The sequence below is a fragment of the Ruminococcus albus 7 = DSM 20455 genome, assembly GCF_000179635.2.
Lineage (GTDB): Bacteria > Bacillota > Clostridia > Oscillospirales > Ruminococcaceae > Hominimerdicola > Hominimerdicola alba.
Genome location: NC_014833.1, coordinates 1,804,111 through 2,034,796 on the forward strand (window position 1 = coordinate 1,804,111; position 230,686 = coordinate 2,034,796).

Consider the following 230,686-nt stretch of genomic DNA (forward strand, 5'->3'; position numbering starts at 1 on the left):
GCGGACATGGTACTTTAGCAAAGATATGGAAAGGAACAAGCACCGGATTAGATGTCGCTTCTATGATCCTGCCTGTGGGTGCGGGTATAAAATCTGCTATGACAGTCGGCAAAAAAACGTTTGCTCAGGCTTCTAAAGCTATGCTGAAAGATACATGGAAGAGTATCAAAGGTATCCCCAAGGGTATTAAAGATGGTTTTGCCGCCTTTAAAACTGCTTGTAAGTCTGATGGCTTTATGAAAACATTAGGCAAAACTGCATGGGGCGGATTCAAGAGCTTAACAGGACTTGATGATATCGCAGAACTGAAGAATATCGGAAAGATAAAGAACAATTCTTTAGTAGCTCTTTCGAGTAAAAACTGGGATGTAGATCTTGACAATATGCGTATGACACCTAAAACGGATAAAGCTCGGAATGCACTTGAAGATGCTAGTAACAAGTTAAATCTGAATGCGAAGTTGGATTCTGTTCCATTAACTAAGAACGGTAAACTGATCGATGTTGATTGGGATAAGATCAGTATGAAGATAGACCTGCCTGATGGGGGAGGTACAATAACACACCTTGGTAAGGATCAGGGCTTTGATATGAAAAACCTGGGATTTGGCGGTGTTAGAGGAAAGGATTATGATTATGCTGTCGAAAAGTTTATAAGTACAGATTATGACAGATTTGGTAATTCAATTAGAAATGAAATATATGGTAATGCCGGTTCAAGAGTCAATACTACTCTTAATGATGTCTTTGGCACAAATGGTGTAAGATATACTTCAACCAGTAAGAAAACAGGTTTGTTTAACTCTTCCGGATTTACTGCTCACGAAAATTATAACATGATGTATGAACATTTTGTTCCTACTGAACTTCATGATATAATATCTCATAGTGGCGGTACTTCTCATTTAGTGAATGAAATCAGTAAAATCAGGAATATTGATCATTTATTTATGAGAAGTGGTGTAAGTACATTAATTAATGGTACGCAGGCTGTTTTATCGGATTAATGAAAGGAAATTAAGTTATGTTTTTTAGAAAACCCAAAAAGGAAAAAAAAGAAAACGAAAAAATAACCAATTCAGTTTTTGGAGATCTTGAATTTATTGACTGTGCCTGGGAAGGAGATTCGGTAAGTTCTTTGTTTGGTGAAGAAAAAACTATTGATCTGTATGTATATGCTGATGAAGATGAAAAGATCATTGAAGAGAACCAGGAAAAAGTTTATCAGAATTATATTCGTAATCGGACGGAAATTGAAGAGGCTGTCAGAAAAGTGATCTTTAAAGAATTTAAGCTTCCGGAAGATTTTGATCTCAGTTCACGTTTCAGAGAGAGTTCCATAATTGTGACCTGTGACGGTAATTGCGGCATAGCCATCGTTGACAACACGTATGAAATGGGACATAACCGTTTTAAATTTGTGGTCGAAACCGAACCGGACTACGAATTCACAGATTCAGAAGAGTATTATTTAGAAACTAAATGACATCGCAGCTATTATGGAGCTGCCGGATCGAAGTAATATGAAAAATCTGCATACTTAACAACTGATACCGAAAATTTCATAAAACACAACAAAGCATGGAGTCACAAATCGGGACTCCATGCTTGATGTACAATATGGGGATATATGTGCGAAATTTTTTATTTGTTATTCTTTTACAAATTCAAAAAGATCACCTGGCTGACAATCGAGTGCATCGCATATAGCGTTCATAGTTTCAAAACGTATGCCTTTCATCTTGCTGGTTTTAAGGTTGGATAGGTTGACGTTTGACATCCCGACTTTTTCTGCCAGCTCATTCAAGGACATTTTGCGGTCAGCCATTATTCTGTCAAGTCTGATTATTATAGCCATATAGTACCACCTTTACGCAATAAGGTCGTTTTCCTGCTGAAGTTTGAGACCGTAAACGAAAACTTCGGATATTAAACCGATGATTATACTTATTCCGATGACCAGGATGTTCATTGTATTATAGTTAAGCACTCTGCAATATTCATGTTCTGAGATCGGTGTTGTAGTATAGGGCGGAACTAATGCACCGGTAACAAACAGGATAAATCCCATAATACGCAGCTTTGTGATTATCTTTTTTGAAAAAGGCTTTCCTGTTTTGCGTATCTCAAGCAGTATCATCGCGAGAAGTCCCAACTCTGAAAAAATCGCTAAAGTGTAGATCCCATTTATCAGTAGTTCGATCATTTGAGGATTGTTGATGTAGCTGATAAACTCACATATAGCTACAACTAATGATGTAAAGCATAAAAGACCGATCACTACTGAGTTAATGATAGAACGTTTTTTTAGTTTTTCGGATATTTTGGGGTTCATAACAACATCTCCTTTTAAAGTAACACTTTAATTATTTTAAGTTTTCCTCGGCCGGTGAGTATATTGTATCACAAGAATTAAAGTGTGTCAATAAGTATTTAAAGTAATGCTTTAAATAACGTGATGATGTACAATTAGTGTGGCTAATATCAGCTTGGAATTGTTTGATATCACAAGAATGGTAAGTGCTATAATCGAAAACAGTAGTAATATGAAATATATCTGCAGAAAAAATGATCCAAGGAGTGAGGTCAATGAATAGTATAGAAAATAAGACTTTTGATAAGGAAAGAGCCTTATATAATGTCCGTGATACTATTGTAAAGGGATGTACCTTTGCAGGTGCTGCCGATGGTGAATCTGTTCTGAAAGAAACAAGGAATATTATTATAGACAGCTGTACTTTTTCGCTTCGTTACCCTATATGGCACGCCAAAAAGTATGAACTGAGGAACTCAAAGCTTGACGAAAAAACCAGAGCATCACTGTGGTACTCCGATGAGGGGATCATTGAAAATACTGATATTACCGGAGTTAAGGCGCTCAGAGAATGTAAAGATACGGTAATAAAAAATTGCAGGATAGAGTCACCTGAATTTGGTTGGAAAACTTTGGGTACAAAAATATCTGAGAGCAGGATCGTATCGGAGTATATTTTCTTAGATGCCATGGATATTGAGATAGACAGGCTCGACTTCAAAGGAAAGTATTCATTCCAGTATGTCAGGGATATGAGAATAACAAATTCGGTACTTGATACGAAAGATGCTTTCTGGCACGCAAAAAATGTTACAGTAGTGGATTCTGTAATAAAGGGCGAGTATCTTGCATGGTTCTCTGAAGGTCTGACATTGATAAGGTGTAAGGTGATCGGCACACAGCCGCTGTGCTATTGCAAGGATCTGAAACTTATAGACTGCGAAATGACAGACTGTGATCTTTCTTTTGAATATTCTGATGTGGAAGCTGATATCAAGGGACATATCGATTCGGTAAAAAATCCGAGATCGTGCAGGATAATCGCTGACAGCATAGGTGAGATAATCAAAGAAGAATCGATCATAGAAAGTAATGCAGAGATCATTATAAACAAAACATCAACATAGGCAAATATTTCTACGGCAAAAAAACGGGTTGCTGATATTATCAATGCGATCATTTATGAAATAATGTGACATTATATACATTAAGCTGTTTATAGTTGCAATTATTGTGTATGTGCTAAAAATGCAGAAGCCTCACTAAAATGTGAGCCTTCTGCATTTTATGTATTTCTTGCTTTGTCAGTGATCACCGCATCTGTGATTACCGCAGGAATGTCCTTCGCCATGTTCATGCCCATGGTGATCGCAGGTGGGGGCAGAGTTTTGTAAAAGTGTATTGGCAAGAAATGCCTTTACTGCTTCATCGGCACTTCCCATATTGCCTCCGTAGAGAGTGATGCCTGCCTCCTGCATAGCCATCTGAGCGCCACCGCCGATACCTCCGCAGATAAGTACATCAACATCTGCATTTTTGAGGAATCCTGCAAGAGCGCCGTGTCCTGTGCCGTTTGTACCTACTACCTGTTCACTGAGGATCTTGCCGTCGGCAACATCGTAGAGCTTGAATTGTTCGGTCCTGCCAAAATGTTGAAATATAAGTCCGTTTTCATAGGTTACTGCGATTCTCATTATCGTACTTCCTTTCTGATTGATCATTTCTGATATTGTGTTGTAAAGAGTATAGTTTCCACCGGAAATCATGATGCGTCTGCCTTCTACAAGAGCTTGAGCCAGCTTTTTTCTTGCGCTTTCATATATTGCGGTTACAGTTGTTCTTGCAACGTTCATATCAGCAGCGCACTCCTCCTGAGTTTTTCCATTATAGTCAATAAGACGTATAGTTTCAAACTCGTCAAGTGATATTGTAACTGTGTCATTTGCCATATCCTGATCAGGTGCAAAGCTCCAGTAATCGGGATAACAGCAGATCCGTCTTGCTTTCTGTGGTCTGGGCATATCAGCATCTCCTTCCTGACTTATGTCAATTATAACACGATTTCTGACTTATGTCAATAATAAGAATGTTTTCATTTGTTATGAAAAGCACAAAAGCTGCATAGAAATGCAGCCTTTGTGCTTTTAAGCTAATGTTAGGTGTATTTGGAGAAATCCTATTAAATAAAATGAAATTTTCAGCTATACAAATAATGTACAGCGTCCCGTGCTCCGATAGTATTCTATCAGACGTTCTATATCGGCACGGGTGCATCCAAGTTTGACTGCCAGGCAGTCTATGCAGAAAAACTCATCGGCACCTCGGTTTATCAGTTTTCGGTGGATCGCGATATCATCAGCATAGAGCGTTTTGCCGCATTCCTTGCAGGTCTTGAAGTTTGCCATCAGAGTTTTACTACTTTCGCTATGAACATGGCACAATCGTGTGAATCGAGCTGTGTTACATAGCGCTCGGTATATGTTCCTACTGATGAATGTGAATAGCAGTCATACATATCCAGACCTCTGCCCGAGAATACCGGCAGACCGATATCGTAAAACTGCAGCGACATTTCAGCTCGCTTATCGCTCAGGTTGAAAAGACCTATAGCATAATCACCAGTAGAAAGTGGCTTTACCAGAGCAAAGACATTCTCAGGGTTGTTCCACTGTCTTATGATGTAAGGACCTCTGCACTCAATGTCCTGATTTATTGAGATGATGTCCTTGTTGGTAAGTATCTCTTTAGCGGCAGCATCCATTTTTCTGATATCACAGCCTATCATAAGCGGAGAATTCATAATTGCCCACAGTGCAAAGTGAGTCTTGTACTCAATGTCTGTGCAGCCGCCAACAACACTTCCAAGCACCTCCGCATTGTCACCCTTGCCGTGCATACCAACTACAAGCATATCCATATCGTTGTGACAGTATGATCCGCTGTATGGCTGATGTGAGACCTGTGAGTCAAATATACTCTTTATACTGAACCAGTTGTCTTGTATATCTCCTGTAGAACGGAACATATGCGCACCCGAGGAGCGGATCCAGTCGAGAACATTATCGTTTCCCCAGTTGCAGGCGGAGAAGAGTATATCTCTTCCGCAGCTGCGAAGTGCCATGGACATTCTTCTGTAGAGCGTCGCACCGTCTGCCGACAGCGGTTTATAGCAGTAATCATATTTCAGATAGTCAACTTCCCATTTTGCAAATGTTTCAGCATCAACAAATTCATGCTCAAAGCTTCCGGGAAAACCACCGCAGGTGTGAGTACCTGCACAGGAATACATACCGAATTTCAGTCCCTTTGAATGGATATAGTCAGCGAGAGCTTTCATGCCATTCGGGAATTTATTCTTATCAGGAACAAGTCTTCCGCTGCTGTCACGCTGACGTTCCGACCAGCTGTCATCAATGACTATGTACTCGTAGCCTGCATCTTTAAGACCGCTTTCAACAAAGAAATCAGCGGTAGTTCTGATAAGCTCATCGTTTATGTTCCAGCCGAATGTGTTCCATGAGTTCCAGCCCATAGGTGGTACTGCTGCAAGCGGAGTTTTCATAATATTATTTCCTTTCATGTGATCGGTTACTGTATGCTTATTGTACATCATAAACATAGTCAGTTATTACATATAAGCTAATATATCGACTATGTATTATCGTTGTATGCTGTCATTTTCTGCCACTGCGATTATGCAGTAATTGTTTTTTGCTCATTCTTCTGTATTCTATTGGTGATATACCCTCTGAGCGCTTGAATACTGTGCTGAAATATCCTGGTTCACGAAAGCCGCACTTATCTGATATTTCGTTTATCGGCTCATCTGTTTCAAGCAGCAGATGCTTTGCTTCCAGTATCCTGCGCTTTTTTATGTACTTTTCTATTGAAGATCCCATAGCCTGACGGAATATCCTGCCAAGGTACTGGTGTGAAACACCGCTGAGTCCGACTAACTCTGATATCGGAAGGTCACGGTTGAAATTATCCTCAATGTGATTTATAACTGGCAGGAGAATATCATTCTTAACGTTGCTGCCGGATTTTACTGCGTTTAGTATAAGGCTGTGCAGTTCAAGTATGATATCATAGCAAAGTCCTGAGCATCGGAATATACCGTTTATCCTGTCTGTCCGGAGAGTCAGCATTATCTTGTTGAACAGCTTGTTAAGTTCAGTGGTATCACAGCTTTTTAGCAATACCGGCTTGTCCAGCCCAAGCTCACCAAGAGTTCGTTCGATATCATACCCATCGAAAACAATCCAGCGAACAGTCCATTTGGGTTGATAGGGATAGTATTCATGAGGGTAAGCCTTAGGCATGAAGATCAGATCGCCTTTGGATATCTCCACGCTCTGTTCATCATAGTTTATACAGCCCATACCGCTAATGCACCACAATATCTTGAACCAGCAGCCTTCTCCGTTCTCCTGATAATATCCCTGCCACTCGGTCCCGCCTATACCTCTGAGGCACACGGGCAGGTTTTCAGTCTTTTCAGCATAGGGATAGATATTGGATTCAACAGCTGCTGTCATGTTGCTCACCTCACTGGTATGATAGCATATATTTGTTTTATTGTCAACTGCTGATTTTGCAATTTGAAATCTTCAAAGTGAAAATCCCACCGTAAACACGGGCGATTTTAAAAGCAAATTAAATATTTGAAATAAAATGATTCAAATATTTAAACCGACAGCCTGACTTTATACTTCATAAAAAAAGTCTACCTTTGCAGGTAGACTTTTAGATAGAACGATATTGGACTTAGTATGATCCTTTTGATCATCTAATGGTTACTGTAACAGCGTGTTTGATAGACTCTGTGGATGTCCATTCACCGTTAACCTTAGCTGCGATAGCAACCTTGTAGGTCATGCCGGGTGTAAGGTTCTTGGGGGTAACAAAGCTTCTTGAAGATGCAGGTATATAGGAATTCTGAACTCTCCACTTGCCTGCAAGATAAACAGCGATGCCGTAGTTTGTAGCGCCGTTTACAGGAGACCAAACAAACTGTACCTGATGATACTGCTTGTTGTAGTTGACAGCTGTAATTTCAGGATAAACTCCGGGATTATTATTGTTGTTATTATTGTTATTGTTGTTATTGTTGTTGTTATTATTGCCGAAGGAATAATTCTTCTTGAATTCAGAAGCGCTGTTTACAATGCTTGCAGCGCCATCACCGTTGCTGCCGTAAAGATTTACAAGTGCTGCACAAGCAAGAGCGAAGCATCCGTTGTAATCAAGTGCACCTTCTGTCCAGCGGTAGCTGTCGGTAACTTCATTGAATGTACCGGAGGAATCAGGTCCGCCGATGAGATAACCATAGTTTACATAGGTAGCATTAGGATTGGAGGAAGCATCTCCGTTGCCTGGATTTGCAGCTCTGTGGTGTACCTTGGGTGACCATGATGAGCCGTAGCCTGTCAGGAAGCTCTTATTATAGGGATTGTTGCCGAGTATATAGTTCATCTGATACTTAGCACCCTTTGCAAGAGAAGAATTTGAATCGTTGCCGATAGATGCAAGTGCTTCCATCTGAACAGCACAGTTGTAACGTGTGCAGCCCCACTCCTGTTTGCAGGAATTGTAAGTACCCTCATTCAGACCGCCCATATTGTTTACTTCAAACTGAAGCTCCTTAGCGTATGCGGAATCACCGGTCTTTTTGTACATCAGTGCAGCGTAACCTGACCATACCTTATCCCAGCTGTACAGATAATAATCGTAGTACTGATTATTGTAGCAGCCGTTGCCTGTAGGCTTGAAGGAAGGTTCACCGCGCTCACCCAGAATATACAGCCAGCCTTCTGCCATAGCCTGTTCATCCTGATACTGGGAATTTGTTGCATACATGGAACCCATACCTTCCATATAGTTACCTGTATGCTGCGTACCGAACTTATAAAGAGCCTTAGCATACTTTGTACACTTTGCTGCATAGGATGCATCTGTATCCTTGAATGCTACCGCAGTACCTGCAAGGGCGCTTGCCATTTCCAGTACTATAACTGAGTTGTTGCCGGAATTTGTCAGCCAGTATGTAGGACGATCGCCGTTCTGCTTTTCGGGAGAACCCCAGTAGCTGTGGTCACCCTCATTTGATACCATATAGCATACAGCACCTACATCACCATTGTTATCCAGGAATGTAGTCTTCATCAGGTAATCTGCGCCGTTTCTCAGGATGTACAGCAGATGATCACGGCAGCCTGCCTTCTGATATGCACCGGGATTGAGATAATCCGAAAGAGCAAGGCTGTTCATACCAAAGCCTATGGTCAGGTTGAACTTAATATGGTCGCCTGCATCGTGATAACCACCGGAAACATCCACCTTACCGTCACCGTCAGGATCTACGATACTTCTTGCGCCGCCGAGATTGACAGCATTTGAAAGATTTGCCTGTGCATCACTTACGTGGCAATTGCCTCTCCATGCCAGAGGGTTGTCATCGACACCTGTACCGCACTGGTTGGAATCATAGAAATAAAGGGATAATGCCAATGCATCTGAATAATTGGCATCTCCTCCGGCTGCACTCGCCTTTATTGCGGGAACTGCCGTTGATACCATTGCACCGGCTGATAATACCAGTGCAGTTGCGAATGCTGCGATCTTTGAAGATCTTCTTCCATGTTTTTTCATCTCTTAACACTCCAATTCTGATAGTTTTAGACTATTCGGGCAAAAGTACACCTCTGCCTCGAATATAAATATTTACCACTATGAAAACATTATATCACACCATTTCGTTTTTGTCAACATATTTATTTAAATATATTTGTAAACTTTTGTTACATTGGCTAAGCGGAGCTGTCTTTTGCATGGATATATTAAGTATGAAAAACAGCCTGTCGGTCAGACAGACTGTTTTTCATGTATTTTTCCGAAGTTCTTTTCAGTGCTTTTTGTATCCGTTGAATCCGCCGTTTTTTATGATATCCGGATAGTCCACATAAGAGGTGTCCATATCTACATCGTTACTTATACCGTTGATTTTTCCCTTGCAGCTGTACTGCCACATACCGTAGCTTCCTCTATAAGTGCATCTGCTGCCGTATTCTGCTATCCACAGTGCATAGCGCTCGGCAACTTCTTTGGTGATATATTTTTTCAGAGGGGCGCTGCTGATGTACAGCCCTGTGAAATATCCTGCTTTTTCCAATTCTCCGCAGAAGCATTTTACCAGTGATGAGCAGAAAGCTTTCCCCTTATCGAACTGTGTTTGTTCTTCCAGGTCAAAATAGACAGGATATTCAAACTTTTTGTTTTTTATAACTTCAAGGCAGACACGGGCTTCTTCTTTTGCGTCGGTTTCGCTTTCAGCGTAGCTGAACCAGTAAACACCCACGTTCAGCCCTGCTTTTTTTGCATGGGAATAGTTCTTGTCAAAATACGGATCCTTCTGTGAGATATACTTTCCGTATCCGCCGCGGAGTATTACAAAGTCCACTCCTCCTGACTTTACTTTGTTAAAGTTGATCTCTCCCTGCCACTGAGAAACGTCAATGCCTTTTATATTCATGATATACCTCGTCTTTATTCGGGTCTGGATTAGCTGTGATATTAGCGTCTGCACTGTTCTTTGCAACAAAGTTCAGCTGCGCTGTATTATACGATAGTATATGTTTCACGACCTGAAGTTGACACTGTCTGTATATCAGATGATACTTTCTCCGCTGTGCATGGCGATGAGTTTTTCGCCCATTATTTCTTTCATGATCTCAAAAGCAGGTATGCCTGTGCAGTGACCGCTGTAGTATATGGTATCAGTTGCTGCAAGTTCTCTTGCTGTCTGACGTATGGTTGCTATCTCCTCAGCAGTGTGTTCTCCGTCTTTTTTCATCATGTGAAAACCACTTATAACGCGGTCGGGGAGTCTGCCGAATATCTCTTTGTAACGATCGAGTATGTTGAGTATACCATTGTGGGCACAGCCCGATATCAGCAGATCTTCACCGTCACAGGATATGACCAGGCATTGTTCATGGGCAAAATCGTCAGGAACTTTTTCATTATCCTGCATTTTTGTAAGTTTTGAATTTCCCTGAGGACGGCATCGTTCACCGTGTATACCGCTGAACAGGAAAAGTTCATCGTCGATCCGCAGATCACCGTCGATAAGATTGACATTAGGCAGGGATAGTATGTCTTTGTCAATACCGATATATCTGTCGCCATTGTAATGAGGTTCAGCTGCCGATCTTTGCATATAGATATCCGCATGGCTGTTGACAGCTGAAAAGGGAAGTATCCCTCCCGAATGATCGTAGTGTCCGTGGCTGAGTATCACAGTATCAACTGTATCCAGATCTATACCGATCACAGCTGCATTGTTGATGATGGCATCGGTCTGACCTGCGTCGATAAGTATCCTGTGATCATTTGTTTCTATGTAAACGGAAAGTCCGTGTTCTGCTAAACAACCTTCTCTTCCGCAGGTATTTTCAACAAGTGTGATTATTCTCATAGTAAGTCACCTTTCTGTTTTATCTGTGCAGACGTTCATGGCTCTTTAAAATGCATCTGTGATATACTGTACAGGTGAAGAATCCTACAGCTGCTCCCAGAAGCATACCGCAGATCACATCTGTAGGGTAATGTACTCCTACGTACAGTCTTGAAAGTGCTATAAGCAGAGCGAACAGCAGTACAGGTATACCGATTTTTCTCGGCGTTTCACGCAGAATGACCGTTCCTACTGAAAAGCCTGCCGAGGAATGACCTGAAGGGAATGACGAATCGTTCTGCTTACCTATCATAAGATGAAGTCCGTCTATGACTTCATAAGGGCGGATACGGCCTACAAGGTTTTTTAATATGAGATTGCATATTACCGTATTTATCACCAGCGCGGCAGCACATAAAATGCCGAGCCTGCGTGTTTTAGGTATAAAGATAAGTGTCAGCGTAACCGCTATCATCATTAGCCCACCATTTCCCGAGTAGGTTATGACTTTGACTATGGGAGTTAACAGATCTGTTCTGACATTTTCCTGTATCCACAAAAGGATCTGTTCGTCGAACCCGATCAATTTTTCTAACATGGTAAGTATATCCCTCCTGAAATAAATAAGTAACAATCATATAAATATACTAATATATATAATTATAATGCAGGAAATTTATTCCATAATTTTTGACGTATAAATATAAGGCTCAATGCCTTAACTGTGCATAAAAATGGAAGTTCATATAATAGTAAGCTAATGTAATAATACCTAAATAAATGAGCAGTAATTTAGTGATAATAGACTTGGTAATACTGACAAAATAATATAAGATCCATTTTTATTGGCTGTAGGGTCATCAGCTTTACAATTATACCATTAATATTTAAAAAAGTAAAGAAGATATCACAGTAATTTCAGAAAAATACCTATCGAGGACAGCATCTATCCGTCAACACTAACAACGGATACCGAGCATCAAACAACCGATACCCGCCTTGAAAGAAACGTATCGAGCCGTCCGCCCGAGGACAGCATCTATCCGTCAACACGAACAACGGATACCGAGCATCAAACAACCGATACCCGCCTTGAAAGAAACGTATCTAGCCGTCCGCCCGAGAACAAAAAGACCGCAGGTGCGTCGGATGCACCTGCGGTACTTAAAGCTCTTTTTATCTCTCCAAAATATTTTTTTTACACACGCAATAATCGACTAAGGTCATATATCCCATTCTGTGCGGACAGTGTACCTTGCAGGGAAGCGAAGTTTTGATATCGCGTGCATTGAAGCGATGGTGCCGTTGTACTTGAAACTCACTATCCTTACTTTACTTTCTTTTAAACTTTTGGTAGCAAGATCCCATGCACCGATCTCATCAAGTGCTTTCATGTATATTTCCGTAATTCCTTTTAACTCGTCTGATTTTTCCGCGTGAATACGCAGTTTCCCTCTCCTGAAGCAGTCAGGCTCTACGCTAGGATGCTTCATCATTAATTCGTTTCTGTTCATATTATCATCTCCTGTGAAACTATTTCTCCCTTTTCATTAGTCGCCGAATTATCAGTTCACAATTTTTACATTTTAACTTTTCGCTTCTCTCGAATGCATATTTTAACATAAAAAAACGACCTCGTCAAGAGTTATTAATTATTTTTGTTGATTTAAACAAATGTCAAGGTAATAGTACCTGCTTTTTAGGTACAATAAGCTTTTTTTATGACAGGTAATCTCAAAAAATCCCGAAACAAATCCGTTTCAATAATAACAAGACGTTTTTATGGACAACTGTGATCATATGCGTCAAATATGATAGATATTTACCAAAAATTGCGGGGTATTAGTTTTAAATTTTTTGATATTCATAAATAAACGTTGAATTTGCTCAAAATTTCTGTTAAAATAATATAAATTAAAATGTTCGATCCTATCATAAAAGGGGGGATTGTAGTTGGATAAAAAGGATATAGATGCTCTTTGTGCGCTTTTTAATGAATTATCAGAAGTGCATAATGAAGCTGAACTGGAAAGATCGGTGGAGAATAATATAGGTATTTTTGGTGATCATGATATCACCAAACTGAAAATAGCCCTTTATCTGCTTGGCGAAAGAATGCTCACTGTCGATGCTGAAAACAGGGATGCATTAAGAGCGCGTCGTATTGCCTGCCTGACTGATGCGGAAAAAGCGGAGATGCAGAAGGTCGAGGAGATAATTGATAAAAATCTACTTAAATACTATTTCCAGCCTATCATAAGTGCATCCACCGGCGATATATATTCATACGAAGCACTCATGCGTTCAGCTGCCGATCCGTCAATAACCCCTTTTCATATACTCAAATATGCAGGCCTTAATGACAGGCTTGATGATATCGAGAGAGCTACGTTTTTTAATATACTTAAGATAATCGAGAGCGATAAGGAAAAGTTCGGCGGAAAAACAGTATTCATAAATAGTATTCCCAATGTTTGTCTGGGCGAGGCTGATGTAGAGATGATATCAGCTATCCTTAGTAAATATTCGGATATGGTAGTGGTAGAACTTATAGAAAGCGCTGAAGCTGACGAAGCTCAACTCATAAGGCTGAAGGATACATTCAGCAGTATGGATATTAAAATAGCTGTCGATGATTATGGCACAGGATACTCAAATGTTAGCAATCTACTCAGGTACAAACCCGATTTTGTAAAGATCGACCGTTCGCTTATAAGCGAAATCAACTGTGATTCCAATAAGAAGCATTTTGTACGTGATATCATAGAATTCTGCCACGATAATGATATACTTGCACTTGCAGAGGGCGTTGAGACCGATATGGAAATGAAGACCCTGATAATAATGGGTATCGATCTCATCCAGGGTTATTATACTGCCAGACCTGCACCTGAACCGATCTCTGCAATACCTTATGAGATAAGACAGGAGATAAGGCGTTTTCAGCAGCAGCGTCAGGACGGCGAGGAGACCCATGTATATAAGGTCGAGGGTACTGAACGTATATTGCTGGAAAAAATGAAAAAGCACGGATACAAATGTATACGAATACTGGCAACCGAAGATGACGGGGATATTTCCATTGTTGGCAATTCATCTCTTGAAACTCAGGTGCATATAGAGATCGACAGCGGATTCAAAGGCAGAGTCAATCTTGAAAGCGCCAATCTTTCCAATACCAAGAATCGTCCGTGCATTCAGCTGGCAGAGGACTGCGTGGTGGAGTTATCTGTCCTTGGTGATTGCAAGCTGCAAAACGGCGGTATCATCGTTCCCGAAAGCTCCGAACTGACGTTTACAGGACTTGGTTCGCTTAATATAAAGGTTCATGATCCTTCCTTCTATGGAATAGGTGCACATCTTGACGAACGTCATGGCAGGATCAGTTTCAGTGCGGATGTTACTTTCGTTATTGAAGCTTACGGACAGTTCGGCACCTGTATCGGTTCGGGCCTTGGCGGTGAGATAGACATACACAGGGGTATTTTCAATATATCCATGAATTGTAATAACGGTGTAGCGATCGGTTCTATGACGGGTAATACTGATCTTGATATACGCTACTGCGGTATCGAGGTCAACTGCTACAGTCTTAAAGGTACTATTGTCGGCAGCCGTGATGGTACTGCTGAGCTTATCCTGCACAGCATGAGCCTGAGGTGCAGCGTCAGCGGCAAGGAAACGGTCTGTGTAGGTTCTTTGCAGGGTCCTACAAATGTTACGATCGAAAATTCCAACTTTGCCTCAGATGTCAGATCTGATAAAATGACAGTGTTTGGCTCGCTTTATAACAAGAGCATCGTCACGGTGCATAATATCTCCATGAATATTGAGGCAGGCGGTCAGGAGGCTTACATTATAGGCGGTCTGAACGGAAACACTGTATTTGATTGCACTGAAGCTGATATGAAGATAGTCCTGAATTCCGGGTTCAACAGTATTACTTCAGCACAGGGCGATGATCTTGTAGTCGGAGACGGAAGATATCAAATAAGAGTAAACGGTCAAAATTTCCGGCTTATCCCCGAAAAGTGATAAGAATATGTTTTTTCGCAGGAGGCGCAGCCGCGTCCTCCTGCTTTTTCTAAAGGAGAACAGCTTATGAGAACTAATTTTAATATCGAAAACACAGATACGATAGATACATTGGCTTATAGGGAACAGACTAAGATGATGATATTGCAGATAGCTGATGGTATGGACTGGTCCGACATGGAAAGACATTTCTCGCTGCTGCGTGAGAAACTGGATACCTATATATGGTATATAGATTCAAAACAGTATGAAGATAAGTATCCCGATGTAGAAAGGATAGAGTTAAGGGTGACATTTCTTTTCAAGGAGCCTGATGTATGTATAAAGCTGCTTGAAAAGGCAGGAGAGGTGCTTCACCGCGTTTTTGAAAACTCTGCATTGATAGTTGAATGCGGAGAAAGGGAATAAAGTCTGACTAAATATTATATAGGATATGTTAAGGTGATTATAGTATATGAGATTGCAAAAGTTACGGATGTATGGTATACTCATAACGTTGATAGGGTAATAAATGATAAGGAGATAATTTGATATGTATACTGCAAATGAACATAGATATGACAAAATGTTATATAACCGCTGTGGTAAAAGCGGCCTGAAACTGCCTGCTATATCACTTGGACTATGGCAGAATTTCGGATACGGTTCAGTATTTGCGAATGTTGAGGAAATGTGCCGCACTGCTTTTGATCTTGGTATAACTCACTTTGATCTTGCAAATAACTACGGTCATCCCTATAATGGCTCAGCTGAGGAAAACTTTGGCAGAGTACTTGACAGGGGACTGAGGGCATACCGCGATGAGCTGGTGATATCTACAAAGGCAGGCTATGAGATGTGGGATGGTCCCTATGGTGACAGGAACGGCTCACGTAAGTATCTCACAGCATCACTGGATCAGAGCCTAAAGCGCATGGGTCTTGATTATGTGGATATTTTCTATCATCATGTATTTGACCCTGATACTCCGCTGGAGGAGACTGCTCTTGCACTTGATAATGCTGTAAAGCAGGGCAAGGCACTTTATGTTGGTATATCAAATTACAATAAGGCGCAGACAGAGGAGATGCTTTCGATATTCCGTGAGCTGAGAACTCCTTTTATAGTGAACCAGCCGAGTTTTTCTATGCTAAACAGATGGGTAGAGGACGATAAGCTTGATACCTTCTGTGTGGAAAACGGTATTGGTCTTGCTGTGTTCTCGCCGCTTTATCAGGGCTTCCTGACAGACAGATATTTAAAGGGTATTCCGGAAGATTCCCGTGTGGGAAAGGGCAATACCTGGATAGGAGATCAGCTTACTCCACAAATGCTGAAAAAACTCAACTCACTCAATGATATCGGTGTTTCACGCGGACAGAAGCTGTCACAGATGGCTGTTGCGTGGCTGTTACATAACAAGGCTGTTGCCACTGTACTTGTAGGTGCCAGCAGACCTCAGCAGATCATTGATAATGTTGGTGCACTCGATAACCTTGATTTCACTGCTGAAGAGATCTCTGAAATAGAGAAGGTTCTTGCAGAGTGATCTCATTCGGGTGCTTGAAAATGCTTTCTTGAGGGCCTTATATAAAATTACCGCCGCCTTTTGCGTGAACAGCAAGGGCGGCGGTAATTTTTTGTCTTAAACTTGTAAGATATCCCAAAAACAAATGTAAATAATTAATGAACCTGTATTTTGTTTAAATATTATTTCTATTATAATAAAAAATAATAACAAAATTTATAGTAAACTATTTCAGCAAAATGAATAAATACAGATGTATAAGATGTGAATTTCTAACAAAAAACAGAAAACTTTTGAAATTTCGAATGCTATACTTTATAGTAAGTTGGAACAAAAAGCATTGAAGTTAACCTACAATAAATAGGCATAGTGCTTAAATGATTGTCTATTATAGTTAAAAGAGGTGAGGACAGTGAGAAGTTTAAGAGGCAGTAATATCAAAAAACGTGTGTCGGCACTTTCTATGGCAGCGATGATAGTTATTGAACAGCTTGCATACATAGATCCGATGATAGCATATTCTGCCAGATCGGCATCTTCTAATGGATCGTCAGATTTTCCCGCAGTGACTTCAAGCGGTGTATCCGCATCACTTGAACATAAAGATCAGCTGGTAGATAACGGTGACGGTACTTACACATTTACTTCTGATATTACTTCAGCTTATTCATATCACGATGAAAGCGGCGACAGACTTCGTTTTCAGTCGGATACTTATGAATTCGATAAGCCCGGCAAATATCTCATTGAGTTGTGGGGCGGTGACGGTGGTGACGGAAGTTCGTTGTTCCCACTGAGCTTTAAAGCAGGTTCAGGCGGTAAGGGCGGTTTCGTGTACGGTGTGCTTACTGTTACTCCTGAAGATGTGGATGCTAAGAAAAAGCTTTACTACGAAATAGGAAGTAAAGGACTTAGCCAGACAAGAAGTATCGCAGGCGGCGGTACAGGCGGTATCGGCGGCGGTGCTGGCGATATAGCTGTATTCTCGGTAGGTGCAGGCGGCGGCGGTGGCGGCGGCGCAGGCGCAGCCCTTCACACACTGCCCGGTATATTCGGCGGTGACGGACGTGCAAACGGCGGCGAAGGCGGAACATTCTTAAGCAGCCTTAGCGATACCCCGAATATCAAAGCATTTACAAGCGGTACTTATTACGCAGGTGAAAACGGCAAGACTTCGGGTACTAAGGCAGCCTATGTAGGACAGGGCGGTACAGACCGTCCCGGTGAACTGGTAGAAAGTTTCATAGGTTTCCTTGAAGCTTCATCCTATCCTAACGACTGGCAGAAGTCATACCACCCAGATGCTGACAGAGGTATCGGCGGTGCAAGTAACTTCCGAGGCGGCGGCGGTTCTTCCTATGTAGGTGCTTACAGTTATTTCGAAGAGAACTCGAAAGGTTCTGATGATCTCTTTGTTGAGAGAGACGGAAACACAAACGCTGATGTGGGCGGTGCTGTAGTTATAAGATATCTTCCCGATAGCAACAGCGATTACGCTTATCTTGATAACATCACAGTAAGCGGTGGAGTTTCAGAATATTTCGATATCGTATCAATGAACTGCACAAACAATAAGTATAATGCTTCAAGCAAGAAAATGCAGTTATTGAATGTTTCATCTACAAAAACAGATAATAACTTCACAGTTAACGGTTCGGTAGCACCTGTACCCGATGGTCTTGACAAAGGTCAGGCGCAGGATACCCTTACAGTTTCAATAACTGTAAGACCGAAGAAAGCATTCTTCGGCGGACTTAACGTACCTGTATTCACAGGTGACTTTGCTGTAAAGGACAGTGATAATTCAAAGAATTCGACTATATCTTATACCGATAATGTTACCCATGTAAACGTGCCTTACAATATCAGTATAACTGCTAAGAACTCAACAAAGCAGACAGGCGATACTGTATTAAAAGGTGATCTGTTTGAGCAGGAGATAGCTTATGAAGCAGATGATCCGATGCAGGATTTCATAAGCGGCATAACCTATAGAATAGATGATATTTCTGCAAATAGTTTCAGCGACACTATAACATCTGCTGATGTATCAAACGGCAGAAAAGCATTCTCGGTGAAAGCAACACTTGTTCCAAAGAGTGGTACTGCGGCACAAGTTGGTGAAGCAGGCAACCCGACAGTAACTAAGACAGTATATGTTCGATGCATAAGTGACAGTGTGCTGGATGTTGACGGATATGAGATCAATGCAGAAAAGTCATTGGCTTATAATGAAACCGATGATACTTACGATCTTACCGTTGATATGAACGTTGAGAATCAGGATGCTAAATCATTCAGTATTATAGATCCTATTGAGAGTGAAAATGTACTTGATATTGTTTATAATGCAACCTCAAATCTCAGTAGTTCTAATGATTATGTTAGTATAAGCAGAAATCAAGATAATAATAGCAATAATACTAAATATTCCGGTACGCTTCAACCCGGTATCTATTATGTTGAGGTATGGGGCGGTGATGGCGGAAGTGGATTCAATGATCCAACCAATAATCTTTCAAGTGCTGTTAGTAATAATACATATGGCGGTTATGGAGGAAAAGGTGGTTTCATTAGTGGATATGTCACTTTGGTTAGCGAGAAGCAGCTGGAAATTGTGTTAGGTCCCAAAGGAATTAAGGGTGATAGTTCAAATCCTGCAGGCAAAGGAGGTAAAGCAACATATGTAAATATTGGTGATGAGTCTGATGATATGACCTTTGTTGCAGGCGGAGGTGGAGGAGGTTCTACCTATTTGAAATATAGTGGAACCGATCAGAATAGTCATATGGGATACTCTGGTAATGATGGTTATAGAATTGGTGGAACCTCAGTTTATAAAGGTAGTTCTTCTAATGGAAATGATTATTACGATGTAAGTAAATATGATGGAGCAGATGCTATTTCTGTTAGTATAAGTACCGGTTTAAATCCTTATCGTAGAATTAGTAATTTCAATAATAATATTGCCAGTTATTTTGCTAAGGGTGGTTACAGCGAAATAGGTAGTGGTGTTCAAACTGAGATTGCTGATATAATGTATATTGACAATGGTGTGCATGATATTACAGTTGATCTTGGTCTATATGAATATGTTAATTATTTTAATAGTGGCATTGTTAGCAATTATTATATAAGCCAGTGGACAAACAAGAGTGGAGATCCAGAATACGTTTCTAATGATGATGAGTACGAACGTGTTTCATCCTATAAAGGTACAACTAAGACTTCTATAGGAACAACAGGAGCGGTAAAAATCACCAGGCTTGGCGTACGCACCAGACATAACTATGGTGGTACTGAAGTTGGAGTAGATACTTCTAATTCTGTTACACTTGCAAACATTGAAGAACAGATCAAAAATGATTATGCTAACGCTAATTGCTATGACAGTTTTACGTTAACAGGCAACTTTACAGATTATTTTGATCTGCAGGCTAATTCAAACTACTCAATCGTAGATAACATTGGATCACATCAGTTTGCTCTTTCAAATGCTAATGTACAATCAACAGCATCAACAACTACTAACGGGTATACTCAAAGTACTCTGCCGGGCTATACATTTAAAAAGTATGATTATGTGTACAAGCTTAAAGGCAACGATTCAGTTACATTCAAACTAAAACCGATAAACGGCTTCTTAGGCGGTAACGATGTACCACTGCTAAACAGCGCAACACTGACACATCATAACAATACTGTTGAAGATGATGATACAAAGTCTATCGTAGCTGACAACGCAACCGACTTCGCAAATGTCAGACTTGCATCCGAAACACTGGCAGATGAAACCTACATAACTGTAGATACATCGCCAATATTCGTTGAATACGGCGGAACGCTTTCGGAAAGTGATTTCACTAATACAAAGAAGACATTTGAAAGCAGCAATCTTGCAGATGACTATGCACGGTTTACAGATTTTGGATATGAGCCGGATCTGAATAATGCAATAACAGCGGATACAAATGTTATTGTTACAGCAGGGCTTGAACCAACATCTGATAATGCAGCAAGAGCAACGGTGATCGATCCCGTAAGCAGGGCAGAGAGAAACTTCAGCGTACCTGTTTACGTGAAGTATCCTATCACAACTACCCTGACTAACGTTACAGCTGCTAAGGCTGACGGAACTCAATTCCCGTCAAGCGGTGAGTTCTTCCCCACATCGGTGGATGACAGAGATCTGACGATCGTACTCAGTGCAGTTGACGGTTATGATCTGCCCGCTGCAGACGATGTTACAGTGACAGGTGCAGATGCATCTATCGAAAAGCGCGACGGTAATATTTACGTTACTATCCCGCGAAGCACTATAACAGGTGTGGTCACCATAACAGCATCAGGAGTGCAGGTAACACATAAGGTACATTATATGTACGAGTACTACGATCCGCTGTCAGAGCAGATCTCGGTACAAAGTGTAGTTGATACGCATGAGTATAAAAACGGTGATTTCCTCGAGGGTCTGAATTTCCCGAACGTAACCGGTGCGTATCCCGTGGGATACGATGACTACGACTGGGATTTCGGACAGACCGAATACGATGATGACAGCGGCAAATACAAAATGGGTCAGGAGGATATCTACATAATAGGTACCTACGTTCCCATAACCTATAAGCTGGTGATAAACTACGTTCTAAAAGATACGGATAACCAAATTCTCGAAACGTACACCTCACCCGACAGGACACAATACCATGAAGATACTGATACCTTTGATATAGCACTTACAAAGGGTGCAGACTTCTTTATAAAGTCCCCCGATATCACGGGTTACGTAACAGATACCCCGTACGTTTCGGGCAAGGTAGATAATGCGTTTATCGATTCTCTTAATGAAACTATCACTATTGGTGAAAAGACATACAAGAGCAAGACGATCAATGTATATTATGAACCAAACCCTGATAACGTGATCGTACACTTCGTCAAGTGTGATGTCAGAGGAGTTCCGATCGAAAATGATGGCAATACTATAACCAGAATCACAGAGGCAATTGGTGTTGGCGTTGACTATGATTTGGAATCGGAAATACTATCCAATATTACTAATGATGAATACGAGATAATCAAACGTACAAGACAAACAGATACGGCCGAAGAAGAGGTGACTACCGTTTCGGGTACTATCACAGATGCAGATCAGATCGAAACATACTACGTTTACTATAGAGCAAAACCCGGAAAAGTTACGGTTGAGTTCTACAAAGAGCGTGATGATGCATCACCTGACAAATCCAAGACTTGTGAGGTTGGCAGAGAGTATGGCTATAACGCTGATCTTAAAGAATTTGATTCTCTCCCAAGAGCCGTAAAGGATAACTGCAGACTTGTTGGCTGGGAAACCGAAGACGGCAAGCTTATCGAGGACGATACGATAGTCGAGGGCGAGGATGGTACTAGAATAAAGCTGTACGCTAAATGGGCATCAATGAAGGTTACTATACACGTTGATTATCGATACGCTGAGAATGTTGAGAATGAAACGATTCGCGGAACTGAGGCAGATACACCATTCACAAAAGAGTATCTCTACGGACAGAGCTATAAGATAGTATCTGGTCATATACCTTATTACGAAGCTGTTCCCGGAGTTGTTGAGGGTATAGCCTTGGAAGATAAAACCGAAAAGGTATACTATAAAGACGGCTCAGGTGAGATAAGCATCATAGTTGATGTTTACAGCGAGAGCAGTTTGAGTAATACCGCAAATGCTCACAAGCTTAAAGGCGGAACATTCGAGCTGTACAACTCGAGCGGTGAATGCATCAGCACCAAGCAGAACACTGATGGTTCTGTTACATGGACAAATGTTGAAGTTCGCCTGACAGACGGTGAAAAATACACAGTCAAGTGTACAGATCCACCCGTGGGATATGCTCCCGGTGAGATAGAGGTGACAGTTCAGGGTACAGAGACCTATGAAGAAATGTTCCTCGGCAAAACCAAATTCAGAATGCCTTTCGCAGGCAGCACACCGATGACAGGTTATACCGTCGTTGGTACATCCACAATGTTACTTGCTGTTTTCCTGCTGTTCCTTAATATGCGCAGTAAAGCAGAAGAAAAAAGAATAAAAAACAATTAGGAGGTTCTTATTATGAAAAAATTGTACAAGCGTTCCACAGCAATAGCAGTATCGGCATTAATGATGTCGCAGATGATTCCTTACAATGTGTTTGCATCGGAAAATCCAACCGGTCCTAACTCGCTGACTATCCATCCGTATATCCTGAGTGACGCAAAATATGCAGAAGCAAAGCAAGCTAACAAAACTCCTAGTGGTTTAGGTACTACCGATGCTATAGCAGCTGATACAGATTTAGCTGATAATTACGATGCAACTGAATCACAGGATGTTACATTTACTCTTACTGAGGTTACCAGTACAGGTGCTGCAAAACAAGGTGGTATTAAAATTACAACTCCTTCAAAGTCATTTTCATCTCTGCCTGATGGTTACTACAAGATAACACCTAATAATACTTCTACAGATGCTAACTTAAAAGAAGTTGAATCATTCTTCATCCAGCTTCCTTCGGGTTCAAACAGAGATGTGTACATTTATCCTAAGCTGACAGATAACCATGATAATGGTGATCATAACACCCCTGGTACACTTCATGATGCAACTGATCCTACCTCAAAGGATAAGCACTCGATAGAGCTTACCAAGAAACTTAGTGGTGACGCAGCGTGGACTAGTGGTATGAGTGCTACATTCCAGTTATATTCTCAGGATGCTATGGGCAACTGGGTAGACGGCGGTACACATGATACTGATGCTAATGGTAAAGTCATAGTTGATGGTCTGCCTTATGGTACATACTATATGTATGAAACATCTGCTGTAACTGGTTATCTTAAGAATAGCAGTCCTGTAAAGTTCGTCCTCGATGGTACAGCGAGCTCGGTTCAGAAGGCTGACCTTACAAATGATAAGAAGCTTACAGTTTCAAAGGCAATAGATGTTGATGGTAAGGGACATACCTATAACTGGACGATCACAGCTGATGTTCCTGTAAATTCTGAAAACCTGATGAGTTACTCCATAACCGATACTTTTGAAAACCTTAAGGAAGTTAATGTAGTAAGCGTCTTTTCAGGAAGTGATGAACTGGATGAAGATGTTGATTATACTGTTTCGACAAATGGTAATAAATTGACAGTTGAGATCGATGATCCTTCATCACTTGAATCGGATGCTGATATTGTTATAAAGGTAGAATCAAAATTAGTTGATGGTTTCACATCAGGTTCTGAGGCTACAAATACATCTTCGATAGATTATCAGTATGCTTATGATCCTGATAATGATAGCAGGATCCCATCTCAGATACCCAATGACATACCAAATATACCCAATCCCAATCCCGATGATCCCGATCCCACTGATCCCAATAATCCTCCTGTTGTAAGTTATCCTGATGGTACTGAAGAAGAACTCCATAATACCGAAACAGTAACACCTGCAACTATTACAATTTCAAACTATGCGACAGGAACAACCACTGAACTGAAAAAAAGTAAATATAGTATAACAGGTTGCAGCAATCATGATGATGACGATGCCAGTGATATTGTTACTCTTGAAAACCTCGCACCCGGTGTCTATGAGATCACTCAGCTCGGTACACAGGAAAACTACAAAATCGATGAAAACGTTAAGACTATCTTTATTGACAAGAATGGTAAAGTTTATGAAGGTGACACAGCTGATTCAACAAAAGAAATTACAAATAAAAAAATAATATTCTATAATGATCCAATTTCTGATAACTTCCAGCTGCCTTTCACCGGTACTACTGCAACTATCGTATTCACCATAGGCGGTATCGCTATAATGGCAGGCGCTGCATTCTTCATCATAGTTCTCTTCAAGAAGAAGGACGAAGAGGAAGAAGAGCAGAACAAAGCATAATTAATTAGTTAAAACAATGATAAGGTTCTCCGTGAACTGAACGCTATAAGTGCCGCTGCTTTGTCGGCGGCACTTATAATTTTTCAATAGGAGGAAAAACTGTTGGGCAAGAAGAAAAACAAAAAGAAACGATTAGGCATTATATTGCTCTTGCTCCTGTTCCTGATAGGATTGGTCTTGTTCCTTTACCCGTTTATCAGCAGGATCTTTATAAACAAAAAAGTCGATGAAAATATACAGAATCTCAAAGATGACCTGAACAGGATCATAAACGAATCTATTGAAAACGGAGATCTCAATATTGAAGACCTGCCTCTTGATGAAGAGGGCAGACCCGCACCGTATGAAAGGATAAAGTATGATATAGAGGAGGAGGAGAGTCAGCCTTACCTCGATGACCTTTATCAGTATATGCGCAGGCGCAACAGGGAACTCTTTGAGTCATCGCAGTCGCAGCTTGATTCGCAGGAATCATATAAGTACCCTGAATTCGATCTGAAGTCTTACGGTCTTAATACAGAAAGTATAGGTACTCTTGAAATATCAAGACTGGGATTGAAGCTGCCTGTATTTCTGGGTGCAAACGATTATAACCTTACAGCGGGTTGTGGTCACCTGACTTATACAACTTATCCCATAGGCGGTTATAACACAAATTGTGTTATTGCTGTGCACAGGGGACTTGGCGGATCTGATTTTCTGAGATATGTAGAAAAGCTTGAAAGCGGCGATGTGGTGCGTGTACAGAATTACTGGTATACACTGGAATACAAAGTCGTAGATCATGTGATCGTTGATCCTGATGAAGTGGATTCCGTACTTATACAGCCGGGCAAGGATATGCTCACACTTTATACCTGTCATCCCTATGGTATAAACAACCGAAGGTACCTGGTATACTGTGAGAGAGTTATAAAATAAGGATCTATTGATTAAAACAAAATGAGTGTCATTCTCCGATGTAAAGGAGAACGGCACTCTTTTTATTGTTCTGTCCGATATTATCATTTTTATTATTTTTTACTTGACAATGCATTCATAATGTGATATAATAATCTAGTAAGCCGCTGTGGTGGAATAGGCAGACACAAGGGACTTAAAATCCCTCGGTAGCAATACCGTACCGGTTCAAGTCCGGTCAGCGGCACTATAGAATAAAGTAAGATCGGGCTTTTTAAGCCCGATTTTTTTTTCCTTCCGGACGAACGAAATTGATCCATTCCGATTTAAAACATTTTGAATACTGTAGGAAAAGATCTGTCTATAGCTACACCGCCGAGGATATTTGCGATCGTTTCAGCGGAGTAGATCTTCTGACTGTAAGTCTTGTTATAGTTTTGCGGCATGAAGTATTTTTTTGACAAAGCCCACCTTACGGATAATGATTCCTCATTCTAATGATACAGTCACATCGCCTGTTCCGAGTGTATCAGCAAACCCTGAAGTATCATCAATATGCCCGATCTTTGTATAGCTGTATGAAGTATCAAAGCTCTTATAGAAAATCACTATGCAGCTGTCACCATAGAGCATGATATCGCCCTCGTTGATATGTCCAACATTCTCAGGTGCTGAAGGCAGAGGAGTATCAAGGTAATAATACTTCTCGTTGCCGTTCAGTTCGGACATATCAAGTGATAATGGCAGCATTTTCGTAAAAGCTGTGACAGTATTGCTGCTTTCCAATGTGACAGGAAACTGCTTATCTCCTATAACGATCTTCATACCGTCAACTTCCTTTTCTTCGTGTTGTTCGGCGGTTGTGACATCTTGTCGGTCGGAGATTACAGATGAAACGCTGCTGTCGCTTTGAATCATAACAGACGAGTTTTCACTTTGCACCGTCACAGCTGAACTATTCTCTGAGTAACTGCCGCACCCGGTAAGCATCAGAAACGAAGCTATAACCGTCATTAACTTGGATCTATTCATAAATGCTCCTCACCACCTTTGCAGGAGTGCCGACCGCTATCATATTTTCGGGAATATCCTTTGTAACGACCGAACCCGCACCAATGACTGCATTATCACCGATAGTCACTCCGGAAAGGATAGTTGAATTTGAGCCGATCCAAACATTCTTTCCGATATGGATAGGCTTCGGTATCAGATCATGTCGTTCTTCGGGGAGTAGTCCGTGATTAAGCGTAGCAAGCATCGTGTTATGCCCGATCAAAGCTCCGTCACCTATAAATATACTGCCCTGATCCTGAAACTTACAGCCTGCATTGATGAATACGCCCTTTCCTAGATGAATGTTCTTGCCGCAGTCTGTGTAGAACGGAGGAAACAGCCCGACTTCAACAGGTTCACCGATCAGCTCCGACATCAGCGCATTGATCTCATCGGGGGTATGATAGCGGCTGTTGATCTCCATTGTTATGCGGATAGCCTCCTGACTCAGCTTATGCATTGTCTGATGAACTCCGCACTCTGCCGTGACCTGTTTTCCGCTGTTCATAAATTCAAGAAATTCTGCTGTTGTCATTACTGTTTCCTCCATGTAAGATCATTTCAGATATTCGTTATAAAATGCTTCCAGCTTGTCGAATGGTATAGCGTTATTCTCACCGCCGTCATAAAGGTCGGTATGCGAAGCGCCTTCGATCACAAGAAGCTGTTTATTGTCGGTGTACTTGTTTCCGTTTATCATATTCTCATACGCATCTTTCCCGAAGTAGAAAGAATGTGCTTTGTCACCGTGCATTATCATAACAGCGGAACGTATCTCATTGCTGTATTGCAGGATAGGCATATTAATGAACGACATACAGCCGATCTTGTTCCAGCCGCCGTTTGAATTGAGCGAACGTGGGTGATAACCTCTTTCGGTCTTATAGTAAGCGTGGTAGTCTTTTACAAAATACGGCGCATCTTCGGGAAGGGGATCGATAACTCCTCCGCCAAGCTCATACTCACCGCTTACATAATCCCTGATACGCTGAGCATTAAGAGCTACCTTCTTTTCATAGCGTTTTTCTTCGCTGTCCTCGCTGTCGAAATAGCCATTTGCATTTACACGGGTCATATCATACATGGTCGATGCAACAGTCGCCTTGATACGTGTATCCAATGTTGCAGCGTTAAGAGCCATACCGCCCCAGCCGCAGATACCGAGAATACCGATACGCTCAGGATCAACATTTTCCTGAATCGAGAGGAAATCAACCGCTGCCATAAAGTCCTCGGTGTTGATATCGGGAGAAGCCATATAACGAGGAGCACCTCCGCTTTCTCCGGTAAAGGAAGGATCAAAGGCAATAGTCAGAAATCCGCGTTCCGCAAGTGTCTGAGCATAAAGACCGCTGCACTGCTCCTTGACTGCGCCGAAAGGACCGCACACGGCGATAGCAGGAAGCTTTCCGCCTGCATTCTTTGGAGTGTACATATCGGCAGCGAGTGTGATACCATAGCGGTTGTGGAATGTCACTTTCTTATGATCGACCTTGTCGGACTTCGGGAAGGTCTTGTCCCATTCCTGTGTCATGTTGAGCATTTCATCTTTCATTTCAGATACCTCCGTTTTTTCTTAATGTGTAGGTGAGAAAGTCCAAGCAGTCTATGCGGTCGTTATACTTGTGAACGCTTTCAAGAAGCGACTTCCGATAGGCTTTCAGCAGCTTTTCAAGTTCTTTGTAACGCTTTTCTTCGATCAGTATCAGACATTTAGCTGTCATTTCATCATTTAAACCTATGTCACGCAGATTTTCGGTCATTACCGCTGTTTTATCGGCTGCGTTTGGCATTGTCATCACCTCCGTGTTTCTGTAATTACATTATAACACATCTTTTCTGATATGTAAAATACCTATATGTAATGACTTGTCATTCTTGACAGGAATGACAAGCTGCGGTATAATAGAAGTATCTTATTACGGAGGTGCAGCATGGAAATAAGGATACTACGCTACTTTTTAGCGATCGCCAGAGAGGAAAACATGACAAGAGCAGCCGAGCGCCTGCATATCTCGCAGCCATCGCTCTCTAAGGAGATCAAAAAGCTCGAAGAAGAATTAGGACATGAGCTGTTTATACGCACTAATAAGAATATGATTCTTAACGATGAAGGTATGCTACTGCGCAAACGTGCCGAGGATATCCTCGCTATGGTGGACAAGACCACTGAGGAGTTCAGCCAGCTTGACAACATCATCGGTGGTGAGATTCGCATAGGCTGTGCTGAGAGCTATCTTATCAAATACCTTGCAAGGAGCATCAAAGCATTCAAGGAGCAGTACCCGAATTTCATATTTCATATATTCAGTGGAGATACCGAGCCTGTTGCGGAACGTCTTGACAGAGGTATCCTAGACCTGGCAGTTATCGTTGAACCACCGAATCTTTCAAAATACAATTATCTTTCTATCCCCGAAAGCGATAAATGGGGACTTGTAATGCTTCGTGACAGTCCCCTTGCTGAAAAGGATTATGTTACATTTGATGATCTTTACGGATTGCAGCTGTTCTGTTCCGAGCAGTCTATCCGAGTGGATTTTCCACGCTGGTGCGGCGAAAATATGGATAAGCTGAATTTCGCAGGAACTGTCAATCTTGCCTACAACGGCTCGGTGTTCGTAAAAGAGGGGCTGGGATATCTGCTGACATTTGAGCACCTTATCGACACAAGTGAGAAAAGCGGACTATGTTTCAGACCGATCAAACCGAAACTTGAAACGAATATGTATATCATCTGGAAAAAGTATCAGGTGTTTTCACCGATAGCGGAGTTGTTCCTAAAAAAACTGAGGGAGGACTATTCATGAAGTGCATTATCCACATGAGTTATAATATATTATAAGCATTCTGTAAATGCTTCAGATATTTCAATAAACAATATTTTGCACTTGACAAATCAGTTGAAATGTGCTATATTTATATATGGCGGAAACCATTGGGCGAATGGTTTTAGGCGAGGACAAATTATAGGATAGAGGGCTGCTGCGTGGCGGCCCTCTTTTCTCTTAACGGAGGTACATAAATGAACAAGAAGGAAATAGCCGAGATCAAGAAAAACTTCAGCGATGACTGCAATTTCTTTACGATAAACAGGGTAGTTACCGCATTTGTTGATGCAGAGAAAAATATTAAATGCAAAACCAATCAGCTTTACAATATCATGCCTCAGGATGAAAGCGAACTTATCCTGGCGAACCTGAAGAAAACTCTCAGCGGCAGGATAGGGGCAAATCTGCTTGAATATCCTTTCCCGAAAAATGCTATACTTGAGGGCGGACAGCAGCAGTTCCTGTGGGGCGTTCTTAAAAGCAAGCTTGCAGATGAGGAGATCGTTGACAATTTTCTGAATACTATAGTTGAAAAAGTCGAGTATGTATCTACATACAGTATCTTTACAGCACACTGCACTTACTCTGTACTTAAAAAGACCAAGATGGATGAGATAGATGAAGACAGCGATTCATCGGATTATAACTTCATCATCACAGCAATATGCCCTGTAAATCTGCGTATAGACGGTCTTATATACAACGAGGAGGAGAATGCCATAGCAAAGAAGGAGGGCTCTGACAGGATCGTTGAGATGCCTACGGACGGTTTCCTGTTCCCGCTTTTCAATGACCGTGCACCTGATGTGAACGGCGTACTTTATTATTGCAAGAACGCTAAAAAGCCAAATACTTCCATGATCGAGGAATTTCTCGGCTGTGAGTTTACTATGACAGGTCAGAATGAAAAAGAAGTATTTCACTCCATACTCGGCAAGGTAGTAGCTGATGAACTTGACTACGATATGATAACAAAGGTAAACGATAAGATACAGAATTTCATAGACCAGACTGCACATGAAACCGAGATAGCTACTATCGACAGCCAGAAGATGAATTCCATACTATGGGAGGCAGGGGTAAGCCAGGAGAAGCTTGTGAACCTTGATAAGGTGTTTGAACAGGCCACCGAGAACAAGCCTCTGACAGCAGTTAACCTTGTGGAGAAAAAGACAGTTGTCGCAGTACCGAGCATAACTGTAAATATAGGCAAAGGCGGTGCTGACAAGGTAAAGACCCAGATGATAGGCGGCAGAAATTGTCTTGTTATAGCACTTGATGACCCTGAGATATCTATAAATGGTCTTGAGATGCGTTTTGTAGACAAGAAGCCCGCAAACGCACCTGCACAGTCTGTGCCGACAGAGGAAATACCACCTGCACCCGTCAGTGAGTCTTCCGATGACGATAACGCAGCACCTTTCTGATAAATACAAAACCGCAGGAGCCGTAAGGTTACTGCGGTTTGTTGTATATTATTAAGAAAACTATTCTGTTCGTCAGATATTCTCGGGAGGAGCATTAAACGAATACTTGATGCACTCAGGATCCTGAAGTTCGAAAACCTCAAAAATACCGTCACCCACACTGTACAGACCTCTTACCTGGGGGCACTGCTCCAGAAAAGCAGCTCTTACTTCATCGCTGTCAAGCTCAACAACATCAGCAGTGAGTCTTATCCACTCCATCTCGCCGCACATACCGCTTATCTCAACTCTGCTGTGATGCATCATTTCTTTGAAGCACTTCTTCTGATTACTTGTGCAGATACAGGTCATACCATCGATCTCAGCCACCGCACCAAAGGGTCGTACATGGGGATCACCGTTTGAATCGGTAGTAGCGATATAGAATACGCCTACCTTTTTCAGGATTTCTGTAATTTGTTTCATTCAAACACCTCCGTTTATTTTATCAGATACTATTATCTGATATTATCAGCCTATAACTTCGTAATTTTCCGCAGCGTTTTCCTTTTTGACATATTCGGTGACATTCAGCACCTTAACTTTAATAGGACGCTGTCCCAGACCGATCTCGATGATATCACCGATCTTAACATCATACGAAGCTCTTGCTACCTTGCCGTTGACCATTATCCTGCCTTCATCACAGGCTTCGTTTGCAACGGTGCGGCGCTTTATTAATCTTGTGACTTTAAGATATTTATCTAATCTCATGAGTCCTCCTAAAACAAAAGGCGGACAATCTGCCCGCCTTAATAAGCATATATTACTTCTTGTCAACGACTGCCTTGAGAGCGCTGCCTGCCTTGAATGCGGGAACCTTTCTTGCAGGAACGTCAACAGGAGCCTTTGTAACAGGGTTCATAGCTACCTTAGCAGCTCTGTCTCTAACCTCGAATGTACCGAAACCAACGAGAGTAACCTTCTCACCGTTCTCCAGTGCGCCTGTGATGGAATCAAGAACTGTTGCAAGAGCCTTGTCAGCTTCCTTCTTAGAATAGCCGCCCTTCTCTGCGATAACATTGATAAGTTCTGCCTTGTTCATTTTTTAAAACCTCCAAAATTTATTATCCTTAACGAACAATTGCTTATTCATTAATTTCGTTTTAATATGAGTACAGCTCTTCAGCTGAAACTTCCGATATATTTTCGCTGTGCTTTTCAAGTCCCTCGAATCTGTTTATGAAATTATTGCAGCTGTCTGCCAGACATTCTTCTGCATCACAGTCAAGTCTTCTTGCAAGATTTGAACACAGGAAAAGCAGTTTTCCGAGGTCGTTGGATGCGTCCTCTTCTTCAAGGTCAGCCTGCTTTATTCTGTTCAGTGCATCTGTTATTGCCGAATACAGATCAAGCTCAGTTCCGTCCTCTTCACACTTTTCAAAATCAATACCAGCTCTTGCAGCACGTTTGCCAAGCTTCTGCGCACGCATAAGTGCGGGGAAATTCTTTGGTACGCTTTTCAAAGTGTCCGTATAGCTCTCCTGTCCCTTGGTATCCTTCTTTATGGAATCCCAGTTTGAAAGGACAGTATCTACCGTATCAGCCTGTACATCACCGAATACATGGGGATGACGGATTATCAGTTTCTGGCATAGTTCGGTTATAACATCATCAAGTACGAAACTGCCTCGTTCTTCCTCCAGCACAACATGGAAGATAACCTGTAAAAGAACATCACCAAGCTCCTCCCTCATCATTTCGGGAGAATCGAAGTCGATAGCTTCCATTACTTCATAGACTTCTTCCAGCAGATCCTTTTTAATAGTGCTGTGAGTCTGGACCTTATCCCATGGACAGCCCTTTTCCTGATCCCTCAGCACTGTGACCAGATCTATCAGATCGTCTATATCGTAGCGTTCCTTTTTAGGGAGCTCTGCTATCAGTTCATCAACAGACTTTTTATCCAATACTTTCACCTCACAGCTTTTCCCCTGAAGATACTCTCACAGGGGTGCTTTAATATAATACCTCAATTTCCGAAAAAAAGCAATAGATTTTTCGATTTTTTTTTGAAAAAACTCCGTTTACATTGTTTTTCGGCATTTCGCACAAGAATTTTTATAAATAAAGTACAAAATTTACCCTTAACATACACGTCAAAATGCGTTTTTAACAGCGATTTTTTTCGGTTTTGAAGTATTTTATAGTGAATATTTCTGATAGCTTTTCCTCAAACAAAAGTGCCATAACAGTAATGCATATTATACCGCCGCCTGCAATACCTAAAACAGCACAGCATTTTTCACTCAGCTGCAGTTTTTTTGCTGTGTCACAGAAAAGTTTTGCTGAAACAGCGCACATGATCCCGGCATAAAATGGTTTTATACACAGCTTTGCAATACCTATCCGTCCGGGGATAAGTTCATTGATCCTTTTCAGCGTCACCGTGCATACGGATATGCTTCTTATTAGCTCTGAAAGTGCTGCACCGTTCAACCCGAAAAGTGGTACAAGTATGATGTTCATACAAAGTTTTATACCTGCTCCTGCAAGCATTATCAAAGTAACTTCCGAAGGCTTGCCCAAAGCCTGTATAACTGTCAGTAATGGCAAAGTTACTGCACATCCGATGACAGATATTCCCAGTATCATCAATGGCTCCTGTGCTGCTGTACATTCTGCTCCTCTTCCCGAGAACAGCAGACCGAGTATCTCTCCTGACATTAAAGTGATCCCCAGTCCGCATGGTATTGCGGCTGATGCCGTCAGCGTGAGTAGTCTGCGCATATTCCGTATCAAAGCTGAGCTGTCTTTTTCAACCAAAGCGGCTGACAGTGACGGTATCACGCTTTTTCCAAGCATGGCTGTTACAGTAGGTACAAGCCCGTAAAGCATCACAGCAAGTCCTTCGTAGGAACCATACAGAAAATTTGGAAGATCACCTTTTGCAGCGGATATATACTCCGAATAGTGCTGCGGTGATCTGGTTATAGCTGTTTTCAAAAAAGGCGGAAGGGTCAGCATATCAAGCATACCTGTAAGTGTGGATACCACAGCCGCTGCAGCAATAGGGAATGATAGTCTGAGCAGTTCTTCTGCGTGCTGTCTGCGTCCGGATATCACCTTATCAGCCGTAAGCATAGCACTTGTTATACCGTCACCGTGTATAGCTGTGTAAAGGATAAGTCCTATGCAGGCGATGGCTGATGCGATCGTTGAACCAAGTACCGCACCTGCTGCTATGTATGGGAGGGCTGTTTGTTCTGCTTGTACGGCATCGTTGCATACCATTCCGAATACGGTACTGTTATGGATATAGCTTTGCTCGGCGTAGTCTTTAATGTATACAGCCAGTCCTAGTCCGAGTATAAGTCTGAACAGAGTTTCAGCGATCTCTGAGAAAGCTGTGGGCAGTACATTTCCAAGACCTTCGTAATATCCTCTTTCGGCGTTCATAACTCCGCAGAATACAACAGACGGTGCAAGACATATGATTGCAGGTCTGACACAGCTTTTGTTATCTGTAAAATAAGCAGCACCAATAACAGCTGCACACAATAACAGCCCTGTAATAGTGAATACTGCCAGAGCTGTTTTTCTTCTGCGACGCAGGTCGGTAAATCTCCCAAGTGCTGAATTTTCAGCGGATAGCTTGGCCATAGCCGGACATATCCCCGATACACCCAGTGCCAGCACAGGAGTGAATACTGAAAATGCTGCCGAAAAATGTCCCATACCGGTACCGCCAAGTATATTTGCAAGCGGTATTTTGTAGATAAGTCCCATAGCTTTTGTTACGGCTGTCATAGCTACAAGTATGGCGCTGCTTTTTAAAAAGCCTTGTCTTTTCATAACAGACCCCCTGTTTATATCTCTTGTTTGTTCATAATATGCGCCGTAGTTTAAGGATATTCCGTGTGGTGATCTAAGCTGTGGCTAACATTATATAAATGTCTTTACTTTTTAATTGAAATGTGATATAATATAGTTGTCAAAAAATTATCAATACAGGAGATATATATGTTCATACTTGAGGTATATCTGGAAAAGCTGATAAATGAGTGCAGGAGCGCTTATGGTGAAAGGCTTGTTTATCTTGGTCTGCAGGGGAGTTATCTAAGAGGTGAAGCAACCGAAGAAAGCGATATTGACATAATGGCAGTCATAGACGGCTTCTGCACTGCCGATATGGATATCTACCGTGGTATACTTAAAACGGTTGGTTGGTATGAAAGGTCATGCGGATTTATATGCGGCAGAGATGAACTTATGCGCTGGAATCCGCTTGAAGTTATTCAGTTGAGATACACTACCAAAGACCTTTACGGAAAACTCTCTGATCTTTTGCCTTATGCCGGTAAAGAGGATGAGATAAACTATATAAAGCTGAGCCTTGGAAATCTGTATCATGAACTATGTCACAGATATATACATTCTGATAAGGAAAACAGTGCTGTTAAACTCAAGTTTACTTTGAAAGGATTTTTCTTCCTGATACAGAATCTTCACTATGTTGAAAGCGGAGAATTTCTTCTTTCAAGACGTGAACTGAAAGAAAAGGTCAGCTCAGCTGACAGGTATATACTAGAACTATCTGAAAACTATGTTCCTGAGGATTTTGATGAAGTATTCCCTAAGGTCATAGAATGGTGCAGGCAGGCTTTCATCAGGATAGGCAGCTAAGTTCACGGAAATCAATTTTCAAAAAATCAGGTTTCAAAAGTTACATTTATATTTCAGATTGTACAAATTACTGGACAGAGCACCTGGAAAATGATATAATATAGGCATGAATAATGGAATAACCGAGTATTTTGAAGATATTGAATTATATGAGGAATATGACGGCTATTTTTGCAGTATCCCCGATATCATTACAATAGCAATTCTTGGAAGTATCTGTGGACTTAGAAACATTAATCAGATTCATCAATGGGCGACAAATGACAGAGTAAGCGAATTCTTAAAGGAGAAATTCGGAATCGATCATGTCCCTTGCTATTATTGGATATTGAGCCTGCTGAAATATGTCAAGCCCGAATCGCTCAACCGCTGTTTTGCGGATTGGGTCTATTCATTCATGCCCGAAAAGTCCAAAAGTATGACGATCTCTCTTGACGGGAAAACTGTTTGTTCGACACTTAAAATGAGTAAGATCGAAAGTCCTCTGCACATCATCAGCGCACAGGTATGCGAACTTGGATTGACCCTGGCACAACGCAGCACGGACGATAAAAGCAACGAGATACCTGCGGTGCAGGAGCTTCTGAAAGAACTGAAAATAAAGGGTAATATAGTTGTTGCGGATGCACTGAACTGTCAGAAAGAAACTGCTGAGATTATCGTAAAACAAAAGGCAGATTATCTGCTTTGCGTTAAGGATAATCACCCAAATTTGAAGAAAGATATCGAGGATTATGTGCAGGACAGTTCTCTCAGAGACACTATGCAAACAGTTTCAAGAACGGAGAAAAACCGTGGCAGAGTTGAAACAAGGACAGCGTATGTAACAACAGATATCAACTGGCTGGAACAGAAAAAGAGTGGAAAAATCTGAAGTGCATAGGAGCCATTCATACTGAATTTTCAACGAAAAAGGCACTTCGAGCGAATGGCACTATTACCTTTCAAGCCGCGAAATGACAGCGGAACAGCTCCTTCATCATGCAAGAATGGAATGGTCGGTTGAGTCAATGCACTGGCTGCTTGATGTTCATTTTGAAGAAGATTGGTGCAGAGTCGAAAACAAAGACGTTCAGCAATGCCTGAATATGTTCAGAAAAGCTGCGATAAATTTAATCAAGAACTTTAAAAATCGGAACAATTCTAAAGCTGCCATATCCAAACTTATGTTTGAATGTCTTATGGAGCCGCAGATGATTTCGAGGGTGATTTTTGAAAATTGATTTCCGTGAGCTAAGTTTATTGCATCTTTACATTTGTGTAAAAATATGTTATAATCCTTTAGTGTGAGCATAGTTATCAAGCAGGATAGTTTTATTATGCTTATCTTGAAATTTATACAGTATTTACGGAGGTAATCATGTTTAAAAACAAGGATCTTTATACCGTCGGTATCATCGGTGCCATGAAGCCCGAAGTTGATGCCATAAAGGAACTTCTCAAAGACGGTGATACATATACTGTCAGCGGTATTGAATTTGTTTACGGTGAGCTTTTCGGTATGAACGTAGTGGCTGCAGTTTGCGGCATAGGCAAGGTATTCGCAGCAATATGTGCTGAGGCTATGATCGTAACATTCAAACCGGATGTCATTATAAATGCAGGTGTTGGCGGCTCGCTGACGGACAAGCTGGATATTGGTGATGCTGGTATTGCTTCCGCAGTAGTGCAGCATGATATGGATACCACACCATTCGGTGACCCCAAGGGTCTTATATCAGGTATCAACAAGGTGTATTTTGATTGTGATACTCACAGTGCCGATATACTTGCAGATGTGGCTGATGAACTCGGTATAAACAATGTCAGGGGCGTAATCGCTTCGGGTGATTGTTTTGTAAACAGCAGCGCTAAAAGAGACGAGCTGAGGAGTGAATTCAGTGCTATCATCTGTGAGATGGAGAGCGGTGCCATAGGTCATGTATGCTATGTCAATGAAGTGCCATTCTGTGTGCTGAGAACAGTATCGGATAACGGTGATGATGATTCTCACAATGATTATGCTCAGTCACTGGCAAAGGCAGCAAAAGCTGAACTTGATATACTCGTCGGTTTTCTTAAAAAGCTCGGCGCAGAGAAAAATTAAAGGAGGAAATATATGGAATTAATAGCAAGCTTTCAGGTAAATCATCTGGAACTTTTCCCTGGACTTTATGTTTCACGCAGAGACAGCAAGGGTGAGGCAGTAACTACCACTTTTGATATGAGGATGACCGCTCCCAACCGTGAGCCTGTCATGGACACGCCAGCGATGCATACGATAGAGCATCTGGGCGCAACATTCCTGCGCGGCTGTTCGGTAAAGGATGACGTTGTATACTTCGGACCTATGGGATGCCGTACAGGTTTCTATGTGATATTCTTCGGTGTTCAGACATCTGAGAGTGTATATAGCACTATTGTAGATATGTGTAGATTCATCCTTGACTTTGAGGGGGATATCCCCGGTGCAAAGCCGGAGGAATGCGGAAACTATTCCGAACAGAACCTTAATATGGCTAAGTATTATATAAGGCGCTATCTCGATGATCTCACCGAGAACAAGAGATTCGTTTACCCGGAGTAATTAATACATATGATCAAAGGCACTTCCCAAAAAACGGAAGTGCCTTGTTTTTATGAGTTATGTTTGTGCTTGTTCAGCTTTTCTACAATGCTGTCTTTGAACAGAAAACCGAATATACCCAGTACAACAGCGGCGAATATAATACAAAGAACAGTCTTGAAATTTCCATCTATTGCGTTGCTGCCAAGCACTGTTGACATCAGTATGGCAGGAAGGCGGCAGGGCATAACGTACATAAAAAAGTCCCTCCGTTTTACCTTGGTCAGCGGGACTATATAGGATATGATATCCTTTGGTATACCCGGGATAAGGTAGAGTATCACAAGTACCTTGATCAGCTTGCTTTCGTCCTGCAGGAATTTGTATTTCGTCAGATGTTTCTCATCGACAAAGGCTTCCACCAGGGGTTTTCCGAATTTGCTGACCATCATAAATATTACGAATGTACCCAGCATCGTACCGCCAAAGGAAAGCAGCAGTCCTATGAACCATCCGAAGAGTACTCCACCGATTATCTGTACAGGCGGTATTACCGCTATTATTACCTGCAAAGCTTGTATCAGTACGAATATCAGCATACTCTCAACTCCTGAATATCTTGTTTCAAGAGTTTCCTTAAGCTTGTCCATGCCTTCCTCTGTCCTCAGCGCCTTTACCAGCGGTATGGATACTATGGTAGCAAGGGTGAGTATAGCCAGTATAACTATCACTGTTACTATTTGTACCCTACGTTTGTTGCGCCGTTTACGGTGTTCGTGGATAGCATCTTTCTTTTCTTCTATTTTCTCCTTGATATGTTCTATCTCATCAGAAATGTGTTGTTTCTTTTCTTCTTTCATTCTGCTTATCTCCAAAACAGATCATTTTCTCCTAAGTATTTTTTTACGGAACCAGTTGATATATACGTCTATTGTAAGCGACAGGAACCTATCGTATACGATAAAGCATATCTGTGCCTCAGCCCATAAAAGAGGCAATGCATATTTACCGAAAAATTCTGTACCTTCCATCATATCGACGGATGTAAAAATAAACTTGAACAGATTGTAATATATCACTATTGCTATATTGAAGACTACCAGTTTCACTATCCATTTAAGCAGCTTGCTTTTGAATTTAGTCAGCCAGAACTGCAATATAGGATAATATCCCATGAACAGTATAAACAGCAGGGAAGCCTCGATATTTGGTGTTATGAACAGACAAAGCAGGCTGACAGCACAGTAATCGGCTATCGCCCATCTGCTGTCAGTTTCTACTATCATTACCACCATAAGCACTCCTGCAAATACAGGTATCGCATAACTCAGCCCGGGCAGGAAGGAACTTGAAAACATCAGCAGAAGACATACTGCTGCACATATCCCGCCAAGTGCTACACGAAAAGCAGTAGTGCCGTTTTTATGCCTGCTCATATATCACAGCATACGCCCAAAGTATCGCCCATGCATACTCTCCTCGCATATTTATTCTTAAGGTGAAGCTGTTAGTTTATTGCCTTGAAAACACCAGCTCATACCATATTTATAATAACATACTATTGTGTATTTTCTGTGATATGATGTGCAGGAATGTATACAAAAAATGTCCGGGGACATAACGTCCTCGGACAAATATCGTTTATGCTTCAACGTCTTCATCAGGAACGACTGCTGAGCTTTCCTCATCGTCATCGCTCTTGCTGCTGTCGGCCTTTTCCTTTATTTCAATAAAGGTGGTGTCATTCTCTTCCTCGGATTCATCGCTGCTGTCCTCATCCTGTTTTTCCTTGCGGTCATCAGGAGTGCCTGCAGCGCCGGGCAGATAGTTCTCGAATACCAGTATCGCATCTTCAACAGAAGCGAGGTATGTATCCGACTTTGTGGTGATAGCTATATATTCTTTGCCCTTGAACTCTACAACTGTCGCAAGAGTATATCCTGCTTCGTCGGTAAAGCCTGTCTTACCGCCCAGAAGCTTCGCATCCTCTGCACCGTCCTGGTCAGCATCTACGAAGTAGCCGCCGAAACGGGAGTGGAATATGCTCTCGAGCTCTATACCTTCCTTGTATTCCTTGGCGGGCTTGGTCGTCCATTTTTCGGTGCACAGTACCTTGCGGCAGGTCTCGTTTTCCATACAAGCTTTGGTGATAACTGCCATATCCTGTGCAGTGGTGTAATGCTGCTTATGGTGCAGACCGCTTGCGTTTGCAAAATTGGTATTAGCAAGACCAAGATCAGCAACCTTGTCATTCATCAGCTTAACGAAGTTTTTCTCATTTCCGGCAATTGCATTTGCAAGGCCGAGGGTACCGTCAGCACCGCTGGGGAGTATAGCTGCATACAGCAGATCTTCCATAGTTACTTCATCGCCTGCTACGAAGCCTGCGCAGCTTGCATTCTCTTTGGTCAGGGGAGCAAGATCCTTCTTGGTGAACTTGTATTTTGCCTGCATATCGTCAATATTCTCAACGGCTACCAGCAAAGTCATCAGCTTGGTCAGTGATGCAGGATAGATCCTTTGGTCGTACTTCAGACCTGCAAGTATCTCATTGGAATCGCAATCCAGAAGAATTCCGGTCTGACAGGTTATATCTTTCAGGTTGATAGTTTCATACCTGTCTGAAATCGTTGGGAGCTGAGAGGGCTTGGGTTCAGGTATGAGCTCAGCCAGCTCGTCTTCGATCGTTGTTTCCTCGTCCTCGGTCGGCAGTTCATCTGACGGAGGCGGAGCACCGACGCTTTCGTTGGGCTTGATGGTTTTTCTGCCTGTAACTACCATCAATGCACATCCGACTGCTACAATGATGATCATTACCAGCAACGCGACAACTGCTGCGCCGCCCTTATGGTTACTGTTCTTCATTCTCCTTACCATTCCTTTCGATTATACAGTTTATTTCATTCTTTGGTTTCAGTATCGTCATTCTGCTTCATTATGGTTTTGTAGCAGTAGCCGAGTATGTCCTTTCTTGTGACTATTCCTATGAAGATCCCTCTGTCATCAATGACAGGTATAAAGTTCTGATCCATGCTCAGCAGTATCAGTTCTTCTACCGTTGATGAAACGTTGACGGGACGCATCCTGGTCTTTGGTGGGATCTTCTCAAGAGGATAGCTTTCCATCTCGCGGATATCATACATACCTCTTTCTACCATAAAACGCAGAAAATCGCCCTCGGATACGGTCTTGACAAATCTGCCCTCCCTGTCTATAACAGGTACAGCCGAATAACCGTGATGCTTCATCTTTTCAAGAGTCTGTCTTGCGGTACAGTCAGAATACAGATATTCTATGCACGCTTTAGGGTGCAGCAATTTCAGGATATTCATTATTGTGTTAGTTCCTCTCAGGTTTATCGCCGTATGTGTATACCAACGAAGTCAGATCCTCATAGGATATATTCTTCAGCTTTTCATCATTCATTCCTGCTGATGAGAGTTCTTCCGCACTTACATTTGCTGTAATGAATATAGCCTGACAGTAGCCAAGCTTTTGCTCAGGTGACATAACATCAAAATCAACCATTCTTGAAATAAATGACGAATCAAATACAGATCTGTCGATCTGCTGGGTCTCTCCGTCTGTCGTTACCATCTCTCCGCCTGAGCCGAAAGCTATCTCGGTGATAGTTCTGGTCTCTGTCATGCCCTCGTCACCGTTCACGCCTTCTACCATATATTTTGTGGTATACTTTGCAGGCAGTCCTGTTTCTTTATCGAAATAAAAATCAATTACCGTGATGTAAGTTCCGCCTGTATATGTATACTCTTCCACATCATAGATCTTTGCGCTTTCCGCATCGATATGAGTTTCAGTAGCAGGCAGATCCTGATCGACTACAGTTTCTATGATGCTAACCGGTAATTCAGCAGATCTTTTGCGGTATATGCCGCATACGTTGTCAAAATCGTATGCTGTTCCTCCTGTACAGATAGATCCGCTGGAACCTATCTCATTGGTCTGCAGTTCATAATAATCGCTGCCGTCTTTTATCCTGAGGATCTCCGTTTCATTTCCCGAAGCATCGGTATATCTGAGCTTTATACGATACTGTTCATTCTGCAGTAGATCATAAGCCTGTTTTATATGTACACCGTTTGATGCTGTTCTTGTCTTGGATTCACCGTCCGTGACTACTTCATCTATGGTGCTTTCATCAGTTACAATGCTGCTGCTTTTATTTTTTTTCGTCTTCTTGCTGTTTTTGTCTTTATCCTTACTGCAGGCTGTGCAGGAAAATACCAGCACCGCAGCTGTCAGCAAAGCGGCGAGTTTATTTATTTTCATTGTTTTTATCCTTTCGATTTATATGTAAAGTTCTCACAGCTACACAAATTAATTATACACCCCGCCAAACTTTATGTCAAGTGAAATTTTAGAGTGTTTCTTAGGGCAAATTTAGTTAAAAGGACAATTTTTTGCCCGCAAAAAAAGAGCGCCGAAGTGCAGGGCTCTGCAAAAGTTTATTATAATACTGTTTTACCCTTGAGGTATGCTGCAATCTTTTCAAGATCTGTGACATCCGTTCTGCCGTCATTGTTCAAATCCGCTCTTCTTGTCTGTGTGATGTATAATATCGGGATACAGTACATTGAAGCTCTTTTCCTGCTTCCAGTCATCGTCGCGCAGAACGAGAACCAGTCAACTCTCTGTGAAATGATATATTCGTCAGTAATTCAGTTATAGAGATGTGATTGGTCTACAGCGGTATAATTATGCAATTTTTTTGTGCGGTTGTCAAGTCTTTTTTTATAAAAAAAGCCCCGCCGAAGCGGGGCATGAGCTTACCTGTAAGCCGGGTTTTGTCGTGTACGTCAATCTATCTAGGCTGTACGTTGCCGCACAGCTCAAGCCACCTACGGCTTTGGGTCTGACGAGCAGCCATTGACCCTTCTGCCGCCATTGGTGTTGCATCGGATAAGGTTTACATGGCAGTGACATCTCTGTCACTCCGGTGGGCTCTTACCCCGCCTTTCCACCCTTACCGCATTACTGCGGCGGTATATCTCTGTTGCACTGGCTCGGAGGTCGCCCTCGGCTGACGTTATCAGCTATCCTGCTCTGTGATGCCCGGACTTTCCTCATAAGCGTTGCCGCTTCCGCTGACGTATAGTATGCTCACAAATGCTATCATAACACATTTAGTGAAATTTGTCAACGCTTACTTTCTCTTTGCAGATACTGTGTCATGCGTATGCCAGCTGTTTGAGTTCCTTTTTGTTTTCGTACATCCTGCTGTCTGCCAGCTCAAACACATCAGATACTTTTCTGTGGTGATTCGGTTCGTATTCTGCCAGACCGGATGCTACTACAGGCGCACTCTGACGTTGGCGGTTTTCCATCACTTGTCTGCGCAGTTCTGTGAGAAGTTCATCCTTGTGGTCATGGTCATTATCACGGAGTATTACCGCAAATTCGTCACCGCCGATACGGAACACGGGACTGTGAACGAATATTCCGCATATCAGTTTGCAGGCTGCACATATATATTCATCCCCGACCTTATGTCCAAGCGTGTCATTTATACGTTTAAGGTCGTTAAGATCACATATAAGCACCGCAAAGGGTCTGGTACTGCCGTTGTCTATATCGTTCTGCAGTGCATATTCTTCTTCCTGATACGCATTTTTGTTCTTTACTCCGGTAAGTTCATCCTTCATTGCCTTTCGTGTTACTGTTATAAGTTCTTCCTTGTATTTGTTTTCACGCTTAACGTCTTCGTCTATGTTAGCGCTACCGAGTATGACATGGCGCTTATCTTCCGCCCATGCTACTCTAAGGCTCATATAAGGACAGTTCTCCTTCATATGTTTTCTGAAAGTCAGGTTAAATGAATCAGCTGTTGTCAGCCTATCAAGCAGATTATTCCTGGTAACTGCTTCAAGCACTTTTTTCTTGTCCTGATCACAGACCAGATCATTAATTATCTGAGGCATCTCAGCAAAGAAATCTGTTCCGCTGTTTTCATGTACGGGTACACCGTTCTCGCCCTCTGAACTGTAATGTGTGAATGCACCGGTCTGTATATCAACGTAGTATATCGAATCGTATCTGAAAGCAAGGGAATTCAGTATCTGGCTGTAGGTGATATTTTTTCTTTCCAGTTCTTTGCTTGCAAGTTCTTTTCGCATCTGTTCATCTATATTCTCAACGCCTATGATGAAATGTGTCTTATCACTTGACCACATAACGTTCAGCCTTGTGTACCTGAATTCTCCGCTTAGCAGCAGACGGTACTTCATGCTGAATATCTTCTGGTCTTTCAGCTTTTCTGTTATATATTCCTTTCTCATGATTTCGAGGATACTGTCCCTGTCATCGTTGTGTATGTATTTAAGGATATTCCTTCGTGATTCATCAAAGAAATCAGAGCCTTTTTTGGGTATATCAAGTTCGTCATATTCGGTGTTTGCCGAAAACTCGATATATGTATCATCTTCTGCATCAACATAATATATCGTGTTGTAGTATGAAGCCAGGCTGCTGGCTATCTGATTGTATATTATCGTCTCTTTGCTGAGTCTTTCAGCTTTCTGTTCTGTTCTTACTTCTTTATCTATATTTGTAACGCCAAGGATAAAGTATTCGTCGTTGCTGCTCACACCTCGTATAAGTCTCAGTTCGTGGTAAACAGGCTTGCCGTCTATCATCCGACGGTACACTATATTCTTCATGGCGCTGTTATCAAGCATATTTACTAAGTTTTTCTTCTGTATATCTTCTGTGAATATATGACGGTCTTCTTTATAAACCTCATCATTTATATCTCTTGTTATATCACTGAAAAAATCCTTGCCCCTGTAACTTGTGATGAGGGTCCTGGATCCGGGATCGAGAGAGTAGGAAACGTATTCGTCAGTCGTTGCATTAACATAGTAAACCTTTGAATAATCGCACAGTAAAGCACTTGCTATCCTGCCGTAGATCAGCTCTGTGTCCATCATAAGCTCTTACCTCCGTTTCAGATAATCTGGTAATTGGTAAATACTTTCATCTAAATTTGACTATTCTTAACTGTTATGTAATATTATAACATATAATTCCCGAAAAGTAAAGATATATCGCAGAAAAAATGTTGTTAAATCAAATAACAGCCAAAAATCAAATTCAAACAAAAGAACAAATGTTCCGCGTGGAACATTCGGATCATTATGAAAATAGCAAACTACTTCAGGTGCACATCTTCAATATCAAAAAAGCACTTCCGTTAATAGAAAGAAGTGCTTTTTGATGATCGATATGCCTAATTTATTCTGTTTTGGCAGCTTCGGGGTCTTTAGCCGCAACAAGACCGTAAAATGAAGGTTTGGGATTGAGATTGCCGTCAAAGAACAATGGGCTTTCCTGCTTTTTCCAGCTTGATGTATCGGTCACTCCCCATACGGTAAAACTGGTTATCGGCACGCCTTCATTTTTGAGCTGAATTATCTTCTCCATGTATTTCTGAGCATAATCGCCCTGTTTCTTTTCCCAGTCATCGGAGTTGTCCTTGCTGATATCAAGTTCGGTTATAGATATCTCTACACCAAGTTCCTTGTTGTATCTGCGTACTGCCTCACCATAGCTTTCGGTATCGCACCATGTACCTATATGCGACTGCATACCTACACCGTCGATATTTCCTGCCTCTGCAACGGGTTTGAGGAAGTCTATTATCTCCAGCTGCTTGTTCATCTGGAATGCATTGTAGTCATTGTAATAAAGTTTTACACCCTCGGGCTGATATTTTCTTGCAAACTCAAATGCTTTTTCGATATAGTCATCACCTATGGTCTGAAGCCAGAGACAATCGCGCTTTGCCTGCCCCTGGTCTGCAGCAGCTTCGTTAACAACGTCCCAAGCATAGAAAAGTCCCGGATGTTCTGTATCTGCCCATTCAAATACAGCCTTGATATAGTTTTCCATGCGTTTCAGCATGAGTTCTCTGTCAGCGAGTTCACCGTTGGTATCGTAATCTTTGTAAAACAGCCATTCAGGAGTCTGAGAATACCATACCAATGTATGTCCGCGAACCTTTAAGCCATTTTCCTCTGCGAATTCAAGTTGTGATCTGCAGCTGTCGAAATGAACAGCAGGTGCTTCGCGATATTTATCTATGTCAGATAATGTAGTCTGTTTATCAAGTATTGAATCAGGCTTCATCTCATTTTCGCAGGTCATACTGTTGAATTGTTCCTTTATGAGCAGCATACAGTCTATATCACCAAGCTGGTAAGGTGATACAGCAGTACCAACATAGAAATCATCAGCGTAAAGATCCTTCAGAGAGGGAAGTCCTGACGTTTTTGAATCTATTGTTGTATTGCTTGACTTGGACTGCGATGAAGCTGAACTGTTTTCGGTTTTCTTGTCCTTATCCGCAGCTGATGCGCATCCGCTCAACATCAAAGCTGCACACATGATCAATAGAATTTGTTTTTTCATGCAAGTCACCTCTTGACGCAAAATATCCCGACAACACAATATTCCCATACAGAATGAATAAAACACTATGTTCAAAAATTGTTGTTTTATACCTATTTAATTATATACCAAAAGGGCTTATCGTCACTAATCATTTATTGCTTAAAAACTTTCAAATATTGCGTTTATAGGCTGATTCAGGGCTGAAAACAGATGCGTTATGAAATTAAATGATATAACAATAATCGCAATTATTATCTATACATAAGCAAAAAATGAATAGAAATATTCACTGTGCGGTTGTATAATAATATCAGAAAATACAAAAGCGCTAAAGCATGAAAGGATGTTTGTTAATATGAAGCTTTTTGTTGATACAGCGAATGTAGATGACATCAGAGAGGCTGAATCACTCGGCGTTATCTGCGGCGTAACTACCAACCCCTCACTTATTGCTAAAGAGGGCAGAGTTTTTGAAGAAGTAGTCAAGGAGATCACTGAGATCGTTGACGGACCCATTTCAGCTGAGGTTATTTCTCTTGAGGCTGATAAGATGGTCGAAGAGGCTATACCTCTTTCTAAGATACACAAGAATATAGTTATCAAACTGCCTATGTGCGCTGAAGGTCTGAAAGCCTGCAAGCGTCTTACAGAGATGGGCATAAAGACAAATGTTACACTGATATTCTCTGCTGCACAGGCTATACTGGCTGCAAATGCAGGTGCTACCTACGTTTCTCCTTTCCTGGGCAGACTTGATGATATAGGCATGACCGGTATGGATCTGATCGAGGAGATCTCTGATATCTTCTCAGTTCAGGGTATCAAAACCGAGATCATTGCTGCGTCCATCAGAAACCCAATACACGTTGTTGATGCTGCTAGAGCAGGCTGCGATATCGCTACTGTTCCTATGGGCGTTATCAGACAGATGATCAAGCATCCTCTGACCGACAACGGTATAGAGCGTTTCCTGAAGGACTGGGAGAGCGTTCCCAATAAATAAGCTTTCTACATTGGAATTGAATATACTCCAATTTCCACCTTATTTTCTAACCTCGGGTATTCCGGTACACCCTGACAAGACGGCCAGTTTTACCCCGCTGCCCGCCTTGTCTGCGGAACCCGAATCTTGAAAATGCTATCCATTCTCCTTTTATTTCATATTATATATTCCTTCTGACAGGCAGCCGAGAGCTAATTTCGGCTGTTTTGTTTTTTGTGAAAAGTATTAATAAAATATTGAAATACGCTATAATAAAGGGTTTTGGTTGAAAAATGTCTACATTAGTTGTTTCGACTGGTAAAAAAATTGGTCAAATGTGCTATTGACGGCAGGTGTTTACTGTGGTAAAATGCTATTGTATCTTTATAAACTTGAAAGGAAATGTAATAATGAAAAAATTTATAGCAGTTGTTTGTGCACTGACTCTGTCATGTGCTATGTTCGCTTCATGCGGCAAGAAGGATTCCAAAAAGGATGATTCCAGTAAGTCGGTAACTACTGATGCAGAGACTTCCGAAAAGGCTGATTCCTCCGAGGCTGATAAGGATGAGGGAGAGAATACTCTTACCAAGGCTTACTGTGACTCACTCGAAGCAAGGAAATTCAAGATCAAAATGTCAACTACATCCGATAATGGCGATGATTCCGTTGCTACTGTTGAGATGAACGGTGATAACTACAGTCTCAGCATCAGTGAGGGAGAGATGAAGACTGATCTGTACGTCATCGATGGTGTAATGTATGTTCTCAAATACGCAGATAAGACATACAGCAAGCAGGAGCATCCTGATAGTTTGTTAATGAGTATCAAACCAACCGATTATGCAATGGGTATTGAGGAAGGCTATAAGTTCATCAGCAGCGAAACTACTGATGACGGCCTTATCTGCGAAACTTATTACGCTCCCGATCTGTTCTCAGGTGAGATCCCCACAAACGCAGAGGATGGTAATGTTACTGAATACAAGTATTACTTCAAGCCTGATGGAACATATCCCGAGAAGGTAGTTATGAGCGCTTACGGTACGGTTAAGACAACTATTTTCGAGAGCTTCACTCTTGATGCAGGTGAGATCGTGCTTCCCGACCTCGAGGGTTGGACAGACGATACTGAGGCTGAGGCTTCTACAAGTGTAGAAGGTGATCCTGCATTTGAGGAGTCAGAGAGTGCACCTATTGAATAATCTGTTGATCTGATAATTCAAATAATAATGAATATAAGACCTCACATCATCCGTGCTTACGGATGATGTGAGGTCTTTGTATTTTTTTATTGAAAACCATTCGGTATCTTATAGAAGGAATGTATAAATGTGATCAATCCAAAATAAACCAGTGAGAGAGCCAATAGGATCCTGATTATGCTCAGAATGGCGTATCCGATTATTGTATGAGGTGTGATATAGCGTTGGTATCTTCGGTTTCTTTTTCGTAATACAGATACTGCGAGAAGTACGGATATATATAATGGAAACAACCACATTATTTTGAGATCTGACCTTTCAGCTTTAATGCTGAGATATTGTAATTATTATATTCTGAACGTCCGAGTTGTTGTTCACAGCGATTGTTGATGTATTCGCTGCCTGTAGTTCCTTTGTTTACATAGTTCTTGGATGCATATTTATCATCCATATATTTCTTATCAATTATGTCTTTGTAACGGTCTTCGGTAATTACCGCTGCTGCATCAGAGGAGAGATCATTCATCTCGATGATATCATGCAAAGTAAGATGCTCTGAACAATACTCCATATTATATCTTGCTATAATTGCATCAGGACGTGAGAAGCAAAGCAGTGCGAACATGAGGGTGAAGGTAATAGCAGATGCTCGCATGAAAGCAAAGTTTTGCTTGAATTGTCTGATGATAACATATACAAAACTGAATGCTGTAAGTACCATGAACCATGTTGTATATACTCTCAGCTGAGTAAGCCCGTAATTGCGGATATATAACACCATCTTGCTTATCGCGGTAGCTGTGATGAGCAGTGTGAAAACGGATATCATCACGGAGTAGAAACTCAGTGTGAAAGTTTTTTCTTCTCCTGTTTTCTTAGAGAAAAAGTTGATGAAGAATATGACACCGGCATTTATTAGTTCGATTGCGAACAGTTCAAAAAATCCGCGTCTTGCATATTCTGCATAGCTTAGATCTGCGGGAAGTCTGTTCATAAAAGCGGCAAGAAAATAATTTGCCTGAGAAATGAAAAACAGTACATAAAGCAGGCAGATAGGTGTTACTGCTACGTATACGGTCGTGTTTGATACAATACGGAATTTGCGTATGCTGTCGATACAGCTCTCCTCATCGAGAATTTGCATCCTTTCAGCGCGTGTGTGGTAGAAAAATAGGCCAAATAAATATCCCGCAACAAGAAAGCTGAGTATCAGTTTCCCGCTGAATAACATAATATCAAATATCTCAAGAAATGAGAAAAAACTTACAAAATAGTTTTCAAATCCTTGATCGGCTGAAACAAGCAGAACTGATACAACAATTGTGAGCGGAAATGCAAGTATGATACCGCCTAAAACGGATCTCATGGCTGCACCGCAGTTTTTTCGCTTGAAGATGCTTGCTAAGGCTGAATACTCCTTTACAGAATCACGGAGGGGATCGGTGACGGAGCTTTTTAATATCTCAGAAGGAGTGAAACGACCAAAAAGATCTTTTTCAGCACACACACCATACACAAGGTATGCGCCTGCCAGAATAAGGAATATAAGATCCAGTGTTTTTATCATATCATTTGCAGTAAGCGAAAAGACTGTTGAGAAAGTTATCATCACTATTGACCAGATCTTGTGCGATGTCTTGAAACTATGTCCTGTCTTTTTTAGATATGCTATCGTTAGTGAGATGATGATAAGAAACAAGGCAGTTGTAAAGAATCCTGTGGTATTCATCAGTGCAAATTGTACTATGCCATAGCCGGTGCCCAAAGCTCCTAATGCAAGTATTTTTTCTGCTTTTGTGAATACTGTCTTCTCTTTGACTACCGAAGGATAATCCCGGTATGACATGACACTGTTAGCCAGCGTATCTCCAACGGATTCCGGAGTCTTGTCCGTTAAGTTTATAGGGTTATTATCATCCATTATGTTTTCCTCCCGATTTGTGTTCTGCACTTCTGAAGCTGACAGCGCAGGATCAGACCGATCAAAATAAATACGGCTGATGTGAAGAATATCTTAATGATATAAAATCAGGCAATTGAAATAAGGCTGATATTTTTTATCGTGGTTATCCCGCTGACACTCCACAAAAAAATAGCGGCTTACAGAACTTAAGGTACTTGGCGTGTATCTTCCCCCCGCCGCAGGGGGAGATATACAACGCTTAATTATCCTTTTGTTTGCTGCATTTCAGCCGGTGTGCTAAAGGGATAGTCAGATTTTTTATTCGTCTGAGTGTTCCAGTATATCGCCGGGCTGACATTTCAGCACCTCGCATATCTTATCGAGGGTAGAAAAACGTACAGCTTTGGCTTTGCCTGTTTTCAGTATAGAAAGATTTGCTGCTGTGATACCGACTTTTTCTGCAAGTTCATTAGAAGATATCTTCCTTTTTGCCATCATCACATCGAGATTTACGATTATCGCCATGATACCGCCTCCTCATATAGTGAAGTCATTTTCAGATTTAAGTTCTACTGCTTTTTCAAACACGTTTTTCATAACGCGCATCACCAATCCAATGAATAATGCGAGAAAAGCAGCGAACAGGAAGATGTACTTCCAAAGACTGAAAATGATCATTGTAATGCCGGCAAATACGCAGCACCAGGATATAAGACGCAGGCATTTAGTATTCTGTGGGATGAATACCTCATTTTTTGATATGTTTGTAAGCAGCTTATTAAGCGCAGCTACGGCAGTAAGAGCGAAAGCATCACATATACATATCATAACTGTTACCGCGATCTCCAGTCCTGAGGTCAGTATCCCATTACCTACGGATACGGCGCAGAACCATTCTGCTACAATATTTGATGTGAACATCAGCGCGATCAGCAGGAAAAACATTCCTGCTACTAGAAGCCTTGATAGCTTCAGCGATTTCATTTGTGACCAGCCTGTCAATTCGTTTACCATGGTAATTACCTCCTGAACAATATACTGCGGGGCGTCCCCCTCAGCTGAATGTATTATATCACATTTGGATTTGTTTGTCAATACTTTTTTATCGTAAAACAATAAAATTATTTTGATAAGCAAAAAATGTTGTTGCTTTGCGTGTTTTGCGGCTTTTCAGATGTTGACTTTTCTTTTTGGTGGTGTTATACTTCTTATAATGTGATAACAGATAACGGAAACATATAAAGGAAAAGAGGTCGATAGAATGTCAAAGATAAAAAACGATGATGTATCTCTTGGACGATTTATCAGTCTTGTTCTTCGGCATGAACCCTCTGCTGCAGGGATAGTACTTGATGCGGAGGGGTGGGCTGACGTTGATGAACTGATACACGGTATATGTAACACTGGCAGAAAGCTGGATATGGAAACCCTGGAACGCATTGTGCGTGAGAACAACAAGCAGCGTTATTCTTTCAATGAAGATAAAACAAAGATACGTGCCAATCAGGGACATAGTATCAATGTTGTCATAAATATGAAGATAATGTCTCCGCCTGAAGTGCTTTATCATGGTACATCTGAAGCTTTTATTGAAAGCATAAAAGAGAAAGGGATATCTAAAATGTCAAGGCAGTACGTACATCTGTCCGAAGATATGGACTCAGCAGTTAAAGTAGGCAGTCGTCACGGGAAGCCTGCTGTGCTTGTTATTGACACTGCAAAAATGTCGGCAGATGGTTTTGTATTCCGTATTTCGGAAAACGGAGTATGGCAGAGTGATGACATACCGTGGAAATACGTAACTGAGATAAAGTATCCATAAAAAATACCGCACTTCTAAAATCAGGAGAAGTGCGGTATTTTTATTTGTATATTTATTTTCTCAAATAAGCTTCCAGTCTGTATATGGGCATACCCATATCTGAAAATCGCTTTTCATATTCGGTGACGATATTGCCTTCAAATCCGCTGTTATGCAGGTCGAGTGATATATTTTTCAGACCGTAGCCGTTTTCGGAAAACTGCTCCAGTGAGAATTCAAAAAAGTGCATATTATCCGTCTTCTGATGGATCTCGCCGCCCTCAGCAAGCAGACGTTTGTATATTTCCAGAAATTCTCCGTGGGTGAGTCTGTGATTGGCATAGGTGTTTTTGGGATATGGGCAGCTGAAATTAAGATATATCCGCCTTATCAGTCCTGCAGGTATGAAGCAGTCCAGATATCTTGCATTTCCCCTCATAAATCGAACATTTTCAATGCCCTGTGATATTACGGCTTCTGCAGCATCGACTATTACATTAGAACTTACTTCCACTGCAAGATAATTAACATCAGGATAGCGTTTAGCCAGCTCGCATATGAACTGACCTTTGCCGCAGCCTATCTCAAGTTCTACAGGATTATCGTTGCCGAAAATAGCTGCGATATCCAGCAGGTCGCGGTCATCCTTGACAGAAAAATCCAGTACATCGCGGTCGAGATAGAGTATTTTGTCACCGCAGGCTGCAAGTCTTTCTTCAAGGTTATTTTTTCTTCTCATTCTCATATATATTACTTCTCCTTACTGTACAATAAAATGTACTGAGTTATCTTCTTTTCTTAAAAGCGGATGTTCTTCTGCCTTTTTTTAGCTTGTGGAGGAAATAATCCTGATCTGCGGTAACACGTTTCCATTCGGTGGCTGAACCTGTCAGCGGATCACCGAAGGGGTATACTGAAAGCATGATCTCAGGAAGACCGTTGCCTTTATATAGCGGTGTCACACGGAATGTCAGCTGAGTAGCAAGTACACCTAAGAACTCCTCTTTTGTGGTAGCAACGCTTGAGTCGAATTCGGGCAGCTTGATATCTGTGAATTTTGCCTGGTATATCATCTTGCCGTCACTTTTTTTTACAAGCGGAAGATCATATCTCTCGGGTACGGTTTTGCCATTGACATTTTTCATATATGTTAGATCGGTAAAACGCACAATGCCGCTGTCTACTGCATCACCTGATATGGTGATACATATTCCTGCATCAGAGGCTGCACCGATATTCTGCATACTGAAAGAGAAGGGGAGCTCGTTTATCATTATCTCTCCGCAGCCTACCATTTTAAGGTATGGTTTGCCGGATGCTACGTGGTCACCTAATATTTCTTTTATTTCGTTTATCTTTTTGTTATTGCTTTTACTCATACTTCAAACAGCACCTTTGTTCCGCCGCAGTTCCTTATTGTCAGCACATGGCAGGCACCAGTGCCGAATACTCTGTCCATACCGTTTTTGAATTCTTCCAGTTTGTTTTCGGGTACGAATGCCTGTATCGTTCCTGCAAATCCTCCGCCGTGAACTCTGCAAGCGCCTTCATCACCGAGTATCTGCTTTGCGAGATACAGTGCTACTGTCAGACCTTGTTCACGAACATTCACAGCCGCAAATATATTCTGCAGATAGGCTAGGGAAGAATTTCCGCTTTCGTTTATAAACCTCAGGAACTCTCCGAACTCTCCGTTTTCAAGAGCCTCAGCCTGCTTAGCTACTCTATCATTCTCATCAAAGAAATGCAGCGCTCTGAGTACAGCCCTGTCACCGCATTTTTCCCTCAGTGTGACTATATTTTTCATTACGTCATCCTTGGTGATCTCGCGCAGCACTGTTTTGCCGAAATACTCGGCTACACTTTTCATCTCAGGCGGGATAGCAGCATATTCCAGTGTAAGATCTGCATGGCTGCCTTTGGTATCGATAATGCATAGTTTGTGTCCGCTTTTGGCAAAATCATATTTTACGCTCTTTATTAACGGCTGTTCCTTATCCTTGAAATCTATGGTGATAAGTCCGCCTACTGAGGAAGCCATCTGGTCCATTAACCCCGAAGGCTTGCCGAAATGGACATTCTCGGCATATTGTGCCAGCTTTGCGATCTCAACATCATCAATTTCTCCGTCATTGTACAGACCGTTGAGTATTGTACCGATTATGACCTCATAGGCTGCCGAAGAGGAAAGTCCTGAACCCTGCAGTACCTCAGAAGTCATATAAGCCTTGAAACCGCCAAGCTTGTGTCCGTTATTCTTAAAGCCGTCTGCCATACCTCGTATCAGTGCGGAAGATGTGTTCTTTTCGTCTTCACGGGGAAGTGTATCGCATATATCCACTACATCAGTAGGGAAACCCTCTGATTTCACTGTGATATAGCCATCATCCATAGGTATAACTGCTGCTATGATATCAAGCGAAACTCCTGCAGCCAGTACACATCCAAGATTGTGGTCAGTATGGTTTCCACCGACCTCGGTTCGTCCGGGTGCACTGAAAAAGTACTGCGGTGTTTCACCGAAAAGCTTCTTGAATTCAACAGCAGTTCTGCCGTAGCGCTGAAGCTGTCTTTCCATATCTTCTTCCGAATATATCCTGCCCAGTGAAAGAGTTTTCATAACCATATCCTCCATAGCTGTATCTTCATTATCCTTACCCAAGCCGTCCGTCAGACGACATATATTTTATTATACTATATCCTATCTTTTTTTTCAAGTGCTTTTGCATAGAACAGTCAGTAAATTTATAATAAATACTAAAAATGAAAAATTAACATTATGCCACTTGCAAACAGCAAGGCTATGTGTTATAATAAACATATATTTTTTCAGGAAAGAGGTTTGCGCTATGACCAACGAATATGTTCTCATACTTGACTTCGGCGGACAGTACAACCAGCTCATTGCAAGACGTGTGCGTGAATGTAATGTTTACTGTGAAGTCAAGCCATACAACAAGATAGGCATAGATGAAATAAAGAAGCTTGCTCCCAAGGGCATTATTTTTACAGGCGGTCCTCAGAGTGTTTACGGTGAAGATGCACCCAGCGTATCCAAGGAGATTTTTGAACTTGGCATACCGGTTCTGGGAATATGCTACGGTTCACAGCTGATGGCTCATGTACTAGGTGGAAAAGTCGAGACCTGCACGGTTTCGGAATACGGTAAGACAGAAACAGAGTACGACAAGTCCTGTGCGCTTTTTGCTGATGCTGAGATACCTACCCGCGCAGTAAGCTGGATGAGCCATACTGATTTTATATCCGAAGTACCCGAAGGCTTCAAAATCGCAGCGCACACTTCTAACTGCCCTTGTGCTGCAATGTGCAATAAGGATAAGAAACTGTATGCTGTACAGTTCCACCCTGAGGTGAATCATACTCAGTTCGGTGTGAAAATGCTTGCAAGCTTCCTGAAGGATGTCTGTGGCTGCACAGGCGACTGGACAATGGAGAATTACGCTGAAAAGGCAATAAAGGATATACGAGAAAAGGTCGGTGACGGCAAGGTACTGCTGGCACTTTCGGGCGGTGTTGACAGTTCTGTTCTGGCAGCTCTGCTTTCCAAGGCAGTCGGCAGACAGCTCACCTGCATTTTTGTCGATCACGGTTTCATGAGAAAGAATGAAGGCGACGAGGTCGAGGCTGCTTTCAAGGACTGGGATATCAATTTCGTAAGAGTCAATGCGAAAGAGCAGTTCATGGGCAAGCTTCGCGGAGTATCCGACCCTGAAACAAAGCGCAAGACTATCGGTGAAGAATTCATAAGAGTATTTGAAGCCGAGGCAAAGAAAATAGGCAAGGTCGATTTCCTTGCGCAGGGCACTATCTATCCCGATGTTATCGAGAGCGGTGCAGGAGATGCTGCCGTTATAAAGAGTCACCACAACGTTGGCGGACTTCCCGATCACGTTGATTTCAAGGAGATCATCGAACCTCTGAGAATGCTGTTCAAGGACGAGACAAGAAAACTCGGTCAGGAACTTGGTCTTAGTGAGACTCTGGTATGGAGACAGCCTTTCCCGGGTCCCGGTCTTGCTATAAGAATAATCGGCGAGATCACCGATGACAAGCTGGAGATACTTCAGGACGCTGACTGGATCTTCCGCGAGGAGATCGCAAAGGCAGGTCTTGACAGGAGTATAAACCAGTACTTTGCAGTGCTGACCAACAATCGATCTGTTGGTGTTATGGGCGATTTCCGTACTTACGATTACACACTTGCTCTGAGAGCTGTTGAGACCACCGATTTCATGACCGCAGAATTCAGCCGCATCCCATATGATGTACTTGAAACTGCTTCCCGCAGGATAGTAAACGAGGTAAAGAATATCAACCGCGTATGCTATGATATTACCACAAAGCCACCCGCAACTATTGAGTGGGAATAATACAAACACTTGCCAAAACGTCGTAATACCGTGCTTTTCAAGGCATAGTTAAGCTAAGTGGCAACGATTTGGCAACAATTCTCGATCATCGGCAACAGTTATAAATATTTTGTCTGAAAAGATAAGAGCTATCTGATTCGTATTTGAATCGGATAGCTCTTTTTTTTATTGTCATATTTGCAAAGGTCTGTGCTATTATGATCCGCCTCTTAAAAACATAATTTCAGTTAATGATTATCATATTACGATGTTTATGTAAGTATTCTAACTGATTATTGCAAGTGTTAAAGGATTCATGTATTGAAAACCGGTTTATAAAATAATTGTACGAATAGCAAGTGAAGTTGCATTTTTGATCAAAATGTGATATGCTAAATACCGGTGAAGTTTTATTCATCGGTATTTAGCATGACTGTAAGAATTAAGTTAATCTTAAGAATTACATTCAACTTAAATTAAGAATGATGTATTATCATATGATCATACAAGGAAAGGACATAACGTTATGGATTATATCACAGCAACTATTCTTGTAGTAGACGATGACAGGGACATCGTGGCAGCCATCGCGAAGCTGCTGGAGCTTGAAGGGTATAAAACTGTCAGGGCATATGACGGTATCGAAGCACTGGAGAAGCTTTCGGAGAACGACATACAGCTTATACTGATAGACGTGATGATGCCGAGGTTGGACGGCTTATCGGCTATAATGAAGATACGCGACAAGCGGAATATCCCGATAATAGTATTATCAGCAAAATCCGAGGATACAGATAAAATACTCGGACTTTCAATGGGTGCTGACGACTATATCACAAAGCCCTATAATCCCATGGAGCTTACCGCCCGTGTGAAGAGCAGCCTGCGAAGATATATGCAGCTTGGTGATATAGGCAGTATAAACAAAACGGACGTTATAAAAATAGGCGGTCTTGAACTTGATAAAGGTGCAAAATCCATTACGGTGGACGGCGAACCGGTCAAGCTGACAGCTACGGAATTGAAGATACTTGAACTGCTTATGGAGAACGCTGGTCATGTATTTTCGGCAGAGGAGATATACCGCAGGGTGTGGAATGAGGACGCTTACGCGGTGGAGAACACAGTAATGGTACATATAAGGCATATTCGGGAGAAAATAGAGATCGACCCGAAGGAGCCGAGATATCTGAAAGTGGTGTGGGGCATTGGGTACAAGATCGAAAAAAATATCTAAGTTTTTTCCGAAGGCTGTCAGGGTGACGGCGTTCATCACGGCTTGTGTGGCGGCGGGTATAGCGCTGTTCGGTGAGATGGATGTGAGCCGCATTAAAGACAGGATATTCGAAATGGGCGGAGATATGCGAGGAAATCTGGAATATCCCGAGATATATCGCACCGAACTGAAAAATATGTATGAACAGCTTTGCATACTTGGCGTGTGCGAACTTGCGAATATGGACGAAAACGGTAAATACATAGGTAATAAAAACGTACAGTCCGATCTTTTGTACTATTTTGATTTCAACGAATACCGCTACAAAAAGACAGGCGAGGGCATAGTGCCATATTCAGATATATTCGACTACTATGTTTCCTATACTGTTCCCGAAAAAATGGCGGATGAAGTCCTGACCGATGATGAAACGACAGCAGAGGAGGAAAGGGCTGAGAGGACGGTAACACATTTTGTCACGAATATATCGGAGGATATCATAAATGATAAAATGACCGAACAGGAGCGTATAAATGCGCTGACTTCAAATAAATACGGATATATCCTGCGCTCGGGAGATGTGATATCATCGAGTATGGTATCATCTGGGGTGATGGACAATTACAGTTATCAGGTAGCGGAGAAGAACGGAAAACTCAGGGATGTGAATGAATCCTATCCCGATAACTATCTGCCTATGGGCGGCTGGTACAGTGATAATTACGGAAGGCACGTTTTCAGTTTCTGCAATGATTCGCCGATAAAGTTTTATGAATATCCCGAAAATACCGAGGAAGGATTTACGGCAAGGCGTGAATGGGTGGATATAGAGTCAAACACAGCAGAAGGTTCCGGTATATATTATTCTACTCTGCCTATATGCGATATGCCCGACTATAAAGCGACATCAGGGGATACCGAGGGGCTGACGGTATATATTGAACCGGAGGATTATTATTTCCATTCGATATACAGGGAGTACGAGGATCTGTTTAGCGAGTATCTCGAAACAAGATCGTTATCTTTGCAGTGCGGCATACTGGCACTGTTGCTTATAGTTTATCTTATCGCGGGGGCTGTTGTGAGAGGGCTGGCAGGAGAGCATGAAAGTTCCTTTGCTGATAAGCTGCCATTTGAACTGTACATTGGGGCATGGCTGCTGATACTTATGGGGACAGCAGTGATGGGTCATATGTATTGGGGTATGGTCTACTCCGCTGATGAACGGGCAGGGGACTCGGCTTACTGGTATCTGACATACGGTGCGATATTTGCGGTTATGACAGGTATAGCTGTACACAGCATCATTCACGTTATAAAGCTGATATCACAGGGAAGATGCAGGAGGAGTTTTGCACTTCCAAAGCTTATGAAAAAGCTCAGTGAGAGATACCGCACCACTTCACTTTACGAGACACGGAGAAACAGACCTGCGGGAAGCGGTCTTATGAGGCGCTCGGTGAGAAGCCTTGTGGCATTTCTTGCGGCGACGTTAATGCTTCCAAGCTCACTTTATGGAAGCAAAGATGCTTTACAGATAGCTGCCGCTGTTGTATGCGTGGCGGCATCGGTATACTTTATATATTCACAGATAAGGGCGATACTTCTTGCCCGTGACCTTACTAAACTGGACAGGCGTATCACGGAACTAAACCGAAACACGCCCTTTGAGGTAGAGATATCCCCTCTTTCGGAGCTGAGCAGACCTTCGGATATGCTGAAAAATATATCCGATACCGTCAGTGATGCGGTGGAGGAACAAATAAAGTCCGAGAGAATGAAGATCGAACTGGTGGCGAATGTATCACACGACCTGAAAACGCCCCTGACTTCCATAATAAGCTACATCGACCTGCTGAAAAAGACGGAGCTTGACGATGAGGCTATGGGCTATGTTCAGATACTGGATAAGAAATCACAGAAGCTTAAAAGCATAGTTGCCGATGTTTTCAGCCTGGCAAAGGCGACAAGCGGCATAGATGTAAATATGGAGGAATTAGATTTTGTAAGGCTTTTTAATCAGTGTCTGGCAGATGCAGATGATAAGATAAACGAAAGCGGAAAAGTAGTCAAGCTGTCAGTGACAGCAGATACCGCACCTGTTATGGGTGACGGAAACAAGCTTTACCGCGTACTGCAGAACATCATAGACAATGCGCTTAAATATTCTATGGACGGTTCACGTATTTTCATGGAACTTAAACGCACTGAAGATGACGTAGTTCTGTCTGTCAAGAATACGTCATCATATCCTATTGAATTTACCGCGGACGAGATAACAGAAAGATTTGTCCGCGGGGATAAGTCGAGGACGGACGGCGGCAGCGGGCTTGGACTTTCGATAGCGAAAAGCTTTACGGAAGCCTGCGGCGGACATTTTGATATAGAACTTGAAGGAGATATGTTCAAGGCTGTTATGACGATGCCTCTGATAAAAAAAGAACAGGCAGAAGAAAAAGAGATAATATAAAACAGAAACGGAGACATCATTATGAAAAAAAGAAGATCGGCTCTAACACCATTTATTGCAGTCCTGATAATTGTACTTGTTTTAATGGCGGTGTTTGTAGTTTTCATCAAGCATGACAAATTAAACGTTGCAGGTCAGGTCACAGCGCTTTTCCGCGGCAGAGTTGAGTATCATCCTGAAGAGATATCCGATGACGGACTTGAGTTGAGGACAGTGGATGTAGAGGATGTTAAAGTAGGTACTGCCATGATGCTGATAAACAAAGATCACCCTCTTGGTGAGTATTTTGAACCTTCTATATGCGAATATAAGGATTCCGGTGTGATGATGTCAACAGATTCAGTGGACAGCTATGCGGCTCTTTCTAAAGCGGTTATGGATAACTGCGGAGAACCGCTGTACGTGATGTCATCATACCGCACACCTGAGGAACAGCAGGAACTGTATGAAGATCAGGGCAGCAGCGAGGCTATGCCGCCCCACTGTTCGGAGCATGAAACGGGTCTGGCACAGGATCTGTATTTCAGCGGGTTTGCGGGCAAGAATATCAACGATTGTCCTGCGGGAAAATACCTCACGGAACACGCTCACGAGTATGGCTTTATCGTGAGATACCCATCTTTCGGCAGAATGGTGACCGGTATAAACTACGAACCCTGGCATTTCAGGTATGTGGGTCAGCCTCATGCGAAGATAATTACAGATAACAGGCTTACTCTTGAAGAATATATCGACGGTTTGGAATACGGCAGCTTTTACGAATATGAAGATTATATAATATCCAGGCAGAAAGGAGACAGCCTTCTTATACCTCAGAATTACACCTGCGATATATCATATGACAACTGCGGTGGTTATATCCTGACAGCAAAAAAGAAATGAACATGAATATACATAAAACAACACCCGACAGAGCAAAACACTCTGTCGGGTGTTGGTATTGGGGGAGATTCCGTAAAAGGAATTGGGAAAGCTAATTAAAGTGATGCCTTTGCAGCGATCCTGTAGATCTGTGAAACATCCTCGGATGACAGATGAACAAAACCGCCGGTTCGGCCGTCACCAAGCCCGAACTTTTCTGTGAGTGCGGGAATATCTTCTTCCTTAGCACCGAGTTCTGCAAAGTTTATAGGCATACCGATGTCATGCAGGAACCTGCGGAATGCTTTGATGCCTGCAAGTGCTGTATTCTCTGGATTCTCAAAATCCATTTTGCATCCGAATACTCTTACTGCCATCTGACAGAAGCGCATGATATTATGCTTGTAAACAAACTCCATCCATGCAGGCATAATAACGGCCAGACCTGCACCGTGAGCGCAGTCATACAGTGCTGAAAGCTCGTGCTCAATGCCGTGGCTGTTCCAGTCCTGCTCTCTGCCAACGCCTACAATATTATTATGAGCCACCATACCTGCCCACATGATATTTGCTCTTGCTTCGTAATTATTGGGGTCTGCTATAACTCTGGGAGTTTCCTTCACCATGGTCATGAGCACAGCCTCACAAAGGCGGTCGGTTATCTCGACCTCTGTAGTATTGGTGAAATATCTTTCAAAAACGTGTGCCATGATATCGGTGGCACCGCAGGCAGTCTGATAAGCTGGGAGAGTCTGGGTCAGTGCGGGGTCCATTACAGAGAACTTAGGACGCAGTGCGTCAGAGCCTGCACCTCTTTTGAGCATACCGTCTTCTTTAGTGATAACTGAATCACCTGAGCCCTCACTGCCAGCTGCAGCTATAGTAAGTACTGTGCCGACAGGGAGCGCTTTTTCGATGTGCTTTCCACTGTAGAAATCCCAGAAATCACCGTCGTATGGAACACCAGCTGCTATTGCCTTTGAGGAATCTATAACAGAACCGCCTCCGACAGCGAGGATAAAGTCAATGTTTTCCTTGCGGCAAAGCTCTATGCCCTTATATACAAGACCGTCGCGGGGATTGGGCTGAACACCGCCCAGTTCGCAGTAAGCTATACCGTTGCTCTCCAGAGACTTTTTAACTCTGTCAAGTAATCCCGATTTTTTTGCAGAGCTTCCGCCGTAGTGTATGAGGACCTTGTTTCCGCCGTGTTTTTTTACGTATGTTCCGCATTCATTTTCTCTGTCTTTTCCGAATACAAATTCTGTGGGGCTGTAAAAATTGAAATTATTCATATTAATCCTCCTAAGTTATCAAAGTCCTATCGAGCCGGTATAAACTGGTATCTCATTTTCTGCCTTAATAACAGCTTCTTCAAGAGTCATACCATAGAAATTACAGGCTGCCAGATTTCTGCCGGACTTTTTATCATCAATGAACGCTCCTACTACAACACCCGGGATCGCACTGTCAGGATCATTTGGCGCATGGGAACCACCGAGATCAGTTCTGCACCAGCCCGGATCGGTAATGTTTATGCAGATATCTGTACCGTTGAATTTCGATGCCAGATCCATCGTTACCTTGTCGAGTGCAGCCTTGCTAGCACTGTATCCTGCCTGTTCGGGTTCAAGACGTATACCGCTTGTGGTATTTACTATACGTCCGAAGCCTGTTTCTTTCATCTTTGAAAGAAAATGATAAGTTATCATCATAGGGGCTATGGTATTTATCTTAAAACTCTCCTCATAATCCGAAGCGGGAGTAGTAAGGTACTCTGTCCTGTATGCAACCTGAATGCCTGCATTGTTCAGAACGATATCAACTGTTATACCCAAAGCATCTATATCGGCAAGCATTTTTTCTACCTGTGCCAAGTCAGAAAATTCTGCTCCTACTGCATAAGCCTGAACACCAAGTGCTTTAGCCTCTGCAACCACTTTTTCACAGTGTGCTGCTGTTCTTCCCTGAAGGATCAGATTGCAGCCGTGCTTTGCCATAAATATAGCTGCTCTGTATCCTATACCCCTTGCTGCGCCGGTTATAAATGCCCAGCGTCCTTTTACATCAACCATTAAATATTCTCCTTTGCCTTTTCGATAGCAGCTATGACCTTATCACACCACAGGTCAAAATCCTTGTCTTCATTCTGGTATTCAGGATGAGCAAGGATATTCTGCACTGTTTTCCTTATTCCTTCGGCTGCGCTGATCTCAGCTTTAAAATCGGGTACTACTGATCTCAGCTTTGAGTTATCGAATATTACAGAATTTGCCTTGTCACCGATAAGGCTGCCCGTAAGATCGTACTGTCTTCCCATATCAGCAAGCGTCTTAGATGAAACATAATAAGGCTTCAGTTCAACTCCCAGCGTATCAGCGATAGCTTTGTATATGCTGTTCCAGCTGACACTTTCATCGGAAGTGATATGATAAGCCTGACCGATAGTTTCCTTTTTGCCTATAAGTCCTACGAATCCTTTGGCGAAATCGCTGTTGTGAGTTATCGTCCACAGGGATGAACCGTCACCATGTATAATTACAGGCTTACCGTCCATTATACGTCTGACTACCTGCCAGCTGCCGCCTGTTCCATGTACTCCGAGAGGTACGCTGCGTTCATCATAGGTGTGGCTGGGACGTACTATAGTAACAGGGAAACCGTCCTTGCGGTATCTTTCCAGAAGATATTCCTCGCAGGCTTTCTTGTTTCTTGAATATTCCCAGTAAGGATTTTCAAGGGGAGTTTCCTCGGTTATGAGATAGCCCTGAGGCGGTTTCTGATATGCCGATGCTGAGCTTATGTAGATATACTGTTTGGTCTTTCCGCAAAAAAGTCTGAAATCTCTTTCAACCTGTGACGGAACAAATCCGATGAACTCAGCTACACAGTCAAATTCCATATCCTTGATCTTTTCAGCAGTTTCTTCCTCATTACTGATATCAGCTGTTATGAAATTGATATTACCCTGAAATCCTGTGTTCCTGTTTCCTCTGTTGAGCAGATATACCTCATTATCGCCTGACAAAAGCAGTTTTGTGATCGCCATACTGATGGTTCCCGTACCGCCGATAAGCAAAATTCTCATGTTGTACCTCCTTAACGGGTCTGTTGTATTCGTGTTAATATAATAACAAATCTTTTCTCGCTTTTCAACGGTCTGATCGAACATTTATAGATTTTTACAATTTTTGAATCCAATAATGATATTTTTATCCGAAAACAGGCGTTCAAACGTATGCTGATGCGTATTGGATCTGTCTGTTTTATTGTGTATGAATATTATAATAACTATTGACAACAGCGAAATGCTGTGATATAATATATTTGTCTTCGGGGCAGGGTGAGATTCCTGACCGGCAGTTATAGCCTGCGAGCCGCATTCAGCGGTTGATCCGGTGTGATCCCGGAGCCGACGGTATAGTCCGGATGGTAGAAGATGACAACGCTTAAAAAGTGTTATACCATTTTTGTCTATTTAAGCCCCCGTAGTATACGGGGGCTTTTTATATTATTGAAAGGAGCATCATCATGGGGCATGAAGACTTTATGCGTGAGGCACTGGCACTCGCGGAAAAGGGTATGGGTCATGTTTCACCGAATCCTATGGTCGGTGCTGTCATAGTGCGTGACGGTAATATTATCGCTTCGGGATATCATAAAAGGTACGGCGACCTCCATGCCGAACGGAGTGCTTTTGCGGAATGTGATGCAAAGGACATAGATTGCAGAGGGGCGGATATGTATGTCACCCTGGAGCCCTGCTGTCATCACGGAAAGCAGCCGCCCTGCACCGATGCGGTGATCGAACACGGTATAAAACGTGTGTTTGTTGGCTCTTCCGACCCTAATCCTCTTGTTGCAGGCAAGGGAACGGCTATACTTCGAGAGCACGGTATAGAAGTCACGGAGGGCGTGCTGAAAGATGAATGCGACCGCCTGAATGAGATATTCTTCAAGTTTATCACGACAGGTCTGCCATTTGTTACCCTGAAATATGCCATGACCCTTGACGGTAAGATCGCCTGCTATACAGGCAAATCTCAGTGGATAACAGGTGAGACGGCACGAAAGCACGTACACCGCGAAAGACTGCATCATGCGGCGATAATGGTGGGCGTTGGTACGGTGCTGGCTGATGACCCTATGCTTACCTGCCGCATCAAGAACGTCAGAGATCCTTTGAGGATAATATGTGATACTCATCTGCGCACACCTCTTGACAGCAATATCGTGCGTACATCGGAAAAAGTTCCGACGCTGATAGTCTGCGGTGATGCGGACAGCGGCCGTATCGGTGAGTATGAGAAACGCGGCTGTAAGGTGCTGAGTTTGCCTGATAAAAATGGAAGTACCGATCTTTCGGCACTTATGGCATATCTCGGAAAAGAAAAGATAGACAGTGTGCTTATCGAGGGCGGCGGAATGCTGGGCTGGTCTGCGTTGGAAAGCGGGATAGTCGATAAGGTGATGGCTTATGTTGCACCTAAGATATTCGGCGGAAGTAACGCGAAAACTCCTGTCGGCGGACAGGGCGTGGCTGTGCCCGATGATGCATTCATGCTGGAAGACCGCAGGATAACCGAACTTGACGGCGATATACTTATAGAAGGACGGGTGAAGAAATGTTCACAGGACTGATTGAGGAAACAGGCACTGTATGCGAGGTCTGCCGAAACGGAAATGCATCTTTTATACGCATAGCCGCTGAGAAAGTCCTTGAGGGGACTAAAGTCGGTGACAGTATCGCAGTAAACGGCGTGTGCCTGACCGTCACAGAGCACGACGGCAAGATCTTCAGGGCTGATGTTATGAACGAGACTCTTAGCCGATCTTCTCTTGGAACACTGAAACAGGGAAGCAAGGTGGATCTTGAAAGGGCGATGTCGGCGGAGGGTCGTTTCGGCGGGCATATAGTTTCGGGTCATATCGATGGTACGGGCACTGTCAGCAATATCAAGCAGGACGGCATCGCTGTTAGGTATACCATATCGGCGGACGAAAAACTGCTGAGGTATATAGTCGAAAAAGGCTCTGTAACATTGGACGGCATAAGTCTTACTGTTGCTGCGGTGACTGATACGGACTTTACTGTATCCGTGATACCTCATACTGCCGAGCAGACTATACTGCCGTATAAAAAAGTAGGGGATATAATAAATATCGAAACGGATATCATAGGAAAATACGTGGAAAAGCTGCTGCGTCCGGCGGAGCCGAAAAAAAGCGGCGTGACCATGGAGCAGCTTATGAAGAACGGATTTATCTGAGGAGTGGGTATATGTTTGAATATAATACTATTGAAGAAGCGCTTGAATCTCTGCGAAACGGTGAAGTGATACTCGTCACCGACAATGAGGACAGAGAGAACGAAGGCGATATGATATGCGCGGCACAGTTCGCGACCACAGAGAATGTGAACTTCATGGCTGCACACGCTAAAGGTCTTATCTGTATGCCAGTCAGCGAAGCTATCTGCCGCAGGCTGCATCTGCCCCAGATGGTGGATTACAATACCGATAATCATTCCACTGCGTTTACTGTGTCCATAGACCATGTGGATACGACTACAGGCATATCTGCGGAGGAAAGGGGTTATACCGCAAGAGCCCTTGCAGACCCCGGTTCAAAGCCCGAGGACTTCCGTAGACCCGGGCATATGTTCCCGCTGACAGCCAAGAAAAACGGTGTTCTTGAACGTGAGGGACATACCGAGGCTACCGTTGACCTGATGAGACTTGCAGGACTGGAAGAATGCGGTCTCTGCTGTGAGATAATGCGCGACGACGGCACCATGATGCGTACAGAGGAACTTCAGGAAAAGGCTAAGGAATGGGGCATGAAGTTCATAACGATCGCACAGCTGAAAGAGTACCGCAAGGTACACGATAAGCTTGTGGAGCGTGTGGCTGATACCAAGCTGCCCACCAAGTACGGCAATTTCCGAGCAATAGGCTTTATCAACAAGCTGAATGGCGAGCACCATGTGGCACTTGTAAAAGGCGATATCAGAAACGGCGAGGATATACTCTGCCGTGTACATTCCGAGTGCCTGACAGGTGATGCTTTCGGTTCGCTGAAATGCGACTGCGGACAGCAGTTTGCGGCGGCTATGACCGAGATAGAGAATGAGGGCAGGGGTATACTGCTTTATATGCGTCAGGAGGGCAGAGGTATAGGTCTTATAAACAAACTGCGTGCCTATGAACTTCAGGACAACGGTATGGATACCCTTGAAGCTAACTTAGCACTTGGCTTCCCCGGAGATATGAGAGAATACTACATCGGCGCACAGATACTCCGTGATCTGGGCTGTAAGACTCTCAGACTTCTCACCAATAACCCCGATAAGATATACGGTCTGAGCGGTTTCGGTATTGAGATAAAGGAACGTGTACCGATCCAGATGTCTGCCACCGCATACGATCTGTTCTACTTAAAGACAAAACGTGATAAAATGGGTCATATTCTTGACTACTGATAAATTTATAAGGAGCTGTTATTATGAACACTTTTGAAGGAAAACTTATCCCCGAGAACGTGCGAGTTGGTATCGTAGTTGCACGTTTCAATGAATTCATCACATCAAAACTGCTGGGCGGCGCTGTTGATACTCTTGTACGTCACGGCATATCTGAGGACGCTATCGACACCGCATGGGTGCCAGGGGCTTTTGAGATACCTCTTATTGCAAAGAAAATGGCTGATTCCGGCAAGTATGACGCTGTTATCTGCCTTGGTGCGATAATCAGGGGCAGCACTTCTCACTATGACCTTGTATGCAACGAGGCTGCAAAGGGCATCGCACAGACTTCTATTGAAAGCGGCATACCCGTTATGTTCGGTGTTATAACCACCGAGAATATCGAGCAGGCTATCGAGCGTGCAGGCTCAAAAGCAGGCAACAAGGGCAGTGAGTGTGCAGAAGGCGCCATAGAGATGATAAACCTCATAAGGTCTATCGGATGATGATATCTTGATCGTCATTTGTCCAGATAAATAAATTAAGCCCCGAAGCGATAAGTCAATATCGCTCCGGGGCTTTGTTAATGGTATACTATTTATCAAAGAAATATCTCATGAAGCCTGAATATAACGAAATCTCCTACTTCAAGCGTAAGAGGAGGATGTGTTTTTATGAATCGTTCTCTTGCGGCTATATATTCTTCGATCTCTTCTCTTATAAGTATTATCAACATACTACTGAACGATGATCCCGTTTACGGTCATATCCTACTCTACCTTATTATGCCTGTTTTTGAAATAATTATATCATAGCTTATATGGGCTGTCAATGAAAGTATCAAACGAAAAGCAATACTCGGTGCAGACCGGATCGAGAGCGTATTATAATGTAATATCGGGAAAGATCTGATTTTTAATATAAAGTGCTTGATATTGGTTCTGTTTTGTGTTATAATGAAATAGTTAAAAATACCTTATCTGAAAGGAATGTGTTTTATGACTTACAAAGAAGAATTTATCAGGTTCATGGTTGACAGCGGAGTGCTGACTTTCGGTGAATTCACACTTAAAAGCGGCAGAAAGGCTCCTTACTTCATCAACTGCGGCAATTACAAGACAGGCGCACAGCTTGCAAAGCTGGGCGAGTACTATGCCGAGTGTATAAAGGACAACGATATTCCCGTTGAAACTCTGTTCGGACCTGCTTACAAGGGTATACCGCTGGCAGTATCTGCAGTAGTTGCTCTCAGCAATAAGTTCGGCTATGATGTATCCTACTGCTTCGACAGAAAGGAAGCAAAGGATCACGGTGAGGGCGGTATGTTCGTCGGCAAGAAGCTGACAGACGGCGAAAAGGTAGTTATCATCGACGATGTTATGACTTCCGGCAAGGCACTGGGTGAATCCATGCCCAAGCTGAAGAGTGCCGCTGATGTAAATGTAACCGGTATGGTCATTACTGTTGACCGTATGGAAAAGGCTCTTGATACAGATTTTTCAGCAGTTCAGCAGGCGTATAAGGACTTTGGCGTGAAGGTATACTCCATCGTAAATATCAACGATATCATCAAGGCTATCGAGGACGGTGTTGTTGAGGGTAAGGAGTATCTTGACGCTATGCGCGCTTACCGTGCGCAGTATGGTGCGGAGTACTGATATGATAGGAAATAAATTTTTACTCGGTTTCATGCTTCTGCGTGAAGCTGAATGGGATCAGGAAGCTTTTTTCAGCAGACTGAAAGATAAATGGGGTATCGAGCCTGAGGATCTTGATACTAAAGATGATGATAAGATCTTTGTGTTCAATACAGACGGATATCTTGTTTCCCTTGCATTTTATCCCTCACCTATACCCGATGGTGAAGCCGAGCAGAATGCGGCTTTCAATTTCCTCTGGCACGATGCACAGCAGGAGGTCGCAAAGCATACCGCTCAGATAGTAGTTAGCGTCGGCAACGGAATGGATACTATGGAACGTGCTAAGCTCTTTGTAAAGGTGTGCGAAAGCTGTATCGATGATAATACCATAGGCATTTACACAAACGGTACGGTCTATGCTCCTGATTTCTATCAGAAAAACGCTGAGGTAATGAAGTCCGATGCCCTTCCTCTGCTGGACTTTGTCTGGCTGGGTCTTTCCAATGCCGAGGGAAAACTCCGCGGATATACCATGGGTATGGAAAACTTCAAGAAGCTTGAGATGGAATTTCTTGATTACAGCGGACAGCCCCATGAATTTCTGAGTTTTATGCTGGCTATAGTCAGCTATATTATAGAGGGCGATGTTATACTGAATGACGGTGAGACCATAGGCTTCACTGAGGATCAGAAGCTGAAGATCACACTTTCGGATGGTATCGAATTTGATGACAGGAAGACTATTAAGATCCATTGTAATTGATGGTAACATACCTTTGTAAACAGAATAGTTACATTTTGAAATCATTTGTAATATAAATGTAGCTATATGTAATACCTTTGTTCTTGTAAAAATGACCTCTTTGTTCTATAATATTCATTGTAGAACAAAGAAAGAAAAGAATGAACACTAAGAAATTACTCTTAGCTCGTTTCATCCTCTCCAAAATTTTTACACAAGCAGGAGGCAGTCAACAGACTGCCTTTTTGTTTTATATACATAAAAATACGGTCGGAGCAAAACGCTGCCGACCGATCTTCATATTTACGAAAACAGTATAACAAGTCTGACCTTTATCAGATCCCGCACTCGTCATAATCCTTCCACTTTTCGTAGTGTTCTTTTTCCTCAAAGTATCTGTATACTATATACGCAGTTGATCCTACGACCAGCAGCAGTGCGCTCATCAAAGCCCAGAAAGACTTTTTCTCTGAATATTTCTTAGACATCGTATGCACGTCCTTTCTGAATAATGGAATAAACGATTTTGAACCTCTCCGTTTCATCTTAGGAATATTGAGTAAATTCTTATCGTTTAATATATTATACTACATTCACAAAGTAAAGTCAAGTATTTCACGTAATTTTCAGCATAAAGTATACATTTTCGAGGAGATATGCAATCATTCGGCAGTTGTGTAGTTGTTTACATAGTTCAATGTATAAAACAGCCTGTCCCGAATATATATTACTGAGGTGGTTATATGGGACTTAAAACAGTTTGCAGACGGGCACTGTTTTGTATATTCACAGTGTTTGTCCTTCCGATGTGTATATTCAGTGCAGCAAAGCATTCACAGTATCTTTCAGATATCGCAGAGGGATCTTCGGAACTGCTAATGATAAGACGCGGCAGAAAAGAAATATGCAGGGATGAAATTCTTCCGGGAACGGAGATCTCTACTCAAAGCTATTGGGATATAGCACTTGCAGAAAATGACAGCGAGCCTGTGGCTGATGGTACTGCAGTCCCAAGTCCGTTACATTCTGAAGATGTAGACGGTATGATCCCTTATCCTGCTGACCTTACAGACCATGACGGCGCTATAGAAAAATACACCTATCAGCGCAGTGACGAACCGTCTTTCTTCAATATTTTCGGCGGCGGACAGGTACGAAACTGCACTTTGTATGATAATAATGAACTTATTGCGCTCAGCAGGCAGGGACTTCCTTTTGATATTGATTATCCTGAAGGCCAGCCCGTCATACTGATCTATCACACCCATGCTACCGAAAGCTTTGAACTTGAGGATAAGGACTGGTACGACAGAGATTTTAACGGGAAGACAACCGAACGTGACAAGAACATCATCTCCGTGGGGGACAGGATATGTGAGCAGCTTGATAAAGCCGGCATACCCTACATACATGATACCCTTGTCCACGATTATCCAAGCTATGATAATGCCTATTATTCAAGCCGAGATGCGGTGCAGAAGATACTTGCGGAGTATCCTTCCATTAAAGTCTGTCTTGATATCCACCGCGACGGCATCGAGCGCAGTGACGGAACACGCATCGCCCCCGTAGCCGAGATAAACGGAAAAGAAGCGGCGCAGATAATGATAATATCCTGTGCTGATGACGGAAGCGGTAATATCCCGGATTTCAGGGAGAATTTCAGTTTTGCCTGTGTACTGCAATCAAAAATAGAAAACCGCTTTCAAGGTCTGACCCGCCCTGTGCTTTTTGACACAAGGTTCTACAATCAGGATCTTTCAAGCGGTTCACTGCTGATAGAAGTGGGCAGCCACGGCAACACCCTTGCACAGGCGCAGTATTCGGGGGAGCTTGTTGGCAGGGCGTTGGCAGATTTATTTTCTGAGTGAAATATGATAATCCCGCTGGTTCACACAATAAATTGTTGGTATATCTGACCTTGAAATACTTGTAGGAGATAATAATATCAACACGATGTTTCCTTATTAAATAGCCCTTTTAATTGTGCGATAAAGAGCAACCTCCGAAATAAAATGCTCAAAAAGTCAAGACAAAACAAAAGATATGTGTTATAATATGACCATAGTAACGTTACTGGTATTTTATAACAGGGAGGTGCCGATATGACAGCTGAAAGCAAAGAGAGTTTTGAACACGGTTTTACAACATTCGTTACAGCACTGGATTATATAGAATCCCATCTGTGCGAGGATATCTCGCAGGAGGATATCGCAGCAGCCTGCTTTGTTTCTCTGTCCTCGCTGCAGAAAATGTGGAGATACTGTACCCATTTCAGCCTGAAAGACTATATCTCAAAGCGAAAGCTGACCCTTGCGGGACGCTTGCTACAGTCAGAGGAAGTTTCTGTCCTTGATGCTGCCATGAGATTCGGCTACAACTCCCATGAGGTATTCACCCGCGCATTCAAGAAGGTGTGGGGGATATCACCCTCGAAGTTCAAAAAACAATGGAAAGGTGACTGCGGGCTTTATCCGCCCCTGAACCCGGAGTATATCGAAAGGAATGATCTTATGAGAGTTAAGAAATATGATATCAGTGAGTTCTATGATTATCTCAGAACACAGACAGGAACTTTTGTTCTTTGCTTCGACATTCAGAATCTTATGGTAATAAATCACGACCTCGGTAGTGAAGCAGGCGATAAGGCAATACTTGAAGCTTTCCGCCGTATCAATGAAGCAGCTGAGGATAATATGATCTGTCTGCGTCTGGGCGGGGATGAATTTGCGATGATAACCGAAAGCAGCGATCCCGATGTTGTAACAGTACTTGCAGAAAAGGTTCTTTCTCAGAACGGTGCAGAGGTCCCCTACAGCGGCGGAAAAGTCAGCGTATCTGTTCGCTGTGGCGCTATCAGGATAGGTGAACACCTGAAATATTCCGTACTATGCAATGATTTCAATGCCGTTATGGAAAAAGCACGTACTACAGGCAAGATAGAATTTATTTAAAAGAATGACAGCTGATACAGTAAGAGTGCGCAGTATGAAATTGTACTGCGCACTCTTGTTATCAAAATATTTATAATTATGATCATCCCGCTGATACAGTATATCAATTGGTGTTATATCGGAACATGAAATACTTGGCGGTTAAGATAACATCAACATGATATTTCATTGTTATATATCACTTTGTAGTGATGTGTTAATGGTATAGTCGGGTTTATAATTAATGCTATATGTATTCATGCCGTTATTTCACATCAACTGAAATAGTCTATACAGCACAGGAAAAAAAGATGAATGTAAAATCATTTCTTTTTGCGTTTCCCGATCTTCATTGTCCAGTTTAAAACAATAAAGAGTGCTACTATCAGGGTCACGAGTATGATAGCAAGCGCGGGATTAAGAAACTTCTTGTATTTATCCTCGGTGTTTTTTTTGTTTTCAGCATTGTTTTTTCCGGTGTTACTTGCATTATTATTGCCCTCGGCACGGATTACTTTAACTGTATATACATTTTCCGTACCGTCCTCTGCTGTTACGGTAGCAGTGAGGATGTTTTCACCGTATTCTAGTTTGCTCCCTCCGTTGAAAGACACGGTGTCTGAAAATGCAGCGGCTGTTGCGGATAATTCTGCTGACTCGCATGAACTGTCTGCATTTACGGTATACTCAAATACATCGTATGAGAAATCCGGAGAAAGTGCGCCTGCACTGCATGAAAGGCTGATCAGATATCCTTGTACAACAGGTGCAGCAGTCGATGGCGTTTCGGAGGTCTGCTGTATGTCACTATCGTCTGAAGGTGCTTCGGTTACAACAGGCGCTGAAGAAGTATCGTCAGTTTCCCGGGAAATATCCTGCTGTGGTTCTTCGCTGCTATCGTCAGCTTCACCTGATGCATCAACATGGACGGATGTGCTTGAATCAGGCTGCTCCAGAACGTCACCGTCATTTGAGAAAACATATCCGTTGGTCAGTGAGATATTGCAGTCACCCTCACCAACAGCAGAAAAGGTGAGTACACAATTGATAAAACTGTTATCCTCGTCGGGAACTGAATATACAGTTATCAGACCACCGCCGCCTATTGCATCTCCGTCAACAAATTCGATGACATTTTCATCGTATTCAAGAGATGAATTAAGATAACCTATATTCCTGTCAGAGTCTATCCTAATAGTCACGGTGAAGGTATCACCAACGGATGGTGAGCCGTTCACTGTCAGCGTGTCTGTAGTATCCGCGTGTGCAGTAAGAGGTATCATGGATGCAGCAGCAAGTGCTATGATGAATGATCTGATTTTCATTTTATCGTCTCCTTTTTATGATAATATATCACCACTATTATACTACATTGGTGCGCTGCGGTCAACCTTTTTAAAAGTCTTTCAGCATATTTTTCATGAAGGAAGATGTATCTGTAAGTCCTGAACGGTTATATCTGTTTAATCTGTATAGACACTCGCTGTTGCCCTTTGTTATGTAATTAGGCTTTTCCTCTACACCCATAGTAGCTTCAAAGCCCAGTGATCTTATGGTTTTCTCTGCTTCTTCACAGGTAAAGCCGTATGGATAAGTAAATACATTAGGTCGGAAACTGCAGTATTTTTCAAGCAGCATCTGCATACCATCTATATCGCTTATCAGCGCGTGACGATAGCTTTCCTCGGTCTCGTCTGATCTTTTCAGTATCCCGCGTCTTTCATCAAGACAGTGCATATTACTGCTGTGATTGCAGAATTCATATCTTCCGCTTTCTCTCATTTCGTTAATATCATTCCAGCTGAGGTATGAATATTTTGCAGATGGTCTTTCCCCGCTTTCCGAAGCATTGATAGTATACTCCCCCACAACAGATATAACAGCCTTGATATCCTCTCTTTTAAGAAGCCCGAAAAGATATTCACGGTTGTTGTAAAAACCGTCATCGAATGTCAGTATTACCGGCTTGTCAGGAAGTTCGCCGTTATAGTTCACGTATCTTATCAGATCGTTTACAAAAACAGGTGTAAAGTTATTTTCCTTGAGATAGGCTATATCGCTCTCTATCTGATCCAGACTGACTACATATTCGCTGCATCTGTCGTTATCCAGTGTAATGCTGTGGTACATTATTATCGGCACCGGAATGCCATGCTGTTCGGTGTTATCCTGTTGCATTTCTCTTGATGCGAATGATCTTGTCACCTGTGTACATATCACTATTATCATGGGAAGAAGTATAAAAAGCAATAGTTTATTAAGCTTGATAGTCCTGAACATAAGATCGCCTCCATGTCAACTGTTATATATTTTTGATGCTTGTTTTAGTATATATGCCGTATCCTCAAAAAAAATTCAAAAAATTGAAAATTAACTCTTGAAAAATTTGTGCAAATATGATATACTTTTATTTAGTTAAAATGGGAATTTAAGCATTTTGATAAACTTTTTAACGGGAGGATCAAGATATGAAATCGATCAGTTCAAAATTGATGTTAATAATGTTCGTGGCTGCGATGGTGATCATATCAGTTCTCGATGTTGTTGCCATTACTGCTATAAGCAAGACAACTAAGGATACACTGATGAGTTCTGCTAAACCGCTGTCGGTTCAGGGCTCAAAGAGGTTTGACGCTTCTGTTCAGCAGCTTGTAACTGATGTTTCCAGATCGGTCAGATCAGCAAATTTCAGTAATGCCTCCGGCGAAAAGGAAATGGCTGAGATCCTTAAAAGTAATTTTCCTGAAAATGTCAGGGATAATATCACCTGCGCAGTGATGGGTGATGCCGGACAGACCCTTTATAGTGCTAATGAATCCCTTTCAGCGGTCATCAAACGTGATGATATAGACAAGGCAGTTCAGTCCAATGAGCCGTTTATCAGTGATATTTACGTTGCTGACAGCGGCAAGGGCAGAAAGCAGTATTTCTATATACTGCAGTCTGTGTTCAAGGACGGTAAATATCTGGCTGCTGCTGCCATAGTTGATTCTGATGTGCTCAGTGACGTTTTTGTAAACTCAGCTGTCGGAAGCAATGGTTTCGTAATGCTGGTTGACAAAGGTTCAAATATACTGATGCATACTCAGCATGACCTTGGTATAAAGCGCTTCAATCCTGTAGATGAAGCAGCAGGAAATGACAGCTATGATAATTTTGCTGAGGCGATCAAAACTGTTTCTGAGGGCAGAGAGGACTCCGGTGAATTCACTCTTGACGGAAAGCACTATGTATTCGGTTCAGATGCTTCAGACTATTTCAATGCAAATCTTGTCTATGCCATGACTCCCGAGGATTTTGGAGATGCTACTACTGATACTTTCAGGAGCATAGTAATACTCGGTCTGATACTGCTGACCTTCACTATCATAAGCTCCATGTTCTTCTCCAGGCGTCTTTCAAAGCCTATCGTTTCTGCGACCGCACGTATACGTGAACTTGCACAGGGCAATCTTTCTTCCCCTGTTGATGTATGGTATTCCAAGGATGAACTGGGTGTACTTACATCTTCACTTGAAGAAACGATAGTATGTCTGAGACAGTATATAAACCTTATAACTGTATCCCTGAACCAGATATCGGAGGGCAATCTTTGTCACCGTATGGAAGGCACTTTCAAGGGTGATTTCCAGCAGATCAAGACCACTTTCAATGATATACTCAACTCTCTGTCTGATACATTCGCATCTATAAATAATGCGGCAGAGCAGGTTAATACAGGCGCTGTACAGGTGTCAAATTCAGCGCAGTCAGTTTCACAGGGTTCGACCCAGCAGGCATCGGCTATAGAGGAGCTTTCCGCTACTCTGAAGGATGTTGCAAAGCAGGTAGAGCGTAATGCAAACGATGCGAAGAATGCTAATACCATAGTTACCAGAAATGCTGATGCTATCGGCAGCTGCAACGATGATATGACGAATATGCTAGGTGCGATAAATGAGATCAGGATATCTTCAGAGGAGATATCCAAGATAATCAAGGTAATAGACGAGATCGCTTTCCAGACCAATATACTGGCACTAAATGCTGCAGTAGAAGCCGCGCGTGAGGGTTCAAAGGGATTCGGTGTCGTAGCTGACGAAGTAAGAAGGCTTGCATCCCGTTCCGCAGAAGCCGCAAAACAGACAGCTTCACTTATCGAGAATTCATCGGCTGCTGTTTCTAAAGGCTCTGAGATAGCAGAAAAGACTGCAGAATCTCTTGGAAGCATAGTACATGGTTCTGAGGAGATACAGTCGCTGGTTAAGAATATTTCCGAAGCTTCCGAAACACAGACTGAAGCTATCGCACAGATCAACACAGGACTTGTACAGATATCCTCTGTCGTTTCTGCAAATACTTCCGCTTCGGTAGGTACTGCATCTGCCAGTGAGGAGCTTTCCAGCCAGTCACTCATACTCAAGAACATGATCGCAAGATTCAAACTGGGCGAGGATACCAAACCTACCAGCGGTGTGATGAAGTATGATTATTCTGTTCCCGAAGAAGATTCTTCCTTACTGAAAAACAGAGTACTCCAGATCACAAATATGGGTATGGATGATGAAGACGGTTTTACAGACGATATCGACGATAAGTATTGATAAAAGATAGAGAAAGGATCTGATCATAAATGAAGAGAAGGATAGGCATACTCACCAGCGGCGGAGATTGTCCCGGACTCAACGCTACAATCAGAGGCGTTGCCAAAGCGTGTTATGAAAAATTCGGTGAGGATGTTGAGATAATTGGTATACATGACGGTTACTACGGGCTTATAAACGGTCTGTGCAAGGAAATGAATCAGTCTGATTTCTCGGGAATACTCACTACGGGCGGCACTATCTTTGGTACAAAGAGAACTCCGTTCAAGATGATGCAGGTAATTGAAGATGATAAGGTCGATAAGGTAAAGGCTATGAAAGCCACTTATAAAAAGCAGAAGCTGGATTGCCTGTTAACTCTTGGTGGAAACGGCACCCATAAGACCGCCAATCTGCTGTCAAGTGAGGGACTTAACGTTATCGGTCTGCCTAAGACAATAGATAACGATATCTGGGGCACCAGCGTAACTTTCGGCTTTCATACAGCAGTTGATACAGCAACAGATGTAATCGATAGACTTCACTCCACCGCCAACTCCCACGGCCGTATACTTGTGGCAGAGATAATGGGCAACAAGGCGGGCTGGCTGACACTTTATTCGGGTATAGCAGGCGGTGCTGATATGATAGTTATCCCCGAGATACCCTACGATATCGAAAAGCTTGCTGCAGCCTGCGAACGCCGTGATTCCAAGGGATTTTCCATTATGGCTGTAGCTGAGGGCGCTTTCGATAAGGAAGAAGCCAAGATGAAGAAGAAGGAGAGAGCTAAACTCCGTGCTGAACAGGGCATAACCACTGCCACCGCACGTATCGCCAAGCAGATAGAGGAAATGACAGGCAGAGAGACCAGAGTGTGTATACCCGGTCATATGCTCCGCGGCGGTAGCCCATCAGCTTACGACAGAGTACTCGCCACAAAGTTCGGCGTACACGCGGCTGAACTCGTAGCCAAGGAAAAGTACGGCTACGCAGTGGCTATGATAAAGGAAGTAGTATCCGAGAATAAGCTTGAAGACGTTGCAGGCAAAACAAAGTTCGTCCCCGAGGACGACCAGATGGTAAAATACGCCAAAGCACTGGGCGTATCGTTTGGAGATAAGTAACAATCAACTGTAACCTGCCAAAGAAGAGAGCTTTTGGTCAAGCTTTTCGCGAAAAGCTTGCGGGAGTTTGAGGGCAGAGCCCTCAATCACCAAGGCGCAAAACCAAAATGCAAAGCGAACTGTAAGAGCAAAACAAACTACCGACCCAAAAGGCGCGGCAATAATAAAAAATCGAGCGTGGACAAACGACCGTCCACGCTCAAACTATCCGCGTAGATTATTGCCGCGCCCGCCGTCAAACAGCGTAAGCGTCTTTGACGGCTCGACCCGAGGTCGCTGCCGACGCAGTCGCAGCTGAGGGGCGAAAAATTTCCTCTTTGGCAGTTTAGCAAGCTTGCATTTGCACCGCAGTTCGTTGGTTAATAATGGAGGATATATATGACAGAAGTTATAGAAAGATTTTTAAGATACGTAAAGATAGATACGCAGTCCGATGAGGACGCGGATACACAGCCCAGCACTGCAAAGCAGTTCGACCTGGCAAGACTGCTGTATAAGGAACTATGCGATATGGGTGCGGAAGATGTGTACCTCGATGAGTCGTATTGCTACGTATATGCTCGTATTCCTGCCAATGACGGTGGTATGCGTTCGCATACGCTGGGATTCATTTCGCATATTGACACTTCACCCGAAGCATCGGGGGAGAACGTAAAACCACGTATCATCGAAAACTACGACGGCGGTGATATCACACTCAACGAGGAACAGGGGATAGTGCTGAAGACCTCTGTCTTCCCAGAGATAAAGGATTATATCGGTCAGTCGCTGATAGTCACTGACGGCACGACTCTGCTTGGTGCTGACGACAAGGCAGGTGTAGCCGAGATTATGACAATGGCTCACCGCCTGCTTACCGATGACAGCATCAAGCACGGCGATATAGCCATAGCTTTCACCCCCGATGAGGAGATAGGCGCAGGTACTGATAATTTCGACCTTAAAAGGTTCGGGGCTGACTATGCCTACACCGTTGACGGCGGTGGTATCGGCGAGCTTGAATACGAGACCTTCAATGCGGCATCTGCTGATATAACTGTGCAGGGCGTGAATGTGCATACGGGTGAAGCCAAGAACAAGATGATAAACGCCGCACGTATCGCGGCAGAGTTTGACAGCCTTCTGCCCCCCGAACAGAAACCCGAATTCACCGAGGGCAGGGAAGGGTTCTTCCACCTCATGAACATCGAGGGCAGCACCGAAAGCGCGTCACTTTCATACCTTATCCGCGACCACGACAGGGTGAAGTTTGAAGCGAAAAAAGCCCTTATCACGAAGCTTGCGGATATCCTGAACCTGAGATACGGCGAGGGCACCGTCACCGCCGAGGTCAAGGATACCTACTACAATATGCGCGAGAAGATAGAGCCCGATTTCATGTTCCTTGTGGAGAATGTTTCCGACTGCATGAAAAAGCTGGGGGTCGAACCGAAGATACAGCCTATCCGCGGCGGCACCGACGGTTCAAGCCTTTCATTCAAGGGTCTGCCCTGCCCGAATATTTGCACAGGGGGACACAACTACCACGGCAGATACGAATACTGCTGTGTTGAGTCTATGGAAAAGATATGTGAACTTCTGGTCATGCTGACCGAGAACGTATAAACAGCAAAAAGGCACTTTCCACAGCAGGGAAGTGCCTTTGATGTTATCATGAACTTATTCGGGGTCATATTCAAATTTCGGCATGGGCAGAAGCTTGTGCAGATTTCTTGCGTGCATACCGTCGATACGGGCTTTCAGCTCAGGCTTGTCGGAGAGGTCTGTCTCCTTTCTGATGTAGCTGTCAAGCTCTGCATAGGTAAATCCCAGATTGTCCTCGTCAGTCTTTCCGCAAAGACCGTCGATAGGCGTTTTGTGTGTAAGCTCGTAGGGGAGACCCAGCTCATCGCCAATAGCTATGACCTCACGTACACAGAGTTCGGAGAGGGGGCTGAAATCGCCTGCGGCATCACCGAATTTTGTGGAGTAGCCCACCCAGTCCTCGGACATATTGCAGGTGTTCACCACACGACCGCCAACACAGGCAGCAACTGCGTAAAGTGTGGACATTCTTATTCTCGGGGGAGTATTCACCCTAGCCTGCTCAGAAACTTCAAGAGCATTGCCGATCTCGCCCAGCAGTGCGGAAACTGTACTTCCCACGTTTATCTCGTAGCTTTTTATACCCAGATGTGAAACCAGTTTTTTGCTGCAGTCAATATCGAACTGCTCACCCTGTGGCATCAGCACACCGATAACTCTGTCCTTGCCCAGTGCTTCAACGCAAAGCGCTGCAGCTACGGAACTGTCCTTGCCGCCCGAGATACCGAGTACAGCCTTTGTTGTGGGGGTTGCGTTCGCCTCAAAATACTCTCTTATCCATTTGATAACTTCGTCCTTGACCTTTTTTGCATCGAAATTGCTCATAGTCTAAGCTCCTCTCTGACTTTCATAAATATTATACCAAGACGGTTCTCGCCCTGTCCGTTTACTTTTCCCCAGATCCGATCATTCCAGTCGTTGCCCTCAACGAGTTCTTCGCCACCCGTTGCCAGAAGCTTTTTCTGCAAGGTCTTTATTCTGCGTGAATTTTGCCTTGCATATCTCATACATCAGATCTGTCTTTACTTCTTCCCAGTCACTTCTCAGGCTGACTTTTCTCCCCGCCCTTTTTGCGGAGTCAGGGTCAAGTCCCGCGAAAGACCTGCGCTCGCTTTCATCGAGGGTCTTCATCGCCTGAAAAGCGGCTTCGTTATTAAGATAGGTGATACCCTCAAAGGTCACCTTGCTTTCGTAAAAATTGCTCAGGAAAAAATATTCGTCCGTGAATCTGTCTATCATACCGACACCTCTTTTTCGGGTCACGCCTTTCGGTAAAGCTTTGATGTCCTGTGTGCCGCGGCTTCATCGAAAAACTCTGTTTCCGTGAGCTTGCCTATCACTTTTTTCCTGAATCCCTGGGGGGAAATATGTATACCTGTGATGGCTTCATAGGGCTGCTGGAGGTCTGATATGGTAAAGTATTCTGGCATAAGTCCGAATATCATATCGTGGTTTATCACCTCGTCACGCAGTTTCAGGAATGCGTCTAGTATCATCTGACCATGATCGAATGCCAGTTTATCCGACTGCATACGACCGCATGAATACTCGTATACTATCATGCCATCATCGTGAAGTTTAAGCGAAAGCCCCTCATCGGTATCCGTGGCTTCAAGGTCGAGCCAGTGGGCTGATTCCGCATCCGAGCCTACCGCCGTGGATAGTTCGACCGTGTTTGTCAAAGCTATGAAACAGCAGGAGATTATCCATCCTCTCGGGTCGCGTTCAGGTTTGCTGTACACTCCCAGATTTATCAGCTTGGGTTCATTCACTCCCGCTTCCTCTTGCAATTCTCTGATGGCGGCTTCTTCTATGGTCTCACCCTTTCGCAGAAATCCGCCGGGCAGGGAATAGCTTCCCATGAATGGTTCTTCGCCGCGCTTTACCAGCAGTAGCTTCAGTTTTTTGCGGTCAAGATTTTTCTTGTCCTCAGCCTTGATACTGTCTATGCCGAATACCACAGCATCAGCTGCCACCGATGGTCTGTCATATTTTTCAAGTGAATACAGGTTGCTCACCTCTCATTGTAACTAAAAGATAATAACTATTGGTTTATTACAATATATCACATATAGACCTGTGTGTCAATATAAATATATTGCTATATATCAGAAAATTATTTTCACATCAGATTTCCGCCTGTTTTGTTTTTGTACATCTCATACAGGCTCTTGTTCTGATCTGCCGGATTGATATCAACGTCTTTAGCGTTATCTTTCCATTTATCACCATCCGGGAGTATGTTATAAGCGATGTTGTGCTGTACCCATTCATAAGCCATATCCCAGGGCTCTCTTAAACTTTCACCGTCGCTGCCTCGTACCGGGTGTATCGAGGCAAGTGCAGTGCATATTATTATCATATCCGCTTCGCTGGTTATTTTGTAAGAGTCGATTATTTTCCAGTTGTCGGGGGTGTATATGGCGTTGTAGGTCTCACCGTCGTATTGAAATGTGTAGTTTGTTCCCATGCCGTCGGTATCTGCAAGCTGTATATCCTCAGAGCTTATCAGTATACCCTCTTCCTCTTCGGCTGCTTCGTTCATTTCCGTTATAAGTTCTTCTGTAAGTTCAGCAGATGAACTGTCTTTTACGGGTATCTCTTTCGTATCCTGAACTTTTTTTTCACTGCTTCCTGCAGATACTTCTGCTTCAGATGAAACTTTATCCTTTGTTTTACTTTCACTGTTGTTATTACTGCAAGCGGTCAGCAGGGAAGCCAGCATCACCGCGAATATTATCTTCTTTTTCATTTTCATCTCCTTGTCTTTTAAAAAAAGCTGCCGCCCCTATGGCAGCAGCTTTGCTGTACTCAGTATTATTGATCTGATACGTCAGGGGTATCGTTACTGCTTTCTGTATCATATTTTACAGGTTCGGTATCAAGACCGGGATCATTTGTTTCCTCACAGCGAGCTGTGATATCATCGACTATCCGCTTGTATACCTTAAAGCTTTCATCGTAATATTTCTGTGCTTCTTCCTTGCTGAGCCCCATGGTATCCTGCGGTATCCTTATGGACATATGCACGTCATTGGGCATAAGCTCATATTTCAGTTCTTCAGCCATCACCTTTGAGTTGAAACTGAAACCGTCTTCGTCAATGTACTTGTTATCAGGAAAATCCTTGTCCAGGTCTTTTTTCATCACCGACATGAAATCGTCCTCGGTGTGTGAATCGGTAATGACTATCATTCCCTCGCCTGTCTGTATCTCAGCCAGGAATTTCTGGGTGTATGTGTTTTTGGTCACTGCATCCAGATTATTGCTTAGTGGTATTGGTATTATGCCCACATGAACATATCCGTTGCCGTCAATGTCATCGGTGTATTTTTCAAAAAATTCTTCAACTTCAGCGGTACGCTGTGTCAGGTCATTGTCGGTTATTACCATTACGCTGATATCGTCACGCTTCCTTGTAGCTTCGCTGTAGAACAGGTATCCCAGTACCAGCAGGGTTATAGATGAGAATATTATTATGAATTTATAGTGATACCAGAAATTTGCCACTGCTGCCATTCCGTGAGGCTTTTCGTATGCTTCATCCTTTTTTGTAAGCTCCGAACCTTCTTCGGAAGTCAGACCGGATTTCATTTTCAGTAGCTCTCTGCGTTCTTCCTCTATCTGACGGTTGCGTTCTTTTTCAGCCTCGCGCTCACGCTTTTCGCGCTTTGCTTTCTCAGCAGCAGCTTTTTCTTCAGCCTGCTTTTGTTTAAGCTTTTCTTCCTCCGCCAGTTTTTTTTCGTATTCATAGTCTTCTGAATCAATATTCATCTTGTTGATGTTGATATTTTTCTTTGCCATTCTGCACTGACCTTTCAATAAAATACATTAACTATTATACCCCTAATATATTAACTTGGTATTGACTATTAATGAACATAAACTTTGATTGCTTTAGTTCTTTCTTAACTATTAACAACAGTGAAGCTATTCGTTAAAATATATTACTTGACAAACGATGATACCGGTGTTATAATATATTTGTGTAACTATATTCACATATCTGCGTGACAAATATATACAAAAAATGCGCAGGCTGAGTGATATGATAATATGGAGAAGATAAGCGAAAGGATAGAGGCTTAGTGAACTTAAAAAGTTTGGTGCGCGTCTTGTCTGTGTGGACTGTTGCTTTTTCGGCAGCGGCTCTGCTTATGTCGGGGCGCTTTATACTTACCGCAAATGCCTACGATTACAGCGTCATAAGCGGCAGTCATGCTTCGGGTGCGAACATCAGCGGCTATGATTCAGCTATCGCGGTCAGTGTTACCGACCTTGGAGCCGACCCTACCGGCAAGAAGGATTCATCGGGCGCTATACAGAAAGCTCTTGACTATGCCAAGGATAAGGGCAGTGATTCTGTACAGGTTAAGGTCATAGTACCGGCAGGTACATACAGTATACATAAGTGTCTGTATGTAAGCTCGAATACATGGCTTTATCTTGACAATGCAACGCTGCGCAAGGATTTTTCGGGCGGTTGTCTTATAATGAACAACACTGCAGGTTACGGTGGTTTTGATGGTGCTAAGAATATCATCATCGAGGGCGGTTGCCTTGACGGAAATACAGGCGGCGGAAACGTCAAAGCGTTTTCTACTATACGTATGGGTCATCTGCATGACCTTTGGGTAAAGGATGTTGATTTCAAGGATAACTATAACTGCCATATGCTGGAACTGGGCGGTATAAAGAATGTTACTATCGAGGGCTGCAGTTTTCATGAGTATTACGGTCAGAAATATAAAGAGGCTATCCAGTTCGATATCCTGAACAATGTGAACCTCTTTTATGGCTATGAGCCATTTGATGATACACCCTGTGATAATGTTATAATCAGGAACAACAGTTTTTATGATGTTATGAGAGGGCTTGGTTCGCATTCGGCAACTGTAGGCAAGTACTATACCAATTTCTATATTGCTGACAATACATTCAATAATATATATGATACTGCCATAATCATGCAGAATTATCGCTGCTGTTCTATTGAAAACAATTCCATGACAAATGTTGGCAGCGGCATTGATTTCAAGAATATGACCTATCTTGAATACTCGGGCTATAATGCGCCTGTTGCAGGTTATGAAGGTGTTTACGACAGAATAAACGATTTTTCTGATATAGTTATAAGCGGAAACAGTATTTTCTCGGGATTTACCGGGTACTGTCAGAATCCTTTCGGTATAAACCTTTATGGCAAGCTTGTACAGAATACTGGTTTTCCCGACCATGACTACAAGGTGAGCGGTATTCATATAAGCTCAAATAATATTACCAGTGCCGGTGCTGCTGTACAGATGAATGATGCATCCGGGGTATTGGTAGACTCTAATATCATCAGTACCCCAACTGAAGGTGATAAGGTTGACAGCAGCCTTGTCAGTGTTAAATTTTCAAATAATGTCACAGTCAGCGGAAACAGTATCATAGGCAGTCCTTATGATTCCATATCCGTCCTTGGCGGTACCGGTGGGGTAGTAAAGAAAAATTCCTGCCTTAATAGTTCGGGCAACGGTATAACTGCTGATAAGAGCGCTGTGATAAATATATCTGGCAATACAATTGAAAATACTGCGCTGAGCGGAATAAGGATCACGTCAGGTGCTAAGGCTGATGTAAGTAAAAATACAGTGAAAGCAAGCCAGAACGGTGTAACTGTCGATGGTGCCAAAGGCGCAAACATAACCGATAATACCATTACAGGCTGTACAGATTCAGGTATATTCGCAGCAGAAGGTTCTTCTGCTTTTGTAAATGCCAATAACTTTACAGATGATAGTGTTAAATATAAAGGCTTGATATATGCTATGCCTGTTACCTCATTTTCGGCTGACGGTGTATACGGTGACCATGTACAGCTTTCATGGAAGAGCAAGGGTGGTTCGGACGGTTTCTCCATAAAGCGCAGACTTGCAGGCAGTGAGGAGGATTTTACCGAAGTTGCACAGGTAACGACACCCTCATTCTCTGATGAACATCTGCCTTCAAATACGGGTTTTGAGTACAGAGTGGATTCACTTCTGGATACAGGTGAAGCTGTAACAGAGAGCAGTTCGTCTGTTCTCAATATCAGGACAAGGGCATCTCTGAGCAATTGTACCTGCGATATCAGACCTGTTTATAAATTCAGCGGCAAGCGTATTGAACCTGATATCACCGTTACTCTTAATGGTGCTAAGCTTGTACGGGATGTTGACTATATCGTTAAGTATTTCAATAATATATCTGCAGGTACTGCTACGATCTCAATATCTGGCTGCGGACAGTATTTCGGATTCAAGGAATTTGAATTTGAGATAAAGCTTTCGGAGGGCTATGTTCTTCCCGAGAGTACTCCTGCAAATCTTAGCTTTATCGGTGACTACACTGAAAAATACGAAGTGCTTGCCATTGCTCCCGAACGCATCGGAGATATAGCGGCACCTGTTGCCAATCGTGAAAGCGACAGTCCTATCATAGGAGAGATAAATGCTGCTAAAAATACAGATGATCTCAGGATAGTATCACGCCGGCTGGTGACATCTGCAGTGCTTCCGGGCTTTGATCCCTGGTACTGATGACATATCAGTAGAAAGTATGCTGTAAATAAATATTGACCGCCTTATCTTGGGCGGTCTTTTTATTCCTAAAGATAAAAATTAATATATTGTGAATTGACAAATGCATTCTCATGTTGTATAATCGTAATAGTATTATGTTTTTTGCCTGATGAGCGGAGGTGCGTATGTTGCTTTGGATAGTATTGTTTGTAGCGGCAGGTCTGGGTGCTTTGCTTGCGCTTGTGTATCTTGTCACAAGGTTTCATAAATTTGGCTTTATGCAGAAGCTTGCTGAAAATCACAAGGGACTTTCATGGGCGTTGTCGGTATTGCCTGTTGGGGTGCTTGGCGGAACTGCTATGATCAATGTATATATATCAGTTATAGTCACGCTTCATCTTGCGCTTATATGGGCTTTGTGTGATCTGGTGACTTTTATACACCGTAAGCGCAGGCACAGCTGGTCATCACGATATATGACAGGTGTCGCAGCAATAGCCATAACGGCGGTTTATATGGGTGCAGGTTGGTTTTTCGCTCACCATGTATTTGAGACCGACTATCGACTTAAAACCGATAAGAATCTTGAAGGCTCGCCTCTGCGTGTGGCGCTGTTTGCCGATTCACATATAGGTGTGACATTTGACGGTGAAGGTCTTGCGAAAGAGATAGCACTTCTTGATGAGCAGGATCCCGATATTATCCTGATAGCAGGTGATTTTGTAGACGATGATACTAAACGTGTCGATATGGTACGTGCCTGCAAAGCGCTGGGTGAAACAAAAGCGAGATATGGTGTGGTGTATGCGGACGGCAACCACGATAAGGGATATGGTAACAGCCGTGATTTCACGATAGATGAACTTTATGCCGAACTTGAAAAGAATGGTGTTAAGATCCTCCGTGATGAAGTGTTTTCAGCAGAAGGGTTCAATATCATTGGCAGAAAAGATTATCACGAAACGGACAGGCTTTCGGCTGAAAAGCTTATGGAAAAAGCTGATAATGAAAAATATACAATAATGCTGGATCATCAGCCGCGTGATTACGAAGCTGAAGCTGCTTCAGAAGTCGATCTGGTACTGTCAGGACATACCCACGGAGGTCATATATTCCCCTCAGGTCTGGTCGGTCTGGCAATGGGCTTCAATGACAGGGTCTACGGAAAGGAAGTACGCAAGGATACTACCTTTATTGTTACATCGGGCATCTCGGGCTGGGCTATCCCTTTCAAGACCGGGTGCATATCCGAGTATGTTATCATTGATATCTATGACAGATAGCTGTAAATACTTTTTACTTTACATATAGCAACAGCCCACGGAAATGAAATCCGCGGGCTGTAATTATTATATCTTTTTTGGTTTTGCAAAATTAGCAAATATCTTTTTAGTGCCGACTTTTTCAAAGGCTATTTCCAGCATAGTGTCACCTGCCATAGGTGTTACACCTATTATCGTACCCTCACCGAACTTTTTGTGCATGACTCTTTCGCCTACACTGTAGGACTCAGCAGGTTCAGTCGGGGCAGCCTTTGCTGAATTAAACATTGCCATCTGTCTGCCCAGAGATATATCACCTGAACGTCTTGAACTTGCAGCGGTGTCAAGCTTTGGTACTTGCTTTTCAATATTCTCGGGTGGAAGTTCCTTTATAAACTGTGATTCACGGTTATACTGGGTGTTGCCGTACAGCATACGCTCACCTGCATAAATAAGGTGAAGCTGTTCCTTGGCACGGGTCATTGCAACATAAGCAAGACGCCGTTCTTCTTCGAGTTCGGCTTCACTGTCTCTGCTGCGGCTTGACGGGAATACATTATCCTCCATACCTGCCACGAAAACTACCGGAAATTCAAGACCCTTTGCAGCGTGCATAGTCATCAGTGCAACGTAATCGCTGTTTTCGTCGAGGGTGTCTATATCAGTATATAGAGCAACTTCTTCAAGAAAACCTTCAAGAGAGGGATCTTCTGCTTCTTCCTCGTACTTTGTCATTGTAGATTTCAGTTCCGCAATATTTTCAAGGCGCATCTCGCCCTCGACACCTTGCTGCTTCATCATAGCGCCATAGCCTGTTTTTTCAACTACCTCATCAAGCAGTTCGGGCAGGCTGGCTTCTTCGGAAAGATCTGTGAGGTCTTCGATCATGAACGCAAATTCAGTCAGTGCCTTTGATTTTTTTGCAAGAGGCACATATTCAGTGGAATGTGCCATAACATATATCGGATCCTCTCCGAGATCGGATGAAACCTGACCTATGGTACGCACTGTTGCATCTCCTATACCGCGTTTCGGTTCGTTGACTATCCTCTGTAGTCTGAACATATCCGCGTGATTGTTAATTACCTCAAGATATGCCAGGATATCCTTGATCTCTTTGCGGTCATAGAATTTCAGTCCGCCGAAGATCTTGTAGGGGATACCTGCTTTTATCATAGCTTGTTCAAGAGCGTTGGACTGGGCGTTCATACGGTAAAGTACAGCGTGGTCACCGAAACGTCTGCCGTTATCGTTGTTTTCACTTACTGTCTTTGCAATATAGGAAGCCTCATCACGCTCGTTCATTGACTTATGTACTATGACTTTGTCACCGTCGCCGCAGTCTGTCCACAGATTCTTGCCCTTTCTTCCAACGTTGTTGCTGATGAGCTTGTTTGCACAGGTCAGTATGTTCTGGGTCGAGCGGTAGTTCTGTTCCAGTTTTATAACGTCCTCGGGGCGGCATCCGAATTCATCTTCAAAGTTCAGGATGTTCTCTATAGTAGCACCGCGGAAACGGTATATGCTCTGGTCATCATCACCCACGACACATATATTTCCGAATTTTTGCGATAGCAGGGAAACCAGCCTGAACTGTACTCTGTTTGTATCCTGATATTCATCTACCATAATATACTTATAAAGGTTCTGATAGTGATCAAGTACATCGGGGCAGTTTTCAAACAGGGTAACGGTATGGCAGATGATGTCATCAAAGTCCATAGCATTGTTTGCCAGCAGTTCTTTCTGGTATTTTTTGTATATCTTTGCTACATTCATCCTGTAATAGTCGCCTGAAGCTTCCTTTGCAAATTCCTCGGGAGTTATCATTGAATCCTTTGCATGGGATATCTCACTCATTACAGTTTTTACAGGGAACATCTTTTCATCTATGTCAAGTGAACGCATGGCAGCTTTGATGACACGCTTTGAATCGTCGGTATCATATATGGCAAAGCTGGGGGTAAAACCTATATTACCGCACTCGCGCCTTAATATACGTACGCAGGCTGAGTGGAAAGTCGCAGCAACAATGCCCCTGCCTTCATCTCCGAGTATTTTTTCGATACGTTCTTTGAGTTCGCCGGCAGCTTTGTTGGTAAAGGTTATTGCCAGTATGTTCCACGGACGTACTTGTCTAACACCGATGACAGCGGCAAGCCGTTTGCCGTCATCTGTTCTGCCCTCAGCATAATCCTTGATAAATGCGGCTTCTTCGTCGGTGAAGATCTGCCCTGTTGTGTTATAAGCATCACCGAAATGGATCATATTTGCTATCCTGTTAACCAGTACAGTAGTCTTACCGCTGCCGGCGCCTGCAAGTATAAGCAGAGGTCCGTTTACGCGGAACACTGCCTTCTGCTGCATGGGGTTCATACGGCTGAAAAATCTTTCAAGAGCCTGTTTTTTTATCATATCGATATCTTTCATCTGTATACCTCCGTTATCTCAGACATATATTATAACACATCGACAGAGTTTTGAAAAGGGGTCAATTGAAAATTTTTGAAGCTTCCTTGTATGAGTACAATTATTTTCCCTTGTCTGATAAGAAATGATGATTTGCAATGAAATTCCATTGACATCAAAATGATATAATGCTATAATCATTTTAACACATTAGTATTCGCTTGATCAAAAGAATTATAATATGAAAAATAAGGAGTCTAGTAATGGGCAGATCACTTAACATTAACCATGTACTTAATGCTGATAAGCTGACAAAAGCGCAGTTCAAAAAGCAGTTCACTGATATGATGAAAGCGAAAGGCTATACTTCCGCCAAGGAAGAGGATGCTGAACTTTGCTATGAACTTGTCTTTTCGGCTGACAGAAAATGGGTGACGATACTTTTCGAGGACGACACCGAAGCCAAAAATAAAGCATCAGCCTTCGCAAGAGATCTGGGTATGCAGGTTCTCAGTGTTGAACTGGTAGACAGCGATTTTGCCGAACTTACGCTGTTTGGTTTAAACGGCGCACCTGTCGATACCATGTTTTTAGGCGAACCATACTTCGATGAAGTGCCCGAGCCCTCGCCGCTGAAATGGCAGACCATGCTCGGTATTGACTGGGCAAAAGTCGAAGAGATACAGCAGGGCGATCACACATTTGCAGAAGATGCACTGTGCGAGTTTGGCGAAGTCATCGGGTGTGAGAATATTCTGGCGGATTACTACTGTGTTTCCGGCAATGCTGAACGGCTTTTTTTCAAAAGGGCAGGAAAGAAGAAACTTACACTGGATTCGGCATATAAACAGATATTTGGTGAAAAACTGATACCCATAGGATTTAAATACATAGGTGGAAGATCTTTTGTAAGAGTGATCAATAATGAGATAATACAGACAGTTTCCTTTATTAAAGAAACTACCATGAGAGGGTATTTTTTTTCTGATGGTAGTGATGTGAGATACAATATCTACTATGGAGTATCTTCAATTTATAGCAATAATTTATTAATTAAGCCAGATTCTTGTTGCTCTGGATTTGAAACACTTTGCCACTGTTATATTAGTAATTATTGTATATATGGACGTAATGATGAATATTTAAGGCAAATTAAAGAGTTCTATTTCAAATCATATGAACAAAAATCATTGCTTCAATCCATGAGTAATGCTTTGAATGTGTTTGAAAAGATCGTTTTACCTTTATTTGATAAAAGTTTGGATCTCGAATCGACATTATATTATTTTGATAACATATCAGTTCCGAGTTTTTCAAGAGCATTATATCTTAAACTTGATGATCCAAAAGCATTTTTTGAAAAAATAAAGGAAAGAAAGATACAAGAGTTGGAATACTCTATTCAAAATGGATTGAATCAAAAAGTTCCCGAAAAATATGATGAATATATTGAAAAAATTGAAAAAAGAATAACTGATTATCTAAGTTTTATTGATGAAACTAAAAAAGATAAAAACGAATACAACAATAAAAGAGAGAGATTAAGTAATAATAGGGAATGTAATCTTGAAATAATAAAACAACAAATAAATAGGTGAGATAATATGATTAAAAATAAACGAATATTAAAATTTCTAGCAAGCTTAGTTGTATGTGCCTATATTTTTACAAATTCAGGTATAATACTAGGTGAAGCTTTTTTTGAAAATCTTGATAATTATGATGACTACGATCTATTGACCTTGATGATCGAGTTTTTGCAATACAGGAAGTATAGCACTTGACATTCAGTCAAAAATAGAGTAAAATATAATAAGATATTTTTGTTCGGATAATATTCCGCCTGTAATATGGCGGACAAAGTCAGCGGACTCATCTCAGCTTTCATTTATCTAGGGGTCATCCATTCACCCAAGACCGCTGCCCATGCCCTTATAGATATAGGGACACACCTATCTAACGGAAAAATCAAATAACGGACGGGAAACGTTTTCCCGTGGGAAAGGAGCTTTTTGCGCCCTTTATGCTCTTGACGGCATTTTTTTGTGCTGTCTTGCGGCTGTATATGGGTGCGCATTTTTGCAGACTATGAATAATAACAATTCTAACAACGGTAAAAGAAAGGCATCAAAACGATACGTACAGGGAAAAGGCAAACTCAGAGGTGTTCCTCTTGACAGAAAGAACGGAAACAAGCAGGAGGCAGACAGTTCCAGGACGAAGCTTCGTCCGAATAACAGGCAGCAGCGCAGCAATAAAGAAGCTCAGCGCCGTACCCCTGTAAAAATCATACCTCTTGGAGGACTTAACGAAATAGGCAAGAACTTCACGGTTATCGAATGCTCAAACGATATGTTCGTTATCGACTGTGGTCTGGCTTTCCCTGACAGTGAGATGCTGGGTGTTGATATCGTTATACCTGATTTCACCTATGTTGAGAAGAATCTTGAAAAGATGCGTGGTGTGGTAATAACTCACGGTCACGAGGATCATATAGGCGGACTTCCGTACTTTCTGAAGAAATTCCCCGGTGTTCCTGTTTACGGTACAAGACTTACTGTCGGACTTATTGAGGGCAAACTTCGTGAGCATGGCTTGCTGGATAGTGTAAAGCTTAATACCGTGACACCTCGTCAGACCATAAGGATGGGCTGTATGGCGGTGGAATTCATCAGGGTCAACCATTCTATACCCGATTCTGTGGGCATGGCTATACACACACCGGCAGGTGTTCTTATCCATACAGGTGACTTCAAGGTAGACTATACTCCGATAGAAGGCGGTATAATCGATCTGCCCAGATTTGCAGAGCTTGGCAATAAGGGCGTACTTGCTCTTATGGCAGACTCTACAAACTCCGAACGCCCGGGGTATACCGCCAGTGAACGCAAGGTGGGTGACAACCTGGAGATGCTGTTTTCAAAGGCTGAGGGCAAGCGAATAATCATAGCGACATTTGCTTCAAACATCCACAGGGTACAGCAGATAATCAATAATGCTGTCAATACAGGACGTAAGGTCGCTGTATCTGGCAGGAGCATGGTGAACGTTATAAGTGTCGGCATAGAACTGGGATATCTTAAAGTACCTGACGGTGTACTTATTGATATTGATATGATAGGAAGATATCTCCCGGATCAGATAGTTCTTGTGACAACAGGCAGCCAGGGTGAGCCTATGTCTGCCCTTTCGCGAATGTCCATGAACGAACACCGCAAGGTCAGCATAACTCCACAGGATTTCATAATAATCTCAGCTAACCCCATACCCGGCAACGAAAAACTGGTAACAAGGGTAGTCAATGATCTTATGAAGCTGGGCGCTGAAGTCGTATACGAAAAGATGTACGAGGTACACGTTTCGGGTCATGCTTGTCAGGAAGAACAGAAGCTGATGCTTTCCATAACCAAGCCCAAGTTCTTTATACCAGTTCATGGTGAATTCAAGCATCTGATGAAGCATAAGCAGACCGCCATGAGCGTGGGTATACCCGAGGAAAATATAATAATTGCCGGAATAGGTGATGTTATAGAAACTGACGGTGTGGATATGAAGATTACGGGTGAAGTTCCTGCAGGCAAGGTCCTTGTTGATGGTCTTGGCGTCGGTGATGTAGGCGCTATAGTACTGAGAGACAGAAAGCATCTTGCTGAGGACGGACTTATAATCGCAGTTGCTACAATAGACAGGTCAGTAGGCGAGATACTTGCGGGTCCCGATCTTGTATCAAGGGGATTTGTGTATGTGCGTGAGAGCGAGGAGCTTATGAATGAAGCAAAGGAACTGCTCACAGAAACGCTCCAGAGCTGTCTTGACAGCAATATGCATGAGTGGAACGCTATCAAGGGCAAGATGAAAGATAATCTTTCCGATTTTATTTTCGGCAAAACAAAGAGAAGTCCGATGATATTGCCCATAATTATGGAAATATAACTGCTGTAAGAACAAGCAAAGGGACTTTGTAAAGGAGTTGACAGGCAGTGAAAAAGAACAAAAGCTTTCTCGTGCTTTTGTCGGTGACGATGGGTATCATTTCACTGACATCGCTGATAGGAGCTTTTATGCTGCGCTCGACCGAGGAAAAAAAAGGTGCGGGAAGTGTACTGATACTTATATGTGTAGTAGGTGTCATGCTGCTTTTGCTGGAGGCTTTCATCTTCAGAAATCAGACAACTAAATACACTACAAAGCTGGCTACTCAGCTTATAAGGACACAGCGCGATTCAATGCTGCATTTTCCGGCGCCATGTGTTATACTCGACAGCGATGAAACGATCGTATGGTACAACAGGCTGTTTGAAAGACAGGTGTATTCCGAGGATTCCTACGGAGATCATCTGGAAAATATAATGAATATTGATCTTGATCGTGCCTTTGAGGATGATGGCTGTCAGATATGTGTCAGGAAAAGGTACTATGTTGCCAAGGCTGTACGCACAGATCTTAAAAACGGTCTATCAATGGTGTATTTCAAGGATATAACAGATTATACCGAACTGAGATATGACGCATATCAATCTCATAACAGCGTAATAATTATAGTTATTGATAACTATGATGCTCTCATGTCTGATATAAGAGACAGTGAGAAGGCTCACGTAGCAGTTGAGATAGAGAAGCTTATGGAAAGCTTTCTTGAGGATACTAATGCTATTGCCAAGAAAGTTTCTGATGATAAGTTCTATGTATTTATGGAGGAGAGATACCTCGCAAGGAAGATAGAGAACAGGTTCAGGATACTGGAAGAGGCAAGACAGATACGCATTGGCGGCAGATCCAATGTTACACTTTCTATCGGTATCGGAAGAGAAGGAAAAGGTCTGGAAGAATGCGAGAAGCTGGCTAAACAGGCGCTTGAACTTTGTCAGGGACGAGGCGGAGATCAGGCGGCTTACAGAGATAACGGTGAGTTCAGATTCTTCGGCGGCGTTTCTACCGGTGCAGATAACAATAACAGAGTCAAGATAAGGATATTTGCTGAAACATTACTTGAGATCATTAAGCCCGGAAGTATTGAAAGTATGGGCAATTACAGGTCTGACAGCGATGACGGACAAGGCTTCCGCCGTGTGCTGATAATGGGTCACAGATTCGGTGATCTGGACAGCATCGGTTCAGCTACGGGTCTTTGCTGTGCTTTGAGAAAGCTGGTATCCGAGTGCTTTGTTGTGGTAGATAAGGAAAAGAACCTTGCCAGATCGCTGATAGACTATATCGACGATAATGAGCAGGATATGGCTTACTATATCACTCCTCAGCAGGGTCTTGACAGACTCGACAGCGATACTCTGGTGATAGTGGTCGATACTCACAATCCGGAACTTGTCGAATCCAGGGAAATGATAGAACGTGCTAAGAATATAGTTGTCATAGATCACCACAGGCGAATGGTAAACGGCATAGAACCGTTGATAGCACAGTGTCTGGAACCCGGCGCTTCGTCGGCAGCTGAGCTTGTAACGGAGATAATAGAGATGTGGGGTGACAGGACTTCCATTGATGCACGAGCTGCAGAGGCACTGCTTTCGGGTATTATGCTTGATACCAAGTATTTTGTTATGAAAACAGGCGTTACTACTTTTGAAACGGCTGCTTTCCTTAAAAAGATGGGTGCGGATACAATAGCTGTAAAGCAGATGTTCGCAAACTCCATCGAAACTTATCACGAGAAATCCAAGATCATCAATTCGGCTGAGATATACCGCAAATGCGCCATAGCAAGGGCTGACGGCAGTTTTACCAATATCAGGGTCGCTGCATCGCAGGCGGCTGACGAAATGCTTGGCATAACAGGAGTATGCGCTTCGTTTGTTATGTATAAGCAGGGTGATACTGTAAATATCTCCGCGAGAAGTATGGGCAGGTTCAATGTCCAGGTGATCATGGAGGCACTGGGCGGCGGCGGACATCTTACGATGGCTGCGGCTCAGATAAAGACCGATATCGAATCTGCGGACAAGCAGCTGAGAACGGTCATTGATGAATTCATCAATAATAATGTTGATCAGAAAGGTGTGTAAAAAAATGAAAGTTATTTTACTTAAAGATGTTAAAGGTTCGGGCAAGGCGGGAGATACCCTTAATGTAGCTGACGGATATGCAAGAAATTTCCTGTTGGCAAAAGGTCTGGCTGTTGAGGCTAATTCAAAGAACCTCAATGATCTGGCAGGCAAGAAGGCTTCTGCACAGCACAAGATAGATGTTGAAACAGCAGACAATAAGGCTATCGCAGATAAGATAGCAGATAAAGAAGTTGTTATAAAGGCAAAGGCAGGTCAGGGAGGAAAGCTGTTCGGTGCAGTTACTTCAGGCGTTGTGGCAGATGCCCTTAAAGATCAGTACGGTGTTGACGTTGATAAGAAAAAGATCGCGCTGAGTACAGATATCAAGGCTTTCGGTGATTTTACTGCCGCTGTTAAGATGTCCCACGGTGTATCCTGCAGCATCAAGGTCAAGGTAGTGGAGGAATAAATGGCTGACATTAGCGATTTCAATGCTGTCAGCGGTTCTGATCTTCCGGGCAGGGCTCTGCCGTACAGCCAGGAGGCTGAGGAAGCCGTAATAGGATGTATTCTTCTTGATCCTGTAGAATGCCGCGAAAAGGCGATGGAAATGCTCAAACCCGAGCATTTCTACCGTCCGAAGCATCAGCAGATATTCTCCGTTATGATGAGGATGTTCACCACAGGTAAAGCGGAGGATATAGTTACTGTTGTTGATGAAGCCGTAAATGAGGGCATATTTGAAAACTCATCAATGGCGATGAAGTACCTCTATGGGTTGATGGATAATGTACCTTCAACCAAGAATATAGAGAGCTACTGCAATATAATCCTGCAGAAGGCTCAGCTTCGCTCACTGATGAATGTAGCAAATGAGATAATCGCAAGCGTTGGTGACGGTGCTTCTGATCCGAAAGCCTTGCTTGACAGTGCTGAGCAGAAGATATTCAGCATAAGACAGGGCAGAGATCTTCAGGGACTTACCAGGATAAGTGATGTTATTGTTGAGAATTTCCATCATCTGACAGAAATATCTGGTCCCGATGCAGAAAAGCATCAGGGTGCGAGATCTGGATTTTCTCAGCTTGACCACGTTACTACCGGTCTTCAGAAGACGGACCTGATAGTGCTTGCAGCAAGACCTGCGATGGGTAAGTCGGCTTTCGCACTGAATATCGCCGTTAACTGCTGCAAAGCCACAAAGAGGGACGTTGCCATATTCTCACTCGAAATGGGCAAAGAACAGCTTGTGGGAAGAATGCTGGCTTCCGAGGGTAAGGTTAACAATACTCTGCTCAGAAACGGTGAGATGAAGGACGAGGACTGGACCAAGCTTGCTGAGGCTGCAGACGTTCTTTCACAATTGCCTATATATCTCGATGATGGTGCGGGCGGAGTTACAGTACCTCAGATGAAAGCAAAACTCAGACGTCTGAATAATCTGGGTCTTGTAGTCATAGACTATATACAGCTGATGGAATCGCCTAACAAGCACAGCAGCCGTGTTAACGAAGTTTCTGAGATAACACGTCAGATAAAGCTGATGGCTAAGGAACTTAGTGTACCTGTCATCGCACTTTCACAGCTTTCCCGTAATGCGGAGAAGCGTGACGATAAGCGCCCTCTGCTTTCTGACCTGAGAGAATCAGGATCTATCGAGCAGGATGCGGATATCATACTGTTTCTGTACCGTGATGCTTATTATTCCGATTCAAAGGAAGATCAGACGGTGGCAGAATGCATTGTTGCCAAAAACAGACATGGTCAGCTTGGTACGATAAAACTCAGCTGGATAGGCGAGTACACATTGTTCAGAGGATTGGAATTCAGAAAAGATGAAAAGTGATCTTTCAGACAGAGTTAGACGAACTATAGAAAAGTATCATATGGCTGAAAAGGGCGAGCGCTTGTTGATAGGGCTTTCGGGCGGGGCAGACAGCGCTGCGCTCCTTTTGTGTTTGCATGAGCTTGGGTACGATATATGTGCGTGTCATGTCAATCACTGTATACGCGGTGAAGAAGCAGATCGTGATCAGCATTTCTGTGAAGAATTGTGTAAAGGTTTGAATATTGACATTACTGTTAAAGTAGTAGATGTTCCGGCTTATTGCAGGGCTAATCCCGTATCTGAAGAAGAGGGCGCAAGGTTGTTAAGATATAAAGCTTTACAGGAAATCAATGCAGATAAAATCTGCACTGCTCATAACCTTGACGATTGTCTTGAAACAACTCTGTTCAATCTCGCAAGAGGTTCGGGCCTTAAAGGGATAGCTTCGATACCGCCTGTAAGGGAGAATATAATACGTCCGCTGATAGAGTGCAGCCGTGCAGATATTGAAGCTTATCTGTTTGAAAAAGGACAGAGTTTTGTTACTGATTCAACTAATCTGCTTGATGAATATTCCCGTAACAAGCTGAGGCATAAGGTCGTTCCTGTAATGCGTGAGATAAATCCTTCGCTGATGGATACATTTGCCAATACGCTCGGCTTTCTCCGTGAGGATAGCAGATTTCTTGAAAAAATGTCTGATGATGCTTTCGCAGAAGCTGTATACAATGACGGCTTTTCATGTAAAATGATAAGAAAGCTTGATTACCCGATCAGGCGAAGGGTCATTATGCGTATACTGGCTAAATATGATGTCGAGGTCAGTCAGGATAAAATAGAGATGATAGAACATCTCATCTGTAATGGTGGAAAAATATCTGTCAAGTCAAATTGCTTTGCATATACAAAGTCGGATACTCTGTATATTTATTCAGAAAACAGTGATCTTAAAATATGTTCAGATGATCAGGTAAAAGTTTCTGAAGGAGTTATCTATTGGCAGGGACGAAATATCGAATTCCGAATTATAGAAATTGACGGGAAATTTGAAAATGTTAATAAAAAGTTTGCAAATTCCTGCTTGGATTATGATAAAATAAAAGGTGTTATTGTGTTAAGAAAACGCAGGGCTGGAGATAGGATACGTCTTGTGAACCGCGAACACAGCTCTGATGTCAGGGTACTGATGAAACAGGCTTTTCCCTTACATAAGCGTGACAGCGCAGTGCTTCTCGCTGATGATGAGGGTATTGTCCTTGCAGAGAATTTCGGTGCAGCTGACAGAGTAAGGATAGACAGCACAACGCGAAGAGTATTGACTTATGAAGTTATTTCAGAATAACTCCATATCTTGACATTACTTTCACGCTGTTTTCACAGAGAGGGTCTATAATTATCTGATAAAGCAGTTTATAACACAAATTTAGAACAAAAGGTCGTGATATATTGAAAAACGGAGGAAGATCTCTGCTGATCTATCTTGTAGTTTCGATCTGCATAATAACAGGTCTTGTCTATATGCTGATGAGTATGAGTACCAAGAGTGATGAAGTAAAGTATTCCGAGGTCATGAGTCATTTTGATAAGCTGGAAGTCAGTGAATTCAAGCTTGATCTTGGTTCAGGTGAGCTTAAATATAAGCTCAAGGAAGATCCAGAAACAGAGATCGAATACAAAGTGCCAAACGTTTCACTGTTTGTGAATGAAGTTCTCGGCGGTGAGGAAGCAGTAAATTACCGTAAGAGGTATGATGCTGAGAATCCCAAGGAACCTCTGGAATACGACCTTGTGCCAATATCCGACAACAGCTTCTGGCTTAATCTGATCCCCACATTCCTTATGCTGGGCGTTATGATATTCTTCTTTGTATTTATGATGAAGAGTGCCGGTGGCGGAAAGATGTCCGGATTCGGAAAGACTAATGCAAGGCTCGCACCCAGCAGCAAGAAAGCAACTTTTGCCGATGTTGCAGGTGCTGACGAGGAAAAGGAAGAACTAAAGGAGATCGTTGATTTCCTGAAAGATAACAGAAAGTATGCTGAGATAGGCGCGAGGATACCCAAAGGCGTTCTGCTTCTGGGACCTCCCGGTACAGGTAAGACACTGCTTGCAAGAGCTGTTGCAGGTGAGGCGAACGTTCCTTTCTTCTCAATATCCGGTTCAGACTTTGTTGAGATGTTCGTCGGTGTAGGTGCATCCCGTGTACGTGACCTGTTTGAGCAGGCGAAGAAGAGTGCTCCTGCTATCATATTTATTGATGAGATAGATGCTGTGGGCAGACAGAGAGGTGCAGGTCTTGGAGGCGGTCATGATGAACGTGAGCAGACCCTGAACCAGCTTCTCGTTGAGATGGACGGATTTGAGGATAACGAGTCAGTTATAGTCATGGCCGCTACAAACAGACGTGATATACTTGATCCGGCTCTGCTCAGACCCGGCAGATTTGACAGGCAGATACTTGTAAACTATCCTGATATCAAGGGCAGAGAGGATATACTGAAAGTTCATACAAAGAATAAGCCTCTTGCACCTGATGTCAGTCTTGAAACTATAGCTAAGACTACTGTAGGATTTACAGGTGCCGATCTTGAGAACCTTGCAAATGAAGCTTCACTGCTGGCTGCAAGGAAGAATAAGAAAGCCATTACCAAGGCTGATATGGAAGAAGCAGCTATAAAGGTAGTTGCAGGTCCTGAAAAGAGATCCAAGGTAATTACCGAGGATGAGAAGAAGCTTACTGCTTACCATGAGGCAGGTCATGCTATATGCACATTCTATTGTCAGAAGCGTGATAAGGTACATCAGGTAACTATCATACCGAGAGGTCAGGCTGGCGGCTTTACTATGAGCCTTCCCGAAAAGGATAAGACCTATGTCAGCAAGAATGAGATGTATAATAACATCGTTGTACTTCTTGGCGGACGTGTTGCTGAAAAGCTGATACTTGATGATATCTCTACCGGTGCTTCAAACGATCTTGAAAGAGCTACTTCTACTGCAAGGAATATGGTTACAAGATACGGCTTTAGTGATAATCTCGGACCTGTTGTATATGGTCAGGGTGAACATGAAGTGTTCCTTGGCAGGGATTATACAAATACTCCAAGCTATTCCGATAATGTTGCTGCTGAGATCGATAACGAGATCAGAACGATCGTTGAGAATGCCTTTGAGCAGGCTGAAACTCTGCTGAAGGAGCATATAGATCAGCTGCACTTGGTAGCTCAGTACCTTATTAAGAATGAGAAGATCGACGGCGAGAAATTCGATAAGCTTATGAAAGGTGAGCTGCTTGACGATGAGCCTGTGAAAGAGGTCAAGGATAGAATCGATGATATCACCGATAATTCAGAAGTTAAAGATACCGTTGATGTGGTAGATATTTCTGATGATCCTGATGTTTCTCTTGAAAAAGTTAATAAGGACAGCATCGAATAATAAAACATTCAGCCGATATCGTAAAACGGTATCGGCTTTTTTGTTTGCAGCTATTGCTTTTTTTATGGGAATGCTGTATAATAATATAAGCCTTTCAGGCAATTATAATAGAATGAGGTATAATATGAACCTTTTATTTATCGGAGATGTGGTAGGTTGTTCCGGAACAGATTTTCTGGAAGAACAGCTTTATAAACTTAAAAGAGAGTATGATATAGATGTTACAGTAGTCAACGGTGAAAATTCTGCTCAGGGAAACGGGATAACACCTGAATCCTTTGAGAGGTTTATGCGGATGGGTGTTGATGTTGTCACTACAGGCAACCACTGTTTTCGCCGCCGCGAGATGGTTGATCTTTATGACAGCAGCGAGTTCCTGATACGTCCTGCAAATTTTCCCGATGGGGTTGCAGGCAGGGGAGTGGCTTACATTGACCTTTGTCCTGTGAAGATCGCAGTGGTGAACCTTATGGGAACTATGTATATGGAAGCTCTTGACAATCCGTTTACCGAGATAGATGAGATACTCAAGAGTATCGACACACCGAATATTTTTGTTGATTTCCATGCTGAGGCAACCAGTGAGAAAAAAGCTATGGGTCATTATCTTAAAGGTCGTGTTACAGCAGTACTTGGTACTCATACCCATGTGCAGACTGCTGATGAAGTCATACTGGGCGGGCATACAGCTTATATAACCGATGTTGGTATGACAGGACCTGAGCTTTCAGTGCTTGGTGTTGACAGTGATATCGTAATCGAAAAGTTCAGATACCACAAGCCTGTTAAGTTCACAGAGAGTGATTCTGCGTGTTTTTTGAATGGAGTAGTGGTCAGTTTCGATGAAAAATCGGGAAAATCTACAAATATTATAAGGGTTATTAGTCGCAAGTAACAAAAAAGAAAAATCCCTATTGCAAAAATTACCATTCTGTAGTATAATGGTATTACTGTAAAGTGTAAAATCTTGTTTTTGGGAAAAGGAGGTATAGATGGTGGAAGTTTTGAAAGTTTCATCACGATCTGCACCTAATTCTGTAGCAGGCGCTATTTCTGGCGTTATAAGAGAGCAGGGCTCTGTTGAAGTCCAGGCTGTCGGTGCTGGCGCTGCAAACCAGGCGATCAAAGCAATTGCCATTGCCAGAGGTTATCTTGCACCTGTTGGGATAGATATGGTCTGCGTTCCTGCATTCGCTAATGTCGTTATAGACGGTGAAGAGAGAACAGCTATCAAGCTGATCTGCGAACAGAGATAATCGATTACAGCACGGAGATTTCTCCGTGCTTTTTATTTTATGAATAAAAACTCCCCTGCGTGTTATCACACAGGGGAGCAAACTTTTATGCTATATTACTTTGAGATAAGTGCAAGAGTATCTCTTGCGATGAGAAGTTCCTCGTTTGTGGGTATAACATATACCTTTACCTTTGAATCAGCAGTGGAGATCTCTACCAGCTTGCCGCGGCAGTTGTTCTTTTCAGCGTCTATCTTGATGCCCAGGAAATCCAGACCCTCACAAGCGTCAGCTCTTACCTCGGGAGCATTCTCACCGATACCGCCTGTGAACAGAACAGCGTCAACGCCGCCCATAGCAGCAGCATAAGAACCGATGTACTTCTTGATCTGATATGTCAGCATCTCATTAACAGCCTGAGCCTGCTCATTACCCTCAGCAGCAGCCTTCTGGATATCTCTGTTATCTGAGCTTATGCCGGATACACCCAGGAAACCTGACTGCTTGTTCATATAAGCTGTCATCTCATCTGGAGTGAAGCCTTTCTTCTTAGCTACGAACTCAACAGCAGAGGGGTCAACAGCACCGCAGCGTGTACCCATTACCAGACCGTCCAGAGGAGTGAAGCCCATGGAAGTATCAACGGACTTACCGCCGTCAACAGCAGTGATGGAAGAACCGTTGCCAAGGTGGCAGGAAACTATCTTCAGTTCCTCGGGCTTCTTGCCCATTACCTTAGCCAGCTCGCCGGAAACGAATCTGTGAGATGTACCGTGGAAGCCGTACTTTCTTACGTGCAGATCCTTGTAGCACTCATAGGGCAGACCATAGAGGTAAGCCTTTCTGGGCATAGTTGCGTGGAATGCAGTATCGAATACAACTGCCTGAGGTGTGCCCTCGGGAAGAACTGCCTTACATGCTCTCAGTGCCAGTGCGTGAGGATGATTGTGAACAGGTGCCAGTTCAGCCAGGCTGTCGATCTTGTCGATAACTTCGTCGGTAACAGCGCAGGTCTCTCTGAATATCTCAGCGCCCTGTACTATTCTGTGACCTACTGCTGAGATCTCGTCCATAGAATCTATAACTTTTGTCTCACCGCTTGTCAGTATCTCAACCAGCTTCTCAAAAGCTTCTGTGTGGGTAGGGAAATTGCAGTCAGCTTCATAGCTTCTGCCGTCACCTGTCTTGGCGCTGACATGACCGTCGATACCTATACGGTCGCAGTTACCCTTTGCAATAACACTTTCGTCCTCCATGTTCAGCAGCTGATATTTCAGCGAAGAAGAACCTGCATTTACAACAAGAATTTTCATTGGGAAATTCTCCTCTCAAATATAAATAGATATTATATCGGGCTTGACAATCCTGCCCTGATATCATATAATATTAGTATAACAATTTTTGTGAGAAATTGCAAGTCTGTTTTGATTAAATATACATATTGCACAATATTTATTCTATGAATTAGTTAATTCAAATTGTGAAGGAGGCGAGTTATGAAGATAGCTGGAGTGATAGCTGAGTATAATCCCTTTCACAACGGGCATAAATATCATCTGGAAGAAACGCGGCGTTCAGGTGCAACTCACATCGTAGTCATTATGAGCGGTGCAGCTGTCCAGCGCGGAGAAGCTGCAATTGCTGACAAGTATTTCAGGGCTAAAACTGCAGTTGAGAACGGAGCTGATCTTGTTATTGAGCTTCCGTGTCCTTACTCCTGTTCGAGTGCGGAACGTTTTGCCTCAGGTGCGGTGCAGATACTTGCAGGCTTTGGTGAAGACGGAGTTTCAATGCTTTCCTTCGGCTGTGAGGATGCTGACATATCCCTTCTGAACAGGGCTGCAGAGATCTCCTGTGAGCTTGAAGACTCAGAACGTGTAAAAGAATTGCTGGAGAATGGAGTACCTTACCCTGCGGCTGTAGCATCGGCGTCCGGTATACCCGATATAAAGGCTGTATTTGACAGACCCAATAATATGCTGGCGATCGAATATATAAAGGCATTAAAAAAGTATGCTCCGTGGATCACTCCGACAGCCGTTGGCAGAAAAGGTGTTTCGCATGACAGCGATGAGGTGTGTGAAGGTATAGCAAGTGCATCTTTTATACGTCAGCTTATAAAAGCAGGTACGGACTATTCTGCGTATGTTCCGAAGATGATGGATAGTGAGCCATTCCTTATGGAATATGCCGATAAGTCATTACTTCTGAAGATTATGACTTCTCCTGTTTCTGATATACAGCGCCTTCCGGATATGTCTACACACCTTGCAAGACGGTTCGTAAATACGAGGGGAGCGAAATGTGAACTCATACACTCGGTCTCAGATCTTGCCGAGCAGTTCAAGCATAAGGCAATTACTCTTGCCAGAGTAAGACGTATGATAATGTATCTTGCACTTGGTGTTACGTCACATGATTTTTTTGATGTACCATACGGACGCATACTTGCTCTAAATGATAAGGGGAGAGAAATATTTTCCGCCTGCAGGGGTATGACAATGAAATACTCTACATCTCTGGCTGAACTTGAAAAGCTCTCGCCTCGAGCAGCCAGGATTTCAGAACTTGAAAGAAATGCCGCAGCATTCCAACAGATGTGTGTCAGCGGAAGACCGGAATTCGTCAGCGAGTATACCAGAAAGATCGTGTTGACCACATAATCGTCACGTTAATAGAATGTTTATAAAATAAACTATTGGCAAAAGCTTTGTTTTGTGTTATAATTAATAGGTTAAATAAGATATGACTGAAAGGTGGTTTTATATATGAGAGCAGTTGTTACTGTTATCGGCAAGGATACTGTTGGTATACTTGCAAAAGTAAGCACTAAGTGTGCTGAACTGAATGCAAACGTTGAGGAGGTCACTCAGTCCGTATTGCAGGAACTTTTTGCTATGATAATGGTAGTTGATATCTCCAAGCTGAATTCTGATTTCGCTACCCTCAGCGATACTCTGACCGCACTCGGTGATGAACTGGGTGTTAAGGTACACGTAATGCATGAGGATATTTTCAACTGTATGCACCATATTTGATAAGGGGATATCTGTAATATGATAAATGTATATGACATTCTGGAAACAATACGCATGATTCAGGACGATTGTCTTGATATACGTACCATAACTATGGGCATATCCCTGCTTGACTGTATCGACAGTGATATAGATAAAGCTTGCGAAAAAGTCTATGAGAAAATAATTACCAAGGCTAAGGATCTGGTCAAGGTAGGTGAACAGATCGAGAAGGAACTTGGTATACCGATAATCAATAAGCGTATATCTGTTACTCCCATAGCTATAATCTCAGCTGCCTGCAAGGGTTCGCCTGTTAAGTTCGCTCATGCTATGGACAGGGCTGCTAAGACTGTTGGTGTTAACCTTATAGGCGGATATTCCGCACTGGTTCCCAAGGGCTTCTCTGCGGGCGATGTTGAGCTTATAAAGTCCATTCCCGAGGCTCTTGCTACGACCGAGAGAGTATGTTCTTCGGTAAATATAGGTTCTACCAAGACAGGTATCAATCTTGATGCCGTAAAGATGATGGGCGGCATAATCCGCGAATGTGCAGAAAAGACCGTTGATCAGGCTTGCTTCGGTGCTGCTAAGCTGGTAGTTTTCTGTAATGCAGTTGAGGACAACCCCTTTATGGCAGGTGCATTCCACGGTGTTGGTGAACCTGATTGCATGATAAATGTAGGTGTATCCGGACCCGGAGTTGTAAGGGCTGCACTGAAGAAATATCCCGATGCTGATATCACAGGTATCGCTGACGTTATAAAGGAAATATCCTACAAGATCACCCGCGTTGGTCAGCTTGTTGGTACTATCGCTTCGGAAAGACTTGGCGTACCTTTTGGTATAGTTGATCTTTCTCTGGCACCTACACCTGCTGTAGGTGACTCTGTTGCCCATATACTTGAGGAAATAGGTCTTGAAAAGTGCGGTACTCACGGTACTACAGCTTGCCTTGCTATGCTCAACGATGCTGTAAAGAAGGGCGGCGTAATGGCTTGCTCACGTATCGGCGGACTTTCCGGCGCATTTATACCTGTATCCGAGGATGCCGGCATGATCGCTGCTGCCAAGAGCGGTACTCTGTGCATCGAGAAGCTTGAAGCTATGACCGCAGTATGCTCTGTTGGTCTTGATATGATAGTTGTTCCCGGTGATACCCCTGCTGATACTCTGTCTGCTATTATTGCTGACGAAGCTGCTATAGGTATGGTCAACTGCAAGACAACTGCTGTAAGAGTTATACCTGCGATCGGTAAGGATGTTGGCGATGAGCTTGACTGGGGTGGTCTGTTTGGCTGCGGACCTGTTATGCCGCTCAAAAAGGAATCTGCAAGCAAGTTCATAAACAGAGGCGGTCAGATACCTGCACCTCTGCATTCACTCAAAAACTAAGAAACCACGAGGGGCTTTTGTGCCCCTCTTTTTGTATACGTACAAATTACTTTTCAAGGAGGGAATATGAAGCTGAATATGTTCGCGGACTTTACTGCCGCTATACCGCTTGAAGATCGCCTGGCTCTTATAAAAGAAAACGGATTTGACGGTGTAATGCTGGGATTTTCCGAAGAATACAAGCATAACCAGTTTGAACTTGCAGACAAAACAGGACTTGCGGTGGAGAATGTCCATTCGCCGTTTGACAGAATGAATGCCTTGTGGGATAAACGCAGTGACAGTACCGCTATATATAATCGTACTGCGGATTGTATACGTATTTGCGCCGAGAATAATGTAAGCCGCATAGTTGTTCATCCCACAGACGGTCTTGTTCCGCCGCAGGTATCTTTGTTTGGTATGAAAAATTTTGACGGTCTGATATCCACGGCAGCAAATTATGGGGTGAAGCTGCTTTTTGAAAATATTCAGCTCCCTTCTTTCCTTGATATCCTTTTTGATAAGTTTGGTGTCAGTGAAAGTGTAGGATTCTGCTATGATATTGGACATGAGAACTGTTTCACAAAAGGTGAAGACAGACTTGTCAAGCACAGCGGACTTCTTGAAGCGCTCCATATCCATGATAATGAAGGCAGTTCAGATTCGCATATGCTGCCGTTTGACGGAAATATCGATTATAGCCTGTTCGCTGAAAAGCTGAAAACAATAGGGTATGAAGGTGCGTTGTCACTGGAGGTGTTCAGGGACAGATCCCGACAGTATACACAAATATCCGCCGATGAGTTTGTTAAAAAGGCAAAGCAGGCGGCAGACAGGCTTGAGTATATGTTCACGGAGGGTGAATGTTAATGGATAGGATATTGCTTGATATGCATACTCACAGCAGCTATTCTCCCGATGCTGAGGATAGTGCTGAGGCTATGTGTCTGAAGGCTGCTGAACTGGGTATGTCTGTGTACGCTCTTACCGATCACTGTGATGTGAATTTCTGGGAGGAGGCACCATCGCCTGATACTGTGGATGCGATGATGTATGGTGCTGGGAAGTATGCACTTTCGAGCATTACGGAACAGACCGAACTGCGTGAGCGCTTTCGGGGAAGATTGGATATTATAGTAGGAATAGAGCTTGGTCAGCCGATGCAGAATACAGAAAAGGCAGAACTTATTGTCAATGATCCGCGACTGGATTTTATAATAGGTTCTCACCATATGAATAAGGGCGTAGATGACTTCTATTATCTTGATTACGGAAAAATGTCCGATGATGAGATACAGAGTCTGCTGAAAGATTGTTTTGAGCAGACTCTTGAAATGTGCCGCAGCGCTGATATAGATGTGCTTGGACACCTGACATATCCACTGAGGTATATCTGCGGAGAGTATGGCAGGCAGGTGGATATCTCTGGGTATGAAGAAATGATCAGGGAGATTTTCAGGACACTTATTTCCCGGGGCAAGGGTATTGAGATAAACACATCGGGGCTAAGGCAGAAATACGGCAGGACTTTCCCTGACTTTGAGATCCTCAAGCTGTACCGTGAACTTGGTGGTGAGATACTGACGGTCGGATCCGATGCTCACAGGACCTCCGATCTTGGAAAGGGTATACCTGAAGGTATAGAGCTTGCCAGGGCTGCAGGTTTTGAGAAGATAACTTATTTCAAACGACATGAACCTTATTTTTTAAAGCTGTGATTTTATTTTGTTCAGTGCGTTCTTTTCTAGCCGTGATACCTGCGCTTGTGATATGCCTATCTCATGTGCCACTTCGACCTGCGTGTGCCCTTTAAAAAATCGCAGGAACAGGATATTCTTTTCTCGCGGACGCAGCTCCTTCAATGCTTCTTTCATTGTAAGTTCCTCCAGCCAGCTGCTGTCATCTGTGCTGTCGCATATCTGATCGGCTATACACAGAGGGTCACCGCCATCGGTATAAACAGGCTCGTATATCGATACAGGATCTGTAACTGATTCAAGTGCAGTGACTATATCTGCGCGCTTCTCGTTGGTGATCTCTGCGATCTCATCTATTGAAGGTTCTCGCTGCTTTTCTGCGATAAAGCGTTCTTTTGCCTGCATTACTCTGTAAGCCAGATCACGCATCGAACGACTGACGCGTATTGGTCTGAAATCGCGCATATATCTCTTGATCTCTCCGAGTATCATAGGGACAGCGTAGGTTGAGAATCTGACATTCAATCCGACATCGAAATTGTCAATAGCTTTGATCAATCCCACGACTCCTACCTGAAAGAGGTCATCGGGGTTTTCTTTTCCTCCTGAGTATTTCTGCAGAACACTCAGCACAAGGCGCAGGTTACCTTTTATGAGTTTTTCACGGGCGGTTTTGTCACCGTCGGCTGATCTTTTAAGCAGTTCCTGCTTTTCGCTCTCGGTCAGAATCTTCAGATCACCGGTATTTACTCCGCTTATCTCGACTTTGTTGTACTGCATTTACGTCCTCCGTTTTTGTTGTTAATTTCAGTTTAAATAAAGTCTGCCCTGCGAAACACAGGTTATTCACAATATTTCTGGAATACATATCACACCAATTAACGGTAAATGATCATAAAGATGAATCCCTGATCATATAAAGGAATATCATGTACTAAGAAGTATCTTGGATAAGGGAGGCATTTGGATGATCTGCAGTTTTTCAGCACTGAGAAATAAAGAAGTTGTAAATGTAAGGACGGGAGAAAAAATAGGCTATGCGGATGATATCGAACTCGATACTGATGATGGAAGGGTGATATCGATAGTATTATATGGCCGCTCCAGGGCTATGGGACTTATGGGAAGAGATGATGATGTGATAATAAGATGCAGCGATATAAGACTGATAGGTGAGGATACAATATTGGTAGATATAGGTGATAAGGCAAAATCGTCAAAAGAGCCACAATACAAAATTGATAATTTGGTGAAAACATCGAGATAAATATACTTGCAATTCCGGGAAAAGTGTGTTATAATATTATGGTAATTCGCACGGACGAACTATGGCTTTTGGTCCCTATGCGTAATGGCGTTGCATGACGCTATGTGCCGCTTGCGGCATTCAGCGGGGTTTGAGTCGGCAATATCGTCCGGAGGTTATGTATCATCCGTATAACGGAAATTTTAAACCAAACAGGAGGTTACTACCATGGCAGTAGTATCAATGAAGCAGCTTCTTGAAGCAGGTGTACACTTTGGTCACCAGACAAGAAGATGGAACCCTAAAATGGCGCCTTACATCTTTACAGAGCGTAACGGCATCTACATTATCGATCTCCAGAAGACAGTTAAGAAGCTCGAAGAGGCTTATATGTTTATCAGAGAGATCTCCGCAAACGGTCAGGAGGTACTTTTTGTAGGTACCAAGAAGCAGGCTGGCGACTCCATCAAGGAGGAAGCACTGAGAGCTAATGCTCACTATGTAAACGCTAGATGGCTGGGCGGTATGATGACTAACTTCAAGACCATTGAGCAGAGAATCAAGAGACTTGAGCAGCTGCACGCAATGGAAGAGGACGGCACTTTCGAGCTGCTCCCCAAGAAGGAAGTTACCAAGCTGAAGCTCGAGATCGAGAAGCTCGAGAAGTTCATGGGCGGTATCAAGAACATGAAGAAGCTCCCCGGTGCTCTCTTCGTTGTTGACCCCAGAAAGGAAAAGATCGCTGTAGCTGAGGCTAAGAAGCTGGGTATCCCCGTAGTAGCTATCGTAGACACAAACTGTGATCCTGACGATGTTGACTATGTTATCCCCGGCAACGATGACGCTATCAGAGCGGTTAAGCTGATCGCAGGCTGCATGGCTAATGCTATCATCGAAGGCAGACAGGGCGAGGATGCTACTTCTGCTGAGGAAGCTGAAAAGGCAGAGGCTGAGGACGCTGAGTAATTTCTCAGCTGAAGAATACAGAATTTTTCAAGGCAGGCAATAAGTTGATTTGTCTGCCTTGTTGTGAGTAATATAACAGAATCGGAGGAATTTAAAATGGCTAACGTTACAGTTCAGGCTATAAAGGAACTTATGAGCATTACAGGCGTCGGCATGATGGACTGCAAGAGAGCACTCGTTGCAGCTGACGGCGATCAGGATAAGGCTATCGAGGCACTGAGAGAAAAGGGCCTTGCTACACAGGCTAAGAAGAGCGGCAGAGCTGCTGCTGAAGGCGTTGTTGCTACTGTTGTTAACAACGGCGTAGGTGTTATGGTAGAGATCAACACCGAGACTGACTTCGCTGCTAACACAGACGATTTCAAGGCTTTCGCTGCAAGCGTTGCTAATACTATCGTTGAAAAGAACCCTGCTGACGTTGATGCTCTGAAGGCAACCACTATCAGCGGCGGCGACAAGACTGTTGACGAAGTTCTGACTGAGCTCGCAGGCATGAAGATCAGAGAGAACATCGTTATCCGTCGTTTCGTTAGACTGGAAGGTACTGTTGCTTCTTACGTTCACAACGGCGGCAGCATCGGCGTTCTGGTTAAGATGGATACCGATATCAAGGACGATGCAGTTCTGACTGTTGGTAAGGACGTTGCAATGCAGTCCGCAGCTCTGAACCCTGCTTACCTCAAGAGAGACGAAGTTCCCGCTGAGGTTCTCGATAAGGAGAAGGAGATCATGATGGCTCAGATGGCTGAGGATCCTAAGATGGCTAACAAGCCTGAGCAGGTAAGAGCTAAGATCGTTGAAGGCAAGGTAGGCAAGTACTACAAGGAGAACTGTCTGCTGGAACAGGCTTTCGTAAAGGACGACAAGGTTTCCGTACAGGAGTACGTTGCAGCTGAGGCTAAGAAGCTGGGCGGCAGCATCACTGTTGCTGAAGTTGTTCGTTTCGAGAGAGGCGAGGGCGTTGAGAAGAAGGAAGAGAACTTCGCAGACGAGATCGCAAGCATGATCAAGTAATTGATATTACTTCAATAAATATGACCGCAGCATATTTCGGTATGCTGCGGTCTTTTTGTATTATCTATGGTCAGAAGATATCTCAGAAACTGCGTTTTACTTGATAGAACTCTAGTTTTTCTGTGTCATTGTCAATATCATAAAGAAAATGCGCTGTCATATGGGTTTTGATATGATGCTCTGAATATTTTTCTCTTTTGGGATCTTCTGCGAAATAGATCGGCATTCTGAAATCAGCGATCATGAAATTTAATGATACGGTATTCGTTCCCTCAATTTTTGCATCTTCGATAAGCTTATTCTCGTATATAAATGATCGAACATCTTTTTCCAGTTCTTCCTGTGAGTCGGGTACTTTTTGGATGAAGAAATATGTTTCATAGAGATATCCTTCATCTTCGTCTCCCCAGATATGATGTGATTTCGGTATTTCAAAAATATTGTCTTTAAAATGATTGTAGAATGTCAGGTCACGAATAATAAAACTGATTAGAAATATAAATAATATTACGATGACGATTCTTTTCAATATCTTTTTCATTTTAGGCATGAAAGATCTCCGTTTCTTTGAAGAGTATTTTTTTCTGTTTAAAGTACGATATCATGTGGTTCAAAGGCGGGAATAGCACCGTCGCGAAGCAGTACGCTTTGTCCTTTGTAGATATCGTTGAAGATATTCGCGGGAGGTATGCAGTAAACATCCTTGCCTTGGGAAATTGCATGGCTGGCGGTGTTTATCGAACCGCTGTGTACTCCTGCTTGAACAACCAGCACAGCTTTTGAAAGTCCTGCTATCATGCGGTTTCGTATGGTGAAATACTCTCTGTCGGGTTTTTCCAAGGGTGGGTATTCAGAAATAACAGCCCCATTCTGAACTATGGAATTTTTCAGATCTCCGCTGTATCTGGGATAATCGTAGTCTATTCCACAGCCCAGTACAGCTATGGTCTTTCCTTCGGCTTCGATTGCACCTGTGTGGGCGGCGGTGTCGATGCCGCGTGCAAATCCGCTGATAATTGTGTGTCCATCTCTCGCTTTGGTACGGGCAAAATACTTAGCAACGTCAATGGAATACGGAGTTGCTTCACGGGAGCCGACAATTGTAAGCGAGGTTCTCTCTTTAAGGAGCTTTTTGTCTCCTAGGCAATAAAGCGCCATGGGAGGACAATCCACTTCAAGGAGTTCATCGGGAAAATCCTCGTCATACCGTGTTATGATCTCGATACCCCTTTCTCCACAATAGCTTTGTATCTGCTCTGGCAGTGTGTAGTCAAAAGCTTTTGCCGCAGCTGAAAAGCTGTGCGGTATGTCCTTGTCGGTCTGGTTTTGAAGAGTATCCATAAGCTTAGCAGGATCATTATATTTCTGCATCAGAGAATCTATCCCAGCTTTGCCCGGTGTGTAGATGAGTGAAAGAGTAAACAGTGCTTGCTTATCGGTCATTGACATATTATCACCCCTTGTGTTTTGTTTTATTTTATTGTATCATATCTTTTTGTTGATTTCAACAGATTTTTTGATTTTTCTTGATAAGATGAAAGATGTCATTGAAATCTTAAATAGATTATGGTATAATATATTTATATTACACGAGGAAGGGAGAGGTGATATGGTCGGAAAAATCGATTTAAAAGGGAACTGGCAGCTTGCGTTGGATCACGAATGTACAGGTGAAAATATTTTTTATAACGATAATATTTTCCTGCCTGATACAACCTCAAATGCCCGTAAGGGTAAAGTCAGCGATGATTGTCATACAGGTCATCTTACTGATACCTACAAATTTGAGGGCTATGCATGGTACAGACGAACTATAGATACTAATGCTCTGAAATGTTCAGCACTGGAACTTTTTCTTGAACGCACCCGTATCACTGAGGTCTTTGTTGACGGAATCTCTCTTGGAGTCCAGGAAAGTTTCTGCGCACCTCATATTTATGATCTTACTGAATTTATAGGAACAGGTGAGCGTGAACTTGTGATCAGGGTCGCCAATGTTGGGTACAAGACCGGCGGCGGTCACATGACTTCTCCTGATACTCAGACTAACTGGAACGGTATCCTTGGCAGGATCGAGCTGATAGGTTACGGTGCTGTTCATTGTAAAGATATTTCTATCACACCTGATATACATTCTGGAACTGTAAAAGTAACTGCTGAAGCAGTTGGCGCTGAAAGCGGTAAGGCAGTTATAACAGTTCTGAATTATCCTGACGGTTCTGAAGCCGGTGAGTCTTTTGAAGTCAGTTTTTCTGACGGCAGACTTACAGCTGAATACCCAATGGCTGAAAACTATAAGCTATGGAGCGAACATAACCCATATTTGTATGAGCTTGTTATTGATGTGGATGGAGATGTATCCCGACATATTTTCGGCATGAGAGAATTCAGAACTTCAGAAGGAAAGTTTATGGTTAACGGCAGGGAGACTTTCCTTCGCGGCAAACATGACGGTATGATATTTCCAAAGAACTCTTATGCGCCGTGTGATATTGACGAGTGGCTTCGGGTGATGATGATATCACGCAGTTTCGGGATCAACCACTACCGTTTTCACACTTGCTGTCCGCCTGAGGCTGCTTTTATTGCAGCAGATATGCTCGGCATATATATGGAACCTCAGCTTCCTTTCTGGGGAACTGTCACAGCGCCTGATGAAGATGGCTATAATGCCTATGAGCAGGAATTCCTGATATCCGAAGGCTTTGCGATACTGAAGGCATTCGGTGATCATCCGTCTTTCTGTATGATGTCAATGGGTAATGAGCTCTGGGGCAGTAAGGAACGTATCAATGAAATCATCGGTATGTATAAAAAGCTTGATAAAAGGCATTTGTATACTCAGGGTTCAAACAACTTTCAGTGGTTCCCTTGTGTTGTAGAAAACGATGATTTCTTTGTTGGGGTACGTCTGTCGAAGAACAGGCTGCTGCGAGGCTCTTATGCTATGTGTGATGCACCTTTGGGGCATATACAGATGCTTAAACCTTCAACTGTGCATTCCTATGATAGTATTATAAAAATAGCGGGATCCGTTCATGAGGAAGATAATTCTGCGGGCGGTACAGTTCAGATACAGTTCGGTACAACGATGAAAACTGTAAGTGCATCTGAGTCTGACGACGATTTTGTACCTGATATACCTATTGTTACTCATGAAATAGGGCAGTATGAAACTTATCCTGACTTTGATGAGATAGAAAAATATACAGGTTCGCTTAAAGCGCGGAATTTTGAGATATTCCGAGAGAGACTGAAGAATAAGGGGCTTTTACATCTGGCTAAGGATTATTTCTATTGTTCAGGTCAGCTTGCAAAGGCTTGCTATAAGGAAGAACTTGAATCTGTATTCCGTTCAAAGCTGCTTGCCGGGTTCCAGATACTGGATATCCAGGACTTTACAGGACAGGGAACTGCTCTTGTTGGTATGCTTGATGCATTCATGGATAATAAGGGTATCATCACCGCTGAAGAATGGCGTGAGTTCTGTAATGATGCGGTGATACTTGCTGTGTTTGAAAGCTATACACCATTATCCGCTAGTGAATTTGTATTTGATATACGGCTTGTAAATTACAGACCTGTAAGCCTTTACGGTAAAAAAGTCATTTATAGGTTCGAGTGGGAAGATAAGTGCTGTACAGGCAGTGCAGTAATATCCGATGACAGCGTTTATACAGATATTTGCCGAAGTACAATAACCATGCCGTATGTTGATGAGATTACATCAGCTGTGCTGACACTTGAAGTTGAAGGTACAGATATACGAAACCATTATGAGATCGAGATCATTCCTGATTTGAAAGAGGTGGGGCTTGAAGGAGTGCATATATTCCGTGAACTGGACAGTGAAGCTGAAAGACTTCTTGATGAAGGCAGGACGGTTCTTCTGTTCAATAAACCTGAAAACTATGTTGAAGGCTTCTATTGTCAGGATTTCTGGTGCTATCCTATGTTCAGCTCTATTTCAAGAATGATGGAAAAACCTGAGCCTGTAGGTACGATGGGACTTTTGAATGATGTATCACATCCTGCACTAAAAGGTTTTGCGTGCAGGAAGTATTCAACTCCTTCATGGTGGGATATTGTTATGTCATCACGGTTCGAGATACTTGATGGCAAGGCTGAAGACAAGCGTGTGATAGTGCGTATGATAGACAACTTTGAGAGGAACCATGATCTGGCGATGTTGTATGAATACAACAAAAGCAGTGGCAAGGTAGTTGTATGTACAAGTGATCCTGATAAACTGATGAAGTCCAATGAAGGCAGGGTGTTTTTACGGTCAGTTGTTGATTATGTTCGCGGTGTTACATGAATTTTGACCTTTTGTACAAATTGTTGTGTTTCAATTTGTATTTAGTGATGAAAGTGTGACTTAGGTTCATTAAAATGTTGAAATTTGACAAAAAGATGTGCTATAATTGAATAAACAATTATGAAGGCGGTGCAGCTTTATGTCAGATATCAACAGAATAAAGGTATATAAATATAAGAATATTGCAGCGGCTATGGCTGTCATGCTGTTGGCACTTGTGGCTCTGTCTACGTCCTGCAAGGTGGGAGATACTGATAAAAAGGCTAATAACATAGGAAACAGTACCGCTGACAGTTCAGCTGCTGATGATACGGCAGTCGATACTGCTAACGGAAAACGTCTTACTAAAAATTATGTCTATAAAGAAGTGCAGAGTGTCGGTGAGGGTCTGCTTGTACAGGTTGACAGCGATCATCCGTATATCGGCAAGATCGGAGAAACTGACACGCTCTATCGGTACCTGTTTACAGCTGACGGTGAACAGATCATGGCAGCGGGTCTGCCAAGTGATGAAGCAATGACAGAGATGCTCATAGCACTAAATTCATTGGCAGTAGATTTCAGGAACGCTACAGGACTTGATACACTCATGGTAACATCCCTGATCCCTGATGATACTGCTGTTAAAAAGGATGAGGCATATATAGGGTCCTGTGCCGATCTTATGGTGAATGAAGACGGTGAATATAAGCCTTTCACCGGTATTAAGGATTATGCTTGGGTAACGAATAACTGTTATAGATACGGTTTTGTAATGCGCGGTGCAAGCAGACTAAGGTATATCGGAAAAGAGGCTGCTGCCTGCATAAAGGATATGAGCCGGTCAGAAGGTGCAGCAGGACTTGAAAAACTGGAAACTGCAATAAAGGATTATACTTTTGAAGAACCGCTGTATTTCACTTCGGATGACGGAGCAGAGTATGCAGGATATTTTGTTCCTTCCGGTGATGGCGCAACAACCAGTGTACCGGTGCCTGCAAAGGCAGATGACAGCGAGTATGGTAATTTTATTTCGGGTAATAATGATGACGGCTATATAGTTTTTGTTTCTCTTTCGGAGGATACTTCCGTGAAGAAAAACGGGGACGGCAGTAATGATAGTTCTGCTGCAGCCGGTGGATAAGGAGTAATTTTTTATGATGAAGGAAACTATCGAACTTAGTTTTGATTTTGAAAAAGCCGGTATTGAGGATATCGGTGACAGAGCGACTCTTGAATGTTATTATAATACTTTCACAGAGCAACTCGGCAGAAAGCATCACCGTGCTATGGTGATATGTCCCGGTGGTGGGTATGATTTTTGTTCTGAAAGAGAATCAGAGCCGGTCGCGCTGAGATTTCTGGGACATGGTATCTGCTGTTTTGTTCTGAAATACACTTGTCAGAGAGCATTCCCTCAGAACGCACTGGAATGTGCTGCGGCAGTGAAGTACGTAAGAGACAATGCGGAGAGATTTGATATTGATCCTGACAAGATAATAGTTATGGGATTTTCAGCAGGTGGTCATCTGGCAGCAACTATGGCAAATCTTTGGAATGATGAGATACTAACAAAGCCACTTGGCTGTAAGCCAGAGGATATCAAGGTCAATGCTTCGATGCTTTGCTATCCTGTTATTACCAGCGATCACGAATTTACTCATGAGGGATCAATACAGAATCTTCTCAGAGGCAGAGAGGACGATAAGGAACTTCGTGACTATCTGGCTATGGAGAAGCACGTAGGTCCGCATACACCACAGACTTTCATCTGGCACTGTTCCGATGACGGATGTGTAAGGGTACAGAATTCTCTGTTCTATATGACAGAACTTGCAAAGAACTGGATACCCTTTGAATCACATATCTACGAACACGGCGGACATGGCATAAGCCTCTGTGACGAGTCCACAGCTACCTGGGAAGGTCATATCCAACCTATATGTGAGGCGTGGACGGAAGCCGCTGTTAAGTGGGCACAAAGATTATAAGCCTGATAACTTAAATGTTTCATATAAGCACCATACCCGAAAGCGGCGTAAAAGCTGTTTTCGGGTATACTCTTTCATGATGTATTAACAAGTTTCTGTTCTTATGCATAGTATATACCATGAAATGACGGAGGTGCTTTTATGTCAGAAAAATATTTTTTGGGCTGCATGACACAGCAGGGATTTTCTACAGGTTTTGGCAGGCTTATGGCTGAGGATGGTGTTTTTACTTATATCCTCAAGGGAGGAGCAGGTACGGGTAAATCCTCGCTGATGAAACGTATCGCAGCAGAATTTGAAAATAGTGAACATATCGTCAGGTTTTATTGTTCATCTGATCCTGCTTCACTGGATGCTGTTATGCTTGAAACTTCGGGAGTACTGATCGTTGATGGTACTGCTCCTCATGTTTTCGATCCTGTATATCCTGCTGTTAAGCAGAAGATCATTGACCTGGGACGATTCTGGGATGAAGATAAACTGCTGCCATATAAGGATGAAATAATCGGGGTAACAGATAAGAACAAGTCGCTTCTTGAAAGGGCGAAAAGATTCTCTGTCGCACTTTCAAATGTATGTGGTGACAGCTTCAGTACATCACTAGGATGTATAGATGAAAAAAAGCTGGATGCCTTTATGTCGCGATTATATAAAAAGCTGCTGCCGCGAAAGGGTAATGGTACCGGCAAGCGTGAGCTTCGTCAGCTATCAGCCCTGACAGAATTTGGATGTATGACCTTTACCGAAACGATCGACAGCTACACAGATAAATATCTTCTCTGTGATGAGGACTTCGCCTGTGCACACATCATATGTGAAAAAATAGCCGCTGAGGCAGTCCGCAGGGGGTTTGATGTAATATTGTGTCCGTGTCAGTGGCTGAATAATACTTCTTACGAACATCTGCTCATACCTGAACTTGGTCTTGCGTTTATATCATCGACACAGCTGAATCATTTTGCCGCTGATGACAGCATAAAGCTGAAGCTATCTCGTTTCTATGATAAGGATGCTATAACACGCTGCAAAAGAAGGCTTAAAATGAACAGGCTTACTATCAGTGCACTGTCAGATGAGGTATACTCTGCTATCAGGTCGGCAAAGGCAGTCCATGATGAAATCGAGAAGTATTATATCGATGCTATGGACTTTGTCAGGATCGAAAAACTTACTGATGAGCTCATATCGGAAATAAAGAAAAAATAGTACAAAAAATATCCCTCTTCTGCGGAAGGGGGATATGCTTTTGTTATATATAATAATAAATTTAATTTTTTACTCTTGTAAAAATATTTCCGAAGTGATATAATATATATTAATTATTTTATAATGGGGGTAGTATAGATGTTCAAGTGGAGGATAGGCAAGCCCGATCCGGAGAAGGTCGAGTATTTTTTGAAAAAGACCGATCTTAACAGGCTTGTGCTTGAGATTCTTTCCGCACGTGGGATAGATGATGAGGACAGTATCGTAAGCTTTTTTACCGAGCAGGAGCTTGAGGATCCTATGATGATAAAGGATATGGACAAGGCAGTTGAAACCATTGAACAGGCTGTAGATGCTTATGAGCTTATATGTGTTTATGGAGATTACGACTGTGACGGTATAACGTCGACCTCGATACTTTTCAACTATCTTGAGAGTATGGGTGCGAATGTAATGTACTACATCCCCGAAAGAGAAGCAGGCTACGGCATGAATATAGCAGCTATAGAGGAGCTTGCCGAAAAGGATGTCAAGCTTATAGTTACGGTGGATAATGGTATTTCTTCGGTAGAAGAGGCAAAACGCTGCCGTGAACTCGGCATAAAGCTTGTTATCACCGATCATCATCAGGTAGGTGACGAACTTCCTGAAGCTGAAGCTATAGTTGACCCTCACCGTCCGGATTGCCCCAGCAGCTTCAAAGATCTGTGTGGAGCAGGTGTCGCTCTGAAACTTTGTGCAGCCCTTGACGGAGGCAGTTATGATGCAGCTGTTGAGCAGTACTCCGATCTTTGTGCCATAGGTACAGTTGCTGATATCGTACCACTGAAGGGTGAGAACAGAACACTTGTTAAGGCAGGATTCAGGTATCTGCCCAACACAGAAAATGCCGGTCTGGGCATACTTCTGGATAAACTGAAGATCGACCGAAAAAGGATAGTATCAGATCATATCGGTTTCAGGATAGGCCCTGTTATAAATGCATCAGGACGATTCGGTTCACCGTTGACTGCTGTAAAAGCTATACTCAGCGAGGATATGGAAGATGCCGAGAGCTATGTTGATACTATGATAACTCTGAATTCTCAGCGCAAGAAATGCGAGCAGGAAATTATGAAGGATATCGAGGACTACATAAGGAATGACCCGAAGGTGCTTGATCACAGAGTTATAGTACTGGCAGGAAAGGGCTGGCATCATGGAGTCATCGGTATAGTGGCTTCAAAGATACTAGACCGTTACAGTAAGCCGACTATCATAATCTCTATCGAGGACGGCGGCATGGCGAGGGGCTCTGCAAGATCTGTTAAGGGGCTGAATATCCACACTTGTCTGACGTACTGTGCTGAGCTCCTTACGAAATTCGGCGGACACGAATGTGCAGGCGGATTTTCATTGAAAGAGGAGGATATCAGCAAATTTACCGAAAAAGTCTATGAGTACTCAGCGGGGCTCGAAAAGCCTGCGGTAAAGACACTTTATGCTGATAAAGTGCTTATGCCGGCTGACCTTGACGTTGAGATGGTAAAGGGTCTTAGTGTTCTAGAACCGATCGGTGAGGGAAATCCAAGACCGTTGTTTGCCGTGCTTGGTGCCAGGGTAAATGAGATAATCCCGCTTAAAGATAATGCTCACACCAAGCTGTCTTTCACTTATGGCAGGACTAATGCTTATGCGCTGATATTCGGGCAGGATCCCACAAAGCTGTGTTTTGCTAAGGGCGATCTAATCGATATGATGGTCGAACTTGATATAAATGTATTCAATGACAGAGAATCCGTGACAGTAAGAGTAGTAGATCACAGACTCAGCGGTGTGAAGCAGGACAGATACTTTGCTGCAAAGGATACCTATGAGAAACTGATGAACGGTGAGGAAGTCCCTGTCAGCTTTGTTAAAAAGGTCATACCCGAGCGTGAAGAGCTGGTCAGCGTATACAAATATCTCAGCAGCGTAAGGGAGATAAGTCTTGACGCGCTATTTATGAGATTGTCCAGTGACAGTATGAACTACTGTAAGCTGAGGATAATAACGGATATATTCAGAGATAAGGAACTGATATCCGTTGATGGAGCATCTATGATGATAAATATCCTTCCTGCCCACAAAAAAGTGGTGCTGGAGGAATCCGATACGCTTGTAAAGCTTAGAAAAATGATAGAAGAAAAAGAATGAAGGGTGGAATAGCTGATGTCTGAGAACAACCGATCCAATGGGGAAGAAGCACCGAGAAGAAGTACATACGAAACTGCAGAGGGAAGCCTGCAGATCCCTGCATATATACTGAAAGCAAGCAGACAGGTATATACTATAGATATGATCGTCCAGAAGGTTCTGGACAGTGAGAAACAGTATGATCTTTCAAAGATAGTATCAGCATACGAGCTAGCCGAGAAGTATCATCATGATCAGAAAAGAGAATCTGGCGAGCCATATATATCTCATCCTATAGCAGTCGGTTATATACTCCTTGAACTGGGTATGGATACCGATACTATCTGTGCGGCACTTCTGCACGATGTTGTCGAGGATACGGATTGTACTCTTGAACAGCTGCACAAGATGTTTGGTATTGATGTGACCATGCTGGTAAATGGTGTAACAAAACTTGGCGAGGTGGAGATATTCACCAAGGATGAGCAGAAAGCTGAAAATATCAGAAAAATACTGCTTGCTATGAGTGAGGATATAAGAGTTATCATAATCAAGCTAGCGGACAGGCTCCATAATATGCGCACGCTGAATTTCTGCCGTGATGACAAGAGAAGGACCATAGCGCGAGAAACTATGAATATCTATGCTCCTATCGCTCACAGGCTGGGTATACGTTCCATAAAGGATGAACTGGAAGACCTTTCGTTTTTTTATCTTGATCCCTTTGCACATGAGGAGATAGAACAAATGATGGCACTGCGCCGCGACAGCCGTGAAGCACTGGTAGAAAGCATCAAGGATAAGATCGCGGAGCGTCTTGCCAAGGAATTTGATCCCGCACCGACAGTATCGGGACGTGTAAAGAGCAACTACGGCATATATAAAAAGGTATACCGTGACGGCAAGGATATAGATGAGATATATGACAGATACGCTGTAAGAGTTATAGTAAATACTGTAAATGAGTGCTATAATGTCCTTGGTATAATCCACGATATGTTCAAGCCCATACCCAACAGGTTCAAGGATTATATATCAACTCCTAAGGCGAATATGTATCAGTCACTGCACACCACTGTTATAGGCAGAGAAGGCATACCTTTTGAAGTACAGATAAGAACATGGGATATGCACCGCCTTGCAGAATACGGCATCGCTGCCCATTGGAAGTACAAAGAGGGCGTAAAGAGTAATGCTAAGGATGACAAGCGTCTTGCATGGATAAGACAGATAATTGAGAATCAGAAGGAATCAAATGACGTAGAGGAGATAGTAAGGGCGATAAAGAGCGATCTTTCTCCTGAGGACGTTTTTGCATTCACTCCTAAGGGAGATATGATCACACTTCCTGTAGGTTCTACTGTTATAGACTTTGCTTATGCGATACATACCGAAGTCGGTCATCGTATGAGCGGTGCTAAGGTCAATGAGAAAATGGTGTCCTATGACCATAAGATCAGCACCGGTGAGATCATTGAGATACTGACATCTAATGTAGCAGGGCATGGACCCAGCAGGTCATGGCTCAATATTGCCAAGACCAATGAAGCCAAATCCAAGATACGCTCATGGTTTAAAAAGGAAAGACGTGAGGAGAATATCTTTGAGGGCAGGGCAGCGCTTGAAAGAGAGTTCAGAAAGCACATGATACGTGTCCCCGAGGACGAACTTGAGGAATTCCTGAGGCTGGATATGAAGCGCCACAATTGTGATACGCTTGACGATTTCTTTGCGGCAATAGGGTATGGCGGAGTACAGCTTTCCAAGCTCATGCAGAGGCTGAAGGATTCATATAACAAGAAGTACGGAGAGAAGGCTGATGAATCAGAAGATTCTGTTGTAAAGCCTGTAAAATCATCTTCAGGTGTTGTGGTCGATGGCATAGAGGACTGTATGATAAAGTTCGCGCAGTGCTGCAACCCTCTGCCCGGGGATGAGATAATAGGTTTCATAACCAGAGGTCATGGAGTATCTGTACACAAAAAGGATTGTCTGAACTATGTGAACCAGATGAACAAGGGTGAGAACACTGAGCGCTGGGTCAACGTAAGCTGGGCTAAGAACAGCGACAGGAACAATACCACGTACTTCAAGACCACTCTTGATATCATCGCAGTGGACAGAATAGGTCTTCTGGCAGATGTTTCTTCGGCACTGGCGATGATAAACGTGTTTATTTATGAATCAACTTCAAGAGAACTTAAAAACGGTAATGCGCTGATGTCCATAACCGTAAGCATAGCGGGCATGGAGCAGCTGAAGACCGTTATGAGCAAGCTTCAGAAGATCAAGAATGTGATCTCAGTTGAAAGAAGCGGAAAGTAGGTCAGTATGAAAGTTATCAGATTAAAACCCCTGAGTATATGTGAAACAAACAGCTACATCGTTATCAGCAAGCAGAACAATGCTGTGCTTATAGATGCACCCTTTGATGCACCTTATATACTGGCAGAACTTGAAAACAATAACTGCACCCTGAAAAAGATATTTCTGACTCACGGTCATTTCGATCATATTGGTGCGGTAGCTGATCTTGTGGAAGCTACTGGTTGTGAGGTGTATATACACCCACTTGACGAAAAAATGCTTCGCTCAGGTGATGAGATGCTGGCTGTTCATTTCAGGTCAAGGGGATACAAAAGCTATAATGGCGATGTAAAGCTTTTTACCGAGAATGATATAATTCGTCTAGACGAGCTGGAGTTCGATATACTGGAAACTCCCGGACATACACCGGGGTCTGTATGCTATATATGCGGTGATGTTATGTTTACAGGCGATACCCTTTTCAACCGTTCGATAGGCCGTACCGACCTTGAAGGCGGAAACTTCTCTCAGATGAAAAGATCACTTGGCCGTATAGCTGAACTTGGAGGAGATCTTACCATATATCCGGGGCATATGGGTATTACAACTCTTGATTCGGAAAGAAAGTTTAATCCGTATCTCAGGGAGAATTCGGGCGGTGGATTTATATGACGCTTATCCTGAGCGGAAATGATTATAAATATGAACTGGAAGGCGTGCTGAAGCTTTTTATCCCGGCTACTCAGTTCACTCATATGTATGCAGATAAGGCAGATATCTCTGACGATTATGTTTTTGCAAGGGTAAGGGAGTATGCCGATACCACTCTTTTGTATGTTATATGCAGCTATAAAGGTATCAAAAAGCGTAAGGGCAAACTGTTATACAAGACCGATGGCAAAAATCAGGATAAAGAACTTTGTCTTTCAAGGATTTTGTACAAGGTTCTGTCTGAAATTACAGGTATAGTCCCTAAGTGGGGAGTTATAACAGGTATACGTCCTGTAAAGAGAGTAAACACATGGCTGAATGAGGGCATCTGCAGGGAAGAGATATATTCCCGTCTGCAGAATGAGTATCTGTGCAGCAAGGAAAAATGCGATATAGCATTTTCAACTGCTATGACACAGAAACAGATACTCGATGCGCTTGATAAGAAGTCTTTCAGCCTTTATGTTTCCATACCTTTCTGCCCTACAAGATGCTCGTACTGCTCTTTTATATCTCAGACCCTTGACAGCGGCAGAAAGCTGATACCTGAGTATATAGACAAAATGTGCCGTGAGATAAGGCATACTGCCCTCATAACAAAACGACTCGGGCTTAAACTGGACACGGTGTATTTTGGTGGAGGTACTCCTACTTCCATAGAAGCATCGCAGCTGGCTGCTCTTATGAAATGTATCGAGCACAGCTTTGATATGTCATCGGTAAGGGAATATACAGTTGAAGCAGGAAGACCTGATACCATAACTGAAGAAAAACTCAGGACTATCAAAGCAAACGGATGTACACGTATCTCTATAAATCCTCAGAGCCTGAATCCTGATGTGCTTGAGGCTATAGGTCGTTCACACAGCGTAGATCAGTTTTATGACAGCTACGATCTGGCACGCAAAATAGGCTTTTCCTGCATAAATACCGATGTTATTGCCGGGCTTCCAGAGGATACGGTTGAAAGCTTCGCTGATACTATCGATAAGCTTCTCGGCTTATCCCCTGAGAATTTTACCGTTCATACTCTTTCTATAAAGAGGGCTGCACTGCTGAATCAGGGTGATAAAGAGGTGCTAAAAAATCCCACCGATGAAATGGTTGAACACGCGACAAAACGTCTGTTTGACAGCAGATATCTGCCATACTATCTGTACAGGCAGAAGAATATGGTAGGTAATCTTGAAAATATAGGCTGGTCAAAGCAGGGATACGAAAGTCTTTACAATATCTATATAATGGAAGAAGTTCAGACTATACTTGCAATCGGCGCAGGGGCTTCTACTAAACTGGTAGACTATCCCGAACGGCTGGAGCGTGTATTCAACTACAAGTTCCCGCTGGAATACAACAAGCATTTTGATCTGATGCTTTCCAGAAAGGATGTAATTGAGGAATTTTATGGAAGATCTCAAGAAAAATGATCTTATAGATCTGGAGATAACCGATATCTCAAATGATGGTAACGGTGTCGGGCATTATAACGGTATCGCGGTATTTGTTCCCGCTGTAGCGGTGGGAGATGTGATCGAATGCCGCATTGTCAAGGTGAGAAGCTCTTTTTGTTACGGCAGAACAGAAAAGCTGAAACATCCGTCACAGGACAGGGTAGAGTCTGATTGCCCTGTAAGCAAACACTGCGGCGGCTGCTCATTCAGGCATATCAGCTATGAGGCTGAGTGTCGTGCAAAGGATAAATTCATACGTGATTCTTTTGACAGAATCGGTAAACTGTCCCCCGAATATATGGAGTTCTGCGGCTGTAAAGATACAGACCTTTATAGGAATAAGGCACAGTATCCTGTTGCCGACGATAATGGCAAAGCTGTCTGTGGATTTTATGCAAAACGTTCACACCGCGTTGTTGAGTATACACGTTGCAGACTTCAGCCTGTTATATTCTCAGAAATAGTTGAGTTCATCATGGGATACGTAAATGATCGGCATATCCCTGCTTATAATGAGATATCCCTAACAGGTCTGTTGCGGCACATTTACCTCAGACGTGGTGCTTACTCAGGAGAGATAATGGTCTGTCTTGTAGTGACAGATCTTAAAAAGGCTTCTGTTTTTGATAAGCTTGCAATACTTCTGAAAGAGAAGTTTTCTGATATAAGGACGGTAGTACTGAACGAAAATCCTAAAAATACAAACGTTATCCTCGGCAGCAGGATGAAAGCCATTGTAGGTGACGGTACGATAAATGACACCATGTGTGGGAATAATATCTCCATATCGCCTCTGTCTTTTTACCAGGTGAATACTCATCAGGCGGAACTCCTTTACAAAAAAGCAGGTGAGTTTGCACAGCTTTCTCATGATTCCACACTGCTTGACCTCTATTGCGGAACTGGAACTATTGGACTTTCTATGGCGAGACAGGTCAAGAAGCTTATCGGCGTAGAGGTCATCCAGGCTGCTATTGATAATGCTAAAGCTAATGCAAAGGCTAATGATATAACTAACACAGAGTTCATCTGCGGTGATGCGGGCAAGATAGCTCAGGTCCTGTATGAACGCGGCGAACGTCCCGATGTTATTATTGCAGATCCTGCTCGTAAAGGCTGTGACAGGGCTTCACTTGAATATATGGCTAAGATGTCCCCGGACAGGATCGTGATGATCTCATGCAACCACACCACTGCAGCACGCGACTGCGCTATCCTTGCTGAGCTTGGTTACACCTGCGATAAAGTCATGGGGTTCGATCTTTTCCCAAGGACAAGCCATGTCGAGACTGTCGTTCTGCTGTCAAGGAAATGAGGACGAGGTGCTGAAAAGTGCTTGAAATCAGGGCATTTGCGGGTTTAGACCGTCTGTCGGAGCGTAGATAAGTTTCCACAGAGCGAGAGAGCAAAATCGAGGAAATCCGCTGCTGTAACTGTAGTTTCGCTGTCCGAAACTTAGGAGGTATTTTCATGTTTACAATCAATGTTGATGATATTAACAGCATCCTTCAGGATTTTGGAATAAGAAGCAAATGCGTCTCTTTTAGCGAATTACAAAGATATCATTATGAAAAAGATGATCCAGCATCTAAAGAGGTCCGACTGATTATTAAAGCTCAACTGGAAGATTCTCATTCGCTTGTTATTCGATTTAAGAATGAATCGGATGCACCTATTGAGACGATAGAAGCTCAGAGCCGGTTTGCAGATTTATTGAAGGTGCATGGGATTCAAACGCCGAATGCCTATGCTTCAAAAGGGTTTTATGCACGCCAATACCAAATATACGGATATGATGTAGTGGTTACGGTTGAGGATTTCGTTTGTGGGGAAATTCATCTTGTTAATGTCGAAATAGCAGAGAAGACCGGTAAGCTGCTTGCCAGAATGCATAATATAGCTGAGACCGAGGATTTTCATGTTCAATCTGAGGTGCTGTTTAATCCGCTGAAAAGCAATGATCTATTTGATTTTGAAGCGTTTGCTGCAAACAAAAATAAACTTATTGAAATTGATGAGGATTTATATTGCAAAATCTGTCAGGAACATGAGCTACTCCTACAAAAAATAACCGCTTTTGAAAAAGATCCGAGTTACGCTGTTCAAGGTGATTTAAGTGATTGCAACCTTTATATGACCCGAACCGGGGAGATCGGCGTATTTGACTTTAACCGCTGCGGGGATAATAACCTGTATTTTGATGCAGTAATGCAGGCTCTTTTTATAGCTCGGCTGATGGATTATCCGGAAATAATAGCTGGCAATCATGAACAGATGATCTTGAGGGGGTTTCTGAAAGGCTATCATCAGGAGCGTCCGTTTACAGAGCGGCAGAAGGAAGTGTATCCATATCTGTATGCGATCATATCTGCCTTTTGGCTGGGCGATATGAAATTCAACAACGATAGTTTGGAAAACGCGATCAAAGAAGATGATTTCTCTGCGATTCATCATTGGATGGAGACGATCTTGGAGCGAGCTCGCTTACGTCAGCTTATGCCAATATAATTACAGAATTACAACCACATAACACGGCTCCACACTGCCATCATCGGCGGCGGGGAAAACGGTTCGGAGATATGTTTCTCTGAACGCACACAGGCGGTTGGCTTATTTCCTTGAACGGTCGGGGCATATCAGATACGGATACGAGAGTCCCGAGGCACGTGGAGTGCGTGGTGTTGATGTCAAAGCAGAAATCCTGAAACGGCGAAAGACGCAGAAAACTAACTGATCTATAATTGCAATTCGGGTAGTTCAAAAATCGCGCTCAGTGTGTGGAAAAGTTGTAATGGAGGAATAAAATGAAATATATCAGTATTCTCGGCGACAAGAATTTGATGCTTACAAGCATTCAAAAGATGAAACATCCCAGCGCCACCAAAACTTATAAAGTGTCAGTCGATCGCTTCTGCGTTGAATTTACTGATGGGCATATCTTTTTTGATTACGACACGGATTTATCAGATTGGGAAGATGCGATTGAAAAGTTGCCTTTTCAGGCGGCAGCGGTCATCATGATCGTTTATCAGAATTCCGCAAACGTCCGTCATGTAATAAGGCAACAGGATTTTCCGCAGAATGTATATGTAGATAACGATTTTGGCGTATTGCTTCCCCTTCACGAATACATAGCGGCTGGAATGCCGATGGAAGAATAAACAAAAACCCCCGCACCAATGAATCACCAGTGATGCGGGGTTCGTTTTATTCTTTGGAACTATCTATTATCTGCGACCCTTTTTTCTGTCCGGGGGCGAGTAGCTCCAGCTTGTCTGAGGCATAGTAGGTGTAACCTTTATCGGTGCAGTAACGGTCTATTTTTTTTATAAGTTCACTGTCTGTGGTGTATTCAAGCAGATATACATCCTTGCCGTAACTGCTGACCATTTCAGCGTAATCCTGAAAATATTCCCTTTCTGTATCTTCATTAGCAGTGAATGTTTCATCATCCCAGTTTATTTTGCTGAATATCGTTTCTTGATTTTCAGCATCCATAATGCTGTCAAGCTCGGAATTACGCTTGGCATATTCATTAACGTATTCATCACCGCCGTTTATGATAACGTATGTGTTCAGATCTTTAAAACCTTTGAGTATGTTCGTCACTCCGTTGAACATCTCATCGGTAGGGTAGTGATAATAAACATCGGTGTTATCAACGAAAAGTCCGTCCACACCTTTGTCGATCATGCTGACGGCAAGATCATTCACCACGAATTCCTGCCATTCTTTTTGTGAAACATCTACCCACTTTTCCTCTTCCCAGTTTTCGTAGACATCCAGAGTAAATCGTTCATAGTCCTTGTAATACGGGCGGAAATCTTCTACCGATCCCAGATTGATGTAGCTGTAAACTGTATGACCGGAATCTTTAAGCTCTCTGATCTCATCGGCAGAAAAATACTGTGCGTCTATTACGATCTTTTCATAAGCCTCCATCAGCGGCATATCTTCGGGTGAAGCTCCTAAAAATACACCGTAGCGGTATTTTATCCCGCTGCTCCCGGAACAGCCCGATGAAGTCATCAAAGCCGCTGCGCATATCAATGTAATGGTGACCGTTTTAAAGATAGACTTCATTACATACCAATCTCCTTACGGATCTCTTTGAAATGCTCAAACTCCTTGGTGAGATCAGCTATGCAGGCTTCAAGACCTTCAGCTGAGTATTCCTCGGAATACTGTGCAACAAGCTCTTCAGCCAGATCAAAGCATTTTTTGCCGTACCACACATCTACTTTCAATTCGCTTTTTTCGTCTGATTTTTTTGGCGTTATGCGATAGTTGAAATTTGTATAAAGGCTGCCTGTCCATATATTTTTCTCCTGAAAAAAATAGAAAGTTGGCAGATCGAAATATCCGTGAAGCATAAATAACCTCCTGATCATTGATAATAATATCATATCATAATTTGCCGAAAAAGTAAATACAAGTTTGGTTAATTTTTCTGATCTGTCTTTTTGTTGTTATAATATCGAAGTTGATATTTTTCATTGCTATTTTCTTATGGATATATCTTTACTGCTTATGTGCGAAAATAATTTAAATTTGTTGTATGGTGTCTTTACTTTTTCCATTTGATGTGTTATAATAATAAAGATATATTATAGCGGAAAGGGGATTGGCTTCATGAGGTTAATAGTTGCAGCGGCTGCTATGGCGGCAGTCATGCTTTGCGGATGTACGGTAACTCCGCAGGCTGAAAAAAATAACAGCAACAAGCCCGTGGCAAGAGAGTATGAGGAAAAAGAGGCAGTTGTTCCCGAGTTGCTCACCGCTCATATTGATGCTGATGATAAAGAATTCAGCGCAGGAGGACCATTGGTATACAATGACTTTTCTGTTGGCGATGATTTTAATTTTCTTGACTCTACTGTGAACGAGCGTCAGGATGTATGGACATATAACTACTGGGGCGTTTATGACGAGAATGATGAAAAGTACCGTGATCTTAGTTTCTTTCATCGTACCCCTTATGAATGTACTCCCTATGATATCGAAGAATACTACGGCGGCAAGTCAAAACCAGTTTCGGAAGATGATGATAAATTGTGGCAGCTTGCAAGTCTTGTAGATAATACTCCCTTCCTGATAAATATATCTCACGCAGAGCATTATTTCGATTATAAGTATCCTTTCCCTGAGGACTCCGGCAGACTTGGACAGTATGCAGGTCTGCGGTTCTATTTTGATGGCAAGGGACAGATGGTACTGGCAGTGATGTATCTCAATGATGATCTTATGCCCCTTTGTCAGGTGGACAGGGATTCGTATACTTTCAGGGAAAATTATGAAAAGTATTCACCTGAAGGTTGCACCCTTGTTCCTAAAGTAATGCTGAAAGGCATGGAAAGCTGGCAGCAGCTTCCTGCCGATGAAGCTTATCCTGTGCTGACATTTTCTGAGGATACTGTAAAAGTCAGCTGCCGCAGGTTGGACGGAGGTTCCGCTGACGGTGAAGGAGTACTGAAAAGCGGTACGAAGATGGCATATACAGAAACTACTGATTCGGTAGAGTTTGACCTGCCTTCAGACGGTGACAGCTTGACAACATATCTTTCCTACAACCGTTATCTTGATGCCTATGAACTGCACGATCCCTACTGGAGCGGCAAATACGGTTGTACTTTGCTTATGTGCAGGGCTAAATAAGTACAGAGAGCTGATAATGATCTATGAAGAACAACGAACTGAAAAAAATAATGAATGACAATCGCAACGATATCGCCAAAGCATCAAGGTTGTTGGTAGGTATAGTATTGGGTGCGGTAATTATAATAGGTGTGGTATTTTATGGGATAGCACCTAAGGCGAAAAAATCTGATAAGAGTAACAAGGATCCTGTGCCTGCATCGGGTATCAATGATATAGATGCTGATACCACGCAGAACGATGATAGTTCCGAGTGGATGGATGAACGAGAAATACCCATAGGGCATTTGTATCGGGTCTCTGAAGATACTGCTGTGACAGACAAAGGCGGCAGCTATCTTGGTGAAGCCGGAGAGGGAGAACTATTTTCTTCATACGATGTGCTGGATATTTCTCAGTTTGGTACAGGTAAGCAGATAGAAGTTGATTTCCTTTCTAAGCGCGGATATATCTCTGCTGATGATCTTGAAGAGGTAGGTGCTGCAAATGTGCTGCCGACAGCAGGAAACAGTATCGGTAATGACGAATACGGCGGATCATTTCCTGGTGATGCCAAGGACAGTGGTTTTATCGCGGCTGCGGCACTTGTCAATAGCCAGAAGTTTTATAGCTGGGATAAGTATGAACTTAAAAAAGCTGCAGGTACTCTCGGTACAGGAGATGACTTGGTAAAGCTTATAGATGAATATTCTGGCGGTGATCTTATTGCAGAAAAAAGTACCGATATAAGTGAAGATGCACTGGTCGCAAGCATAGATGAGGGCAAACGTATACTTTTATCAGTACGTTACTATGACGGTATTGCTGATTTTGATCATAGTGATTATTATGGAATAGATTCAGCAACGCAGTACATAGTAGTCTGTGGATATGAAATAGAGGAATCGGGCGATATACTGTTTTACTGCTGTGATCCGTTTTATGGTCAAAACGGCAAAAGTCTGACTTCAGTTGACAGTGAAACTCTTGTGACTTCGGCAGGTCTTGTCGATGATGAACAAAAAGGTATGATCATTCTCAGATAAATTATAAAGCTGTCCGTTTATGGTTAACGGACAGCTTTTTATAACAGGAGATAAGCAAGTCCCAGCAGAAGTTTTATGTCTGCGCCCTGCTTGTACAGAATAAATATCAGAAGGGCGATCAGTGCCTTTTCTTCATCTATTTTTATATGCCCTAGTATATCGCTGACAGAAGTATCCTTATTATTAATCGTTTTGGGAGAGCTTTCCTTGCTGACAGCATCCCGGGATCGGCGTTGCATCTCCATTACTCGCCGCATGGCATCCTCCTGCATTTTACTGAAATTGTTGTCAGATGTTGTCAAGTAGACTTCCTCCTATCCCGCTCTGTTTGAGGGCGGGATAAATATTCATAAGACGGTACAGCTTGATTACCATGTCAAGCTTTTTTCTTGTATCTTCTTTCAAAAGGGGACGCAGTGCCGACATCAGGCGGATATTGTTATCGTCCTGTGATGCTGTCTGTAATACTTGACTGATCTCTACGAGCTTTACAGGATCTATGCCTGATTCAGTTCGCATTTCATGTTCTTCATGTTCTCCGTTACTGAGCATACCTGCCAGTTCCCGAAGTTGTTTCATGCTTTCTTCATCATTCAGGACATTCTGTATTTTGTTCATCATATCTTCCATACCGTATACCCCTTTTCTGAAAAGTAAGGTGTTATTTTCCTGATAGCTTTCGCATAATTGCCTGTGCCTGAGGACTTTCTATCAGTTTTTTACAGGCAGCTTTGTCCGCCAGTGTTTTACTTATCATCTGTCTGTTGGCTGTCGGCATATTTTTCAGTGCAGCATTCAACTCACCATTTTCCAGTTGTTTTGCCAGGATTTCAGGGGTGGTACCAAGTTTTTTTGCTGCTTCTTCCAGCAGATTTCGCATATTGTCAGATGAAGGTTTTTGTCCGTTCATTGTATTTCCTCCTTAAGAAATTGTAAATATTCACATTATTGCATTATTTCTCTTGATTTTTTTTCAGAAATGTGCTATAATTAATTATCGGGATGGGGGGATTTCTGTTTATGAGGATCGTTGTTTTTTCTGATACACACGGCAATTACGCCGCTATGCATAAAATAATCAAGCGCAATGGTGATGCCGATCTGTTCGTGTTTCTTGGCGACGGTCTTTCGGAATTCCGCAAGTTGAAAGCGCATTATCTTGATAATACTATGATATGCGTAAAAGGCAATTGTGATTATGATAAGGAACTTCCTGAAAGTATGGTATACGTACTGCCTGACGGCAAGCGTATGTTTCTTGCCCACGGTGATAAGTGGGGGGTAAATTTCTCGGTTGAGAATATTTACGAGAAAGCCAAGGAAGAGGAATGTCAGTTTGCACTTTTTGGTCATACTCACAAGCGCTTTTATGAACAGCGCGGTACTATGATGATACTGAATCCCGGTAGTGCCGGTCAGCCGCGTGACGGTAAACCGCCTTGTTATGCATGGCTTGATATAACCCCTATGGGTGTTATATATAATTACGTTGATCTGTGATCAGGGACGCACTTGTCGGTGCGTTCTTTTTTATTTCTGTGATACTAACCGTCCCGATCGTTTGATATATTATATGCAGTGATGATAAGATTGTGAACCACATACCAAAAATGTCCGCACAACACTGTGCGGACATTTTTGGTAGTTATTGTTCTTATGAAATTTATTTTCTTGATGTACAGGAAAACCGAGTATTCTTAATAATTCTGAAATCTATCATCCACTGCTATTTCAGTCCCTGATTGCGTGATTACGGCGTTTGCATTCGTACATTTTTTTATCGGCTTCTTTCATAGAAATTTCTATATTTTCACGATCGGTAACTTTTAGGCTTGTACCACCTATACTGATACTGAGTGTGAATGGCATTGTTTTCTCGGAATTTATCTTTTCAATTTCGGATTCAACGCTTTTTATATAAGCATCTGCGGTGTTTGTATCATCTTTTTCAGGTATGACTACGATAAATTCATCACCGCCGAACCTTGCACAAACCGAGTCCTTTCCGGATGTGCTGCTGATCAACATAGCTGCAGTGAGTATCGCTCTGTCTCCTGCATAGTGTCCGAAGTTATCATTTATATATTTCAGTCTGTCAAGATCTATCGAGAACAGAGTGTAATTAGTTGTTCCGCTTTCTGTCAGTTCACTCATCCTCATATAGAAGCCCCTGCGGTTGTATATTCCTGTCATCGGGTCGCGCATATGCATATCAGCAACTTTTTCGTAGGCTTTTTGAAGCTGCATATTTGTTTTTAAGGTTTCAAATATCTGATTGGTATTACTTATGAATCTATGCGTAAACAGAAAATCAAAACTTTCGCTGTCCATAGCTACAGTTAAATAACCCATTTTTCCACCATGGTAGCTTAAAGGGGCTATAAGCAGTGAATTATGTTCATCAAAGACTTTATCAAGATCAGGAAGTATATCCTTTTGTTGAAAAGGAATATTGTACGTATATGTATCAGGATAAAACTTACCAAGGTTATTGCCGCTGTGCATAAACATCGTCATTTCACCTGTTGATGCAGTGCTTTCTATGTTTTTATCATCCCCGTCGTAAAGCAGCTGAGGTTCGATACAAACCCATGTAGGAAATTCACAGTAATATGGCATGAGTCTTGCAAAGCTGTCATAGCTGTAAAGTTCGCCTGTATGTGAGTTGTACTCGAACATTCGCCTCTCGTGACGTTCATAGTTCTTTTTTTCTATAAAAAGTTCAATGAGCTTGTTGATCCTACCGGCTTCATCAACAGGTTTGCATCCGCAGGATTGAGATATCCTGAGGGAATAGTCTATCACAGCTAATCTTTCCGACGGCGTTTTTCCGTTCATTAGTTCTTCCAGCAGATCCATGGTTTTTCTGCTCATACCATCGATATCGCAGGCAGCGGTGGTAATCCGTGGAACTACATATTTCTCTTCCTCGATGCCGTCAAATCCGCTTATTATCACTTCATCAGGTAAGCTGATACCTTTATTCCTTAGATAATCTACGCAGGTCATGGCTTCGGCATCGTTTACACAGATTATTGCATCAGGCGGTTCCTGCTCACCGTTATAGAATTTATCAAGCACTGCGAGTGTCGGAGTTTCCCAGAAATCACCGTATCCAAATCTCTCGGGCTCAAATTCTCTGCCGTTTTCAGCAAGTACTTTTTTGAATACATTCAGCCTTTCTTCTGAGAAGCTATTGTTTCTCTTGCCGCCGATAAAGTTTATTATTTTTGGTTTATGTACCTCTATAATATGTCTGACTACCTTTTCAAATGACTTTCCGTAGCTGAAGGTGACACTGACACAGTCTGGAACATCTCTGTCAACACATACAAATGGTATACCGGTAGCTTTTGCACGATCAAGAACTTTTTCCCACAGAGAAATGCTCTTTATGCTTTCCGGCATAAGTACAAGCCCGTCAAACACGGGTGAATCCATCATTTGGAATATCTCAGACTCAGCAGGGCTGTAATCTTCTATCTCGTAATATGTATAATTTGATATTACTATTGTCTTATATCCACGCGATTCGGCTTCCCGAGCCAGAGAGATCATTGTGTGCTGGCTCCTGTATCGTGTATACCGGCGCATACGATCCCTATGACCTTATGCTTTTTGCTCATAGTTTCTGCCCCCTTGGAAAAATAGTGTAACAGAAATGCAGTACAGATCATATCTGCAAAGATAGTGGTTGTTATCTGATTTGATCATCAATAATGTCTTAGTTTTCGGATATAAGCGAAAGTTTTGCGTTCGCCTTTGTTTTTAAGCATCACCAGAAGCTTTTCCAGAAGTGCTGAAGTTTCAGGATGTATCATACGGGTCTTTTTACCTTTCATGAAATATGCCAGCGCAGAACCGTTGTTATAATTATCTTTCATATAGATCTTGCTTGCAGCTACACGGTCGCAGAACATTTCCTTTACATATTTCAGAGGCATCTTAACAGGGCTCATCAGCCTGGTTACCGGGTCATAGTCAGTCCAGTATTCAAAATGATGTTTGTTGCGTCCCTTATGGTGCATCCACGCGTATGAGAATCCATATTCATCTCTCTCGCCTTCGTGTGGAGAACGTGTACCTTGGAAATATTTTACACCATAAGAGAATTCCTCAATTGAAAACTTGGAAAGATCATGTGTGAGTCCCTGCAGCGGTATACCTGCACGGAAACAGTTTTTCATGACCTCATGTCTGTGACGTGTGACTGTCCTGAAATGCTTGACGGCATTTTCACGGCTGACACTGTTCATATCTGAACACTTCCTTAATGTTTCGTGATAGCTTTCGCGATTTTCGCATAATTCATTTTTTTCTCCATATATTATACCAAATAATGCTTCATTTGTAAAGTGATTTTTGGCTTTTTTATTGAAATAAATTTAGGTAATTTCGCTTATATTTTTTTAAGTTTTCACATAATTATCAAAAAAAAAGTGTATCCTAATAACAAGATAAAGAGAGGGCATGAAAGTCCTGTTGTAATGATAATAACTTTTTTTCATATATTTTTTCTCCAATTTCTCCACCTCTTCTTTCGTCTCGACCATGGTCTAAACTATGGCGGGACGGAGGAAAGCAGGCAGGATCGGATGAACGAGCAGATCCTCATATTTTTTCTTCATATATACTTCTATACTTCGCAAAAGACCTCGACACAAGTCGAGGTCTTTTGTTATAAGGCTAAACTAAAAAGAGAACCATGCCTTCATGGTATCCAGTATAGTTATGAGTTCACTGTCGTTTATTACATATGGAACCATTGCGTACATATATTTAAGGAAAGTCCTGCTGAATACTCCGTGCTCATAAGCAAATCTTCGGAATCCTTCCAGCACTTTACTGTCATATACCTCTATACATACACATCCTCCCATGATACGCACTTCTTTTACACGCGGATCGGAAAATCCTGACATTTCACGGCGTGTAACTTCTTCGATATGGTGAATTCGTGAGATATAATCCTCACGATCAAACAGTTCTATAGACTTTAAAGCTGCACAGCAGGCAAGTGCATTTCCCATGAATGTCGGACCATGCATCAAAGCGTGTGTAGGATCGTCGCTTAAAAATCCTTCCCATACCTTTCGGTTAGCAACTGTTACAGCATGACCGATGTATCCGCCTGTAAGCGCTTTTCCAAGCACAAGTATATCAGGTTGAACAAGATCAGCTACAAAACGGTTGCCTGTTCTGCCGAACCCTGTTGCAACTTCATCGAAGATCAGTAATACGTCATATTGATCACAAAGCTGTCTTGCTCTTTTTATAAAGCTGATATCATACATACGCATCCCACCCGCACCCTGAAGGAGAGGTTCGACTATAAAACAGGTCAGATGATTGCCGTGCTCTGTAAAAGTCCTTTCAAGGTCTGCTATCTTAGTTGGGATATGGATGACACCGCGTTTTTTCTCACCTTTGGCACCGAATGCAAAATGATAGTCCTCATCATCACCGACCTCCATAGCCTTGAAGGTATCTCCATGATATGCGTGTTCCAGCGCTAGTATCGTATTACGATCAGAACCTCGATTTGTGTTGAACTGTAATGCCATTTTCAGTGCGACCTCTACTGCTACGCTTCCCGAATCCGAGAAAAAGCAGTAGTCGAGATCACCAGGCAGCCACGAAGCCAGTTTGTCGGATAGTTTTTGAACAGGCTCGTGAGTAAGCCCTCCCAGCATGATGTGTGCGAACTTATCCAGCTGATCTTTTATAGCTGCATTCATTTCAGGGTGATCATATCCGTGTATAACGCTCCACCATGAAGATACAGAATCTATAAGATCATGTCCGTCTTCTGTATATATGTGTACCCCATGTGCGTGAGATACTTTTATGGGAGCATCAAGTGTTTTCATCTGGGCATACGGATACCAGATCATATGCCTTCACCTCTTTCGCTGAGTTTTATAATGTCTTCTGCGGATAAGCTTATATCCTTATCATTTTCGGCTACACAGGCGATAACGGGTATACCCGTTATTTCTTCGCACATAAACTTATTGTCCTCCTCCATAGCATCACCTTTATGGAAGTTATTAAATATTATACCACGCTTCTCAAGTCCGTGAGTTTTCATGTACTCACAGGTCAGCACCACGCTGTTTATTGTGCCCAGTCCTGCATCTGCCACTATTACTGCAGGCAGGTCGAGTGTATTTATAATATCCTCAAGCATGATCTTTTTGTCATCATAACGTATGGGGCAGACAATACCTCCACTGCCCTCGCATATGACGTATTTATATTTTTTGCAGAGTTTTTCATACTGAGTTTTGACGGTCGCGATTTCAACAGGGGAGCCCTCTGTCCTTGATGCAAGATGAGGAGATACAGCAGCTTCGTAAACATAGGGGCACATTGAATCTATTGGCTGAGATATTCCAGATATCTCCTTTACATAGGCAGCATCACCTGGAATAAGTCTGCCCATATCGTCACGTCGGTTCCCGCTTACCGCTGCCTTGAAATAGGCAGTATCATAACCCGAGTCATGAAGCTTCTTTACCAACAGTGCTGTGACATAGGTTTTTCCGATATCTGTACCCGTACCTGTAATAAACAGCCCCTTATTCATTTTCATCTCTCCTGGTCTTATATCCGATACTGTGAAGCATTTCTATGTCCTCACGTATACTGTTTCCTGATGTTGTCAGCATATCACCCGTAATAGCTGAATCAGCGCCCGATAGGAAAGCCTTTTTTCCGCACTCTGTCATAAGGTTTCGTCCTGCGGCAAGGCGTATATTTACATCAGGTAGGATGAATCGGAATATAGCTACTGTACGCAATATATCAGCCTCTGTGATTCGCTTAGTATTTTCCAGCTCAGTTCCTTTGATCGGTATAAGAGCATTTATCGGGACGGAGCTTACACCAAGTTCACTGAGTGTCAATGCCATATCTATACGGTCCTGCCAGTTTTCTCCCATGCCAATGATACCGCCTGAACATACCTCAAGACCTGCAGCCTTTGCTCTGTGAATACATTCCAGTTTATCATCAAAAGTATGAGTCGTGCATATATTTTTGAAATTTGATCTTGATGTTTCTATGTTTGCATGATACCATGTAACTCCTGCTTTTCGGAGCATTTCAAACTGTTCTTTTTCAAGCAGACCAAAAGAAGCACATAACCTTACATCGTTGTCGCGTGTAAGATTGCGGTAGGTCTCCAGTGCCTTTTCAAATTCCTCGCCGCTGAGTCTGCGTCCAGCAGTAACTATAGCAAATCTGTCAACACCCTGATTTTCATTATGATTACATTCCGCACTTATCGTACCTATATCAAGAAATCCATATTCCTCAATGCCTGTACAGTGATGTGCTGATTGAGCACAAAATTTGCAGTCCTCGGAGCAGCGTCCGCTTCTGCCGTTAATTATACTGCACAGATCAGCCTTATTGCCGCTGAAATGCCTGCGTAGTTTATCAGCACATCCACATAATATTTCCAGTTCTGTATCAAGAAGAAAGCTAAGGTCATCTTCTTTGGTCAGCCTTTTTCCGTTTATTATCTGTTCTGTAAGTTCTTTTATATTCATTATACATTTCCTTTCACATGAATTATAGGCATAAGACGTTTTGCCAATGCCGCTGAAATTATACACAACCCTATATCTCCCGGGACAGCAAGTACAAAGCAGTACAGGAACAAAGCACCGACACTTATCGAACTACGGAGATAGAATGCACTTATCATATAGTAATACAGCATACCGAATGCGTATACAACTATAAGCCCGGCAAAGCAGGATGCAAGTATCCCGATGTAAGAATTCTTTCTGGTTTTGGATAGCGCTCCTGTGATGTAAGCGCCTGCTATGAATCCCATGAGGTATCCGAATGTTGGCTGTAAGATATAGCCTATCCCTCCTCCGCCGGTAAATACGGGAACGCCGGCAAGTCCGATGATCACATAAAGTGAAACTGCAGCAGCACCTCTGTTCTTTCCGAGTATAAGTCCTGCCAGCGTGGTAAATAAGAACTGCAGTGTAAAAGGACAGACAGAAACTGGTATCCGTATATAAGCCCCTGCTGCTATAAGGGCTGTAAACAGGGCTGTTATTACCATGTTTTGTGTTTTGCTTTTATTTCTGATCATTATCACTTCCTTCTTACCCTATTATAGCACTGAAAAACATATTTGTCAACCTTATAACTATAATAGGTAGACAATAATAGCAGACCCCAGATAGCCCTTGCAACAGCTATTTCCGACTTACCGTTTCGACGTGGTATCGAGTACCCGAATTTGATGTGTACCCACAGCCCGTCATCATCGGTCGCCATGATATCATAGAGCATGGACTGCTGCCATTCCATAGTCTTACGACTGGACTGGTCATAAAGCAGTATAGCTTCGCCGCCTTTTGTCTGGGTATACGGCAGTACCACCGATTGTGTAGGAAACTGTCTGCCGATGCGCTTTTCAGCTTCGGGCATACAGTTCTACCTCCCTTATAGGTATAAAAAAAGCACCTTGCTTTCGCTTGATGCTAGTCGTCTATGAACCCGCTTGTGTTACGTTCAATAATATCTAACATAGCGGTTATTTCCTCATCAGCCGCAGGAGGTGGCTTTGAGGTCGGCTCGGGTGATCTTGGCATTGTCTTTACCTCCGTTCGGGTATGAAAAAACCGCTCTCGGGTGAGGGCGGTTTAGTCTTCGTCTAAATAACTAAATTCATCGGACATCGAACGTTCTATTTCTTCTTCTGAAAGGCTCGCGATCCAAGTTTTAGAAGCCTCATTTTGATCGCCATCAAGCTGCCATTTTTTATTTTCATTCATTCCATATCACCCCCGATTTAGTTGTTACAAGAAGTTTATTGATTAATTTGTCGTATTCGTCACTAGTCCCTTTTTTTATCATTTTTTTGTGCATCCTCGCAAATTCAAGTGATAAAATTTTCGGGTTGAAACTTTCAGACTTTGTAATATATTCAACTTGCCCATTATTTTTTACAATCGTCAATGTCTTAACTTGATCACATTGGCAGAAAAATTTAAGGTCATTTGCAGAAAAACCACTTCCTCTTGGGTGATTGTGCAGAATTGTTAAATTTGTTCCATTGAGCAATCCGAATTCAACATCATTGTCACGCCCGAACAAAGGATTTCCTGCTTCCAAATTATTATTCAAAACCAAAGCTACTTCAAAATTATTATTTTTGTCACGAGCAATCTTAAGCAATTCTTTGTGTTGCCGCTGGATTGCTTTGCTTTGTTCTTCCGTATAACCGTAAATGCCAACATACTGAACATTTTGAATTGCACTATTGGTTATTGCAATAATAGGTTTATTACTTTTCTCGTTTATTATACAACGTTTTTTGTCATAAGTCAACCGTCTTTGAGCCAAAATCTCGGACTCTTTCGCCATCGCCTCAGCCTTCGTCAGCTTCATAGGCTTAGGCAGACTAGCCGCATACGCTATCCGCTGAGCCTTAGCCTGTTCATTAGCCCACCGCTTACTGTGAACGTTCTGCCGTCCTTTCTCCGAAACGTAGGACACATCGCAGGTGCAGTTGTCGTATCTGCGGTAAACGTCCTTCGGGACTTCATCAGGGTAACGATAACGCCCTGCAAGTTTCGAGCACCAGTCACAGCAATTGTGACCGTCCTTGCGTTCGATGTAGCAGTTAAGCCCTGCCTTGTTCCTGAACTCTGCGTTCTTCTTGATGTAGTCGGTCTGAAAACTGCCTGTGATGTTCTCGGCGGTTCTGCCTAACACCTGTATGGCGTGCTCTGCCGTTTCCTTGACAGCCGCACCACCAATCGCCGCCCTGATACGCTCGGCAGGGAAGTCAGCTTTCTGCGGTTAGGATGAATATGGGTTTCATTTTAGTGTGTTGAAAACTCTCGGATAATTTTGTAAGCAATATAAAAGCTGCGTAAGAGTTCATTGAGTTACGCAGCTTTTAATTATGATTTTGTTATATGGTCAGTTGGATTTATCTGAAATACTCCAGTCAATTGGCTCCTGACCAGTTTGTGTAAGAAATTCATTTGCACGTGAAAAATGTCTGCAACCGAAAAATCCATTGTAAGCCGAAAGGGGAGAAGGGTGAGCAGCAGTAAGAACAAGATGATTCTTGTTTGTGATCAGCTTCTGCTTTTCTTTTGCGTTCCTGCCCCATAGCATGAATACTATCGGTTTTTCACGTTCGTTCAGTTTGCTGATAACAGCATCAGTAAGCTTTTCCCAGCCCATACCGCGGTGAGAATTTGCTTGCCCTGCACGAACTGTCAGCACAGCATTCAGCAGCAGTACACCCTGCTTTGTCCAATCTGTCAGTTCACCGTTGTCGGGCATTCTGAAACCGACATCGTTCTGTAATTCTTTGAATATGTTTTGCAGCGACGGCGGAGGCATTATACCGCGTTTTACTGAAAAACAAAGTCCGTGAGCCTGTCCCTCTCCGTGATAAGGATCCTGCCCAATAATAACTACTTTGACATCCTCATAGGCTGTATATTTCAGTGCATTGAATATGTCATACATATTCGGGTATATTGTCTGCTGAGCATATTCTCGTTTAAGAAATTCCCGCAGCTGCAGATAGTAATCACTTTTGAATTCCTCTGCCAGTATATTATCCCAGCTGTTACCGATATTTACCATCAGAATATGCCACCGGCAACAGCGCCTATAACTATACCAAGTACCATCACAGCAACTATTGCAAGTACTATGATCCTCATTATCATGGGCTTTTTATCTGTCTGAACAGTATTACGTACTATCTGTCTGTCCACCTCTTTAGCAAGTTTGGCGGACTCTGCTGTCTTAAAAGCATCTATGTTTTTTTGTGGATTTCCGTACTTGTTTTTCATCTTATTTGCCATTTGAATCATATCCTTTCGTATCAATACAGACAGTAAATATACTTTGCTGAAATCTTTGAAATGATATCGAGCTTAGATGCAACTATATCGTCTGATATAAGCTTCAATATTTTCTCAGCAGATTCTGCTTCTTCCTCGGTGATACTATCAGCACTCATATTAGCTTTAACTGCCATGACAGTCAGCTCTGTTAGTTTGTCATCAAGCTGATGTATCCTGTGCTCGTGGCACTTGTTTATCAGTTCATTGCATAACTGCATATCAGAGAGGTTTTTCTTTTCTTCAATGTGGAGCACAGACAGATATTTCAGTGAATATGTATATATCGCAGTGATCCTTTTCGCAAGATCTTTCTGTGTGCAGCTATCATGCATTTTGTCAAGACTTCTCTTTCGGTTGATTATTATAGCCGCAATACCCGCAGCGATTGCTATCAGTGTCATCGCTACAGTTTTTGCTATCGGTGAACTTGTAGTTCCACTGCCCTCAGCTTTGCTGCTTGAGTTCTTGTCCTTTGCAGAGTTATCATTGTTATTGCTGCTTGATTTCTTCCCGACAGTACCGCCGCCCGAAGGCTTGCTGTTTGAATTATTGCTGTCAGTTTTCGGCTTGACCTTACTGTTTGCGGAAGCCTTGCTGTTATTTGAAGGCTTTTTAGAACTGTTATCAGCCTTGCTGCTCTCTGATAAAGATGAGCTGTTCATAGAACTGCTGTCCTTTTTGATCTTACCTTTTTCTTCATCGGTAAGGTTCGGATTATCACCGTCATATCCGGGAGTGAATTCTGCAGGCAGCCATCCTGCGCCTTCTATAAATACTTCTGACCATGCATGAGCACATTTATCCCTTACAACGACTTCGTACCTGTCACCCATCTGCTCAGCGTTGCTGAGCTGTGACGGCAGTATCATATATCCTTCGATATATCTAGCAGGATATCCGAATTTTCTGAGTAGCTGAGTACCTGCTGTTGCGAAGTACGTGCAATAGCCTTTTTTTTGCTTGGTCAGGAAGTAATCAAGAAAATCTTCACCCTTAGGGGTCTTTCCGGGACTTGTGTTGTAGGTGAACTTGTTATCACTGAAATAACTCTTTATAGCAGAATAGATCTCGTTGTATGAGCAGTATTCAGGATCGTTCATAAGATAGTTATCACATATCGTTTTGTATACCGCATCAAGTGAATCAAGATCCGCAGCTTTGGTATAGTTAAGTTCAACATACTCCTTGTAAAGATCAGTATACGTCCTGAACCTGGGAGAGAATTCTTCCAGACCTGCCTGACGGAGCTGATCGCACCTCATCTGCCAGTTAGGTGTATCAAAGTTTTTGTAATATACCTTGTATTTTTTCTGTGACTGGCTTATGCGCACATAGGAATCATTATATGGCGTCATACCGCTGTCGTCACCAAGTATAGCGTACGAATAGCTGTAATCTGTAGCGTATGGTGCATAAATGAATTTTGAGCAGGCGCCTTTGACGTTGATATCCATTTCGGCATCATAAGAACCTGTATAATCATCGGAATCACTCAGCAAAAGGTTGTCATAATCCTGTATCCATCTGCCGTTATCCTCTACTCCTTCCGTGATCTTTTTAATAACGGAATCTGTCTCCAGCGGCTGCCATTGATTATCGGTGTATTCTCCAGCAACATAGCCGCGCAGATACATTGTGTAGTTGAATCGTTCGGTATTGATGATAAGGGCTTTTGAATTATTGAAGCTTATACTGTTAGTGGTACCGAGTATACCTCCGTTTGTACCGCCGACAGTTGTAACACCGAAAAGATTTGACCCGCCGTTAATGTCTATAAGAAAATCATCAGCGTGTGTGATATCGAATTTTTCTGCCGCATGATGAATATTATATCTCAGATCCTTGAATGAATCGGGTCTGTAAAAACCGCTTAGTTTTGAGAAAAGTACAATAGAAAGAAATATTGATGCAGTTACAAGCGATACAAATTTAATATATAAAGTATAGAATCCAGCTTTGTTTTCAGATGATGTAAAAAAGAATGTCTTCGATTTTTCATGCACCGCGAAAGTATTGTTTCTTCCGGCTTTGTTGGTCGTATGATTTATAATGTTCATCGCAAGCACTGTTATCCAGGCTACTAGCATCATCAGTGCTGCATAAGTAGGTACATCAAAGCCAAGATATAATCCGATCTCAGCTATTGGGAACGTAAAGATAAACAACATAGGGAAATCTATCCTTACTACGCAGGCAAGTACTGTACCCGCGGCTATCAGAAATATGACCGCTGAAAAGAAGTAGTACAGTCCCTGATCAACAGCTGCTTGTGTAACAAGAAAATCCTTGAATGCACCTGTAGTCTGGGCAGGCAGATCACCCTTGGTCAGATATCCGTTTGCAGCTGCTATAGCGCCGTATTTTATGAAATTGATCTTTGTGATCAGCGGGATGATGTACATCGCACAAACTATGCCCGCACATATTTTTATTATTTTATGTTTTGAAGCCAGCAGACCAAGTGCAAGTACTGCAACAAAGCTGTCATAAGCAAGCAGCATAGGGCTTATGTCTGCATTTGTAAAGCTGTTTCCGAGCAGCGCTGCCGACAGAGTCGCCAGAAGCGCGATCGTTATCCTGAATGCAAAATAAAGACCCGATGAATGGAACTGTGTGAATCTCAGGTCAATATCTCCGTCGATGCAGATACCGCTGTTGCTTGTCAGCCCGGCTTCACGATTTAGTTTATTACTCATTCTGTCACCTTTTTAAATAAGAACGTTATTTCTCCGCCCTTTTAGTTTCTCCTCTCTTACAGACAGAGTTCTCTGATAGAACCCTCCAGCTGTCCCGGATATACAGGTATAAGCTCCGCGAATTCATCATAGAATGCAGTCTGTGTATTGCTGTTGTCTGTCATCAGCAGATAAGTGTATTTATAAGCCAGATCCGCATCGCTCATAAGCTCGGTGGCATTAGGACTATATCCTGTGGATATGTATATGATATGTCCGCACTTCATGCTTTCAGTGGTGCCGATATAGTCTGTCAGAACGGCATCCTTTGTTTCGTACAGCTTAGCCTGAAGAAGCATCCCCACCATAATGCTGTGGCTTTCTTCATCATTTATGTTTTGTTCTATTGATCTTTGTCTTTCAGCATCATAGAATACAGCTCTGTGCGGAACATCGTTTTCCAGCAGATACCTGGATACCGAAGCTGCAGCTTCTACCACTGAATCGAAAACAGCGAGTTCATCTGTCTTGTTGTCTGTTTTGGAAAGATCTATCATAAGCACTATGGAGTTTGCGATCGGAAGTGAGTAATCCTTGACCATAGTCTTATCCTGTTTAGCCGAAAGCTTCCAGTGTATGCGGTTTAGCTTGTCACCTTCGACATAATCTCTTATATCGAATATCTCCGAAGGGTCATCACCTTTCTGCGTCTTTGAGTATTCATCGCTTTCAAGACCCATATCAGCGTAGTTAGCTATCTCATTTTCAAGCGGTATATAATCCGGCAGTATCGTTATTGTGCAGCATTTGTCTGCAAATTCAGTGGCTTTGCTGCGTACTTTCATCGTGAAAAGTTTCAGCATATCGGATATCCTGCATCGCTTGATATTGAAATCCACTGTACCGCAGTGGATGCCCGAAACAGAAAGAGTGAGAATCTGTGTTTCATGAGGGTAAACCGGAGTGTTTATCTTTACCACATTTTTCTTTCCGTCTATTTTGTTTGTATAATTTATCTCTATAAGCAGATTAGGACATGGAAGCATAGAATCATTACGTACTTTAAGCTTGATAGGAAGCTTTGCTGTCCTGCTTGCAGATGATTGCCGCTGTAAAAATCCAACCTTTATCTTCTTTGCTGTACATATGGTCATTGTAAGCATTACAAACGGGATCACCAGAAAGAACGCAAACAGATAGAAGGAAAATGGGTGTTCATACAGTATATAAAAAAATACCGAAGCTATAAACAGTACTGTATATAAAAATGGCATGGCATCACCTGCATCATCTTGCGACTCTCGGCACTTCAACAGTACTCAGGATCTCTCTGAGGACTTGCTCGCCGCTAACGCCGTTAATCTTAGCCTTTGAATTGAATACCACTCTGTGCAGCACTACATCATTGAAAGTATAGGCTACATCATCGGGGATAACATAATCCCTGCCTTTAAGTAGAGCTGTAGCTTTTGTCATCCTAAGCAGTGCGATAGTTCCTCTGGGAGAAAGACCCAGCTTGATGAACTGATGATTTCTGGTAGCAGCAGCCAGTCTTGCGATATAATCTATGACCTGATCTGCAACGTAGATATTTTCAACCTCATGTCTTGCGTTTACGATATCTTCAGCGCTGACAACAGGTCTTACACTGTCAACAGGTACAAGGCTCTGCTTGGCTTTCAGCATCATGACTTCATTTTCCACGGATGGGTAACCCATAGTCAGTCTGACTATGAATCTGTCCATCTGTGATTCGGGAAGCATCTGCGTACCGATAGAACCTATGGGGTTCTGGGTAGCTATTACTATATACGGATCGGGAGCTTTTCTTGTAACTCCGTCAACAGTTACTTTGCCTTCCTCCATTATCTCCAGCAGTGCAGACTGCGTTTTTGAGGAAGTTCTGTTGATTTCATCAGCCAGGAACAGGTTCGTCAGTGCAGCACCGGGCTTATACTCAAAACGCTGTGTCTGTTTATTGAGGATATTGAAGCCTGTAACATCGGTAGGAAGTACATCGGGTGTAAACTGTAAACGCTTGTATTCCAGCGACAGTGCTTTTGAAAGCGCTACTGCAAGTGTTGTTTTACCTACACCTGGTATATCTTCGATAAGTATGTGACCGCCTGCAAGGATCGACAGCAGGACTTTTATGATTATCTCGTCCTTGCCTATTATTACTTTTTTTACCTCTCCGATTACATTCTGTGACATTGCAAGGACAGCACGTTGTCCTTCAGTTAGGTTATTGCTCATTTCTGAATCTCCTATCATTTTTATTTTTGACTACATATGTAGATATTATATCATATATTAGTATCTATTGCAAGCATTTAACACAGTTTTTATCCATTTATCACATTTCCATAATTTGTCTTATTTCCCCATTTATCGGGCTAAAGTTTGAAAATTTAAAAAAATGACTTGTATTTTTATGCCGAATGTGTTATAATAAATCTAATTTGTAATTTCTGCGGAGGTTTTTTTCATGTGCATGACCTATGACCTTGGTATCGATGTCGGTTCAACAACTGTCAAAACAGTCATCGTTCACAATGGCGAATTTATATATAACAGATATGAAAGGCATTTTTCACGGGTAAGGGAAACTGTGGCAGAGCAGCTCAAGCTTATACGCAAAAGCTATCCTGATGATAAGTTCCGTATAGCTATTACCGGTTCAGCAGGACTCGGTATAGCAGAAGCCTGCGGCATTCCCTTTGTACAGGAGGTATTTTCTGCTTTCGTTGCTGTAAATAAGACTTATCCTGATGCTGATGTTGTTATCGAACTTGGCGGTGAGGATGCTAAGATAATATTTCTCACCGGTGGTGTGGAACAGCGTATGAACGGTTCTTGTGCCGGCGGTACGGGCGCATTTATTGATCAGATGGCAGGACTTCTTGGTGTTACTCCCGATGATATGAACGATCTTGCACTGAAAGCTGAGAAAACATATCCGATCGCTTCACGCTGTGGTGTTTTTGCAAAGTCAGATATACAGCCTCTGCTGAATCAGGGTGCAAAAAAGGAGGATATATCCGCTTCAATATTCCAGGCAGTTGTTGATCAGACGGTATCTGGTCTGGCACAGGGCAGGAAGATAGAAGGAAAGGTGCTTTTCCTTGGAGGTCCTCTTACTTATCTCAGCGCATTACGTGAAACGTTTAAAAAGACCCTTTCACTTTCTGAGGATAATGCAATACTCCCTGAAAGATCATCGTGCTATATCGCTTTCGGTGCTGCACTTCATGCTCATGACCTTTCAGAGGAGATGACTATTGATGAAGCTCTCGACAAGATAGCCAATGCTAAGACTAACGATAATATAGTAGTCGGCAGGAGACTTTTTGAATCTCAGGCGGATTATGCTGAATTTATCGAGCGTCATAAGAAATCCGATCTTAAATATGAGGATATCAAGACCTATGAGGGTGATGCTTTCCTCGGCATAGATGCTGGCTCTACAACGACTAAACTTGTGCTTATAACACCTGATGGCAGACTGCTGTATCAGCATTATTGCTCAAATCAGGGTCAGCCCCTTGATATCATAGCTTCTAAGCTGAAGGAGATCTATCGCCTTGCAGGAGATAAACTGAATATCAGAGCATCGGCTGTTACAGGTTACGGTGAGGAACTTATAAAGGCTGGTCTTGGTGTTGATTTCGGTATCGTTGAGACTGTGGCTCACTATAAGGCAGCAGCTTATTTCTGTCCCGATGTTGATTTTATAATAGACATTGGCGGACAGGATATCAAGTGCTTCAAGATCAAAAATAATGCTATCGACAGCATTATGCTTAATGAAGCTTGTTCTTCAGGCTGCGGATCATTTATACAGACTTTTGCAGGTGCTATGGGATATGATATCGCTAATTTCGCACAGCTGGGTCTTTTTGCAAAGGCACCTGTCGAACTTGGTTCACGATGCACAGTATTTATGAACAGCTCTGTAAAACAGGCACAGAAGGATGGTGCTACCGTCGAAGATATCTCTGCAGGACTTTCATCATCTATCATCAAGAACGCTGTTTACAAAGTTATAAGGGCTAAGTCCATTGATGAACTGGGACAGAATATCGTAGTTCAGGGCGGTACATTCCTTAATGATGCTGTGCTGCGTTCATTTGAGCAGGAACTTGGCAGAAATGTTATCCGTCCTGCTATCGCCGGACTTATGGGTGCTCTTGGATGTGCACTGTTTGCTAAGGAAAAGTCAGAGGGTTCACTTGATCATTCTGGCATAATCAGCAGGGAAGCTCTTGAAAACTTCTCATACACTGCTAAGGCTTTACAATGCGGTGGCTGCGGTGCACACTGTAACCTCACAGTTATACGTTTCGGTGACGGTCACAGATTTATATCGGGCAACCGCTGTGAAAAAGGTGCAGGTATAAAAATAACGGACCGCACTGAAAATATGATTGAGTATAAGTACAATTATATCAGGGAGCTTGAAAATAAAAAAACTCGCATGAAGCCTATTGCTAAGGTGGGATTGCCTCTGTGTCTTTCATATTATGACCTTATGCCGTTTTTTGCACAGCTCTTTACTGACCTTGGTTTTGAAATCGTATTTTCTGAAGAATCTACCAGAGATACTTATTATAAAGGTCAGCAGACTATCCCTTCGGATACTGTCTGCTATCCCGCTAAACTTGCTCATGGTCATATCGAGAGCCTGCTTGAAAAAGGTGTAGATTTCATTTTCTACCCCTGCATGAGTTATAATATAGATGAGGGTGGTTCTGATAACCATTTCAACTGTCCTGTTGTAGCTTATTATCCCGAACTTCTTAAAGCAAATAATGACAAGCTGAATGAAGATAACTTTATTGCACCGTATATTGATCTTAATAATAAGACCCATGTTGCGAAGGCTATAGCAAAGGCACTTAATAAATACGGTATCTCGGCTAAACAGATTATGAGCCTTCTTAACCGCGCATACTCAGCGCAGATAGATTTCCGTCGTGATATCAAGGGTAAGGCTCAGGAGATAATACGTGAAGCACGCAGTAAGGGTCAGAAGATCATCGTTATTGCAGGCAGACCCTATCATATAGACCCTGAGATCAACCATGGAATCCATAAGCTTATAGCTTCACTCGGCTTTGCGGTCATTACTGAGGACAGCGTGGCAAGTCTGGTGGACACTCCCGCTCTTGATGTACTCAATCAGTGGACTTATCATTCCAGAATGTACCGCGCGGCTAAATATGTATGTGAAAACGATGATATGCAGCTTGTACAGCTTGTCAGCTTCGGCTGCGGTATAGATGCTGTAACTACCGATGAGGTCAGGGCTGTGCTTGAAGAACAGGGAAAGCTCTATACTCAGCTTAAAATAGACGAGATAACCAATCTTGGTGCAGCTAAGATAAGGCTTCGTTCCCTTGCTGCAGCACTTGAGGAAAAGGATGCTCAGGCATCGCGTGCTGCAAAGCAGACTTCGGCTGTCTGAACAGGTATATCTTGTTATTTGGAGGAATATAAATGTCTGAGAATAATTCATGCAGCATTCCACATTCGGGATCTGACAGAGTACATAAGTCATACTTTGATAAGTCCAAAAAATCGGACTATCTTGTTCTTATCCCCGATATGCTGCCGATACATTTCAAGCTGATAATGGCAATATATGAACAGTACGGCTACCGCATGGAGCTTTTGCAGACCTCTACGAGAAGTGTTATCGATGAGGGACTGAAAAACGTTCATAATGATACTTGTTATCCCGCGTTGCTTGTAATAGGTCAGTTTATGGACGCTCTGAAAAGCGGTAAGTATGATCCTGACCATACTGCACTTCTGATATCTCAGACGGGCGGTGGTTGCAGAGCATCTAATTATATACACCTGCTGAGAAAAGCACTTTCATCAACTTTTCCGCAGGTACCTGTGCTTTCTCTGAATTTCAGCGGACTTGAAAAGGATGCATCGATTGAAGTATCACCTTCTATAGCCCTTAAACTTATTTATGCGGTACTGTATGGCGATATGCTTATGCTACTTTATAATCAGTGCAAGCCCTATGAAATAGAACCAAATTCCACAGATGAACTTCTGGCGAGATGGCAGCATCGCCTTGGAAAACTTTTTCATACTAAGCGCGATTACATGAGTACTGCCAAGCTTTATCGTGCAATGCTGAAAGATTTTGCAGCGCTTCCGAGAACTAAGGTTAAGAAGCCAAAGGTTGGTATAGTGGGCGAGATATATGTTAAGTATTCACCACTTGCAAACAATCATCTTAACGAATTCCTGCTAAGCGAGGGCTGCGAACCCAATGTGCCGGGGCTCCTTGATTTTGTTATGTATTGTGCTTCAGATGCTGTTAATGATAAGAGACTCTATGATAAAAATCCAAAGAAGTCACTTATATTTGGTATCGGTTACGATGTTCTTTACAAGTTCCAGAAACAGCAGATCAAGATAATCAACGAGCAGGGTGTATTCCAACCTCCTCACGATTTTGAGCATCTGCGCCACTGTGCCGATAAATACATCAATCAGGGCGTTAAGATGGGAGAAGGCTGGCTTATCACTGCTGAAATGGCGGCTCTTGCTGAAACAGGTACTAAGAACATCATATGCACTCAGCCTTTTGGCTGTCTGCCTAACCATATAGTTGCAAAGGGAAGTGCCCGCGTTATCAAGCAGGCGTATCCGGATGCAAACATAGTTGCTATTGACTATGACCCAGGTGCAACAAAGGTCAATCAGGAGAACCGTATCAAGCTGATGCTTGCTAATGCAGTGCTTTAAGGGGCGGGGAACGGCATGAAAGCCAAGAAGAATGGTATTGTTATATCCGCTGTCATCTTGCTTTTGACCTCACTTTGTCTGTATTTCTTTATGAATAACCGAATTGATTTCAAAGAGGTTGCAGAGGGTCAGCTTTTACCGAACAGAAACTATACTTATTACTGTGATTTGAAGTCGGAGATAGACATGGAAGATTTATACGAACTTTCCAGCGAATTCTCCGGATATGACTATGATTTTGATGGGCACACGTATATAGTTACTTTTGGATATGAGTTGGAGGATATATCTTATTCTCGAGCTTCTAGACCTATCGTCAGTGAGTATGGCTATTATAATTATCACGTTCCTAATGTTTGGCTTTCTTGTGATAAAACGGATAAGTGCTATGTGTACGAGCTGCCAAAGGTCAATATAGGCTGTGATGCTGATAATTACAAAAGAAAAGTGTATTTTGTCGAGAAATAACGGAGGTGTAAACTATGGAATTCCAGAATCTTATCGAATCAAGAAGAAGTGTGCGAAAGTATGCTGACAAAGAAGTCACCCGCGAGCAAGTTGAAGAGATAATAAAGGCAGCTCAGGAAGCTCCCTCATGGAAAAATCAGCAGACATCTAAGTACTACTGTGTGCTTTCTAAAGAAAAGCGTGAGGAGATAAGGACTACCTGCTTTCCATCGTTCAATGAGCAGAGAAGTTTGAATGCAGCGCTGATAGTTACCGCTTATGAAAAAAACAATGTTGGCTTTGATGATAACTGTCAGCCTATCAACGAACTGGGCAATGGCTGGGGCTGTTATGACCTCGGTCTTCAGAATATGATCTTTATGCTTAAAGCTAAAGAACTTGGTCTTGATACACTTGTTATGGGTATACGCGATGGACAGAAACTGCGTGCTGCACTGGGTATACCCGAAAATGAAGAGATCTGTGCTGTCCTTGCTTTGGGTTATGCCGATGAAGAACCTAAAAAGCCAAGACGCCGTGAGCTTTCTGATATTGCAAAGGTATTCTGATAAAATAAAGTTATCTCTAAGTCGGAGGATATGTTTCCTCCGGCTTTTCTTATCTGAAAATCAGGTGAAGATTTGTTAAAAACGGTTGCAATCAAGTTTGTAATGTGGTATACTATCAAAGTGGATCTTTTACGAAAGGGAATAGTGTGTATGAGTACCAAAGGTATGGAAAACAGATATGTACGAGATAAGACGCGCATTATTGCACGCCGCAGAAATGCCGCAAATATGCTATCGGCATTGATCTGTACGGCTGCAGTAGGCATCGGTTTTTCGGGACATCTTATATATAAGTCATATTACGCTGTTGGCTGGCATACCCATTCAGAAGGTACTTACTATATATCTCCAGAGACACATGAACGTGTCACAGGCTATCAGATGATCGACAATACCTGTTATCTGTTTGATGATGAAGGCATTATACTCCCGGCAGGATGGCAGAAGTTCCGCGGTGATACCTACTATCTTGGTGATGATGGTATCATACAGCGCGGTACTATCGAGATCGATGGTGTTAAGTACTATTTTTCCACCGAATCAGGTATTTTCAGGACGGGTCTTGTTGATATCAACGGTGATGAGTATTATTTTGATGAACACGGTTTTCCGGGGTCTGGTTTTTCAGAAGATTCGTATTTTGATGAAAATGGTAAACAGCGTCGCGGCTGGGTTAATGTTGGCGGTATTCAGTATTATTTCAAAAACGACGGCAAGATGGCTGTTGGGTTTTATGAAATAGATGATAATGTCTACTATTTTGATAAAGACGGAAAGATGGCTACTGATTGGAAAGTCATTGACGGTAAACGCTATCTATTCAATGAGGATGGTGTTCTTCATCATGGCTGGATCAAAAAGGACGGAAATTACTTTTATGCCGATGCTGAAACCGGAGCTTGTGTTACTGGTTTCTTTAAGATCGAGGATAAGACTTATTATTTTGATAAGCGTGGAGAAATGGTAAAAAACTGGAAAGAGATAGGCGGAAAGACGTATCATTTTTCCAGTGACGGTGTAATGACTATCGGTTGGTATGAGGAAGATAACACCAAGTACTATTTCAGTGAAAAAGGTGTAGCCGCAAAGGGCTTCAATAAAATAGGTGAAGACTACTTCTATTTTGATAAGAATTTCAAGATGAGGACAGGTTGGCAGACAATAGGCGGTTCAAAGTATTATTTCGGACGAGGCGGTGTTGTAGCCAACGGCTGGTTAAAACTTGAAAGCGGTGAGTTTGATCCTATAACCTATGACCCAATAATGCTGAGATACTACTTTTACCCCGATACTCATGCTGCAGCGTACGGATGGGCAACTATAGGTCGTGCTGCGTCTGATGTCAAGCTTTTCAAGAAGGATATGTCTGATTTGAATAAGTTTGAAAATCTATCCTACGATAAACTGTCAGCTCTGAACAGTGATGAATGGATGCGCTATGATGAGCTGAAAGAAAAGTATAAGGATAATACATTAAATAAGTTCCAGAAGGACGTGTATGATAAATTCGGCAGTGATGTGCTTGGCAATTATTATTTTTACAGTGATAACACCCTTGCCTATGGCTGGATAACCGTTGGTGATTATCGTTTCCATTTTGATGAAAAAACAGGCAAGAAGTCGCTTGGCTGGCAGATCATTGACGGTAAACGCTATTACTTTGGTGAAACAGGTGCTGCCTGCACAGGAGAATTCAACGGAAATGATGAAAACTATGTCTTTTCTTCTGACGGTGTCCTTTCTGATGGTATTGTCAAGCTTGACGGTCAGATCAAGTACAAAAAAGGTGATTCGGACTGGCTCACCGATGTTTTCCATACCGAAGGAAATAAGACATATTACTTCGATGCTGACGGAAATGCAGCTATCGGTTGGACGGATATAAACGGAGAACGTTATTTCTTTAATGATGAAGGCGTTATGCATATCGGTGTGATCAACGATGATGGTAATGTTTATTATCTTAGCAGAGATGGTATCGTTAAGAACAAGTGGGTAACGATCGACAGCGGCAAGATGTATTATTTCGGTGCTGACGGAAAGGCATATAAAGGCTGGAAAGATATCAACGGTACAGAATATTATTTCGGTGATGACGGTACCTTGCAGGAAGGCTGGACTACTATCGAAGAAAAGCGTTATTATCTTGAATACGGAGTCATGCTAAGGGGTCCTATATTTATTAACGGTGAGTTGATCAATCTCGGTGAGAATGGATATGTGACCGAAGGCTGGATCAGCTGGAGCGGAAACAAGTACTACAATCTCAAGGGTGGAGTTTCCGCCACAGGCTGGCAGGAGATCGACGGAAAACAGTATTATTTTGATGCTTATGGTGTACTCCTTACAGATACTGTTATTGATGGTATTACCCTGGGAGCTGATGGTTCAGCTGTAATTGAATAAGAATTAAACGGCTCACTATTATTTTGTGAGCCGTTTTTGATAAAAAATACAGACCTGTTTTGCAGGTCTGTAAATAATCAGTTTTGTTTTCTTACTACAGCATATTCATCATCGAGCCTGTAATAAGGGCAGGCATAATGCGGTTCATTAAAAAGCCTGTACATCTCATCTTCGTCTAAATTGACTTCACATGAATAGCATTCAAGTTCGTCATCATATACATTGTTTACGCAGCTTTCGCATGAAGTGAAGTTGCCTTTTTTCTTTTTGTTCATATATCCATCACCTGTCTGAGTACCTCGTTGACCTGTATCAGTGCATTGTATAGTTTTTTCATATCCTCATCAGATACATTTGAAAACAGATCAAGCAGATCTTCACGTATATCAGCTTTCATCTTGATAAGAAAGCTTTCAGCTTTTTCTGTAAGGGAGATATTGACAACACGTCTGTTATCAGGCTGATGATTTCTTTCAATAAATCCCATATCCACCAACTGTGCTACTGCTCGGGTAGCTTGTTCATTAGAAGTATTTATTTTTGATGCCAGCTGAGACATATTCATCTGTCCGCATACTGATAGAGAAAGCAGTACTATCTGCTGTGTACGCGTAACATGGTACTTCTTCTGGTCAAAGGTATCAAATACCAGTTTACGGCTTAGGGGATATATCTCGTAAAACTGCATTATGCAGCCTGTTCTTATCTCATTGTCCATTTAGTTACCTCCTGCATCATCGTGTATAGTATTGCTCCGATATTATTATAATAGCAAGAGGGATATTTGTCAATGTACTATATTTATCAATATTTGATTTTGCTAAACAGTATTTTTGTTAATCATTTTGTTACTGTTTGTATAAATAGCTCGCCTTATCTTGTCTGACTGTTTTTGTCATCTGACTTTCTGTTCTGATTTACATTTTATATACTCTTACTGCCGCTTCATGCAAAAGCACAGCGGCAGTATCGAGTATTGTTGTATTTTTTATTTATGACTATCCTTTTAAATCACCAGCTGAAAATGCGGTAAACAAAAGTATAATTGAGCGTTGAATATCTCGCTTTAATTTGATATTAAGACTCATTCAATGATTTCCACAGGAGCCTGATAGTTGTCTTCATACAGTGCGATCAGCTTGAGAAGTTCTTCGGCATCAAGCTTAAGACCTTTAGCGTAGTTTCTTATATCGTTCATAGTGAACTTTGTTTCAGAGTTACCAAGTGTTTTTGCAAACATTGTTGCAGCGCAAGCGAGTTTCATGTTCTCGCTCATCTCTTCTTTATTTACATAGCTTGCAAGTTTAACAGCCTTGTCTATCAGTTTGCTTTCGTTCTCATCTTTCTCCTTGTATCTTACAGATACTGTAAGCAGCTCTTTGTCAAGATCCTTCTCGTCTATTTTTTCGGGAGCGGGATACTCAACATCATCCTGATATTTAAGTGTACGTTTGCTGTCATCGCCGTCAGCCTTGCCGTCGTTCAGTATAAGCTCATACAGTGCTGTTACCTGCTGGTTTGCACCGACATCACCGGCATCTTTGGTATCGTCCTCAAAATCCTGATCTTCCAGTAGTCTGTTCTCATAGCCAACAAGCTTATAATAAGCAACATTAGTTGGGTTGAATTCCACCTGTATCTTTGCATCCTTTGCTACTGTGAACATTGTTCCGTTCATCTCGGTTACAAGTACTCTCTCAGCTTCATCGACGCTGTCTATATAAGCGTAGTTGCCGTTGCCGTTGTCTGCAAGTGCTTCAAGCCTGTTATCCTTATAGTTGCCCATGCCGAATCCCAGTACCGAGAGGAATACGCCTTTGTCACGCTTTTCTTCGATAAGAGCCTTCAGTTCCTCTTCAGAGGAAAGACCAACATTCAGGTCACCGTCGGTGGCTAGTATGACTCTGTTGTTTCCGCCTTTAATAAAGTATTTTTCGGCAAGTTCATAAGCAGTGTTGATACCTGCTGCACCTGCGGTCGAACCGCCTGCTGTCAGTCCTGCAAGGGTGGAGGCGATAGTTTCATAGTTCGCACCGCTTTCGCCCTCCAGCTCTATCGTATCTCTGCCTGCGTAAGTCACTATTGATATCCTGTCATTTTCTCCGAGGTTCTCTGCCAGCATTGCGAACGCCTGAACTACCAAAGGAAGTTTGTTTTCGTCTGCCATTGATCCGCTGACGTCTATCAGGAATACGATGTTAGAATCAATATCCTGTACATCTATATCCTTTGCCTGCAAGCCTATCTGCATAAGCTTTGCATCAGCATTCCATGGACAATCAGAAAGCTCCGTTGTTATGGCGATCTTATCATCTCCATCGGGATATTCGTAGTTGTATTTAAAGTAGTTTATGAATTCCTCTGTTCTTACTGCATTGGGGTCAATATTCTGATTATTCTCTATCATGCGTCTTATATTGGTGAATGAAGCTGTATCTACATCAGTGGAAAATGTGGAAAGCGGATGTTCAGCAACACTCAGGTAAGAGTTTTCCGCATAGTAGTTGTATTCCTCGGTATTTATATCCATATCTGAGATCGCTTCTTCGCTGTAATGCCACTCTAAGCCATCAGCGTCATCGAGATTCTGTTGTCCATTGTTGGATATATTTTGTTCTCTGTTATCACCGACGATCATTTCACCTTTTTTACTGCCTGATGAATCTTTGCCGCCGCAGCCAGTCATCATTCCGATTGCCATTATAAGCGAAAGTACCATCGCTGTTATCTTTTTAGTATTCTCTTTCATAGTTATCATCCTTTCTGAAATGGTATCAACTACCAAATATCTCATTTATCAGCCTTTCGGCATATTCTTTAGGAAGAGTCATCTCAAATGATCTTTCGTCACTCATACTTTCACCTGTATTCTCATAACATCTTATCTTGTAATCATTGTCAGTTCCAAAGATATATAGGCTTTTACAGTTGATGGTTTCTCGACCTATATTGATAGTTTTGTATTCAGGATCTTTACCGGTATAAATATCAAAAAATATAAGTTGTAAATCCAGCCCGTTATCTAAGTTACCTGTTGATGTTTTCTCTGTTTGTGTTGAAGAGACTCTTTCATCTGCAAGGGCTTCAAATAATATATCAAGCGTTTTGGCTGTATCAAAGTCAGCGGTTATGTAGTTGCCTTGATACATACCCATGAAACCAGTCTTGTTTTCATCGTTCCATACATAACCTTCAGATATCAAGGTGTTGCCTGATGTTCCGCCTTTTATTTCCTGACCGCCTATATCATCGGATTCGGTCACAGCAGATTTGTCAGCATACTCAACTGCTTCTACCAAATCGGGTATAAGGTCGATAGGGAATTCGTAGTACGGAGTTTCTTTGTACTCGTCATTCTCATCAAAATAGTTGATATTGAATATGAAGCTGTTTTCATAACCTATCAGCGTAACTCCCTGACCGTTAATCTTGGTATCGCCTACCCTGAAAGTTTTGGTATCCTCGAATTTCATGTGAGCCATAAAGCCCTCAGTCTCTAAACTGTTCAGCTGTTCAACTGATACTGTCAGGTCGAGAGCTTTTTCTTCCGTACCGGGTGTAGCCATTCCTTTGAGTATTATCCTCGCACCTTCCAGACGGTTATCCCAACTCTGACTAATGTGACCGTTGTTGTACATCTCAAATCCGAATGCACCGTCACCTATGATATAATTGTAATACTGATCGAAATCGTAGTCATCGAGTTCCGTTGGTGTTTCCTCATCTGCGGTGGTCTCATCGTCGGTGGGATATTCACTTGTGCAGGATTCTACTGTTACCTCACTGTTTTCTTCAGGAACTGCGGCATTCTCTTTTTTCTCCTCAACTTTTCCACAGCCTGACATAATCATCATAAGTGCTATTGCCGCTACAGCATATCTATTTGAAATTTTCATCTCAATGCCTCCTTAAGCGTTGTTCCATTCGTTCAAAAAGCTTTCCATGTCAAGCTCGGGTGTGTACTTCATTCTGTCGAAGTAATAATCGTTAATATTAAGGCTGTCTTTTTCAAGATCCTCTGATCCGCTACAGAGAGCTTTCCATCCGTTTTGGAATACAGCACCACCGTCAAGTGTTATCTCTATCTGTGGGGCGTTCTCAAATACTATGCTGTAATTATCCTCGTCCGAATGTTTCAGCGGAAGCAGATATTCTCTGTTTTTCTGAAGTATATAAGGAGTGCTGCTATTGATAACGAGTTCAGTTACCATTACTTCGCCGTTTTTGTCATACATCGAATTAACTTGCAGTACATAAGTAGCACCGTTGTCAGATAGTTCAGCTTCAAGCACCGTAACGTCAGCGAAGAGATCTGTTGAAGCGAACACCTTATCTTCCACGAAATATTCATCACCCTGCGGTACATAGCTTGTCATATATGATACTGTATCCGTAGCATTTAAATCAAGCTGATCGTATTTGACAGTTCTGATAAATGAACCGTCAGTTGATCCGAAATGATTGTCTTCTGTGGATGCGTCTTGTTGTGCCTTGTTATTTACTGAGCCGTCTTTTTTATTGCCTCCGGAAGTTTTGTTGTCATCCCTATCGCTCCTTGAAAGCGGAACCTTGTCCATAGCAGCCTTTGTTTTCTTGGATTCGTTCATTATATTCACTCCTGCAAATACAACTACGAATGCTGCCGCTACTGCTGCTATTTTCATATATCCGCCAGAACGTTTTATCTGCTCTCTGTTCTGTGTGTATGTTGTCTCGGTCTTTTTCTCTGTTTCTTTTTTGTCTATCTCCTCGGATATCCTGCTCCAAAGCTTATCCATATCGGGTGCAGTATCCTGGATATGTTTTGTATATTCTTCTTTCAGGTTAGCCATAAATACTGCCCTCCTTTACTGTTTTTTTCAGCTTGTTCAAAGCCTGTCTGTATTTCCATGCAACAGTGCCGAGAGGTATGCCCAGCGTTTCGCTTATCTCCTTAAAGGTCATATCAAGACCTGCGCGGAGGTTGATGATCTCTCTTTCTGCTTCATTCAGTATTTCCAGCGCCTGCCTGAATGCAATACCGCTTTCCACCTGAACATCTGTTGGGGCTTCGGGGTCTGCCTGTTCCTCAGTGTATATGCCTTCATCGTCTATCGTGTATTCTTCGTGTTTTCTCTTTCTAAGGAAGTCGATAGCCATATTTCTAGCCATTACCGTTATGTAGCGCTTGTGTCCCGTTCCGGAACGGTACTGCGCCGCTGTCTCCCATAATCTTAAAAACATATCGCTTGTCAGATCCTCAGCGTCCTGAGGACTTTTGACTACTGCCAGCATCTGCTGATATATCAGCTTGCCATAACAGGCGTAGATGTCTTTAAGACCGTTTTTGTCTTTACCGAGTATCCGTTGGATACAAAGGTCAAACTCCTTATCGGTCAAATCTATCATCACCCTTCGACATAATATATACGTTTGATCTTACATTATTTTTTGATGTGATAATGCACAAACTTAATACGAAAAATTTGTCTATTATCACATAATTGAATATAGACATAATTCGATAATAATTATAACATATAAAAAGGCAATTGTAAAGATATAGAATTGTATTTATCTGTATGGATACGGCTAAATTCCTACAAGGTCACTTTACTTTTTGGAATATCTGTGGTATAATTGAATATTGTTAAGATATCGTCAGGTCAACCTGTCTGTATCTATAAATTGGAAAAGGAAAATGCTATATGAAAAAAATAGAGATATTCACAGATGGTGCCTGTTCGGGTAATCCGGGTCCCGGGGGATACGGCACTATTCTTCGTTTTAGGGATATAAACAAGGAACTCTATGGCGGTGATCCAAAAACTACAAATAACCGTATGGAGATGACTGCTGTCATCAAGGGTCTGCAGGCGCTGAAAGAGCCTTGTGAGGTAACGCTTTACAGCGATTCAAAGTACGTCATAGACGCCATAACAAAAGGCTGGGCTGTGGGCTGGAAAAAGCGCGGCTGGGTCAAGGCTGATAAGAAACCGGCTCTGAACAGTGATCTGTGGCAGATAATACTTGATCTTCTTGATGTTCATAAGGTTGAGTTTGTATGGGTGAAAGGTCACGCAGGTCATACCGAGAACGAACGCTGCGATGAGCTGGCTGTAAAAGGTTCGCAGGAAGCCAGATCTATCGGCGCGGCTTTTGATAAAGTCGTGGAAAACTGATCCTGCAGAAAGGCTGATACGTAATGGAAAAACGCTTTGTTTACGCTGATAATGCGGCAACTACCAATGTATCTGATAATGCATTGAATGCTATGCTTCCGTATCTTAAAGAACAGTACGGGAATCCCTCAAGTATTTATTCACTTGGAATGGATGCTGCCAAGGGCGTGCTTAATGCTAGAAAACAGGTGGCTGAAGCCCTTGGCGCTGCCCGTCCTTCGGAGATATATTTTACCTCAGGAGGTTCTGAGGCTGACAATCTTGCTATAAAAAGTGCTTCAGAATTCGGCGCAAAAAACGGCAAGCGACATATCATCACCACAAATATTGAGCATCATGCTGTACTTAATACCTGTGAATATCTTGAAAAACATGGTTTTGAGGTAACGTATCTCCACGCTGACAGTGATGGTATCATCTCACCGGATCTGGTCGAAAAAGCGATTCGTGATGACACTGCTGTCGTTTCTGTTATGGCTGTCAATAACGAGATAGGCAGTATCCAGCCCATAAATGAAATAGGTGAGATATGCCGCAGCAAGGGCGTGCTTTTCCATACGGATGCTGTTCAGGCGACCGGGCAGATTCACTATGACCTTCAGAATATGAAAATTGATATGCTTTCTCTTTCAGGTCATAAATTCCACGCGCCTAAAGGAGTCGGAGCACTTTACGTCAGAAGCGGTATACCGATTGAAAGTCTGATCCACGGTGGTGCACAGGAGCGTGGAAAGCGTGCCGGCACTGAAAACGTTGCAGGTATTGTTGCCATGGGTGCTGCAATAACCGATGCTGTAGAGTTTATAGATGAACGCAATATCCGTCTTGCGAAAATGCGTGACAGGCTTATTGATGGTATACTTTCCGAGATACCTTATTCTCGTCTGAACGGTGGAAGAAAACACAGAAGCTCGGGTAATGTTAATGTCTCTTTCCGTGGCATAGAGGGCGAGAGCCTTATACTTGCGCTTGATATCCGCGGTATAGCAGCATCTTCGGGATCTGCTTGTGCAAGTGGTTCTATAGATCCCTCTCATGTCCTTACAGCGATAGGGCTTGATGCCGAACTTGCAAAGGGTTCGCTAAGGCTGACACTCGGTGACGGCAACACCGAGGATGATATCGACTATATCCTTGAAGTTCTTCCCGAGACTATTAAACGTCTGCGAAGTATGTCACCCATGTGGCAGAGGATATGCAGAGAAGAGGGAATAACTGACTATACTGTAATATAAAAGGAATAACACTATGGCTATAAAAAAAGTACTGGCTGCTATGAGCGGCGGTGTTGACAGTTCGACTGCTGTCAAGCTTCTGCTCGATGCGGGTTATGAAGTAGCAGGTGCCACGATGCACCTTTATAATAATGAGGATATCGGTATCCGTGAAAAATCATGCTGTTCTCTCAATGATGTTGAGGATGCACGTCTTGTAGCATTGAAACTCGGTATAGATTTTCATGTGTTCAATTTTTCAGATGAATTCAAGACCTGCGTTATGGATAATTTCGTAGATACTTATCTCGCAGGAGGAACACCGAATCCATGTATAGAATGCAATAAGCATCTGAAATTTGGCAGATTTCTCGATAGGGCGAGAATGCTTGGATTTGATTATATAGCTACGGGTCATTACGTAACTTCTCACTATGATGATGCAAGCGGAAGATGGCTGCTTAAACGTTCTGCTGACAGTTCAAAGGATCAAAGCTATGTACTTTACGGCATGACTCAGGATCAGCTGGCTCACACGATATTTCCTGTGGGAGAAATGAGCAAACCGGAGATTCGAGCAATCGCTGAAGAGAACGGTCTGATAAACGCCCATAAGCGTGATTCTCAGGATATCTGCTTTATACCAGACGGTGACTATGCAAGCTTTATAACCGAGAGGGCAGGGGAGCAGCCCGAGGGTGATATCGTGCTTTCCGACGGTACTGTACTGGGCAGGCACAAAGGGCTTATCCACTATACTATCGGTCAGCGCCGCGGTGTGGGGGTTTCTTACAGCGAACCCCTTTTTGTTACCGCAAAGGACATGGTATCGAACCGCCTAATTATGGGTACAGCAGAACAGGTCTGCTCAAAAAGGCTTTCCGCACATGATGTTAACTTTATCACTTTTGAAAAGCTGACCGCACCACTGCGCTGCACCGCCCAGACGAGATATCATCAGAAGGATGTACCCTGCACAGTTTTCCCAACAGGCGAAAATACAGTCGAGGTCGAATTCGATACGCCGCATAAGGCAGTATCAAAAGGACAGTCGGTGGTATTCTACGACGGCGAATATGTCATCGGCGGCGGAACTATCAGCGGTACGGAAGTATGAAATTCACTGTAAAAGAGAATATCCACGCTTCGGATATCAAAAAATATCTGCCAAAGAAATTTGCCTCTCTGACAGGGAAGTTCATCACCGATGAAACGGTGAATCTCATAGTCTTCCACGATGACCGCAAGAATACCATAACAGCCAGAAATGCCGAAAAAGCCATTTTTCGCATAACCGACAAGACTTTAGTCACCTACTGTTACGGCAGTAATTTTACCGTTGAAGCACAGGATATCATCCGTGCAAATAAAGGCAGAGTCTATTCGCTTTTTAATTATGACTGGGACGAGAAAAGCCTGTTCAAATTTAAAAACGGCGAAATAGAACAAAGCTCGTGAGCAACTAAACTCACGAGCTTTGTTCGTATATTAAACAGATTTTTCCGTTCTTCCAAAAATTATGAATTAGAGTCAAGCGCTTCTCTTACGCTTGCAACAAATTCACCAACAGGCTCAACGCTGTCTGCGCCATATTTTTCCACGATATTAACTATCGCCGAACCGATGATACAGCCGTCACAGTAGGATGCCATTTTCTTTGCCTGTTCGCCGTTGGATATACCAAAACCTATGCAGGCAGGGCAGTAATTGCCTTCTTTGAGAGGAGCCAGCAGCTCGTTAAAGTTAGTACTTATCTCATTACGTGTGCCGGTTACTCCCAGAGATGATACTATATAAAGGAAGCCCTTGCTTTCCTCAGCTATCATCTTTACGCGCTCTTTTGATGTGGGTGCGACAAGATAAATGCTTCTTACTCCTGTCTTTTCGGAGTATTCCTTGACTTCGTCACGCTCCTCGAAAGGCATATCGGGTATGATAACACCGTCTATCTGAACGTTCTTGCAGTTGTTGAAGAACTTCTCTGTACCGTAACGGAAAACTGTGTTCAGGTACATCATAAGCAGTATGGGCTTGTCCGTATTGTCGCGGAGCCTGCTTACAAGTTCGAATATCTGGTCGAGGTTGGTGTTGTGTTTCAACGATCTCAGTGAAGCACGCTGGATCGTGCCGCCCTCAGCTATGGGATCGGAGAAAGGTACGCCTATCTCAACGATATCACTGCCTTTATCGAACATTTCAAGTACAAGCTTTTCTGTGGTGGCAAGGTCTGGGTCGCCCGCCGTTATGAAAGTTACAAGTGCCTTTTTACCCTGAGCTTTGAGGTCTTCAAAGCAAGCATCTATCCTATTTTTCATCTAACTCAACTCCTCTGTATCTTGCTATTGAATAAACGTCCTTATCTCCTCTGCCCGACAGGTTTATAACTACTATCTGATCTTTGCTCATCTGGGGGATGATCTTCATAGCTGCCGCAACAGCGTGGGCTGATTCTATCGCAGGGATAACGCCCTCGGTCTTTGAGAGGTATTCAAAAGCCTGTACAGCTTCCTCATCGGTTATGCTGTAATAATCAGCTCTGCCGATTGAATGCAGATAAGCGTGTTCGGGGCCTATACCGGGGTAGTCAAGTCCAGCCGAGATAGAATATACTTCATCTATCTGTCCGTACTCATTCTGTAAGAACAGTGACTTCATACCGTGGAATATACCAAGGTCGCCCTTTGCGATGGTAGCCGCGTGTTCGGGTGTATCAACTCCTCTGCCTGCGGCCTCAGCACCGATAAGTCTTACGCCCTTATCGCCGATGAAATCATAGAAAGCACCCATAGCGTTTGAACCGCCGCCTACGCAGGCTACAACTGCATCGGGAAGCCTGCCCTCTTTTTCAAGCATCTGTGCCTTTATCTCCTCGCTGATTATCTTCTGGAAATCGCGCACCATTGTGGGGTAGGGGTGAGGTCCCATAACGGAACCTATGCAGTAGAATGTGGTGTCGATGTTTGAACACCAGTCGCGGAAAGCTTCGTTTATAGCGTCTTTCAGAGTTGCCGTACCGCTGTCAACGCCTGTCACCTTAGCACCCAACAGGTTCATTCTGTAAACGTTCAGGGACTGTCTTTCCATATCGGTTGAGCCCATATATACTTCACATTCAAGACCCATCAGTGCGCATACGGTAGCGGTAGCAACGCCGTGCTGACCTGCACCTGTTTCGGCGATGATACGCTTTTTTCCCATCTTCTTTGCCAGCAGCAGCTGACCCAGAACATTGTTTATCTTGTGGGCACCTGTGTGGTTGAGATCCTCTCTCTTGATATACACCTTAGCGCCGCCGAGATCTTTTGTCATCTTCTCAGCGTAATAAAGCATTGATGGTCTGTTTGCGTAATCGCGGTAAAGCTCGCGCAGCTCCCTGTTGAACTCAGGGTCGTCCTTGTATTTGTCGTAAGCGGCTTCCAGTTCATGTACTGCAGTCATGACTGTTTCGGGGATATACTGTCCGCCGAAATCGCCGAAGCGTCCTATCTTATCCATTGATCATACCTCTTTCTTACTGTTGAACTCTATTGTTTCATCGCCGATGAAGCAGTTTATCATAGTACGGTATACCGCTTCTGTTATATCGGGATCGGCTCCGTATAACTCTGCCTTTGCACGAACGCCTGCGATGACCTTTTCAACTCTGTCGGGAGCTTTCACATCATCGCTGTTCTTTTTGAAGCCTGCCGCCTGCTTTACATACTGTCCACGCTCGGCTATCAGCTTCACTATCATATCATCGATGCGGTCGATGTCTTTTCGTACCTCGCCGATGTCATTGCATTTTTTGGTATCGTTTCGTATCATCTCTGTGTCGTCCGGTATGTGGTCGTATACTTTCGTATCCTTTGGTATCATCATACGCCCTCACGCAGTTCGTGAAGCTTATCCGTGATGCTTTCGGCTCTCATGAGTGTTTCGCCTATCAGCACTGCATCAGCTCCGCTCTCTCGTACAGCTTTCATATCTGCGTTGGTGTTTATGCCGCTCTCGGATACGAACACGGCACCATCGGGAGCGTAGGGTCTCAGCTTTGAAGCTGTCGCAAGGTCAACTTCAAATGTTTTGAGATTTCTGTTGTTCACACCGATGACCATGCCCTCACGGTCGAGAGCGTAGCACTGCATCTCTTCCACCGTGTGCATCTCACCAAGTACGCTTAGACCCAGTGTTTTAGCAAGCTTGAAAAGCCTGTCAAAATCAGGTATATCCAGCACTGCCGCTATCAGCAGCACAGCGTCTGCACCCAGGGCGGCAGCTTCGAATATCTGGTACTCGTCAAAGATGAAATCCTTGCGCAGTATCGGGATATTCACCGCCTTGCGTATATCTGCAAGATACTGCGAACTGCCCTGAAAATAATGCTCTTCTGTAAGACAGCTTATTGCATTCGCACCTGCTGCTTCGTATTCCTTTGCAAAGTCCACAGGGCGGAAGTCCTCACGTATAAGCCCCTTTGAGGGGGAAGCTTTCTTAACTTCACATATGCAGGAGAGCGTATCCTTTTTCAGTGCCTTTTCAAGTGAAAGGGGAGTGCGCTCTGCCAGCTGTATCTCAGCCCTGCGGCGCATCTTGTTCAGCGGACAGCGTTCTGTTTCGTTCCTGAGCTGTATCCTGCGCTGTGCAACTATATCATCAAGTATCATAGCTTTATCCTCTGTTTGTAAACTCGATCAGCTTGTTCAGCTGTGCCAGTGCCGCACCGCTGTCGATGGCTTCACGCGCCATTCTTACACCTGCTTCGATGTTGTTTGCCTTGCCGCAGGCATAAAGTGCAGCGCCCGAATTGAACAGTACGATATCTCTCTTAGCGCCCTGTATCTCACCCTTGAGTATTCCCAGTGTGATCGAAGCATTCTCAAGTGCGTCACCGCCGACGATATCCTTCTTCTTAGCGGTTGTAAGACCAACGTCTTCGGGCGTAAGTGTGAACCTGTTTATCTGACCGTTATCTATCTCTGCAAAATAAGTGGGAGCAGATATAGATATCTCATCAAGTCCGTCACTGCCGTATACAACCAGTGAGTGCTTGACACCAAGGTTTTTCAGAACGTTCGCTACGATGTCGATAAGTCTTTCTTCGTAAACACCGATAACGTTGTATTCAGCATTTGCGGGGTTAGCAAGAGGTCCGAGTATATTGAAAACAGTTCTGATACCGCTCTGTGCTCTTACGGGTCCTACAAATCTCATAGCCTTGTGATAACTCTGAGCAAACAGGAAGCTTACACCTACCTCATCAATACAAGCTGCTGCTTTTTCCGGCGTGGAAGCTATCTTTACGCCAAGAGCTTCAAGCACATCAGCCGCACCGCTTCTTGATGAAACGCTCCTGTTTCCGTGCTTAGCCACAGCCTGACCACAGGCAGATACTACGAAGGAAGATGTAGTTGAGATATTGAAGCTCTGAGCAAGGTCTCCGCCTGTGCCGACTATTTCAAGTACCTCGCTGTTGTGAGGCACCTTAGCCATTTTATCTCTCATACCTTCCGCACAGCCCGTTATCTCATCTATTGTTTCAACATTCATCCTCATAGCTGTAAGCAGCGCAGCTGTCTGAGCATTTGTAGCGCGGTCTCCCATTATGATATCAATAGCGTTCCTTGCTTCATCACGTGTAAGGTGCTGTCCGTCAACTACCTTTGCAATATAGGGCTTCAGCTCTGTTCTTTCGGAATCAGGTACTACAGTTATCTCTGTTGCAGCAACATCTATACCTGCAATCCTCAGAAAATCTGCGATTATAACCGAACCGTATTCGGTAAGTATGCTCTCGGGGTGGAACTGAACTCCGTAAGTCTGATGCTCGCGGTGCTTCAGCGCCATTATCTGACCTCTGTCATCCGTACCGATTATTTCAAGACAGTCCGGAAGACTTTCTTTTTCAACTATAAGTGAATGGTATCTTGCAGCATCTATCTTGTTTTTAAGACCTTTGAATATTGGCTGGGTATTATCTATTTCGATAGTAGTCTGTTTACCGTGCATCTGTTCGGCTGCGTGTACTATATGCCCGCCGAATGCTTCAGCGATGGACTGATGACCAAGGCATACTCCGAATATCGGGATCTTTCCGCTGAAGTGTCTTATAGTTTCAACAGATATGCCTGCATCCTTTGGATAGCAGGGACCCGGAGATACTACAATTGCCTGAGGATGAAGTTTTTCTATCTTCTCAATAGTTATCTCGTCGTTGCGTACTACTTTTATATCATTATTCAGCACACCTATCGCCTGATAGAGATTGTATGTGAAGCTGTCGTAATTATCAATCAAAAGGATCATATCAATTACCCCCCAGTTATCAGAGTCGAGCCGCTTCCTTAACGGCATTTATTACTGCCAGAGCTTTATTGCAGCTCTCTTCATATTCATTCTCAGGAACAGAATCTGCGACTACACCGCCGCCTGCCTGTACATAAGCCTTGTTATTTTTGAAAAGTACCGTGCGTATCGCTATACAGGTATCAAGTGAACCGTCAAATGCAAGATAACCAACTGTTCCTCCGTAAAGACCGCGCTTTGTAGTTTCAAGCTCGTCGATTATCTCCATTGCCCTTACCTTGGGTGCACCTGAAAGAGTACCTGCGGGCAGAACAGCCATCAAAGCATCCAGAGGCTTTTTATCGTCCTTTAGTTTGCCCTTAACGTTTGATACAAGGTGCATAACCTTTGAATATCTTTCCACTACCATATAATCTGTAACTTCTACGCTGCCGAAATTGCTGACTTTACCTATATCGTTTCTTCCAAGGTCTACCAGCATGGTGTGTTCCGCTCTTTCTTTAGGGTCATTTACAAGACGCTGTTCGTTCGTGATGTCTTCATCATGAGTAGCACCTCGTTTTATCGTACCTGCGATAGGTCTTGTAACTACTGTGCCGTTTTCAACGCTTACCAGCATTTCGGGAGAAGCACCTGCAAAAGCGTAATCAGCGTGCTTGAAGTAGAACAGATACGGCGATGGATTTGTTGAACGCAGCATTCTGTACACATCAAAGCTGTCGGGTGGATTATCTATCTCAAATCTCTGGGATGGTACTATCTGGAAGATATCACCGTCTTTGATGTATTCCTTAGCCTTGCGAACATTATCAAGGTACTGCTCTTTTGTGATGTTTGATCGTACCTCGATATCGTCGGGCATCGGTCGTTTCTTTTTGGTTTCAGGCTGATAGCTTTTAAGTGCCACTACTATATCAAGTGCTGTCTGTTCACAAGCTGCATATTTAGCATCGATATCATCTGAGGAATTAATATTGAGGATAATAACAGCCTTGTTACTCAGATGGTCATAAGCCACCAGCTTCTCAAACATGAACAGGTCAGCATCAGCCATACCAAGATCATCATGAGGTGGGTTATTCAGCTTTTTTTCCATGTATCTTACCATATCGTAAGCGAAATATCCCATAAGACCGCCTGTGAGTTTCGGATAACTGCCGAATCTTGGCGACTTATGCTCCTCGATTATTTTTGAAAGAAAACCGATAGGGTCATCGATCTCCTTCTGCACTGGAGCTTTGCCTGCCTGCTTTATTGTCATTATACCGTTTCTGAGTTCATATTCCGCTTTCGGATCTATGCCGACATAGGAATATCTGCCCCACTTGTCCTTATTGTCTACCGATTCAAGTATGAAGCAATCCTCATACAGTTCGTGCAGACAGTTGAACAGTTGTATAGGTGTACAGCTGTCCATCAGCAGTTCATAGAATACAGGAACTGTTTTATAGCTTTCCAGATATTTTTTTACGTCTTCAAGATTAGGATACAGCATAATGATAACCTCCATTTGTTTATTTTCCCGAAGCAAAATGGCAATAAAAAAAGCCCCATCATCTCACATGACTTCTGTCATGGGACGATAGAACCGTGGTGCCACCCATTTTCCCGACAATAATATTGTCGGCTCACAAGGTACGCACTATCAGGAAACACCCTCAAGATCAATACCCTTCCGCACTAACGTAGGGAACACGGCAGGAGATACTCGTAAATAACTTTAGCTCCGCTCCTCACAAACCCATTCATTGTATGCCCTTGTACTGTCTCGCACCTACCGACAGCTCTCTGATACTCCCTCACACAACTACTTACTTTTGCTCACAGGATTTCGTATATCAAATTTTCTGTATTGCATTATATTACTTTTTTTACCATTTGTCAAGTGGTTTTTAATAAAAAGTTGTGTTAACTTTTTGTGAACTTCACTAACTGACTTTGTTTTTACGAAATCATGACCTGTACCTGATTGATCATAAATCTACATTTGTCCGTATTTAGGATTGACTTTTTTTGTATAGTCTGTTATAATTGATAATAGTTGATTTTATCAGATTTATTGAGGTGATCATATGAATAATTACGGAACGATAGCAAAAGTCGGTAATACTGAAATAAATGTATACTCTGAAGGGAATGGAGATATTACGATCATATTTATGGCTGGATCCGGTGTAGGATGTCCGGGACTGGAGTATAAGCCGATATATCGGAGAATGTCCGACAAATATCGTATAGCAGTTATTGAAAAAGCAGGCTATGGTTTAAGCGGTAAAGCAGTAACTGAAAGAACAGTCGAAAATCTTGTTGAGGAAAGTCGGGCTGCATTAAAGGAATTGAATATTGAACCTCCCTACATTCTTGCGCCCCATTCATATTCCGGATTTGAAGCTATATGGTGGGCAAATACATATCCTGATGAAGTGAAAGCAGTTCTTAGCATAGATATGGGCTTACCGAATATGATGAAGGCGATGTCTGAGAAGATCCCTATTGAAAAGAAAAAAGCTATGGTGGCAAAAACACGTAAGTTTATGCAGACGATAGCCAAACGTGGTCTCCTTGATAAAATTCTCAGGAACAGAACAGTAAATGCTTCAGGTCTTCTGACGGGCAGTGAATTATCAGATGATGAGAAAAAGATATATGAAGAAGTCTATTATAAGAATATAGCAAGTGAGGCAGTTTTTGAAGAGTCTGTACTTGCCGAAGAAAATGCAAAAAAATCCGATAGTACCGGATATTTGAAATGTCCTTCATGTTTCATTGTCAGCAATATGAAATCAGTAGTTAAAACACTTTCGTGGCAGCAGGCTGCTAAAGATTATGCAGAACATTGTAATGCAGAGATTCATATATTAGATGAAAACCACATGATGTATGCCGTGATACCTGATAAGATGACAAGTATTTTCAAATCCTTTTTAGAAAAAAACAACTTGTAAGCTTTCATATTTCTATTGATCATTTTATCGAGTATGAATTGAATAATCAAACGGATGGTAAGCTATGACAGAGAATATGAAATGGCTAAAAGCGCCGGAAAAATATAGTATTAACGATGAACGCATCGAGATCATCACAGAGCCCCATACCGACTTATGGCAGCGTACGTATTATCATTTCAGGAATGATAATGCCCCTGTACTGCAAATGGAAACGGACGATAAATACTTTTCTTTCATAGTCAAAACTGATTTTACAGACAGTCATCACAGATTTGATCAGTGCGGGATCGTGATGTATCTTGATGAGGATAACTGGCTGAAGGCCTCCGTGGAATACGAAAATGACAAGTTTCAGCATTTAGGTTCAGTAGTGACCAATCATGGCTATTCAGATTGGGCAACAACAGCTATACCTGCTGATGTAAAGACTATGTGGTATCGTTTCAGCAGACGCGAGGATGATTACTGCATCGAATGCAGCTATGACGGAATAACTTTTACACAGATGCGTGTATGTCATATTTGGGAGGAAAATGGAAGGATACGTTTCGGTGTATACGCCTGCAGCCCCGAAGAATCAAGCTTTAAGGCGATATTTACTGATATGAAGATAACTGAATGCACCTGGAAGGCACATGATGGGCAGCAGCCTGACAATGAATAATGGAGGTATCTATTATGAATGAGATATATACAAGAGTAAGTATAAGAAAATTTGAGGACAGATCTGTTGAAACAGAGAAGATCACTCAACTTATCAGAGCAGCAATGCAGGCGCCTTCCGCCGGAAATCAGCAGCCTTGGGAATTCTATGTTGTGACTGATAGGGATAAGATCAGGGCTCTTTCCAAGATAAGTCCTTATGCAGCCTGTGCCGAAAATGCACCTGTTGTGATCGTGCCTTGTTATAGAACTGATGGCCTGCGATGGAATGAAACAGTACTTCTTGATCTTTCATGTGCTACAGAGAACCTTCTTTTGGAAATAGCTTCTCTCGGCCTTGGAGGAGTATGGCTCTGTGCTGCTCCGTTGGAGGACAGGATGACAAAGGCAGAAGCTGCCATCGGCAATCCGGAAGGACTGCGTGCTTTTGCTGTTATCCCTGTCGGTTATCCCGCCGAGATAAGAGTTCAGCAGGACAGGTTCGATGAGAGCAGGATACACTTTATCTGATAGATTTGAAAAACTATTATCTTATTTCTCTGCAGCCTGTTATCACATGGATATAATAACGCCCTCTCTTTTGCTTTTAGAGAGGGCGTTTATATTGTCTTGATCAGCAAATATACCGAAAATTTAAGGCCAGTGTTCATTTATCATTACAATACTTTGTAATATCGATCGCCTTGTCACATATTTCCAAAGCAGCAGGACGGTGTGTTACGATAATGACTGTCTTATCTGTCATACTCCTGAGATTTTGAAGCAGTCTTTTCTCAGTAGCGGGATCAAGTGCTGATGTCGCTTCATCAAGGAGCAGTACAGGGCTGTCGCTGAATATGGCTCTTGCTATAGCTATCCTCTGCATCTGTCCCTCAGATAGACCGGTGCCGCGCTCTCCTAGAAGGGTATCAATGCCGTATTCAAGTTCTGTTATGAAATCATCAGCGCAAGCGATCTGTAATGATCTGTTGATACGTTCATCATTCTGCATATCTGACTTATCGGCAAATGCTACAACTTCACGTATTGAACCTGACATAAGCTGGTTGCCTTGAGGAACGTAAGCAAATAGTCTGTGCCATTCAGCGGACAGAGGTTTTGTTCCGTTATTATCGTTCATATAACGTTCTCCACTGTCGAGTTGGTATATGCTCATCAGCAGTTTCAGAATAGTTGATTTTCCACAGCCGCTATGACCTGTGAACGCGATGAATTCTCCCTTGATGATGTCTATGCTGAAATCATTAAGCACAACGGGCTGGTCATCTTTAGATAATTCCGTGATACTTTTGACAGCAGGAAAATATGTGAAGCCTGCATTCTTTAATCCGAATGATCTCAGCTCCTCAGAATAATACTTCCTGACAGTATTGATATCCAGTGGCTGCTTTTCACAGTCGCTGATAAAGTTTTCTATCTCCATGAGTCGCTCGGCACTGGCGGTCATAGCATAAAATCTCGGCAGATATCCAGTAATGTTGGCAAACGGTGCCTGTATCTGAGAGATAAGCTGAGTTACGGCGGTAAGAGTACCGTAGGATATTGTACCAAGAAGTATACCGTATCCGCAGTAGCAAACACCAAACAGATACATTCCGTTCATTGCCAGACCAAAGCCGATATTGCAAAAATTAGAAAAACGATTTTTTTTGCATTCTTGCTTTCTTGTGTTCTTTCATACGTTCTGTTGCTTCATCTTCTGTCTGCTGTTCGGCGGCAAATGAACGTATTATCATCATGCTGCCGATATGCTCCTGCAGGAATATACGCAGTTTGCCGTCACGTTCCTGCACTTGTTTATGGAGCTTTTTCAGTAACTTGCGGAATGCATAGGTCATAAGTAACATTAGTGCCCCGCACGGCAGAAGAATGCACGCAAACCTACGGTCAAGTACTATCATCATTATCACAGCGCTTATCATTTTGACAGCCATACCTACCAGACCTGGTAGTATCTCAGTGTAGCTGTTGGATACAACTACTGTGTCATTTGTCAGTCTGTTGAGCCATTCACCCGAATGTACTGCACTCACACTGGCAAAGTCCTTTTGAAGGATATTATGCATAAGTCGTTTTTTGAATATGTTTTCAAAAGTTGATCTGGTAAACTCATTCAGCCAGCGAATTATCGATCGCAACCCTATCTGAGTCAGCATAAGAATGACGGTAAGCAGTACATAGTACCTGAATGCCCCTTTATTATGAGCCGTGGCACTGTCAACTATGTTTCGTAAAAACAATGCGTACAGAACTCCGCTTGCTCCAAGCATCGCCTGTACCAGCATAAGTGCGAGAATATACAGCTTTTTATTTCCCGGTACAGAGTAAAGCCATTTTATCGCGTTATTAGTCATCTTTTCAGTTTTCTTTTCAGCCATTTCGGTGTTCTCTTTGCTTTAAGGATAAAGGCGCGTACAGGGAAGAAATCACACCACAAATGTACATATATCCGATATCTGATATCTGTCATAGATATCTCTCTGCCGTTGCGTACTACTGCTGTCAGCACACCGATGATATTACGATCTGTTATCCCGTATTCTTTTGAGTATCGGTTATCTCCGCAGATCACATAGTCATCACTGCGTACTTTCAGTACCCTGTGAAGTACGTACTGTCCGCTGTCTCGCTTGTATAGCGGTACATCATACTTTTTCATCCTACCTTCTTTTTTCTCTATGATAAGTATATCCCTGTCCTGTCGTATCAGCGGTTTCATACTGTCGCCAACATTGGTATAGACAAGTCTTCCATCTCGATCTATCACATCTTCAAATTTAATCATTGCATACCCTCATAAGCTGTTTTAGCAGCTGATATATCCATGTTACAGCCAAGATTATACAGTCCGACCGAATCAGCAAGTTTGTCCACCAGATTTAGGGTCTTCATCATTTTAACAGCATCATCAGGTCGGTGGACCTGCTGCATGAGTATCGTATAAGCCTGTCCTGTGGTTACAGGTATTATATGGTTGTCAGCTGCTCTTGTCAGTATACAGATCGCTTTCAACGGAACTGAAATATTTTCTCCTAGTCGGTGTTTTCCGTTGTACGGTGTGCCAAACGCTGTCACACCTTTGTCAGAAATGTGAAGCAGAGGCTTATCGTCATTTACCATTACGGCACGATCGCCTAAATATTCTCTCCATAGCCTTGTATGAGTGGATTTACCAGTACCTGACTTCGCTGTGAACAGGTATCCGACTCCGTCCACTGCAATAACAGAACCGTGAAAAAGTATAGTGTCATAGTTTATCAGTTCTTCCGCGATCTTGCGGTATACAGCTAATTCTTCAAGATAACTGTCAGTGAAATGCCTAACGGGTAAACCCTCTATTTTGTCTTCTCTCTCAGACTTTTCCCGTTCAAAGTCAATATCTGATCGTGTAGTTGTAATGGAATAGTCTGCAGGCTCGTCTGTCAGATAGTCTGCACAGTAATCGTGTACTTCTTTGTATATTGAATTTATCTCTGCAACTTTGTCTGCTATCTTATACCTATTTACCATACTTGTTCACAGCCTTTATGATATTTTTGAGATAGTTGCGTCGTATCACCAGGATCCTTCCCCAGCGGTATACGATCCCGATAGGATAAAGAACAGGGCATTTGTTTACAAATTTTACCGAACGTTTCATATAATCGACATTCGGAAACATATTTCTTAGGATATAGCCCGACTTGGTCTGATCCTGCAGTGCCTTTTTCATAGTGTTATCAAAGTTTCCGTATGTGCCTGCTGTCAGGTAGTACATCAGCATTTTTTCTTCATTCTCGGATAAGTCGGGAAGGTTCTCGGATGAAAACACCTTATCGGCAAGTGTACGCCGTTCTTTTTCAAAATCTTCTATCTTAAGCTTTCTGCATTGTTCTGTTATGTAATCAAAGTCAAGAGTATCACCCTTGCTTTTCAAGAAGACATAGCAATCCAGAAGCGAGCGTATACCCGTACCGCTGCTGTTATAGTGTTTCCATTCATGTGCAGTCATGTATACATAAAAATCTTCGTCAGAAAAATGATAACTGTACTCACATCCTTCATCTTTCAACAGCATACTCTTTGTGTCAGCGTAATAACTGTAAAGCGGTTCGGGGTGTGAAGTATCAAACAGAGAGGTGTGCAGTTCAAAGTTCAGCACCGGAGGCTTCTGGTATACATCGTGATTGCTTATGCCGTAATGTTCAGCAGTATATCCGTGTGAAAGCATGATCTTATAAGTCAGTTCCTGCTTATCTTTATCGAACAGTATATCATTGTCCGACATTTCACGCATACCGTTTTCCGGATATAGATCTTTTAATACCGCACCTTTAAGCGGCATATGCCAGATCCGGTTGTTTTCAAAATCAGAGAGGATAGAGATGCGTTCCATATCCAGATAGATATTCTTCCGTAAAGCCTTCTTGTATGCCTGATCAAATTTATTATCGACTACGCCGGCGCTTTTCAAGGCGATGTTTACTGCTGCACGTACAGTATGGTATTTTGCAAGCTGATAAAGTCTTTCAATATCAATGTCCTTTATTCTCACAGAGTCAGGTTCTATACCGTTTACAGCACAGTAAAGCAGATAAATGATGTCATTATAGTTTTGGTTCATTCGTTTATAGCACCTATCGATCGAAGTTTGCTGATAGTATTCGTAACATCACGCTCTACCGTCTTACGATCAGCATCCTTGTATTCAGCCAGGAGCTTATCTACTACAGCACTTTCAGTGATATCTGACTTAAGGCATTCGATAATGAATGCTGCTGTTTCATTGTTTTTAACGATACCTTTGAAACTGGTATTGCTTGTGCTGATCATATAGTGTTCACCCTTTGTTTCGTGGGTGAGAAATCTGGGATCTAATTTCATAGATATATCCTTTCTATATTCAGTGGCTTTATGCGTGAAAAACAATTTCTTGTGTATACGATCATTAGTATCATTTGGGTGATAGAAAAAGTCTGTACATTTGAAATTGTGAACTTCTTATTCATCAAAACACATATCTTAATTAATAAATTTATATTAACACACATTAGTTAAATTGTCAAGAGAATTTGAAGACCATTTATTATAGTTATCTATTTAGCGCACCTACTTAAACTCTTTATATCAAGGATAACCGCCACATATTAAAATATCAGATATTACACCAATTAATTTGGTGCATCAGAGGGATGATCGGATTATTTATTAATTAAGAGATCTTCTGATTCAGTTTTTTGAATTTAATGATAATCTGTATGTTGCCAATAAACTGAAAGAAAAATATTTAATTTGCTGGACTTTTTTTTGTTTTTGTGTTATAATAATAGTAAATATTTTTAAGAAAGGACAGACTATGAAAATATATGCAAATAAAAAGTATCAGACGATCGCTGTATATGCTGCAGTCGTAATTGCTGTAAATGTACTGCTTGTTCTGGCACTTAATAATATTTCTGATATACTCGAAAGTATCTATAATTTTTTTAACGTTCTTCAGCCTGTGACATGGGGGTTGGTCATAGCATTTCTTACAAACCCTGTCATGGAGAGAACAAGCAAACTGTTGCAAAGGTTTAACAAATCTGAAGAAAAAAAGCCCGGATTTTCAAAGCTTATAAAGGCAGTTTCTGTTATAATAACCGAGCTTTTGTTTCTCGGTATCGTCACAGGTATTGTTGCAATAGTTGTCCCGGAACTTATAAAATCAGTAATGGATATTTTTGACAATGCAGGTTCGATAGTTGAGAGCGTCCAGAAATGGATAAATAAAATATTCCGCAACTATCCTTCGCTTGAAAAGTCGGCGACAAAGTGGCTTTCAGATTTCAATACTGACGTCGGAACTATCTATGATAAACTTAAACCTATGCTTGAAAATATTCTTTCAGGTGCCTGGGGCATTGTTACTGTTGTTAAGAATTTCCTGCTCGGTTTTATAGTATCCGTATATATGCTTTGCAACAAGGAAAAACTTCTGGCTCAGATTAAGAAGATAATAATATCCATGACAAGAAAGCGCACCTGCGAAAAGCTCATGTCTGCATTTGAACAGGCCAATACTGTTTTTTCAGGCTTTATAACAGGAAAGATAATTGATTCCATTATTATAGGTCTGATATGCTTCATAGGCCTTACTATAATGAGTATGCCTTATGCGACTATGATAAGCGTAGTGATCGGAGTTACCAATATCATCCCATTTTTCGGTCCTCTGTTCGGTGCAGTCCCAACGGGACTTCTGATACTCCTTATCGCGCCCAAGAAGTGTATCATATTCATAATCTTCGTTGTGGTACTACAGCAGTTTGACGGTAATATCCTAGGCCCGAAGATACTAGGTGATTCTACGGGACTTCCCGGATTCTGGGTGCTGATCTCCCTGATATTGTTCGGCGGTCTGTTCGGCTTTGGAGGAATGGTGTTTGCTGTTCCGACTTCTGCACTAGCTTACAGCTTTATACGAGGTTCTGTGGAGAATAAGTTACGCAAGAAAAATCTTCCCGTCAGCACTGAGTATTATATGAATAATGTTGCACATCTTTATAAAAAACCGCCGGAACGCACTCCTCTTACAGCGGAAGAACTAATGCAGCTGGATATCCCTTCTATAGATGAAGTAAATGAGGTATCAGTTGCAAGTGAAGAATAAATATAACAATTATAATTTGCTGCTGCCTATAAATGACAGCAGCATTTTTGTTTTTGTAGGTATATTTTTCCTCGTACCGCATATATATTTATCAGGGACAAGCAAAGGAGTGACACTGATGATTGTAAATACGGTATTGAAATGTGCATTGAAGCTTCTGCCTGTATATATCGCAGATATAATAAGTAAGCTTCCGCAAAGAGTACAGCTTAAGATCTGTGAGATACGGCTTCGGGCAGGAAGACCATTCACGATAACTTTGTCAGATGGTACTTTTACACCTGATAATAATATATGTGTATCATCAAAAGATCTATTGACAGTTTGTTCGAGAGCCTTTGGATTTTCTATGCATAGCAGTATCAGTCAGTTGTGCGAAGGTTATGCTGTTTATGAAAACGGATGCAGGATAGGAATATCAGGTACTGCTTGTGCAGATAACGGTAAGATCGTTAATGTTAAAAATATAACTTCGCTAAATATACGTATACCCCGTGAGATAAAGGGCTGCGCTGGAAGTATATTTGATCGTTTTATGTCAGCAGCGCCGCGTTCATTACTGATAGCAGGTTCGCCATCATCGGGCAAGACAACATTTCTTCGTGACTTAACAAGACTTTGCGGCCATCGGTACAGGACATCACTTATAGATGAGAGAGGTGAGATCGCGGCTTCTGTGGGCGGCATACCTGCGAATGATATTGGTATAATGACAGATGTATTTGACAGATATCCTCGTAAAGAAGCCGTACAGACAGCGGTCCGGGTTATGTCACCGCAGGTAATAGTATGTGATGAGATAGGTTCAGCGGAAGATATCACATCTCTTGAATATGCAGTAGATTCAGGTGCTGAGCTTATAGCTTCATGTCACTGCTCGGGCTTGTCGGATCTTATCCATAAACCGAATATTTCAAAGCTGGTTTCAGACGGTGTTTTTGATGGCGCAGTTTTTCTCAAAGATCACAGGATACATGAAGTACGAAATGCAGGTGAACTACAGTGCTTGGTATAGTAGGGTTTATACTGATTACGTCAGCAGGTGTCATAGTTGGTGAAAATGCTGTGCTTGGACTGAAAAAGCGTGAAAACGAGCTCAGGGAACTGAGCGGTCTTATGGCAAGGATCGACATATATCTAACTTCATGCTGTCTTGATACGACGGAACTGTTCGGGCGTATATCTTCCGAAGGCGGATGTTATGACCGTCTTTTTTCTTCGGTTGAAGAAGATATCACAGAATCCGTATCATATCGGATAAGGACAAGCGGTCTTGAGATGTGTGATGTACTGGCAGATCATATTGCTAAATTCGGGTGTACTGATCTTGACGGTCAGCTTGCACAGAATGCTCTTATCAGGTGTGACGTTGATGCGGCTTTGGAGGATGCCTGTAAAAGGAGAATAAAATACACAGGTATCTACAGAGCAGTGGGAGTGTCAGCAGGGCTGACCGCAGCTTTGTTGATGATTTAGGTGAAAGCTATGGATATTGATCTCATTTTCAAAATTGCTGCTGTTGGAATAATCGTTGCGGTTCTGAATCAGCTCCTTAAACGTGCTGAACGAGATGAACAGGCGATGATGACGACCCTGGCGGGACTTGTAGTTGTGCTTATGATGGTTGTCAGCAAGATAGGAGAGCTTTTTGAAACTATCAAGAGAATTTTCGGGCTCGGATGATGGATATTGTTATTATCTGTGCATTTGCCATGTTTTCTGCAGTAATGTGCCTGTGGCTGAAAACTGATACCCGTGAGATAAGATTTCTGCTTACAGCTGTATCCTGCATTGTTATCCTGCTAAAAACAGTAGATTCTCTCAGCGGTATCATAGCTGAGATCCGTTCGTTGTTTACTATAAGTGGTTTGGATCCTGAGTATCTTCGTATACTTCTGAAAGGTCTTGGAATATGTCATATCACTGGATTCACATCGGGTGTATGCCGTGACAGCGGAGAATCTGCCCTTGCCGAACAGACAGTGATTGCAGGAAAAACGGCACTTGTTCTGTTGGCTCTGCCTATGCTTGAGACGTTGATATGTTTTTTGAAGTCACTTCTTCAGTGAGGTCAAATTATGAAAAAGATCATTGTGTTTTCTGTTCTTATATGCTTCATGATATATTTTTGTCCTGTAGTCAGTGTTTCGGCTGCTTCTAAACGTCTTGACAGGTTGAGAGAGCAAGTAGATTACGAACTTAGTAGAGATCTTGACGACAGCACAGCTGAAGATATTTCAGAGCTTGGGATATCTCCGTCAGATCCGGTCGGAATCGAAAAAATAGACATGAGACAATTTTTCAGATGGCTGCTGGATCGTTTTTTATCTTCTCTCAAAGCTCCCGTTATGATGCTTGGGCGGATAATTGCTGTAACTATACTGTATTCTGCCGTAAGTTTTCTGGGATCTGAAAATTCGGATATCGAAAACACATACGGTACTGTATGCGTGATCGTTGTGATAGCTGTAATGGCAGATGCGTTTTCTCCGAGCCTTGATATGTTGAAGGATTCATTAAGCTGTATAAACAGATTTATGATAACATATATCCCTGTATTTTCCGCAGTATCTACTGTAGGCGGAAATCCTGCTTCTGCAGGAGTATATACATCATCTACTCTGCTTTTATGTGAAGTGGCAGAGTATATAGCTTCTGTGGTGCTCATGCCTTTTTTGTCATCATTAACAGCTATGGCTGTCGTATCGGCTATAGATACTCGCATTAAAATATCGGGTGCAGCAGAAACCGTACGAAGATTCACAGTATGGCTCTTGGCAGCTGTGATGATAGTATTTGTAGGTTTGCTGACCATACAGGGAGTGACCTGTGCTGCTGCAGATTCTGTGGCAGCAAGAACAATTCGTTTTACCGCTTCAAGTTTTATCCCTGTTATTGGCAGTTCGGTTTCAGATGCTTATCTGGCAGTCAAAAGCGGAGTCGGTGTTATAAGGTCCGCTGTAGGAGGCTTCGGTATGGCTGTGGTATTTGTTATTGCACTTCGTCCTTTCCTTATGATATTATCTATGCGTGTTACTTTATGGGCGGGAAGGATAGCAAACGAGTTGCTCGGATTGAAAAGAACGGCGGAACTATACAGAACTCTGGATTCTGTTTTGTCTGTTGGTGTAAGTATACTTATAGCTATTACTTCATCATTCCTTGTAGCAACGGCAGCTGTTATGTCGTTTATGACAATGGGGTAAAAAATGTCTTTTATAAGATCTCTTGTGTTGACAGCCTGTATGATGGGTATCGTCAGCTCCGTTTTAAATATGATATCACCTGTTGGCAAGATGAAAAAACATCTTGTCTCACTGATCGGTATAGCTGTTCTAGTGTCAATTATAAGCGGTTTTTCAACGGACGGGTTCAGGCTGACACTCCGAGAGATAGATTTATCGTCTGAAATAGATCATAAGATCAATAATACGTCATCTGATGTATCTGAGATCTTTCTTGAAGAAGCAGAGGATCGGTTTGATGAATATTTCATTGATCTGCTGAATAAAAATGATATAAGCGGAGCAAAGGTCAATACTAATCTTCAGCTTAACGATGAAAATGAACTGGATATAGTTGAGGTCATGGTTGCTGTTGCAGACATATCACAGGTATCTCATGCAGAAAAGATAATTTCAGATGAGATCGGCGGAGAATACGTGAGAGTAGGGCTGATAGAGGATAATGAAGCTTCAATGGTTGGCGAATAAGTTTAAAACCGATAACGGAAGGATCAAAGCAGCTGTTATCATCGGAGCAGCAGGAATGCTAATGATAATGCTGTCAGAGCTTATTCCCGAAAACAACGATGAAAGTCAAGACAAAGATATCACGATCATTAAAAGTGATGAGAATGATGATTTCCGAAAACAGACTGAAAGAGAGCTAAAAAAGCTTCTTGAACAGATAGACGGAGTAGGAAAGTGTGTAGTGATGATATCGCTTGAAAGCAGTACAGAATACATATATGCTGAAAATATCAGCAGATCATCTGATGTTAATGCAGACAGACGAAATGAAAAAACAGACGAGGAAATCGTCATTACCGAGTGCAACGGTGAAAGAAAGCCGCTTGTTAGAAAGATCATTGATCCTCAGATAGGCGGAGTGGTTATAGTATGTGAGGGAGGAGGGGACATCAGTATCAATGAAAGGGTCCAGAAAACTGTTTCGACCGCCCTGAATATATCGTCTACAAGGGTTTGTGTTGAAGCTGGATGCAGATAAACGGAAAGAGGTAAGATCTATGAAAAAACCAAGTTTTATTATAGGCAAAAAACAGATAGTATTAGCAGGCATGACACTTATGCTCGGCATAGCTGTATATGCAAACTATGCAGTTACTTCATCGGGCGGTGAGATCAAGGTTACTGACAAGATACAAAAGCCTACTGTAGAGTATGGTGAAGCGGAACTTGTAAGTGCGGACAAGAATACCGAGGATTATTTTGCCAGAGCAAGGTTAGATCGAATGAATGCCCGCGATGAGGCAAAAGAAACCCTTAAAACTATTATTAACGGTGGTGATGCCACTGAGGAGGAAAAAGACGTTGCAGCTAAAGAAGCTGCTGCTATGACCGGTCTTATGGAATCAGAAAGCAAGATAGAATCACTTGTAAAGGCAGCAGGTTTTACGGATTGTGTGTGCTATCTTGACGGAGATAATGCTAATATAGTTGTTAAAGCAGGCGATGAAGGTCTGATAGCGAGCGAAGCGGCTGCCATAAAAGACATTCTTCTGAGCGAAGTTTCCATTCCCAATGAGAATATCCGTATATTCGATGTAACCTGATATTTAAATGTATTATGCTGAGATGTACCCGTACTATATTATAAAAGTGCGGGTATATTTATGATAAAAAGATAGTTCTGAAGGAGATTTTTCGATTGACTTTGATAAACCGATATGCTATAATATCTTTAATATATCGAGAAAGGCGGCAGTAAAAATGTCTGAAAAGGAAAGCGCAAAAAAAAGGATAGATGAGCTGGTCGAAATCCTCAATTATCATTCAAGGCTTTATTATGTGGAAGACAGGAACGAGATCTCCGATTATGAATATGATATGCTTCAGAATGAGCTTAAAAAGCTTGAAGCGGCAAACCCTGACCTTATACGCAAGGACAGCCCTACTCAGCGTGTAGGCGGTGAAGCTGTTTCTGGCTTTGAGAAAGTTACCCATAAAGTTCAGATGGGTTCTTTGCAGGACGTTTTTTCCTTTGATGAGGTACGAGAGTTCGTTGACAGGGTCAGGGAGAGTGTAAGCGATCCTGTATTCGTAGTTGAACCCAAAATAGATGGCCTGTCCGTTTCTCTGGAATATCATGACGGTCAGCTGACAGTAGGTTCTACTCGCGGTGATGGATTTGTTGGAGAGAACGTAACTGAAAATCTCAAAACTGTACGCTCGATTCCTGTTACGATAGACAGTTCCCTTCCGATGATAGAAGTCCGCGGCGAGGTATATATGCCTCGAAATGTTTTTCTAAGTCTTATCAAAGAGCAGGAGGATAATGACGAACAGCCTTTTAAAAATCCCAGAAATGCAGCAGCAGGGTCACTAAGGCAGAAAGATCCTAAGATAGCGGCTAAACGCAAGCTTGATATATTTGTTTTTAATGTACAGCAGGTCGATGGCAAGGAACTTACTGCACACAAGCAATCGTTGGATTATCTGAAAGAACTGGGGTTCAAGACGGTTCCCGACTACAAACAAGTGAGCACTTCTGATGAGATAATTGCTCGTATAAATGAGATAGGGGAGAGCAGATTTGATCTTCCTTATGATATTGATGGCGTCGTTATAAAAGTTGACGATTTCAAGCATCGTGATATTCTCGGTGCAACGGCAAAAGTTCCTAAATGGGCAGTTGCTTATAAATTTCCTCCGGAAGAGAAGAACACAAAACTTATCGATATAGAACTGAATGTCGGAAGGACCGGCGCAGTTACACCTGTCGCTGTATTTGAACCTGTTTTTCTGGCAGGTACTCAGGTATCACGTGCGACGCTTCATAATCAGGATCTTATAATAGAAAAAAATATAAATATTGGTGATACAATAAGGGTACGCAAGGCAGGTGATATCATTCCCGAAGTTTTAGGCTCGGTCGAAAAGAATTCAGAAGGTGCTTTCATGCTTCCCGATGAATGTCCTGTATGTCATACAAAGCTTGTAAAGTCCGAGGATGAAGCAGCTGTGCGTTGTCCTAATGTTGAATGCCCTGCACAGATATTCCGCAGTATAGTTCATTTTGCCTCAAAGGGAGCTATGAACATCGACGGATTAGGTCCGCAGATAGTTCGTTTGCTGCTTGACAATAAATTAATAACTTCTGTGGCAGACCTTTACAACATCAAGGAAGATGATCTTTTGGCTCTTGACAGTTTCAAGGAAAAGTCAGCACATAATCTTGTTACTGCTATTGAAAAATCAAGATCGGTCTCCCTTGACAGACTTATATTCGGTCTGGGTATAAGAAACATAGGTCAGGCTTCAGCAAAGCTTCTTTGTGCTAAATTTGGCGGACTTGACAGTATAATGTCAGCAACAGCCGAGGAAATATCCGGTATCGACGGATTCGGTGTGGTCATGGCACAGAGCGTCTATAACGCTTTTCATGAGGAGCATATGATAGCTTTGATTCAACGTCTAAAAGAATGTGGAGTAAATACCGAATATGAAAAGGTACAGCAGGATGACCGCTTTGCAGGAAAAACTTTTGTTCTGACAGGTACTCTTCCCACATTAAAAAGAAACGATGCCAAGGAACTCATAGAAAAGTTCGGTGGAAAGGCAAGCGGTTCTGTTTCAAAAAAGACAGACTTTGTTCTTGCAGGTGAGGAAGCCGGCAGCAAGCTTACAAAGGCACAGGAACTTGGCGTTAAGATCATTTCCGAAGAAGAATTCATGGAGATGATAAAGTAAAGCATCACATACTGATATTCTCAGATAAAATGGCCCCCGTACTTTTTTGTACGGGGGCCTGATCATTATTCGGTACCTTTGATGTATTCAATGAACTGTTTTGCAACACGCGGCGAACGTCCGCCTTTTGAAAGTGCAAATCCTTCCGCTTTTATCTCCAGTTCTGCACGGTCGGTCTTAATCTCGTATTCATCAGCCATTTTGTTTATAAGATCGAGGAATAGTTTTTTATCAGGCTTCTGGAATGTAACAGTAAGTCCGAAGCGGTCAGATAGCGAAAGAAGTTCCTGCATGGTATCCTTGAAATGTATCTCATCGCCTTTTCGTGCCGTGAAAGTTTCACGTACCAGATGACGGCGGTTAGATGTGGCATAGATCACCAGATTTGAAGCCGTAGAAGCTACACTGCCTTCGAGAATAGCTTTCAGTGCGGCGTAGTCGTTGTCGTCCTCGGTGAAGGACAGATCATCGATGAAGATAATGAATTTCAGCGGATTCTTACTAATTTTTTCGACGATGTTCGGTATCTCATGCAGTTGTTTCTTTTTCAGCTCGATAAGCCTGAGACCTTCACAAGCATACTCGTTTGCGATAGCTTTAACAGTCGAGGATTTGCCTGTGCCACAGTCGCCGTAAAGCAGAACATTATTGGCAGGTTTGCCTGCAAGCAGTGCCTTAGTGTTTGCTATGACCTGTGATCTTTCATTTTCATAATCATGGAGCTGTGACAGTCTTATTGGATCGGCGTGCTCAACATGGGTCATAATTCCTTCCTTGATGATAAAGATATTGTGCTTTGAATAAATGCCATATCCTATCTTCTTTATATCATGAACTCTCTGTGCATATATCTGCGAGAAATCCCGTGGGCTTATTTTGTACTCAGGCAGAAATCCGTCATAATTGATCTTCGATATGAATTCGCTGCTGGGGATAGTTGCCAATTCTTCAAGAAAAGCCAGTTCATTTGCAAGACAGTTGTCAAGCATCGTACCGGTTTCAAGATCTTGGCCTTTTTTGAGTATAAAAATATTATCATCCTCAAGAACTATTTTCATCATGTATTCTGTGAGATCATCTCCGTAATTATACAGTTCGGAACACATATCGCAGTAGAATTGTATGGAGTCCCCGGTATTATTCTCCTGTATTGACTGTATTGTCTGTATCATATTTAAGATCACAGGATCGTTTTTCCTTAGTTCTCTGAATATTACAAGACTCCTTATCTGTTTTAATATTTGCTTGAAGTCATTCATTTTATTTTCCTCCATTTTATCTTAAACAGTATCTTGAACGGAACAGTCCGTTTTATTTTGCTAGTATTTTATCCTGCCGATGCACTGCATCAGACAGCAAGCCGGCAGTTTTGAACGATATGTATAGGCTCCCGTTCTCAGTGATATTCTTTCAGACAGCGTTTTATCACCAGAACAGTCCGTTTTTTATCTCAGCTATCTTATAGCCGCTTTTTTGCAGAAGTTCATACCCGTTCACCGTACAGGTCTTTCGGCTGACAAAAGCGCCATCGCCCAACAGTGAAAGCACCAAAGCCGCGCCGCTTGGTCTGTCAGTCATAAAGCTGACACTCTCGCCGTCTTTCACTGCCCTTATTACTTCGGGAAAGATGTCTTCTTCGTCATCGCCTCCACGCGGAAAATACACCTTGACAATAGCAGTTTTATCCTTTTCTGGCGATAATTTCACATTTATCCCGCCATTAAAGCATATAAGGCAGACATACCTTGCACCGCCGACAGTCAGCACGCGGGTCTTTTTCTTCAAAGTACCACCCACTTCTCACCGACCGCCGATCTTTCAGCCGACTGCCCGTCTCCAAGCTCCGCCGTTTCACCGACGGTATTATCCAGCTTATAGATATATTGGAGCGATACCAGCCTTGCATCTTCATTACTGTGATGACCGCCGCATAAAAATTGCCAATATCCGTCATCATCGTGAGAAACATAAAGCACGGGCTCACCCTCATCAGTAATATGGCAGCAGGTAAAAACTGCCACATCGGGGGAGTCAGCAAAAGGAAAAGTGTTTTTCACTTTTTTCACCTCGCTTAAATACTTTTATATTATATAACATTTTCACTTATAAGTCAATGTTTAATAATTAAGTCATTGACAAGCACCCCCAAGATGTAGTATAATATAACATATATCGATACATTCTGTATCAGGGATAAGTAAAATAATCTGTAAAGGAGCTGCTGATATGTCAGTATACAGAATTTATGTAGAAAAAAAGCCGGAATTTGCAGTAGAGGCTGATTCGCTGCTGGGCGGTATCAAATCTGCATTGGGTCTAGAGAACCTCAAGGGTATGCGTGTTATAAACCGCTACGATGCAGAAGGTCTGCCTGTAAAGGATTTTGAACTCGCTATACCTGTGGTATTTTCCGAGCCTGCGGTCGATGTAACATACGATCATCTCCCCGCTGTCGGCGAGGACGAACAGATATTTGCAGTTGAATATCTTCCCGGTCAGTTCGATCAGAGAGCCGATTCCTGCGCGCAGTGTATCTCGCTGCTGACAGCAGGCAAGCGTCCTGTTATCAAGTCTGCACGTATTTACATTGTAAGCGGCAGTCTTTCCGATGAGGAACTTGCTCAGATCAAGCACTACATCATAAACCCAGTTGAGTCGAGAGAGGCTTCTCTTGATGAATTTGAGACACTGGATATCAAGTATGATATCCCCACAGAAGTTTCAACTGTTGAGGGCTTTATTGATTCATCCGAGGACGATCTCAAGGCAATGCTCAGCGATCTTGGCCTTGCTATGGATCTTGATGATATCAAGTTCTGCCGTAAGTATTTCAAGGAGCAGGAGAAGCGTGATCCTACTATCACCGAGATCAGAATGATCGATACATATTGGTCGGATCACTGCCGTCACACAACATTCTCAACTATTGTTGATAATGTTTCTATTGAGCCCGACTATATCGCAGCTACCTTTACCGATTATATAAATGCCAGAAAAGACCTCTACGCAGGCAGAACAGACAAGCCCATAACCCTTATGGATCTGGCTTGTTTCGGTGCTAAGCAGCTCAAGAAGGCAGGTCTGCTGAAAGATCTGGATGAGAGTGAAGAGATCAATGCTTGTTCCGTAAAGATCAAGGTCGATGTTGACGGTGTTGATGAGGACTGGCTGTTGATGTTCAAGAACGAGACGCACAACCATCCCACTGAGATCGAGCCTTTCGGCGGTGCAGCTACTTGTCTCGGCGGTGCTATCAGAGATCCGCTGTCAGGACGTTCGTATGTATATCAGGCAATGCGTGTAACAGGTGCAGGTAATCCACTTGTTCCCGTTGAAGACACTATCGCAGGTAAGCTTCCTCAGAGAAAGCTTGTAGTTGGTGCTGCTAACGGTTATTCTTCCTATGGTAACCAGATCGGTCTTGCTACTGGTCACGTAAATGAGATATATCACCCCGGATACGTTGCAAAGCGTATGGAGATAGGTGCTGTTATCGGCGCTGCTCCAGCTTCCAATGTAAGGCGTGAAAGACCTGCTCCGGAGGATATCGTTATCCTGCTGGGTGGTAAGACCGGACGTGACGGCTGCGGCGGTGCAACAGGTTCATCAAAGTCCCATACACTGCATTCTCTTGAGACCTGCGGTGCTGAAGTTCAGAAGGGTAATGCTCCCGAAGAAAGAAAGCTCCAGAGACTGTTCAGAAATCCTGAAGTTACTGCTATGATCAAGCGCTGCAACGACTTCGGTGCAGGCGGTGTATCCGTTGCTATCGGTGAGCTCGCTGACGGTCTTCAGATAAATCTTGATCTTGTTACAAAGAAATATGACGGCCTTGACGGTACAGAACTTGCTATCTCCGAATCTCAGGAGAGAATGGCTGTTGTTATCGCCAAGGAAGACCTTGAAAAGTTCATGGCTGAGGCTGCTAAGGAAAATCTTGAAGCTACTATGGTAGCGAGGGTTACTGAAGAGCCCAGACTGAGAATGAACTGGAACGGTAAGACAATAGTTGATCTTTCCAGAGAGTTCCTTAACTCCAACGGCGCAGAAAAGCACACTGATATCGAAGTGCCTACTCCTGTATTTGCAAATGATGATGGCGGTGCAGACACGGCTGACCGTTGGGAAGCTATGATCTCTAACCTTAATATCTGCTCTCAGAAGGGTCTTGTAGAACGTTTTGACTCCACTATCGGTGCAGGTACTGTACTTATGCCTTACGGCGGTAAGTATCAGAACACTCCTACTCAGGCTATGGCTTGCAAGCTCCCAGTACTTAATGGTGAAACTACCACAGCTTCTGTAATGGGCTGGGGCTTTAATCCTTTCCTGTCCAGTGTAAGCCCTTACCACGGTGCAATGTCCGCAGTTGTTGAATCAATATCCAAGGTTATCGCGACCGGTGGTTCTTACAAGCATTGTTGGCTGACATTCCAGGAGTATTTCGAGAGAACTCAGAATGATCCTTCAAGATGGGGACAGCCTTTCTCCGCACTGCTTGGCGCTTATAAAGCTCAGATAGAACTGGGCTGCGGCTCTATCGGCGGTAAGGACTCAATGTCGGGTACTTTTGAGAATATCGACGTTCCTCCTACTCTTGTATCTTTTGCAGTTTCCACTGCTAAGACTGATAAAGTCATCTCACAGGAGTTTAAAAAGGCAGGCTCCAAGGTAATACTCATCAAGCCTGAATATGATGCAAATAATCTCGTTAACTTCGACAGCCTGAAAAAGGTATTCGAGAAGGTCGAGAAGCTTATAGCTGACGGCAAGGTACTGTCCTGCTGGTCTGTAGCTTACGGCGGCGTTTCCGAGGCTGTTGCTAAGATGGCATTCGGAAATAAGATCGGTTTCAAGTTTATCGGTAAGGTAACTCCTGCTGAACTCTTCCGTGCTTGCTACGGCAGCTTCGTTATCGAACTCGCTGACGGCGTTGATGCTGATGAAAGGATCATCGGTATCACAACAAATGATTATATCATCGAAAACAACGACTATACTGTTGACCTGAATAAACTTCAGGCACTGTGGGAAGGCAAGTTGGAACCCGTTTACCCCGTTCACGTAAGCGAGCCAGCTGAAAAGCCCAATAAGTATACCTTCAAGGCAGAGGAGAGAAAAGCTCCGGCTATAAAGGTAGCTAAGCCTAAGGTGCTTATACCTGTATTCCCCGGTACCAACTGCGAATACGATACGGCAAGACAGTTTGAGAAGGCCGGTGCTGAGGCTGAGATATTCGTGGTAAGGAATCTATCCGAGCAGGCAATCAAGGAATCTGTTGATGCTATGGAAAAGAAGATCAAGCAGTCACAGATTGTTATGCTGCCCGGCGGTTTCAGCGGCGGTGATGAGCCTGACGGAAGCGGTAAGTTTATCGTATCATTCCTGCGCAATCCCAAGCTGACAGATGCTATCCATGATCTTCTTAAAAATCGCGATGGTCTGATGCTTGGTATCTGCAACGGTTTCCAGGCTCTGGTAAAACTGGGTCTTGTACCTTATGGTGAGATCGTTGATATGCGTGATGATTCACCCACACTGACATTCAACACTATCGCAAGACATCAGTCCAAGATGGTAAATACACGTATCGCTTCTAACAAGTCGCCTTGGCTGGCAGCTTGCGAAGTAGATGATATCCACAGTATAGCTATCTCTCACGGTGAGGGAAGATTCGTGGCTACTGCTGAGGAGATCGCCAAGCTTGCAGCTAACGGTCAGATCGCAACACAGTACGTTGACTTCGACGGCGAACCCACATTTGATATCCACTGCAACCCCAACACATCATTCGATGCTATCGAGGGTATCACTTCGCCCGACGGCAGAGTGCTGGGTAAGATGGGTCACTCCGAAAGAATGGGCAACGGTGTATGCATCAACGTTCCCGGTGCAAAGGATCAGAAGATCTTTGAGAGCGGCGTAAAGTATTTCAAATAATCTGATATCCTGACAATCGTCCGTGAAAGCGGACGATTGTTTTTTGCGTTGATTGACTTTCAGTTCCAGTTATGTTATAATTGTCCACATGAAAGGAGCGATAAAAATGTTAATACCTTCAAGACTTAAAAAGGGGAGTAAGATTGCGATCGTTTCGCTTTCATGGGGAATACTCGGTGATCCGAGCAGTTCTTTCTGTATTGATCTCGGAGTAAAACGCATGAAAGAAATGGGGTTGGAACCTGTTTTCATGCCCAACGCGCTTAAAGGTGAAAAGTTTATCCAAGATAATCCCGATGCCCGCGCATCCGATCTGAAAGCTGCTTTTGCGGATAAAAATATTGACGGTATATTCTGTGCAATCGGCGGTAATGACACTTTCAGGACGCTGCCGTTCCTCATAGATGACCCTGAGTTTGTAAAACTTGTTCATGAACATCCAAAGGTTTTCATGGGTTATTCAGATACAACGGTTAACCACCTGATGTTTTACAAACTTGGCTTACAGACTTACTACGGCCCTTCTTTTCTTGATAATTTTGCAGATTATGGAAAGGATATGTTGGAGTATACTAAAGAGTCGGTAAAAACTCTTTTTTATGGTCATACTTTATCCGAGATACATCCTGCACCGTTATGGTTTGAAAACAGGAAAGACTTTTCCGAAAGTCAGCTTGGTGTGCCGCGCATATCACATAAAGAAGAGCACGGATTTGAACTTTTGCAGGGTGATGAAGGATTTTCAGGTGAACTCATCGGAGGCTGCCTTGAAAGCATCAGTGATCTGCTGACAGGTGACTGTCATTCCGAAGAGAAAGTTATATGTGATAGATATGGCATTTTCCCGGAAAAGGATGAATTACATGGCAAAGTGCTGTTCATTGAGACCTGTGAGGAATGTCCATCGCCTGAGAAGTTTGCTTATGAACTCGAACAATTGAAAAAGCGAGGCGTTTTTGAAGCAGTAAATGGTGTCATAGTGGGTAAGCCTTATGACGAGATATACTATGAAGAATATAAGCCTGTGCTTAAAAGGGTCATTGATGACCCTGCACTTCCTATACTCTATAACGTTAATTTTGGTCATTCGCATCCCAAGACCATACTGCCATATGGTGCCGGTGTAATATGTCTCAGGGGCAGGATCGTTTTCACTTGAAAACTGTGTTATATACTTTTGTTTGTTGGTGTCTTTACTTTTTTGAGTATATATGATATAATTAAGACAGTACTGTTAAGAGCAGTACTGTCTTTAATCTTTATTATGTCGGTGATAGAAAATGGATGACAAGCAGCTGCTTATAGAAAAGTATCATCTTATACATGAAAACAATGCGTGGTATTCGGACAGGGAAAACTCTCATAAGCATCTTATTTTTAAAGATGTTTTCTATGAGCGGAACGATGTCATTGGACTGCTTTTTCGCATAAACAAGCTTTGTGCTGCCAAGGTAAAATACTTTCGTGCAAATATAGATAAATTTGATCCGATGAAGTATGACTATAAAAATGGATTTATATCCGTCCCTCTGTGGGATGCTGATTTCCTGAAACATCGTGCATCCGGATTTATCATTGATTTCAGGTATTTACAGACTATTACTGTATATGAGGATTTTATTGCTCTTTGTGAAGAGCTTGAGCGTTTTGAATGATAATACAAACAAAGCTAAACTGTGGCATAAAGCTTATATTAGTGATCTGCCACTGTCATCGAGAAGGAGGTCTACTTATGGAAAAACTGCTGAAACTTTTAAAGTCAAATGCAAGACTCTCAAATGCCGAACTTGCTGTAATGCTCGGTAAGACTGAGGGTGAGGTCGCCGCGGAGATAGAAAAACTGGAAAAAGACGGAATAATTACCGGTTATACTGCTATAGTTGACGAAGCTGTGTATGATCCTAATTCTGTTACCGCTTTGATCGAATTAAAAGTTACCCCACAGTCACAATCCGGCTATGATGATATAGCTAAATCCATAGCAGCTTATGATCAAGTAGAATCCGTACGACTAATGTCAGGAGTATATGACATACTGGTATCAGTTACAGGTACAAATATCCGTGAAGTTTCAAGATTTGTTGCTGAAAATCTAGCAGCTATGGATGGTGTGCAGTCTACAGCAACTCACTTTCTGCTGAGAAGCTATAAAGTCAATGGTATATCCGTTACTGCTGATGATAAAGATGAGAGGGGATTGATGTTCCCATGATAGATTACAATAAGATCCTTTCTCCTGCTATTGTGGATATGAAGCCATCCGGCATACGAAAATTCTTCGATATTGCACAGCAGCTGGAGGGTGTTATCTCTCTTGGTGTTGGTGAACCTGATTTCAAAACACCGTGGGTGGTCAGACGTGAAGCGATAAACGTACTGGAAAAGGGCAGAACTTCTTATACTGCAAATGCAGGTCTCGCAGAACTCCGCAAAGAGATAGCACGTTATTTCAGCGACAGGATAGGTGTAAACTATGATCCCAATGATGAGATAATCGTAACCGTAGGAGGTTCTGAGGGAATAGATCTTTGTATCAGGTCCATTGTAACAGCAGGTGATGAGGTATTGATAGTTCAGCCTTCATTTGTCTGTTACAGCCCCATAGTTACACTATGCGGAGGAGTTCCTGTGCCTATAGAGACTAAGGCTGAAAATGAATTCCGTCTTACTGCCGAGGAATTAAGAAGTAAGATAACCGAAAAAACAAAACTTCTGGTTCTGCCTTTCCCGAATAATCCCACAGGTGCGATCATGCGCAGAGAAGATCTTGAAGAAATTGCAGAAGTTCTTCGTGATACAAATGTCCTTGTTCTCTCTGATGAGATATATTCTGAGCTTACATACAGCGGAAAGCACGTTTCAATTGCGTCCCTTCCTGGGATGAGAGAGCGTACAATTGTCATAAACGGATTTTCAAAGGCTTATGCCATGACAGGCTGGCGACTTGGTATCGCTGCTGCCCCCCGGGAGATAACATCGCAGATGCTTAAACTCCACCAGTACGCTATTATGTCTTCACCGACAGTCAGTCAGTTCGCAGCGATTACAGCACTAAGGGAATGTGATGAAGATATCGCAAAAATGCGTGATGAATACGATATGCGTCGTCGTTATCTCGTTGATGCTTTCAATAAGCTTGGTCTTGATTGTTTTACGCCTCAGGGTGCGTTTTATGTGTTCCCATGTATCAGAAGTACCGGGCTTTCAAGCAGCGATTTTTGTGAAAAACTGGTTTACAGTAAAAAAGTTGCTGTTGTTCCGGGTAATGCATTCGGTGATTGTGGCGAGGGTTTTGTGCGTGTCTCCTATGCATATTCTCTAAGCCACCTCAGAGAAGCGATAAAGCGTATCAGCGAATTTTTAGAGGAGCTTAAAAATGGCACTGTATAATAATATCAAAGTCAAGGCATACGGCAAAATAAACCTTTTGCTGGATATAATAGGAAGGCGTGAAGACGGATATCATATGCTTAATACCGTCATGCAGACGGTAAGTGTGTATGATACGCTTGAACTTTCGATAGACGCTGATTCTCCGGAAGGTATAGAGATTGTTTGCGACAAGGAGGGATTCCCCCTTGACAGCAGTAATCTTATCTGGAAGGCAGCTGAGTTATTCAAAGAGTATACGGGTATCACTTTCGGCGGAAAACTTATAGTCAAAGTTGAGAAAAATCTGCCGTCTCAGGCAGGTATGGGCGGCGGCAGCGCCGATTGCGCGGCCATGCTGAAAGCTATGAATACATTCTTCTGTACACTGAAAGATGAGGATGAACTCTGTGAACTTGGTGCAAAGCTTGGTGCAGATGTTCCGTTTTGTATAAAGGGCGGTACAAGGCTATGTCAGGGTATAGGTGAGATAACAAATAAGCTGCCATCCATAGACTGTGCTTTTGTTATAGTCAAGCCGGATGTCAGTGTTTCCACACCTGAGGCTTATAAGCGTTATGATCTTATGAAATCTCCTCCGAGGAGCCATCTCGATTATTTCCTTAAATCGCTTGCTTCCGGTAATGTTTTCTCCACTATCATATACCTCTTCAATGTTTTTGAAGCAGCCATAGACCAGCCGGAGATAGCACAGGCTAAACAGACCCTAAAAGAGGCAGGTGCCCTCAATACACTTATGACAGGCAGTGGTTCAGCTGTATTCGGTGTTTTTGAAAATGAAAAATATGCTGAACAAGCTGCTGCAAAACTTTCAGGCAAGTATAATTACTGTGAGGTATGTGTTCCCGTAAAGAGTGGATATGAGCTTATGTGGGTCAACAGATAGTATAGGAAAGGAAGGCAATTGAATGAACTATAAATGTAAATTCTGCGGATACAGATTCAAGGACAAGGATGAACAGATATGTCCTGAATGCCTTACTGCCCGTGAAGATGATATTTCCTGTGGTATTTTCGGTGAAGACGAACACAGCCATGAACGTTTCGATGCTGATAATTTCTATGATGGTCGTGTTGTAAAAAGTGATACGTTCAAAGACGGTAAAGCAGATTTTCTGAAAGAAGAACGCCGTGAAGAGAACCGCGCTGCTGCTGCAAAGTACGAACGAAGAAATGGTGGAGATATCAACGTTGAGGCAACTCCGTCTCCTAGACTTTCAATAAATACGCAGTCATATAATTACGGTAACCAGTTTTCTGCAGTAAATAAAACAAATAGCCCTAAGAAGAAAAGCAGCGGTAAGGGTTGTGCTGTGTTTATTATTATTTTGATAATGCTCGGTATGTTCGGTGATAGGATACCTGAACTGATTGACAAAATCAAGGAAGAAATAAATAGCACAAATAACAGTTCTTCCCAAGTCAGCAAAAATACCAAAGAACCCGAGATACAGGGTATTAAGGGTTCAAAATCGATCGACTGTGATTTTGACATTTATTTGGAAAGTTTTGATATCAGCAGCATGACCTATGACGAAATGACTATTTTCCAGAAGCCTAATATTTTTTATTCGGATAATGACAACTGGATTCCAGTCGAGGAAAGTGATCAGCGTGACTTAAAGTCTATGAAAATGACTTTTGTTTTTGAATACCCCGATCACAAAAAAGTAGAATCAGAAGATGTAGAGATAAAAGATATCTACAGCTTTGGATATAATGCCGATAATGAGGCTACTAGTTTATATACCGGTTCAATTAATGATACTAACATTGTTAGTATCAAAAGAACTGTTCTCAGCCCCACCATGTTTTTTGATGCAGGTTCTGAATCGGGATACATATTTATTGATCTTGATTATAAGGGCAAGGAGGTTACATTCACTTTCCCTGTTGAATTAATAGAATAATGATTAGTAAAGAATTGCTGAAAAGCTGCAAACTTTGTCCTCGTAAATGCGGTGCTGAAAGGTTTGCAGGTAAATTGGGATTCTGCCGCGCGGGGGCAGAGATAAAGATAGCACGTGCAGATCTTCATATGTGGGAAGAACCTCCTATCAGCGGTACTAACGGCTCGGGTACTGTCTTTTTCTCAGGCTGCAATCTGCAGTGCTGTTTTTGCCAGAATCATGTGATATCTGCTGAGGGAAAGGGCTTCGTGCTTACTGCGAAAGAACTTGCCGACACGTTTCTGATGCTGCAGGATAGGGGTGCTCATAACATAAATCTTGTAACCGCGGCTACCTATGTTCCGCAGATAATTGAAGCTCTTGACATAGCAGGGGACAAGCTTAACATACCGATCGTTTACAACAGCGGCGGATATGAAAACATTGAAACACTTGAAATGCTGAGAGGCTATGTGGATATCTTCCTGCCTGATCTGAAATATTACTCAGGTGAGCTTTCTTCAGATTATTCCGGTGCTTCTGATTACTTTGGGTGTGCATCAAGGTCGCTCATTAAAATGCACGAGCTTGTAGGTTCGCCAAAGTTTGATGAAAACGGAATAATGAAAAGGGGAGTAATCGTAAGGCATCTTGTATTACCCTCATGTCGTCATGATTCCGCTAAGATCATCGGCTGGCTGGCAGATAATTTCACACCAAATGAGATACTTATAAGCCTTATGAGTCAGTATACTCCTATGTATAAAGCAAAGGATATCGAGGCGCTGTCCCGCAGAACGTCAACCTTTGAATATGAGTACGTTTGCAGACTTGTTGAAGGCTGTGGATTTGATGGATTTTTCCAGCAGAGAAGCGCTGCTGAGGACAAATATGTCCCGGAATTTTTTGATAAGAAATACTATTGATATCGGAGCAGCAAATGAAAGAATTTAAATTACAGCCATTGCGGATATGTGCAGGTTGGAAAGTAGCCTATAATAATTTCTCGGAATATGACCCTGAGAAAGATGAATCGGAATATTCATACGAGCTATATGAGGATCTTTTGCAGCTTGAAAACAACGAGCTTCTTATTGATCTCGGTTGGTATCCGCATGGTGAACTTGAGGGAAGTTATAAACTGTATATGGTCAATATCACTTTTGAAGCACCCTTTCAACATCCACTTGAAGTTTTTTCTTCTCGCTCAAAAACGGAGATACTTGAAAAGCTTGAATACTGGACAAATTCTGGCTTTTATCAGAAGTATATCAGGCCTACTGTAAAATGATATAATTATCTCTTAAATATTAATCGATTTGTAATAACTAACCCTTGACAATCAGTACAAAATGCGTTATAATGACAATAAGAACTATGAATTGGTTCTTATCACAAAACAAACACATAATACTGATTGACAGATAAAGAAAAGAGGGAATGCCGATGTCTAAAGCTATGGGTTCAAGATACTCTGTTGAAACCTCCAAGGAGAGCAGAGAGTATTTTGAGTTCGTCAAGGATCTTCTTGATAATGAAGTAGTGCGTGAGATGAAGAAATTCAGACACCACTATAGTACAACCTGTTACCAGCATTGTCTTAATGTGTCATATTATAATTATATCGTCTGCAAAAAGCTGGGTCTGAATGCGAAAGCCGCTGCGAGAGCCGGTATGCTCCATGACCTGTTTCTGTACGACTGGCGCGATGAGCCAAGGAAAAAAGGCGAGCTGCCTCATGGTTTTACTCATCCAAGGATAGCTCTTGAAAATGCTAAGGAGCATTTTGAACTGGACAAGGTCGAGGAAGATATGATAATCAAGCATATGTGGCCGCTGACAGTTAAATTGCCCAAATATGCAGAGTCCTATGTTATAGTTATGATCGACAAATATGCCGCTATGCTGGAGTTCGGTGTTCACTTCAAGAACGTTCTTTCAAACACTGTTCACTCCATACACAAGCATAATTAAGATGCCTGATACAGAAAACAACAAGTCTCCTGCGCTGATCCCGCAGGAGACTTTATTTTTTTAAATGGTTATCCCCTTAACACACCACAAGTAAGATCACTGCACCAAAGCAGCCAAGAGCCTTAAATACGCACTGTTTCCCAGCTTACGACGGTTGAATTTGTAACAGTATTCGGCAGCATATAACGCTGTGTGGATCTTTTCGTTTCCGTGGTAAGTTCCCATGATCATTGCTTTGAAGTTTGAAATAACTTTATGCATCCAGTTCAGCTGACCGCTTGTCGGATCATATGTCTCAAAAACATGGAAGTATTTCTGTGCCAGCGGTTTCTTGTAACTTCGAGCATTATCACTCTCGATCTTCGAGCCAGCGCGGATATTATCCCTGGCAAATCTACCCACAGTTATACCCTTTAAATTCGGCACATCGCTCATTTTAACGTACTCGAGATTTCCTGCTGCGTTCTTTGATAAAGCTACGATCATCTTGACTTTTTCAGTACCTCTGCCGCGCTTTTTACCGTGAGTCGGAGCACCGAGATAGGTGTCGTCAAGCTCAACTATACCGTCCAGCAAATAGCGTTCTTCACGGCATTTCATAGCTTTTCTGATGCGATGAAGGATGTACCATGCAGTCTTGTAGGTCACCCCCAAAGACCTCATCAGCGTAACAGCAGAAACACTGCATTTGTTGCTCATAATGAGGAATGCGGTGACTATCCACAGTCTGAGCGGAATATGTGTTCTGTGCATAAAAGTTCCGTTTGTGGCGGAAATATCTGCTTTACATAACTTGCAGCGCAGCAGATGACGTGACCTTATCCTGCGGTACTCAGAGCCACCGCAAAACGGGCAGGCAAAGCCCTTTTCAAAGCGGATATCAAGCAGAAAATCCTTGCAAAAGCTTTCATCTGCGAACTTTGAGTATATCCCATCAAGTGTGATCTCAGGTTTCGGAAATCTTTTTGACATAGCGACAGCTCCCTTCGGTTTCTGTCACTATTATACTATATTTTCTGAGTTTTGAGGTCTGTTTATTTGGACAGCATTGTAAATTATCTGTGGTGTGTTAAAGGGATAACCATGTTTTTTTATTTAATTTCCAAATACGAAGAAATGAGTTAGACCCAGCCATTCACGTACCCAGTAGGTCGGAACATATTTGGGCTGTGTATTGGCGGAATAGGCGGTCACGTTTTTAGCGCCCTCCTGCTTTGCGATAAGACTAGCGCGGTATTGGTGGAAACCGTCTGTAACTATCGTGATATCTCTGCCGCAGCCAAGTTTATCTGTTATGGCGAAAGAAAATTTGATATTCTCAAATGTGTTGGTAGATTTGTCCTCCATTATAAGACGGCTTTCATCAGCGCCTTTTTCCACAAGGTATCTTCGCATACCTTCTGCTTCGGAGATTTTTTCATCGCTGCCTTTCCCACCTGAGAGGACTACCAATGCATCGGGATGTTTTTGCATAGCTTCGTATGCAGCATCAAGTCTCCTCCTGAGCATTCGTGAAGGTCTTTCGCCCTTGACCTTACAACCGAGAACTATTATCAGGTCGGTTTCTTTAGGTTCATTTTCCTGTGCCTGGTACATTTTTGCGGAAAGTATACCAACATAGGTGAATCCGACAATTAGGAATAATATTACAGCTGTGATAATGCCTTTGCCCCACGCGTGTGACCATAGAATTTGTAGTAATTTGAAAAAATGAGCGTGTGCAGCTGTCGCCGCTATGAGTATTCCGAAAAAAGCAATTCCCGCAATATTTCCAGCATTTAATATTGGAAATGGTGCGATAAATAGCAACAGAAAAAATATTTCAACCGCCAGTATTACGTATTTAAAAGTCATTGTTAGTGCTCCTTTTTTTAGTATGATACTATTATAACATAGTGTACTGAATGATGCAACTTATTTTTTTCTTAAAAAAACAGCAGACCCGAAAGTCTGCTGTTATACATCTCTTATTTACTCAAATTATTCAACGATGAATTTCTTTATCTCTGCGAAGAACTTGTCAGCGTCATCTGTGTGAGCTGTCAGCTGAATCGGGTTAGACAGATCGAGGCTGAATATACCCATTATAGACTTAGCGTCAACTGCATATCTTCCTGATGTCAGATCAACATCAAAATCATACATCATAACGATGCCAACAAATTCCTTAACTGCCTGAATGGAATCAAGAGATATCTTAACCTTTTTCATATCGGTTCCTCCTTTAATATCATGACTCTATAATTTAAATTTCTCCCGGCAGATCAACTGCCTACAATAATATTATAATCATATTTTCTAAAATGTCAAGTTATATTTGCAAAAAAAAAGAAAATATGGTACAATAGTCAATAGATGAGGTTAATCAAAGCTTCAATTGTGTGAACTCTACAATTGAGATGCCTTTATTTTGTGCATATCCAACATATTTCGAGGTGGGCTATATTATATGAAAATATTCTACTATACTTTCGGCTGTAAGGTAAATCAGTACGAAACTGAAAATATCCGTGAAAGATTTGAGCAGGAGGGAGACACTGCTGCAGCGGATATAGCTTCAGCAGACGTGTGTGTTATAAACAGTTGTACGGTTACCGAACAGGCGGATTCCAAGTGTATGCAGATGCTGAGAAGGATACGCAAGGTCTCACCTCGGGCTGTAACTGTTCTTGCTGGCTGTTTTCCGCAGGCATTCAGTGATAAAGCAGAGAAGCTTACCGAATGTGATATCATAGTAGGAACAGATGACAAAGGACGTATACCCGAGTTTACAGATAGATTTATGAAAACAGGTGAGAGGATCATAAGTATCCGTAAACATGAAAAGGGTGAAAAATTTGATACTATGACAAACAAATGCAGCGGAGAAAAAACACGGTCGTATATTAAGATACAGGATGGCTGTGATTGTTATTGCAGTTACTGTATAATTCCGTATGCAAGAGGTCATGTCAGATCAAAACCAATGGAAGATGTTGTACGTGAGGCATCGGAGAATATTGCCGCAGGTCATAAGGAGCTTATACTTACAGGTATAAATCTGTGTTTTTATGGAAGAGATCTTTCTGAAAGACCAACTTTGACTGATGTTGTAGAGAAAGTATGTTCACTGGACGGTGAGTTCCGAGTAAGACTTGGTTCTATAGAGCCTGAAATGATGCTTGCCGATGATATAAAACGTTTATCGGTGTTGGATAAACTTTGTCCGCATTTTCATCTTTCATTGCAAAGCGGATGTGACAGTACTCTGAAGAATATGAACAGACGATATGACTCTTCTGGATATGCTTCACTATGTGCTACTATTAGAAATTATTTTCCTGATTGTGCATTAACTACTGATATAATGGTGGGCTTTCCCGGTGAGGATGAAAAGGCTTTTGAAGAATCGCTTTCATTTGTTGAAGAGATAGCTTTTGCAGAAGCTCATATATTTCCTTATTCAAGACGTGCAGGTACTAAAGCAGACAGTTTTACAGATCAGGTACCTCAGCATATAAAACATGAAAGGGCAAAGCGTATGGCTGAGGTATGTGCTGAATCCAAATCCGGGTTTTTAGCTGGTTGTGTCGGAAAAGTATTTGATGTTCTTTTTGAACGAGAGACCGAGGCAGATTGGCACAGCGGCCATGCACCGAATTATGTTACAGTGAAAGTAAAGAGAAACAGTCCGTCAGATTCACTTCGCAGACAGATTCGTAAGGTTCGTATAATATCGTCAGATAAAGAAGTTTGCTATGGAGAATTTGTATAGACCTGACATTGATCGGTCTTTATGGAGAAATTATTATGAAAACAATGATTTCACTTATAACTTCTGCTACAACTACACTCACCGCGATCCCTGCGATCAGCGTTTCGGCGGGAAAATCAGAGTATTCGCGTTGGGAAAAGTTTCTGAAATACGATAACAGGCTTGATGTCTTTGACTATATAATGATGAAAAGAACATTGTTAAAGGATCTTTGATACATTATATATAGCTTTAGAAGCAGTTACGGTATTATCACTGCCGTAACTGCTTTTGTTTTTTATATGGTCAATAAATCATTTAATTATTTAAAAATTCATTTTCTGAATCGATATGAAGAACAGTTCAAAAACTATTGACAATTTAATCGGTATATGATAAAATATGCATATAAATGGAATCATATCTGATTTATTTTCACTAATTAGTAAATGATAAAAAATAAATCTCAGCTGTTTCAGTATTATAATGGTTTTCGGCAGCGTATATGCCGCTTATCTACTTTATAACTAAGGAGGAATTGATCAATGAATAATCATGTCGGATGGAAAAAAACAACAGCATTTATCATGGCATTGACTCTTGTAGCAGGCAATATGCCTGCAAACGTAGGAGGTTTTTTTACAGTAGGCACAGGCATTGTAGCTACAGCAGTACCGCCGTCTGAAAATAATTCTGGGATATTGTTTGAAAATGCATCCATAATTAATTCATGGACAAGCGGAGATTGTACCGTGACACTTGATTCTGAAGGTACTCTGACAGTATCCAAAAATGAAGGCAGCGGCAATGGCGCTATGGCGGATTATGGTTCTGCAGCTGACAGACCGTGGCACAGTATTTCTTCTGATATCAAGTCAGTAATCATCGAAGATGGTGTAACAACTGTTGGCAACGCTGCTTTTGCTTTATTTAGTGGATTAAATTCTGTAACTATTCCAGGTTCAGTTGAAATGTTAGGTTACAGATCTTTTTATAGCTGTAATTTATCATCTCTTCATTTTGATACGAGAACAAATGATTTGACGCTTAATGTTCAAGCATTTAAAACCAATCCATTTACAACTACCGATATCACTCCCAATAATTTGCAGTATGTTCCAATTAATAATTCAAATGCAGAACCTGCTTCTCTTACAGCAGATGCCCTTAAAAACGGTAATATTATCATAAAGGGTGTTTCTATAGTATATACACCTGTTGAAGCTAAAGCACCAACTTATGAAGAAAACGGAAATATCGCATATTATGTTGGTACAGATGACAAATATTATACTTATGATGAAACAACATCCTCATATACTGAAATAGATCTTGAAGACACTGTTATCCCAAAGCTGGAAATGCAGCCCTCTATGAATATAGTTGTTGATTCTTCTAAGATGGATCTGAATTTCTATGTTCCTATAGCTGACGATTATTCGATTTCAGATTATACTGTAACATACGGCGGCGAAGATCAGACACTTTCTGAGATTCAGTTAAGTAATAAGAATTATGGTGTGTTTACTGTAAAGTGTGCCGCTAAGAATATGACAGATGAAAAACAATTCGTCATCAAAAACGGAGATACTCAGATATTCAGCGAAAATATTTCTGCTGCAGGTTATCTTAAACAGCTGAAGGACCATTCGACTTACGGTCCTATGGTCAAATCCATGCTTCGATATGGTGCAGCCGCACAGAATTATTTCGGATACAAAACAGATGATCCGGCAAACAGTGGTATCGAAGGTTATGGACTTGATACTCTGAAAGAATTAAAAATTGATGATAATTCACCTTCTCAAGTTCAATATTCTCAGGCATTTGACCTTCAGTATTCTTCATATTATGGAATGAATATGACCTATGATTATGATACATCACTGCTTATTGCATTCAGGATCACAGGCAGCTATGAAGCATCTAAGGCTGAGCTTGAAGAAAAATTCGTAAGTGAAACTTACGAAGTCACCTATGAAAAAGACAACACCGGCAATTTTATTATCGTTAAGGTAGCAAATATCCCGATCAAGAAGCTTGGTGAACCTGTCTTTACTTTTGGCGGTGTTGATGTCAAGGCAACTGATTATCTTGCAAGGATAGCAAATAATCTCGAAAAATCCGATAAATTGCGAGATCTGTGCAGAGGACTTTATGCGTTTTATGCTTCTGCAACTTAAGAAAGAGGTGAACTTTAATGGATAAGAAATATGTTACTCCCGAAATGGAGATCACCGAGTTTTTGAATGAAGATGTGATAACAACATCTACACCTGATTATACTGATCCCAATACACCCGGCGGTGAAGGCTGGGGCTGATAATACAACAATTAATCAGGATACAGTATTAGAGATATGCGCTGCGTCATTTCCATGTAGGGTTGACGCAGCGTTTTTATGTGAGATTATAATTGTTTGATAAAAATATGTCATATAAATGACCGAGCAGCAAAATATAATGCGAGCGGCTTTACTTTTACGGCATAATGTGTTATAATAAACTTATCATTACTGAAAGGAATGTTTTAAATGAGTGAAGAATGTACACATGATTGCAGCAGCTGCTCAGCTGATTGCTCATCAAGAGATAATGGCATAGAAAAAGCACCTGCACATTATATGTCTAATGTTAAAAAGGTCATCGCGGTAGTCAGCGGAAAGGGTGGTGTTGGTAAATCACTTGTTACATCTCTGCTGGCTGTTGATTTTGCCAGAAAGGGCTTCAAAACTGCTGTGCTTGATGCAGATATCACAGGTCCTTCAATCCCTAAGATTTTTGGCATTAATGAAAGACCTGTCAACAATGAGGAAGCTCTGTTCCCTTGTGAGAGCGAATTCGGTACTAAGGTCATGTCAATAAATCTGCTGATGGAAAATTCCTCTGATCCTGTTATATGGCGCGGCCCTGTTATAGCAGGTGCTGTAACACAGTTCTGGACAGATGTTGCATGGGGCGATGTTGACTATATGTTCGTTGATATGCCTCCCGGAACAGGTGATGTTCCACTGACAGTTTTCCAGTCACTTCCTGTTGACGGTATTGTAATTGTAAGCTCACCTCAGTCTCTTGTATCTCTTGTTGTGGAAAAATCTGTAAAAATGGCAAAGATGATGAATGTTCCCATACTCGGTATCATCGAGAATATGAGCTATCTTAAATGTCCGGATTGCGGCAAGGAGATCAAGGTGTTCGGTGACAGCCATGTAGATGAGATCGCTAAGGAATATGATCTCAAAGTTCTTGCAAAACTGCCTATCGACCCGCTTACTGCAACTCTCTGTGACAGCGGCAAGATCGAGATAATCGAAAATGATACTATTGCGGCTTTCAAGGATATCAAATTCTGATAGATGTTTTATTATAATAAAAATGCTCTTCCGTCAGTTTGGAAGAGCATTTTTTATATGATTATCCCGATGACACACCACATTAATTAGTATTATATCGGAACTTGAAACACTTGGCGGTTATCCTCACCCCGCCGCAGACGGGGAAATGATAACTACGACACGATATTACCGTGTTATATAGCACTTTGTGGTGGTGTGCTAAATGGATAACCATGTTTTTTATTTTTCATCCACAAGGTTGCTTATCCATATATCAGAGCGAACCATGAAATATCCTAGAAATACTTTGATTATCTCCGCGAAAGTTATTATAGTAAACATCGGGTGGATATCCATTTCAGTGAAGTGAGCCAGTATAAAAGCACAGGGGATCACAAGTACCCAGGTGAATACAAAATCAAACAGGAAAGTCAGACCTGTTTTTCCACCGCTGCGTAGTGTGAAGTAGCAAGCGTGAGTGTATGACCATAAAGGCATAGCGATAGCCTGTATAATTATCATGAAAGTCGAAAGATCCTTGACAGCTTCACTTGTTTTGTAAAGTTTTGGAAAAAGAGGGGCTAAAGGTATTATCGCAGCAGCAAGTATTACAGTGGATATGACGCTAAAAAACCTGAGCTTATCATCTGTGCTTCGTGCTTCTTTGAGCTTGTTTGCTCCGAGCTCTGCACCGACTATAATCCCTATACAAGCTCCCAGTTGGATGAATACCACGCTGAAAAGATTTGTTATGGTACTGCTTATGTTTCTTGCAGCTACTACATCAAGACCCCTTTCCGAATAACACTGAGCCAGTACTGACATACCTGCCGCCCATAGAAATTCGTTTATCAGCAGTGGGTATCCTTTGAACGTCATAGATCTTATTAGGTTAGATGGAATAGCTGTGCTTCTGAACAATCCTACAATGTAAGGGTTACTTTTGGGGTTTGAATGTGTCCAGATTATAACAACTGCAGCTTCGATCGCTTTAGCTATTACTGTTGCAACAGCGGCGCCTTTTACACCCATCTCCGGCATACCAAGCTTTCCGAAAATGAGTCCGTAGTCCAGAACAAGGTTCACGCCGACTGCTGTCATAGAACTTATCATTGGTATAGTGGTGATACTGCACTCACGAAGGGTGCTCGAATATGCTTGTCCGATCCCGAAAGGTATCAGACCTATTATCATTATTCCCATATAGTCCTTTGCGCTTTTTATGGTAAGAGCTATCATCTCAGGACTATCATCTTCACTTATAAATAATTTTATCAGAGGTTCATCGAAAAATCCTAATACAAATGCTCCTACGGCAATAGTAACAGCACAGATATACAGCTTGAATCGTACTGTGTACCTTAGACCATCGTTGTCGCCTTTGCCGAAAAACTGTGCTCCGAAAATACCCGGACCGGCGACTGCACCGAATACAGTTATATTGAATACAAATATGAACTGATTCACGATAGATACACCGCTCATCTGTTCTGTTCCTATTTGCCCGACCATGATGTTATCTATCATGCTGACAAAATTTGTGACAAGATTCTGCAGTATCATCGGTATTACTGTAATAAGCACGCGCTTATAGAAAGCTTTGTCACCTATATATTTTTCTTTTAATGATGTTTTCATTATACTCTCCTTTTTATGACTGAGGGAAATTATAACATAGTTTGCTCAAAAAAGCAAGTCAATACTCGTTATTTTTACATTTTATTGATTATTCTTTGCGGTATATATTTTAATTGTAGGTGAGCATAATACGGAATAGTTCAAACAAGAACTTTGCCATGAAGATTTATTCATATAAAACCAATGAATAGTTCAGCGGTGTATGATACAATATAATCGGTTTGTAAATATTGTACAAACCGCGTTGTATAATTTTGATAAAGAACATAAAGGAGAAAACAATGAAATTAAGAAAATCAGCTATTGTTTTGACTGCTATAATGATGATGTGCGCATCGGGCTGTGCTAATTCCGAAAAAAATGAAAATGCCGATAAGTCAGATAAAACAGAAAAATCAAATTCCTCTGTCGTGACTACAACTGTTGCAAATACAGTTTCTATGCCTGAACCTATACCGGTGCCGGAAGGCGGGTGGACAGACGAAACCATCAAAGATGTTATCTACATCAATGGCAAGAATCTGGAACTGCCATGTACCATTGATGACCTTGGTGACGGTTTTGAGATAGAACCTAATGATGAGGCTGATAAGGAAATAGAGGAAGGTCGCGTCGGGATATATCATCTCAACTACTATGGATATTTTGTAGGCTTTGTTGGTATAAAAGAGTCTAACAAAATATATTCATTAGACTTTGATGCATTTGACAGCCCTATTGAGGACTATCCTGATATACCTTTCAGTATCAATGGTGTCACTATAGGTACTCCTTTTTCTGAGGTCAGAGAGAGAATGGGTAAAGATTTTTCAGATGAAGGTAATCCCGGTCACTTTAAGTGTGATTTCAAAAATTTTAGGGTTAGTATGTATGATGCGTACAATAATGATAAGATATCTTCTATTGAGATATTTAGTCATTAAAAAGAACAGCTTGTATAATTATATTGAAATCCTGTCAGATAAAAAATGAATGTTAAATTTCATTTCGCACTTGACAAAAGAGCAAAAATGTAGTATCATTAGTTAATAGTATAGATAAATGCTTTGACGGAGCAAAGTAGTCTGGTAGGCGCATTTTCAGAGAGTCTGCGGCAGGTGTGAGCAGGCAGCGTCCCACGATGAAGTTACTCTCCCGAGCTTTCGGCTTGAAATCTCAGTAGGGCTGAACGTTTCCCGCGTTAAGGGCAATGAGGTCGGCGTATGCCGATAAACTGAGGTGGTACCGCGTAAATTTCGCCCTCGGAGGACTTAGTGTCCTTCGAGGGCTTTTTTGATGCTTGTAAAGCGAGGTGTCGTTAGTTGAACAGTATCAGGCTTGTTAAGGCAAATGCTGAGAAAGCTGTGCTTGTGCATAGGTTGCAGCGTGAGGCTTTTATGCCGCTGTATGAACGATACCGCGATGACGAGACTTCTCCCGCACTTGAAACTGTCAGCCGTATCACCGAAAGAATATCTGATTCCGATTTTCTGGTGATATATCTTGGGGATACGCCTATGGGCGGAGTAAGGATTCGGCGTTTTGAAAATGATGGTGAAGTCGTAAGGAATATCAGCCCGCTGTTTATTATTCCCCAATACTGGGATAAGGGTATCGGTTCAGAGGTCATGAAAGTGCTTTTTGATACCTATTCTGATGCTGACAAATGGACGCTTTCTACAATCGAAGAAGATGAAAGAAACTGTCATTTTTACGAAAAGCTGGGATTCGTTCGCACAGGCACAAGTACTGTCATAAACGAAAGAATGACTATCATCGGTTATGAGAAGAGATGCTGAATAAATATTTCGGCTGTTATTTGTAAGATATGGAATACATCAAAGCTAAGACTATTCTGCAAAAGTGCAAAGATACCTCGTGGTTCGGGAATGATTACAATATGAATCTGTACCGCGGCTGCTGTCACGGTTGCATATATTGCGACAGCCGAAGTGATTGTTATCAGATAGAGGATTTTGACAAGGTTCGTGCCAAAGATAATGCGCTGATGATACTCCGTGATGAACTTCGCAGGAAAGTAAAATCAGGTGTAATAGGTACGGGTTCGATGTCCGACCCATATAACCCTTTTGAACGCGATGAAAGACTCACGGAAAAATCGCTGATGATTATAGATGCATACGGCTTCGGGATTACGGTGATAACCAAATCTCCGCTGATAACAAGAGATATCCATCTGTATAAACAGATAGCAGAACATTCACCCGTACTTTGTAAAATGACGATAACCACCGCAGATGACAAGCTTTCGCGGTTAGTTGAACCGCGTGTGGCTGCCTCTTCAGAAAGGTTTGATGCACTTGCCAGGATGTCCGATGCGGGAGTGTTCACCGGTATTACATTGATGCCTGTTCTGCCTTTTATTGAAGATACCGAGGATAACATAAGGACGATAGTTCGCAGAGCGCATGAATGTGGAGTGCGGTGCATATATCCTGCTTTCGGAATGACGCTTCGCTCAGGCAACAGGGAGTATTTTTACCAAAAGCTTGACGAGAGCTTCTCGGGGTTGAAAGATCAATATATCAGAAGATACGGCAACAGATATGAATGCCCGTCACCGAATGCTAAAAAACTTTGGCAGGTGTTCACAGAAGAATGCGTAAGGTACGGCATACTTTATGAGATGAAAGCAATTATTAACGCATATAAAGCAGGGTATGAAGACGGTCAGCTTAGCTTTTTTGACTGACTAAACCCACTGAAAGGTTGTGATAAAAATGATATCTACCGCAGATTTCATTGTTTATGTGAAAGAGAGGGCTGTCTGATGTTCAGAGAAATGCTGAGAAAGAAACAAGCTCTTACAGACGAAGAATGTATAGCGGTGTTAAAGACTGAAAAAAGGGGAGTTCTTTCTGTTCTTGGTGACGATGACTACCCATATGGTATGCCTATAAACCATTTCTATTTTGATGAGGACGGACATATTTATTTTCACGGTGCTAAGTTTGGTCACAGGGTCGATGCAGTGAAGCGCCACGAAAAGGTCAGCTACTGTGTTTTTGATGAGGGCTATCGCAAAGAAGGCGAATGGGCTCTGAACATAAAAAGCGTTATTGTTTTCGGCAGACTTGTTCCCGTGGAAGACGAAGCTAAGATGATAGACATCTGCAGAAAACTCAGCCATAAATTCACCGATGACGAAAGCTACATTGAAAGTGAGATAAAGAAGGCGGGTTTTCGTACATTGATGTACGAGCTTATTCCTGAATATATGACTGGCAAACTGGTAAAAGAGGCATAATTCGATAATAAATAACACAAGTAAAATAATGAATATAAAATATTTTCAAATGGAGGAAAACTAAAATGACTTGTTTTGAAGAACTCAAAAGAAGAGGACTCATCGCTCAGATGACAGATGAAAAGGAACTGGAAGAACTTATCAACAATGGTAAGGCTACTTTCTATATCGGTTTTGACCCCACCGCTGACAGCCTTCACGTTGGTCACTTCATGGCACTGTGCCTGATGAAGAGACTCCAGATGGCAGGCAACAAGCCTATTGCACTGGTAGGAGGCGGTACCGGTATGATCGGTGACCCTTCAGGTAAGACTGATATGCGTAAGATGCTTACTCCTGAGACTATCCAGCACAACTGTGAATGTTTCAAGAAGCAGATGAGCAAATTCATCGATTTCTCTGATGGTAAAGCACTGATGGTAAACAACGGCGACTGGCTGCTGAACCTCAATTATGTTGATGTTCTCCGTGAGGTAGGCGCTTGTTTCTCTGTAAACAAGATGCTGACATTTGAGTGCTATAAGCAGAGAATGGAGAGAGGTCTGACATTCCTGGAATTCAACTACATGATCATGCAGTCTTACGACTTCTACAGACTGTTCCAGGATTACGGTTGTAATATGCAGTTCGGCGGCGATGACCAGTGGGCAAATATGCTGGGCGGTACCGAGCTTATCAGAAAGAAGCTTGGCAAAGACGCTTACGCTATGACAATCACCCTGCTGCTCAACTCCGAGGGCAAGAAGATGGGTAAGACCGAAAAGGGTGCTGTTTGGCTTGATGCTGAAAAGACTTCTCCTTACGATTTCTATCAGTACTGGAGAAATGTTGATGATGCTGATGTTATCAAGTGTCTGAAACTGCTGACATTTGTTCCTATTGAGCAGATCGAAGAAATGGAGCAGCACATGGAAGGCGCCGAGTACAACAAGGCTAAGGAACTGCTGGCATTCGAGCTGACAAAGCTTATCCATGGTGAAGAAGAAGCTCAGAAGGCTGATGCTGCTGCGAAGGCAATTTTCGGCGGCGGAGCTGACAGTGCTGATATGCCTGCCGTTACACTCACAGCCGATGATGTTGATGAGAATAAGCAGATAGGCATACTGAATCTGCTTGTAAAGTCCGGTCTGGCTCCTTCCAATGGTGAAGCAAGAAGACTTGTTCAGCAGAACGGTATAGCTGTGAACGGTGAAAAGTTTACCGATCCTAAGGGTATGGTAGATCTCTCCGAGCAGGTCATTATCAAGAAGGGCAAGAAGGTATTCCTCAAAGTTGTTCTCGGCTGATCTGTCTTTACTGATACAAGCAGTAAGTATTTTTAATATTCCGATACACTGCCCGAGGGTCATGCTCTCGGGCAGTACATTTAGAACAAATGTAAATTTTAACAAACCCTATTGCATATATATTACACTTATGCTATAATAATCCAAAAGGTGATGAATATGTATATCTGTCCCGTATGTAAGAAAAAACTTAATAGAGTAGGAAATTCATGGAAATGCTCCAACGGACACAGCTTTGATATAGCCCGCAAGGGTCATGTGAATCTTCTTACGACAGCAAAGCATAATCCTAAGACTGCCGGTGATAATGCCGACATGGTAAAGGCGCGAACGGAATTTCTTGATAAAGGTTATTATCTGCCTTTAGCTGAAAAACTTCGTGAAGTCGCAGGTAATGTGCTGCAAGGCGAAAAATCTCCTGTCATCATCGACAGCGGCTGCGGTGAGGGCTTTTATACCGCTGAACTCTCTAAGCTTGAAAACGCCCGTATCTACGGCATCGATATCTCAAAACACGCTATAGCCCATTGTATGACAAGGGTTCATCTTGCGGGGATAACGAACTGTCAATTCGCTGCAGCATCTTCATTTGACCTGCCTTTTGCGGGTGATTCAGCTGATGCAATAATAAGTGTATTTGCACCTGTCTGTAACGATGAGTATGCTCGGGTGTTAAAAAAAGGCGGCACACTTATTGTTGTTTCGCCTTCTCCACGGCACTTATTTGAATTAAAAGCAGCGGTTTACGATATGCCTTATGAAAACAAACCCAATGACTATCATCTTGATAAATTCAATAAAGGCACAGATACTGTTTTTGAATACAAAGCGCTTCTTTCATCACAGAAGGACATATTCGATCTCTTTATGATGACACCATACTTCTATAAAACATCCGAGGAGGGTATGGCTAGGTTGAGATCACTTGATACTATCGAGGTCACCTGCGGTTTTGTGATACAGGTATTTCTTAGTAGATAGCAGGTAATATGTTATAGAAATGGGGGATAATTATGGATAAGAAATTATTTTGCAAGGGTTATACGTGGGGATTTTTCAGCAGAGAGGGAGAACTACTGTCTGAAGAAGCCGAAAGATCCATGAAGCGCCTCGCATCGAATGGATTAGACTGGATATGCATAACTGTAAACGGCTGGCAGGAAACATTTTACAGCACAACGATCTTCTCGCTGTATGGTCTTACCCAGACCGATGAGGAGATCGCTCATGCAGTAAGTATGGCAAAGTCACTTGGTCTGAAAGTATGCCTTAAACCAATGGTGAACTGCCTTGATCGCTCGTGGCGTGCCAGAATAGATTTTCCCAGTGAGGAAGGAAGCGGTTATTGGGAAAAATGGTTCACTTCATATAACAGGTTCATGGTGTACTATGCTAAAATGGCAGAAAAACTTGGCTGTGAAATGCTATGTACAGGATGTGAGATGGCTGGCATGGATAAGCAGAGTGATCGCTGCCGTTACATGATAAAAAAAGTCAGGGATGTTTACAGTGGTATCATCATGCATAATATCAATCACGGTGATGAACTTAGGTTTGAATGGCTTGGTGATGTTGATGTCATCGGTATAAGCGGTTATTATCCTGTTACAGATGCTGCAAACAGAAGCATCGACTTTATGCGTAAGCGATGGTCAGAGGTAGTTTTACGTCTTGAGAAATGTCATGAAAAATATAACAGACCTATAATGTTTGCAGAGATTGGTGTTCGTAATGAACAGGGATGTTCTTCTTACCCATGGGATTTCCTTTATCGGTCGGAGAAACCGGTTGATGAACAGGAGCAATCTGATTTTTATGAGAGTGCCATGGAAGCGACCTGGGATATTCCCTGGTTCTGCGGCTACTTCTGGTGGGACTGGAAAGCTGTTATTCCTGCGGAAGAAAAAGCTAAGGATAATCGTGATTTTACCATATACGGTAAACTGGCTGAGAAAACTCTCAGAAAATGGTATACTGAAAAATAATATCAAGAAAGCTGTCCTGCGAATGAACCGCAAGGCAGCTTTATACTTATGAATAATAATAAAAAGAGCTGACCGTCAAACGGTCAGCCCCTTGTGTGTATCTTATTTGCTCAGCTTGGATTCTCTCATGATGATATCCTCTCTCTTAGGACCGTTGGATACCATTGTGATAGGGAAGCCGATCTGCTGCTCTACAAATTCTATGTACTTGCGGCAATTTTCGGGAAGATCCTCATACTTGCGTATACCGCCGATGTCGGTCTTCCAGCCGTCCAGAACTTCCAGAACGGGCTTAGCTTTCTCAAGCTTGCCTGTGGTTGGGAAGTCTGTTGTGACCTTACCGTCGATCTCATAACCAACGCATACAGGTATCTTGTCAAGGTAGCCGAGTGCATCAACAACTGTAAAAGCAACATCGGTAGTACCCTGGATACGGCAGCCGTACTTGGAAGCTACACAGTCAAACCATCCCATTCTTCTGGGTCTGCCTGTTGTTGCACCGTATTCACCCTTGTCTCCGCCGCGCTTTCTGAGTTCTTCAGCTTCGTCACCGAATATCTCCGATACAAATGCACCCGCGCCTACTGCAGAAGAATATGCCTTACATACAGTTACGATCTTCTTTATCTCATAGGGAGGTATACCGGCACCGATAGCGCCGTAAGCAGCCAATGTTGAAGAAGAAGTTACCATAGGATAAATACCGTGGTCAGGATCCTTCAGTGAACCAAGCTGACCTTCAAGCAGTATATTCTTGCCTTCCTTGATAGCATTCCAAAGATATGCAGAAACATCGCATACATAAGGCTCTACCATTTTCTTGTATTCCATCATAGTGTTGAACAGCTCGTTCTCATCTATGGCAGGCTTGTTGTACATATACTTCAGCAGGATATTCTTCTGCTCCAGTACTCTGTGGATCTTTTCTTTAAGCGCATCTTCATCGAAAAGCTCCTGAACCTGGAAACCGATCTTAGCATACTTATCAGAATAAAAAGGTGCAATACCGGATTTAGTAGAACCAAAACTTGCCTTGCCGAGTCTTTCTTCCTCGAATTTATCAAAATCAATGTGGTAAGGCATTATCATCTGAACTCTGTCGGATATAAGCAGCTTGGGCATAGGTACACCCTGAGATGTTACTTCGTTAAGTTCCTTGAAAAACTTGGGTATATCAAAAGCTACACCGTTGCCGATGATATTTGTAGTGTGATCATAGAATATGCCCGACGGGAGAGTGTGGAGTGCAAACCTGCCATAGTGATTGTGTATGGTATGACCTGCGTTTGCGCCGCCCTGAAATCTTATTACGATATCAGACTCCTGCGCCATCATGTCCGTGAGCTTTCCCTTGCCTTCGTCGCCCCAGTTTGCGCCAACAATTGCTCTTACCATTTGTAAATTTCCTCCTTGCTGTTAAGCGGGATCATGTATAAATTAAGGATTTAGCGTGCTGCTATGTGAAAATCTCCATACCAACACCAATATATTATAGCACATAATTCCTTGCTTGTAAACACCTGATTCAATTTTTAACATTTTCATAATATTTTTCTGATGAATGTGTGATGCTAAGAAAAAAATTTCCAAAAAGCCTTGCAAAATTCGCCGTGTTATATTATAATAGTATTTGGCTATATAATGAACGTCTTATAAATAATCATGCTATTTTTATGCAGTACGATCCAGATGTTGACTGCATTTTAAGGAGAGAATAAATGAGATCACATATTATGACAGCACTGCTCCTTTCGGGTATGCTTATTATGTCGCTTACCGGCTGCTCTCAGAAAAAAGGGGAAAACACCGGTAAAGAGACTGCATCCTCAGCTAAAGAAACTAAGGCAGTAGCTGATAAGGTAGAATTAAAAAACTATCAGTTCCCGGATTTCTTAAATGAGATAAAGCAACCTGATCCTCTCAGCAGCCCTGTATATTCCAGTTTTGTTTTATCTGATTATGTCAGTACGGTACAAGAACAGCCTTTTGAAGACTACGAATGCACAGAGAAAATAGGAAACAGTCTTTATGTTTACAGTGACGGCAAGTATAAAGGGTTATTGAATGGCGATGGTAAAGTTCTTCTGAAAGCAGATACATATACTTCCATCAGCCTTTGCAAGCCCGGAACCCTTGTTCTTTCAAGAGATAAAGAGCTTAATGCTCCTGATGAATACTTCTCCTATAACGGGTTGGGGATTGTTAGTCCGGTTGACCCGCCGGATTTTAAATCCGAGAATATTGCTGTCACAGAGGATACACGGCTTAAACCTGCCGATAATGAAGAAAATGATGGTTCAAGCAAGGTTTATAATCTTTCAGTTGATGAAAATAAGATCGTAGGAGAAGGATCTTATTATATTGATTGGGATAAGGTCGAAAGCATTTCAGCACAAGCTATAAACACATCACGCCCCTATAGTGCATATTACAGGGTGCAGAAAAGCGATGAGATATACTATATATGTTTTGATCGATTCTATAACTATACTGTTTACAACGGTGCCTATGGCTTCGTAAGGGTCAAAGTCGGAGACAGCTTCGGTGGATGTTATATACTGGATCATGATGACTATTCTGAATTGAACAAGCTTATAAAAAGCTTCGGTGATTCCGGTCAGCTCAGGTCACCCAGCAAGGATACCGGTCTTGACTATGTTCAGATCGAAACAGGATACGGAACAGATGATGTTGTTACCATGACTGTTTCTGCAGATGGTTACTGTCTTACAGATCACAACAGCAGCAGTGAAAGTCTGCCTGAAAAATATTTTTCAATATTAGATAAGGAAAGCTTTGTAAGTCTGGTAAATTGGGTAGACCAGGTACTTTCGGCTGAATACAAAAAATGATGACTGATTTTGCAGGAAAATGCATTTTTTCCTGCAAAATTTTCTGCTTTAAGCGTAATAAGCATTGACAAGTACGTTTTGTTGTGCTATTATAATAGTTGCAGGTCTTTTGGAAGTGACAATTTCAGTATTTTATTTCGTGTAAATGAAAGTGTTTTCAACAGATCTGCATTTAGATAAAGCCGTGGTTACGGCGAGTGTTATTTGGAGGAACAAATGAGTTTATTTGACGCGATTGTACAGGGTATACTTCAGGGTTTGACGGAATTTCTGCCGGTTTCCAGTTCGGGACATATCTCGCTGTATCAGCATTTTACCGGTAATAATGGTGATAACGCATTGGTTTTTCTGGCTGTATTGCATCTTGGTACACTTTTGGCAATATTTATAGCTTTCAGAAAAGATATATTTGAACTGATCAAAGAACTGGGTAATATTTTCGTAGATCTCCGCAAGCGCAGGTTTACCTTCAAAGATATGAATCCTCAGCGTCGTATGATATTTATGCTGATATTATCATGTCTTTGCCTTGCGCCTTTTGCACCTTTCAAGGACTGGTTTGAATCTATCGAAAAAGATCACTCTATTTTTGCAGAGGGTCTCTGTTTCCTTTACACGGGTTCTATACTGTTCATGTCTGACAGATGCACCAAAGGAAATAAGAAGGCAGGGGATATCAAAGTCAAGGATTCTGTAACTATAGGTCTTTTTCAGGGTGTGGCACTTCTTCCAGGTGTATCAAGATCGGGTTCTACAATTTCCGCAGGACTGTTCTCAGGTTTCTCACGTGAAACCGCTGTAAAGTATTCTTTTATACTTGGAATACCCGTTACGTTCCTCAGTTGTTTGCTGGAAGTAGTTGATTATATTAAAAAAGTTCACGGATCAAATGTCAATGTCGAAAAGGTTGGCTTTATCAACTGTGTTGTTGGATTTGTTGTAGCAGCAATAGTTGGTGTTCTTGCTATAAAAATGGTAAGCTGGCTGGTGAAGAGCGATAAGTTTAAGGTGTTTTCATACTACACCTTTGGTCTTGGCACAGTGGTGCTCATTATCGCATTCATTGAATTCTGCATGGGTCATCCCATCCATTTCTGATAATTACATATCTGCGAAGAAGCTTGATGTTCGGGCGCGGCAGTAGCGCGGCTGTGATGATTCAGGCTTTTTGCAGTTATTTAAGCATACGTTTAATACTGTCTTATGATGAAAGGAAAGTGTTCAAATGGCAGCAAATGCCTCGGGGAACAAAACTGCCCCTTCCAAGACGGCTGCAAAAAAACAGACAGCTAAGGGCTCGCAGAAAGTGAGCAAGGCGGCTCAGGACGCACTCAGCGCTGCAAAGGAAAGAGAGTTCAGGCGATTCTGGTCATATATATTATTTTTCTGGGGCGTACTGGAGCTTTTTATCACGTTTATCAAGGGTGATGGCTTATGGCGTGCTCTGCATGACCTTAATCGCGGCCTTTTTGGCATGGCTGTTTTTCTGTTTGCACCTATGATGATATATGTAGCGCTGATGATAGCTTCAAATACCAAGAAAAATACCGTTGTTGCCAAATGTGTAGAGGGCGGTGTGCTCATGCTGCTTTCAAGCGGCATTGTGCAGATACTTCAGGTCGGTTCTGTTCAGGGCGGCAGTTTTTTGAAAAAGCTCAAAGGACTTTATGATGATGGTGTTGTCCTTCGCGGCGGCGGACTTGCAAGTGCACTGCTGGGCTGGCCTCTTTTGGCTGCCTTCAAAAGACTTGGAGCTTCTATAATCATACTCCTTTTTACTTTTACGTTTATTCTTCTGCTTACTGACCTCACTCTTCCCCAGTTATTCAGATTGCTTTCCAAACCTTTTGTTGCATCTGTTGAAGCTGTTGCTTCTGACAGAGCAGAACGTATTGCTGCCAGACGCGAACGTGAGGCAATGTATTCGGAGAAAAGGCAGCAGTCTGTAAATGCATCGAATTCGGCCAGACCGAGACTTGCCGCACCTGATGAGGAAGATGAACTCCCAAGACGCGGAAAGCAGAGAGTTGATTTTGCTAAATTTCTTCCTTCTGATGATAAGCCTGAAGATGAAGAACAGGAAATTGAAACGTCGGATATCAATGATCAGGATACAACTGATGAGATATTCGATCTTGCTGAGAATAAAGATCAGGATATCGTCGAGAAAGTTGATGATACTGATATACAGGATGATGAGGGTACCGATGAAGTTGAAGACAATGCGGCTCTGAAAAAGATAATCCAGGAGGCTGTAAGCAGAAAGCCTTCTACTGTGCAGGCTGTTGATGAAAAGGATGAACTTCCGAAGTCCGTCAATATAGACAGCAACGGTCAGACGACCATGTTTGAAGAGGATGAACAGATTCCTGTTTATGTTAATCCACCCGTTGACGTTCTTAAGTATCCTAAAAAGAAGATCGACAGGTCGGTCATCGAAGCTGAGATTCAGGAAAAATCACAGAAGCTTGTTGAAACACTGGAAGTATATGGTGTTAAGACACGTATCATAGGTATTTTCAGAGGCCCTTCTGTAACCAGGTATGAACTTCAGCCTGCCGCAGGTGTCAAAGTTGCCAAGATCATGAGCCTTGCTGATGATATTGCTCTTAATCTTGCTGCGCTGAGCATACGTATCGAAGCACCCGTACCGGGTAAACCCTGTGTAGGTATTGAGGTGCCTAATGATATCAGAGATCCTGTTTCGCTGCGAGAGCTTATCGATAGTGATGAGTACCGTAATGCAAAGGGCAAACTTACTTTTGCTGTTGGCAAGGATATAGAGGGCAAGATAGTTGTGGGCAATATCGCCAAAATGCCTCATCTGCTTGTAGCAGGTACTACAGGTTCGGGTAAATCCGTGTTTACGAACTCCATAATTCTCAGTGTGCTGTATCACGCGTCTCCTGAGGAAGTAAAGCTTATTCTCATAGATCCTAAGATGGTCGAATTCAAGCTTTATGATAAGATACCTCATCTGCTTATACCTGTTGTTACAGATCCTCTGAAAGCCGCAGGTGCACTTGGCTGGGCTGTAAATGAGATGAATAAACGCTATAAAATGTTTGAAGCAAACAACGTTAAGAATCTCGAGGAATTCAATGAGATGCTCACAGCCGAGCATTCAAAGCCTGTTGATGAACAGGATCCTGTTTTTGCAAAGATGAAGCTTATGCCACAGATACTTATAGTTATCGATGAGTTTGCCGATCTTATGATGGCAGCGGGCAGTGAGGTCGAAGATTCTGTTATAAGGCTTGGACAGCTTGCACGTGCCGCCGGTATACATATGGTAATAGCAACTCAGTCACCAAGAAAGGACGTTATTACCGGACTTATAAAATCCAATATACCATCTCGTGTATCCCTGAGCGTATCCAGTAATGTAGATTCACGCGTTATCATGGATGCTGGAGGAGCTGAGAAGCTTCTTGGCAACGGTGATCTCCTATATAAACCTGTTGGTGTCAAGACACCTATACGTATACAATCGGGTTTTGCTGATACTCCTGAGATCAAATCCGTGGTTGAGTTCCTGAAAAGTGAACATTCCGCTGAATATAGTGCAGATATCATGGCTGAGGTAGAGGAAAATATGCCTAAGCCCAAGGAAGATAAAAAGAACAGCGGTAAAGATGTCGAGGAAGTTATCATTAATCCTGATGATGATCTGATCGATCAGGCTATCACAGTCATCGTACAGACGGGTAATGCTTCTACTTCATATCTCCAGCGTAAGCTTAAACTTGGATTTTCAAGAGCCTCGCGTATTATGGATCAGATCGAGGAAATGGGCATAATTGGTCCTCAGGAAGGCGCTAAGCCGCGCAAGATCAATCTGACCGAGGAAGAATGGCTTGAAATGCGTGCGAGAAGATAGGTGCATAACAATGTCTGTAAGTTCTACTAAGAAAAAAACATCTGCAAAGACCCGTTCTGCAAAGAACAGGAGGCTTTCGCTGAGACAGAGAGCAAGGCTGATAATACTTGTGCTTTTACTCTTCGCTGCTGGAGTTTTGTGTCTGCTACATTATACAGGGCTTATCTCTGTGCAGGATGTGCTGGTAAAACTTGGTCTTGCAGACCGTCCTGCTACCAGAGCTGATCTTGAGGTACACTTTATCGATGTAGGTCAGGGCGACAGTATACTTGTAGCTTCTCAGGGGCAGATAATGCTCATTGACAGCGGTGAGCGTGATGACAGTAATGCTGTAGAGTCTTATCTTATAAGGCACGGAATACATCATATAGATCGTCTTATTGCTACACACCCTCATTCCGATCACATCGGTGAGATGGCTGAGATAATATACACCTTCGATGTTGATGAATTTATGATGCCTCGGATACCTGATGCTTATGTACCAACAACCAAGTGCTATGAAGATATGCTTAATGCTATCAATGTAAGGGATGTAGATGTGATGCCTCCTGAGGATATTTCATTTGAACTGGGCTGCTGTCAGGTAAATGTGTATACTTCTGATATCAAGGATTCTGAAAATCTGAATAACTATTCGCTGATCGTCAAGGTCAAGCATGGCAATAACAGTTTTCTGTTCACGGGTGACTGCGAAAATGAAGAAGAAATGTCGCTGCTGAAAAAAGGTGTGGATCTTAGGGCTAAGGTACTTAAAGCAGGACACCACGGAAGCAGTACTTCTTCGTCGGCTGATTTCCTTGATGCCGTAGATCCCGCATACGCTGTGATCTCATGCGGCAAGGTCAATGATTACGGTCATCCCCATGAAGAAACTGTCAGACGTATATCAAAATATGCAAGACAGACTTATATCACAGCAAGGGACGGCACTGTAGTATTTGTTTCGGATGGAGATGGTCTTTCGGTGGAATTATCAGGTGATAAAAAATGATTTTTACTGTAGACAGGATCGAAGGTTCGTTTGCTGTATGTGAGGACAGTAACGGAGATATGGTCAATATTCATCTTGATAAACTTCCCGTTGAGGTACGATCGGGTGATATCCTGAATCTGAGTGATGGACAGTTTCTGCTTGAAAGATCAGCGGCGGATAAACGCCGCAATAAATTATCAGCATTACAGGATAAGGTGCTGAATAAATGTACTGAGCGCTCTGATCGCAGTACACATTGAAATGGAGTGATAGTAATGAACAGAGATCTCTTTTCAGTAATAAAGGTAAAGCTTCCGACCCTTTCAAAAGGTCATAAGCTTATAGCTAATTACATACTCTCACAGTATGACAAGGCAGCTTTTATGACAGCTCAGAAACTTGGTAAAACTGTGGGTGTCAGTGAATCAACTGTGGTGCGTTTTGCTTCAGAACTAGGATATGACGGCTATCCTGAACTTCAGAGACAGCTTCAGGATCTTATGCGAAACAAGCTTACGGCTGTACAGCGTATCGAAGTCAGCTCTGAGCAGATGAACAGCGAAGATGTTCTTCAGCGTGTACTCAATCAGGATGTTGACCGTATTCGTGCTACACTCAATGCGACCGATAAAAATGATTTCAATCGTGCTGTAGATCTGATAACTTCCGCAAATACAATATATATAATCGGTACGAGAAGTTCAGCTGCACTTGCTTATTTTCTGAACTACTATCTTAACCTGCTTTTCCCTCACGTCAAGCTGGTACCGAGTACTACGACATCCGAGCTTTTTGAACGGATCATGCGCATTGACAAAAACGATGTTATGATCGGTATATCTTTCCCGAGATACTCTAATCAGACTGTTAAAGCGCTGAAGTATTCAAAGACCAACGGTGCCAAGGTAATAGCTCTAACCGATTCAACAAGTTCTCCTCTGACAGATTATGCTGATGCTTTGCTTCTAGCAAAGAGTGATATGGCTTCCTTTGCAGATTCGTTGGTAGCTCCCCTGAGTCTAATCAACGCCCTTATAGCAGCTATATCTATCAGGAACGTTGATCTGGTCACTCAGACCTTCGGAAAACTTGAAAAGGTCTGGGAGGATTTTGACGTATATGCTAAAAACACTGAAAATGCGGAGCGAAATGATGACGGCGAAGAAGTATGATGCTGTGATAGTCGGCGGCGGTGCGGCAGGTCTGTTTTGCGGAGCACAACTTGGTCTGCTTGGTAAAAGTGCAGTAATAATTGAAAAGAATGAGAGATTTGGAAGAAAGCTGCGTATAACCGGCAAGGGACGCTGTAATGTTACTAATAATTGTGATATAGATACAGTGATGAAGAATATACCGAGGAACGGACGGTTTTTGTATTCTTCGCTAAGCCGTTTTACTACAGAGGATGCTATGGCTTTTTTTGAGGGACTTGGTGTTCCTCTTAAAACCGAACGTGGAAACAGGGTGTTCCCTGTAAGTGACAGTGCACATGATATTGCTGATTCGCTTGTAAGGTGCTGTCTTGACTGCGGTACAGAACTTGTCAGCGGGGAAGTCACAGAGCTTATCATCAATGATGGATGTGCTGTCGGAGTAAGGTGCGGTGAAAAGGAATACCTTGGCGGCAGCATTATAATTGCATCCGGAGGACGTTCCTATCCCAAAACAGGTTCAGACGGTGCCGGGTATAAACTTGCGAAGTCCGTTGGTCACAGAATTACTCCGATACTTCCGTCGCTATGCCCTATAGTTTGTGAAGAAAACACCGAGTGTGCTGAAATGATGGGATTGAGTCTTAAAAATTGCACGCTTTCCTTGCGTGAGGATGACAAGTCAAAACCCTTATACGAAGAACTCGGAGAAATGCTTTTCACTCATTTCGGATTATCAGGTCCTTTGGTATTGTCTGCCAGTGCCCATATTCATGATATAGAAAAGCATACCTATCATATAGATATCGACCTTAAACCTGCGCTTTCCTTTGAACAGCTTGATGCACGTATCCTCAGGGATTTTTCTGACTTTCCTAACCGCGAGTTCTGTAATTCTCTGGGAAAACTTCTCCCTGCAAAAATGATCCCTGTGATCGTCAGAAGAAGCGGTATTTCTTCTGAAAAGCGTGTTAATCAGATAACAAAGGCTGAACGAAGGATGCTAGCTGAGGTCATAAAAAAATTGTCGTTCAAAGTTAAACGGCTTCGTCCGATCGATGAAGCGATAATCACCCGCGGCGGTGTTGAACTCTCGGAGATAGATCCTAAGACTATGGAGTCTAAACTATGTAAAAACCTTTATTTTATCGGTGAAGTTCTCGACCTTGACGCTTACACAGGCGGTTTTAATTTACAGATCGCGTGGTCTACAGCTTATGCCTGTGCGCAGGCTGTAGAGTATATTGATTAGTAAATATGGGTTTTGATGCTTTGATCGATAAGGCTTGATATTATTAAAAGGAGTTGTAAAAATGGGAATAAATATCGCACTTGACGGACCTTCCGGTGCCGGAAAATCCACGATAGCAAAGGCCGTTGCGGCGAAAATGAAGTACGTATACGTTGACACAGGAGCAATGTACCGCGCTGTTGCCTGCTATATGGTGACAAGTGGCACCGATTTTGAAGATACATCCGCGATCATCAATAAACTGAATGATATATCTATCAAACTTGAATATATGGATGGGGCTCAGCATGTTATCCTTAACGGAGAAGATGTATCGGATAAGATAAGAACACCTGAGATATCTATGGCTGCTTCCAAAACATCTGCTATACCTGAGGTCAGGACATTCTTGTTTGACCTTCAGCAGACTATGGCTAAAGAGAACGATATAATCATGGATGGAAGAGATATCGGCACTGTTGTACTTCCAAATGCTGACGTGAAGATCTTCCTTACCGCCTCTGCTGAAGCCAGGGCACAGCGCAGATTTAAGGAACTTCAGGAAAAAGGAGATCCATCAACTTATGAGGAAGTCCTCCGTGATATAGAGCAGCGCGATTATAATGATACACACCGCGAAACAGCTCCTCTTAAAAAGGCTGATGATGCTGTAGAGGTAGATACTACAGCTCTTGATCTTCAGCAGTCTATCGATGAGATATGCCGTGTGATAGCTGATAAGCTGTCTGAAAAAAAAAATAATGCTTCACTGACCGTAAAAAAAGAGCGTACTCCCAGAGTGCTTATGGAAGTACATCCGATATCTAAGACGAATAAAGTCAATCCATTGCGAGTGTTTGGGTATGGAATTCTGAGGTGGGTGACCATTGGTATATATCATATTTATTATGATATCAAATGGGAGGGTGTCGAGAATGTTCCCAAGGACGGAGGAAATATATTCGCATCAAATCACCGCAGTTATCAGGACCCTGTATTTATTGCACTTCATGCCCGTGTACCTCTTTCATATATGGCGAAAGAAGAGCTTTTTCAGGGCAACAAGGCATTTAAGTGGCTGATATCAAAATTAGGTGCATTTCCGGTATCAAGAGGAAAGGGCGATACTGCAGCGATTGATACTTCTATCGAGAAATTGGAAAGCGGCAGAAATCTGGCTATCTTCCCCGAGGGCACCAGATCCAAGGACGGTAAAGTCGGTAAAGGAAAGACAGGTGTAGCACTTATCGCAGCTGTCGCTCAGACAAAGATAATCCCTGTTGGTATTACTTTCGAGGGCAAACTCAAATTCCGTAAGAAGGTCACTGTCCGATATGGCAAACCGATAATTCCATCCGAGATAGGTGCTGATAATACCGACAGTGGATCCTTAAAGGTTCTGAAAAATAGAGTTATGGAAGATATTACAAGTCTGGTGCATTAATGATGTTAACTAAATGTAAAATTTCTGTTGCCAAAAGCGCAGGTTTCTGTTTTGGTGTAGACAGAGCGATAAAAATGGTGTATAATGAATTGGATAACCGAAATAATATTGTTACGTTAGGTCCGATCATTCATAACCAAAACGTTGTAGATGACCTTAAAGCCAGAGGGGTATATCCAGTTGAGCTTGATGAGGTCAGCGAGGGTCAGACTGTAGTGATACGTTCTCACGGAGTTGGCAGTGAAGTTTATAAAAAGCTTGATGAGCTTGGTGTGGATATTGTTGATGCTACCTGTCCTTTTGTAGCCAAAATACATAATATCGCCCGTGAAAAATCTTCTGACGGTCATGTGATCTTGATAGCAGGAGATGCTTCTCATCCCGAAGTAAAGGGTATAATGGGTCATTGTCTGGGTGAATGTTATGTGTTTGAAAATTGTACGGAATTTGAAAATTTAGTGAAAAATCGAAATTTTTCATCAAAAAAGGTTGCAATTTTGGCGCAAACGACGTATAATAAGAATATGTGGAAGGAATGTGTACCGTTTTTTGAAAAATATCTTCCTGGAGCGGAGATATGCGAAACTATCTGTAATGCCACAAATATCCGACAGAATGAAGCTGAAGAGCTTGCAAAGAAAGCGGATCTTATGGTCATAGCAGGCGGAAGACACAGTTCAAATACACATAAACTTAAGGCGATATGCGAGCAGTACTGTAAATGTGTGCTTGTTGAGAATGCCGAAGATCTCAGGAATTGTGGTCTTGACCTGACCAAAGCAAAATTTATCGGGATCTCTGCCGGTGCTTCGACACCCGGCTATATTATAAAGGAGGTACAGGACACTATGAGTGAACTGCTGAACAATGTTGACAATACTGTTGACGAAGAATTTAATCTGGAGGCGATCGATAAGACCCTCAAAAAAATATATCCGGGAGCGAAGGTAGAAGGCACTGTCGAATCTGTGAACGATACCGAGGTCATTGTTGACATCGGAACCAAGCACACAGGCTACGTTGCACTTAGCGAACTTACAGATGACCCTGGCAAGAAGCCTGCGGATATAGTAAGCGTAGGCGATACTATCGAGCTGATCGTTATCAAGACAAGTGATACAGACGGTACTGTAATGCTCTCCAAGAAGAGAGTTGACGCTGATAAGAGCTTCCAGAAGATCAAGGATGCTGCTGAGAGCGGTGAGATACTTGAAGGTATCGTAACAAATGTTGTAAAGGGCGGCGTACTTGTTTCTGCTGACGGAGTTAAGGTATTCGTTCCTGCTTCTCAGGCTGCTCCCAGAAGAGATTTTGATCTCAACGATCTGCTGAAGCAGACTGTTAAGTTCAAGATCCTCGAAGTAAATGACGTTAAGCAGAGAGCTGTTGGCTCTGTAAGAGCTGTAGCAAGAGAAGAAAAGGCTGCTGCACAGTCCAAGTTCTTTGACACAGCTTCTGTTGGTGCTGAGATGGAAGGCGTTGTTAAGTCTATCACAGACTACGGCGTATTCGTTGATCTGGGCGGTGTTGATGGTCTGGTAAGAAGAGCAGACCTGAGCTGGAACAGGATCAAGCATCCTTCCGATGTTGTATCTATCGGTGATAAGGTAACTGTTAAGATCAAGGATATTGATCCTGAAACAAAGAAGGTTTCTCTTACATACAAGAAGGATTCCGAAAATCCTTGGGAGATCTTTGTTAATAACTATCAGGTAGGTCAGGACGTTAAGGCTACTATCGTATCTATCACATCATTCGGTGCTTTTGCACAGATCATTGATGGTATTGATGGTCTTATCCACATTTCTCAGATAGCTAATCAGAGAGTTAACAACGTTGCGGATATCCTTTCCGTTGGTGATGAAGTAGATTGCCGCATCACTGAGATCGATGCTGATAAGAAGAGGATCAGCCTCTCCAGAAGAGCTCTTCTCGATGATGAGGAAGTTGAGGAGACCGACGCTGAATAATCGGCTTTAATTTAATGGGGACGGTCTGACGTCCCCATTATTTTTTGTTTAAATAATGAATGAACCGTTTTAAATTGCGCTATTATGCAAATGATATAAGTATATTGTACGGTTTTTGTTAGTTTGCCGCACCATATTTTGTATGCAAGAGTCTTGCATTATTCTTTGCAATATGGTATAATATATAATGATATTTAATGTTTGCGGTAAACCGCAGTTAGTAACGGAAGGTCTAAATTTTATGGAACAAAATATAAGAAAGAGAATAAAAAAGAGAAAAAGAGGCACTAATACTGCAGTTCGGATCTTAAAGATAATCGGCACACTTTTGCTTTCGATCATGCTGATATTGGTTATAACTGTTTCTATATTTGGTACTGTCATGACTATTTATGTCATGAATTTTGCAGATACTACTACTGATATCACGCTTGAAAAAAATGTTGACAGTAATATAACCAGGTTTTTGTATGATAATCCCGATTATGATGAAGATACAGATGATCCCATGGATCAGTATGTTCTGTATTATACTATGAGGGACACCAGCAAGCATTATATCTGGGTAGACCTTGAAGAGATCCCTCAGGTCGTTCAGGATGCTTATGTGTATGTCGAAGACGAACGTTTCTATAGTCACGACGGTGTTGACTTCAAGAGTACATTATTCGCGTTTGTAAATGCTTTCTTACCGAATGGTGTATACAGAGGTGGTTCTACTATCACTCAGCAGACTGTTAAGAATTTGACCGGTGATGCTGCAGCACGCGGCGTACCGGGTATTGAAAGAAAGATACGTGAGATATTTCGTGCGATAAATGTTGAAAAGACTTACACCAAGGAGGATATCCTCGAGAGTTATCTTAATTTAGTTCCTTGCGGTAACTCTGAGAATGATATCATTGGTGTTCAGGCAGCAGCTAATTTCTATTTCGGTAAGGATGTTTCTCAACTTAATCTTGCAGAAGCTGCTTGTCTTGCCGGAATGAACAATGCTCCTGCTGATAATAATCCTATGGATCATATCGAAAATAATAATGCCAGACGTAAGCATTGTCTTGATCGTATGCAGATAAATGGTGCGATATCGTCTCAGGAGTATAATGAAGCTCTCAATTATAGACTTGAATTAGCTTGCAACTGGAATTATTCCAGTGAAACAATTTATGATGGTGAGCTTGATGAGCAGGGCATGACCGACTGGTATCTTGATGCAGCCATAATCGAGGCTAGTGATGTTATCGCACGTGATAAAGGCATTAAGCAAAAAGAAGCTTTAGAGATGATATCTAAAGGTGGATACTCTGTATATACCAATGTAGATATAAATCTACAGCATAAGATCGAAAAGAAAATGCAGGACCAGAGCAACTTTACAACATGGTGGATGGATCCTG

219 protein-coding genes, 1 tRNA gene, 1 other RNA gene, 1 riboswitch and 2 other annotated features (2 of these 224 running past the window's edge) are annotated in these 230,686 nt (G+C 42.4%); of the genes, 122 read left to right on the forward strand and 99 right to left on the reverse strand.

Translation table 11 applies throughout. The features are described from left to right. Together RUMAL_RS07960 and RUMAL_RS07965 are read left to right on the forward strand one after the other, a co-directional pair. A protein-coding gene (locus RUMAL_RS07960) for a hypothetical protein (RefSeq protein WP_013498226.1) crosses the window boundary here: on the forward strand, positions 1-1,007 show its 3' portion. 601 nt of this gene lie to the left of the window's left edge; 1,007 of the gene's 1,608 nt are visible here — the last part of the coding sequence; its start codon lies beyond the left edge, outside the window; its stop codon occupies positions 1,005-1,007. A gap of 17 nt (positions 1,008-1,024) precedes the next feature. After that, complete coding sequence (locus tag RUMAL_RS07965; protein WP_013498227.1) at positions 1,025-1,486, forward strand: DUF6985 domain-containing protein; 462 nt, start codon at positions 1,025-1,027, stop codon at positions 1,484-1,486. Positions 1,487-1,651: 165 nt separating this feature from the next. On the opposite strand, the gene RUMAL_RS07970 is transcribed toward RUMAL_RS07965, so the two are convergent. Together RUMAL_RS07970 and RUMAL_RS07975 are read right to left on the reverse strand one after the other, a co-directional pair. Continuing rightward, positions 1,652-1,858, reverse strand: coding sequence for a helix-turn-helix domain-containing protein (locus RUMAL_RS07970; protein ID WP_013498228.1), 207 nt, complete (start codon positions 1,856-1,858; stop codon positions 1,652-1,654). Positions 1,859-1,870: 12 nt separating this feature from the next. Next, the gene (locus RUMAL_RS07975; RefSeq protein ID WP_013498229.1) at positions 1,871-2,335 is read right to left on the reverse strand and encodes a DUF2975 domain-containing protein; all 465 of its coding nucleotides are present in this window, start codon (positions 2,333-2,335) and stop codon (positions 1,871-1,873) included. Positions 2,336-2,589: 254 nt separating this feature from the next. Here RUMAL_RS07975 and RUMAL_RS07980 point away from each other — a divergent pair, with 254 nt between their 5' ends. Next, entirely contained in the window at positions 2,590-3,441 is an 852-nt protein-coding gene (locus RUMAL_RS07980; protein WP_013498230.1) for a DUF3737 family protein, read from the forward strand. Between the two features lie 177 nt (positions 3,442-3,618). Here RUMAL_RS07980 and RUMAL_RS07985 read toward each other — a convergent pair whose 3' ends face one another. The 9 genes from RUMAL_RS07985 to RUMAL_RS08025 all read right to left on the reverse strand — a co-directional run bounded on the left by RUMAL_RS07985 (position 3,619) and on the right by RUMAL_RS08025 (position 12,283). Next, on the reverse strand, positions 3,619-4,335 hold the full coding sequence (locus RUMAL_RS07985; protein WP_013498231.1) for a DUF134 domain-containing protein: 717 nt from the start codon (positions 4,333-4,335) through the stop codon (positions 3,619-3,621). 180 nt (positions 4,336-4,515) lie between these two features. After that, positions 4,516-4,719, reverse strand: a complete 204-nt coding sequence (locus RUMAL_RS07990) for a hypothetical protein (RefSeq protein ID WP_013498232.1) — start codon at positions 4,717-4,719, stop codon at positions 4,516-4,518. Continuing rightward, the gene (locus tag RUMAL_RS07995; protein WP_013498233.1) at positions 4,719-5,876 is read right to left on the reverse strand and encodes a glycoside hydrolase family 27 protein; all 1,158 of its coding nucleotides are present in this window, start codon (positions 5,874-5,876) and stop codon (positions 4,719-4,721) included. Before RUMAL_RS07995 ends, RUMAL_RS07990 begins: the two co-directional genes overlap by 1 nt. A gap of 112 nt (positions 5,877-5,988) precedes the next feature. After that, positions 5,989-6,852, reverse strand: a complete 864-nt coding sequence (locus RUMAL_RS08000; RefSeq protein ID WP_013498234.1) for an AraC family transcriptional regulator — start codon at positions 6,850-6,852, stop codon at positions 5,989-5,991. Positions 6,853-7,099: 247 nt separating this feature from the next. Further along, the gene (locus RUMAL_RS08005) at positions 7,100-8,965 is read right to left on the reverse strand and encodes a glycoside hydrolase family 9 protein (protein ID WP_013498235.1); all 1,866 of its coding nucleotides are present in this window, start codon (positions 8,963-8,965) and stop codon (positions 7,100-7,102) included. 253 nt (positions 8,966-9,218) lie between these two features. Continuing rightward, positions 9,219-9,845 (reverse strand): glycoside hydrolase family 25 protein, encoded by a 627-nt coding sequence (locus RUMAL_RS08010; RefSeq protein ID WP_013498236.1) that lies wholly within the window; start codon positions 9,843-9,845, stop codon positions 9,219-9,221. A 135-nt stretch (positions 9,846-9,980) separates the two neighbouring features. Then, the gene (locus tag RUMAL_RS08015) at positions 9,981-10,790 is read right to left on the reverse strand and encodes an MBL fold metallo-hydrolase (RefSeq protein ID WP_013498237.1); all 810 of its coding nucleotides are present in this window, start codon (positions 10,788-10,790) and stop codon (positions 9,981-9,983) included. A gap of 19 nt (positions 10,791-10,809) precedes the next feature. Further along, entirely contained in the window at positions 10,810-11,367 is a 558-nt protein-coding gene (locus RUMAL_RS08020) for a phosphatase PAP2 family protein (protein WP_013498238.1), read from the reverse strand. Positions 11,368-11,992: 625 nt separating this feature from the next. Then, a complete protein-coding gene (locus RUMAL_RS08025) occupies positions 11,993-12,283 on the reverse strand; it encodes a hypothetical protein (protein WP_013498239.1) in 291 nt (96 codons plus the stop codon). A 439-nt stretch (positions 12,284-12,722) separates the two neighbouring features. On the opposite strand from RUMAL_RS08025, the gene RUMAL_RS08030 reads away from it, so the two are divergent. The 7 genes from RUMAL_RS08030 to RUMAL_RS08060 all read left to right on the forward strand — a co-directional run bounded on the left by RUMAL_RS08030 (position 12,723) and on the right by RUMAL_RS08060 (position 25,388). Further along, complete coding sequence (locus tag RUMAL_RS08030) at positions 12,723-14,804, forward strand: EAL domain-containing protein (protein ID WP_013498240.1); 2,082 nt, start codon at positions 12,723-12,725, stop codon at positions 14,802-14,804. 66 nt (positions 14,805-14,870) lie between these two features. After that, positions 14,871-15,212, forward strand: coding sequence for a DUF6572 domain-containing protein (locus RUMAL_RS08035; protein ID WP_013498241.1), 342 nt, complete (start codon positions 14,871-14,873; stop codon positions 15,210-15,212). 124 nt (positions 15,213-15,336) lie between these two features. After that, positions 15,337-16,332, forward strand: coding sequence for an aldo/keto reductase (locus RUMAL_RS08040; RefSeq protein ID WP_013498242.1), 996 nt, complete (start codon positions 15,337-15,339; stop codon positions 16,330-16,332). A 391-nt stretch (positions 16,333-16,723) separates the two neighbouring features. Beyond that, positions 16,724-22,408 carry a glycine rich domain-containing protein gene (locus tag RUMAL_RS08045; protein ID WP_013498243.1) on the forward strand — a complete coding sequence of 1,895 codons (5,685 nt, stop codon included), beginning with the start codon at positions 16,724-16,726 and terminating at the stop codon, positions 22,406-22,408. Positions 22,409-22,420: 12 nt separating this feature from the next. Then, positions 22,421-24,241, forward strand: coding sequence for a SpaA isopeptide-forming pilin-related protein (locus tag RUMAL_RS08050; RefSeq protein ID WP_013498244.1), 1,821 nt, complete (start codon positions 22,421-22,423; stop codon positions 24,239-24,241). A 102-nt stretch (positions 24,242-24,343) separates the two neighbouring features. Beyond that, positions 24,344-25,162 carry a class C sortase gene (locus RUMAL_RS20715; RefSeq protein WP_013498245.1) on the forward strand — a complete coding sequence of 273 codons (819 nt, stop codon included), beginning with the start codon at positions 24,344-24,346 and terminating at the stop codon, positions 25,160-25,162. Between the two features lie 142 nt (positions 25,163-25,304). Next, positions 25,305-25,388: transfer RNA gene (locus RUMAL_RS08060), tRNA-Leu, on the forward strand. 79 nt (positions 25,389-25,467) lie between these two features. Here the strand turns inward: RUMAL_RS08060 and RUMAL_RS21760 are convergent. Genes RUMAL_RS21760 through RUMAL_RS08080 form a run of 5 tightly spaced genes read right to left on the reverse strand, consistent with a single transcriptional unit; the run spans position 25,468 to position 27,987 of the window. Further along, positions 25,468-25,605 carry a hypothetical protein gene (locus RUMAL_RS21760; RefSeq protein ID WP_154662769.1) on the reverse strand — a complete coding sequence of 46 codons (138 nt, stop codon included), beginning with the start codon at positions 25,603-25,605 and terminating at the stop codon, positions 25,468-25,470. Positions 25,606-25,630: 25 nt separating this feature from the next. Next, a complete protein-coding gene (locus RUMAL_RS20720; protein ID WP_013498246.1) occupies positions 25,631-26,173 on the reverse strand; it encodes a cyclophilin-like fold protein in 543 nt (180 codons plus the stop codon). Further along, entirely contained in the window at positions 26,166-26,729 is a 564-nt protein-coding gene (locus tag RUMAL_RS08070) for a sugar O-acetyltransferase (protein WP_013498247.1), read from the reverse strand. The genes RUMAL_RS20720 and RUMAL_RS08070 overlap by 8 nt, the downstream gene beginning before the upstream one ends. A gap of 21 nt (positions 26,730-26,750) precedes the next feature. Beyond that, a complete protein-coding gene (locus RUMAL_RS08075; protein ID WP_013498248.1) occupies positions 26,751-27,749 on the reverse strand; it encodes an alpha/beta hydrolase in 999 nt (332 codons plus the stop codon). A gap of 1 nt (position 27,750) precedes the next feature. Further along, entirely contained in the window at positions 27,751-27,987 is a 237-nt protein-coding gene (locus tag RUMAL_RS08080; RefSeq protein WP_013498249.1) for a hypothetical protein, read from the reverse strand. A gap of 141 nt (positions 27,988-28,128) precedes the next feature. Between RUMAL_RS08080 and RUMAL_RS08085 the strand changes: the two genes are divergently transcribed. After that, positions 28,129-29,004: a LysR family transcriptional regulator gene (locus tag RUMAL_RS08085; protein WP_013498250.1), complete on the forward strand. Its 876-nt coding sequence runs from the start codon at positions 28,129-28,131 to the stop codon at positions 29,002-29,004. Between the two features lie 215 nt (positions 29,005-29,219). After that, on the forward strand, positions 29,220-30,452 hold the full coding sequence (locus tag RUMAL_RS08090; protein ID WP_013498251.1) for a DUF4317 domain-containing protein: 1,233 nt from the start codon (positions 29,220-29,222) through the stop codon (positions 30,450-30,452). A 72-nt stretch (positions 30,453-30,524) separates the two neighbouring features. Here the strand turns inward: RUMAL_RS08090 and RUMAL_RS08095 are convergent, their stop codons facing one another. From RUMAL_RS08095 to RUMAL_RS08115, 5 genes are all read right to left on the reverse strand, one after another. Continuing rightward, positions 30,525-30,917 (reverse strand): pyridoxamine 5'-phosphate oxidase family protein, encoded by a 393-nt coding sequence (locus tag RUMAL_RS08095; protein WP_013498252.1) that lies wholly within the window; start codon positions 30,915-30,917, stop codon positions 30,525-30,527. Between the two features lie 45 nt (positions 30,918-30,962). After that, entirely contained in the window at positions 30,963-31,205 is a 243-nt protein-coding gene (locus tag RUMAL_RS08100; RefSeq protein ID WP_013498253.1) for an RNA-binding S4 domain-containing protein, read from the reverse strand. Positions 31,206-31,257: 52 nt separating this feature from the next. Further along, positions 31,258-31,536, reverse strand: a complete 279-nt coding sequence (locus tag RUMAL_RS08105; protein WP_013498254.1) for an HU family DNA-binding protein — start codon at positions 31,534-31,536, stop codon at positions 31,258-31,260. A gap of 61 nt (positions 31,537-31,597) precedes the next feature. Beyond that, positions 31,598-32,401, reverse strand: a complete 804-nt coding sequence (gene mazG, locus RUMAL_RS08110; protein WP_013498255.1) for a nucleoside triphosphate pyrophosphohydrolase — start codon at positions 32,399-32,401, stop codon at positions 31,598-31,600. 202 nt (positions 32,402-32,603) lie between these two features. Beyond that, positions 32,604-34,286, reverse strand: coding sequence for an oligosaccharide flippase family protein (locus RUMAL_RS08115; RefSeq protein ID WP_013498256.1), 1,683 nt, complete (start codon positions 34,284-34,286; stop codon positions 32,604-32,606). Between the two features lie 168 nt (positions 34,287-34,454). Here RUMAL_RS08115 and RUMAL_RS08120 point away from each other — a divergent pair, with 168 nt between their 5' ends. The 5 genes from RUMAL_RS08120 (at position 34,455) to RUMAL_RS08135 (ending at position 37,683) form a co-directional block, all read left to right on the forward strand. Beyond that, complete coding sequence (locus tag RUMAL_RS08120) at positions 34,455-35,117, forward strand: nucleotidyltransferase domain-containing protein (protein ID WP_013498257.1); 663 nt, start codon at positions 34,455-34,457, stop codon at positions 35,115-35,117. 106 nt (positions 35,118-35,223) lie between these two features. Then, a complete protein-coding gene (locus RUMAL_RS21315) occupies positions 35,224-35,991 on the forward strand; it encodes an ISAs1 family transposase (protein ID WP_242843406.1) in 768 nt (255 codons plus the stop codon). An 82-nt stretch (positions 35,992-36,073) separates the two neighbouring features. Then, on the forward strand, positions 36,074-36,340 hold the full coding sequence (locus tag RUMAL_RS22450) for a hypothetical protein (RefSeq protein WP_051541112.1): 267 nt from the start codon (positions 36,074-36,076) through the stop codon (positions 36,338-36,340). Positions 36,341-36,477: 137 nt separating this feature from the next. Continuing rightward, positions 36,478-37,203, forward strand: a complete 726-nt coding sequence (locus RUMAL_RS08130) for a 5'-methylthioadenosine/adenosylhomocysteine nucleosidase (protein WP_013498258.1) — start codon at positions 36,478-36,480, stop codon at positions 37,201-37,203. A gap of 12 nt (positions 37,204-37,215) precedes the next feature. Then, entirely contained in the window at positions 37,216-37,683 is a 468-nt protein-coding gene (locus RUMAL_RS08135) for an S-ribosylhomocysteine lyase (protein ID WP_013498259.1), read from the forward strand. A gap of 50 nt (positions 37,684-37,733) precedes the next feature. Here the strand turns inward: RUMAL_RS08135 and RUMAL_RS08140 are convergent, their stop codons facing one another. The 8 genes from RUMAL_RS08140 to RUMAL_RS08170 form a co-directional block, all read right to left on the reverse strand. Next, complete coding sequence (locus tag RUMAL_RS08140; protein ID WP_013498260.1) at positions 37,734-38,522, reverse strand: TVP38/TMEM64 family protein; 789 nt, start codon at positions 38,520-38,522, stop codon at positions 37,734-37,736. Between the two features lie 21 nt (positions 38,523-38,543). After that, positions 38,544-39,098 carry a YybS family protein gene (locus RUMAL_RS08145; protein WP_013498261.1) on the reverse strand — a complete coding sequence of 185 codons (555 nt, stop codon included), beginning with the start codon at positions 39,096-39,098 and terminating at the stop codon, positions 38,544-38,546. Positions 39,099-39,303: 205 nt separating this feature from the next. Further along, positions 39,304-40,527, reverse strand: coding sequence for a D-alanyl-D-alanine carboxypeptidase family protein (locus RUMAL_RS20735; protein ID WP_013498262.1), 1,224 nt, complete (start codon positions 40,525-40,527; stop codon positions 39,304-39,306). A 35-nt stretch (positions 40,528-40,562) separates the two neighbouring features. Then, entirely contained in the window at positions 40,563-40,994 is a 432-nt protein-coding gene (locus RUMAL_RS08155) for a CBS domain-containing protein (RefSeq protein ID WP_013498263.1), read from the reverse strand. Positions 40,995-41,001: 7 nt separating this feature from the next. After that, positions 41,002-41,952, reverse strand: a complete 951-nt coding sequence (locus tag RUMAL_RS08160) for a hypothetical protein (RefSeq protein WP_013498264.1) — start codon at positions 41,950-41,952, stop codon at positions 41,002-41,004. Positions 41,953-42,440: 488 nt separating this feature from the next. Beyond that, positions 42,441-42,786: RNase P RNA component class A (gene rnpB / locus RUMAL_RS20960), an RNA gene on the reverse strand. Between the two features lie 65 nt (positions 42,787-42,851). Continuing rightward, positions 42,852-44,609, reverse strand: a complete 1,758-nt coding sequence (locus tag RUMAL_RS08165) for a GGDEF domain-containing protein (RefSeq protein ID WP_013498265.1) — start codon at positions 44,607-44,609, stop codon at positions 42,852-42,854. A 304-nt stretch (positions 44,610-44,913) separates the two neighbouring features. Then, complete coding sequence (locus tag RUMAL_RS08170) at positions 44,914-46,089, reverse strand: endo-1,4-beta-xylanase (protein ID WP_013498266.1); 1,176 nt, start codon at positions 46,087-46,089, stop codon at positions 44,914-44,916. A 337-nt stretch (positions 46,090-46,426) separates the two neighbouring features. Here RUMAL_RS08170 and fsa point away from each other — a divergent pair, with 337 nt between their 5' ends. Together fsa and RUMAL_RS08180 are read left to right on the forward strand one after the other, a co-directional pair. Further along, a complete protein-coding gene (fsa, locus tag RUMAL_RS08175; protein ID WP_013498267.1) occupies positions 46,427-47,074 on the forward strand; it encodes a fructose-6-phosphate aldolase in 648 nt (215 codons plus the stop codon). 389 nt (positions 47,075-47,463) lie between these two features. Continuing rightward, positions 47,464-48,258, forward strand: a complete 795-nt coding sequence (locus RUMAL_RS08180; protein WP_013498268.1) for a hypothetical protein — start codon at positions 47,464-47,466, stop codon at positions 48,256-48,258. A gap of 298 nt (positions 48,259-48,556) precedes the next feature. Here RUMAL_RS08180 and RUMAL_RS08185 read toward each other — a convergent pair whose 3' ends face one another. From RUMAL_RS08185 to RUMAL_RS08195, 3 genes are all read right to left on the reverse strand, one after another. Continuing rightward, positions 48,557-50,179 carry a DUF4153 domain-containing protein gene (locus tag RUMAL_RS08185; protein ID WP_013498269.1) on the reverse strand — a complete coding sequence of 541 codons (1,623 nt, stop codon included), beginning with the start codon at positions 50,177-50,179 and terminating at the stop codon, positions 48,557-48,559. Between the two features lie 300 nt (positions 50,180-50,479). Continuing rightward, complete coding sequence (locus RUMAL_RS08190; protein WP_013498270.1) at positions 50,480-50,686, reverse strand: helix-turn-helix domain-containing protein; 207 nt, start codon at positions 50,684-50,686, stop codon at positions 50,480-50,482. A gap of 12 nt (positions 50,687-50,698) precedes the next feature. After that, complete coding sequence (locus RUMAL_RS08195) at positions 50,699-51,175, reverse strand: DUF2975 domain-containing protein (protein ID WP_013498271.1); 477 nt, start codon at positions 51,173-51,175, stop codon at positions 50,699-50,701. A 247-nt stretch (positions 51,176-51,422) separates the two neighbouring features. Between RUMAL_RS08195 and RUMAL_RS08200 the strand changes: the two genes are divergently transcribed. Then, complete coding sequence (locus RUMAL_RS08200; RefSeq protein WP_013498272.1) at positions 51,423-51,983, forward strand: RNA 2'-phosphotransferase; 561 nt, start codon at positions 51,423-51,425, stop codon at positions 51,981-51,983. A gap of 52 nt (positions 51,984-52,035) precedes the next feature. Here the strand turns inward: RUMAL_RS08200 and trmB are convergent, their stop codons facing one another. Genes trmB through RUMAL_RS08215 form a run of 3 tightly spaced genes read right to left on the reverse strand, consistent with a single transcriptional unit; the run spans position 52,036 to position 54,582 of the window. Next, positions 52,036-52,707: a tRNA (guanosine(46)-N7)-methyltransferase TrmB gene (trmB, locus tag RUMAL_RS08205; RefSeq protein WP_013498273.1), complete on the reverse strand. Its 672-nt coding sequence runs from the start codon at positions 52,705-52,707 to the stop codon at positions 52,036-52,038. A gap of 40 nt (positions 52,708-52,747) precedes the next feature. After that, positions 52,748-53,341 carry a hypothetical protein gene (locus RUMAL_RS08210; RefSeq protein WP_013498274.1) on the reverse strand — a complete coding sequence of 198 codons (594 nt, stop codon included), beginning with the start codon at positions 53,339-53,341 and terminating at the stop codon, positions 52,748-52,750. Then, positions 53,338-54,582, reverse strand: a complete 1,245-nt coding sequence (locus tag RUMAL_RS08215) for a galactokinase (protein WP_013498275.1) — start codon at positions 54,580-54,582, stop codon at positions 53,338-53,340. Before RUMAL_RS08215 ends, RUMAL_RS08210 begins: the two co-directional genes overlap by 4 nt. A 229-nt stretch (positions 54,583-54,811) precedes the next feature. On the opposite strand from RUMAL_RS08215, the gene guaA reads away from it, so the two are divergent. From guaA to RUMAL_RS20745, 4 genes are all read left to right on the forward strand, one after another. After that, positions 54,812-56,353, forward strand: a complete 1,542-nt coding sequence (gene guaA / locus RUMAL_RS08220; protein WP_013498276.1) for a glutamine-hydrolyzing GMP synthase — start codon at positions 54,812-54,814, stop codon at positions 56,351-56,353. 505 nt (positions 56,354-56,858) lie between these two features. Next, complete coding sequence (locus tag RUMAL_RS08225) at positions 56,859-57,569, forward strand: response regulator transcription factor (protein WP_013498277.1); 711 nt, start codon at positions 56,859-56,861, stop codon at positions 57,567-57,569. Continuing rightward, entirely contained in the window at positions 57,541-60,018 is a 2,478-nt protein-coding gene (locus tag RUMAL_RS20740; protein ID WP_050793276.1) for a sensor histidine kinase, read from the forward strand. Before RUMAL_RS08225 ends, RUMAL_RS20740 begins: the two co-directional genes overlap by 29 nt. 21 nt (positions 60,019-60,039) lie before the next feature. Further along, on the forward strand, positions 60,040-60,900 hold the full coding sequence (locus RUMAL_RS20745) for a M15 family metallopeptidase (protein WP_013498279.1): 861 nt from the start codon (positions 60,040-60,042) through the stop codon (positions 60,898-60,900). A gap of 95 nt (positions 60,901-60,995) precedes the next feature. On the opposite strand, the gene RUMAL_RS08240 is transcribed toward RUMAL_RS20745, so the two are convergent. Genes RUMAL_RS08240 through RUMAL_RS08250 form a run of 3 tightly spaced genes read right to left on the reverse strand, consistent with a single transcriptional unit; the run spans position 60,996 to position 63,967 of the window. Next, a complete protein-coding gene (locus RUMAL_RS08240) occupies positions 60,996-62,174 on the reverse strand; it encodes an iron-containing alcohol dehydrogenase (RefSeq protein WP_013498280.1) in 1,179 nt (392 codons plus the stop codon). Between the two features lie 18 nt (positions 62,175-62,192). Then, positions 62,193-62,954, reverse strand: coding sequence for an SDR family NAD(P)-dependent oxidoreductase (locus tag RUMAL_RS08245; protein WP_013498281.1), 762 nt, complete (start codon positions 62,952-62,954; stop codon positions 62,193-62,195). Next, on the reverse strand, positions 62,954-63,967 hold the full coding sequence (locus tag RUMAL_RS08250) for an NAD-dependent epimerase/dehydratase family protein (RefSeq protein WP_013498282.1): 1,014 nt from the start codon (positions 63,965-63,967) through the stop codon (positions 62,954-62,956). Before RUMAL_RS08250 ends, RUMAL_RS08245 begins: the two co-directional genes overlap by 1 nt. A gap of 237 nt (positions 63,968-64,204) precedes the next feature. Beyond that, a riboswitch (FMN riboswitch) is annotated at positions 64,205-64,324 on the forward strand. 86 nt (positions 64,325-64,410) lie between these two features. Between RUMAL_RS08250 and ribD the strand changes: the two genes are divergently transcribed. Genes ribD through ribH form a run of 4 tightly spaced genes read left to right on the forward strand, consistent with a single transcriptional unit; the run spans position 64,411 to position 67,848 of the window. Next, positions 64,411-65,520, forward strand: coding sequence for a bifunctional diaminohydroxyphosphoribosylaminopyrimidine deaminase/5-amino-6-(5-phosphoribosylamino)uracil reductase RibD (ribD, locus tag RUMAL_RS08255; protein ID WP_013498283.1), 1,110 nt, complete (start codon positions 64,411-64,413; stop codon positions 65,518-65,520). After that, a complete protein-coding gene (gene ribE, locus RUMAL_RS08260) occupies positions 65,505-66,149 on the forward strand; it encodes a riboflavin synthase (protein ID WP_013498284.1) in 645 nt (214 codons plus the stop codon). The genes ribD and ribE overlap by 16 nt, the downstream gene beginning before the upstream one ends. 11 nt (positions 66,150-66,160) lie before the next feature. Then, positions 66,161-67,360 carry a bifunctional 3,4-dihydroxy-2-butanone-4-phosphate synthase/GTP cyclohydrolase II gene (locus RUMAL_RS08265; protein WP_013498285.1) on the forward strand — a complete coding sequence of 400 codons (1,200 nt, stop codon included), beginning with the start codon at positions 66,161-66,163 and terminating at the stop codon, positions 67,358-67,360. Positions 67,361-67,383: 23 nt separating this feature from the next. Next, positions 67,384-67,848: a 6,7-dimethyl-8-ribityllumazine synthase gene (gene ribH / locus RUMAL_RS08270; protein ID WP_013498286.1), complete on the forward strand. Its 465-nt coding sequence runs from the start codon at positions 67,384-67,386 to the stop codon at positions 67,846-67,848. 95 nt (positions 67,849-67,943) lie between these two features. On the opposite strand, the gene RUMAL_RS22695 is transcribed toward ribH, so the two are convergent. Further along, a complete protein-coding gene (locus RUMAL_RS22695) occupies positions 67,944-68,078 on the reverse strand; it encodes a hypothetical protein (protein WP_272868074.1) in 135 nt (44 codons plus the stop codon). 262 nt (positions 68,079-68,340) lie between these two features. Here RUMAL_RS22695 and pyrE point away from each other — a divergent pair, with 262 nt between their 5' ends. Further along, entirely contained in the window at positions 68,341-69,000 is a 660-nt protein-coding gene (gene pyrE / locus RUMAL_RS08275) for an orotate phosphoribosyltransferase (RefSeq protein ID WP_013498288.1), read from the forward strand. Position 69,001: 1 nt separating this feature from the next. After that, a complete protein-coding gene (locus tag RUMAL_RS08280; protein WP_013498289.1) occupies positions 69,002-69,745 on the forward strand; it encodes a DUF4261 domain-containing protein in 744 nt (247 codons plus the stop codon). A gap of 314 nt (positions 69,746-70,059) precedes the next feature. Here the strand turns inward: RUMAL_RS08280 and RUMAL_RS22145 are convergent, their stop codons facing one another. Then, positions 70,060-70,212: a hypothetical protein gene (locus tag RUMAL_RS22145; RefSeq protein WP_013498290.1), complete on the reverse strand. Its 153-nt coding sequence runs from the start codon at positions 70,210-70,212 to the stop codon at positions 70,060-70,062. A gap of 255 nt (positions 70,213-70,467) precedes the next feature. On the opposite strand from RUMAL_RS22145, the gene spoIIP reads away from it, so the two are divergent. Both spoIIP and RUMAL_RS08290 read left to right on the forward strand, forming a co-directional pair. Further along, positions 70,468-71,595 (forward strand): stage II sporulation protein P, encoded by a 1,128-nt coding sequence (spoIIP, locus tag RUMAL_RS08285; RefSeq protein WP_013498291.1) that lies wholly within the window; start codon positions 70,468-70,470, stop codon positions 71,593-71,595. 234 nt (positions 71,596-71,829) lie between these two features. Beyond that, positions 71,830-72,678 (forward strand): helix-turn-helix domain-containing protein, encoded by an 849-nt coding sequence (locus tag RUMAL_RS08290; protein WP_013498292.1) that lies wholly within the window; start codon positions 71,830-71,832, stop codon positions 72,676-72,678. 302 nt (positions 72,679-72,980) lie between these two features. Here the strand turns inward: RUMAL_RS08290 and RUMAL_RS08295 are convergent, their stop codons facing one another. Then, on the reverse strand, positions 72,981-73,982 hold the full coding sequence (locus tag RUMAL_RS08295; RefSeq protein ID WP_013498293.1) for a cadherin-like beta sandwich domain-containing protein: 1,002 nt from the start codon (positions 73,980-73,982) through the stop codon (positions 72,981-72,983). A gap of 70 nt (positions 73,983-74,052) precedes the next feature. Then, a complete protein-coding gene (locus RUMAL_RS08300) occupies positions 74,053-74,937 on the reverse strand; it encodes a polysaccharide deacetylase family protein (RefSeq protein ID WP_013498294.1) in 885 nt (294 codons plus the stop codon). A gap of 188 nt (positions 74,938-75,125) precedes the next feature. Here RUMAL_RS08300 and RUMAL_RS08305 point away from each other — a divergent pair, with 188 nt between their 5' ends. The 3 genes from RUMAL_RS08305 to pepT all read left to right on the forward strand — a co-directional run bounded on the left by RUMAL_RS08305 (position 75,126) and on the right by pepT (position 79,951). Then, a complete protein-coding gene (locus tag RUMAL_RS08305; RefSeq protein ID WP_013498295.1) occupies positions 75,126-77,240 on the forward strand; it encodes a methyl-accepting chemotaxis protein in 2,115 nt (704 codons plus the stop codon). Positions 77,241-77,269: 29 nt separating this feature from the next. Continuing rightward, the gene (locus RUMAL_RS08310) at positions 77,270-78,346 is read left to right on the forward strand and encodes a 6-phosphofructokinase (protein ID WP_013498296.1); all 1,077 of its coding nucleotides are present in this window, start codon (positions 77,270-77,272) and stop codon (positions 78,344-78,346) included. Between the two features lie 378 nt (positions 78,347-78,724). After that, on the forward strand, positions 78,725-79,951 hold the full coding sequence (gene pepT / locus RUMAL_RS08315; protein ID WP_013498297.1) for a peptidase T: 1,227 nt from the start codon (positions 78,725-78,727) through the stop codon (positions 79,949-79,951). A 54-nt stretch (positions 79,952-80,005) separates the two neighbouring features. Here the strand turns inward: pepT and nadE are convergent, their stop codons facing one another. The 6 genes from nadE to RUMAL_RS08340 form a co-directional block, all read right to left on the reverse strand. Next, positions 80,006-80,755, reverse strand: a complete 750-nt coding sequence (gene nadE / locus RUMAL_RS08320; protein WP_013498298.1) for an NAD(+) synthase — start codon at positions 80,753-80,755, stop codon at positions 80,006-80,008. Then, on the reverse strand, positions 80,752-80,937 hold the full coding sequence (locus RUMAL_RS22455) for an NADAR domain-containing protein (RefSeq protein ID WP_242837734.1): 186 nt from the start codon (positions 80,935-80,937) through the stop codon (positions 80,752-80,754). The genes nadE and RUMAL_RS22455 overlap by 4 nt, the downstream gene beginning before the upstream one ends. Next, positions 80,855-81,169, reverse strand: a complete 315-nt coding sequence (locus RUMAL_RS08325; RefSeq protein ID WP_242837735.1) for an NADAR family protein — start codon at positions 81,167-81,169, stop codon at positions 80,855-80,857. The genes RUMAL_RS22455 and RUMAL_RS08325 overlap by 83 nt, the downstream gene beginning before the upstream one ends. Positions 81,170-81,189: 20 nt before the next feature. Continuing rightward, on the reverse strand, positions 81,190-81,948 hold the full coding sequence (locus tag RUMAL_RS08330) for an NUDIX hydrolase (protein WP_013498300.1): 759 nt from the start codon (positions 81,946-81,948) through the stop codon (positions 81,190-81,192). 104 nt (positions 81,949-82,052) lie between these two features. After that, on the reverse strand, positions 82,053-82,682 hold the full coding sequence (locus RUMAL_RS08335; RefSeq protein WP_013498301.1) for a hypothetical protein: 630 nt from the start codon (positions 82,680-82,682) through the stop codon (positions 82,053-82,055). A gap of 65 nt (positions 82,683-82,747) precedes the next feature. After that, positions 82,748-83,734 (reverse strand): hypothetical protein, encoded by a 987-nt coding sequence (locus tag RUMAL_RS08340; protein ID WP_013498302.1) that lies wholly within the window; start codon positions 83,732-83,734, stop codon positions 82,748-82,750. Between the two features lie 284 nt (positions 83,735-84,018). Here RUMAL_RS08340 and RUMAL_RS08345 point away from each other — a divergent pair, with 284 nt between their 5' ends. Both RUMAL_RS08345 and RUMAL_RS08350 read left to right on the forward strand, forming a co-directional pair. Then, positions 84,019-86,493: a right-handed parallel beta-helix repeat-containing protein gene (locus tag RUMAL_RS08345; RefSeq protein ID WP_013498303.1), complete on the forward strand. Its 2,475-nt coding sequence runs from the start codon at positions 84,019-84,021 to the stop codon at positions 86,491-86,493. A gap of 167 nt (positions 86,494-86,660) precedes the next feature. Continuing rightward, on the forward strand, positions 86,661-87,758 hold the full coding sequence (locus tag RUMAL_RS08350; RefSeq protein ID WP_013498304.1) for a metallophosphoesterase: 1,098 nt from the start codon (positions 86,661-86,663) through the stop codon (positions 87,756-87,758). A 66-nt stretch (positions 87,759-87,824) separates the two neighbouring features. On the opposite strand, the gene RUMAL_RS08355 is transcribed toward RUMAL_RS08350, so the two are convergent. Further along, on the reverse strand, positions 87,825-90,167 hold the full coding sequence (locus RUMAL_RS08355) for an ATP-dependent helicase (protein ID WP_013498305.1): 2,343 nt from the start codon (positions 90,165-90,167) through the stop codon (positions 87,825-87,827). A gap of 242 nt (positions 90,168-90,409) precedes the next feature. Here RUMAL_RS08355 and RUMAL_RS08360 point away from each other — a divergent pair, with 242 nt between their 5' ends. From RUMAL_RS08360 to RUMAL_RS08405, 9 genes are all read left to right on the forward strand, one after another. After that, entirely contained in the window at positions 90,410-91,744 is a 1,335-nt protein-coding gene (locus tag RUMAL_RS08360; RefSeq protein WP_013498306.1) for a hypothetical protein, read from the forward strand. A gap of 490 nt (positions 91,745-92,234) precedes the next feature. After that, positions 92,235-94,079: a ribonuclease J gene (locus tag RUMAL_RS08370; protein WP_013498308.1), complete on the forward strand. Its 1,845-nt coding sequence runs from the start codon at positions 92,235-92,237 to the stop codon at positions 94,077-94,079. 47 nt (positions 94,080-94,126) lie between these two features. Next, positions 94,127-96,166 (forward strand): DHH family phosphoesterase, encoded by a 2,040-nt coding sequence (locus tag RUMAL_RS08375; protein ID WP_013498309.1) that lies wholly within the window; start codon positions 94,127-94,129, stop codon positions 96,164-96,166. 4 nt (positions 96,167-96,170) lie between these two features. Beyond that, a complete protein-coding gene (gene rplI / locus RUMAL_RS08380) occupies positions 96,171-96,617 on the forward strand; it encodes a 50S ribosomal protein L9 (protein ID WP_013498310.1) in 447 nt (148 codons plus the stop codon). Continuing rightward, on the forward strand, positions 96,618-97,994 hold the full coding sequence (gene dnaB, locus RUMAL_RS08385; protein WP_013498311.1) for a replicative DNA helicase: 1,377 nt from the start codon (positions 96,618-96,620) through the stop codon (positions 97,992-97,994). Beyond that, on the forward strand, positions 97,984-99,318 hold the full coding sequence (gene tilS / locus RUMAL_RS08390) for a tRNA lysidine(34) synthetase TilS (RefSeq protein WP_013498312.1): 1,335 nt from the start codon (positions 97,984-97,986) through the stop codon (positions 99,316-99,318). Before dnaB ends, tilS begins: the two co-directional genes overlap by 11 nt. A gap of 104 nt (positions 99,319-99,422) precedes the next feature. Further along, on the forward strand, positions 99,423-101,414 hold the full coding sequence (gene ftsH / locus RUMAL_RS08395) for an ATP-dependent zinc metalloprotease FtsH (RefSeq protein WP_013498313.1): 1,992 nt from the start codon (positions 99,423-99,425) through the stop codon (positions 101,412-101,414). Between the two features lie 124 nt (positions 101,415-101,538). Next, on the forward strand, positions 101,539-102,309 hold the full coding sequence (locus tag RUMAL_RS08400; protein WP_013498314.1) for a TIGR00282 family metallophosphoesterase: 771 nt from the start codon (positions 101,539-101,541) through the stop codon (positions 102,307-102,309). A gap of 100 nt (positions 102,310-102,409) precedes the next feature. Beyond that, positions 102,410-102,670: a stage V sporulation protein S gene (locus RUMAL_RS08405; RefSeq protein ID WP_028504201.1), complete on the forward strand. Its 261-nt coding sequence runs from the start codon at positions 102,410-102,412 to the stop codon at positions 102,668-102,670. A 95-nt stretch (positions 102,671-102,765) separates the two neighbouring features. On the opposite strand, the gene RUMAL_RS08410 is transcribed toward RUMAL_RS08405, so the two are convergent. After that, positions 102,766-103,962, reverse strand: coding sequence for an acetate/propionate family kinase (locus RUMAL_RS08410; RefSeq protein WP_013498316.1), 1,197 nt, complete (start codon positions 103,960-103,962; stop codon positions 102,766-102,768). A gap of 183 nt (positions 103,963-104,145) precedes the next feature. On the opposite strand from RUMAL_RS08410, the gene RUMAL_RS08415 reads away from it, so the two are divergent. The 5 genes from RUMAL_RS08415 to RUMAL_RS08435 all read left to right on the forward strand — a co-directional run bounded on the left by RUMAL_RS08415 (position 104,146) and on the right by RUMAL_RS08435 (position 108,761). Further along, positions 104,146-105,312, forward strand: coding sequence for a tRNA(Met) cytidine acetate ligase (locus RUMAL_RS08415; RefSeq protein ID WP_013498317.1), 1,167 nt, complete (start codon positions 104,146-104,148; stop codon positions 105,310-105,312). Positions 105,313-105,417: 105 nt separating this feature from the next. After that, positions 105,418-105,687, forward strand: a complete 270-nt coding sequence (locus tag RUMAL_RS08420) for an ACT domain-containing protein (protein WP_013498318.1) — start codon at positions 105,418-105,420, stop codon at positions 105,685-105,687. Between the two features lie 18 nt (positions 105,688-105,705). Then, the gene (locus RUMAL_RS08425; RefSeq protein ID WP_013498319.1) at positions 105,706-107,061 is read left to right on the forward strand and encodes a PFL family protein; all 1,356 of its coding nucleotides are present in this window, start codon (positions 105,706-105,708) and stop codon (positions 107,059-107,061) included. A gap of 66 nt (positions 107,062-107,127) precedes the next feature. Further along, entirely contained in the window at positions 107,128-107,913 is a 786-nt protein-coding gene (locus RUMAL_RS08430; protein WP_013498320.1) for a sugar phosphate isomerase/epimerase family protein, read from the forward strand. Further along, on the forward strand, positions 107,913-108,761 hold the full coding sequence (locus RUMAL_RS08435) for a histidinol-phosphatase HisJ family protein (protein WP_013498321.1): 849 nt from the start codon (positions 107,913-107,915) through the stop codon (positions 108,759-108,761). The genes RUMAL_RS08430 and RUMAL_RS08435 overlap by 1 nt, the downstream gene beginning before the upstream one ends. Here RUMAL_RS08435 and sigG read toward each other — a convergent pair. Further along, a complete protein-coding gene (gene sigG, locus RUMAL_RS08440) occupies positions 108,750-109,520 on the reverse strand; it encodes an RNA polymerase sporulation sigma factor SigG (RefSeq protein WP_013498322.1) in 771 nt (256 codons plus the stop codon). The genes RUMAL_RS08435 and sigG overlap by 12 nt on opposite strands. A 187-nt stretch (positions 109,521-109,707) precedes the next feature. Here sigG and RUMAL_RS08445 point away from each other — a divergent pair, with 187 nt between their 5' ends. The 3 genes from RUMAL_RS08445 to tsf all read left to right on the forward strand — a co-directional run bounded on the left by RUMAL_RS08445 (position 109,708) and on the right by tsf (position 111,966). Then, a complete protein-coding gene (locus RUMAL_RS08445) occupies positions 109,708-110,007 on the forward strand; it encodes a YlmC/YmxH family sporulation protein (protein ID WP_013498323.1) in 300 nt (99 codons plus the stop codon). A 207-nt stretch (positions 110,008-110,214) separates the two neighbouring features. Continuing rightward, positions 110,215-110,952 (forward strand): 30S ribosomal protein S2, encoded by a 738-nt coding sequence (gene rpsB, locus RUMAL_RS08450; protein WP_013498324.1) that lies wholly within the window; start codon positions 110,215-110,217, stop codon positions 110,950-110,952. A gap of 96 nt (positions 110,953-111,048) precedes the next feature. Then, complete coding sequence (gene tsf, locus RUMAL_RS08455) at positions 111,049-111,966, forward strand: translation elongation factor Ts (RefSeq protein WP_013498325.1); 918 nt, start codon at positions 111,049-111,051, stop codon at positions 111,964-111,966. An 82-nt stretch (positions 111,967-112,048) separates the two neighbouring features. Here tsf and RUMAL_RS08460 read toward each other — a convergent pair whose 3' ends face one another. Together RUMAL_RS08460 and dprA are read right to left on the reverse strand one after the other, a co-directional pair. Beyond that, on the reverse strand, positions 112,049-112,516 hold the full coding sequence (locus RUMAL_RS08460) for a hypothetical protein (protein ID WP_013498326.1): 468 nt from the start codon (positions 112,514-112,516) through the stop codon (positions 112,049-112,051). A 38-nt stretch (positions 112,517-112,554) separates the two neighbouring features. Next, positions 112,555-113,415 (reverse strand): DNA-processing protein DprA, encoded by an 861-nt coding sequence (gene dprA / locus RUMAL_RS08465; protein WP_013498327.1) that lies wholly within the window; start codon positions 113,413-113,415, stop codon positions 112,555-112,557. Between the two features lie 160 nt (positions 113,416-113,575). Between dprA and RUMAL_RS08470 the strand changes: the two genes are divergently transcribed. The 11 genes from RUMAL_RS08470 to RUMAL_RS08520 all read left to right on the forward strand — a co-directional run bounded on the left by RUMAL_RS08470 (position 113,576) and on the right by RUMAL_RS08520 (position 129,244). Then, positions 113,576-116,284: a glycoside hydrolase family 2 protein gene (locus RUMAL_RS08470; RefSeq protein ID WP_013498328.1), complete on the forward strand. Its 2,709-nt coding sequence runs from the start codon at positions 113,576-113,578 to the stop codon at positions 116,282-116,284. Positions 116,285-116,423: 139 nt separating this feature from the next. Continuing rightward, on the forward strand, positions 116,424-117,407 hold the full coding sequence (locus tag RUMAL_RS08475) for a M15 family metallopeptidase domain-containing protein (RefSeq protein ID WP_013498329.1): 984 nt from the start codon (positions 116,424-116,426) through the stop codon (positions 117,405-117,407). A 13-nt stretch (positions 117,408-117,420) separates the two neighbouring features. After that, positions 117,421-118,254: an alpha/beta hydrolase gene (locus tag RUMAL_RS08480; RefSeq protein WP_013498330.1), complete on the forward strand. Its 834-nt coding sequence runs from the start codon at positions 117,421-117,423 to the stop codon at positions 118,252-118,254. A gap of 141 nt (positions 118,255-118,395) precedes the next feature. Then, the gene (locus tag RUMAL_RS08485; RefSeq protein WP_013498331.1) at positions 118,396-119,460 is read left to right on the forward strand and encodes an ATPase; all 1,065 of its coding nucleotides are present in this window, start codon (positions 118,396-118,398) and stop codon (positions 119,458-119,460) included. A 138-nt stretch (positions 119,461-119,598) separates the two neighbouring features. After that, a complete protein-coding gene (recJ, locus tag RUMAL_RS08490; RefSeq protein ID WP_013498332.1) occupies positions 119,599-121,635 on the forward strand; it encodes a single-stranded-DNA-specific exonuclease RecJ in 2,037 nt (678 codons plus the stop codon). 15 nt (positions 121,636-121,650) lie between these two features. After that, a complete protein-coding gene (locus tag RUMAL_RS08495) occupies positions 121,651-123,939 on the forward strand; it encodes a RelA/SpoT family protein (RefSeq protein ID WP_013498333.1) in 2,289 nt (762 codons plus the stop codon). Between the two features lie 6 nt (positions 123,940-123,945). After that, positions 123,946-124,593, forward strand: coding sequence for an MBL fold metallo-hydrolase (locus RUMAL_RS08500; RefSeq protein WP_013498334.1), 648 nt, complete (start codon positions 123,946-123,948; stop codon positions 124,591-124,593). Then, complete coding sequence (gene hemZ / locus RUMAL_RS08505) at positions 124,590-126,059, forward strand: coproporphyrinogen dehydrogenase HemZ (protein WP_013498335.1); 1,470 nt, start codon at positions 124,590-124,592, stop codon at positions 126,057-126,059. The genes RUMAL_RS08500 and hemZ overlap by 4 nt, the downstream gene beginning before the upstream one ends. Continuing rightward, positions 126,037-127,398 (forward strand): 23S rRNA (uracil(1939)-C(5))-methyltransferase RlmD, encoded by a 1,362-nt coding sequence (gene rlmD, locus RUMAL_RS08510; protein WP_013498336.1) that lies wholly within the window; start codon positions 126,037-126,039, stop codon positions 127,396-127,398. The genes hemZ and rlmD overlap by 23 nt, the downstream gene beginning before the upstream one ends. A gap of 155 nt (positions 127,399-127,553) precedes the next feature. After that, positions 127,554-128,591: a phosphotransferase gene (locus RUMAL_RS08515; RefSeq protein WP_013498337.1), complete on the forward strand. Its 1,038-nt coding sequence runs from the start codon at positions 127,554-127,556 to the stop codon at positions 128,589-128,591. Positions 128,592-128,887: 296 nt separating this feature from the next. Beyond that, a complete protein-coding gene (locus tag RUMAL_RS08520) occupies positions 128,888-129,244 on the forward strand; it encodes a hypothetical protein (protein ID WP_013498338.1) in 357 nt (118 codons plus the stop codon). Positions 129,245-129,290: 46 nt separating this feature from the next. Here RUMAL_RS08520 and RUMAL_RS08525 read toward each other — a convergent pair whose 3' ends face one another. Together RUMAL_RS08525 and RUMAL_RS08530 are read right to left on the reverse strand one after the other, a co-directional pair. Continuing rightward, positions 129,291-130,166 (reverse strand): endo alpha-1,4 polygalactosaminidase, encoded by an 876-nt coding sequence (locus RUMAL_RS08525; RefSeq protein WP_013498339.1) that lies wholly within the window; start codon positions 130,164-130,166, stop codon positions 129,291-129,293. Further along, positions 130,166-130,456 (reverse strand): hypothetical protein, encoded by a 291-nt coding sequence (locus RUMAL_RS08530; protein WP_013498340.1) that lies wholly within the window; start codon positions 130,454-130,456, stop codon positions 130,166-130,168. The genes RUMAL_RS08525 and RUMAL_RS08530 overlap by 1 nt, the downstream gene beginning before the upstream one ends. A gap of 259 nt (positions 130,457-130,715) precedes the next feature. Between RUMAL_RS08530 and RUMAL_RS08535 the strand changes: the two genes are divergently transcribed. Together RUMAL_RS08535 and RUMAL_RS08540 are read left to right on the forward strand one after the other, a co-directional pair. Beyond that, positions 130,716-131,738 (forward strand): hypothetical protein, encoded by a 1,023-nt coding sequence (locus RUMAL_RS08535; protein ID WP_013498341.1) that lies wholly within the window; start codon positions 130,716-130,718, stop codon positions 131,736-131,738. 23 nt (positions 131,739-131,761) lie between these two features. After that, positions 131,762-132,763, forward strand: coding sequence for a hypothetical protein (locus RUMAL_RS08540; protein ID WP_013498342.1), 1,002 nt, complete (start codon positions 131,762-131,764; stop codon positions 132,761-132,763). A gap of 38 nt (positions 132,764-132,801) precedes the next feature. Here the strand turns inward: RUMAL_RS08540 and RUMAL_RS08545 are convergent, their stop codons facing one another. The 3 genes from RUMAL_RS08545 to RUMAL_RS08555 are packed head-to-tail and all read right to left on the reverse strand — an operon-like array spanning position 132,802 to position 133,673. Next, complete coding sequence (locus RUMAL_RS08545) at positions 132,802-133,065, reverse strand: hypothetical protein (protein ID WP_154662759.1); 264 nt, start codon at positions 133,063-133,065, stop codon at positions 132,802-132,804. Then, on the reverse strand, positions 133,052-133,393 hold the full coding sequence (locus RUMAL_RS08550; RefSeq protein WP_013498344.1) for a hypothetical protein: 342 nt from the start codon (positions 133,391-133,393) through the stop codon (positions 133,052-133,054). The genes RUMAL_RS08545 and RUMAL_RS08550 overlap by 14 nt, the downstream gene beginning before the upstream one ends. Before the next feature lie 31 nt (positions 133,394-133,424). Continuing rightward, on the reverse strand, positions 133,425-133,673 hold the full coding sequence (locus tag RUMAL_RS08555) for a hypothetical protein (RefSeq protein WP_013498345.1): 249 nt from the start codon (positions 133,671-133,673) through the stop codon (positions 133,425-133,427). A 110-nt stretch (positions 133,674-133,783) separates the two neighbouring features. Here RUMAL_RS08555 and RUMAL_RS08560 point away from each other — a divergent pair, with 110 nt between their 5' ends. Continuing rightward, the gene (locus RUMAL_RS08560) at positions 133,784-134,263 is read left to right on the forward strand and encodes a metallophosphoesterase family protein (RefSeq protein ID WP_013498346.1); all 480 of its coding nucleotides are present in this window, start codon (positions 133,784-133,786) and stop codon (positions 134,261-134,263) included. Positions 134,264-134,494: 231 nt separating this feature from the next. Here the strand turns inward: RUMAL_RS08560 and RUMAL_RS08565 are convergent, their stop codons facing one another. The 15 genes from RUMAL_RS08565 to RUMAL_RS08625 all read right to left on the reverse strand — a co-directional run bounded on the left by RUMAL_RS08565 (position 134,495) and on the right by RUMAL_RS08625 (position 148,598). After that, on the reverse strand, positions 134,495-136,321 hold the full coding sequence (locus RUMAL_RS08565; protein WP_013498347.1) for a GGDEF domain-containing protein: 1,827 nt from the start codon (positions 136,319-136,321) through the stop codon (positions 134,495-134,497). 155 nt (positions 136,322-136,476) lie between these two features. Further along, positions 136,477-137,019: a DUF5662 family protein gene (locus RUMAL_RS08570; protein ID WP_013498348.1), complete on the reverse strand. Its 543-nt coding sequence runs from the start codon at positions 137,017-137,019 to the stop codon at positions 136,477-136,479. 435 nt (positions 137,020-137,454) lie between these two features. Further along, complete coding sequence (gene bioA, locus RUMAL_RS08575; protein WP_013498349.1) at positions 137,455-138,657, reverse strand: adenosylmethionine--8-amino-7-oxononanoate transaminase; 1,203 nt, start codon at positions 138,655-138,657, stop codon at positions 137,455-137,457. Beyond that, a complete protein-coding gene (gene bioD / locus RUMAL_RS08580; RefSeq protein ID WP_013498350.1) occupies positions 138,654-139,352 on the reverse strand; it encodes a dethiobiotin synthase in 699 nt (232 codons plus the stop codon). The genes bioA and bioD overlap by 4 nt, the downstream gene beginning before the upstream one ends. Beyond that, on the reverse strand, positions 139,345-140,313 hold the full coding sequence (gene bioB / locus RUMAL_RS08585; protein WP_193384656.1) for a biotin synthase BioB: 969 nt from the start codon (positions 140,311-140,313) through the stop codon (positions 139,345-139,347). The genes bioD and bioB overlap by 8 nt, the downstream gene beginning before the upstream one ends. Positions 140,314-140,318: 5 nt before the next feature. After that, positions 140,319-140,879, reverse strand: coding sequence for a biotin transporter BioY (locus RUMAL_RS08590; protein ID WP_013498352.1), 561 nt, complete (start codon positions 140,877-140,879; stop codon positions 140,319-140,321). A gap of 2 nt (positions 140,880-140,881) precedes the next feature. Continuing rightward, complete coding sequence (locus RUMAL_RS08595) at positions 140,882-141,220, reverse strand: hypothetical protein (protein ID WP_013498353.1); 339 nt, start codon at positions 141,218-141,220, stop codon at positions 140,882-140,884. A 215-nt stretch (positions 141,221-141,435) separates the two neighbouring features. Next, positions 141,436-141,567, reverse strand: a complete 132-nt coding sequence (locus tag RUMAL_RS22700; RefSeq protein WP_013498355.1) for a hypothetical protein — start codon at positions 141,565-141,567, stop codon at positions 141,436-141,438. After that, the gene (locus tag RUMAL_RS20750; RefSeq protein ID WP_154662760.1) at positions 141,560-142,159 is read right to left on the reverse strand and encodes a hypothetical protein; all 600 of its coding nucleotides are present in this window, start codon (positions 142,157-142,159) and stop codon (positions 141,560-141,562) included. The genes RUMAL_RS22700 and RUMAL_RS20750 overlap by 8 nt, the downstream gene beginning before the upstream one ends. Before the next feature lie 50 nt (positions 142,160-142,209). After that, positions 142,210-142,383: a hypothetical protein gene (locus tag RUMAL_RS21765; RefSeq protein WP_154662761.1), complete on the reverse strand. Its 174-nt coding sequence runs from the start codon at positions 142,381-142,383 to the stop codon at positions 142,210-142,212. Between the two features lie 337 nt (positions 142,384-142,720). After that, positions 142,721-143,401 (reverse strand): uracil-DNA glycosylase, encoded by a 681-nt coding sequence (locus tag RUMAL_RS08605; protein ID WP_013498357.1) that lies wholly within the window; start codon positions 143,399-143,401, stop codon positions 142,721-142,723. Continuing rightward, positions 143,401-143,625 (reverse strand): hypothetical protein, encoded by a 225-nt coding sequence (locus RUMAL_RS08610; RefSeq protein ID WP_013498358.1) that lies wholly within the window; start codon positions 143,623-143,625, stop codon positions 143,401-143,403. Before RUMAL_RS08610 ends, RUMAL_RS08605 begins: the two co-directional genes overlap by 1 nt. Before the next feature lie 20 nt (positions 143,626-143,645). After that, on the reverse strand, positions 143,646-146,363 hold the full coding sequence (locus RUMAL_RS08615) for a transglutaminase-like domain-containing protein (RefSeq protein WP_013498359.1): 2,718 nt from the start codon (positions 146,361-146,363) through the stop codon (positions 143,646-143,648). A gap of 56 nt (positions 146,364-146,419) precedes the next feature. Continuing rightward, positions 146,420-147,616 carry a DUF58 domain-containing protein gene (locus RUMAL_RS08620; protein ID WP_013498360.1) on the reverse strand — a complete coding sequence of 399 codons (1,197 nt, stop codon included), beginning with the start codon at positions 147,614-147,616 and terminating at the stop codon, positions 146,420-146,422. Positions 147,617-147,629: 13 nt separating this feature from the next. Then, positions 147,630-148,598, reverse strand: a complete 969-nt coding sequence (locus RUMAL_RS08625; RefSeq protein ID WP_013498361.1) for an AAA family ATPase — start codon at positions 148,596-148,598, stop codon at positions 147,630-147,632. A 232-nt stretch (positions 148,599-148,830) separates the two neighbouring features. Between RUMAL_RS08625 and RUMAL_RS08630 the strand changes: the two genes are divergently transcribed. The 5 genes from RUMAL_RS08630 to RUMAL_RS08650 all read left to right on the forward strand — a co-directional run bounded on the left by RUMAL_RS08630 (position 148,831) and on the right by RUMAL_RS08650 (position 156,535). Next, positions 148,831-151,809, forward strand: coding sequence for an acyl-CoA dehydratase activase (locus RUMAL_RS08630; RefSeq protein WP_013498362.1), 2,979 nt, complete (start codon positions 148,831-148,833; stop codon positions 151,807-151,809). Positions 151,810-151,841: 32 nt separating this feature from the next. Further along, a complete protein-coding gene (locus RUMAL_RS08635; RefSeq protein WP_013498363.1) occupies positions 151,842-153,113 on the forward strand; it encodes a 2-hydroxyacyl-CoA dehydratase in 1,272 nt (423 codons plus the stop codon). A gap of 15 nt (positions 153,114-153,128) precedes the next feature. After that, positions 153,129-153,581, forward strand: coding sequence for a hypothetical protein (locus tag RUMAL_RS08640; protein ID WP_028504205.1), 453 nt, complete (start codon positions 153,129-153,131; stop codon positions 153,579-153,581). 14 nt (positions 153,582-153,595) lie between these two features. Next, positions 153,596-154,129 carry a nitroreductase family protein gene (locus RUMAL_RS08645; protein WP_013498364.1) on the forward strand — a complete coding sequence of 178 codons (534 nt, stop codon included), beginning with the start codon at positions 153,596-153,598 and terminating at the stop codon, positions 154,127-154,129. A 165-nt stretch (positions 154,130-154,294) separates the two neighbouring features. Next, on the forward strand, positions 154,295-156,535 hold the full coding sequence (locus RUMAL_RS08650; RefSeq protein WP_154662762.1) for an N-acetylmuramoyl-L-alanine amidase family protein: 2,241 nt from the start codon (positions 154,295-154,297) through the stop codon (positions 156,533-156,535). 77 nt (positions 156,536-156,612) lie between these two features. Here RUMAL_RS08650 and RUMAL_RS08655 read toward each other — a convergent pair whose 3' ends face one another. The 6 genes from RUMAL_RS08655 to RUMAL_RS08680 form a co-directional block, all read right to left on the reverse strand. Then, positions 156,613-156,810, reverse strand: coding sequence for a DUF6472 family protein (locus tag RUMAL_RS08655; RefSeq protein WP_013498366.1), 198 nt, complete (start codon positions 156,808-156,810; stop codon positions 156,613-156,615). Further along, positions 156,807-157,253 (reverse strand): MarR family transcriptional regulator, encoded by a 447-nt coding sequence (locus tag RUMAL_RS08660; RefSeq protein ID WP_013498367.1) that lies wholly within the window; start codon positions 157,251-157,253, stop codon positions 156,807-156,809. Before RUMAL_RS08660 ends, RUMAL_RS08655 begins: the two co-directional genes overlap by 4 nt. A gap of 366 nt (positions 157,254-157,619) precedes the next feature. Next, complete coding sequence (locus RUMAL_RS08665; protein WP_013498368.1) at positions 157,620-159,284, reverse strand: vWA domain-containing protein; 1,665 nt, start codon at positions 159,282-159,284, stop codon at positions 157,620-157,622. A 25-nt stretch (positions 159,285-159,309) separates the two neighbouring features. After that, complete coding sequence (locus tag RUMAL_RS08670; protein ID WP_013498369.1) at positions 159,310-160,431, reverse strand: hypothetical protein; 1,122 nt, start codon at positions 160,429-160,431, stop codon at positions 159,310-159,312. Positions 160,432-160,443: 12 nt separating this feature from the next. Next, positions 160,444-161,367 (reverse strand): hypothetical protein, encoded by a 924-nt coding sequence (locus RUMAL_RS08675; protein WP_013498370.1) that lies wholly within the window; start codon positions 161,365-161,367, stop codon positions 160,444-160,446. Next, positions 161,360-161,923: an RNA polymerase sigma factor gene (locus tag RUMAL_RS08680; protein ID WP_013498371.1), complete on the reverse strand. Its 564-nt coding sequence runs from the start codon at positions 161,921-161,923 to the stop codon at positions 161,360-161,362. Before RUMAL_RS08680 ends, RUMAL_RS08675 begins: the two co-directional genes overlap by 8 nt. A gap of 299 nt (positions 161,924-162,222) precedes the next feature. Between RUMAL_RS08680 and rnhA the strand changes: the two genes are divergently transcribed. From rnhA to RUMAL_RS08700, 4 genes are read left to right on the forward strand one after another with little or no spacing between them, the layout of a single operon-like run. Continuing rightward, on the forward strand, positions 162,223-162,696 hold the full coding sequence (rnhA, locus tag RUMAL_RS08685; RefSeq protein ID WP_013498372.1) for a ribonuclease HI: 474 nt from the start codon (positions 162,223-162,225) through the stop codon (positions 162,694-162,696). Positions 162,697-162,719: 23 nt separating this feature from the next. Then, positions 162,720-163,931: a cysteine desulfurase NifS gene (gene nifS / locus RUMAL_RS08690; protein WP_013498373.1), complete on the forward strand. Its 1,212-nt coding sequence runs from the start codon at positions 162,720-162,722 to the stop codon at positions 163,929-163,931. Between the two features lie 13 nt (positions 163,932-163,944). Further along, on the forward strand, positions 163,945-165,027 hold the full coding sequence (mnmA, locus tag RUMAL_RS08695; RefSeq protein WP_013498374.1) for a tRNA 2-thiouridine(34) synthase MnmA: 1,083 nt from the start codon (positions 163,945-163,947) through the stop codon (positions 165,025-165,027). Continuing rightward, a complete protein-coding gene (locus tag RUMAL_RS08700) occupies positions 165,024-165,368 on the forward strand; it encodes a hypothetical protein (protein WP_013498375.1) in 345 nt (114 codons plus the stop codon). Before mnmA ends, RUMAL_RS08700 begins: the two co-directional genes overlap by 4 nt. Positions 165,369-165,427: 59 nt before the next feature. Here RUMAL_RS08700 and trpA read toward each other — a convergent pair whose 3' ends face one another. From trpA to trpE, 6 genes are read right to left on the reverse strand one after another with little or no spacing between them, the layout of a single operon-like run. Next, positions 165,428-166,225 (reverse strand): tryptophan synthase subunit alpha, encoded by a 798-nt coding sequence (trpA, locus tag RUMAL_RS08705; RefSeq protein WP_013498376.1) that lies wholly within the window; start codon positions 166,223-166,225, stop codon positions 165,428-165,430. Further along, entirely contained in the window at positions 166,215-167,405 is a 1,191-nt protein-coding gene (trpB, locus tag RUMAL_RS08710; protein WP_013498377.1) for a tryptophan synthase subunit beta, read from the reverse strand. The genes trpA and trpB overlap by 11 nt, the downstream gene beginning before the upstream one ends. Before the next feature lie 3 nt (positions 167,406-167,408). Then, positions 167,409-167,771 carry a chorismate mutase gene (locus RUMAL_RS08715; protein WP_242837703.1) on the reverse strand — a complete coding sequence of 121 codons (363 nt, stop codon included), beginning with the start codon at positions 167,769-167,771 and terminating at the stop codon, positions 167,409-167,411. Then, a complete protein-coding gene (gene trpC, locus RUMAL_RS08720) occupies positions 167,768-168,556 on the reverse strand; it encodes an indole-3-glycerol phosphate synthase TrpC (RefSeq protein ID WP_013498379.1) in 789 nt (262 codons plus the stop codon). The genes RUMAL_RS08715 and trpC overlap by 4 nt, the downstream gene beginning before the upstream one ends. A 4-nt stretch (positions 168,557-168,560) precedes the next feature. Continuing rightward, the gene (locus RUMAL_RS08725; RefSeq protein WP_013498380.1) at positions 168,561-170,195 is read right to left on the reverse strand and encodes a bifunctional anthranilate synthase component II/anthranilate phosphoribosyltransferase; all 1,635 of its coding nucleotides are present in this window, start codon (positions 170,193-170,195) and stop codon (positions 168,561-168,563) included. Positions 170,196-170,214: 19 nt separating this feature from the next. Then, positions 170,215-171,690, reverse strand: coding sequence for an anthranilate synthase component I (gene trpE, locus RUMAL_RS08730; RefSeq protein ID WP_013498381.1), 1,476 nt, complete (start codon positions 171,688-171,690; stop codon positions 170,215-170,217). Between the two features lie 77 nt (positions 171,691-171,767). Continuing rightward, positions 171,768-172,029: a binding site (T-box leader), on the reverse strand. A gap of 238 nt (positions 172,030-172,267) precedes the next feature. On the opposite strand from trpE, the gene RUMAL_RS08735 reads away from it, so the two are divergent. From RUMAL_RS08735 to RUMAL_RS08745, 3 genes are all read left to right on the forward strand, one after another. Then, positions 172,268-173,140: an alpha/beta hydrolase gene (locus RUMAL_RS08735; protein WP_013498382.1), complete on the forward strand. Its 873-nt coding sequence runs from the start codon at positions 172,268-172,270 to the stop codon at positions 173,138-173,140. Positions 173,141-173,204: 64 nt separating this feature from the next. After that, positions 173,205-173,807: a DUF1349 domain-containing protein gene (locus tag RUMAL_RS08740; protein WP_013498383.1), complete on the forward strand. Its 603-nt coding sequence runs from the start codon at positions 173,205-173,207 to the stop codon at positions 173,805-173,807. A 14-nt stretch (positions 173,808-173,821) separates the two neighbouring features. Beyond that, positions 173,822-174,316 (forward strand): nitroreductase family protein, encoded by a 495-nt coding sequence (locus tag RUMAL_RS08745; RefSeq protein ID WP_013498384.1) that lies wholly within the window; start codon positions 173,822-173,824, stop codon positions 174,314-174,316. A gap of 136 nt (positions 174,317-174,452) precedes the next feature. On the opposite strand, the gene RUMAL_RS22460 is transcribed toward RUMAL_RS08745, so the two are convergent. Genes RUMAL_RS22460 through RUMAL_RS08775 form a run of 6 tightly spaced genes read right to left on the reverse strand, consistent with a single transcriptional unit; the run spans position 174,453 to position 178,669 of the window. After that, positions 174,453-175,409, reverse strand: a complete 957-nt coding sequence (locus RUMAL_RS22460) for an ATP-binding cassette domain-containing protein (RefSeq protein ID WP_242837704.1) — start codon at positions 175,407-175,409, stop codon at positions 174,453-174,455. Positions 175,410-175,437: 28 nt separating this feature from the next. After that, positions 175,438-176,184, reverse strand: coding sequence for an ABC transporter transmembrane domain-containing protein (locus RUMAL_RS22465; protein WP_028504207.1), 747 nt, complete (start codon positions 176,182-176,184; stop codon positions 175,438-175,440). Next, entirely contained in the window at positions 176,157-176,591 is a 435-nt protein-coding gene (locus RUMAL_RS08760) for a S24/S26 family peptidase (RefSeq protein WP_013498385.1), read from the reverse strand. The genes RUMAL_RS22465 and RUMAL_RS08760 overlap by 28 nt, the downstream gene beginning before the upstream one ends. After that, positions 176,588-177,316, reverse strand: a complete 729-nt coding sequence (locus RUMAL_RS08765; protein ID WP_013498386.1) for a hypothetical protein — start codon at positions 177,314-177,316, stop codon at positions 176,588-176,590. Before RUMAL_RS08765 ends, RUMAL_RS08760 begins: the two co-directional genes overlap by 4 nt. Further along, the gene (locus RUMAL_RS08770) at positions 177,306-178,409 is read right to left on the reverse strand and encodes a nucleotidyltransferase domain-containing protein (RefSeq protein ID WP_013498387.1); all 1,104 of its coding nucleotides are present in this window, start codon (positions 178,407-178,409) and stop codon (positions 177,306-177,308) included. The genes RUMAL_RS08765 and RUMAL_RS08770 overlap by 11 nt, the downstream gene beginning before the upstream one ends. Next, on the reverse strand, positions 178,406-178,669 hold the full coding sequence (locus RUMAL_RS08775; RefSeq protein ID WP_013498388.1) for a PqqD family protein: 264 nt from the start codon (positions 178,667-178,669) through the stop codon (positions 178,406-178,408). Before RUMAL_RS08775 ends, RUMAL_RS08770 begins: the two co-directional genes overlap by 4 nt. A 472-nt stretch (positions 178,670-179,141) precedes the next feature. On the opposite strand from RUMAL_RS08775, the gene RUMAL_RS08780 reads away from it, so the two are divergent. From RUMAL_RS08780 to ligA, 10 genes are all read left to right on the forward strand, one after another. After that, positions 179,142-180,437: an AI-2E family transporter gene (locus RUMAL_RS08780; RefSeq protein ID WP_013498389.1), complete on the forward strand. Its 1,296-nt coding sequence runs from the start codon at positions 179,142-179,144 to the stop codon at positions 180,435-180,437. 118 nt (positions 180,438-180,555) lie between these two features. Further along, positions 180,556-181,452 carry a stage III sporulation protein AA gene (locus tag RUMAL_RS08785; protein WP_013498390.1) on the forward strand — a complete coding sequence of 299 codons (897 nt, stop codon included), beginning with the start codon at positions 180,556-180,558 and terminating at the stop codon, positions 181,450-181,452. Further along, positions 181,440-181,913: a stage III sporulation protein AB gene (locus RUMAL_RS08790; RefSeq protein ID WP_013498391.1), complete on the forward strand. Its 474-nt coding sequence runs from the start codon at positions 181,440-181,442 to the stop codon at positions 181,911-181,913. The genes RUMAL_RS08785 and RUMAL_RS08790 overlap by 13 nt, the downstream gene beginning before the upstream one ends. 9 nt (positions 181,914-181,922) lie before the next feature. Continuing rightward, complete coding sequence (gene spoIIIAC / locus RUMAL_RS08795) at positions 181,923-182,120, forward strand: stage III sporulation protein AC (protein ID WP_013498392.1); 198 nt, start codon at positions 181,923-181,925, stop codon at positions 182,118-182,120. Continuing rightward, positions 182,117-182,506 (forward strand): SpoIIIAC/SpoIIIAD family protein, encoded by a 390-nt coding sequence (locus RUMAL_RS08800; RefSeq protein ID WP_013498393.1) that lies wholly within the window; start codon positions 182,117-182,119, stop codon positions 182,504-182,506. The genes spoIIIAC and RUMAL_RS08800 overlap by 4 nt, the downstream gene beginning before the upstream one ends. 9 nt (positions 182,507-182,515) lie before the next feature. Then, entirely contained in the window at positions 182,516-183,643 is a 1,128-nt protein-coding gene (locus RUMAL_RS08805; RefSeq protein ID WP_013498394.1) for a stage III sporulation protein AE, read from the forward strand. 3 nt (positions 183,644-183,646) lie between these two features. Then, the gene (locus RUMAL_RS08810; RefSeq protein ID WP_028504209.1) at positions 183,647-184,150 is read left to right on the forward strand and encodes a hypothetical protein; all 504 of its coding nucleotides are present in this window, start codon (positions 183,647-183,649) and stop codon (positions 184,148-184,150) included. Then, on the forward strand, positions 184,140-184,667 hold the full coding sequence (locus RUMAL_RS08815; RefSeq protein WP_242837705.1) for a stage III sporulation protein AG: 528 nt from the start codon (positions 184,140-184,142) through the stop codon (positions 184,665-184,667). The genes RUMAL_RS08810 and RUMAL_RS08815 overlap by 11 nt, the downstream gene beginning before the upstream one ends. 19 nt (positions 184,668-184,686) lie before the next feature. After that, positions 184,687-185,232, forward strand: coding sequence for a SpoIIIAH-like family protein (locus RUMAL_RS08820; RefSeq protein ID WP_013498397.1), 546 nt, complete (start codon positions 184,687-184,689; stop codon positions 185,230-185,232). Between the two features lie 157 nt (positions 185,233-185,389). Beyond that, on the forward strand, positions 185,390-187,369 hold the full coding sequence (ligA, locus tag RUMAL_RS08825; protein ID WP_013498398.1) for an NAD-dependent DNA ligase LigA: 1,980 nt from the start codon (positions 185,390-185,392) through the stop codon (positions 187,367-187,369). A 65-nt stretch (positions 187,370-187,434) separates the two neighbouring features. On the opposite strand, the gene RUMAL_RS08830 is transcribed toward ligA, so the two are convergent. The 3 genes from RUMAL_RS08830 to RUMAL_RS08840 form a co-directional block, all read right to left on the reverse strand. Further along, positions 187,435-188,628, reverse strand: a complete 1,194-nt coding sequence (locus tag RUMAL_RS08830) for an ATP-binding protein (protein WP_013498399.1) — start codon at positions 188,626-188,628, stop codon at positions 187,435-187,437. Positions 188,629-188,794: 166 nt separating this feature from the next. Continuing rightward, positions 188,795-189,154: a hypothetical protein gene (locus RUMAL_RS08835; RefSeq protein ID WP_154662765.1), complete on the reverse strand. Its 360-nt coding sequence runs from the start codon at positions 189,152-189,154 to the stop codon at positions 188,795-188,797. Further along, on the reverse strand, positions 189,151-189,426 hold the full coding sequence (locus RUMAL_RS08840; protein WP_013498401.1) for a hypothetical protein: 276 nt from the start codon (positions 189,424-189,426) through the stop codon (positions 189,151-189,153). Before RUMAL_RS08840 ends, RUMAL_RS08835 begins: the two co-directional genes overlap by 4 nt. A gap of 169 nt (positions 189,427-189,595) precedes the next feature. Here RUMAL_RS08840 and RUMAL_RS08845 point away from each other — a divergent pair, with 169 nt between their 5' ends. From RUMAL_RS08845 to RUMAL_RS08890, 10 genes are all read left to right on the forward strand, one after another. Then, on the forward strand, positions 189,596-193,309 hold the full coding sequence (locus RUMAL_RS08845) for a phosphoribosylformylglycinamidine synthase (protein ID WP_013498402.1): 3,714 nt from the start codon (positions 189,596-189,598) through the stop codon (positions 193,307-193,309). Between the two features lie 106 nt (positions 193,310-193,415). Beyond that, complete coding sequence (locus tag RUMAL_RS08850) at positions 193,416-194,468, forward strand: S66 family peptidase (RefSeq protein ID WP_013498403.1); 1,053 nt, start codon at positions 193,416-193,418, stop codon at positions 194,466-194,468. A gap of 121 nt (positions 194,469-194,589) precedes the next feature. Further along, positions 194,590-194,964 (forward strand): hypothetical protein, encoded by a 375-nt coding sequence (locus RUMAL_RS08855; RefSeq protein WP_013498404.1) that lies wholly within the window; start codon positions 194,590-194,592, stop codon positions 194,962-194,964. A 77-nt stretch (positions 194,965-195,041) separates the two neighbouring features. After that, the gene (locus RUMAL_RS08860; protein ID WP_013498405.1) at positions 195,042-195,521 is read left to right on the forward strand and encodes an Lrp/AsnC family transcriptional regulator; all 480 of its coding nucleotides are present in this window, start codon (positions 195,042-195,044) and stop codon (positions 195,519-195,521) included. Next, positions 195,518-196,699 (forward strand): aminotransferase class I/II-fold pyridoxal phosphate-dependent enzyme, encoded by a 1,182-nt coding sequence (locus RUMAL_RS08865; protein ID WP_013498406.1) that lies wholly within the window; start codon positions 195,518-195,520, stop codon positions 196,697-196,699. The genes RUMAL_RS08860 and RUMAL_RS08865 overlap by 4 nt, the downstream gene beginning before the upstream one ends. Continuing rightward, entirely contained in the window at positions 196,686-197,585 is a 900-nt protein-coding gene (ispE, locus tag RUMAL_RS08870; protein WP_013498407.1) for a 4-(cytidine 5'-diphospho)-2-C-methyl-D-erythritol kinase, read from the forward strand. Before RUMAL_RS08865 ends, ispE begins: the two co-directional genes overlap by 14 nt. Positions 197,586-197,607: 22 nt before the next feature. Continuing rightward, positions 197,608-198,609: an FmdB family zinc ribbon protein gene (locus RUMAL_RS08875; protein WP_013498408.1), complete on the forward strand. Its 1,002-nt coding sequence runs from the start codon at positions 197,608-197,610 to the stop codon at positions 198,607-198,609. A gap of 14 nt (positions 198,610-198,623) precedes the next feature. Further along, positions 198,624-199,514 carry a radical SAM protein gene (locus tag RUMAL_RS08880; RefSeq protein WP_336470078.1) on the forward strand — a complete coding sequence of 297 codons (891 nt, stop codon included), beginning with the start codon at positions 198,624-198,626 and terminating at the stop codon, positions 199,512-199,514. 14 nt (positions 199,515-199,528) lie between these two features. After that, positions 199,529-199,879 carry a hypothetical protein gene (locus RUMAL_RS08885; RefSeq protein ID WP_013498410.1) on the forward strand — a complete coding sequence of 117 codons (351 nt, stop codon included), beginning with the start codon at positions 199,529-199,531 and terminating at the stop codon, positions 199,877-199,879. 155 nt (positions 199,880-200,034) lie between these two features. Continuing rightward, a complete protein-coding gene (locus RUMAL_RS08890; RefSeq protein ID WP_013498411.1) occupies positions 200,035-200,562 on the forward strand; it encodes an HD domain-containing protein in 528 nt (175 codons plus the stop codon). Between the two features lie 96 nt (positions 200,563-200,658). Here the strand turns inward: RUMAL_RS08890 and RUMAL_RS08895 are convergent, their stop codons facing one another. From RUMAL_RS08895 to RUMAL_RS08905, 3 genes are all read right to left on the reverse strand, one after another. Further along, positions 200,659-201,534 carry an IS1595 family transposase gene (locus RUMAL_RS08895; RefSeq protein ID WP_013498412.1) on the reverse strand — a complete coding sequence of 292 codons (876 nt, stop codon included), beginning with the start codon at positions 201,532-201,534 and terminating at the stop codon, positions 200,659-200,661. A gap of 123 nt (positions 201,535-201,657) precedes the next feature. Beyond that, positions 201,658-202,416, reverse strand: a complete 759-nt coding sequence (locus RUMAL_RS08900) for a YdcF family protein (RefSeq protein WP_013498413.1) — start codon at positions 202,414-202,416, stop codon at positions 201,658-201,660. A gap of 126 nt (positions 202,417-202,542) precedes the next feature. Beyond that, positions 202,543-202,773, reverse strand: a complete 231-nt coding sequence (locus RUMAL_RS08905; protein WP_013498414.1) for an HPr family phosphocarrier protein — start codon at positions 202,771-202,773, stop codon at positions 202,543-202,545. Positions 202,774-203,011: 238 nt separating this feature from the next. Here RUMAL_RS08905 and mtaB point away from each other — a divergent pair, with 238 nt between their 5' ends. The 5 genes from mtaB to RUMAL_RS08925 all read left to right on the forward strand — a co-directional run bounded on the left by mtaB (position 203,012) and on the right by RUMAL_RS08925 (position 207,647). Next, positions 203,012-204,316, forward strand: coding sequence for a tRNA (N(6)-L-threonylcarbamoyladenosine(37)-C(2))-methylthiotransferase MtaB (mtaB, locus tag RUMAL_RS08910; protein WP_013498415.1), 1,305 nt, complete (start codon positions 203,012-203,014; stop codon positions 204,314-204,316). 35 nt (positions 204,317-204,351) lie between these two features. Beyond that, complete coding sequence (locus RUMAL_RS08915; protein WP_013498416.1) at positions 204,352-204,531, forward strand: hypothetical protein; 180 nt, start codon at positions 204,352-204,354, stop codon at positions 204,529-204,531. Positions 204,532-204,840: 309 nt separating this feature from the next. Next, the gene (locus tag RUMAL_RS20755) at positions 204,841-206,478 is read left to right on the forward strand and encodes a leucine-rich repeat protein (RefSeq protein ID WP_013498417.1); all 1,638 of its coding nucleotides are present in this window, start codon (positions 204,841-204,843) and stop codon (positions 206,476-206,478) included. Between the two features lie 17 nt (positions 206,479-206,495). After that, positions 206,496-206,618 carry a hypothetical protein gene (locus tag RUMAL_RS22705; RefSeq protein ID WP_013498418.1) on the forward strand — a complete coding sequence of 41 codons (123 nt, stop codon included), beginning with the start codon at positions 206,496-206,498 and terminating at the stop codon, positions 206,616-206,618. 210 nt (positions 206,619-206,828) lie between these two features. Then, entirely contained in the window at positions 206,829-207,647 is an 819-nt protein-coding gene (locus RUMAL_RS08925; protein ID WP_013498419.1) for an Mrp/NBP35 family ATP-binding protein, read from the forward strand. A 222-nt stretch (positions 207,648-207,869) separates the two neighbouring features. On the opposite strand, the gene RUMAL_RS08930 is transcribed toward RUMAL_RS08925, so the two are convergent. Continuing rightward, positions 207,870-209,267: an MATE family efflux transporter gene (locus RUMAL_RS08930; RefSeq protein ID WP_013498420.1), complete on the reverse strand. Its 1,398-nt coding sequence runs from the start codon at positions 209,265-209,267 to the stop codon at positions 207,870-207,872. A gap of 281 nt (positions 209,268-209,548) precedes the next feature. Between RUMAL_RS08930 and RUMAL_RS08935 the strand changes: the two genes are divergently transcribed. The 7 genes from RUMAL_RS08935 (at position 209,549) to RUMAL_RS08965 (ending at position 215,785) form a co-directional block, all read left to right on the forward strand. Next, positions 209,549-210,190 carry a hypothetical protein gene (locus tag RUMAL_RS08935; RefSeq protein ID WP_013498421.1) on the forward strand — a complete coding sequence of 214 codons (642 nt, stop codon included), beginning with the start codon at positions 209,549-209,551 and terminating at the stop codon, positions 210,188-210,190. A 114-nt stretch (positions 210,191-210,304) separates the two neighbouring features. After that, positions 210,305-210,513, forward strand: a binding site (T-box leader). A 55-nt stretch (positions 210,514-210,568) separates the two neighbouring features. After that, a complete protein-coding gene (locus RUMAL_RS08940) occupies positions 210,569-211,045 on the forward strand; it encodes a GNAT family N-acetyltransferase (protein WP_013498422.1) in 477 nt (158 codons plus the stop codon). A gap of 29 nt (positions 211,046-211,074) precedes the next feature. Further along, complete coding sequence (locus tag RUMAL_RS08945; RefSeq protein WP_013498423.1) at positions 211,075-211,959, forward strand: SPL family radical SAM protein; 885 nt, start codon at positions 211,075-211,077, stop codon at positions 211,957-211,959. Between the two features lie 78 nt (positions 211,960-212,037). Beyond that, on the forward strand, positions 212,038-212,514 hold the full coding sequence (locus RUMAL_RS08950; protein ID WP_013498424.1) for a pyridoxamine 5'-phosphate oxidase family protein: 477 nt from the start codon (positions 212,038-212,040) through the stop codon (positions 212,512-212,514). A 65-nt stretch (positions 212,515-212,579) separates the two neighbouring features. Next, positions 212,580-213,800 carry a tyrosine--tRNA ligase gene (gene tyrS, locus RUMAL_RS08955; RefSeq protein ID WP_013498425.1) on the forward strand — a complete coding sequence of 407 codons (1,221 nt, stop codon included), beginning with the start codon at positions 212,580-212,582 and terminating at the stop codon, positions 213,798-213,800. Positions 213,801-213,959: 159 nt separating this feature from the next. Next, entirely contained in the window at positions 213,960-214,781 is an 822-nt protein-coding gene (locus RUMAL_RS08960; RefSeq protein WP_013498426.1) for a methyltransferase domain-containing protein, read from the forward strand. Between the two features lie 32 nt (positions 214,782-214,813). Continuing rightward, positions 214,814-215,785: a glycoside hydrolase family 113 gene (locus tag RUMAL_RS08965; RefSeq protein WP_013498427.1), complete on the forward strand. Its 972-nt coding sequence runs from the start codon at positions 214,814-214,816 to the stop codon at positions 215,783-215,785. Positions 215,786-215,887: 102 nt separating this feature from the next. Here the strand turns inward: RUMAL_RS08965 and RUMAL_RS08970 are convergent, their stop codons facing one another. Next, entirely contained in the window at positions 215,888-217,180 is a 1,293-nt protein-coding gene (locus tag RUMAL_RS08970) for an adenylosuccinate synthase (RefSeq protein ID WP_013498428.1), read from the reverse strand. Positions 217,181-217,503: 323 nt separating this feature from the next. Between RUMAL_RS08970 and RUMAL_RS08975 the strand changes: the two genes are divergently transcribed. The 10 genes from RUMAL_RS08975 to RUMAL_RS09020 form a co-directional block, all read left to right on the forward strand. Continuing rightward, the gene (locus tag RUMAL_RS08975; protein ID WP_013498429.1) at positions 217,504-218,637 is read left to right on the forward strand and encodes a hypothetical protein; all 1,134 of its coding nucleotides are present in this window, start codon (positions 217,504-217,506) and stop codon (positions 218,635-218,637) included. A gap of 216 nt (positions 218,638-218,853) precedes the next feature. Further along, positions 218,854-219,735, forward strand: a complete 882-nt coding sequence (locus RUMAL_RS08980) for an undecaprenyl-diphosphate phosphatase (RefSeq protein WP_013498430.1) — start codon at positions 218,854-218,856, stop codon at positions 219,733-219,735. Positions 219,736-219,862: 127 nt separating this feature from the next. Continuing rightward, positions 219,863-222,517 carry a DNA translocase FtsK gene (locus RUMAL_RS08985; RefSeq protein ID WP_013498431.1) on the forward strand — a complete coding sequence of 885 codons (2,655 nt, stop codon included), beginning with the start codon at positions 219,863-219,865 and terminating at the stop codon, positions 222,515-222,517. A gap of 10 nt (positions 222,518-222,527) precedes the next feature. Further along, positions 222,528-223,511: a ComEC/Rec2 family competence protein gene (locus tag RUMAL_RS08990; protein ID WP_013498432.1), complete on the forward strand. Its 984-nt coding sequence runs from the start codon at positions 222,528-222,530 to the stop codon at positions 223,509-223,511. Then, a complete protein-coding gene (locus RUMAL_RS08995) occupies positions 223,508-223,753 on the forward strand; it encodes a DUF3006 domain-containing protein (protein WP_013498433.1) in 246 nt (81 codons plus the stop codon). Before RUMAL_RS08990 ends, RUMAL_RS08995 begins: the two co-directional genes overlap by 4 nt. Before the next feature lie 15 nt (positions 223,754-223,768). Beyond that, positions 223,769-224,665: a MurR/RpiR family transcriptional regulator gene (locus RUMAL_RS09000; protein WP_013498434.1), complete on the forward strand. Its 897-nt coding sequence runs from the start codon at positions 223,769-223,771 to the stop codon at positions 224,663-224,665. After that, positions 224,613-225,896, forward strand: coding sequence for a BaiN/RdsA family NAD(P)/FAD-dependent oxidoreductase (locus RUMAL_RS09005; RefSeq protein ID WP_013498435.1), 1,284 nt, complete (start codon positions 224,613-224,615; stop codon positions 225,894-225,896). Before RUMAL_RS09000 ends, RUMAL_RS09005 begins: the two co-directional genes overlap by 53 nt. Positions 225,897-225,957: 61 nt before the next feature. After that, positions 225,958-227,319 carry a (d)CMP kinase gene (gene cmk, locus RUMAL_RS22850; protein WP_013498436.1) on the forward strand — a complete coding sequence of 454 codons (1,362 nt, stop codon included), beginning with the start codon at positions 225,958-225,960 and terminating at the stop codon, positions 227,317-227,319. Continuing rightward, a complete protein-coding gene (locus RUMAL_RS09015; RefSeq protein WP_013498437.1) occupies positions 227,319-229,289 on the forward strand; it encodes a bifunctional 4-hydroxy-3-methylbut-2-enyl diphosphate reductase/30S ribosomal protein S1 in 1,971 nt (656 codons plus the stop codon). Before cmk ends, RUMAL_RS09015 begins: the two co-directional genes overlap by 1 nt. 241 nt (positions 229,290-229,530) lie before the next feature. After that, positions 229,531-230,686, forward strand: the 5' portion of a protein-coding gene (locus RUMAL_RS09020) for a transglycosylase domain-containing protein (RefSeq protein ID WP_013498438.1). Its footprint extends 1,064 nt past the window's final position; only the first 1,156 of its 2,220 coding nucleotides appear in the window; the start codon lies at positions 229,531-229,533; its stop codon lies off the right edge, out of view.

Excerpts from the sequence above, each read along its gene's own strand:
- RUMAL_RS07965 (WP_013498227.1), top strand. The coding sequence starts at position 1,025 with ATGTTTTTTAGAAAACCCAAAAAGGAAAAAAAAGAAAACGAAAAAATA.
- RUMAL_RS07970 (WP_013498228.1), bottom strand. The coding sequence starts at position 1,858 with ATGGCTATAATAATCAGACTTGACAGAATAATGGCTGACCGCAAAATG.
- RUMAL_RS07975 (WP_013498229.1), bottom strand. The coding sequence starts at position 2,335 with ATGAACCCCAAAATATCCGAAAAACTAAAAAAACGTTCTATCATTAAC.
- RUMAL_RS07980 (WP_013498230.1), top strand. The coding sequence starts at position 2,590 with ATGAATAGTATAGAAAATAAGACTTTTGATAAGGAAAGAGCCTTATAT.
- RUMAL_RS07985 (WP_013498231.1), bottom strand. The coding sequence starts at position 4,335 with ATGCCCAGACCACAGAAAGCAAGACGGATCTGCTGTTATCCCGATTAC.
- RUMAL_RS07990 (WP_013498232.1), bottom strand. The coding sequence starts at position 4,719 with ATGGCAAACTTCAAGACCTGCAAGGAATGCGGCAAAACGCTCTATGCT.
- RUMAL_RS07995 (WP_013498233.1), bottom strand. The coding sequence starts at position 5,876 with ATGAAAACTCCGCTTGCAGCAGTACCACCTATGGGCTGGAACTCATGG.
- RUMAL_RS08000 (WP_013498234.1), bottom strand. The coding sequence starts at position 6,852 with ATGACAGCAGCTGTTGAATCCAATATCTATCCCTATGCTGAAAAGACT.
- RUMAL_RS08005 (WP_013498235.1), bottom strand. The coding sequence starts at position 8,965 with ATGAAAAAACATGGAAGAAGATCTTCAAAGATCGCAGCATTCGCAACT.
- RUMAL_RS08010 (WP_013498236.1), bottom strand. The coding sequence starts at position 9,845 with ATGAATATAAAAGGCATTGACGTTTCTCAGTGGCAGGGAGAGATCAAC.
- RUMAL_RS08015 (WP_013498237.1), bottom strand. The coding sequence starts at position 10,790 with ATGAGAATAATCACACTTGTTGAAAATACCTGCGGAAGAGAAGGTTGT.
- RUMAL_RS08020 (WP_013498238.1), bottom strand. The coding sequence starts at position 11,367 with ATGTTAGAAAAATTGATCGGGTTCGACGAACAGATCCTTTTGTGGATA.
- RUMAL_RS08025 (WP_013498239.1), bottom strand. The coding sequence starts at position 12,283 with ATGAACAGAAACGAATTAATGATGAAGCATCCTAGCGTAGAGCCTGAC.
- RUMAL_RS08035 (WP_013498241.1), top strand. The coding sequence starts at position 14,871 with ATGAGAACTAATTTTAATATCGAAAACACAGATACGATAGATACATTG.
- RUMAL_RS08040 (WP_013498242.1), top strand. The coding sequence starts at position 15,337 with ATGTATACTGCAAATGAACATAGATATGACAAAATGTTATATAACCGC.
- RUMAL_RS08050 (WP_013498244.1), top strand. The coding sequence starts at position 22,421 with ATGAAAAAATTGTACAAGCGTTCCACAGCAATAGCAGTATCGGCATTA.
- RUMAL_RS20720 (WP_013498246.1), bottom strand. The coding sequence starts at position 26,173 with ATGAATAGATCCAAGTTAATGACGGTTATAGCTTCGTTTCTGATGCTT.
- RUMAL_RS08070 (WP_013498247.1), bottom strand. The coding sequence starts at position 26,729 with ATGACAACAGCAGAATTTCTTGAATTTATGAACAGCGGAAAACAGGTC.
- RUMAL_RS08075 (WP_013498248.1), bottom strand. The coding sequence starts at position 27,749 with ATGAAAGATGAAATGCTCAACATGACACAGGAATGGGACAAGACCTTC.
- RUMAL_RS08080 (WP_013498249.1), bottom strand. The coding sequence starts at position 27,987 with ATGCCAAACGCAGCCGATAAAACAGCGGTAATGACCGAAAATCTGCGT.
- RUMAL_RS08085 (WP_013498250.1), top strand. The coding sequence starts at position 28,129 with ATGGAAATAAGGATACTACGCTACTTTTTAGCGATCGCCAGAGAGGAA.
- RUMAL_RS08090 (WP_013498251.1), top strand. The coding sequence starts at position 29,220 with ATGAACAAGAAGGAAATAGCCGAGATCAAGAAAAACTTCAGCGATGAC.
- RUMAL_RS08095 (WP_013498252.1), bottom strand. The coding sequence starts at position 30,917 with ATGAAACAAATTACAGAAATCCTGAAAAAGGTAGGCGTATTCTATATC.
- RUMAL_RS08100 (WP_013498253.1), bottom strand. The coding sequence starts at position 31,205 with ATGAGATTAGATAAATATCTTAAAGTCACAAGATTAATAAAGCGCCGC.
- RUMAL_RS08105 (WP_013498254.1), bottom strand. The coding sequence starts at position 31,536 with ATGAACAAGGCAGAACTTATCAATGTTATCGCAGAGAAGGGCGGCTAT.
- RUMAL_RS08115 (WP_013498256.1), bottom strand. The coding sequence starts at position 34,286 with ATGAAAAGACAAGGCTTTTTAAAAAGCAGCGCCATACTTGTAGCTATG.
- RUMAL_RS08120 (WP_013498257.1), top strand. The coding sequence starts at position 34,455 with ATGTTCATACTTGAGGTATATCTGGAAAAGCTGATAAATGAGTGCAGG.
- RUMAL_RS21315 (WP_242843406.1), top strand. The coding sequence starts at position 35,224 with ATGAATAATGGAATAACCGAGTATTTTGAAGATATTGAATTATATGAG.
- RUMAL_RS22450 (WP_051541112.1), top strand. The coding sequence starts at position 36,074 with ATGACAGCGGAACAGCTCCTTCATCATGCAAGAATGGAATGGTCGGTT.
- RUMAL_RS08130 (WP_013498258.1), top strand. The coding sequence starts at position 36,478 with ATGTTTAAAAACAAGGATCTTTATACCGTCGGTATCATCGGTGCCATG.
- RUMAL_RS08135 (WP_013498259.1), top strand. The coding sequence starts at position 37,216 with ATGGAATTAATAGCAAGCTTTCAGGTAAATCATCTGGAACTTTTCCCT.
- RUMAL_RS08140 (WP_013498260.1), bottom strand. The coding sequence starts at position 38,522 with ATGAAAGAAGAAAAGAAACAACACATTTCTGATGAGATAGAACATATC.
- RUMAL_RS08145 (WP_013498261.1), bottom strand. The coding sequence starts at position 39,098 with ATGAGCAGGCATAAAAACGGCACTACTGCTTTTCGTGTAGCACTTGGC.
- RUMAL_RS20735 (WP_013498262.1), bottom strand. The coding sequence starts at position 40,527 with ATGAAGAACAGTAACCATAAGGGCGGCGCAGCAGTTGTCGCGTTGCTG.
- RUMAL_RS08155 (WP_013498263.1), bottom strand. The coding sequence starts at position 40,994 with ATGAATATCCTGAAATTGCTGCACCCTAAAGCGTGCATAGAATATCTG.
- RUMAL_RS08160 (WP_013498264.1), bottom strand. The coding sequence starts at position 41,952 with ATGAAAATAAATAAACTCGCCGCTTTGCTGACAGCTGCGGTGCTGGTA.
- RUMAL_RS08165 (WP_013498265.1), bottom strand. The coding sequence starts at position 44,609 with ATGATGGACACAGAGCTGATCTACGGCAGGATAGCAAGTGCTTTACTG.
- RUMAL_RS08170 (WP_013498266.1), bottom strand. The coding sequence starts at position 46,089 with ATGAAAAAACAAATTCTATTGATCATGTGTGCAGCTTTGATGTTGAGC.
- fsa (WP_013498267.1), top strand. The coding sequence starts at position 46,427 with ATGAAGCTTTTTGTTGATACAGCGAATGTAGATGACATCAGAGAGGCT.
- RUMAL_RS08180 (WP_013498268.1), top strand. The coding sequence starts at position 47,464 with ATGAAAAAATTTATAGCAGTTGTTTGTGCACTGACTCTGTCATGTGCT.
- RUMAL_RS08185 (WP_013498269.1), bottom strand. The coding sequence starts at position 50,179 with ATGGATGATAATAACCCTATAAACTTAACGGACAAGACTCCGGAATCC.
- RUMAL_RS08190 (WP_013498270.1), bottom strand. The coding sequence starts at position 50,686 with ATGGCGATAATCGTAAATCTCGATGTGATGATGGCAAAAAGGAAGATA.
- RUMAL_RS08195 (WP_013498271.1), bottom strand. The coding sequence starts at position 51,175 with ATGGTAAACGAATTGACAGGCTGGTCACAAATGAAATCGCTGAAGCTA.
- RUMAL_RS08200 (WP_013498272.1), top strand. The coding sequence starts at position 51,423 with ATGTCAAAGATAAAAAACGATGATGTATCTCTTGGACGATTTATCAGT.
- trmB (WP_013498273.1), bottom strand. The coding sequence starts at position 52,707 with ATGAGAATGAGAAGAAAAAATAACCTTGAAGAAAGACTTGCAGCCTGC.
- RUMAL_RS08210 (WP_013498274.1), bottom strand. The coding sequence starts at position 53,341 with ATGAGTAAAAGCAATAACAAAAAGATAAACGAAATAAAAGAAATATTA.
- RUMAL_RS08215 (WP_013498275.1), bottom strand. The coding sequence starts at position 54,582 with ATGAAAACTCTTTCACTGGGCAGGATATATTCGGAAGAAGATATGGAA.
- guaA (WP_013498276.1), top strand. The coding sequence starts at position 54,812 with ATGACCAACGAATATGTTCTCATACTTGACTTCGGCGGACAGTACAAC.
- RUMAL_RS08225 (WP_013498277.1), top strand. The coding sequence starts at position 56,859 with ATGGATTATATCACAGCAACTATTCTTGTAGTAGACGATGACAGGGAC.
- RUMAL_RS20745 (WP_013498279.1), top strand. The coding sequence starts at position 60,040 with ATGAAAAAAAGAAGATCGGCTCTAACACCATTTATTGCAGTCCTGATA.
- RUMAL_RS08240 (WP_013498280.1), bottom strand. The coding sequence starts at position 62,174 with ATGAATAATTTCAATTTTTACAGCCCCACAGAATTTGTATTCGGAAAA.
- RUMAL_RS08245 (WP_013498281.1), bottom strand. The coding sequence starts at position 62,954 with ATGGTTGATGTAAAAGGACGCTGGGCATTTATAACCGGCGCAGCAAGG.
- RUMAL_RS08250 (WP_013498282.1), bottom strand. The coding sequence starts at position 63,967 with ATGAGAATTTTGCTTATCGGCGGTACGGGAACCATCAGTATGGCGATC.
- ribD (WP_013498283.1), top strand. The coding sequence starts at position 64,411 with ATGGGGCATGAAGACTTTATGCGTGAGGCACTGGCACTCGCGGAAAAG.
- ribE (WP_013498284.1), top strand. The coding sequence starts at position 65,505 with ATGTTCACAGGACTGATTGAGGAAACAGGCACTGTATGCGAGGTCTGC.
- RUMAL_RS08265 (WP_013498285.1), top strand. The coding sequence starts at position 66,161 with ATGTTTGAATATAATACTATTGAAGAAGCGCTTGAATCTCTGCGAAAC.
- ribH (WP_013498286.1), top strand. The coding sequence starts at position 67,384 with ATGAACACTTTTGAAGGAAAACTTATCCCCGAGAACGTGCGAGTTGGT.
- RUMAL_RS22695 (WP_272868074.1), bottom strand. The coding sequence starts at position 68,078 with ATGTTGATAATACTTATAAGAGAAGAGATCGAAGAATATATAGCCGCA.
- pyrE (WP_013498288.1), top strand. The coding sequence starts at position 68,341 with ATGACTTACAAAGAAGAATTTATCAGGTTCATGGTTGACAGCGGAGTG.
- RUMAL_RS08280 (WP_013498289.1), top strand. The coding sequence starts at position 69,002 with ATGATAGGAAATAAATTTTTACTCGGTTTCATGCTTCTGCGTGAAGCT.
- RUMAL_RS22145 (WP_013498290.1), bottom strand. The coding sequence starts at position 70,212 with ATGTCTAAGAAATATTCAGAGAAAAAGTCTTTCTGGGCTTTGATGAGC.
- spoIIP (WP_013498291.1), top strand. The coding sequence starts at position 70,468 with ATGGGACTTAAAACAGTTTGCAGACGGGCACTGTTTTGTATATTCACA.
- RUMAL_RS08290 (WP_013498292.1), top strand. The coding sequence starts at position 71,830 with ATGACAGCTGAAAGCAAAGAGAGTTTTGAACACGGTTTTACAACATTC.
- RUMAL_RS08295 (WP_013498293.1), bottom strand. The coding sequence starts at position 73,982 with ATGAAAATCAGATCATTCATCATAGCACTTGCTGCTGCATCCATGATA.
- RUMAL_RS08300 (WP_013498294.1), bottom strand. The coding sequence starts at position 74,937 with ATGTTCAGGACTATCAAGCTTAATAAACTATTGCTTTTTATACTTCTT.
- RUMAL_RS08305 (WP_013498295.1), top strand. The coding sequence starts at position 75,126 with ATGAAATCGATCAGTTCAAAATTGATGTTAATAATGTTCGTGGCTGCG.
- RUMAL_RS08310 (WP_013498296.1), top strand. The coding sequence starts at position 77,270 with ATGAAGAGAAGGATAGGCATACTCACCAGCGGCGGAGATTGTCCCGGA.
- pepT (WP_013498297.1), top strand. The coding sequence starts at position 78,725 with ATGACAGAAGTTATAGAAAGATTTTTAAGATACGTAAAGATAGATACG.
- nadE (WP_013498298.1), bottom strand. The coding sequence starts at position 80,755 with ATGAGCAATTTCGATGCAAAAAAGGTCAAGGACGAAGTTATCAAATGG.
- RUMAL_RS22455 (WP_242837734.1), bottom strand. The coding sequence starts at position 80,937 with ATGAGATATGCAAGGCAAAATTCACGCAGAATAAAGACCTTGCAGAAA.
- RUMAL_RS08325 (WP_242837735.1), bottom strand. The coding sequence starts at position 81,169 with ATGATAGACAGATTCACGGACGAATATTTTTTCCTGAGCAATTTTTAC.
- RUMAL_RS08335 (WP_013498301.1), bottom strand. The coding sequence starts at position 82,682 with ATGAAAAAGAAGATAATATTCGCGGTGATGCTGGCTTCCCTGCTGACC.
- RUMAL_RS08340 (WP_013498302.1), bottom strand. The coding sequence starts at position 83,734 with ATGGCAAAGAAAAATATCAACATCAACAAGATGAATATTGATTCAGAA.
- RUMAL_RS08350 (WP_013498304.1), top strand. The coding sequence starts at position 86,661 with ATGTTGCTTTGGATAGTATTGTTTGTAGCGGCAGGTCTGGGTGCTTTG.
- RUMAL_RS08355 (WP_013498305.1), bottom strand. The coding sequence starts at position 90,167 with ATGAAAGATATCGATATGATAAAAAAACAGGCTCTTGAAAGATTTTTC.
- RUMAL_RS08360 (WP_013498306.1), top strand. The coding sequence starts at position 90,410 with ATGGGCAGATCACTTAACATTAACCATGTACTTAATGCTGATAAGCTG.
- RUMAL_RS08370 (WP_013498308.1), top strand. The coding sequence starts at position 92,235 with ATGAATAATAACAATTCTAACAACGGTAAAAGAAAGGCATCAAAACGA.
- rplI (WP_013498310.1), top strand. The coding sequence starts at position 96,171 with ATGAAAGTTATTTTACTTAAAGATGTTAAAGGTTCGGGCAAGGCGGGA.
- dnaB (WP_013498311.1), top strand. The coding sequence starts at position 96,618 with ATGGCTGACATTAGCGATTTCAATGCTGTCAGCGGTTCTGATCTTCCG.
- tilS (WP_013498312.1), top strand. The coding sequence starts at position 97,984 with ATGAAAAGTGATCTTTCAGACAGAGTTAGACGAACTATAGAAAAGTAT.
- RUMAL_RS08400 (WP_013498314.1), top strand. The coding sequence starts at position 101,539 with ATGAACCTTTTATTTATCGGAGATGTGGTAGGTTGTTCCGGAACAGAT.
- RUMAL_RS08410 (WP_013498316.1), bottom strand. The coding sequence starts at position 103,962 with ATGAAAATTCTTGTTGTAAATGCAGGTTCTTCTTCGCTGAAATATCAG.
- RUMAL_RS08415 (WP_013498317.1), top strand. The coding sequence starts at position 104,146 with ATGAAGATAGCTGGAGTGATAGCTGAGTATAATCCCTTTCACAACGGG.
- RUMAL_RS08420 (WP_013498318.1), top strand. The coding sequence starts at position 105,418 with ATGAGAGCAGTTGTTACTGTTATCGGCAAGGATACTGTTGGTATACTT.
- RUMAL_RS08425 (WP_013498319.1), top strand. The coding sequence starts at position 105,706 with ATGATAAATGTATATGACATTCTGGAAACAATACGCATGATTCAGGAC.
- RUMAL_RS08430 (WP_013498320.1), top strand. The coding sequence starts at position 107,128 with ATGAAGCTGAATATGTTCGCGGACTTTACTGCCGCTATACCGCTTGAA.
- RUMAL_RS08435 (WP_013498321.1), top strand. The coding sequence starts at position 107,913 with ATGGATAGGATATTGCTTGATATGCATACTCACAGCAGCTATTCTCCC.
- sigG (WP_013498322.1), bottom strand. The coding sequence starts at position 109,520 with ATGCAGTACAACAAAGTCGAGATAAGCGGAGTAAATACCGGTGATCTG.
- RUMAL_RS08445 (WP_013498323.1), top strand. The coding sequence starts at position 109,708 with ATGATCTGCAGTTTTTCAGCACTGAGAAATAAAGAAGTTGTAAATGTA.
- rpsB (WP_013498324.1), top strand. The coding sequence starts at position 110,215 with ATGGCAGTAGTATCAATGAAGCAGCTTCTTGAAGCAGGTGTACACTTT.
- tsf (WP_013498325.1), top strand. The coding sequence starts at position 111,049 with ATGGCTAACGTTACAGTTCAGGCTATAAAGGAACTTATGAGCATTACA.
- RUMAL_RS08460 (WP_013498326.1), bottom strand. The coding sequence starts at position 112,516 with ATGCCTAAAATGAAAAAGATATTGAAAAGAATCGTCATCGTAATATTA.
- dprA (WP_013498327.1), bottom strand. The coding sequence starts at position 113,415 with ATGTCAATGACCGATAAGCAAGCACTGTTTACTCTTTCACTCATCTAC.
- RUMAL_RS08470 (WP_013498328.1), top strand. The coding sequence starts at position 113,576 with ATGGTCGGAAAAATCGATTTAAAAGGGAACTGGCAGCTTGCGTTGGAT.
- RUMAL_RS08475 (WP_013498329.1), top strand. The coding sequence starts at position 116,424 with ATGTCAGATATCAACAGAATAAAGGTATATAAATATAAGAATATTGCA.
- RUMAL_RS08480 (WP_013498330.1), top strand. The coding sequence starts at position 117,421 with ATGATGAAGGAAACTATCGAACTTAGTTTTGATTTTGAAAAAGCCGGT.
- RUMAL_RS08485 (WP_013498331.1), top strand. The coding sequence starts at position 118,396 with ATGTCAGAAAAATATTTTTTGGGCTGCATGACACAGCAGGGATTTTCT.
- recJ (WP_013498332.1), top strand. The coding sequence starts at position 119,599 with ATGTTCAAGTGGAGGATAGGCAAGCCCGATCCGGAGAAGGTCGAGTAT.
- RUMAL_RS08495 (WP_013498333.1), top strand. The coding sequence starts at position 121,651 with ATGTCTGAGAACAACCGATCCAATGGGGAAGAAGCACCGAGAAGAAGT.
- RUMAL_RS08500 (WP_013498334.1), top strand. The coding sequence starts at position 123,946 with ATGAAAGTTATCAGATTAAAACCCCTGAGTATATGTGAAACAAACAGC.
- hemZ (WP_013498335.1), top strand. The coding sequence starts at position 124,590 with ATGACGCTTATCCTGAGCGGAAATGATTATAAATATGAACTGGAAGGC.
- rlmD (WP_013498336.1), top strand. The coding sequence starts at position 126,037 with ATGGAAGATCTCAAGAAAAATGATCTTATAGATCTGGAGATAACCGAT.
- RUMAL_RS08515 (WP_013498337.1), top strand. The coding sequence starts at position 127,554 with ATGTTTACAATCAATGTTGATGATATTAACAGCATCCTTCAGGATTTT.
- RUMAL_RS08520 (WP_013498338.1), top strand. The coding sequence starts at position 128,888 with ATGAAATATATCAGTATTCTCGGCGACAAGAATTTGATGCTTACAAGC.
- RUMAL_RS08525 (WP_013498339.1), bottom strand. The coding sequence starts at position 130,166 with ATGAAGTCTATCTTTAAAACGGTCACCATTACATTGATATGCGCAGCG.
- RUMAL_RS08530 (WP_013498340.1), bottom strand. The coding sequence starts at position 130,456 with ATGCTTCACGGATATTTCGATCTGCCAACTTTCTATTTTTTTCAGGAG.
- RUMAL_RS08535 (WP_013498341.1), top strand. The coding sequence starts at position 130,716 with ATGAGGTTAATAGTTGCAGCGGCTGCTATGGCGGCAGTCATGCTTTGC.
- RUMAL_RS08540 (WP_013498342.1), top strand. The coding sequence starts at position 131,762 with ATGAAGAACAACGAACTGAAAAAAATAATGAATGACAATCGCAACGAT.
- RUMAL_RS08550 (WP_013498344.1), bottom strand. The coding sequence starts at position 133,393 with ATGGAAGATATGATGAACAAAATACAGAATGTCCTGAATGATGAAGAA.
- RUMAL_RS08555 (WP_013498345.1), bottom strand. The coding sequence starts at position 133,673 with ATGAACGGACAAAAACCTTCATCTGACAATATGCGAAATCTGCTGGAA.
- RUMAL_RS08560 (WP_013498346.1), top strand. The coding sequence starts at position 133,784 with ATGAGGATCGTTGTTTTTTCTGATACACACGGCAATTACGCCGCTATG.
- RUMAL_RS08565 (WP_013498347.1), bottom strand. The coding sequence starts at position 136,321 with ATGATCTCTCTGGCTCGGGAAGCCGAATCGCGTGGATATAAGACAATA.
- RUMAL_RS08570 (WP_013498348.1), bottom strand. The coding sequence starts at position 137,019 with ATGAACAGTGTCAGCCGTGAAAATGCCGTCAAGCATTTCAGGACAGTC.
- bioA (WP_013498349.1), bottom strand. The coding sequence starts at position 138,657 with ATGATCTGGTATCCGTATGCCCAGATGAAAACACTTGATGCTCCCATA.
- bioD (WP_013498350.1), bottom strand. The coding sequence starts at position 139,352 with ATGAATAAGGGGCTGTTTATTACAGGTACGGGTACAGATATCGGAAAA.
- RUMAL_RS08590 (WP_013498352.1), bottom strand. The coding sequence starts at position 140,879 with ATGATCAGAAATAAAAGCAAAACACAAAACATGGTAATAACAGCCCTG.
- RUMAL_RS08595 (WP_013498353.1), bottom strand. The coding sequence starts at position 141,220 with ATGCCCGAAGCTGAAAAGCGCATCGGCAGACAGTTTCCTACACAATCG.
- RUMAL_RS22700 (WP_013498355.1), bottom strand. The coding sequence starts at position 141,567 with ATGAATGAAAATAAAAAATGGCAGCTTGATGGCGATCAAAATGAGGCT.
- RUMAL_RS20750 (WP_154662760.1), bottom strand. The coding sequence starts at position 142,159 with ATGGCGAAAGAGTCCGAGATTTTGGCTCAAAGACGGTTGACTTATGAC.
- RUMAL_RS08605 (WP_013498357.1), bottom strand. The coding sequence starts at position 143,401 with ATGGTAAATATCGGTAACAGCTGGGATAATATACTGGCAGAGGAATTC.
- RUMAL_RS08610 (WP_013498358.1), bottom strand. The coding sequence starts at position 143,625 with ATGGCAAATAAGATGAAAAACAAGTACGGAAATCCACAAAAAAACATA.
- RUMAL_RS08615 (WP_013498359.1), bottom strand. The coding sequence starts at position 146,363 with ATGAGTAATAAACTAAATCGTGAAGCCGGGCTGACAAGCAACAGCGGT.
- RUMAL_RS08620 (WP_013498360.1), bottom strand. The coding sequence starts at position 147,616 with ATGCCATTTTTATATACAGTACTGTTTATAGCTTCGGTATTTTTTTAT.
- RUMAL_RS08625 (WP_013498361.1), bottom strand. The coding sequence starts at position 148,598 with ATGAGCAATAACCTAACTGAAGGACAACGTGCTGTCCTTGCAATGTCA.
- RUMAL_RS08630 (WP_013498362.1), top strand. The coding sequence starts at position 148,831 with ATGTGCATGACCTATGACCTTGGTATCGATGTCGGTTCAACAACTGTC.
- RUMAL_RS08635 (WP_013498363.1), top strand. The coding sequence starts at position 151,842 with ATGTCTGAGAATAATTCATGCAGCATTCCACATTCGGGATCTGACAGA.
- RUMAL_RS08640 (WP_028504205.1), top strand. The coding sequence starts at position 153,129 with ATGAAAGCCAAGAAGAATGGTATTGTTATATCCGCTGTCATCTTGCTT.
- RUMAL_RS08645 (WP_013498364.1), top strand. The coding sequence starts at position 153,596 with ATGGAATTCCAGAATCTTATCGAATCAAGAAGAAGTGTGCGAAAGTAT.
- RUMAL_RS08650 (WP_154662762.1), top strand. The coding sequence starts at position 154,295 with ATGGAAAACAGATATGTACGAGATAAGACGCGCATTATTGCACGCCGC.
- RUMAL_RS08655 (WP_013498366.1), bottom strand. The coding sequence starts at position 156,810 with ATGAACAAAAAGAAAAAAGGCAACTTCACTTCATGCGAAAGCTGCGTA.
- RUMAL_RS08660 (WP_013498367.1), bottom strand. The coding sequence starts at position 157,253 with ATGGACAATGAGATAAGAACAGGCTGCATAATGCAGTTTTACGAGATA.
- RUMAL_RS08665 (WP_013498368.1), bottom strand. The coding sequence starts at position 159,284 with ATGAAAGAGAATACTAAAAAGATAACAGCGATGGTACTTTCGCTTATA.
- RUMAL_RS08670 (WP_013498369.1), bottom strand. The coding sequence starts at position 160,431 with ATGAAAATTTCAAATAGATATGCTGTAGCGGCAATAGCACTTATGATG.
- RUMAL_RS08675 (WP_013498370.1), bottom strand. The coding sequence starts at position 161,367 with ATGGCTAACCTGAAAGAAGAATATACAAAACATATCCAGGATACTGCA.
- RUMAL_RS08680 (WP_013498371.1), bottom strand. The coding sequence starts at position 161,923 with ATGATAGATTTGACCGATAAGGAGTTTGACCTTTGTATCCAACGGATA.
- rnhA (WP_013498372.1), top strand. The coding sequence starts at position 162,223 with ATGAAAAAAATAGAGATATTCACAGATGGTGCCTGTTCGGGTAATCCG.
- nifS (WP_013498373.1), top strand. The coding sequence starts at position 162,720 with ATGGAAAAACGCTTTGTTTACGCTGATAATGCGGCAACTACCAATGTA.
- mnmA (WP_013498374.1), top strand. The coding sequence starts at position 163,945 with ATGGCTATAAAAAAAGTACTGGCTGCTATGAGCGGCGGTGTTGACAGT.
- RUMAL_RS08700 (WP_013498375.1), top strand. The coding sequence starts at position 165,024 with ATGAAATTCACTGTAAAAGAGAATATCCACGCTTCGGATATCAAAAAA.
- trpA (WP_013498376.1), bottom strand. The coding sequence starts at position 166,225 with ATGAAAAATAGGATAGATGCTTGCTTTGAAGACCTCAAAGCTCAGGGT.
- trpB (WP_013498377.1), bottom strand. The coding sequence starts at position 167,405 with ATGGATAAGATAGGACGCTTCGGCGATTTCGGCGGACAGTATATCCCC.
- RUMAL_RS08715 (WP_242837703.1), bottom strand. The coding sequence starts at position 167,771 with ATGATGATACCAAAGGATACGAAAGTATACGACCACATACCGGACGAC.
- trpC (WP_013498379.1), bottom strand. The coding sequence starts at position 168,556 with ATGATACTTGATGATATAGTTGCACAGCGCAGGATACAGCTCAGGAAC.
- RUMAL_RS08725 (WP_013498380.1), bottom strand. The coding sequence starts at position 170,195 with ATGATCCTTTTGATTGATAATTACGACAGCTTCACATACAATCTCTAT.
- trpE (WP_013498381.1), bottom strand. The coding sequence starts at position 171,690 with ATGCTGTATCCTAATCTTGAAGACGTAAAAAAATATCTGGAAAGCTAT.
- RUMAL_RS08735 (WP_013498382.1), top strand. The coding sequence starts at position 172,268 with ATGAATAATTACGGAACGATAGCAAAAGTCGGTAATACTGAAATAAAT.
- RUMAL_RS08740 (WP_013498383.1), top strand. The coding sequence starts at position 173,205 with ATGACAGAGAATATGAAATGGCTAAAAGCGCCGGAAAAATATAGTATT.
- RUMAL_RS08745 (WP_013498384.1), top strand. The coding sequence starts at position 173,822 with ATGAATGAGATATATACAAGAGTAAGTATAAGAAAATTTGAGGACAGA.
- RUMAL_RS22460 (WP_242837704.1), bottom strand. The coding sequence starts at position 175,409 with ATGAACGGAATGTATCTGTTTGGTGTTTGCTACTGCGGATACGGTATA.
- RUMAL_RS22465 (WP_028504207.1), bottom strand. The coding sequence starts at position 176,184 with ATGGCTGAAAAGAAAACTGAAAAGATGACTAATAACGCGATAAAATGG.
- RUMAL_RS08760 (WP_013498385.1), bottom strand. The coding sequence starts at position 176,591 with ATGATTAAATTTGAAGATGTGATAGATCGAGATGGAAGACTTGTCTAT.
- RUMAL_RS08765 (WP_013498386.1), bottom strand. The coding sequence starts at position 177,316 with ATGGTAAATAGGTATAAGATAGCAGACAAAGTTGCAGAGATAAATTCA.
- RUMAL_RS08770 (WP_013498387.1), bottom strand. The coding sequence starts at position 178,409 with ATGAACCAAAACTATAATGACATCATTTATCTGCTTTACTGTGCTGTA.
- RUMAL_RS08775 (WP_013498388.1), bottom strand. The coding sequence starts at position 178,669 with ATGAAATTAGATCCCAGATTTCTCACCCACGAAACAAAGGGTGAACAC.
- RUMAL_RS08780 (WP_013498389.1), top strand. The coding sequence starts at position 179,142 with ATGAAAATATATGCAAATAAAAAGTATCAGACGATCGCTGTATATGCT.
- RUMAL_RS08785 (WP_013498390.1), top strand. The coding sequence starts at position 180,556 with ATGATTGTAAATACGGTATTGAAATGTGCATTGAAGCTTCTGCCTGTA.
- spoIIIAC (WP_013498392.1), top strand. The coding sequence starts at position 181,923 with ATGGATATTGATCTCATTTTCAAAATTGCTGCTGTTGGAATAATCGTT.
- RUMAL_RS08800 (WP_013498393.1), top strand. The coding sequence starts at position 182,117 with ATGATGGATATTGTTATTATCTGTGCATTTGCCATGTTTTCTGCAGTA.
- RUMAL_RS08805 (WP_013498394.1), top strand. The coding sequence starts at position 182,516 with ATGAAAAAGATCATTGTGTTTTCTGTTCTTATATGCTTCATGATATAT.
- RUMAL_RS08810 (WP_028504209.1), top strand. The coding sequence starts at position 183,647 with ATGTCTTTTATAAGATCTCTTGTGTTGACAGCCTGTATGATGGGTATC.
- RUMAL_RS08820 (WP_013498397.1), top strand. The coding sequence starts at position 184,687 with ATGAAAAAACCAAGTTTTATTATAGGCAAAAAACAGATAGTATTAGCA.
- ligA (WP_013498398.1), top strand. The coding sequence starts at position 185,390 with ATGTCTGAAAAGGAAAGCGCAAAAAAAAGGATAGATGAGCTGGTCGAA.
- RUMAL_RS08830 (WP_013498399.1), bottom strand. The coding sequence starts at position 188,628 with ATGAATGACTTCAAGCAAATATTAAAACAGATAAGGAGTCTTGTAATA.
- RUMAL_RS08845 (WP_013498402.1), top strand. The coding sequence starts at position 189,596 with ATGTCAGTATACAGAATTTATGTAGAAAAAAAGCCGGAATTTGCAGTA.
- RUMAL_RS08850 (WP_013498403.1), top strand. The coding sequence starts at position 193,416 with ATGTTAATACCTTCAAGACTTAAAAAGGGGAGTAAGATTGCGATCGTT.
- RUMAL_RS08855 (WP_013498404.1), top strand. The coding sequence starts at position 194,590 with ATGGATGACAAGCAGCTGCTTATAGAAAAGTATCATCTTATACATGAA.
- RUMAL_RS08860 (WP_013498405.1), top strand. The coding sequence starts at position 195,042 with ATGGAAAAACTGCTGAAACTTTTAAAGTCAAATGCAAGACTCTCAAAT.
- RUMAL_RS08865 (WP_013498406.1), top strand. The coding sequence starts at position 195,518 with ATGATAGATTACAATAAGATCCTTTCTCCTGCTATTGTGGATATGAAG.
- ispE (WP_013498407.1), top strand. The coding sequence starts at position 196,686 with ATGGCACTGTATAATAATATCAAAGTCAAGGCATACGGCAAAATAAAC.
- RUMAL_RS08875 (WP_013498408.1), top strand. The coding sequence starts at position 197,608 with ATGAACTATAAATGTAAATTCTGCGGATACAGATTCAAGGACAAGGAT.
- RUMAL_RS08885 (WP_013498410.1), top strand. The coding sequence starts at position 199,529 with ATGAAAGAATTTAAATTACAGCCATTGCGGATATGTGCAGGTTGGAAA.
- RUMAL_RS08890 (WP_013498411.1), top strand. The coding sequence starts at position 200,035 with ATGTCTAAAGCTATGGGTTCAAGATACTCTGTTGAAACCTCCAAGGAG.
- RUMAL_RS08895 (WP_013498412.1), bottom strand. The coding sequence starts at position 201,534 with ATGTCAAAAAGATTTCCGAAACCTGAGATCACACTTGATGGGATATAC.
- RUMAL_RS08900 (WP_013498413.1), bottom strand. The coding sequence starts at position 202,416 with ATGACTTTTAAATACGTAATACTGGCGGTTGAAATATTTTTTCTGTTG.
- RUMAL_RS08905 (WP_013498414.1), bottom strand. The coding sequence starts at position 202,773 with ATGAAAAAGGTTAAGATATCTCTTGATTCCATTCAGGCAGTTAAGGAA.
- mtaB (WP_013498415.1), top strand. The coding sequence starts at position 203,012 with ATGAAAATATTCTACTATACTTTCGGCTGTAAGGTAAATCAGTACGAA.
- RUMAL_RS08915 (WP_013498416.1), top strand. The coding sequence starts at position 204,352 with ATGAAAACAATGATTTCACTTATAACTTCTGCTACAACTACACTCACC.
- RUMAL_RS20755 (WP_013498417.1), top strand. The coding sequence starts at position 204,841 with ATGAATAATCATGTCGGATGGAAAAAAACAACAGCATTTATCATGGCA.
- RUMAL_RS22705 (WP_013498418.1), top strand. The coding sequence starts at position 206,496 with ATGGATAAGAAATATGTTACTCCCGAAATGGAGATCACCGAGTTTTTG.
- RUMAL_RS08925 (WP_013498419.1), top strand. The coding sequence starts at position 206,829 with ATGAGTGAAGAATGTACACATGATTGCAGCAGCTGCTCAGCTGATTGC.
- RUMAL_RS08930 (WP_013498420.1), bottom strand. The coding sequence starts at position 209,267 with ATGAAAACATCATTAAAAGAAAAATATATAGGTGACAAAGCTTTCTAT.
- RUMAL_RS08935 (WP_013498421.1), top strand. The coding sequence starts at position 209,549 with ATGAAATTAAGAAAATCAGCTATTGTTTTGACTGCTATAATGATGATG.
- RUMAL_RS08945 (WP_013498423.1), top strand. The coding sequence starts at position 211,075 with ATGGAATACATCAAAGCTAAGACTATTCTGCAAAAGTGCAAAGATACC.
- RUMAL_RS08950 (WP_013498424.1), top strand. The coding sequence starts at position 212,038 with ATGTTCAGAGAAATGCTGAGAAAGAAACAAGCTCTTACAGACGAAGAA.
- tyrS (WP_013498425.1), top strand. The coding sequence starts at position 212,580 with ATGACTTGTTTTGAAGAACTCAAAAGAAGAGGACTCATCGCTCAGATG.
- RUMAL_RS08960 (WP_013498426.1), top strand. The coding sequence starts at position 213,960 with ATGTATATCTGTCCCGTATGTAAGAAAAAACTTAATAGAGTAGGAAAT.
- RUMAL_RS08965 (WP_013498427.1), top strand. The coding sequence starts at position 214,814 with ATGGATAAGAAATTATTTTGCAAGGGTTATACGTGGGGATTTTTCAGC.
- RUMAL_RS08970 (WP_013498428.1), bottom strand. The coding sequence starts at position 217,180 with ATGGTAAGAGCAATTGTTGGCGCAAACTGGGGCGACGAAGGCAAGGGA.
- RUMAL_RS08975 (WP_013498429.1), top strand. The coding sequence starts at position 217,504 with ATGAGATCACATATTATGACAGCACTGCTCCTTTCGGGTATGCTTATT.
- RUMAL_RS08980 (WP_013498430.1), top strand. The coding sequence starts at position 218,854 with ATGAGTTTATTTGACGCGATTGTACAGGGTATACTTCAGGGTTTGACG.
- RUMAL_RS08985 (WP_013498431.1), top strand. The coding sequence starts at position 219,863 with ATGGCAGCAAATGCCTCGGGGAACAAAACTGCCCCTTCCAAGACGGCT.
- RUMAL_RS08990 (WP_013498432.1), top strand. The coding sequence starts at position 222,528 with ATGTCTGTAAGTTCTACTAAGAAAAAAACATCTGCAAAGACCCGTTCT.
- RUMAL_RS08995 (WP_013498433.1), top strand. The coding sequence starts at position 223,508 with ATGATTTTTACTGTAGACAGGATCGAAGGTTCGTTTGCTGTATGTGAG.
- RUMAL_RS09000 (WP_013498434.1), top strand. The coding sequence starts at position 223,769 with ATGAACAGAGATCTCTTTTCAGTAATAAAGGTAAAGCTTCCGACCCTT.
- RUMAL_RS09005 (WP_013498435.1), top strand. The coding sequence starts at position 224,613 with ATGCTAAAAACACTGAAAATGCGGAGCGAAATGATGACGGCGAAGAAG.
- cmk (WP_013498436.1), top strand. The coding sequence starts at position 225,958 with ATGGGAATAAATATCGCACTTGACGGACCTTCCGGTGCCGGAAAATCC.
- RUMAL_RS09015 (WP_013498437.1), top strand. The coding sequence starts at position 227,319 with ATGATGTTAACTAAATGTAAAATTTCTGTTGCCAAAAGCGCAGGTTTC.